Genomic DNA, 230,686 nt, shown 5'->3' on the forward strand with positions numbered 1-230,686 from the left:
CATTACGCCCGCGCTTTCCCAATCGGCCGCGGATTTGTCGCTGGAGGCCTGTCAGGCCGCCAAGGATGCCGGGGTAACCGTCTCGTGCGATTTCAACTTTCGCGGCAAGCTTTGGAAATATGGCAAGACGGCGCCGGAGGTGATGCGGGAACTGGTTCGCTATGTCGACGTCGGTATCGCCAACGAGGAGGACTGCCAGAAATCGCTGGGGATTTCTGCCGATGTCGATGTGCATACGGGAGAACTCGACAGCGCGAAGTACGAGGCCCTGTCGCAAAAGGTGCTCGACACCTATCCCGATATGTCGATCATCGCCATTACGCTGCGGGAAAGCCGCAGTGCAGACACCAACGGCTGGTCAGCATGCTTGCGAGACAGCGACGGTTTTAAGCTCTCACGGCACTACGAAATCACAGACATTATCGACCGAGTTGGCGGTGGAGACAGCTTTGCCTCGGGACTGATCGCCGGGCTCAAGCTTCACAGCGATCGTCAGCAGGCGCTCGAATTCGCCGTTGCCGCGAGCTGCCTAAAGCATTCGATTTCAGGCGACTTCAACCGCGTTTCAAAGGCCGAGGTTGAGAACCTGATGGGCGGTGACGCTTCGGGCCGCGTGCAGCGCTAAGCGTTCAGATGAAATCGAAAGAGCCCGGTACGGCTCGACGCAGCCGCCTACGGATTTGGCTGGTTGTGGCGGGCCTTTTGTTCCCGCTCCTGTGTGTCTCGTCAGATCGGCCAGGTTTGCTGCTGACTGAGGATGGCGTCCGAATCATCCGCTCGCAGCTCGGCAGCGTACCGCTGTTTGATGCCTCGCTGGCGGCGGTCAAGCGTGAGGTCGATCGGGAAATCGCAGCGGGCATCGAGACGCCGATCCCCAAAGACTTTTCCGGTGGCTACACGCATCAGCGTCACAAACAAAACTTCTTTACCGCTCAAAAGGCGGGCGTCCTCTACCAGATCCTTCAGGACGCCAAATACGCGATATACGTCCGCGACATGTTGTTGCAGTACGAAAGTCTGTACAAAACGTTGCCGCTGCATCCGCAGGAACGTTCGTATGCCCGAGGTCGACTGTTCTGGCAATGCCTGAATGACAGCAACTGGCTTGTGTATATGAGCCAGGCTTACGACACGATTTACGACTTCCTGTCTGAGGCGGAACGAACACGGCTCGAGGACAACCTGTTCCGACCCTTTGCTGACTTCCTGTCGATCGAAAATCCTCAGTTTTTCAATCGGGTTCACAACCACAGTACCTGGGGCAATGCTGCGGTTGGCATGATCGGTCTGGTGATGGACGATCAGGAGCTGATTGAGCGTGCCCTTTACGGCGTCAACGACGACGCCCCGGATAGCTCAGCCCGGGATAACGACGGCGGCTTTATCCGCGTTGAGGGGCAAAAGGCGGGGTTTCTCGCCAATGTCGACGCCCCATTTTCGCCCGATGGCTACTACACCGAGGGCCCGTACTATCAGCGCTATGCCATGTATCCGTTTCTGGTGTTTGCCCAGGGGCTGAATAACCTCAAGCCAGAGGTGGCGATCCTTAAGCACAAAGACGGTGTGCTGCTCAATGCGGTCGATGCGCTGCTCACGCTCGCGGATGCAGACGGGGAGTTCTTTCCGCTCAACGATGGGCAGAAAGGTATGTCCTACGATGCCCGCGAGCTGGTGACCGCGGTGAATATCGCTTACCACCTCGGTGGGAGGAATCCTCAGCTATTGAGCCTCGCTGGTCAGCAGGGGCGAGTCTTGCTGGATGACACCGGCATCGCCGTGGCTATGGCGGTGAGAGACGGCAAAGCTGAGCCTTTTCAGAAGTTATCAGTGAACCTGTCTGATGGACCCGAAGGTCGTCAAGGGGGTGTTGCGGTCCTCCGTCAGGGTGATGAGGATCTGACGCTGGTCTTCAAGTATTCCGCGCAGGGGCTCAGCCACGGGCACTACGACAAGCTCTCTTATTCGCTCTACGAACGGGGTACTGAGGTTCTGCAGGACTACGGCTTGGTCCGCTTCGTCAATATTGGTCAGAAGGGTGGGGGCAACTACCTGCCGGAGAACGCTTCCTGGGCGAAGCAGACCATCGCCCACAACACGGTGATTCAGAACGAAACATCCCATTTTGGCGGGGCCTACGAAATCGGCAGCCAACACCATTCGGTGCTGCATTTTTATGACGCTTCCGATCCCGGCATACAGATTGTCAGCGCGACGGATGAGAACGCCTATCCGGGAATGAAAATGCACCGCACGGTGGCGCTTATTGGCGACGAGACTCTCGATCGGCCATACCTGCTGGATGTCTTTCGACTGACCGCCAGCGCCAGCAACCGTTACGACCTGCCTTTCTACTTTGCAGGGCAGGTCATCAGTACCAACTTTGCTTTTTCGACCCCGTCTACGCTCGAACCGCTGGGCGCCAACCATGGCTACCAACACCTGTATCTCGAGGGTCAGGGTGAGCCCTCGTCGGGCAGTAGCCAGATGACCTGGTTGAACCATGGTCGTTTCTACACGCTGACGACGGCGACGCTGCCGAACGACACGTTGCTGTTCACCCGGATTGGTGCCAACGACCCGAGCTTCAATTTGCGTCGCGATCCCGGCTTTATGGTGCGACGTGACGAAGCCGGCGAGACGGTTTTTGCGTCGCTAGTGGAGAGCCACGGCAGCTACAGCCCCGTGTCTGAGCTTGCGCTGAACGCAACCAGCGATGTCGAGGATCTTGCGGTTACCATCAACAATGAAGCGTATACCGTCGTGACCATCCGGAAGACGGATGGTCCCTCCAGCATGCTGATCATCGCAAATGCGGATGCCTCAGCTGACACCGACCATCAGCTCGAGATCGACGGGCGGCTTGTCCAGTGGTCCGGACCCTACAAGTTCTTTCCACGCGTCGAGAGGCGCAGGTAACGCCCTGCCGGGTCGCCAATCAGCCCGCCAGTTACTGCGTGGTATGGGCCGAGCGGGTTGCCCGGTCGCTGGCCATACCGCTTCCATCGCGAGCGGGAGCTGGCGGGCGTGAGTGGATCGTAGGCTGATGCCAGGGACAGGCTACGCCCAGGTTTTCAGCGACGGCCATCGCCGATTTGACGGCACTTTCGAGCAACGGGATGCCGTGTGACGCGTAGGAACCACAAAACCAGATGCGCCGATCGGGCTGTTGATGGAGCGTCGCCAGGCGCTTGAGCCCCCTGAGCGAAGTTGCGTTCACGATCGGTCTTTCAAACTCCGCTTGGCCAAGGACCCGCGATGGCTCCGGTTCGATCACCGGATTCCAGGTTTGAAAAATCGGACGTGGCCCGGGCATCTCCTGAATCGCGTTCATCCAGATGGTCGCCATGGGAGCCGCATCGTCTTGCGCCAGCAGAAAATTCACCGGGGCCCAGCGCGACTCACCGCCCGGCGGCGCCAGCCGGGGATCGGTGTGAACGATGACCCGACTCGGTTCATAGGTAAAGCAGTCCAGCACGTCTTGCTCGTCTGTCGATGGATCCTCGAGAAGCTGCACCGCCTGATTGGCTTGCGCCGCAACGACAACGTGATCAAACGTCTCTGTATCGTCGGGAGTTCTGATCGAAACACCGTCACCTGTTCGGGTAATACCGACAACCTGAGAACGAAGATGAACCTGCTTCGCCGGGGAGGACAGGCGTTTGACCACTTCTTGGGTTCCATCGGTCACGCGCCGGACCGCTGACAGCAGCAGACCGCTGTTGATGTACTCGAGAATCACGCGGGCCGGATAAGCTTTGACGCTGTCGTGGCTGCAGGTGCAGATCGCGGCATAGGCCGGGTAGAGAAACCCTTCCGCAAAATCCTTGGAATAGTCATTTTCTGCCAGATAGTCCTCGAGCGTCATCTCATCGGGGATGCCGTCCGCCAGCGACTTCGGCGCCTTCCGAGAAAGTCGCAAGATCTCCCAGCCGATTCGCAGGGCTTTAGGTTTGAAAGATCCCGCGCCTTTTAGAAACGGTACTGAGCGGCGACCCAGTCGATAATTGCTGTAGCGAAAGTAGGAATTTTCGTTGAGGGCGCCGAAAGAGGCTGCATAGTTGATGGCCTCAGACTGAATGCCAAGCTGCTGATAGAGTGCGGTCAGATTGGGATAGAACCCAGAAAAAAACACGCGCAGCGGGACGTCGATGCGGGCACGATTGGATTCATCCACAACGTCGAGCGACCGGGCGTCCATCCCCAGATGATCGTGCTTTTCAAAGAGGGTGACGTCATGCGCCCGACCCAGGAGCCAGGCGGCGCTCAGCCCGGCGATGCCGCTGCCGACAACCGCAATCTTCATGGCGACCCGCTCAGCAGCAACACGCCGATCCAGGCGCACAGAAACCAGACCTGACTGGCGGAAACCGAAATCATAAAACGCTTGCAGCTAGCGAAATTGGAAGCGTCCGCCCGCTTGACGTTTCCTGACAGCATAACGCCCGCCAGCAACAGCGCCGCGGGCATAACGATGATCAAAAGATCCGTCGGCGTCAGGTCCAGCTTTGCCACGACGGTACACAGATACGCCAGCGTCAGCAGCATGAGCACAGCCTTTCGTGCGTGAGGTTCACCTCGCCGGACTGGAAGCGTTCTCTTGTCACCCGCTTTGTCCGACGGATAGTCCGGCAGCGCCGTGACGATGTTGCCAGCATGAAAGAGCAGGAACAGCGGCACCAGGGCGGGCCACGGAAACCCTTGGAGCGACCCGTATTGAAGATAGAAGCCGACCAGCGGCAGCAAGACGCCACATCCCAAACCCTGCAGCATCTCGCCGTGCCCGCGATAGGACAGCCTCAGCGGCTTCGAGTTGTAGGCCCAGCAGAGCGTAACCGCCAGCGCCGCGCCTAGCGGGAACCAGGGCCGATCGAGATAGATCCCCAGCCAACCCGCTAAACCAAGGAGACAAAGGAGCGCCAACCGGGCGCCGATCAGCAGATCCTGGGGCTCAAGCTTGCCCTCCGGAAGCACTCGCGAACCGCCCGAAAGAAAGTACTGATCGTTGGTCCTGTCGACGGCTTCGTCGGCGTAGTCGTTTAGATACAAGAGGTAAACCTGATAGACCACACCGAACAGTAGCGCGTAGAGAAAAAACGTCAAACTCAGCGCCCCGTGCGTGCGGAAGGCAAACGCCTGCCCTAGAAAGAGAGGCACGAAGATCATGGGGTGCGCGATCGGTCGGGCCGCCTGAACCCACGGACGAATTCGGGCCCGAGGGCTGGCTGCAGGTTTCAACGTGCGCAAATCCAGCAGCGGCGGCAAGCCTGCCTGTCTGAAGCCAGGAAGTGACTGGGGATTGATTGTCCGACCATCGCCATACGGTGCTTTGTCACGTCAGGCCTTCGGCAAGGACGCTGCGAAATCGTCAACAGCGCGAGCTGATGCGAGTCGTATGAAACGGATGTGCCGCCAGCGCTTCTCCTCCTGCCAGGCTAACGTCTGCCGTCGCTTTCTTTCATGCTGAGTGACGATCCACCACAGCAGCGATTCCTCGCCGCGCCAGAACTTGAGCTGGGTCCAGAAGTCTTCTCTATTGGTCCCCCACAGCAGCTCTTTAGTCCGCCAGCGACGCCAGGATCGACGCAGCATTCTTGCCACCAGCTGTCCCCTGGGCAGATCCAGCCACACCAGCGTCTCAAGCCGCGGCCAGAAGACGTTTTGAGAAAACCGACTGTATGACCCGGCCACGACCCAGCGATCACTGTTGGTGGCATCCGCAATCCGTCGCTCGAATTCCGCTGGGTCGGTGGCGTTCAGTCCAACCCAGTTCGGCTGCCAGTTGATGGCGTCCAGCTCAACCAGCGGATAGTCGAGCGCAGTGGCAAGCGAGGCCGCCAGCGTACTTTTGCCCGAACAGCTGTTGCCGAACACGTGAATGCGTTGGCCGAGGTGATGACAGGTATCCAAAATCCAATGCCGCCAGCTTTTCTTTGCTACCAGGAGATGAGACGGCCTCGCGTCTTGCCGAGTGGTTGGCCGTTTGGCTCTTACATTCTACCCAAGCCCTACCGGGGTCGCCGAGGTCAGCTCGCCATGAGCGCAGCCGCTTGCGTTACGCTGCGCCGTGATTGGCGTACAACTTGCAGTTCGCAACTCTTCGGAAAAAAGCGGGAAACGAATCATGAGCAACACTAGCCGACTGCCTGCGTTGCGCTCCCTGCGAGCGTTTCAAATGGCGGGCAAACACCTGAGCTTTAAGAAAGCTGCCGACGAGTTGTATCTCACGGCTTCGGCGGTCAGTCACCAGGTGAAAAACTTGGAAGCCTTTCTGGGGCTCGAACTGTTCTACCGAAAAACCCGGTCGATGGAATTGACCCCAGCGGGCCAGCAATATTTCCGTTACCTGGACGGCATGTTTGCCCGACTTGAAACAGAAACGCACCAATTGTGGGCAGAATACGGTCGCCGCATGATTCGGCTGTGTGTGCCTCCGTTTTTCGCCAGCGAAATTCTTCTGCCGAAGATGGCTGAGTTCCAGTCCATCATGCCCGACACCGATATCCGGGTCAGCACCCAGCCGAGCCTGATGAAAGAACATCCGGCGGATGTGGATCTGTCCGTTCTGCTCGGCAACGGCGAATGGACAGATCTGGTGACGTACCCCTTGTTCGAGCGCCGGCTGGTGGTGGCCGCCGCGCCGAAGCTGCTGAAGAAATTTGATCGCTCGACCGAGCGCAGCCTTGACGGACAGGTGCTGATCATTCACGAAAATCGGCCTAGCGCTTGGAGCAACTGGGCGGCGGCCCGCGGCGTGGATACGCCCAAAGCGGGCAAGATCCTGCGCTTCGACTCCATGTCCTCGGTGGTCCAGGCGACGGTCCAGGGACTGGGATTCGCCATTGTGTCCTGGCCTCTAAGCCGCCGGTGGTTCGAGTCCAACGCGCTGGGCCGGGCTTTCGCCGATGAGTGGCCGACAGGTGAGCACTTCTACCTCGCCTATCGCCCCGGTGACCCGGAGCGCCTGGAAATAGTTGGTCTGGTCGACTGGATCAGGAATAGCTTTAACGAAGACGCATGAATTTTTTTGCTCCCTGACCCCTAAAAAACGCGTTTGTTGGGGCTCCCTGTCCTGCCTAACCTTGCACCGGTGATTCGAGCATCTAGTCAACGGGAGACAAGTGATGAGCAAATTGAAGCATGCAGCAATGGGATGTGCCCTGGCTCTGTCAGCAGCAGGTGCGCAGGCCGCTCAGGTCAAAGATGGCATGAAAGCCTGTGCCGACGCGCTGGTTGAACAGCTTGCAGAAACCCGGCCGGTTTCCAGCAACTACGCCATGGGTCAGGGTCGCGGTTTCATCAACGAACGGGATCGCCTGCGTCCGAGAGAGTCGTTTGAAATGAACGCCCGCAGCGCTACAAGCCATGAGGTGATTGCACGAGTCGATTGTATTGTGAACAACCGCGCGGAGGTACTCGAACTCAAGGGTCTGCCGCTGGCGGCGCAAGACGTCAGCCCAAAGGCTGACGCTATTCGCTAAGCGCTGCGGGCGGCGCGTTGTTCGAGGTCAGTAGAGCGGCTCTGCCTGGCAAGGTTTCAGGGAGAGCCGCGCTGGCCTACTCACCGCCGCGCGGCGTTGATCAACGTCGAGGCAACACTACGGATCGCGTTGTCTCGTGCTTCACCGGGATTCGAAACCACCGGCGAAGATCAGCGACTGAACAACTTCAAGCTGAACGCCCTCAACGTCGGTGTCAGTGATCTGCACGGTGAGCGATCCGTCAGTTCCGCCACCTTTCACGACACGGCTGTTTTTCGGCACGCTGGTGGGGCCGCTGATGCTGAATGACCGCGTCAGCCGTGGAACGAGCGTATAGCTGCCCGCGAACAGGGCGCTGGTCACGTATTGGCCCCTGCCGCTAGAGACCGTCGACCAGGCGCCAACGCTGTTTCCTGATGCGTCGAACACATCCACTGTCAGTCGCACGGGCAGTCCGGTGGCGGTATCGATAATCTGGCCGGAGATGGTTGGGCCAGGATTCAGTGCGAAGTCGATACCCGACACGTCAGCACCGGCGATCGTGACGTTGCTGCCACTGGATGGGTCACAGAAATCCTGCATACAGTTGCTTGGGTTGCCAAAAACCTGGCCGAAAAAGCCAAGCCCGTTGAAGCCGAATGCACCTAACGTCACACGGCCACCGTCTTTGACCACGACCCGGTAATCACCATCGGGCAGGCCGCCGGTGGTATAGGTACCGTTACTGTCGGTGTTTTCCAGCGCCACCCGCTGACCGGCGGGCGTGAAAATTTCGACGTTTCGGTTCCGCAGGGGCGTACCGCTCGTCGCGTCCGTGACGGTGCCGGAAAGCGTGAATCCCTGGTTCAGCGCAAAGTCGATGTTGGGGGTGACCGCCCCTGCGGTCAGGGTCACCGGGGTGGCGAGACCTAAATCGCAGGCCAGCCCAGCGCAGTCGATCCCGCTGAACGCCTGATCAGCGAAGTTGCCGCCCAGGAAGCTGGCGGCTCCCTGGCCGGTAATACTCTGCGATCGGAACGGCAGTCCGGTCGTCACAATGTAGTTGCCGGGCTCAACGCCGTCAGCCGTTGAGATCGTGCCCGCTGCGTCGATCACCCCACCACCAGCGACTTCGCCGGATGTCGTCAGAATTGCGATGGCAATGGCGTTATTGCCATTGATGGCGGCGCCGGTTGCCGCATCGGTCACCTGGCCTGTGATCTTGCCTCCCCGATTCAGCGAAAAGTTCTGAACCACAGGCGATCCAGGCAGCAGCGTGACCGGTACACCTTCTCCACGATCGCAGCCGGCAAAGGGGCAGCGGGACGTGTCGTTCAAAATACGAAGCAGGTCGGTCGTGGTGGACGGCTGGGGATCAATTTCCAGGATATAGCTGCCCGACAGTCCTTCGATGCGGTAGCTGGAGTCAAAGGTGGGTCCGAAGGCGTCGCTGAATACGGCAAAGGTCGCCAGCTGCAAACCATCGTCCGGGGTCCAGATCCGAATGAAGGTAAATTCCGGGTCCGATATGGGTAGGCCGGTGGCGGCATCCAGGATCTGCCCCGTCATCAGCGCTCCGGGCTCCATCACAAAATCAATGGCGGTAACCGGCACGCCAGTGCTGACGGTGATAGGGGTTGTGGCAGTAATCACGCAGCTCAGGTATTCGCAGGTGAATCCGCTGTAGGCCTGCGAGACGAAGTTGCCGTAGGGCAGCGGCTCGGTGATGAACTGGTCGACACCCGCGCCGGCGAAATAGGTTCCCGCCTTCAAGGCGTAATCGAACGTGTAGTTTCCGGCGCCGTCCGTGAAGGTGGTGCCGAGCGCGCGGAGGCGTTCAAACGGCTCATCGGTAAAGATCTGCACAGGAACGTCAGCGAGTGGGCCCCCGGCTGAGGCGGTGACGTTGCCACCGAAGGACGCCCCCGGGGCCACACTAAAGTTCTGGGTGATGGTTGCTCCGGCGGTGACGGGAATGGCCCCGACAAACTCCGGGTCATTGCTGTCATCGAGCTCACAGAACAGGAAGCAATCGACCAAGCCCGTGGTGTCGCCGGCGCGCGCCGGTTCGTGGGTTTCAGAAACGATTTCGAGCAGAATTTCGTTAACCACGACGGCGGGGGTCGTGTCTTCGCGCGGCGTCGCAAACCCAGAAGGGTCAACGGTCACCGTCAGCGTGTAGTTGCCTGCGCTGTCGGTAAAAGCGAAGTCCAGCCCCGGCCCCGTGTAGAGCGTGGTGTCGGCGATGGCAACCGTCACGTTGGGGACAGGGTTGCCCGTACCTACCTCGGTGACCGTGCCGCTGATGGTGGCGGTCTGGGCGACGGCTTGGGTGGAAAGAAAGCACAGCAAAAGAAAGGTGACACGATTCATAGGTATTTCCCTATATCCATACTGACTCGTAGGGACAATATACCAGTAGACCGCACGGTTTGCCGGCGAAAGTTCGAAAAGGACCTTCACGACTGGGGGCGTTGAAGGACTGACCAGGAGCCGGTCGAGGTGCCGTCCCCATCGCGAAACCCGGCAGATGAATCGTTAGAGAATAACTTCCATGGGCGCCTCAAAACGCCGGCGCGCGACGATGAGCCCCACCAAAGCCAGCAGCGCGAGGTACGCTCCGGGGAGCAAGCTGCTCGTCAGAATGGTCCCCGCAGAGTCGTCTCGGAACGCAAAGTCTGGGATCGCTTTTGCGTCGGCAACCGACATGCGTTGTTTTGCCACAATCGCTGGCCCGACCTGTTCGGCCAGCGCCTGCAGTGCCTCCCTCGCCTGAGTTTGATACGCATGCTGACGGTCCGTATCGGCACCTGCGGCTGCGTTGAGAATCTTTGCAGCGATCATCGCCGGGGACGCAAATTGGGTCAGCTGAATCAGGCGATCGCGCCGGGAGCGAGCGTCAACAAACGCTGCGAGTATCGGTGAGGTTCGTCGTTCTACCTCAACATTCTGAAGGAACGTGCCTCGATAGTAGTCAGGGACGGCTTCATCGCTGACCGTCAGCTCGGGATGATCAACAAGAAAGCCCGCGGTCAGCTGCGCCGTCTCGCGAGCAGCGTCACCCTGAGCCTCTCGCATCTCGGAGAGGTAAGCCAGTCGGGATGGCTGCGGGTAGAGCCGTTCCGCGGTCGTCGACACCACCCCCGGAATGCCCAGGGTCAGCACCGCCCAAGCCGTGATTAAGCAAGCGATCACCGCTTCGGATCGTTTGATGAAAGCAACACACAGACTGATCAGCGCGAGCCAGAAAAGCAGGTAGATGCTGAGGCCCAGCGTAAACACGCCAAAACGTCCTAACCGCTCGCCAAAGGAAACGGAACCGGCGTTGACGAAAAGAAAAACCAGAGCCACCAACGTCAGGCAGGCCCAAAGAATCGCCGCTCGCAGCAGCAACCTTGAAAACACCAGGCGACCCGGGCGGATCGGCTGGGCGGCAAGAATTCGAAGGCGCCCGCTATCGCGGTCGGCAGCGGCTGCGTCGAAGGTCAGTGCAATCATCAGCAGCGGCAAAAGCACCACCGCGACAAAAGCAAAGTCGAAGTTACCGAGTTGAACCAGCCCCGGGTTGTCGAACTGATAGTGTGGAAACAGGTTAACGGTGTTCGACCAGGCACCGATGGTTGCCGTTGTTGGATGTAGCTCAAATGCGCCCCGAGCAAAGTCTCCCAGCGGTGCCGGCGCCAGCGCAGCGGGTAAACGCAGATTGATGGGGCGGGCGTCGTAGGGTGAGGGTGTGGTCTCGCCGTTCTCAATTTGCTGGAGAGTCGCGAGCCACTTTGCGCGACTGTCGTCGACCGATTCCTGGTAAGCCGTGGCCTGCGCTACGCCGGTCTGCAGATGCCGCCCGCCGGCCCACAGCGCGTAAGCGGCGGCCAGCGTCAGCGTTGCCAGGGCGATGATGCCAACCGGTCGCAAAAACAGGGTTCGAAGTTCATGCTTGAGCAACATCCCGATCATCGCGTCCGCTCCAGCGTCTGCGAACGGCGCATCGCCCAGGCCGCAAACCCGAGGGCGAACAGCAGCTGAGCGCCCAAAGTAAGGATCGGAACAGCGTACGCCTCCCTAAACTCTGACACTTTGGGCAGGGTGTAGGGAAAGTCTTCGATCGTTGCCCAAAAGTCTGGACTCGAAACGTACCTTCCACCCTGGTTGCCGGCGTGCAGGAGCATGTCCTCGTTCATCTGCTTAACAATCTTCCGCCGATGCTGCTCAGCGGCCCAGACAAAATGCTGATGATGGTAACGGTCGACGCCCGCTAACCCTGCAGAGAGTCTGTTCAGCGCCATGGTTGGCGATACCGCTGAGAACCACCCAAGCACGCTATCCTGGCTTGAATGACTGGCCGCCAGGCCATCATAAATTTCCTCGAAAAACGGATGAGCCACCTCTTCGCTTCGCTGGAGAGAAAAGGCCGAGTAGCTCACGGGCAGCTCTGCCTGGCTGCTGACATCATAAGAACTGAGCAGCTCGGCCAGCTCACGCTCCTTCAGAGCGGCGTCTCGACCGTATGCCCCGGCTGCCGCCGCAAGATCACGGCGAATCTCTCTCGCTTCCGGCTGAGGGTGGAGCGTTGAAGCGACGTCCCCGGCAATGCGCGGGATCGCGATCACGGCGGCTCCCCAAATGACGAGCAGCGTCAGAAATGCTGACCGTCGTGACTGGCACAACGAGGACACAGCCAACGCTACCAGGACGTAGACCGCCAGGGTCGCTAGATACGCCAAGGTGATGCCCCCGACCCGGAACGCCTGATCTGGGATGGGCACCAGGTGGGTCGCCTGGGAAACGGGTGCCAACGACAGCAACAAACCGGGAGTGAAGATCAGCAGCAGCCCCACCATTCCGGCAATAACTTTGCCCATGATGACGGACGTTGAAGACGCGCCGATGCTCAACAGCTGGCGCAGGGTGCCGTCTTCGCGCTCGCCCGCCACGACCGCGAACATGGCGCAGAAGATGATGAGCGGGCCAAAGATCTGCAGTATCCAGGCCGGGTTGAGATCGGCGAACTGCTGGAGATCGCTACGATCCTCGGCACGCCGGTACACCGCCGGATTCTGTTTGTGGGCCTCCATCCACAGAGCGATACCAGCAAAATCGAGGCTGCCAGGGTCAAACAGCGCCAGCGACGGAATCGGCTTGAACGCATAACGGGAGAAGTGCGCCGCCGCGTGGGGGTTACGTTCCCCCTGCGCGAGCCAGACTTCGCTATCCGCGGTGGCCGCTTCGACGCGCTCGCGGTCAAAGGCCTCAACGCGCGCGTTCCCCATCAGGGCCGCTACAAACATCAGTGCGGTGGTCAGCAGGGTGAATGTAATCAGCATTCGGTTGCGAGCGAGGGTCCGAATCTCCTTGGAAATCATCACGCCGATCATGACGGGGCCCCCGCCTCGTCGTGCATGTGCGCCAGATAGACCTGCTCGATCTCGGTTGCTGACAGGCTGCTGGCTTCCAGCAGGTCGACCAAACGGCCGGCTTTCATGATGCCGATCCGTGATCCCACGTCCTTCGCGCGGAAGATGTCGTGGGTTGCCATCAGTACGGCTCGGCCCTCGTCTCGCATGCTCGCGAGCAGCGAGCAAAAATTATTGGCTGCGGCCGGGTCCAGGCCTGAGAGCGGCTCGTCGAGCAGCAGCGCCTGTGCGTTTTTGGCGAGAGCGATCGCTACCCCTACCTTTTGTCGCATGCCCTTGGAGTAGGTTGACGTTCGTCGTTGAGCATCCTCCGCGGGGAGCCCGGCCTCTTCCAGGTGGGCAATCAGTTCATCGCGTGAACGTTTCCCGCCGGCAAAGCGGTCGAAAAACTCCAGGTTCTCCAGCCCGCTCAGCTGCGGGTAAAGCGCAACCTGTTCGGGGATATAAGCAAGGTGGGCTTTGGTTTCGAGCGGCGCGGATGAGACCGATAGGCCGTTGACGGTTGCCTCGCCAGCCGTCGGTTCCAGAAATCCGAGAAACAGGTTGATGGTGGTCGTTTTACCGGCGCCGTTGGCGCCAAGCAGACATAATACCTCGCCACGAGCGACTTCAAGGTCCAATTCATGCAGTGCGACGGTTGAGCCGAAGTGTTTGGACAATCGGCTGGCTTTCAGCATGGCTTCCATAAGACTCCCTTCACGCAGGGCTTGCAGCGCCGGTCAGCCCAGATCGACGTTATAACATAACGTTTCCTAGTGACGACGACCCTGATTCCCGCGGAGAGGAAAAGCCTGCTCTCGGCGTTGTTCGCTTTTGTCGGCGGTGGCATTAGATAAGGTATCAGCCAAATAGACCTGAGGTGGAGCGGATGAAGTCGAAAGATCAGGTAGCGTTGACTCGTCGAGGCTTGCTGCGTCTCGGTGTAGCGGCAGGTGTTGCGGCGGCACTGCCCGGATTATTGGTGCCGCCCGGTTACGCCCAGTCGGCTTTAGCGCCCGCAAGTCCTGGGGCGCATTCAAAGCGGGTGCTTGTGGTCGGCGCCGGTCTCGCCGGCCTGGCCGCAGCGCATGAGCTCACGCGTGCCGGCCACAACGTGACCGTGATCGAGGCCACAAGCCGACCCGGCGGCCGCGTTAGAACGCTGCGCCAGCCGTTTGCGGACGGGCTCTACGCGGAGGCCGGCGCGATGTTTGCTGGCGGGCCTCACATCACGCGGTACACCCAGGAGCTGGGGATTGATCTTGTACCGCCGAATTCCGGCGGCGGCGGGCAGCCGGGCATGGTCTACCACGTGGCTGGACAGCGTCTGATTACGCCAGAGCGAGACGGTGATCCCGTGGAACCATGGCCGTTTGCGCTGACCGACCAAGAGCGGAAGCTCGGGCGAAAGGGCCTCTTTGCCACCTATGTTGCTCCCTCGCTGCGTCAGGTGGGCAATCCTTATGAGGCGGGCTGGCCTGCGGCATCGATCAAAGCGCTGGACGATGTGTCCTTTGCTGATTTCCTCAAGAGTCAGGGCGCTTCTCCCGCCGCAATTTCCATACTGCGGCTCGAGACCTTTGATCTATTCGGCAAAGGTATCGAAAACCTGTCTGCGCTTTCCCACCTGCGAGACTGGGCTGCCTATGCGCTGGAGGAGCCCGGCGGCGTCTTCGGCGTTGTTCCTGGCGGCACCGATCGTCTGCCCGAGGCATTCGCGTCCCGTCTTGCGGATCGGATTGAATACGGTGTCGAGGCGCTGCGGCTGGAGCAAGATGCTGACGGCGTCAGGGTGCACTGCCGCCGTGGCGGCCAAAACGAAGTGCTCACGGCTGATCGGCTGGTCTGCACGCTGCCTTTTACCGTGCTGCGCCACCTCGACGTTGCGCCAGCGCTCAGCGCTGAGAAAGCCCGGGCGATCCGGACGCTGACTTACTCGAGCATCACGCGGGTGTTTATTCAGGTGAAACGTCGCTTTTGGGAAAGTGATGGCTTGAGCGGCTTGGGCTGGGGTGATCGGCCGGTGCCGCGGGTGCTCATTCAGCCGATGGGCAAGCCGACCGATCGTGCCATTGTGGAAGCCCATACGGGCAAGGCCACCGGCCTTCGGCTGGCGGCGATGGACGAGGCCGAGCGGGTGGAGTTTGCCCTCGACGAGCTGGAAAAGTACCACCCCGATATCCGGCGTTACGCCGAAGGCGGCACGTCATATGCCTGGAACAACGACCCGTGGAGCCAGGGTGGCTACAGCTCCTTCGCTCCCGGGGAGATTTTTGAGTTTCTCCCGGTAATCTCCAGGGCGGAAGGCCGTATCCACTTTGCGGGCGAACATACTTCCCGACTCTCGACCTCGATGGACGGCGCTCTGGAGTCCGGTGCGCGCGTCGCCAACGAGATCCACGGGTCAGCAAGTTGAAGACTAGCGCTGCCGCCTGGGATCAAAACTCAAAGCGCCCGCCGAGCTGGAGCTGGCCGTCATCCAGGAACTCGTGTCCGAGCAGGTACCGATAGGCGAGAAACAGGCTACGTCCGTTGCCAAACACCGCGGTCAGCCCGATGGTGACGTCGCCAAAATTTCGATCCGGTGACTGCGTGGCGTAAGCCAGGGTTGTGCCGTTGGCGTCGCCGACAAACGTGGAGGTCAATTCGCGGGCGTCGTTGTCGAACTCGCGCTGCCAACCGAGTCGACCGAATGGCTGCAGCACGCCAAAGTCGGTGCTGACAGCCCGGGCCACCTGAACGCCTGCGCCCAGGATCAGCGACTCAACCCCCTGATCGGCGAAGCGCTGGGCCAGACCGTTGCCGCTTTGCTCGGCGTAGCCGTCGATATCGGTATCGGCAAAATCCAGCGCAAGCCGCGGGGTCAGCGTCCAGGCGTTGCGGGCGATCGTTCGCCCGAAGCTGATCCCGGCCAGAAGCTGGTCCCCGTCGGTGCTCCCCGTTGCAAGGTCGGCGACGTCGAAGGTGGCCTCATCGGGCCCGCCCGCGTTCACCGTCAGCCGGTAGGCGATATTTCTCGTTGAATCGAATTCCATGTTGCGATGTCCAAGGTACCCCTGGACCCACCAGCCGTTCTCAAACGCTCCGCTAACCAGCGCGGTCAGGGACCAGCTGTCGGCGTCGAGCTCGCCCGCCTGCCCGTCGAAGTCCGCGTCAGCATTTTCGAAGGTCGCCAGCCCGCCGACCACCCAGCGGTCGTTGATCCGGTAGTCCAGGCCGAAATCAAAAGCCCTCACGTCCTCAGAAAACCCGTTTTCGAAGTCGCTGCTGTCCCGATCCCGATCGCCGAGTCTCGCGTTGGCGAGCAGGGACCAGGCGCCAAAATCGCGCCGCACTGCGGCGCTGTCGACGCGCTCGTCGTCACGCGTGGCTCGCCGTCCCTGTGCGCCGACAACCCCAAGGTTGTTGCCAACCGCTGCGGCTGAGCGGCGGTCGCCCGACCCCGGTCCGGCGTTGATGATCTCCTGGCAACGGTCAAAGAACGTGCTGCCGGGCTGCGCTCCGGCGCAAACCGCGATCCAGCTCGCATCCAGCACTTCGGCGGGTGAGCTTTGGCTGTATACCTTGCCGGAATAAACAACCATCGAAAGAGCGGCAGCTGCGCCGCAGGCGAAGATCCTCATAGTCCTGGTCCAATCCCTTGTGTTGGTCAGTCTGAATGTTAGCCGGCAGACCGCCGGAAATATTGACGGAATCCTGATGGTTTCGTGACCAGACGGGTTTTTCGTGGCTTCCGTCCCAAAAAAAGTCTCGTCGATGTTGAGTCGGCGTTGACAGGCGCACTGTCCTGATCAGGCCACAACTAACTCGTGGGTTGATCGTTTGCCCCTGAAATTAAGGCATTTCACATCTTCTAGCGGTTCAGGGTCGTCTGCTGGCTGATTTGTGTATATGGCAGTTGATCTCGGTCAAAAGCGGGCGTCATCGCCCCTTGCCTACGGACGAACCCCGTTTCGGTTGGTTAAACGTTGGAGGTTGCAAAGCAAAATGGAATGCGCGCCGTGTAATAGGGAATCGCACCAACCAGCGCTCGACAAGGAAGACTCGTCAGCGGAAAGAACTAAGGCGCCGATCAGCAGAGCGTCAACTGTACTTCGGCTTTCAATGGATCTCGATAATGAAATTTGCTGTTCCAGTTGTGTTGTTGGTCCTGCTTGGATATCTCGAACCTGGCGCCGCTAGCATGTGCGTGAAACGATCCGTAGAGGAGAAGTTTGTCAAAGCAGACGCTGTTTTTTCGGCCTCAATCGTCGGAGTCGATGACCCTTGCGCTGACGACAGTTCCATCTCTAATGCCGATGTCTTGGTTTTCCACTATCGAGCCCTGCATAGCTGGAAGGGTGACCCTGGTGCCACCGGTGCTTTTCGCGCATGGCGCAGCTCGGCTTCAGTAGGGCAAACCTACCTGATCTTTGCATTGGGCCGGCCCGATGGGTTTTGGAGTAATGGTCGGTGCTCGGGATCAGAACCTTTTTCGCTGGCCCTCGAACAGCGCCTGATACTTGGAAAACCCACCATCGTTTACGCCGCGTTACCCGAGCCCGTGACGCTGGATTACCTTTGGTCTGCAATGGAAAACACAGGTGCCCTGGCAAATCATGCGGCGAGTCTGCTGGCCGAATTGGGGTTGCAGGAGTCCTTGGTTGCCTGGGCAAGGGGTCGTGAGTGGGAGTTCAGCCCAGGTGAATCGTTCGAGCAGCTACTGAACGTGCTGGCGTTGGCCGGTCCCGCCGGAATGCCGTTCGTTCGAGAACTGGATTCCTATCTGTCTAAGTCCAAGGTACCCGAAGTAAAAGAGTACTGGATCGATCTCCTGATTTACCTGGGAGAGGGTGATGAGCTGGTGCAGTGGATTTGGCGTGGCCTGGCAGATCAGAGCGAATGGGTGCGCTATGCCGCCGGCCGAGCGACCAGCAAGCTAACTGGAGAGACGGCGCAGCAACTCATGACGCTGCTGGAGCGGGAACTTTCCAATACTGACTACCAGCGCAGAAAGGATGTCGTCAATGCTTTGAGTCATTTTTTTGTACTCGAGCCCTGGACGATTGACGCGGTTTGTGAGGAACCCGCGGGCGACTATGAATCAGGAAGTCGCTTCCATCGCAACTGCATCCACGCGGTCCTTAATAATCGTGATGCGGCACAACAAAGCGCGACGGGAAAACAGGTCATCGCGGATCTCGAAAATCGAAACTCATGGTGAGGTTGAGTTTCCCGGTCTCGGTAATAGTTACCAGGTAGGCAGATCGTATCGAGAGGGCTGTCCCGGAGGTTGCTGCAGTTGGCGGAGCCTGGGGAGCCTGTCGCCGATACGTCATCTTGATGACAAAAACTGCCGCACTCGGCCCAATAATATGCTGGGCAGCAAGGCGTTAGGGTTTCGTGACTCATCTTGTGTTCGCAGGGTCCGATGCCCCAAATGCGAAGTGAATCAATGAGGATTCGCTAGCCCGAGTTGGCGGCTTCTACGAGCCACCGCGAGGTATGCGCTACCTGCCAGCCAGCTCAAATCCGGCCGCCCTGATGTCCGTTATAACGTTTTGCTCGGTCTCCCCTGAGGCCAATGTGCGGGCTAGCTGCTTGAGCGTTTGGTTCTCGAACTCGACGTAAGCCTTAAAAACGGGCTCGTCCGCAATTGCACGGAACACCGGCTCATTCTCCACCCGGATTGCCAGCGAGTTGAAGGGTACCGCGACGGCCTGGTTCTGCAAGATTTCCAGATCTTCGAGCGCCCCCTGCTCGTCGCCGATGGCGGCCAATAGCTCAGCCCTGATCATCCGATTGGAGGGTCGGGACTCGAAAGCCTGATCGGACAGTCGAGAGGTATTGAGCAGCAGGTCGGCGAGTCGTCTGGCCGCGGAGGTATCGCCCACCTGCTGATAGCAGTGCACCAGCAGCACGACGGGAATCATGTCGGTGCCGTCCAGATATTCTGCCTGCTCGGACTTCAGCGAGGGATACTGCCGCTCCAGAATATCGATGGCTTTTTGATATTCGCTGGACATGGCGTAGGCAAGCGAGCTGGCCTGTGCGAAAATTTCATGGCCGGTTTCCGCGAAAAGTCTATCGGCTTCAGCGGCAGCGGTGGGGTAATCCTCTTCCAAGCGAGCCCGAATGATCGATCTGACGTCTAAGCCACCGTCCAATTCCTTGAGAACATCGAGCTGCGTCATGGCACGGTCGGCCTGGTCCAACAGGAGGTAACCCGTGGCCTGAGCGAACAGCTCCTGTGGGTTGGGATCAATTTGTACGCCCCGCTCGCCCCAGAACAAGGACCGATCAAGCCGCCCCTGGTACCACTCGAGGTTGCTGAGGTATCGGAGCGCCAGGGCAGACTCGGGAAACAGCGCCTGAACCTTATAGAGGTGGTTTCGCGCTTTTTGCACCTCGCCCATCGCCATCTGCGCGCTGGCCAGTCCGCTGAGCGCAAGGATATTGAGCGGGTCGAGCTCCAGCGCCCGCTCGTAATAGTCTTTGGCCTGCGGGAAGTCGTTGGTATCGATATAGATAGACGCCAGCCACTGCAGCGCTAGCACGTTTCCCAGGTCCTTCCGCAGAGCCTGTTGATAGAAGTCCAGGGCGCGTCGCTTGGCGCTAGGATCACTAACAGTGATCGCGCGCAGCTCTTCGACCAATCCTGCGATAGCCAGCGTATCTGCGCTGGGCTCGCCTGCCGTCAGCGCCTGGTCGATCGCCTCGGAGGCGTTGCTGATCGCTTCGTCCGGCGAAATTGCCCGGAAATTCCAGTAGAGCAGCGCAACGGCGTGAGCGTAGCCTGCGGCATACTGAGGTGTCTCCGGCGAAATCGCTCTCGCCTCGGCAAATAGATCCCGGGCACGCTTCACGTCATCCAGGTTGCGTTCAGCAAGCGCAGCCTGGGCGATCAGATAGAGGTTCTGCGCCTCGAGATTCCGCGGCGGCCGTGTCGGGCCGCTGGACTCTCCGATTAGCTCGGCCCGCATGGCCGCCGCGACGTTGCTGGCAATCTCGTCCTGGATGGCAAACACGTCCCCGTCAGTGCGATCGAAGGTCTCAGACCAGAGGTGAAAACCGTCGTCGGCCTGAATGAGCTGTGCCGTCACCCGCAGCGTGGCGCCCGAGCGACGCACGCTGCCTTCCAGAATGTGGGCGACTCCCAGCGCGCCGGCGATTTTGCGCAGGTCTTCGTTTTTGTTTTTGTAGTAGAAGGAAGAGGTTCGGCCCGCCACCTTAAGGCCATTGATCTTGGCCAGCACGTTAAGCAGCTCTTCCGACAGGCCGTCGGCAAAAAATTCGTCGTCTTTGGAATCGCTCATGGCGACAAACGGCAAAACAGCAATCGATTTTTCGAGTGCGCCAACGGCAGATAACGTACCTGCCGCCGCGGTTGTCGGCCCGTGCTTTGATTCAGTGACCTCAACGGTTTCCGCTGGTGCACTTGGTTTGGGCCCATCAAACTGCTGAAACGCAACCAGGCCGATGACCAACACAACGCCCGCCAGCGTGAAAAGGTCGAGCCGATGGCCGGTCCGCGGTGCAACGCTTGCAGCCAGGTCGACTTCCTCGGTTTTTTTGAGGCCGTCGGGCGTCAGCTCGTAAACCCAGGACACCACGATCACCACGGGCAGCGTGATCAGCAGCGCTGCCGCAACCAGGGTATCGAACCACTCTGGCAGGCCCATGCTTCTTCCAACGCGGTCGCTACCTGCAGCAGAAGCCAGCCGCCGACCAGAAAGGCGCCGACGGCCCGAAAGACGTTTCGCCGATGGAGTTCGGCAAAATAACTGCCCATGAAATAACGGATCCCTGTCAATCCCACCTGAACCCCTAACTCTGGGGGACTGCGGCTGAATTCGCAAGCTCAGCGAAATGGGCCAAACGAACTGACGCCGCACAATATCAGGATTCACTCCCGAGACGTGATCTCGGTCACATTCGACCACGCGTTCAGCGCACTACCATGCAGCAATGCAACGCGTTGGAGGCAGCTTTATGAACGTGATGCGCAAACCGGCTTCGGCCAGCCTGTTCTGCTGGCTGTCCGCTGCCGGTTTTTTTCTTCTCGCTGGCACTACCGGCGCTGCGTCGCTTTCGGGAGAACAGCGGGTCTGGCACCGGGTCACGTTGACGTTTGACGGGCCGTCATCCAGCGAAACCGCCGATCCGAACCCTTTTCTCGATTACCGACTGAACGTCACCTTCTCTAAGTCAACGACAACCCTCACGGTCCCTGGCTACTTTGCTGGAGACGGCACCGGCGGCGCGTCCGGCGACCAGTGGCGCGTCCACTTTTCGCCACCCGAGGCAGGTAATTGGACTTGGTCTGCCAGCTTTCGGCAGGGTGAAGATGTGGCGGTCAACGATAGCCCAACTGCCGGGACGGCTGCCTCTTTTGACGGCGAGTCCGGGCAGTTCTCGGTCTCGGGCTCCGACAAGAGCGCCCCGGACTTTCGTGCAGCTTCGCGCGGGCTGGTTCAAAACCGTGGTGGTCACTATCTGACCTTTCCTAACGGTCAGCCGTGGATCAAAGGTGGGCCCGATATCCCGGAAAACTTTCTGGGCTACGAGGGCTTCGACAATACGCCCAATGCCGGCCATTCCTTTAGTGCCCACGAGAGCGACTGGCGTTCCGACGATCCAGACTGGGGAAACGGTGATGGCCGCGCCATTATCGGCGCGCTCAACTACATCGCTGATCGTGGTGCCAACACGATTTACTTCCTGCCGATGAATATCGGCGGGGACGGGCGCGACACGTTTCCGACTATCGGCGAGCAGAACAAGACGCGTTATGACCTATCGAAGCTGATCCAGTGGGAGATGGTTTTTGCCCACGCGCAGGCGCGCGGCATCTGGCTTCATTTCGTGCTGGCAGAGACCGAATCGGCCAACGAGAACTACCACGATAATGGTCAGCTTGGCCCGCAGCGCAGACTGTTCTACCGCATGCTCATCGCCCGTTTCGGGCACCACAACGGCATTCAGTTCAACCTGGGAGAGGAGAACGATTACGGCACGAACCGCCTGCGGGAGTTTGCCGCTTATCTGAAGCAAACTGACCCCTACGATCATCCGGTTACCACGCACACCAAGAGCAATCAGTACAACCAGTTCTACGAGCCGCTGTTAGGCAACGGAGACTTTGACATCACTTCGTTTCAGGGCGGCAACTCGCGAAACAGCATGTACAACCTGATTCGCGATTGGCGGGGTCAGTCCATGGCGGCTGGCGTTCCCTGGGCGATTTCCTTCGATGAACCGCAGAAGATTGAGAACGATGCTGACGATGTATCCAACGGCTACCCCCACGGGCGGCGGGACAAGATGTGGCCAGCCTACATGGGCGGCGCCGCGGGCTTTGAGTGGTATGTGCAGCAGGACGGCGGCGGCCATAGCTTCGACCAGGCCATCGACGACTTCTCAGAGATGGACGTGGCGCTCCGCTGGGCCGGTTATGCCGTCAGTTTCTTTGAGTCGCTGCCGCTTCAGAACATGGTGCCGGTTCCCGGGCTCGCAGATTCTGGCTCCGGCGGCACCTCCTACGTCCTGGCGGCGCCGGGGCTGACATACGTCGTCTTTAACGATCGCAACGGCGAGGACTGGACGCTGGACCTTTCCGAGGCGCCGGGTGTTTTTGAAGTTTCCTGGTTCGATCCGCGCAATGGCGGTGCGCTGCAGACTGGCACTCAAACCGGGGGCATTGCCGGTGGTCAGGAAGTGAATCTCGGCAGCGCGCCCTATGCGGTCAACAACGATTGGGCCGCGCTGGTCACACGAGTTGATGGCGGCAACCTGTCACCCAGCGTTCAGATCTTGGCGCCGGCATCCAACGCTCAGTTCGATGTGCCCGCAACCGTCCAGGTGACCGTGCAGGCCGTAGACGCGGACGGGACGGTCGAGCGGGTCGCGCTTCGGGTCAACGACGTGTCCCAGGGTGATCTAACCGATTCGCCATTCAGTTGGACGCTGGCCGATCTGACGGTCGGCTCGTACGACCTCATCGCCGAGGTCGAGGACGACGACGGAGCTATCACTCAAAGCCCGACGACGACCATCGTGGTGACCGAGCCTGGTGCCGGGCCACAGGTTGTCGGAGCCACGCTAGTCAACGCGGCAAGCAACACCGACATCATGGATCTGAGCGACGGTGCGCGGATTGCCCTGACGGATGCACCTGCCTTTAACGTCCGGGCAGAAGTGTCGCCGGAGGTCGCCTCGGTGAATTTCTCGCTCACCGGCGTCGAATCGCGCACCCACACCGAAAACGTTGCGCCCTTCACCTTGTGGGGGGACAACGGCGGCGATTACAACGAATGGATTCCGGCGCTCGGCACCCATACGCTGACCCTGACACCGAGGGACGCTTCAGGGGCTGCCGGATCGAACATGGTGATCGAATTTCAGGTCGAGGTTGATGCGGTCTCGGAAGGTGTCTTCGCTAATGGATTCGAAGCGGACTAACCGACTCTCAGGTTCGTTATGGCCTAACCCGATGCTGCTGCGGCCACCGAATTTCGACGGCCAGGCCGCCGCTGTTGCGTAGCGTGAGTTCGGCGGTGTGCAGCTGGCAAACCGCCGCGACGAGACTGAGTCCCAGCCCGTTGCCTTGCTCTCCACGGTGTTTCGGAAGTCGATAGAAGCGATCTAGGACTCGATCCAGTTCCAGATCCGGAATGCCGGGTCCCGTGTCGCGAAAGGTCAGCTCGATGACGTCCGCCTGCTGACTCAGGGTCATGGTTAAGCCTGCTTCCTCCGGCACATACTTGAGTACGTTATCCATCAGGTTGGCCACGCTTTGCATCCAGAGATCCTGGTCACCATGTACCACCACCGACCCCTGTGGAACCTCAGCCGTCAGCGAGATTTTTTGCTCCTCAAACGCTGGCTGATAAAGCTCCACAGCGTCTTTGAGCATGATGAGCAGATCAAAATCTCGGAAGCCTTGGCGCAGGCTGCCGCTTTCGACCTGGCCGATGCGAAGCAGTGCACTGAAGGTATCGAGCAGCTGGTCGGCCTCCGCCTGGACCGCGGCTACCATCGCCGCGTCCGGATTGGGCGTTCTCAGCAGCAGGTCAATCTGGCCTCGCAGGCGCGTCAACGGCGTGCGCAGGTCGTGAGCAATGTTGGCGCTCATCGACTGCAAACTGTCGACAAGCGTCTCTGTGCGCTCCAACACACGATTGATTTCATGAGCCACCTCGTCCACGGGCTCCTTTCCGTTGACCGCAATGCGCACGCTGTAGTCGCCTTCGCCGGCCCGACGGCAAGCGTCCCGCAGATTCAACAGCGCGGCGGTTCGCCGACGATGAGCGATCCAGGTATAAGACATTGCCAGGGTTCCGATGAGAAGAGCGGCAAGCAGTGTAGCTCCGCCAAATTCTTCCAGAGCGAGCATGGCCGCCGGGCTCTCCACACCCAGAATGACCCGGGATCGGTCATCCAGCCTGCGCTGCACGGCGATGCAGGGCCGCTGCACTGAAGGTTCGTCTTCAAAAGGCAAGCGTCGCAGCAACATGGGCTCCGTGGTCCAGTCCGGGATCTGGGTCAGATTGCTCACCACGGTAGAACCTTCAGCGTCAAGCAGCGCAGCGCAGCTCTCGAGCTCTTCCAGCGGCTCGCTCTCCTCTTCAAGCCACGCTTGCAAGATCTCCAAGGTGGGTAACGTCAGCCTTTCTTCGTCAAACTCTTCGAGCGAACCCCAATGAATTGCGGCGAGCTGCTCGAGTCGCTCGTGGAAAATTTCCGGCGTTTCTTCGAGCATGAGCCGCAGCGCATATTCCGGCGGCACTGCGGGCTCGACGCGAGCTTCTTCCCCCAGCAAAACGAGCCGAGCGGACGTAGCCGGCGACGGCGACCGTTCCGCGATCGCCTGGATGTAGGCCGCGCGGAATGTGGCGAATGAGGGCCAGTCCTCGAAGTCGACTTCGATCTCCCGGTTCGAGTCGTCAAAGGCCGACCAGAAGCTCACGGTACTTAGCAGCTCGTCAATTTCTTCATTGGCCCAGACGGCACGTTCAGCTCTCAGGGCTCGGTCCGTCATGTCCAGCACCCAAAAAAGCAGAGCTGTCATCACTAACCACAACAGGAGGGTTGGCCCGAGGTGCCGAATCAGTTTCATGACGCCCCCCCGGCGCTGATGACGTAGCCCGCGCCGCGAACGGTCCTGATCATCGACTCATCCGAGTCCGGCTTATCGATCTTTTGGCGAAGTCGACTGATGTGCACGTCGATCACGTTGGTCTGTGGATCGAAATGGTAGTCCCAGACCTTTTCCAGAAGCATGGTTCGCGTCACGACCTGGCCTGCATGCAGCATCAGGTACTCCAGCAGCCGAAACTCCCGCGGCTGCAGTGCGATACTCTTGCCGGATCGCGTGACCTCGCGCCCGAGTCGGTCGAGCACAAGATCGTCCAGAGTCAGTTTGCTGGTGGCGGCCTCCTGAGCGTTACGCCGATGTAGCGCCTCAATTCGCGCAAGCAGCTCAGAAAACGCAAAGGGTTTGGTGAGGTAGTCATCGCTGCCGGCATTAAACCCCTCGACGCGCTGATCGACCTCCGCCATAGCGCTAAGCACGAGGATAGGCACCCGGGATCCAGCGCTTCGCAGCGAGCGAATAATCGCGAGGCCGTCGGTTCCGGGCAGCATTCGGTCGATCACCAGCACGTCGAAGCTGCCGCTGAAGGCAAGCTCCAGCCCCTGAGTGCCGTCAGAGGCAACGTCCACCGTGTGGCCGCTTTCCTTAAGCCCTCGCGAGGCGAAGCTGGCCACGCTTGGATCGTCTTCGATGATCAAGATATGCACGTAGGTGCCCTGGCTTCCGCTAGCAAATAATTCTACGAACCCGGTCTCAATTCGGGCATTACCATTTGTTAATGGTTCGGAAAGGTTCCCGCAATCTTACCGCGCGTAGTGTGTCTGTCTCCTGTTACCTATCGAGGAACCGCGAGCATGAGACTGCACATTCTTACTGGACTGAGCTGGCTTGGTGCTGTTGTCAGCTGCTGTGCTCTAGGGCAGGTGGGAGAGCCACTGTTTACTGACGGCTTTGAACGGACCGGCCAAGCGAGTCCACAAGCGTCAGCCTCTCAATTTCTTCACCGGGCGACGTTCGGTCCGACCATGGCGGAGATCGATCGTGTAGTCGCCATGGGCGAGGCGGCCTGGATCAACGAGCAGCTTGCGCTGCCTGTGTCCTGGACACGTCCAGGCCTGGCGCCGCTCGCCGAGCGGAACTATCAGGAGTGTCTCCAAGATGGTGACACAGACTGTGACCGCTATGTCGATCCGCTCGATCGTCAGAATATCTGGTGGCAAACCGTAATTGCCGCGCCGGATCAGCTGCGCCATCGAGTGGCGTTTGCGCTCAGTCAGCTGTTTGTCGTCTCCGACCGCAACGGCGAGCTGATCGACTTCGCCGAGGCCATGGCCGCCTATTACGATCTGCTGCTGACCCACTCCTTTGGCAACTATCGTGATCTTCTTGGCGACGTGACAAGAAGCCCGGTGATGGGCATCTATCTCACCCACATCCGCAATCGTAAGGCGGTCCCGGCGCTCAATATTCGGCCCGACGAGAATTACGCTCGCGAGGTGATGCAGCTGTTTACAATCGGTCTGAATCAGCTGAATCCCGACGGCACGTTAATCCTTGATGATGCCGGTCAGCCACTGGTCACCTATACCCAGGCCGACATCGCCGGCATGGCGCGAGTGTTCACCGGCTGGACGTTCGCTGACGTTTCCTGTGAAGATTTTGAGTACGACGACGCCGGCGATCTCGTTTCGCCGATGCAGGCCTGCGAGGACTATCACGATACCGACGCAAAAGTGATCATCGACGGCGTTACGCTGCCGGGTGGACAAACGGCGGCTGCAGATCTGAATGCGGCGCTGGACGTGCTGTTTACCCATCCCAATGTCGGTCCTTTCGTCAGCCGACGCTTAATCCAGCGGCTGGTCACCAGCAATCCGACCCCTGCCTATATCCAGCGAGTGGCGGCCGTGTTTGCTGACAACGGCTCGGGCGTTCGCGGGGATCTCGGCGCGGTGGTGAAAGCGATTCTTCTCGACCCGGAGGCGGCGGCCGGCACGAGTGGCAATGTCGCTTTTGGAAAGCTCCGTGAGCCGCTGCTGCGGCTTTCGAACCTGTGGCGCACGTTCGATGGACGATCAGAGGTAGGTGAATACTACGACTATCAGCCAACGATGGCGGGGCAGGCCGTGTTGTCTGCTCCATCGGTCTTCAATTTCTTTCTGCCGGATTATCAGCCGGCGGGACTTCGCGGCAGCCAGCCTCGCCTGGTGGCACCGGAGTTCCAGCTAGCATCGGACGACAAGCTCACCTTCAACCAGAACTCGATCGACCTGAATGCGCGCTACTTTATCGACGGCGCACCTTGGGTCGAGGCTGAGGATGAAGAGGCTGAGGTGGAGTTTGGGCCTAGGACTGTGCTGCTCCATCCCGCCGCAGAGCTTGCGCTGGCCTCGAACCCAGAGGTGTTGCTGAACCGGCTCGATCTGCTGCTGCTCGCCGGCACCATGTCCACCGAACTTCGGCAGAACGTTCGGGCCCGACTCCAGCAGATTCCGCCGGCCTATCCGTACGTTCGCGTCGGTGAAGCCATCGCGCACGTGATGACCTCCCCCGAATATCTCATTCAGCGCTGACCAAAACGAAGGAGCAATCCATGAAACAGCAATCCGTGAATCGACGCGCCTTCTTAAGAAGCCTCATGGCCGCTGGCGTCAGCACCGCCGGAGCCGTAGGTGCACTCAGTACCCTCAGCCGGGCTCACGCCGCCAGCAGCCTGGCCGTCAAGGGAAGCCCCGCCGACTACAAAGCGCTCGTGACGGTATTTCTTTACGGGGGCAACGACTCGTTCAATATGATTGTCCCGAGTGATTCGCGCTACGCGGAGTACGCGTCTGCTCGGACGAACATGGCGGTGCCCCAAGCCCAGCTTTTGAACATACCCGGCACCGGCTTTGGTCTACATCCCTCGATGCCCGGCCTGCAGGGCCTTGCGGCTCAGAGCCGGGTGGCGATGGGCCTGAATGTGGGCGTCCTGCAAGCACCCACCAATCGAAGTGACTACGAGATGGGTCGGGCAATTCCCCCACAGCTATTTTCCCATGAGCATCAGCAGATCGTCTGGCAAAACGCGCGTCCAACGGCGCTGGCCACCAATGAGGGCTGGCTGGGGCGGGCGGCTGATCTGATGGAAACGGCTTATCCCCAGCAGTCGCTGCCGTTCAACGTTTCGCTGCAGGGAAGCAACACGCTGCAGGTGGGGCCGAGAAGCGTTGGCTACGCGGCAACGCCGACCGGGCCGGTAGCGCTGGACGTGGTGGAGGAAAACGAAGATCTGGCAGCGGTCCACGACCAGATTCTCAACCAGTCCTACAGCCATCCGCTGATGCAGGAGCATGTGGCGATTCGCCGACGCGCGCTGGACATCTACACGCGTTACGCCTCAGCCTTCAACCCACTGCCTGTGATCCAGACGCCGTTCGCCGAGGGAAACGAGCTGGCCTCGCAGCTGCAGGGGGTCGCGCGATTTATCGCAGTGAGCCAGCAGCTGGGTATCCAGCGTCAGGCGTTTTTTGTGGGCATTGGCGGCTTCGACACCCACAGCGGGCAGCTCAATGATCACCCAGGGCTCCTGGCAGCGTTGGACAGCGCGATTCAGTCTTTTTACAACGCAACCGTCGAGCTGGGGATGGCCGATAACGTCACCCTGCTGACCCTGTCAGAATTTGGTCGCACCCTTGGATCGAACGGGGACGGCACGGATCACGGCTGGGGTGGTCATCAGCTGGTGGTTGGTGGCGCGGTTAACGGCGGCATCTACGGTCAGGCGCCAACGCTCGTCATTGGCGGGCCCGACGATGCGGATGAGGGAAGACTCATACCGACGCTTGCGCTGGAGGAGTTTCTGGCGCCGGCCATGCGCTGGTACGGCGTCTCGGAGTCCGACCTGGACGTGGTATTCCCGAATCTGAATCGTTTTGATCAGCGAGATCTGGGTTACATGGCCGAGTAAACGAGGCTGTCTCCAGCCGGCTAAGGTAAGGCCCTTGAGCGGATTTAAGCTGGCACTTGTTGTGGTCTCGTTTGGGGCTCTCTCTAAGGATCGCAAAGACGCTGCTTCTCCTCTTCGACTAAACTCTGGGCATCGCAAATGTTTTAGGTCCGACGATGTACGAACGCCGCCTAGGTTTTCTGGACTGGATGAGAGACAACCTTAGGGCACCGTCAGAGGCGCTCGAGCATTCGAGGCTCACCATGTGGGCACATTATGGTCACTAGGCGGCCCATAATGTTTCAACGCTTGCGCGAGAAGCTAATCGACCAGGATTGGGTCGGCGTTTCTGTTGAGCTGCTGATCGTCGTAGTCGGTATTTTCCTGGGTCTCCAGGCGTCTGCATGGTATGAGGACAGGCGCGAGCTCGCGCTGAGTGATGAATACCTAGAGCGACTGAGAACGGAATTCACAGAAATAAAAGCGGAGATTGACGGAGCCATCGATACCCATCAGAAGATTATTGATGGGCTCCAGCGCCTGCAGGTTGTTTTGAATTCTGGCCCGATGTCTGACGCTGATATCGCAGCGATAGAGTTCGGACTCATGAACGTCTTGAATATGGATACGGGCGGAGGCGTCTCGGCAACTTATCAAGAAATACTGACCAGCGGGCAGCTCAGACTGATCAGCAATAAGCAACTGATCTCAGCGTTAGCCGAGTACCAGGAACATGTCGACAACGCCAAGCATTTCTTCGCAGACTTTCGGCGAATGCAGATGCAATATGAACGAGATTTCAACCGTCAACTGACCTTTGGAGAACCAGAGCGGTTCGAGCCTCGAGGGTTTCAGGTTCCGTTTGTGGTTGACTATGACATGGAGGCGATGAGAAACGATGCCGATTTTCGGCAAGCGCTTGTGCGCATGATGACCTTCCAAATCTATTTTCAAGCGGCCCACTGGCAAACTGCGCGGGCCGCGCAGGTGGTTTCTGCTGAGTTAGACAATCCGTAGATTCTATCCAGCGGCAATTTCGCGGCTTTGTCTGATCCCGGTTGCGCTGAGAAACACCTAAGAACGACAACTATTGCCCTAGACTTTGTCGCACGAAGCATCCGAAACCAGGTTTTTGGCTTGCGATGCCCCTGACTTTAAACTGGCCGCCGTTATGAACCCCGATAAAGACGAACTCTGGTTTCTGCCGCTCGGCGGCTGCGGCGAAATCGGTATGAACATGAATCTCTACGGCCATGCCGGCCAGTGGCTGATGGTGGACTGTGGTGTAACCTTTTCCCGCTCGGACGAAACCGGTCCTGATGTTCAGATGGCGGACCCCTCGTTTATCGAAGCCCGTCGCGATCAGCTCAGCGCGATGCTGATAACCCACGCTCACCAGGACCATGTCGGCGCGGTGGCCTATCTCTGGCCCCGCCTGCAGTGCCCGGTCTACTGCACGCCCTTCGCAGCGGAGATTCTGCGCCGAAAGCTGCTGCGCGCAGGCCTTGCGGACATGGTGCCGGTGCACATCGTGTCGCCTGGAGCTCGGCTGGAGCTGGGGGATTTCACCGTCGACTGGATCGACTTGACCCACTCGACGCCCGAGATGCAGGCGCTGCTCATTCACACGGAAGCTGGGTCCATCTTCCACACGGGCGACTGGAAGCTCGATCCGGAGCCAGTGGTGGGGCCTGCGTTTTCTGAGAACCGCTACAGGCAGATCGCCGACCTGAACGTTCGCGCGATGGTCTGCGACTCGACGAATGCGACGGTGCCCGGCCGCGGGCGTAGTGAAGGTCAGCTGTACAAGGCGTTACTCGAGGAAGTGCAGGGTGAAGAGGGGCGCATTATTGTCGGTTGTTTTGGCAGCAACATCGCCAGGCTGGTGACGCTGGCCCGGATCGCTAAAAACACCGGCCGCCGTGCTGCGCTGCTCGGGCGGTCATTGCAGAATTACCATGCGGCAGCCAGAGCCGCTGGCGTCTGGGACGAAGAGCTGGAGTTCATTGACCCCGCTCACCTGGGGTATCTGCCGCCACATGAGGTGATGGCCATTGCCACCGGCAGTCAGGGTGAGCCGCGGTCGGCACTCAGCCGGCTTGCCGCAGAGACCCACCCCAATATGCTGGTGGAGGCAGGCGACAAGCTGCTCCTCAGCTCGCGCGTTATTCCCGGAAACGAAGAGGCGGTCGAGGAACTGCAGGCGCGCCTTCGGCTGCTGGGCGTCACCGTGGTTCAGGACAGCTTCGCGACGCCGATTCACGCCTCGGGCCATCCCGCCCGGGATGAGCTGGCGGACATGTATCGCTGGGTTCAGCCGCAGGTCGCTATCCCGGTACACGGCGAGGCTGTGCATATGCACGCGAACGCGCGGCTGGCCAAAGAAGTCGGCGTGCCTCATCAGCTGCTGGGCAGAAATGGCGATCTGTTCATGCTCGCGCCGGTCCGCGGAATCCGGCGCGGCGCGGTTCAGACAGGTCGGCTGGGCTTTGAGGATGATCGCCTAATTCCGTGGGCGTCTCCGGAGCCGGATCTCCCGCTAGCCGCTCGGCTATGACGCCATTGCGCGATATCGACATCCGCCACACTAATTGGTGTCGCGCAGTCTGTAGCGGGAGCATGTCGCATATGGCAAAAACTTCGATGACCTAGAAAGTATCACCGACTGCTACCGCCCAGTTCACCTCGCAATACTTTGGCAGAAATTGCCTTCACCGCTTATTCACGAAGGCACGATGCACCCAGCTTGCTTCAAACACACAAGCATCTTTTGGCTGGAGGACACCAACCATGATCGACATTCGAGCAAAACGCCCCTGTTTCCGTCTCGTTCCTGGCATCGTGCTGGCGATGATTGCGGTGGTATTAACTAACGCAGCGACGGCCCAGAGCACCATCCATGACGTCAGCGCGGCAAGCGGTATCTCAGTCGCCGCGCCCGTGGCGTTTGCCGGGCTCTCTGCCGCCACAACGCTGGCGGCAGCAACGCATATCACCGTCAAATCCATCGAGGTGTCAGCGGTCGGGACGGCCGTCGTGGCAGAAGCGCTGGTAGACGGGGCTGTGACGGCAGTCAGCTTTACGATCGACGGCGCCGCGGGGTTTGCGGCGGGCGCCGGTACGGTTCTCGAAGCGGCATCGGTCGCGGGAGGCGTTCTGCTCTATGACGGCAGCCAGGCAATTGCGCTGCTGGCCGATGAAGAAGGTCAGAAGCTGCTGTTTCATGAGCGGCTGACTCCCTGAACCTTCGGGCATCCATCAGCAACCGAAGCGGGAAAGACTCAGCGATGTTGAACCAGATCTCTATTCTCTGGCTGAGGTTCAGCGGCATTGCTGCCGCTCTTGCCATGGTCCTAACGCTTTTGATTGCCGATCCCGCCCTGGCCGGCCAGCCCTGCGAACAACGCAGTCATACGGTTGAGCAATTGAGTAATGGGATGGAGCTGGCTTCTCGAACGGCCAGGGCTTTGGATCGGGAGGCTGTGAGCGTCGGCGTCATCGCCCGGATGGGGCAGGACCTCAGCAAATGGCAGCAGCGCTATTCGCATATCGGTCTGGTTTACCGGAGCAGCGAGCCAGAGGCTGACCCCGTCTGGCGCGTTGTTCATAAGCTGAACGACTGCGGCTCAGACCGGGCAAACGTTTATCGACAAGGGTTGGCCGAGTTCTTCACCGATGGCCCGTTCGACTGGGAAACGGCGATTGTCCCGCTGACGCCAGAGCTCGCAGAAGAATTTCTCCCGGCGCTAACGAACGATCCGAAGCTCCTCACCGGGCTCCACGAGCCGCGGTACAGCATGGTGTCGTACGTCTGGGGCACCCGCTATCAGCAGTCGAATCAGTGGGCCCTGGAGACGCTGGCAATGCTGCTCAACCCAGAGATCCGCACTCGCAGTCAGGCGCAGCGGTGGCTCATGGCTGAGTCCTACCGGGCCGATCGGCTGCGGCTCGGAACGCTCACCCGACTCGGCGCGCGAGTCACCAAAGCGAACGTCGCTTTCGACGACCACCCGAGCCGTCTGAGATTCGCTGGCCGGATCGACACAACCACCGCTGATTCCGTGCTGCGGTGGCTCGAGCGTACTGAGTTCGGCGACGCTCGGTTTGTCGTTCGGTTGAACTAAAGCCTAAAGCCAAGCCGCCTGGCAGACGCCGCTGCGCTCTTGGCAGGCAGCTTGAACAGGACTGATGGCAGGCGCAAAGGTGCGGGGTGCGGGTGGTACGATTCGCCGCGAACTTTGCGGAGAGTATTGCCATGCGGAAGCTAACTGTGGGTTTCGTCTTTTTTGTTGCGGCGCTGTCTGCCCACGCCGCTGCCTCCTATCGGGATGTTCTCGAAAGCGCGTATCCGGCTGATGGTCCGGGGGCTGCGGTGCTGGTCGTCAAGAACGGCGAGGTGGTTTTTCGCGACGCGGTCGGGATGGCTAACATCGAGCTCGGAATTCCGCTGCGGCCTGACCACGTCTTTCGACTCGGGTCGATTACCAAGCAGTTCACCGGCGCTGCCGTGATGCTGCTGGTCGAAGAAGGGAAGGTGGATCTGGATGAACCGATCCAGGGATACCTGCCGGACTATCCGGATCATGGCCACACGATCACCACTCGCCATCTGCTGACGCACACGTCGGGCATCTTCAACTACACCGATATCTCTGGCTATTTTGCTGAGGGTCGTACCCGCGCTGATCTCACCACCGAAGAATTGATCGAGGTGTTCGCCGACCTCGAGATGAATTTTGCTCCCGGAGAGCGATTTAGCTATTCAAACTCTGGCTACGTCCTGGCTGGTGCCATCATCGAAAAGGTATCTGGCCAGAGCTATGCCGATTTTGTCCAGGCGCGGATCTTTGAACCGCTCGGCATGGAAAACAGTCACTACGGTGGCACTCAGCTCATCAAGGGCAGGGCATCGGGCTACAGCGCCGGTGGCGAGGGTCCGGTTAACGCGGACTTCATCAGTATGACGCAGCCTCATGCTGCCGGCTCGCTGCTTTCCACGGTGGACGACCTGGCCAAATGGAATGCGGGGCTGTTTGCCGGTGAGTTGCTAACGGAGGCGTCCGTCGAGGAAATGATCAAGCCCTTCAAGTTGAATGACGGCAGCGTATCGCGCTATGGCCTTGGGTTCTCCGTTGACGACTTTCGAGGTGAGCCTTCCGTTTCGCACGGCGGCGGCATCAATGGTTTCACCACCCAGCAGCGATACCTGCCAGACCAGAACATCTATACCGCGATCCTGACCAACACGAACGCTAAGTCGCCCAGCTACACCGCCGACGTCCTCTCCTCGCTGGCTATGGGTCGCCCGCATGATCCGCAGCCGATCGAGATGGACGCAGCAACGCTGCAGGAGTACACGGGCGCCTACGAGGTCGCCGAGGGTGATCTCCGGAAAATCTTTTTCGAGGACGGAAAACTCTTCAGCCAGCGCACCGGCGGCCAGCGATTTCCGATTTTTCCGACGGGCGAAAACACCTTCTACTATGACGGGTCATTTTCCTACATCGTGTTTGATCGCAACCGCCGTGGTGAGGTCGTGCGGATGCTGTTCCATCCCAACGGCGCCAAGAAAGCGAACGTCGCCAAGCGCGTTGGACCGGCCGAAGAAGAAGAGCGGGCCGTGGCGGCAGTGTCGCCCGAGCTTTTCGATCTTTGGGCCGGCGTGTATGAGATCCAGCCTGGTTTCAATCTGGTGATCACGCGCGAAGGTGACAGTTTGATGTCGCAGGCCACCGGACAGGGCAAGTTCCGCCTGTTGCCGGCCTCTGCTAACCGATATTTCCTGCGCGAGGTCCCTGCGGAGGTGGAATTTGCGGTTGGTGACGACGGCCGTGCTAATGAGTTGACGCTGTATCAGGGTGGGCGCGAGATTGTTGCATCGCGGCTGGAGGAAGGCTGAGTCTCGCCTCAGACTCTGTTGTACTCCGGCCAGTTTGGCGCTGAGGATTCAAATTCGCGCTTAAACCTACTGTCTGAGGGCTGGCGAAAAATGCCGTCCGGCTCTTGATGGGTCAATTGCGTGCGGTGGATCACAGGTTTTCAAGGAATGACGACCAAATCGCCCAGTTCAAACGCTGGTTCACACGGTCAGGTGGCATTTTTTACCTAAACCACGGCCAGCGGAGTCTGTAATGATCCACCTGACCCCAACCCGGTGCGCTCCGGGCGCACGGGCCATCGCCAGCAACTCGATGACTTTTCTGCTGCTTTCGGCGCTATTGCCGGGCATGGCGTACGCGCAGGACTTTGTGCCGCCGACCCATACATTCAAGGATTTAGCGGTCTTCCAGGAAGCCACCGGCGCGCAGGACCTTACGGGACCGCTACCGGAAGTCAGCGGCCTGGTTTCCCAGCAAACCGTCGGTCAGGTGACCTTCGAGACCGACGCGCCCTCAGCGCTTGAATTTGGCCCCTGGTTTATTCCGGAAGGCGATTTGGTGCAAACGTCAGACCCGTTCCGGCTCCTGGTAGACGGGCAGGATGTGTTCAGCGTCGTTTTTGCGTCGCCGGTTTCCAGCTTTGGTCTCGAGCTTCGCGCAATCGGTCCGGACCAGCCCCGGCTTGACGGTGAGGCCGCCGATTCTGCCTACAACATCACGCTATGCCGAGTCGTCTTTTCGACAGGAAACGGATGCCCGGCGGCTGAGGTGATTGATGAGGTTCTGCTGCGTGTTCAGCGACTAAATAACCTTGCGCCGGACCAGTTTGCTGGCTTTTGGTCAGATGAGCAGATCGCTCAGGTGTCGATCGAAGACCTGAGTGAACCGACTGACGGCAACGAGCTGTTTGGAAGGGTGTACGGTGGCAGCGAGCCGCGTCCCTTTCCCGCGTTCGACCGTTTTGAAAATGACGACCTGCCGCTGACGGCCTCCTTTCTGGCCGAGGACATCGTGCTTTTCGGGGAGAACTTTGCCACGCGTCAGGTTCATTCCTTTCACCTATCGAACGACGAAGATTGGATCTTTTACGGCGCGACGCCAAAAACCGTGGAACTGACCGTCAGCAGCGATCAACCCGAATTTCACGCCGTGGTTGACTTCTTCCCGGGCGAGCGCGCTGGCGATGCGTCCGTATCGTCGCTGATGACTTTGGGCGACTGTGCCGGACCTCCAGGCACGCTGACCTTGAGTGGGCAGTACCCGTCGGGGGGCACGCTGGTCAGAGTGCGTAACTGTGATGTGGAGGAACCGGTCCGCTACGACTTTCTGCTTGAGGTGATCGAATTCGATAGAATCTTAGGCGGAGCTGTGGGAATTGGTACCGTCACCGAGGAGGGTACAGGTGACCCGGTCAGCGTGGCGCTCCTGAACGATGATGGGCGCCTGTCCTTTTCCAGCCCCTCGTCTGGCGGCTTTCGCTTCCTCTTTCTCCCTGGCGTCGAGACCACGCTGACGGTGGTTTCGCCGCTGTTCGAGGCTTTGCCGGTTGTGGTGGAGGCAGTCGGTGAATTCGAATCACCGCCCCCAGTCGAGGTTGTTGTGCGGCCAAAAGCGCAAATTCTGTTTGCCAGTGGATTTGAGCAGCCATAAACGCCGTGCAGGCTACCAACAGCGCCCGGGGATAGTCGGCGGCGCCTAAACAGGGTAAGTTTCAGCGTTCCGCTGTCGGCTGTTCGGAGTCCTAAGTTCCGCTTTGAAAAGACTTTGGCGACTGGCGTTAGTCGCATCCCTCATTCAGTGCGTTTGGGTGCTTCCCGCCGCTGCGGTCTCCCCGATCGCAGTCTCCGGCGAGGAAACGGGGGCGCCACTCGGAGAAAGCTTCACCATCTGGCATGACCCGACGGGCGCTGCGGATCTTGCGCAGGCCCGTACAGCGTTCGAGGCCGGAGAGTTCAAGCCACCGGAGGGCGGCGGCTCAACCGGGCTGGCGCCCGGGGCGTTCTGGAGCCACTTTGAGCTCCAGAACACGTCATCGGATTCGATCGAGCTGCGTCTCGAATACATCGATCATCAGCTGATCTTTCTGCGGGCCTTCCAGGCTTCGACGGGTGAGGCGACCTTCCGGCAACTGGTTGACCTGTCTCTTGAGCGGCCATTCTCGGAGCGGCCCATCCCGCACCATCGATTTGTGGTGCCTGTCGCGTTGGCTGCGGGCGAGTCCGCCGAGTTCTTCGTTCAGTACGGCTCGCATGACATGGGCTTCGTATTCCCCGAGCTCCGAATCTGGTCTCCCGCTTCTCTCGCGAAGTCACAGGGTCTGGAGCTCACCGTCATCAACCTGATTGTCGGCGGCCTGCTCGTGATGGCGCTGATCGCGTTTGTCGCCGGAGTCGCAACCGGCGGCCGGTTCTTCTACTTCTATGGGCTGCACGCGCTTGCATCGATCGCCGTTTGGTACACGGTGCTGGGGTTTACCCACCAATTCCTTCTCACTGAAAGCTTCAACTGGCGCTACATGTCGATTACCGGCGCCATCAGCCTGCTCACCGGCCTGTATTTCGCTCGGGAGTTCCTGCAAACCCGGCAGCACACGCGCGGTTTCGACTACCTGCTGCTGTTTCTGATCTTTAACAGCGTCTTTCTGTTGTTTTCAGCGGTTTTTGGCCAGATCACCCTGGCCATCATTTCCATCACACTGGCGCTGCTGCTTTATCCCATTGTGTCGGTCGTGGGCCTGGTGCGTTGGTATCAGGGCGCGCGGGAGGCGGCCATCTTTACCTTTGCCTGGACGATCCTGGTGATCGGTCTGTTTACCCAGGCGCTTCGGGACCTTGGTGTCGTTGAGCACAACTTCGTCAATTACTACTGGCCTGCGGTGGGGTCTTACGCCGAGATGGCCGTCATTCTGATCGCCATGGGCGTTCGCATCCGCGATCTGCGCGGACTGAAGGAGGCGGCCGAGCGAGCACATCTCGCGCAGCTCACGCAGAGCAAAACGCAGCTCGAGGCGCAGGTGGCGGAGCGGACCGCGGAACTTGAGGCGGCCAAGAACGCCGCAGAGGTCGAGGCCCGCACCGATACGCTTACCGGCGTGGACAACCGTCGCAGTTTCATCACCCAGGGCCAGCAGATGCTGGACCGGTGCCGTCGTGAGACGCAGCCATTGTCGCTAGCCATGCTCGACATCGACCACTTCAAAGCGATCAACGACAAATACGGCCACGACGTCGGGGACCGGGCGTTGGTGGCCTTCGCCCAAGAGGTGATGACCCTCATCCGCGATCGCGACCTGTTCGGCCGGGTGGGCGGCGAAGAGTTTGCCCTGATGTTCGGCACGGATCGAGAGGGTGCGGAGCACACCGCGAAGCGGCTGGTTAAACAGATTGCGGAGATTCGCCTAGACGTCCCGAATGGGCAGGTCAGCTTTACTGCCAGTATCGGCATCGCACACCTGGTTGATGAGACCGACCTGCAGGAACTGCTCAAGCTGGCGGACGAAGCGCTCTACGTGGCCAAGCAAACCGGGCGAAATCGGGTCTCGGTCGCAGACAGATCCTGAAGCTGCCTGACAGTATTCCGGGCCGCCGTGAGCCGGCAACTCCACGAAAAACCTCGTATTTTTATATGACTTTTGTCGGTAGTGGAGCGCCTGCGATCGGCTAGAATGGCTCGCCAGCTCCCCTCACTACGGACATTTGCTATGAAACAGACCCTCCTTACCGTTTCGGCCCTCGCACTGGCCGGATCCGCCGCCGCCGCTGATCTTGACGACGTTCTCTCGTGCAACTACGAGACGATGGGCGGCATCGACAACATTAAGTCGGTCGAGTCGGCTCGGATGAGCGGAACCATGACCATGGGGCCGATGCAGGCGCCCTTCACCATCGAATTTCAGCAGCCCAACAGCGTACGTCTCGAGTTTGAGGTTCAGGGTATGACCGCCGTGCAGGCCTACGACGGCGAAAAGGGCTGGGCCATCATGCCGTTTATGGGCAAAACCACGCCTGAGGAGATGGCTGACGACCAGCTCAAAGAGATTCAGGAAATGGCTGAGTGGGAAGGTCCGCTGGTCGACTGGCAGGAAAAGGGCCACACCGTTGAGCTGATCGGCACCGAAGACGTGGAAGGCACCGAAGCCTATGCGCTGAAGGTCGTGCGGGCCGGCAGCGAAGACGTGGCGACCTACTACCTGGACACCGAGTACTGCCTGCCGTTTCTTTCAAAAGGAACCCGGGATATTCAGGGCAACTCGATGGCCTACTCACAAACCATCGGCGACTACAAAGAGGTCGGTGAAATTGTGATGGCGCACTCCATGATCGCCAGCATCGGCGAGGGCGCGGCTCCCATGCAGCAGGCCATCACCATCGAGAAGACCGAGCTGAACGTCAGCGACATCAACGCCGATCGTTTCGCGATGCCTGAGGTGGAAGAGCCCGCCGCCACCACCGAGTGAACCGACACTCGATCACGCACACCGCCCCTTCCAAGTGGGGGCACTTGCCGGGAGGCGCCTGACGAGTTGTCAGGCGTCAACCCGCAGTTTTTGAGCACGTACAGGGGAAACCTATGAGCATCCGCACCACTTTCTGTGTCGCGGCCATTGCACTGGCCACGGGGGCGCAGGGCGCCATTGAGCTGAAGTCATCGACGTTTGGGGGTTTGAGCGCACGAAGCATCGGGCCAGCCGTGATGAGTGGCCGCATCTCGGCCATCGACGGCGTGGCCAGCGATGAAGCGCCGGTGACGCTCTACGTAGGCACGGCCAGTGGTGGAGTCTGGAAATCCGATGATGGTGGCATTGTCTACAAGCCGATTTTTGACGAGCACACGCAGTCGATCGGTGCGGTGCGCGTCGACCCCAGCAATGCCGAGACCATCTGGGTCGGCACGGGCGAAAGCTGGGTGCGCAACACGGTTGCTCCCGGTGACGGTGTTTATCGTTCTACAGACGGCGGCAGCAAGTGGCAGCACATGGGGCTCAAGGACAGCGACCATATCGCCGAGCTGCTGGTGCATCCGGAAAACAGCGACGTCGTGTTTGTCTGCGCGTTGGGTCACCTGTGGGCTGAGGGTGGTGACCGCGGCGTATTCCGCAGCCAGGATGGCGGACAGACCTGGGACAACGTGCTCAAAATCGACGACACCACCAGCTGCTCCGACCTGGCGATGACCCCCGACGGCGGCACGCTCTATGCCGGCATGTGGTACGTCCAGCGCTATCCGGACTTCTTCGAATCGGGCGGCGAAACCTCCGGGCTCTATCGGAGCACCGACGGTGGTGACACCTGGGAGGAGATGACGGACGGGATTCCCGAAGGCGAGAAAGGGCGGATTGCCGTCACCGTGGCGGCGTCTGAACCCGAGCGGGTTTACGCAACGATCGAAAGTGAGAACACCGCGCTGTATCGATCCGACGACGGCGGTGACACCTGGACCGAAAAGGACGACTCCGGAAACATCCAGATGCGGCCATTCTATTTCGGTGAGCTGGTGGTGGATCCGAATGACCCGGATCGCGTGTACAAGCCGGGTTTCAGCCTGACGGTTTCCGTTGACGGCGGGGACAGCTTCTCTGGCATGTTTGGGGCGGGCTTTTCCGTGTCCATCCACCCCGACCACCATGCGCTGTGGATCAACCCGAACAATCCGCAGCAGGTCTTCTTGGGAACCGACGGCGGCGTGTACGTTTCGGAGAACAAAGGTTTCAACTGGCGGCACGTGGCAAACCTGCCGGTCAGCCAGTTCTACCACGTGGCCGTCGATTCGCGCTGGCCGTACAACGTGTATGGCGGGCTCCAGGACAACGGCTCCTGGATGGGGCCGTCACAGGCGCCAGGCGGGATCCAGAACCGGCACTGGCAAAATATTGGTTTCGGGGACGGTTTCTGGTCATTCCCCGATCCGACGGATGATCGCATCCTGTACACCGAGTATCAGGGTGGCCAGCTCAAGCGGGTCGACCGGGAGACCGCTGAGATCAAGCGCATCCAGCCGGCGCCAGAAGAGGGCCAGGAGCAGCTGCGCTTCAACTGGAATACGCCGCTGCACCTGAGTGCCAGCAAACCCGGTACGATCTACTACGGCGCGCAGTACCTGTTTCGGAGCCGCGACCGCGGCGAATCTTGGGAGGCGATCTCCCCCGACCTGACAACCGATGATCCGGCAGGTCAGCGTCAGGCCGAGTCCGGCGGTATCTCCGTCGATAACACTACCGCCGAAAACTACACCACCATCTATTCGATCAGCGAATCACCGCTGGATCACCGCATGATTTGGGTGGGTACCGATGACGGTAATGTCCAGCTCACCCGGAACGGCGGTCGCGCGTGGGAAAACGTGGCGGGCAACATCGAGGGTGTGCCGGCTGGCACGTGGGTATCGCGCGTTGAAGCCAGCCCCCACGACAAAGGCACTGCTTTTGTCACCTTCGACGGCCACCGTCGGGGTGATATGGAAACCTACCTGTTCAAGACGACCGATTTTGGACAATCCTGGACGGCCCTCGCCAGCGATGCCATCGAAGGCTATGCGTGGGTGGTCAAGCAAGATCCGGTCAATCCCGAGCTGCTCTTTCTAGGCACCGAGCGAGGTTTGTACATCAGCCTCGACAGCGGCGAAAACTGGGCGCGTTTTTCTCAAAACCTGCCGAAGGTGGCGGTTCATGACCTCGTTGTTCATCCCACCGAACACGACCTGGTTATCGGGACCCACGGGCGTGGCGTCTACGTCATCGACGACATCACGCCGCTGCGCGGCCTGACTCAGGAGATCATCGACGCCAACGTGGCGATTCTGCCGACCCGCGCAGCGCCCATGGTGCTGAACGCGCAGCTGCAGACTTTTGGCGCCAACGACACGTTCACCGGCAACAATCCGCCGCAGTCCGCGACGATTGTTTATTACCTGAAAAAGCGTCACCTGTTCGGCGACCTCAAGGTGGACGTGTACGACCAAAACGATCGCCTGATCGCCACGCTGCCGGGCGGTAAGCGCATTGGTCTGAACCGGGTGGAATGGCCTATGCGCTTTAAGGCGCCCAAGTTCCCGCCGGCCACCAATCTGGTCCCGGGTTTTCTTGGGCCGCGAGTCCCGGAAGGTGAGTACCGGGCCGTGTTGACCAAAGGGAAAGAAACGCTGGAGACCAACGTACAGCTGGTGGCTGATCCCCGAACGCCCCATTCAAAGCGCGATCGAGTCGCTCAGCAAACGCTGGCGCTGGAGCTCTACGACATGATCAACGATCTGACCTTCCTGTCAGACAACCTGATTGAGGTCCGGTCGCAGGCGATGAAGCATGCTGACGGCGCGGACGAAGCGCTCGCTGAGGCGCTCGAAGCTTATGCTGATGAGCTTGAAACGCTCCGGACGTCGCTGTCTTCCAGCAAGGGCGGCATGATCAGCGGCGAAGAACAGCTTCGCGAACGCCTCGGAACGCTGTACGGCAACGTGACCAGCTATGACGGCCGCCCGAGCGCCACACAGCTGAGCCGCCGCGACACCCTTGGGCAGGAGCTGACGGACGCACTGGAAGCCAGCGACTCCCTGCTGGTGTCAAAGCTTCAGGACGTGAATAACCAGCTTGGTGCGGCCGGCCTGGATGCGCTGACGGTGCTCGATCGGGCCGAGTGGAACGAGGAAGAAGGCATGGCGAGCTTCTCCACAGTCACGTGGCAGCCTGGCTGGAACGCCCTGCTGCCGCAGGCGCTGTGGGGCATCGTTCAGTAGCGATTCAAGCGTTAGCAAGAACGTGGGCGCACAACCGATCGACGTCGACCTCGTCTCTGGTGAGGGCGATTTCGCTGAAGCTGCGAGCGTGCTCTCGCAGCTTCGGCCGCAATACTCGGAGTCGGGTTTGCGCTCGCAGATCAATAAACAGCGAGAGGCGGGCTACCAGGTCGCCTGCGCGCGCACAGCCGGCCGGATCATCGGCGTTGCGGGTTTTGTTGTCTGCGAAAAGCTGGCCTGGGGTAAACACATCTACGTTGATGATCTGGTCGTCGATGAAACTCATCGAAGCTCGGGTGCCGGCAGTGCGCTGATCAGCTGGCTAAAAGCTTATGGCCGCGAACTCGGGTGCCAGGAGCTCCATCTCGACTCGGGTGTCCAGCGCTTTGCCGCGCACCGCTTCTATCTGCGCCACGGCTTCGACATCACCAGCCACCACTTTGCCGCCTGCAGGTTGTGAACCAGCACCTCCCGATCGACTTAGGCTAGCTCACACTGGCCGCGGTCACTCAGCAGGATCGAGCATCCCGTTCTGGGTAAGAAATCGGAGGGTCAAATCGTCAACGCGCTTTCGCGCTTCGTCGTTGCGAAAGAAGTGGCCTACCTCAAACAGGTGATGTCCGAAGGGGTTGTTCAGCTCTTCCATCCTGCCGACAAACTCTAGGAATTCAGTTTCCGGGGCCAGGTAGTCGTATTTGCCGTGAAACAGGATGGCAGGGACCAGCCCCGACTGGACGTTATGAAAGAGGGAAACCTTTTTCGCCTGGCCGTCGGTCATGGCTTCAAAGAAGGAGCTTTTGCCGGTGTTGTAGGTAGAGGAATGCAGGATCAGCGCGTTGGGTCTAGAGTCTGCTTCGCTCGGGTCATCTGCTGACAGAATGGCGCTGGCGCCCGCAAGATGAGCGCCGGCGGAGAATCCGCCCGCCACAACGCGGTCTGGATCGATGCCCAGCCGCACCGCGTTTTCTCGGGCCCAGCGAACGGCGGCCTTAACGTCCTCGATCGCGTTGAACATGTTTGACCCATGGACGTCGGCGATCCGGTATTCAAAGGAGACAGCCACCATGCCCTGGGCCGCCAGCTTTTCGGCGGTGGTGTAAGACCACTCGGGAGTCCCGATTGCCCAGCCACCCCCGTGGAATGTCAGCAGCACCGGACGCTGATCGCCGGCCTTGTGGCCTTTGGGCAAGAAGATATGTGCCTCGAGGTCGACGCCATCGACCTGTCGGAAGATCTCGATGCGGTCGGCCCGCTCCCGTTCCGCCATCTCTTCTCGATGCTGGGCTTTGACGGTCGCCAGGAGCGGGTGAGCCGGGTAATCCTGCTCGAACTGAACCAACACCCGTTCCCAGTCGGCGGGTCCATAGTTGACCTGAAACGTGTTGAACATCTGGCCGTAGAGGTAGTTCTTGATGTCTGCTGCTGCGCTCAGGCTGTCAATGGTTTGATAGCGTGACAGGAGCTTCTCGCGCGGCTTGTCCCGATGGTCGAAGCGCGCGGGCCCGGCAGACTCGAACTGGACAATCTTGTCGATGAAACGGATGAAGCGCGGTGACCATAGCGCTCGGGGATCATTTAGACGGCTCTCGGCAATCGCCAGAAAATAGTCGTTTTCAGCCGGCACCGATTTCTCGGTGATCTCCCGGTAAAGGCCCGGGTAGTAGAGACGCAGATTGTCGAAAGCGCTTTGGATCTCAACGTCGATCCGCTTCCGCAGGTCATCATGCAGTAGCTTGTCGGAGCGGCTGAGCCCGGCAATTGTTGCGCGAACTTCGTCCTGTTGCTGCGTGACGCTTCGGGAAAAATCTGCGTAATCGGCCGCAAAGAAAGCGCGGTAGTCGTCGGATATTTCCTTTTCTCTGTCAGTCAGTAGCGCCAGCGATGCTTGCAGCAAGCGGTTTTCCGCGGCGTGCTGTCCTGAAAAAGTGACAGCCCCATCAGCGCCTGGGATCTTTACCTCAATCTCGCTGCCGGGCGGCGCAAAGACCTCAACGGTCCTGTCGGCAAGGCTGAGCCGATGAAAGGAGGCGCTAGCAACAAACTCGGCGCGGAACTCACCACCGGGATCCACAGCCACCTTGACGTCATCTTGGTGCTCGGAAACCGACCACCCGTCACTGATAGGTGGCGGAGAAGAGTTCAGCACGAGCGTTTGCTGTGCGTCGTTGACCTGCCCCTTAATCACGGTTCGATCGTCTTGGTCGGCAAAAGCCAGGTTTGCCAGCAGGAATAGGTAAATCGAAGCGGCCGTCAGGCGCAGGGGTCTGGTCACAGTTTGTCTCTAGCTAGTGCTGCCAGTGGTGATACGATCCGGGCATCCAAAAGTTACCGCCTTTTCGCCTCGATGAAGGCACTTTCGGCTAGGCAATCCGTATTTCGTCAGCCCGTCGCAACAGCAGCGAGGCAAAATTGAGCGACAATAAGCAGACGCAGGTCCGACGTCCCTCTCGGTTGGGCCCCAACAACATTCACGCGGTTAACTGGAGCCAGCGCATGTCTTTAATCTTTTATACCAACCCGATGTCCCGTGGCCAGATTGCACGATGGATGCTGGAAGAAGTAGGGCAGCCTTACGAACAGGTTTTGGTCGAGTACGGGCCGGAAATGAAATCGGCCGATTACCTGGCGATCAACCCGATGGGCAAGGTCCCGGCGCTGGCCCACAATGGTCATGTCGTCACCGAGGCCGCAGCGATCTGCGCTTATCTGGCGGAGGCTTTCCCGGAGGCCAAACTCGCGCCAACCGCGGAGGAACGCGCGGACTACTATCGCTGGCTGTTTTTTACCGCCGGCCCCCTCGAGCAGGCGATCACCAACAAAAGTGTGTTCCAGCTCGAGCCGGATGCCAAGCAGCAGGCCACTGCCGGCTATGGTTCCTACGAGGCTGCTGTTGACGCCATCGAGTACGCGGTGTCCGGCAAAGACTTCGTTTGCGGCGCCCGCTTTACCGCCGCGGACGTCTACGTCGGATCTTCGGTTGATTGGGGGCTACAGTTCGGCACGATACCAACGCGTCCCGCCTTTGAGGCGTACGCCGAGCGGCTGCGTCAACGTAAGGCGTACACCAAGGCAAAAGCGATCGACCAGGAGCTGATTGCGGCGCAGCAAGGGGCCTGATTCTAAAGGCGTCAGCAGAACGATGATCGCTTAACGCTTTCGCTCGAAGATCTTGAGACTCTACTGGATGGGGGTGGCAGCTTTCCACATCCGCAGCGATTCGAGTTCTCCGCGCTGCCAGGGTCGCCAGGCGGCGGGCGCTAGCCCATCAATTGCGCCCTCACGGAACAACAACGCGGGGCCGCGTAATGTTTTCGCTGTGGCCACCCGTTTCTACGTGTATTACGACGGAGCGTGCTCTGCGTGCGTGGAGCAGGCCGATCAGCTTCGCAAAGCCGATCGGCGTCACCAGAGGCTGCGTTTCGTCGACTGCGCGGGGGATGATTTCCACGACGACGCGGCGGAACGTGACGGCCTGACCCAGGCCGCACTCTTGCGTACCATCCACGTTCGGGGGAGCGACGGCGCCTGGTACCGGGGTGCTGAGGCCATCGCTCAGATCTACGAATCTCAGGAAATGAAGCGTGCCGCGCGCTTCTGGAAATCCCCGGTTGCCCACCTTGCGTATCAATCGCTCATTTTCGTTCGCCCTCTTCTCACGCGGGTTGGCGGCGGCAAACTCGCGAGTCGGCTCGTGCGTCGACAGGCTGAGCGACTCAATCGCGATCAGGACGAGCTTTCCGATTGACCCAAAACCTCAACGGACCCATGTGGCACACCCGGTTGCGCGTTCCGCCCAGGCTTCTAACTGACAGTTCACCAGAGTGAGCCGCCGCGAACTGTGGCAAAATTTCGGGTAGGTGCAGGCATACCGAAGGCAAGATTTAGCGGCCCTGCAAAGGAGTGGAGATTTCGGATTTCGCATCGGCTGAGGCCGTTGCCGGCGAGCCCGAAAAAACGGCAGGGGAAACATGACCAGAACCCGTGCAATCACCGCGGCGAGCCAGCAGCGGCTTGCTGAGACCCATCGGCTGCTCATCGGCGGTCAGTGGATTGAATCTTCCGATCCCGAGCCCCGGGAAATCTTTGATCCGTCCACTGGCAAGGTCATCACAACGTGCTGGCAGGCGACCGAAGAGGACACCAATCTAGCCGTCAAAGCCGCGAGGCAGTCCTTTGAGGAAGGTCCCTGGCGACAGATGACACCCGCGGCGCGAGCTCGGATTCTTTGGAGGCTCGCAGACCTGATCGAAGAGCGCGCCGGTGAATTGGGTGAGCTCGAAGCGCTGGACACGGGCAAATCGCAGCGGAACATCACCAACGACGAGGTACCTTTTGCCGCTGAGTGTTTTCGCTATTTCGCGGGCTGGTGCACCAAGATCGAAGGCACCACCAAACAGATTTCCAGCGCGGGTGACGCCCGTTTCCACGTCTACACACTGCGAGAGCCGGTAGGCGTTGCTGCGCTGATTGTGCCCTGGAATGGGCCGCTCGTGCAGGCCTCCTGGAAGCTGGCGCCGGCGCTGGCGGCCGGCTGCAGCGTCGTGCTGAAACCCGCTGAGCTGACGCCGCTGACCACCAATCTTCTAGGCGAGTTGGTGGCCGAAGCGGGGATCCCCGAAGGAGTCGTCAACATCGTCCACGGTGACGGGGCAGTCGTAGGGAAAGCTCTCGCCGCCCATCCCGACGTCGATAAGGTGGCGTTTACCGGTTCGACCGACACCGGGAAGCGTATCGTTGAAGCGGCCAAAGGAAATCTGAAAAAGGTCTCCATGGAGCTGGGCGGAAAGTCGCCGGTCATTATTTTTGATGATGCAGATCTCCAGCAGGCGATTCCGGGCGCTGCGGCCGCCATCTTTGCCAACGCCGGGCAGGTCTGCGTTGCGGGATCGCGGCTCTACGTGCAGCAGCCGATTTATCAGGAAGTGATCCAGGGCATCGTGGAAATTGCCAAACGCACCCGCCTGTGATCCGGCCGAGACCCTGAGGTGGAAATGGGTCCTCTGATTTCTGCGCAGCACCTCGAGCGCGTGCATGGTCGCGTCGAGGAAGCCAAAGCTGACGGGGCCAACGTGCTGGTCGGCGGCAAGCCGGTGAAGAAACGCCCCGGGTATCTTTTTCAGCCTACGGTGATCGATCAGGTGAACCACTCGATGGCCATTATGCAGGAGGAGATATTTGGCCCGGTGCTCGCGACCACCTCTTTCCATGATGACATGCAGGCCATTCGTCTGGGCAACGAGACCCGCTACGGGCTCACGGCGAGCATCTGGACCCGGGATTTATCCCGAGCTCACAAGATGGCGGCCGATATCCAGGCAGGTCTCGTGTGGGTGAACTGTCACGGAATACCAGACATGGCGCTGCCCTGCGGGGGCGTCAAGCAATCCGGCTGGGGTCGGGAAAATGGTGAGGAGGCTCTGCTCCAGTTCACCGAGACCAAGTCGGTCGCGGTGAAGCTCTAAGCTCAGGAAATAACGCTATCGCGCTGGCAACTTACCTCGCCACGCAATCGGCAAGCTTTCCACTCTGCATGCACCACAGCGTATTGAGCGGTCGCTCGCATTGACCACGCCTAGGCGCTTCGCTGGAATCCGCCGAAGTCCGTCAGCGGCGACCAGGAAGGTCCGATCCGCTCCAGCGGCGGTGCCAGGCTGGCGAAGTCTCCGCTGCCGTAGACCACCCGGCCGCCGGTGACCGTCAGCTCACTTTCGATGTGGCGAAGGTCCTCGTCATCCACCTCCAGATAAGGGGCGTTGAGCACGGCCAGGTCCGCAAACTGGCCGACCTTGAGTCTGCCTTTGAGCTGCTCTTCCTGGCTGAACCACGCGGAGCCAACGGTGTGGTGAAACAGCGCCTCTGAGCGGGTGAGGCGTTGTTCTTCCCCGTGCAGCTCCGTGCCACCGACGCTGCGGCCGGTGGTCGCCCAGTAGAGCGTCAGCCAGGGGTTATAGCTGGCAACGCGCGTCGAGTCAGACCCGAGGCCAAGCGGCAGCCCAGCGTTGATGACGTCCCGCATCGGCGGCGCGCGACGGGTGGCTTCGGCGCCGTAGCGCTCCAGAAAGTACTCTCCGGCATAAGCCATGCGGGCCTGCATGGCGAGTCCTCCACCCAGCGCTTTGATGCGGGCAAGCGTTGCGGGCTTGGCTGTTTCGCCGTGGTCAAACGCCCAGCGGATGCCGCCGAAACCCAGCCGGCCTTCACCCACCTCCAGCGCGTGAGCGGCGTCGAACACGTCCATGACATGATTCATCGACTCATCGTAAGTGGCGTGGATTCGCAGCGGCCAGCGGTTGGCCAGGAGGTGTCGTGTCACCTCGATCAGCTGCTCACGCCACTTGGGCCGGGTGGTGATGTCCGGGCGGTCGGCGAGGAAGTTCTCGTAGTCGCCAGCGGCCCACGCCAGGAATTCTCCGCCGCCGCGCACCACATAGGCATTCATCATGGCTTCTGCGCGGTTGACGCCGATCGTCCAGTCCCGGGTCCAGCGGCGGAACTCTCCGATCTCCTGGCCTTTGTTCTGCGGGAACAGGTATTTCGAGATTCGGATCGGGAGCTCGCCGGCCTGCGCCAGCGCTTCGGAGCCCGCGTAGTCGTTGGGAAAGCGATGCCCGCCGCCCCCGGCGTCGATCACGCTGGTTAGCCCAAAGCGGTTCAGCTCGCGGTAGTAATGTTGCGTTGACCGCTCTTGCTGCACCGTATTGAGCTGAGGCAGCCTGCCGATGGTCCCGTAGAGCAGGTCGGGGTTGGGCGTCGCATGAAGAATGGCGCCGCCGTCCTGGGTGATCTCCAGCCTGGTACCCGGCGGTGTCGGATTGCCCGCTTTGAGTCCCAGTGCGTCGACGGCCGCCTTGTTGAGGAAACCCTGGCTGTAAAGAAACAGGACGAAGACGGGGGTATCCGGTGCCGCCTGCGTCAGCTCCTGCGGCGTGGGCATCCGTTTCTCGGCAAACTGGTAAGGAGACCAGCCGCCGACCACGCGCACCCACTGGCCGGCCGGCGTCCGTCGCGCCTGCTCCCGGATCATATTCAGCCCTTGCGTCAGCGAGGAGAGCCCGTCCCAGCGAAGCTCCAACGCATAGAACCGACCGGCGCGCGTCGGGTGCATGTGGCTGTCGTTGAGCCCCGGGATGACGGTGCGGCCGCCCAGGGAAAGGACCTGCGTCTGCTTGCCCCGCAATGCCAGCACGGCGGTATCGTCGCCAACTGCCTGAACCAGCCCGCCTCGCAGGGCGATGGCACGAGCATTCGGGCGTATCACGTCCTGGGTCAGGACATTGGCGTCGGTCAGAATGAGTTCCGCTTCCGACTGGGCCAGACTGATGCTGGAGCCCAGCGCGGTCAGAAGGCCGGCACCCGTGCCGGCGACAAACTGGCGCCGGGAAAAGCCGGCTTCAGACAAGTTTTTGCTGTGCATGGTTAGCTCCCAGCCGACGCAATCAAAAGCCGGCTTCAAAGGTAAATTCGATAAAGTTGGTGCTGTCGGACGGCCCGGTTTCCTCGATGAAACGTTCGGGGCGCGAGCGCGTCAGGGCCAGGCCCAGCTGATAGTTCTTACTCAACGCCCATTCAGCTGAGGCGGAAAAAGCGGTGTTCACAAATCTTGCGGTCGACCCTAAGGGCGCGCGAATGATGTTGCCGGGGGGGCCGTAGACGCCGTCAGCTTCTTCCCGGCGCCAGTAGAGGTTGACGTCAAAACTCAGGCTGAGCCGTTCGCTCGGTTCCAGCATCAGATAGGGGTTCACGTTGACGAAGTTCGATGGCCCAAGCTGTGCCAGTTCAGAAAAATAGTTGCCGCGCGGATAGAGCGCGTCGAAGGTCTCAAGGCGACCATCCCCACGCTGCTCGTCGCCGGAAGCCACGTTGACTGACAGCATGACCGCTGGTGACCAGGGAGCTGAAAAGCGATAGCCGGTGTTGGTTGCGAGTGACCAGGCGCGGATGTCCTGTTCCTGGGCCCCCAGATCCTGCTCGCCAAACTGGTACATGGCTTCCCAGTTCCAAAACCAGGGTCCGCGCTCGCCGAAAAGGCGAGCACCGACCGTATGACGATCCTGGTCGGCGACCCCTTCAATCGTTCGGCGCTGATCAAAGCGGGCGTAGAGGTAGTAGAAGTCCGCGCCGAGGGTCGCGGTACCTCGCGTTGCGTAAAGCCCTGCCAGCGTGCGGCCGCCGTCGCTCTCATCGTTGAAGCTGCCGTTTGGCTCGACCTGAACGAGCTGGAGGCCGAACAGATCCCAGCGCCAGCCGCCGTGGTTGCCGGAGATCCTGAGCCCGTCCCATGTCCGAACGACGTTGGTTCCCAGGCGAAGCGCCACGAGTCGCTGCGAACCGAGCTTAAGCTGCTGACGACCCAACGTGGCTGACCAGTTGTCGTTTGAGTAACGTAGCCACGCCTCCTGGATATCGAGATTGTTGCGTTCGACGGGATTGACCTGACCACCGCGATTGATGGCGCTGACGAGAACACCCCTGGCGGATAGTGGTCCTTCGCTCTCGTAGTCAGCTCCGACGTGAAGCCGCTGCGCCCAGAGGGCGTCAGCGTCCGGACTGGTCGCGTCAAAATCGAACGCGTTGAGATAGGAAAAGCGCTCTCGCAGCTCGAGAAACGGCCGCCATGACTCGGAGTCCTGGGCGAGCGCGCTGGTGCTCCAGCCGACGACGATGATCACCGCGCCCAGCAGCGCTACGAGCACCGATACCGACCTTTGGCGGCGCGGCCGCGTAGGCCCCTTGATCCGCTGACCGGTAGCTAAGCGAAGTGCGTACGACATGAGCAAATGGTTTTGGGCTGAGGGAGACCGCGGCTGCGGGCCGCACCATTGGATGTAACCCGGTCTGGAAAGCGCCGAACGCCCCGGAGTCTCCTCCGGGGCGTCGGCCCACAGTGGCGCAGCTCAGGGCCAGCTTCAGCCGGCTGCCACCGGATCGATGACCTTGCCGTGAGAGACGCGTTCGTCCGCTTTGTGCACCATGGTGTAGGCATAGTCGACGCCCATACCGTACGCACCGCCGTGCTCGCGAATGATGTCCATCAGGCCGTCATAGGTGTCGCGCCGCGCCCAGTCGCGCTGCCATTCCAGCATGGTCTGGATCGTGGTCATCGGCACAACGCCAGCGTGGGCCATCCGCGTCATGGAGTTGTCGTGAGCTTCCTTGGACGTATCACCGGAAGCGTCCGCCACCATGTAGATTTCGTAGCCGGCGTCAGCCATGGCGGAGAAAGCAAACATGTTGTTGCAGATGCCGGTCCAGAGGCCTGAAACCACCACCTTGTTGCGTCCGTTGGCGGCGAGCGCGTCGCGGACTTTCTGGTCGTCCCAGGAGTTCATGGACGTGCGTTCCAGGATGTCTTTTTCCGGAAAAACGCCAAGCAGTTCCGGAAACGTGTGGCCGGAAAAGGAATCGGTCTCCACGGTGGTAATCGTGGTGGGAATGTCGAAAAGCTTGGCGGCTTTGGCCAGCGCCGTAACGTTGTTCTTCAGCGTTTGGCGGTCGATAGACTGCACGCCAAAAGCCATCTGGGGCTGTTGATCAATAAAAATGATCTGCGAGTTTTGGGGTGTGAGAAGTTCGGGTTTAGTGGTCATGATGGTGTCCTGCAAGTTGAGTGAAAAGTTGTCGATGGCGGCGACTTGGCCGCGTTAAGTGTTTCTACCTAGCTCTGGCGAAGCATTATCCGTAGTTCGTATTCAGAAACAATAAGCTAAAAAATATACATAATGTATCCAAAATAGAGACAATAAATTCGGCTGCGATGGGTCCTGAACCAGGACGTTTAGCGGAATGGATAAAGCGTCTTTTAGCCGGCGATTCGGTTGCCGGCCTCGACTGACGGCGCTATGTTCCCAGCGAGCGCGGCCTGCGACAAACGATTAGTTTTGCTTGTCGCTTAAGAAAAACTAACGTGACCGCCGCGGTCCCGGAATCGGCGGTGGAGATGGGATTGGATCGCTCAGGGCTTCCACTTAATGCTGCAGCCAACGCTGGGGAAGTGCGGCTGGGGTGCCGGGTTTCCGGTCAGGACAGCGTCCGCCGCGCGGCGGAGATCTTCGCCGTTGCCGGCCGACATGCCGGGACGGCTGGCGTCGAACTGACCCGCATAGGCCAGCTTCAGCTCCGCGTCATAGAGAAACAGGTCGGGCGTGCAGACCGCCTTAAAGGCTCTGGCAACCTCTTGTGACTCGTCGTAAAGGTAGGGAAAAGAAAAGCCGTGCTGCCGGGCAAACTCGGCCATTCGTTCCGGGCTGTCCGCGGGATAGCGGCTTACGTCATTGGCGCTGATGGCCACGACGCCTAGTCCCTTCGGCTGGTATTCAGAGGCGAAGCGCGAAAACGCCGCAACCATATGCACGACAAACGGGCAGTGATTGCAGATGATCGCTACCAGCGTCGCTTTGTCACCCTGAACGTCCGACAGACTCCAGGTTTTGCCGTCACCATCGGGCAGCAAATATGTCGGAGCCGGTGTGCCAAGGGATACGTTCTGCGATTCCAGCTTCATCGGGTCGGTCACCAATCCAAGAGAACAACCCGATGCAGCGTACCCCATTTTTCAGCGTCAATACTTGCTGCCGCAGGCAGGCCGATACCCGACCACCAAGTCGAGGTCCTCATCACCATCCAGATCGGCCGCCGCAATGGCTGAAGGGTTGATCTGCAGCAGGTTCGGACCGGCGTCTTCGAGCCACGCGGTTGAATTCGGCGAGGGGCTCTGCCCAAGGCATGTGCTACCGAAAACTACGGCCGCAAACCCGACCAGGGTTCTGGCTCCCATTTTCCGTCCCTCTTGCGTGTCGAACACAAGAAGGGACGCAGCCCGTCGGATTGTGTCTCAGCCGGGCGCGGCTAGCCGTCGCGCTCGCCGCCCGCTTGGCCCGCGATCATCGCGGGTCTATTCGAACCCCGAGCGGAAGATCAACCCGGTGTCGAGCTGCAGCAGCGCGCTGCCCACATCACCCTGGGTTTGAGGGGCGCCGCTGAGCACCCGATCATCGGAGACGGCCACCGAAGCGCCCAGCCCGGTTTGTCCCGGCAGCGGCGCCGTTCGACTGACCTGGTTGACCGTGTTTCCGGACTTTCGGTAGCGGTAAACCGCGCCGTTTGGGATACCACCGTTGATGGCCCGGGGAGACCCTATGATGATCGTGCCACGATCAATGGCAACCGCAGCACCAAATTCGCCGTCGTCGACCGGGTCTTCGGGTTTGATTTGGCTGATCTGGTTGAGCAACGGCGATGTGGTGCCAAACAGGTACGCCGTGCCTCGACTGGGTTTGCCGGGCTCGGCTTCCATGGGTGCTCCCACCAAAACCGTACCGTCATTGTCCACGTTCACCGAACTGCCAAACCGTGCGCCCTCGCCGCTGCCTGAGCCGCTGACGCTACCCAGCCGGGTGACCGCCCCCGCAACGGCGTCATAGATCGAAGCGGAACCGGTTGCGGGTCCGCCGCTGGGTTTTGCACGGGGCGCCCCAATCGCAATCTTCCGGCCACGGACGGCAACCGAGGCGCCAAATCGTGCCGCGGGATCGGGCTGGGGAGGCTTGATCTTCGTTGGCGGCTGAAAGGGCATGCCGCGAGATGGCCGACGGAAAACGTAAGCAGCGCCCGTGCCCATGCCGGGCATCTCGTCTTCGTCGTCATCCGGCGCGCCGACCACCACGGAATCACCGCTGATGCTGACAGCAGCCCCGAAACGGCCGGTGCCAGAGGACATGCCGTTGCCGGTGAGGGGTTGTTTGAAGGAAAAGCCTCCACCCCCGGCGCGTCGCTGAAAAATGGCGGCAGCGAGGGACGCTGCGCCAACCTTAGCCGGTGGCACCTCACCGGACGTGCCGACAACAATCGTATCGCCGGACACGGCCACGGAAGCGCCAAAACCCGCCGCGGTAAATCCGTCGGGAACCGGCAACACCGTCTCCAGCACCGTGGTGCCGCCTTCGATGCGGTAAACGCCCACCGCTCCGGCATCAGTGCCCGTCAAGTCAGACCCGGGCAGACCCACCACCATCAGGTTGCCGTCGACCGCAACCGACGACCCGAAGGTGTCTCCGGCGACGGCTGTTTCTTCGTCAACCGACTGGATGTCGCCCAGCGCTCCGAACTGTAGAACGTCGCCAGAGGTGGTGGATAGCCAGATATCACCTGTCTCGTCATCGAGCGCGATGCCGGAAAAGTTGCTGCTGGGGCCGCCGCTCAGGTCAACGTCCCGAACGAACTCCCCGGTGGCCGTCAGCTCGCGCATTCGCCCGCTACTGGCGCTGCTGACAATCAACAGATTTCCGGTGCTCTGGCTGACCTCCACGTCGCCGAAGAAGACGTCATAAGCCGGCGTGCCGGCCGGCGCCACGGGAAAGGTGTTGAGAATGGTGCCGTCGACGCTGCTGGCCTCAAAAAGCTGATCGCCGGTCCAGTCCAGGACAAACAGCGTGTCTCGAGAGGCGTGATAAGCCACACCCACAGTCTGCGAACTCATCTCAGGCAGCGGGGCGCTGGCGATGATCGACCCATCGGCAATGCTGACGGCATAGATGGTTTCGGGATCGCGTTCACCGTTGCCGATCAGCAGCGTGTCTTGCGAAACGAGCGTGGCGCCGACGCTGATATCGATCGGCGCGAAGTCCAGGTCGATATCGTTGGAACTTGTACCGGGGGTCGGCAGCGGCGTCCCGACCTCAACGCCGCTGGGGGTGAACTGGTGAATCATGCCGAAGGACTCGTGGATAAACACGTTTCCCGAGACGGGGTCAAAGGCAATGGCGTCGAGCGTGCCCAGCGTGGCGGGGTTAAAGCTGTTGGCCGGTTGTTCCTGCGCTAGAACCGGCGTCGCGGCCAGCAGGGCGGCAAGATAAATGATCGCTTCAGGGGTGTGACGAAACACAGGCGTTCCTCCTTAGTCGCTCCCCCGAGCAATGTCAGCGCGCGACGGACGTCGAGCGCTTCCTGAACCCTAAGTGTAGTCGGCGCGATCAGTTGTGCCAACGGTCTATCCCGCGCTCTTCGCGGTGTCGCTCGCCAGCTTCGGTCAGGACACTGCTGGCAACGCACAAGTGGTTCGACCGGCTTTTCTAACCGCTCAGACGTGCTGGTCGATCAGGATCGGATTGCCGTCCGGGTCAGCGATGACAAAGCTGGCTGGGCCTTCCGTGTTTTCGTCCGCTTCGGTCATCAGCGTAATGCCGGCAGCCTTGACCTTTCGCTGCAGCTCGCGCACGTCGGTGAAGTCCTCGATCGCCGTACCGCCGCTACCCCATCCTGGATTGAAGGTCAGCATGTTTTTTTCGAACATCCCCTGAAACAGCCCGATGTTGCAGTCGTCGTTATTCAGAATCTGCCAGCCCTGCTCGGGGTCGCCGCCGATCGGCGTAAAACCCAGCTTCTGGTAGAAGGCGGAGGACGCAGAGAGGTCAGATACGGTCAGGCTCAGTGAGAAGACTCCCAGTTTCATAGGTAGCTCCGTTAGATTTGTTGAAGGCGGGTCCAGCTTGCTTGGCGGCGCGCCAACTGTCCATCACCCGAATGGGTGAGATACGGGTATTTTGGGGGTATGTGCCGCGATTACCGCCGTTTCGGCGACGAAACGGGCCTAACAGCCTGCTAAATCATCCTGCCAGGTTGATCAGGGAGCAAAGCAGCTTGTGCCGACCACATCCGCCAGCTTTATCACCGAATGGTTCTTTACGCCGTCCCGTCCGTCGAGCACAAACTGGCCGGCGCCGCACTCGGTGACCGTCATGACCAGCGTTCCCCACTCGTCGAGCTCAGCGCCGGGGATGGGCTGCTCAAACGTACCGCCATCGCCGACAGACATCGTTAGGGTGACGGGTATGTTGAGCGCCGGGCGCTCGGTGAGCAGTTCGGAGATCAGCCAGAGCCGATTGCCGCCGCTGTCGTAGCCGTAGAAAAAGATGGTGATCCCTCCGGCCGTCTGGACGACGTCATACCCTTCGCCATCGAAGGTGGGGTCAAACCACAGCCCGGCCAGCGTGACGAAGCTGTTGACCGAGGCAAGGGAGGCAATCTCGGTTTTGCTTAAGGTCGACAGCGGGCTGATTCCGGCGGGGTCAAACGCGCCATTGACCGCGGTTATGGCGGCGTTGCTGATCACTCCTTGACCCAGCGACGACGGGTGGATCGGGTCTGCCCAGGTGCAGGTTGGGCAGGTGACAACGTCGCCAAACGTGGGCGAGGGGACCTGAGCCTCGCCGTCCACGGTAAAGCTTTCGGGCTGATTGATCAGCAGATCAAACACCGAAAAAACGTCGACAACCGTGACGCCTTTCGCTGCGGCCAGGGCGTTGAGCCGATTTCGCCAGTCCAGGCTTGCGTCCCGAATGGCCGGGACGTCCCCAAGCTGGGAGACCACCGCGGGCACCTGCGAAATATCGGGCAGATTAAACACAACGACCGTCATGCCGGCGTCGGTGAGCGTCGTCAGAATCTCGTCGACGTTGGTCTCCAGCGTGTCCAGGAAATCCAGGTTGCCCAGGAGAATGCCAGGGGCGGCATCCAAAAAGTCGTTGCCACCAATCCACAGCACCGCCAGATCGCCCACCCCAAACGTTGCGGCCGCTTCCGTGTGCTGGCCTTCTGCGATCAGCGAAGTGGACGTGGCGCCACCCACCGCGAGCTGCGTCAAAGGCGCGCCAATTCGGTCGGCGAGCTGCTCCGAGGCCAGCGGGCTGCGAATGCCCTCTGGATCGTCGAAAAGGCTGTCGCCCAGCGAAACAATGCGGTTAAAACTCACCGCCTGCGCGGAGGCCGCAAGCAGCAGGGTAAGGGCGCCGGCAAACCATCGGCCTGTCGTATTGATCATTGGTGTTCCTTTTCTTTTCAATTCAGCGGGTTGCTGGGCGCTATCGCCGGGCGAACGGCAGCGGTGCTAAGCTGGCCGCCGCTCACGATAACACCCGGCGCGAGCCACGGGGTGCAGACAGGACACTAGGCCATGCAAATCGTTGAATCGCGAGTTGCGTTCTACAAGACCCAGGAGGGGCAGCGCATCTCTCGGGGCTTTGAGCGGCAGCGCTACGTGCTGCAGGACGACCGGTCGGTTTGTCTCAACGTCTTCAGCGTCGCGAGCGATCTTAAAATCAATCGCGAAGTCACGATCAACCTCGACGAGCGGTGGCTGCCCATGGATAGCTATGTGCGTATCCATCATGGGGATCGCCTGGAGGGCGCGGGGTGGTTTTTGTTCGAGCAAGGGTCCGTCAAATCCCAGGTGCAAAGACCAGGGGAGGGTCTGGCGGAGCAGCAGCAGCGTTTTGACGACGGGCCAGCGGTATTCTGCGCCCATCCGATCGCCACGGACGCGCTGCTCACTGCCGGGTGCAGCCGCGAGGAGCCCGGCGCGGTCCAGCTCCTACCCCAGGTATTCCTTTCTTCGCCTCACCATTTCGGGGCCACCGGGCCGGAGCTGGCGCACACGCAGCTGGAAATGAGCTACCTGGGTGTCGAGGACGTGACGGCAGCCGGAATCAATTTTGAGGCCGACCACTACCGGATCGCCGCAGGTAACGAAACGACCGGCCATACGCACCCCGGAGAAGAGATCTGGACGCTCAAAGACACCGCCATTTTTCTGCGCGCGGAGATTGTTGCGCTCGGCTATGAGTACGAGCTGACCCACTACTCACGGCAGGACAGCTGATCGCTCCCACAACCGATTCTGTACGTTCGTCTGATCGCGTTGTGCCAGGCATGCTCGCCTGCGCGGGCGCCATGCTGATGTTCTCGGTCATGAGTGCCTTCGCCAAGTACCTCAGCGAGACCCATTCGGTGGTGGAGATCGCGTTTTACCGAAACGTGATCGCAAGCCTGCCGTTTCTGGCGATGGCTTTCTTGCTGGGGCGCCGAGACATCCTCAAGGTCAACGCGAGGCCGGGGCTGGTGGTGTGTCGCTCGGTGATGGGGACGTTTTCGCTGATTGCGACCTTCGCCGCCTATTCTGCCATGCCGATGGCCGATACGTCCGTGCTGCTCTTTACCGCTTCCCTTTTTCTGCCGGTGCTCGGCGTGCTGTTCCTGGGTGAGCGGGTTGGCTGGATCCGGGCATCAGCGGTGCTGATCGGTTTTGTCGGCGTTGCGATCATGGCCAATCCGTCTGGCGATGCGAGCCTATTTGGCGTTTCCATGGCCCTCACCGCGGCGCTGATGCAGGCGATCATGGCCATCATTCTTCGTCAGCTGGGTGGATCGGAAAAGCCTGAAACGGTGTCGCTGTACTTCTTTCTCATCGGCGCCGTGCTGACCGGTTTTGCGATGCCCTTTGTCGCCACGCCACCCAGCGCTGCCGAGCTGCCGCTGCTGCTGGGAGTTGGCGCCGCCGGCGCGTGTGCGCAGTTCCTTTACGCGGTCGCGCTCAAGCTGACGCCGGCGGCGATTGTCGCTGTTCTCAACTACACCAGTATCATCTGGGCAACCATGCTCGGCTGGCTGGTATGGAATGAATGGCCGCTGCCGGTGGTCCTGGTCGGCTCGGCGGTGGTAATCGGCGCCAACGCACTGATCGCCTGGCGGGAAAGTCGGGTCCGATCGACGCACGCGCCGCAAAACCTGTAGGGTGGCGTCATGCTGCTGGCAGGACTGCTGACCATTCACACGGTTGTACTCGGGTACTGGCTGGGAGCCGAGCTGGTCATCAATGCGGGTTACCGCCTGGTCTGTTATGCCGAAGACATGCCGTTTGCGCAGCGCGATCGCTTGATGGATCACGTCATGCGGGTCGACCAGCATGTGCGCTACGCGCTGATCCTGCAGGCGTCGCTCGGCCTGATGCTTGCAGCGGGGTACGGCTATGTGCCGGGCGGCGACCGCCTCATGATCAGCGCCGGTATTTTTGGCTTGAGCTGGCTTGCGTTCATCGAACTTGTACACCGCGAGCGAAAGCGGCCGGCCGGCCATCGACTGGCCCAGATCGATCGATGGTTTCGTTACCTGCTCCTCGGGGTGCTGCTGGCGGTGGCCAGCAGCCTGCTGGGCGACGCTTGGCCTTTACCCGCGTGGCTGCGCTGGAAGCTAGCCGCGTTTGCCGGCGTTATCGCCTGCGGCGTTGGGATCCGGTTGGCTTTGCTGGGGCACTTCAAAGCCTGGGCGAGAATGGCAAACGGCGAGGTGACCGAAGCAGACAACGCCATAGTTCAGCGGATTTATCTTCGGGCCACATTGGTCCTTGCGGTGTTGTGGGTGTTTCTAGGGCTCATGGCGGCGCTCAGCGTAGTCAAGCCGGCGATGTCGTAGGCTTCGCCAAACGAATACCAGCGCGGGGGTATGCGCCATGCATCAAATCATTGCCGAGAAACAGGCGCTTGTTGCCGATCAGGCGGGCGTGTGGGACGGTGAATACGTTCATCTGGACGCCTCACATGAGGTCATCGACCGACATCGATCTCGACTGATCTGTCGCCTGGAAGACGGGGCTGACGGGGTCGCGATGCTCAAGCAGACCAATATCTACACCTGGGCTGACCAGCAGCAGGAAGTGCGCTACTTCGAGGGCGTCTTTCGCAAAGATCGCGTGTGGATCCAAAACGATTTAATCGACGGCTGGACCAGCGCGATCAGTCAGGACCAGACGCAGCGTACGATCATGGTTGGCTGGGTTCGTGTAGCGGAACCCGACTTTCGTTTCTACGAGCTGATCACGCTGTCCGAGGACGCCAATGAAAAGTCGCGCACGTGGCACTGGTATCGCCATGGTCGCCTGTTTCAGCGCACGCTGATCAACGAAACCCGAACAGCGCGGGACTGGCGACCCTTCGACGATCCAGGGTTCTTCGTGTCCAGGCCCAAGGGCGCCTAGTAGCTCAGCGTGCGAAGGAAGGCGACGAGGTTGTCACGCTCCGCGTCGCTGAGGTTGAGTGCCGGAAGCTCCGGAACGGCTGGCTCACCCCCCACCTCGCGGTAGTAGTCGATCACCTCCGTTAACGTGTCGAAGCGGCCGTCATGCATATAGGGTCCGGTTCGGGTGAGCGCTCGCAGGGTAGGGACCTTAAAGGCGCCGACGCTGTGCTCGTCAGAGTCGGTGTAGCGCAGGTGACGGCAGCCGTCTGCCGGCGCGTCGCTGTAGCGACCGCGGCAGTTGAACGGATCGTAGTTTGAAGCGGTTCGGCCGACAGCCCACCCTAGATCCTGCTCGGTGGGGCTGGCGGAGCCCGTACCGATGTTGTGAAAACCAAAATTGCTGAACATCGGGCCATTGTGGCAGCGAAGGCAGTGGGTTTTTCCCACGTCGAGAAACAGCTTGAGGCCCTGCAGTTCGTTTTCCTCGAGGGGTGACTGGCCGGGATCATCGAGCGTCAGCGAGTCTGCGAGGTGGTCGAAACGACCGGCTTGAGGCTGCAGCGTCGCCACGTAGCTCGCGAGAACCTTGCCGACATTCGCAAACGCGCGATTGATCTGCTCCTGGCGAGCTGAGGGGAGGCGTTGCCAGCTCAGCTTATCCTCGCTCGTGCCATAGGGCCCGGCTTGCGGCGGCAAATCAGCCAGCTCGGGCAAGGCAATAGCTAGGTCTGCGAGCTGTTCAACATACCTGGGGGTTTGGGTCAGGTGACGCAGTACGCCGATTCGGGTGCTATCCATCTCGCCCTGGGTTTCCAGCGGCGTCAGGTTCTGTGCCCAAAGACTGTCACGGCGACCATCCCAATAGAACCAGTCGGCGCTGGCGATACCAACGAGCGTTTGGGCGTTTCTTCTGGTGGGCTGGCTGCCGACGCTTTGCTTTTTGCCGTCGGTGAAAGCCAGCTCAGGCTGGTGGCATGAGGCACAGGCGATCTGTCCATCCCGGCTGAGCCCCGGATCAAAAAACAGCGCTTTTCCCAGCGCCGCCGCATCAGCGTTTCCATGCAGCCGGTTGCTGGTGTCGGCGGCAGGTCGCAACGCGGAGAGGGCCAGCGATTGAGCTAGCTCGATCTCGGCCGGGGTCAGGTTGGAAGCGCGGGTTTCCGCGGGTTGGTCCGTCCGACCTGGACCGATTCGCAAATCGAACGTGGCCTTGTCTGACCCAGCGTCGGCGGTGACGCCGACGACAATTTCCCAGCCGCCGTGCATGTTGAACGACACGCCTTCGACCAGGTATTGGCCGGGCGCGAGCTGGCGGGTTACCTGGGGCTCCGACGACATCCCGTGGCCGTGGCCGGGCATCCCCCCGTAGAACGCGAGCCGCTGCGGCGTCACGGGCTTGCCCTGCGCATCCAGCACGGACACGGTCCACTCATGGAGCTGGCCGACAACCGGGGCCGCCCGAGCTTCGATCTCGACCTGGTACAGCCGGTTCTGAGTCCAGGCGAGTTCAGCAGCGATGCTGCTAAGCGATGGCGCTGTTACCAGCGCCATCGTTACCAGGGCCCGCAGCAGGCGGGTGATCGGACCTGCGGTGACTATTGCTCGTAGATCCGGATGTTGCTGAACAGCGAGTTGTTGCCGCTGCCGCTGTCGCGGTCATTGACCAGGACCAGATTCATGCTGCTGCCCGTGAAGTACTGCCCGACGGGAATCACGAAGCGAGTCCGCCCGCTTCCCGGGTAGGTCTTGAAGTCACGGATACCCCAGTTCTGGGTGCCGTAAAGGCTGAAGATCCGGTTGGAGGACAGCGAGTTGTTCTCGTCGAAGCCAATGCCGTGGATTTCGCCCTGGGCGCTGGATTCGAAGTCGAATTCGATCACCGTGTTCGCCGTGATCTGATAGGTCTGCAGCGTTCGCTTCCAGGTGTTGCGCTCCAGCAGCAGGCTGAGGCCCTGGTTGCTGATGGTGAAGTCGCCATTCACGTCCTGACCGCCGTAGGAACCGATGTCCGCGGGCGTAAACACGACGCAGTCATCGCAAGAAACCGGCTCCTGGACACTTAGCTGGAACGTGGTGCTATCGGTGCCGCCGTTGCCGTCGTCCACCGTCACCGTGACGTCATAGCTTCCCAGCACGCTGGTGACTCCGCTGATCAGACCGCCCGCATCCATCGACAGGCCTGCCGGCAGACCGTCAGCGCTGAAGGTAAGCGTATCGCCGTTCAGGTCGGTTGCATCGATGGCCAGCGAAACGCCTTCGCCGCTGTACACCGTGACCTGGCCCGGGCTGTTGAGGGTCGGCGCGATGTTGCTGCCGTCGCTGGTCAGGCGGATGTTGCGGAAGCGCGACGTGTTGCCGGAGCCGCTGTCGTTGTCGTTGACAAAGGTCATGTAGAAGCCGGTGCCGGTGTAGTACTGACCGACGGGAATCTGGAACGTCTGCCAGCCGGAGCCGCTGTACTGCGCAAAATCCCGTCGCCCCCAGTTCTGCGTGCCGTACACCTGGAACGTCAGGCTGCTGGAGATGCCGTCGTCGGTGTCGAAGCCGACGCCGTGGACCTCGCCGATGGCGGTGGAGCTGAACTCGAAGGTCAGGATCGTTTGCGGCAGAATCTCGAAGGTTTGCGTGGTGCGTTTCCAGGTGTTGTTGCTGAGCAACAGCACTTCCCCGTCGTCTTCCAGCGCAAAGTCGCCCGCCGCGTCCTGATTGCCGCCATAAGACACGATGGTCACGTCGTTAAACGACACGCAGTCGGTGCAGCCAGGATCCGGCGGTGGGTCACCGATCAGTGACGTGGTGCCGTCCAGCTCCATCAAATAGGCGGAAAGCTGGTCGAGGTCGCTGTTGCTGAGCGAGATGCCGCTGTGGGCGAGCATCGCCTCGGAGACGTCGGCCGCTGAGCCGTCGTGCAGATAAGGTGCGGTGTTCCAAACGCTGATCAGCGTCGGCGTATCAAGTCCTGTCAGCGGGCCGCCGAGACGGTTCCCGCTGGAAGCCTTGATGGTGCCCACGTCGTGCAGGTCGCCGAGGATGCTGTCGGTGAACAGCGGCGCGGCATGACAGCTATCGCACTGTTTGCTGCTGAACAGCTGTCGCCCCGCTTCGCCGGTGGCCGTCAGGGTGCCGTCGGTATTCCCGTGAGGGCTTGCCTCGTATTCATCCAGGGACCCGAGGTAGGCAGACATGGCGTCCAGATCGGCACTGATACCGGCCTTCGGGTCTCCGAGGGTCTGCGAGCGAGTTCCGGCATTAAAGTCGGCGTCCGCCATCAAGCCGGTCCCCCCTGCAAAATCTCGAATCTGGTTTTCGAAGTCCTGGACTTCGTCGAAGTTTCCGCTCCAGTGCAGGAATCCATGGACGGTTGCGGCGCGACCTTTAAGGGTGATGGTGTTACGCAGGCCTTCGTTGTCAGCGGTGGCGATACCCACGCGGGTGAAATCCCAGATACGGCCATCCTGGCCGCCATCGTTGTGACATGACGCGCAGCTCATGTAGCTGTCCAGCGCCAGCCGCGGATCGCGGGCGTCGTAGAAGAGCTGCTTGCCCCGCAGCACCTCGGTGGTCAGCGCCTCGCTGGCAACGCTGCTGACGGAAGTCTCAAGGTTGATGGTCAGCTCGTTACGCTCGGTCAGCGCGGACAGGTCGAACACCGATACCGATCGATCCATGAAGTTATGAACGTACAGCCGGGCACCGTCGGAAGACACGGCAAGTCCCTGCGGCGCACGACCGGTGTCGAAACGCATCAGCTCAACGGCCGTGTAGGCGTCGGTCACGGCGATTTCTCGATTACCTTCCAACGCGGTGAACAGATACGCACCAAAAGGACCAAACGCAGCGTGGCTGGCGAAGCTGGCGTTATCGTGGTCCACCCGTGCCCAGAAGGTCTCCTGGCTGGCGTTGAGGTCGATCTTTGATGTCACCGCTCGCACAGTCTGATCAAACGTCATGCCCTGACCGCCGCGCCGGGCGCCGGCGAGGATGTTGTCCTGCTTTGAAGGTACCCACGCCGAGAGCTGGTCGGGCGAAATCACGGCCGGACCGAGATAGTTCGGCACACCCGGGCCGGAATGCTCGGATACGCCGCGGTCGCTGTGACGCAGCGTCACGGTGTCGGCAACGCTGAAGCTGCCGGTAGCCACAACCACAACCTCACCACCGTGATAGTCGCCGTTCGTCTCGACGGATGGCGCAATGGTGGCTTCGCCGGGCAGTGGCGGAGTGATGAAGCGCGATACCAGCAAGGTGGCGCCGTCGCCGCTGATCGATAGGTGTCTGGGCCGTGCGCCGACCGGGAGTGACCCATTGACGGTGCGGCTGGCGACATCGATCCGCAGGACCTCGCCGGTCGCCTCCAGCGCCACGTAAGCGCTGCTGCCGCTCGGATCAAAAACCAGTCCATGAGGTTGCGAAGCTGCGGGCAGGTCGACCACTTCGAGGACATTGCGGCTGCCGCCATCGATTCGGGTGAGCGTCCCTGCGTTCTTGCTAACGACCCATACCTCGCCGTTCGGTGCTGACTGCACCGCTACGGGTTGTCGGGCCACTGGAATCTCCGCTACCCGCTGCAGCGTTGTGGCGTCGATTACCGCCACGCTGTTGTTATCGGGATTGACGTTCCAGACTTCCGAGTCGCCGGCGCGCAGCGCAATCGGGCTTGATGACTGCGAAACGGTTCCCGGCAGGGGCAGGTGGATGAGCTGGACGAAGGTCTGGGTGATCTCCTCGCCGCTCATCGGATCCTGAACCGTGACCGTGACGACGTAGCGGCCGGGCGTCAGGTAGCTGTGCGTGGCGGTCGACTCGGTCGTCGGGCCAACGGTTGTGCCGTCCCCGAAGTTCCAGGTGTAGAGCAGCCCGTCACCGCCGGCGGCGGTGGCGCTGAACGCCGCGTCGGTGCCGCTGGTGGTGGGGATGGGCAAAATGGGATCCACGCTGAGCGGCAGATCAACCGGCACGTTCAGCGCCACAAAAGCCACCTGCTCATTGGTATGCGCACGTTCCGTGTCTCCCAGCGTGTCCTCGTCGATCGCCATACCGATCGTTTGCCCAGACACCGCATCCGGACCGATCAGAACGGGCCAGCCGCCGTTGTTGCCGTCCATGCCGGCAGACGACAGCACCGCCACGTTGCCGTCGATCTGCAGCGGATAGCTGTAGGGCGGCGAGTCACCGACGCCGCCAACGGAGTCGCTGCCGAGCCCTGCTTCGTACTCGTAGCTGCCAAGCGTCCCTGTGCCGCTTTCAAAGACCATGTAGCCGATGGTCTCCGACCCGCGAGCTGCTGTCGGATCTTCGGCCACGTGCATGCCGGTAAACAGCGAGCTGGCGGAGGGTGGGTTGGCGACAACGCCGTCCGACGCCCAGAAAACGCTGAAGCGATCGTCGCCGGCAGACATGACCTGGCCCACGACAACCGGGGCGGTGTAGCTCAGGGCATAGCCCTGCTCCTCGCCCACCCAAGAGTTGTTTTCGTCCGTTCGCCCGGAAAGGTATTTGACGGCCTCAAAGCGCCCCGCGCCGCCGTCGTAGCGGCCGGCTTCGGCGACCAGATAGTCGACCGTGTAGGTGCCGGCCGGGCCGGTGCTCGCGGCACTGCGCACGCGCAGCTCAAAGCTGTTTCCCACGGCATTGCGAACCTGGGTCACCATCGGTACGTCCGACGGCAGATACCGCGGCGTCGCGATCACGACCATGTCGGTATAGGTGTTGGGAAGACTGACGGTCTGCCAGGTTTCGTCGACGTTCTCTGCCTGCCCGGAGAACAGCTGGGCATCTTCTGGCGGCTTGACCGACAGGTCGGCAACCGACAGATTGGAACCCGGGATCACCTCAATCTGTGTTGCCCCCGGCAGGGTCCAGCCGACGGCGAGGTTGTCGCCACCGCCGCCTTCTTTCTGCAGCGCCTCAATAAAATAGCTCTGGCCCGCCTGCAGGTCGATCAGCGCCGACTGCTGTTCCGGAAACTTGTCCCACTGGCGCGCGCCGCTCCAGCCGGGAACCTGTGCAATCAGGATCCGGTTGGCGGGTTCGTTGTCGGTGCTCAGCCACAGCTCGCCGCCGTCGTCGGAGGAGATGTGGAACTGATACTGGCCGTCCACCGGTGGGTGGAGATAACCGTGAACCCGGGTGCCGAAGTTGTCTTCCGTGTTGGTCGGAATCTCAAAGATATCGAGCGTGTCGGTCAGGGTGGGGCTGTCGGGATAAGCCGCGATGCTGGTCAGGTCGCTCACCGCCGTGCCGGGCACGCCGCTCCACTTGTCGCGGCGAATACTGCCCAAGCCCTGGCCGAAGACGCGCCACTGGAAGCTGCGCGACCGGCTGCCTTCGTCGTTGTCCGTCACCGAGACCGTGACCTCATAGGTGCCCACCGCGGTTGCGGCGCCGACAATGGACTGCGTGGCCTGGTCAAGCTGTGTTCCGGTCGGCAGGCCGGTAGCGCTCAGCACCAGCGGATCGTCATCGGCGTCGCCGACAAACAGCGGGATATTGACGTCGTTGCCAACGCCGCTGCTGACCGGCGCCAGATTGTTGATCCAGGGCATGCCGCTCGTGTTGGCCTGGACCACATGGGCCGTTGACGGAACCCCCTGCGCGTCGAGCCCGAATAGCATCCAGTAACCGGCGGTCAGCACGTTAGGATTGGCGTGCGCCTGCAGCGTGTATTGCCCCGGCGCATCCTGACTAAAGCCGACCTCGATGAAACGCACGTCGGTGTTCATGCCGTGCGTGGTTGAGCTCATTTTGATCATCGTAAAGCGAGCCAGATCCGTGGTGCCCTCGACGGCAAACGTTTGGCCGCTGGAGATGCGGGGCGGAGCGACGTCAATAGATGGACGCACCGCGGGAATGCCGCTGGCGTCAAATAGGTAGGAAGGTGAGTAGACCTCACCGTCGCGGTGGCTCGAGCCGTTGCAGTTGGCGTTGCCCGAGCAGTAGCCGCTGCCCGCCGCCAGCACGCGGCCGTCGGTCATGAGGAGCGCAATCGAGTGATAGTTGCGGGGCGTGACCATGGAAGCCCCCAGGCGCCACGTGCCGGTTTGCTCGTTCCAGATCTCCGTCGACAAGATTGCCCCGTCGTCGCTGAACTTGCGGCCCGACGTGTTGCCGCCGACCACCAGTACTTCACCGTTGGGGAGCATGATGCCATTGTGGAATTTACGGGCGTGGTTCATCGAGCCTGTGAGGCTCACGACCGGCGCGGTGCCGTTGAGGTCGACGGTAAACGCCTGGTTAGAACTGGTGATGTTGTTGCCGGCGATCCAGCCGCCGGCGTTCAGGATCTTGCCCTCGGCGTACATGATCGAGGTGCCGTGCTTGTGGTACCAGTCGGTAAACTCCGGCCCGGACTGGCTGTAGCTGCCGTTACCGGTCGGATCGATGTAGTGCATCTTGGGCGTTGGTCCGGAATGAAAAATCTGACCGTTGGGCGCTACGTGGAGCAAAGGCCACCATCGCGACTCGCCGTGCGAGCCGCTGGAGAAGTAGTCGGTGAGCACCATGTCGTTGAAGTCGACCCCGTTTTTGATCTCCCAGCCGCTGTCGACGTTCCACACCTCGGGATAGCGAGGCTGGGACGCCGTGCCGATCGCGGTGAACATATCGCCGTTGGCCAGCGCGATGGTGGTGGGGTACCAGCGTCCACCCGAGGGCATGTTTTCGATCTGCACCCACTCGCTATTACGGAAATCGAAGATGCTGGTCCACGGGCTGTTGGTCTGGTTGCGGCCGCCGTTCACAAACACCCGGCCGTCTTCCATCATCGCCAGGTGGGCGCAGAACATGTTGTGCGTGGGGTGAAAAACCTCCTCAAAAACGCCGGTGGCGGGATCCCAGGTGGCGCTGTAGGTCTGCTCGGTACTGGGCCAGGTTTCTCGCTCTGATCCCGACCACGTGAGGATTCGTCCATCGGGCAGGTTGGCCGCTGAAACGGCGATGTGCGGCCAGTCGATCACGGGTCCCCATTGCCCGCCTTCCTCTGGGTCCTCAGGCCCGGCCAGCGCCTGGCCGGCAAGGAAGAAACACAGGAAGAGAGAGACTACGGTGGCGGTGGAGCGGTACTGCTGCTGTTCCATGAATGATGACCCCAATCGGATTCAGACAACGTCGCGCGCGTCTGCCTTCAGCGCATGCCAAAGACAGATGCGGCGCCCACAGTCCTGGGTCACTCAAGGATGACTACCCCTGCGCTGACCCCCATGAACCCCCCCGGGTCTCGGTCAGCTCACTCAGCCTATCGAAACACTTGTGTCGAGTTGTTACAGAATTTGTAAACTTTTCTTAACGGGCGAAAAACCCGGCGCGAATCGTTGGACTTGCGATAAGTCGCCGAGGCTTAAACGCTTTCCGGAAGAAAATATTTAGGCACTTTATCCGCAAATCGACGCTCGAAAATCCGGAAATTAGCGCGCTATGCTGCTCACTACAACGTATGGGAGAACACGATGGCAAAAATCAACAAATCTCGACGAAGCCTGCTTGGAGGATTGGGTGCCGCGGGTGTGGCCGGAATGGCTGCGGGCACAGCCGCGCAGGCGCAGCCGGACGGTCCGGACTGGTCTGATATTAGGGTGGCTCAAAACGGTCGTTACGAGACGGTGCCTCTGCGCCAGCAGTCCATTAACGTGTCGGCGATTCAGTCGCGGGTCCGGTCGGTCGACATCCGCAACCTGAAGAAGACCCTGTCTGCCAACCTGGACCACGTCGTCAAGCTGATCAACTATGCGCAGGGTGCGCCGGAAGAGTGGGGCGGTGAACGTCGCTGGGGCAGTAAGCAGGACCTCATCTGCATGCACGAGTTTCCGATCCAGGGATTCCAGCCGTGGACGCGTAAGGAGCTGAATCGGGTCGCCTTCGAACTGCCGGGGCCGGAGACCGAGATCATTGGCGAGCGGGCGAAGAAGTTTGGCTGCTACATCGCCTTCGGCTGCTACGCCAAAGACAAAGACTGGCCCGGGCACGTCATCAACATGTCAGTGATTGTGGGGCCCGACGGCAATATCGTGTCCAAGCAGTGGAAAGCGCGAAACATTCTCGGCCTCTTCGGCGCGGGTGCGCTGATCGGCACAACCGTCTACAACGTGTTAGATCGCTACGTTGAGATGTACGGCTGGGACGCCACTCTGCCGATCGCCCGCACCGATATCGGCAACATCGCGATGACGGCGGTGGGCATCGAGCCCATGATCTATCAATGCCTGGCGCTGAAGGGCGCGGAGATTTTGATTATGTCGGTGACCGGTGGCTCCAACGCCAGCTCCGCCACAGAGGCGGCGCGTACCAACCGCATCTATACCGTCGGTGTCGGCAACGCGGTATCGCCGGACAACATCGGCTTTATGGATGCCGCCGGCGCCCGGGAAGAGGGCACGGTAATCATCGACCCGCGAGGCACGGTGGTCGGCAAAACCAGCAACGCGAACGAAGACACGGCCCGCGCCCGGATTCCGATCGGGGACTTTCGCGAGACCCGCCGATTCCGAGAGGTACCGGCAGCGCTGATTGCGCCGGTGCTGATGCAGTATCAGCCGCGCTTCCAGCCCAACGCGTTTCTCGACGAGCTGCCCGAGACCTATGAGGCCGCCGGTGATCTGGTGCGAAAGAAGATGAGTAGCTAAGGGGCGGTGGACCATGCGGCCCACTAGAGCGCCCGAGCGGCCACCCGCGTAGTCGCCTCAGCTTGGTGTGATGTTGGCGTTGAGCCGAAAAAGATTTTCCGGGTCGTAGGCTTTCTTGACCTTCGCCAGTTTGGGGAAATTGTGACGATAGTTGGCGTTGACCTGCTGCTGTGACTCGTCAAACAGGTCGTTGGAATAAAATCCGCGGGTGTAGGGCTCCATCTTGGCCCAGTATTGCTTGCTATCCTGCACGTGTTCGTCGGAGTCGGTGCCGTGTTTCCACGCCACCATGGACAGCATGTTGTGACTGGCTTCTCGGTGAGCAAATGCCGTTGCGTCGGCAGAGACGCGATTGATTGCGCCGCCGCTCTGCTGAAAGGCAAACCAGGTAACCCGGTTAGGCTTCGGGTCGAAGTAGTCCACCAGGTCGTCAACCATCCGGCTGTCGATGGCACCAATAAATCCAGATTTCTGGTAGGAGCCATTGGCCCTGGGGTCATCGGAGTCTCCTGAGCGCTGCAGGGCCACATAGTCGATCTTCGAGACGACTTCCCGCGTTGTTTTGCCGGCTTTGCGGATTGGTGCAAGCAGCTGATCAAGCCTGCTGACGTCTTCTCCACTGAAAACGACGCTAAGCGTCACCGCGGCGGGCCCACCCCCTGGCGGCGAGAACATACTGGCGCTGAGTTCCATGTCGTCTGGTATCTGCTCAGCGTACTCACCAAAGAAGCGCAGGACCTGTTTTGCCTGAGGCTGCGGGAAAGAGAAGCGCGCCCGCACAACCTCCCGCTGCATCGGGTGGAGGCCAAAGAGAAACGAGGTGACCACACCGAAGTTTCCGCCACCGCCGCGCAGCGCCCAGTAGAGGTCGGGGTTTTCATCCGGGGCGGCTCGGCGCAGCTGCCCGTCGGGTGTGACCACGTCCATCTCCAGCAGATTGTCGATGGTCATGCCGAACCGGCGCCCGAGTCGGCCGAAACCACCACCTAGGGTCAGGCCGCCGACGCCCGTATGTGAGACGGTGCCCGCCGTGGTGACCAGGCCGTGGGCCATAGCTTCGTGATCCAGCTCGCCGAGAAGGCTGCCGCCGTCGACCCGTGCGGTGCGCGCCTTCGGGTCGACGCGAACGCCGTGGAAGTTGGACAGATCAATCTGCAGCCCGCCGTCGCAGGTGGACTTTCCGGAGGCGCTGTGTCCGCCGCACTTCACGGCGACCAGCAGCTGGTGCTCGCGGGCGAAATTAACGGCGCTCTGCACGTCCGCAACGCCAGTTGGCTGGGCAATCAGCGCGGGGTGTTTGTCGAAGGTGGGGTTGAGCAGCAGACGAGCTTTGTCATAGCCATCCACATGCGGCAGCAACAGATGACTCTTCAGCCGATTGCTGAAGTCCTGCACGTCGCTGGCTTTAAGCGTAATCAGACTGCCGTCCCCCGTGACGGCCTGGATGTCACCCTTGACCGCGGTGGGCACATACTTGAGGGAGGTTTTTGCGTGGGCGAGCGGCAGTGTTGAGGTCAGCGCCGCGGCGAGTGATGACTGTAAAAATTGACGGCGTCGCATGTTGCCTCCCGAGGCGCTCGCTGCTCAGCGTTCGCGTGCTACTTTCAAGCTACGATAGCAAACTCGTGCAGCCTGTTGATTCCACTTGCCAAGCGATCCCTTACAGGGAATCTGCGATGCGACTTTTCATAACGGACAGCACTTCGTCACCGTCGCGCTGCCACCAGTCCTTGTCCGAAAAGATTTCCACCTCGTAGCAACCCTGGTAGCCGGCTCGCTCCATCCAGCTCCGAAGCTGTTTTAGGTCGATCACGCCGTCCCCCATCATGCCGCGGTCGAAAGCGAGGTCACGCGTGTTTTCCAGCCAGTCGCACACGTGAAAGGCGAGCAGCCGGTCTGAGGCGCCCGCTCGCTGGATTTCCTGCGCAAGCTGTGGGTCCCACCACACGTGATAGGCGTCCAGCGCAATGCCGAGGCCGTCACCCAGCTCGTCGCACAGGTCGTTCGCCTGGCTCAGGGAATTAACGCAGGCCGTAGTGGCCGCGTACATCGGGTGCAGCGGCTCTAGCGCGAGGGCAACGCCGGCGGCCCGGGCGCGTGGCAGCAGCTGGCCGAGCGCATCGCGCACCTGCCGACGGGCGCCGGCCAGGTCTTTGGAGCCGTCCGGCAGGCCCCCGACCACTAGCACTAGGCAGGAAGCGCCCATCTCCGCAGCGTGATCGATCGCCAGGTAGTGCGCGTCCAGCAATGCCCGGCGGGTGGCCTGATCGGCGCCGGTTAGCATGCCGGCGCCGCAGAGGCCTGTGACAGTGAGCCCGGAATCCCTCAGCAGCTTAATGGCCTGCTTGCTGCCCATTTCTTTTAACTGGAAGCACCAGGGGGTAATCCCTTTCAGTTCGTGGCGAAGACAGCCTTCAACGGCCTGTGTGAGGTTCCACTGCCGGTGCGTTGTGATGGTGTTGAGCGAGGTCCGGGCTGCGTCAGCCATGAGAGGTTTCCGGCGAAGACAGGGTGCATTCGACCGGCCGGATCAAACCGCCGAGCCCACCATGCCACCCAGACGCGATTCGATAATGCTTTCGGCCTCGGCTATGATCCGGTCCATCAGCTCCTGGACGGTTGGGATATCGTTAATCAACCCCGCGACCATGCCGCACGACCAGGCGCCCGCATCCATATCACCCTCCATCATGATCCGAGGATAAACGCCGGCAACCTCATCGATGATGTCCTCGAACTTCAGCTGGTCGCCAAGCCGCTTCTCCTTTTCTAGCAGGCTTTCCACGGCTGCGTTGTTCAGCACCCTTTCCGTGTTGCGCAGCGGCCGCATCACCAGCCGCGTCTCCAGCTCGGAGGCGTTCACGATGGCCTGTTTGACGTTCTCGTGGACCGGCGCTTCCTTGGTGGCGATGAAGCGCGTGCCCATGTTCATGCCGTCCGCCCCCATGGCCAGAGACGCAACCAGCGAACGGCCGTCCGCCTGGCCGCCGGACGCCACAAAAGGGATTTCCAGCTCGTCGGCTGCGCGAGGCAGCAGGATCATATTGGGTACATCGTCCTCCCCCGGATGCCCGCCACACTCGAAGCCGTCAACGCTGGCGGCATCACAGCCGATCGACTGGGCTTTGAGCGCGTGGCGCACCGACGTGCATTTATGCACCACCTTGATGCCGGCGTCCTGCAGGTATGGCAGGACCTGGGAAGGGTTGTTGCCCGCGGTCTCTACGATTTTGACGCCACCCTGAATGATGGTCTTGATGATGGCCGGGTAATCCGGTGCGTTCACGGTCGGGAGGAACGTCACGTTTACTCCGAAGGGCTTGTCCGTCATGTCGTGACAGCGCGCGATTTCGTTGGCCAGGTCTGCGGGCGTTTTTTGGGTCAGGCCAGTGATGATGCCCAGACCGCCCGCGTTGCTGACCGCCGCCGCCAGCTCGGCAAAGCCAACGTAGTGCATGCCGCCCTGAATGATGGGGTGCTCGATGTTCAGCAGTTCGGTGATTCGGGTTTTCATCAATGGGTTTCCAGTTCCTTGAGGCGGACGTTGAGGGTGAAGGCTGGCGGCAGGTTCGCAATGGTGGGTCAGAAAATGAGGTATTCACCGGGCATGACTCTGACGAGCCGTTTGCCAAGATTCTCGCCGGTGTACAGGCCGATCAGGGCGTCGGGCATCGCTTTAAACCCATCGCTAATGTCGACTAGCGCGCGGAGCTTCTCTGCCTTGATCCACCCGGCCATGTCGACCTCCGCGCGCTCAAAATCAGCAGCGTGGTTGTAGACAAAAAAGCCGCGCATGTCGGCCTCCGACGCGCGCAGGCTTGTGTAGTTTTTTGGGCCCGTACGGTGCTCCTGCTGATACTCGGAGATGGACCCGCAAAGCACCACCCGCGCATCTCTCGCCAGGTTGTCCAAGGCCGCTTCGAGAATCGCACCGCCGACGTTGTCAAAATAGACGCCGATGCCGTCCGGCAGCAGCTCGGCGATGCGCTCAGCCACGTTCTCTTCCCGGTAGTTGATCATGGCGTCAGCACCCAGCTCACCGATCATTTGGCATTTCTTTTCGCTCCCGGCAATACCGACCACCGGGCCGCAGCCGAGCGCTTTGGCGATCTGCACCACCAGTGATCCCACGCCGCCTGCGGCGCCGGAGACCAGCACCGCGTCACCGGCTTTGGGTGCACCACGGGTCACAAAACCGCAATAGGCTGAGTAGCCGGTCATGCCGAGCGCTGACAGCCCGTAATAGGCGGGAACACCCCGGCGCTGCATCTTGATGATCTTCTCGCCCGGCGTCACGGAAGAGACTTTGTAGCTCTGCCAGCCGAGTTGCCCGTGGACAAAATCCCCGACCTGAAAGTCCGCGTGTTTGGAATCGACCACCTCGGCTACGCCTCGTCCGTGGATGACGTCGCCGATGCTGAGCGGGCTTTCGGTCGAGAAGCCGCCGCCGTTTTCCATCATGTACATCCGCATGACCGGCGCCACGTTGAGATAGCGGGAGCGCAGCAGAATCTGCCCGTCGCTGACCGGGTCGATCGGCTGTTCACGATAGGCAAAGTGGCTGTGGTCCAGGCTGGTCTCGGGGTGGCGGGCGACGGTCCACTGGCGGTTGATGTTGTCCTCGATCATGGAAGCAGTCAGGCCTTACTCGCTATTGCTTGACGGGTGGTGCATTGTGACACTTATAAATATGGATATCCTGAAACGCACAACGTTTGTGGTTGCCGACGCGGAAGCCTCGGCGCAGTTTTACGTCAAGGTCTTTGGCTGGAGCGTGTGGTACGACAATATCGTGAAGGCGGACCATCGTTTTCCCCCATCCGGGGCGTCCGATAAAGCGGAGGTCAAGCTGGTGATTGTCGAGGCGGCCGATCCGAAGATCGGCAAGCTGGGTTTTCTTCAATACCTGGACCCGCCGTTCGACACCGGGACGCGCAAGGACCGGACCATGATTCGTATGGGTGAGCCGATACTTGTGATTGAGACCGAGGACGTGGACGCCGTTTATCGTCGCGCAACCGAGCTGGGCGCCAACGTGGTCACGGCGCCCGTCGACTGGGAAGTGCCGTCACCAGACGGTCAGTCGGTGATCCATCTTCGGAGTGTCTCGATGTTCGACCCGAACGGCATCTATATGGAGATCAGCGCTCACCCGTGAGGTGCGCATGATCCTACCTAACAAAACGGGGCTTAAGCGGTGAGAAAGGGTTATGTCGATGGGCCATTCGGCCAGCTTCATTACTATGAGGCGGGCGAGGGGCCCACGCTGCTGCTTGCGCATCAGTCGCCGGTCTGCGGCCGCCAGTTCGAGCGGGCGATGCCGCATCTCAGCCGTCTTGGCGTCCGGGCCGTGGCGATCGACACCCCGGGATTTGGCAACTCCGATGTGCCCGCTGAACCGCCGACCATCGCCGAATACGCCGCGATGTTCCCAGCGATGTTGGATGGTCTGGGGCTGGCGAGCGCCCACATCCTCGGCCACCACACCGGCGCCGCCATCGCCTGCAGCTTCGCCGCGACAAATCCGTCGCGCGTGGAGTCGCTCATTTTGAATGGTCCGCCGCTGCTGTCGGAGCAGGACCTCGAGCCGTTTCGCGACATCAAGTTTGAGTCACCGACCGTGCACGCTGATGGGTCTCATCTGCAGGAGCGTTGGGATACCCGCGTCAAATACTCTGCCGGCTGGACCGACGAGGAAGCGATGCATCGCCGGCTGGTCGATCAGCTGTGGGCCGGGGATACCCTCTGGTACGGCCATCGCGCGGCCTTCAGCTATCAGATGGAACCGGATTTTCTGGCGCTTTCGGGCAAGGTGTTGATCCTTACCAACAGTGGTGACGATATCAACCACCTGGCAAAAAAGGCCCGAAACCTGCGGCCGGAATTTACGTACGTCGAGTTACCGGGCGGGACGCACGATATCGTCGACGAACAGCCGGAGGCCTGGTCAGAGGCAGTCGCCCGCTTCGTCCACGGCACGGACGCTGAGTGAAGCGGGCGGGAAACGCTTGACGGGTATCACTGGATGTCGTCAGGCTGCCAGGCGTGGTCTGCGTAACGGTTGGGAGAAAGTGATGATGAGATCAGCTGCCAGAACACTCGCGGTAGCGATGGCATTGGCGTGTTCGTGGACTGTCGCTCAGGCCGCGCCTGCGAGCGACGATGGACTCACGCTGGCGGGACTGAAAAACATCCGGCTCGTGGACGCGGGCAGTTTTGTCGTGGCCGGCAAACCGGGCTTCGCGCGCGAAGAGACGTTCGAGTTCCTCAGGCGCCCGGACGGCGGGATGACGCTTCTCTCGGCGACGACTATGCGCGACGGATCGCTGCGCGTACAGACCCGCTACGACTATGACGGCGACTGGAACGCCCTTCGGGCGATCGGTGCGGGTATCTATAAAGACGAGCCGGTAACCGTCCTGCTGGAGGCCAAAGAGAAACGTGTTGCGGTGAGCGTTCGCGGTGAGTCGACCAATATCGAGGCGACCGTGCCCTGCCCGGAGGGATGTTTTATGGACATGGGCCCCAGCGGCAGCCCGATGTTTGTGATGACGGAACGCTACGATCACCAGCGGGGGGGTACCCAAACCTATCGCTGGGCGGCGCAGGATCTGCGACGGGCCTTTACGAGCCCGGACAACCAGCGGGCGGAGCTGACCCTGCTGCGGGAGCTGCCCGTCGTGCGGACCGACGGCTCGACTGTCACGATCCGCGAATACGACATGGTGGAACGCGTGCCAACCCCACAAGGCGGCGACTTTGTTCTGGAGTTTAACCTCTGGACTGACGGCGACGGTCGGCCGATGGGTTACCGGATCAATACCGCCGGCGGCAAACCCTCGGAGTCAGGTGTACTGGCTTTTCGAAAAGGGTTTGAAGACGTCAGAGAATCGGTTATCGCTGTCCGACGATAGTCCCCGCGACACTAGCTTCGCCGGCGCAGGAACTTGAGTCCCGACCAGTCATGGTCAACCGCGCAGACTTTTACATCCACCCAGCCGGTGGGAAGAACAACCCGCCGCAGTTCGTCTTCGGTCAGGTCCTTGAAGAGCGGCGACGATTTTTTTGGCCAGGAAAGCCAGAGCATTCCTCCGGGCGCAACTTTTCCGAGGGCGGCGTCAATGCGGCGGGTCAGGTCGGAGCGCCGACGGCAAAACAGGTGTACCACGTCAGCCGTCTTGGCCCGCTTCATAAACCGCACACCCTCGGCGCCCGCCAGCAGTTCGTCGTAGTGATCCGGTGCACTCAGCACCAGACAGCGCATGCCGGGTTTGAGCCCTAACTTCTGGTAGAGCGGCTTTTTCGAATACCCGGCAGCAGCTTGGTTCATAAAGATCGCCTCCGCACCAACGCTCAGCGGTGGGTGCACTCAATGATAGCAACTGCTGCTGTATCGCTGACGCCATGGGCTTCAACACCGGAACGGCGACACATTCTAATGTCGGTAAAACCGAATAATATTCGCGTTTAATCCGTATTTTCCGAACAGGTGTTTTTTCGTATTCTAACCATCGAAGCAGCCGGCAGGGGTCGGCTCACGCAGGAGTTTAAGAGAAATGATTTGGTCGCCAGCGAAAACCCAATTGCGCAATCTTCTGGCAGGTGCGGTGCTAGCTCTACCCGGCATGGCCGCTCACGCAGAAGCGATGACCGAAACCCGGGACCCGGTGCGCGGCGTCAGCTTTTACAGCGTTCAGCTCGAATCAGCGCCACTCTGGCAATTCCAGACGGCCGGCAGCCGCTTTTCTCCGGATGACGGCATGACCGTAGGCCTCAGCGCGCTGGTCGCCGACGATAACGCGCAGGTGATGGAGTACATCCTCTGGCTGCGTCACGACGGACCGCGAAGCTGGCTGCTGGGAGCGATGGATCAGCCGCTGACAATTCAGCTGGAAGACCGCCGCCTGCTGCCGGTGCCGCTCCACGTCGCCCGCGAAACTCACAACAGCTTACGCGAGCCATATATCGAGAAACTCGAGTTCGCGCTCGACCCTCGACTGGTCCAGATTCTGCTGGATGAACCGTCGGTCGTGCTCAAGCTTGAAACCGCGCTCGGAGAGGTCCAGAAGCCGCTCAAGCCTCACATGATTGAGACGCTGCGCAAGCTCACGGCCAAAGTTGCCACTCACCCAATTCCAGCCCAGGTGGCATCCACCCAGGGCTAACGTGTCCCCTCGTCCTGCTTCGGCAGGGCCTTACTTTGAGCCGCTCTCCCCGAGCGGCTTTTTTTTGCGTACTCGATTCGTTGAGCAACGTGTTGCTCAGGACGGTGGTAAAGCGGATTGGTGAGGAAAACGTTGTGTCAGATTCGCTGACAGCTGAGCTGCTCAGTCGTTTGGTCGTGAACGCTCTTTACCACGCCTGCTGGAAGCTGCAGCGCGCCTGCCAGCTTTTGTAGATAGGGATGGGGCTCGTTATTCAGCGCCAGCGATGACGCGGTATAGATCACGATTGCACCCTCAGGCGTGGTGTTGAGACTCACGATTGAGCTCATGGTCCAGCGTTCGGTAAGAGAATCCAGCACCTGCTGCTGCAGCGGCGTGCCTTGCAGCAGCTCGCGGGCATGAGTCAGCGATTCAAAATCTTGGTCTGCCATGCGGGCCGCCATGAGCGCGCGGACCGGCAGAATGCCAGACACCCCCACATCCGAGGCTGACTCCTCACCGGTCGCCCGAAACTCGGACGCGAGGAGTGAACCCCAAATGGCTGCTTCGGTGTTTTCAACAATACCCGGCAAGGCTCCGCGACGAGCATGGCTGGCTTGATATCGCTGGTAGCTGGCATGGGCCAGCTGGATTACCCCAGCGATGCCTCTCTCTCGTAGGTACGTGCTGGCCTTGGAGTCAGCAGAACGCTTACCGTGCCGGGCGGATTCACCGGCGGATGTCGAAGACTTCAACGTTCTGACCTAAAACAAACGATCGCCATAGTGGGCTATTCATGCACTCGAGGAAAAATCGTTTTTACATCCGCTTTGATTCGAGAAAACCGAACTGTTTCAGAGGTCGACTCTAGATTCAGCCAAGCAACTCATCCCTGGCCATCCGGGTGATTGCGGTAACCGCTGGGTGCTTAAGCTTTCGCTCGGGCGAAATAGCGTAGTACGACTCGGTGATGCCGTCGATCAGGCCTAGCAGTTCGCAGCGGTACATCTGGGTGACCTCCTGAGCGATCACGGCCGGCGCGGGGAAAAGACCCTTGCCGGCCTCTCCAAACGCTTTCAGCAGCGCACTGTCGTCGCACTCGACGGCGATCGAGGGCACAACGCCGTTGCGGTCGAACCACTCGTCGAGCTTCCGCCGCAAAACGGTATGTGAGGCCGGCAGCAGCACGGGCGCACCGTCCAGCGCGCCGGGGAAATCCGGCTTGAATTGCGCTACCAGCTCATCGCGGCCAAAGAACGCGACGCCGCTGGTACCCAGTGGGTGAGAGTAGGCTTTAACGTTCAGGCCCGTTGGCACCGGCCGGTCGGAGATGACCAGGTCCAGGTGATGCACCGCCAGCTCGCCCAGCAGCGTTTCCAGCGGGCCCTCGATACAGATGACCTTGACCGGGTTCTCGTCCGTCATCGCCGGCTGAACCATGCGGTACGTGATGAGCTTAGCGATGGTATTGACCACGCCGACGTTCAGCGTTTCCGGCAGCCCGGGCGTCTTGCTGCGAATTCGCTGGGTCAGCTCCGCGCCGAGCGAAAAGATCTCGTCCGCATACTGTCTGACCGTATGGCCGGTTTCGGTGAGGGTCAGGTTGCGACCGGTGCGATGAAAGAGCGCTTCGCCCACCGATTCCTCCAGCAGTTTGAGTTGCCCGCTGATGGTCTGCGGCGTCAGGTGAAGAATCTCTGAGGCCCGGGCGATGCTGCCCTCGCGGGCGACGGTCCAGAAATACATTAAGTGGTGGTAGTTGAGGTGTCTCAAGCTGTCTCCAATGCCTCCGCCATCAGGGTCCAACATCACGGCAGCGGGAGCAGTCCCGCAGCCGATACATCACCAGGGCGGCACGCTTCATTTGTTCGCTAAAAGTTTTCATCAGCGCCGTTTCGCCCTCGGTGTGGCCGCCGTAGCCCATCAGCCCGAGGCCGTCCAGCGCCATCGTAACGTGTGCCGCGGCAAATGATATGTCCGCGGCGCCGGCGCGTCTTGGATCGACGGCTCTGACGTCGCCGAATCCGAGGTCCTGGCTGGCCTGATTGTAAATCCCCAGCAGTTCTCGATTGCCCGCGGTCGGGGCCATCGGCGGATAGCCGTCAGCAAAAACCAGGCTGGCGCCGGTGTGGGCAAGGTTCTTAGCGACGATCCGCTGCATGACCGCCTTCGCCTCGGCCAGCTGTTCGGGTGAAACGGCCCGGATCCCGCCTTTCACGCTCACCCCTCGCGCGATCACGTTGTTTTTGCCAAAGGCTGTGCCTCGGGCCGTGGTGGCATCCAGCGTAAGGTCGGTGCCGCCGACGATCACGCCAGGATTGAACGTCAGCAGCGGCACGTTCGAGAGCTCGGTGCGAAAGCTGTCCAGGATGCGGGCGGCCTCGAAAATTGCGCCATAGCCAATATCCGACCGAAAAATCTGCGACGAGTGCGCGGGTTTCCCGGTCACCTCAAGCTGCCATCCCATAGACCCGCGGCGCGAAATCACCGCCGTCTCCGGGTCCCCGTCGCCGTCCTCAAACCCCATGGCGATATCGGCCCAGCGAGCCGCATCGAGCAGGGTCCGGTTTGCCTCTCTATGGGGCTGACCTCGGGACTCCTCGTCGCCGGTGATCACAACTTGCACCGAGATCTGGTCGAGCACGCCGGCGGTCTGCAAGGCCGCCAGGGCGTACAGCATAATCACGTCCCCGCCCTTCATATCGGTGATGCCGGGACCACGCCAGCGGTTGCCCCCTAGCTCGGTGACCTCCTGAAAGGGGCTGTCACTGGCAAACACGGTGTCCAGATGACCGATGAGCAGCAGCCGGGTGCCGCTATTCCCATGGGCTGCCCATAGGTGACCCGCCCGGCCGAACACGGCCCCGTCATCCCAGCGAGTCGCAAAACCGAGCGCGTCGAAGCGGTCTCTTAGCAGATGACCAACTCGCGCGACGCCTTCCAGATTCTGCGTGCCGCTGTTGATATCCACCAGTTCGCGAAGCAGCGCCTGCGCCTCCGGAAGGGATGTGTCGATGGCGTCGACAATCGCCCGTTCGTTGGGATCCAGAGAAAAAGCCGGTGAGGCGGGCAGCAGGCACCCGGTTAGGAGAATCAGCAGGATTTTGAGCGGCTGGAACATCAGCACGATCTCTCACTCATGGCGCCATGATGCAGCGCCAGCGGGCATCCGTCGAGGGTCGCGCGGGTGGAGGAGGTTAATGTTAGGCTGCCGGTCCCAGCCAGAGGTAACAATCATGATCCGAAAGGTTCTGCCTGCTGTTTGCCTGACTTGGGTTCTAGCCGCCTGTGAATCACAGCGCAGTGAGGACACCAGTGCCGCCAGCTCGTCTGGGTCCGAGGACGTTCCTGCGGCCAGCGCCGGCCCCACGGAAGGCAAAACCTTCGCGCCCGACGGCGTGGAGATCCACTATCGTGTGATGGGCAGCAAACGCCAGAACTCCGATCCGACGCTCGTATTTGTGCACGGCTGGTCCTGTAATACGGCGTTTTGGCGCGAGCAGCTTGCCGCGTTTGCCGAGAACTATCGGGTTGTGGCCCTCGATCTGGGTGGCCATGGCCAGTCTGGAACCGACCGCGGTGTGTGGACCATCGCCGGACTGGCCCAGGACGTGCAGGCCGTGGTCGACGAGCTGAAGGTAAGAAAGATGGTGCTGATCGGACACTCGATGGGTGGTCCGGTGAGTCTGGCTGCAGCCGCCCGGATGCCGGATCGGGTGGCAGGCGTTATCGGCGTAGACACGCTGCACAACGCTGACATCGAGTATCCGGTCGAGCAAGTCGGCCAAATGATGGCCGCATTCCAGGCGGACTTTGGCGGAAGCATGAAGGGCATGTTTGAGGGCATGGGCGGCGGGTCGCTCAACCCCGAGCTGCGGGACTGGATCGTCGCTGAAGCTCAGCAGACCGATCCTGAGGTTGCGGTGGCGCTGTTTGCTGACTTTGCACGGATCAGCCTTCCCGACATGCTGCAGAACGCCAACACGCCCATCCGGGTTATCAACGCAGGACCTGGCCCCATGACGCCGGTGACGGAGGTTGAGCTGAATCGCCGGTACGCGGACTACGAGGCGGTGCTGATGAAGGGTGTCGGCCACTTCCTCCAGCTGGAGCAGCCGCAGCGTTTCAACGCGCAGCTTCAGCGCACTCTGGATGCGCTGACCGGCCAGGGCTGAAACCTGCGGTCTATCGGCAGCCGGACGGGTAGGAAAAACCGCTCGATTCGGTACACTAAATCCCTTGTCCGGACATTGGAGTCGCTATGGATACCCGCCTGAATCACGCGCTCGACTTGCGAAAAGGTCGCGATGAACGCGCACGCGAACGGTTTGTCTCTGGTCTGCGGGGTTATGTGCTCATGGATTTGGCCGGCGAGCTCCGGCAGGACTACGACACCAAGCAGCTGCCGGCGCACCTGTCGGCCGGCGGTACCGAGCCCGCCGACGGAAGTGACGTGCATAACATCGTCAAAAACACGCCGGTCTTCAATTTTTATTCGTCGCTGCGCTGCACGGCTCAGGAGCTGGTTTGGGACAGCGTCATGGATTCGGTAGGCGCCAATCGTACGGAGCTGCAGACGACGTTTGAGACCCTGAGCGAGGCGCCCCGCGGCAGCCTCACGCTCGATCCCGAACTTGACCCCCCACGCTACGCTGACGCGGTGGATGTTCACCTGATGCCGTCAAACTACCGGGGCGCTGCTGACGCGGTGGTTGAGCCGGGGGCCGTTTATGACAACGGCCTCAATGTCTTTGCCTTCGGCGCGATGGGGCGCCAGCTCAACGACATCGGCTGGTCGATGGCGACCTTCCTCAAGCTCAAGTTTCCGCACCTGAATCCGCAGCATATCCTGGATGTTGGCTGCACCATCGGCCACAACACGCTGCCCTGGAAACAAACGTTTCCCGATGCTGAGGTGACCGGCGTCGACCTTGCTGCCGCCTGCCTCCGGTACGCGCATGCGCGCGCGGAGGCGATGGATGTTGCCGTGCATTTCAAACAGGCCTCCGGCGACTGCCTGCCGTTTGAAGACAACTCTGTGGACGTGGTGTTCACATCCATGTTTCTGCACGAGCTGCCGGTCAAAATGATTCACGCTTTTATGGCCGAAGCTCATCGGGTGCTGAAGCCCGGTGGCGTGCTGCTCAATATGGAGCTCCCCCCGAACTCGGCGGTTGAGCCGTACGATGGCTTTTACCTCGACTGGGACTGTTACTACAACAACGAGCCGTTTTATAAGCCGTTTCGCGATCAGGATTATCGAGAACTGACCACCAAAGGCGGGTTTGCCCCAGATCGCTTCTTCGAAGCCGTGATGCCCCGCCAAACTTACGTCAGCGAAGAGGAGTTCACCGGCGCGGTCACCGGCGCAGCAGAGTTTGACGAGGATACGGGTCGGCTGTCAGACCAGATTAAGTGGTACGGTTTCGGTTCGGTGAAAGCGGATGACTGATCTGTCGCGGGAGGTGCGAGGCGGCCGCAAGGCTTTCTATGACGATCCGGACGTCGATCGGCTGCTGGCGATTGTCACCAGATTGCTGGAAGAGCATTGGGCGCTTCGCGAGCGCCATACGGCGCTTGAAAAGCTGCTGGTGGAGAAGCAGTTGCTCGAGGACGAAGACATCGAGAGCTACGAGTTTGCTGAAGCCGACAGCGCGGTGCTGGATGCCGCCTCAGCGAAGCTGATTCGCGATGTTTTGGGTGCCGCACGAAACATCGAAAGCTGACGCCAACTCCGTCGGATAACCACAACACCCGAGGATTTCCCTGTGTATAGCCTGCTGATCTTTTTTCATATCTTGTTGCTGGTGTTTTGGCTGGGGACAGACCTGGGTGTGTTTCTCGGTGCTAAGGTCACGGAACGCACCGACCTGTCGGTGGAAACGCGGGTGACCGTTCTGAAGCTGGCGATGGTGCTCGACCGAATGCCGCGCACGGCGCTGACGCTGATTCTTCCCTCGGGGTTGACCCTCGCCTCGCAGCTAGGCCTGATCGATATGTCGAGCATGATGCTGACCGCCGTTTGGGCTGCTGGCCTCGTCTGGGCCGCAATCCTGTGGGTCGGCTTTCTCAACCCGGAAACGCCCCTGGAGCAGCGGGTTATGTTGTTCAACTTTGTAGCTAACGGTTTGCTCGCGCTGTTTGTGAGCGGTGTTGCCATCGGGATGCTCCTGGGCGTCAACACGCCGACCTGGCTGGCGCTCAAGGTGCTGAGCGTCGGGCTGATTTTTGTCGCTGGCGTGGTGCTCGATATCCTCTTCAAGCCGGCGGTGGAGGCGTTTCTGGGGATTGTTACCGAAGGCGCAACCGATGAACGCAACGCGGCTTACAGCAAAGCGATCGGCCCGGTCTATTGGGCGGTCCTTGCCATCTATGCGCTGGTCCTGGCAGCCGCTTGGCTGGGTATCGATAAACCTTCGTTTTAGTCGTCCGATGCCGTCGGCGTCGGATGCATCAGCGTCGCCGCCGTAACCGCCAGCAGCACGATGCCGGCACCGAGTAGCGTAGCGGGTGCGGGGCGGTCTCCCAGCATCAGCGTCGCCAGCACAATCGCGTAAATCGGCTCTAGCCCGCTGACCACGCTCGCCAGCTGTGCCTTTAGATGCCCGAGCGATTTCACAAACAGGGTTTGCGCCAGCGCGCTGCAGGCGAGCCCGAGCACGCCGATCAGCAGCAGATCCTGCGTGCCGGGCAAGGCGACACCTGAAAGGAGCACAATCGGCAGCAGGCATATGGCCGCGCCGGCCTGCTGACAGAACGCAACGTAAAGAAAGGAGACGCCTTGAACCAGGTGTCGATTCAGGAGCGTCAACAGCGCGAACGTGAAGCCCGAAAAAACGGCCCACCCGATGGCCGCGAGGCGCTGGGTGGCATCGTCCGGTGAAGCGACCAGGTAAAGGCCGACCAGCACCGCCAGCGCGGTGAGGCTGTCTGCCGGTCGCAGCCTCGTGCCGCTCAGCAGCGGTTCCAGCATAACGACAAACAGCGGCGCGGTGGCGTAACCGACAACGCCGACGGCAACACTCGAAAGATTGATCGCGTGAAAGAACGCCAGCCAGTGAACGGCCAGCAGCAAGCCGCTGGCGACGAGTCCCAACCGCTGCGTCCGCGGCCAGGCAAACGACTGTCGGCGATTTTTCAGCCCGAGGGCGAGGCCTAGACCCAGCGTCAGCGCGGCGACCGCAGAACGGCCAAAAACGATCATCAGCGCACCGGCCGTAATCGCCTTGCCCAACACGCCGGCAAGGCCAAACAACAATACCGCCAGATGCAGCTCCAGCAGCGCGACGCGGTATGAGCGGGTGGTCACGCCGCAGCGCTGTGAAGGCGGCGCCCGGTCAGAGGGCCACCATCGCTTTGCCGACGTTTTCGCCGCGCATCAGTCGGCAGAAGTGATCGGGGGCGTTCTCGATACCGTCAACCGAATCTTCCAGAAAGTGGATCAGGCCCTCCCGCAGCCAGCCGCCCACCGCCTTCTCAAACTCGGCGCGTGCGTCCTCGTGGTCGTAGACGACCATGCCTCGCACCGTAGCCCGGGCTTTGATGGTCCACGCGGGGTTTGGGCCCGGCGGCATGTCGTCACTGTTGTATTGCGCCATCAGTCCGCACAGCACAACCCGCGCGCCGATGGCCAGCTGCTCCATTGCGGCCTGCAGCAGATCTCCGCCGACGTTGTCGAAATACACGTCGATGCCGTCGGGGCAGGATTCCTTGAGTGCCTCGCGTACGTCCTGCGTCTTGTAGTTGATGCATGCGGCAAAGCCGGCCTTTTCGACGGCCCAGGCACACTTGCGTTCCGAACCCGCAACCCCGACAACCCGGCAGCCTTTGATCCTCGCAATCTGGCCGACCATGGAGCCAACCGGACCGGTAGCGGCCGAGACCAGGACCGTATCTCCAGCCTTGGGCTCGCCGAGTCTGAGCAGACCCGCATAGGCGGTCAGGCCGGGCATGCCGAGAATGCCGAGCGTTGTGGAGACCGGCCCAAGGGAGGGATTGACCTTACGCGCCAGCGCGCCGTCGACAATCGGATACTCTTCCCAGCCGGTAAACGCCGCCACGATGTCGCCCTCGCGAAAATCCGGATGTTGAGATTCGAGCACCTCGGATACGGTCTCGCTGATCATCAGCTCCCCGGGCTGAATGGCGCCGGACAGGTGGCGACCGCTGATTTTCCCACGCAGGTACGGATCCAGGCTGATAAACAGCGTCTTGCAGAGCATCTTGCCTTCCACTGGGCTCCCGGCCTGACCGGTCGCGAGTTCAAAGTCTGCGGGCTCAGGCACGCCCTGGCTTCGCGTTTTCAACACAATCTGCCTGTTATCCATGCATCCCGACCTGTGGTTAAATGTTATAGATATAGTACATTTAACGCTTCCGCAGAAAAAACACCTCTTATAGAACGGCAAGCTCATGGCTCAGGCACGATCCAACGACACTCTGACAGACCAACTCATTCACCTGCTAGGCGCTGATCGCGTAGCGGTTGACGATGAAACCATCACCCTGATGTCCCAGGACGTCTACAAACACGGCGAGCCCGTGGCCGTGGTGGTTCGTCCGCAAAGCACCGAACAGCTCAGCCAGGTAGTCGCGGCTGCGGCGGCCGCCGGTCAGGCGGTAATCGCCCGCGGTGGCGGGATGTCTTACACCTCAGGCTATCTGGCCGTGCAGCCCGGGTCTGTGCTGGTCGACATGTCGGGCATGAACAAGGTCCTGGAAGTCAACGAGCAGGACATGTACGTCACGGTCCAGTGCGGATGCACCTGGATGGATCTTCACGACGCGCTGAAAGGAACCGGCCTGCGTACCCCATACTGGGGAACGCTCTCCGGCATCACGGCGACCGTGGGTGGCGGCCTGTCTCAGAACTCCATTTTCTGGGGGTCCGGTCAGTTTGGCACCTGCGTCGACTCCGTGATCGGCCTGGAGGTCGTGATGGCTGACGGCGAGGTGCTGGCGACGGGCTCGGGCGCACAGCCCAACGGCAGCCCGTTTTTCCGGCACTACGGCCCGGACCTGACCGGCCTGTTCAGCGGTGACAACGGCGCGCTGGGCCTGAAGGCCACCGCGACCTTCCGGCTGATACCTGAGCTTGAGGAGCGACGCTATCTCTCCTTTGCCTTCGAAACCTACGACAACCTGCTGGCGGCCATGAGTGAGGTTGCCCGCCAGGGTCTGGCCATGGAGTGTTTCGCTTTCGATCCTTGCCTTACCGGCATGCGGATGCAGCGGGAAAGTCTCGCCAAAGACGTCAAGTCGCTCGCCGGTGTGATGAAAGCCAGCGGATCGGTCGGCGGAGCCATCAAGAGCGGACTGAAAGTTGCGATGGCCGGTCGGCGGTTTATGGAGGATGCCAACTACTCGGTTCACATCATGGTGGAGGAACGGGTCGCCGAGGCGGCTGATGCCGCCGCAGCTGCGATCCGGAAGATCTGCGAGGGCAGCAGCGGCGAGGCGCTGGATGACTCCATTCCGCGGATCCTCCGGTCCAACCCCTTCACGCCGCTCAACAACGTAGTGGGGCCCAACGGGGAGCGGTGGGCGCCGATTCACGCCATGCTGCCGCATTCCAAGGTTTCGCAGGTAACTCGCCAGATTTACGAGCTGGAGCAGCGCGAGGCGGAGACCCTCGAGCGGCACCAGATCCAGATCGGCTTTCTGTTTGCCACCGTGTCCACCAACTGCTTTTGCCTGGAGCCGGTGTTCTTCTGGCCGGACGCGATGAAAGAGCTGCATGATCTCACCGTCGAAGCGCCGGTCCGCAAGAAGCTGAAAGGGTTTGACGAAGACCTGACGGCGCGAGCTGAAGTGCAGCGCCTGCGCAACGAGATGGTCGACATCTTCGCGGCCGCGGGCGCGGCGCACCTGCAGGTCGGCAAGACTTATCCGCTGCATCAGATTAAGCCTCGCTCCTGGCAGGCCCTGAACGAGATCAAGCAGGCGCTGGACCCGGCGCGGCGGATCAATCCAGGCAGTCTCGGGCTGGGTGCTGCCGGCACCGACGCCTGACGCCCCGACTCACGTTCCTGCCATGCGCTGTGCATACGCCAATATCGGCACGGCCGACCGGCCGCGCCTGATCCACTATCGGACGGCTGGCGAAGGCCCGCCGCTGCTGATGCTGCACGCCTCGCCGCTGTCCTCAAAATCTCTGGTGCCGCTGGCGGAAGCCCTCGCGCCACACGCGACGGTGCTGACACTAGACACGCCGGGTTACGGTCAGTCCGACCCGCTCACCGAGAACCCTGGGGGCCAGGGGCTCTCGGCCTATGTCGAGGCCATCGAGGGGTTTCGGCGGGCCATGGGGTATGCGCGCGTCGGGGTTTACGGCACGGCCACGGGTGCTCAGATTGCCATCGAGTACGCCCGTGCCTATCCGGAGCGGTGCAGCTTTCTGATCGCCGACAATGCCGCCCATTTCAGCGACGATGACCGTGAAGCGATTACGGACGGCTACTTTCCTGACCTGACGGTTGACGACCTCGGCGGCCACTTGATCCGAACCTGGTCGCTGGCACGCGATCAGCTGCTGTTTTTCCCCTGGCAGGACCCTGCCGCCCGCCTTCCGAACGCAGGTCTGGATCCGGCCTTCACCGACGTATTTGCCCGGCAGATTCTGGAGGCTGGTCCAAGCTACGCCTGGGCCTATCGAGAAGCGTTTTTCAACGAAAAAGCCGAGCGCCTGCTGGCCGTGACCGTGCCGACGACCCTGATGCGGTGGGCCGGCAGCATCATCAAGCCTTACACCGACATGTTCGACGAGTATGAGATACCGGCGCACTTTCGGATGCAGGTTTGCGGCCCGTCGATGGGAGACCGGATCTCGGGCCTGATCCACGCCGTCACTCATCATCAAAACCAGGTTGCCAACGGGTTGACCGGCGCGGCGGGCGCACCGGCCGAGGCGCCGCGAACCTATGTTGGCCGTTTTCATCTGCGGGTAACCGGTAGCGGTCGGCCGCTGCTGCTGCTCCATCAGCCGGGTTTCGATTCGCGAACCGCGCAACCGCTGGCGACCGTCCTGGGAACGGCGTTTCGCTGTCTTGCACCCGATCTGCCCGGGCACGGCGCGAGCAGCCCATCGCAGGACTTGGCCGCGGATATGGTGGAGCTCTATGAAAGCCTGGCAGCGACTGAGGGCGGACCGCCGCCGGTGCTCGCGTTGGGCGAGTCGGCCGCGTTGGCCACGTTGCTCCACGAACGCTTTGGCTGTCCCATGACTCTGCTGAACCCCCGTCCGGTGGACGATTCGCCGGACGCCTTGCCCGCCCTGGAGCCTCGGTCGAGCGGCGCGCACTGGCAAGAGATCTGGCACTGGCTGCGGATGAGGCAGATGTTTGCGCCGTGGTACAAGACACAGCCTGACTCTGCACTGACGGGCACGCCCGTGCTCGACGGCGAAACGCTGACCGCGCAGCTCAAGGCGGTGCTGGCCTGCGCTGACCTGCCGGCGACCCTGGCCCAGCTGGCTGCGCTGCCGGCGCCCAACCTTGACCGCGGCCGCTGGCTGACGCTGGCTGAGACGCCGCTCGGAGACGCGGCCCGAAAGGCGTTTCCCGATGCGCCGTGGCAATCACCCATTCAACTCCATCAACTCGCTGAATCGCTGGAAGACTGACTATGACATTGAAAGACACCATGCCCCTGCTGACCCGACACGAGGGGGTTTGGGAAGGCTACTATCGCTACGTAGACATCAACGGGAACAACGTTGGTGAACACAAATCTCGCCTGCTGTGCCGGTTCCCTTCCGAGGACACCTATCACCAGACCAATAACTACTTCTGGGCGGACGGCCGGACAGAGGTGCGGGATTTTCCCACCAAGATTGAGGATGGTCGCCTGATCTTCTTTACGGAGATCACGGGCTGGGCGGCGGAGGTACCGCTCGACGAGTTCGGCCGCACCGTGATGCTGCACTGGACCCGCAACGATGATCCCGGTCTCTACCTTTATGAGATGATCCAGCTGAGCGACTGCGGAAAATACCGCTCCCGCGTCTGGCAATGGTTTCGCAACGGACAGCTCGATCAGCGAACCCTGATCGACGAGCAGCGGATTTCGGACGATTGGGCCGCGTACGAGAACTCAACCGACACCTTTAAGGACATCGCCACCTTCTTTTGATGGAGCACTCCGCACCCGGCTGGCTCAAACGCCTGGACACCTTCGAGCGAGCGGCAACGTTTGCCGCCTTTACGTTCATGGTGCTGGCGATTTTTGCCGACGTGGTGTGGCGGGAAACCACGGGCGTCGGGCTTCACTGGGCCCGGCAGGCCGGCGTCTACGCCAACATTTTTGTCGTGATGCTCGGGCTGGGCCTGGCCTCCAGCGCCGGCACCCATCTGCGTCCCCGGTTTGCCGACAGCTGGCTGCCGGCGAGCTGGGATCGGCAGATCAACCGGCTCGCCGAAGCGCTGACCGCCATATTCTTTGGCGTCTTTGCCGCGTTCGGCTGGAGGATTACCTACAGCGCGCTGCAGCTTGAGGAACGTTCGGTGCTGATCGGCGTGCTGGTATGGCCGATGATGGCGGTCATTCCGCTCGCTTTTGTGATCGCCACAGTCCGTCACGGTGCATTCGCGCTGAATCCAGACTGGCGTCCCGCCGACCCCACGCGTACTGCGAGCTGACCAAACGTGCTGGCCGCCCTGACACTCACCGCGGTTCTGCTGGCCCTCCTGGTTCTGCGCCAGCCGCTGGTGGTGGTGCTGGGTGTCGCTCTCGTCTGGGTCTACCTCAGCCAGAGTCCGGATCATCCCAGCTTCATATTGCTGGACGCCTGGCACGCGTTGAACCGGGACGTCCTGCTGTCGATACCGCTGTTTATCCTGTCGGGGCAGATCATGTCCCGGGGCGCCATGGCGACACGGCTGGTGCGTTTTGTGGCGGCGCTGACCGGCCCGATTCCCGGCGGCATGGCGATGGCGACCGTCCTGGCGTGTGCACTTTTTGCGGCCATATCCGGTTCATCAACTGTCACGCTGCTGGCCGTCGGCAGCGTGATGTACCCTGCCCTGCTGGCGGCGGGCTACTCCCGCGCTTTTTCGCTCGGGGCGCTGTGCGCGGCGGGCACGCTGGGCATCATCGTGCCGCCAAGCATCCCGCTGATTCTCTATGGCGTGATGACCCGCGTATCGATCACCGATCTGTTTATCGCCGGCATCGGTCCGGCGTTGGTCCTCACCGCGCTGCTGAGCGCCTATGCCGTGGTCCGCAACTGGGACCAGCGCGGCGGCAGCTGGGATTTGAAGGAGATTGGCACCTCGCTGCGCGAGGGGATCTGGTCGCTGCTGATGCCGGTCATCATCCTGGGCGGGATCTACTCGGGCCATTTCACCGCCACGGAATCGGCGGCGGTGGCGGTGGTGTATGCGCTGCTGGTGGAGGTGCTGGTGCATCGCGAGCTGGGTGCCAAGGGAGTTTATGAGGTGGTGGGTGACACCTCACGGCTGCTGGGCTCGCTGTTCCCAGTGCTGATGCTCGCGGTGAGCCTCAACGTTTTCCTGACCTACGAACGCATCCCGGAGCAGGTGGTCGCCTGGTTCATGGAGCAGTTCTCCAGCCCCACGGAATTCCTGGTTACCAGCAATCTGTTTCTGCTGATGGTCGGCACGGTGATGGACATCGGCTCTGCGGTGCTGATCCTGGCGCCGATGCTGGCGCCCGTTGCCGCGGCGCAGGGTATTGACGCCGTACACTTCGGCATTGTGATGATCGTCAATCTCGAGATCGGCTACCTGACGCCACCTTTTGGCCTCAACCTGATTGTGGCCATGGGCGCGTTCAAGGAGGATTTTTGGACGATCTGCAAAGCGGTGGTGCCGTTTTTGCTGATCATGCTGACGGGGCTGGTGCTGGTAACCTTTATCCCGCGCATCTCGCTGTTCCTGCTGGGATAGCTTTCGACCAAAAGAGGACGCCCTATGAGTGCCGAGCCGCTGGACTACAAAGCCATCGACGCCGTGGTCAACATCTGGACCGAGCGCGCGTTGTCCTGTCGCCCGGACTGGGGGCCGCAGTTTTTCTCCGGCAAGATGAGGGCCAAGCAGGGGTTGATGGCCGGCCTGACGCTGGAAGAGATGGTGCAGCGGATGGACGACGCCGGCATTGGGCATGGCTTTCTGGTGGCGGCCAAGTCGGGGCGCCCCGGACTTCCGGGCTGCTACCACATGCCCCTGGAAGTCGTGGCCGACGCCGTGCAGGAGTATCCGAAGCGGTTTTCCGGACTCTGCGGCATCGATCCCTTTATGGGCATGGAGGGCGTCCGTCAGCTGGAGTACGCGGTCAAGGAACTCGGTTTCATCGGCGCACACCTTTACCCCCACTGGTTTGAGCTGGCCCCTGACCACGCCAAGTACTACCCGTTCTACACGAAGTGCTGCGAGCTCGGCGTGCCCGTGCAGATGCAGGTTGGGCAGTCGATGAACTATTCCCCGGACTACCGCTGCCGGAGTGTTGGTCAGCCGATCAAGCTGGACCCGGTGGCCTGTGATTTCCCAGAGCTTAAGCTGATCGGGATCCATGTCGGGATCCCGTGGACGGACGAGATGATTGCGATGTGCTGGAAGCACGACAACGTGTTTATCGGCAGTGATGCCCACAGCCCCAAGTATTGGCCGGAGAGCTTCATTCGCTATATCGACAGCTATGGCAGCGGCAAAGTGATGTTTGGGACCGATTTTCCGGTGCTGGATTTCGCCCGCACGATGGGCGAGATACGGGATCTGCCAATCCGCGAGAGCTCGCTGAAAAAGCTGCTTCGCGACAACGTCATCAAGGTTTATGGCCTGCCGGAAGACGCCGGCACATGAACCTCGCCGGCGTGCTTCGCGCCGGTGCGCGAAACCGGCCTGATCATCCGGCCATCGAATGGGCCGGCGGGACCCTAAGCTACGAAGCCCTGTGGCGCGAAGTGGCGCTGGCGGCTGGCTGGCTGGCTGAGCATGGCGTCGAGGAAGGCGATCGGGTCGGTCTGTGTTTAAAGGAACACCCGGCCCATCTGGTGCTGCATTTTGCGATCCCCTATCTGGGAGCGGTGCTGGTGCCCATGGATCATCGCTGGACGGACGGCGAGAAGCTGGCGACCGGCCGGTCGATGAGCGTCAAACTGCTGATTCACGAACCTTCGGCCACCCCTCCGCAGGATCTGGCATCCGCCGCGCTGCCCGAGGCCTGGCCGGCGCGGGACGAACCGCCGGCCCTCACGGATGGCGGCGACCAGATCTGGCTGGTGTCGTTATCGTCGGGTACCACCGGACGACCCAAAGGTGCGCTCGTCTCGCACCAGCAGATGCTGGAGCGATTTATCAATCAGTGGGTGACGCTCGGCTTTAACGTCAGCGACCGCTTCTACGCCGCGTCGCCGCTGTACTTCGGCGCCGGCCGTTCCTTCGCGATGTGTTTCCTGGCGGCTGGTGCCACCGTTGTGATGTCGCCGCCGCCGCAGAAGCCGGCCCAAATTCTCCGCGAGATTAATGAGCTGGCGGTCACCGCGGCGTTCCTGGTGCCGACCAGCCTGCGCCGCATCGCCCCGCTTGCCGCCGGGTCGCAGCCCGCCTGGCCCAACCTTCGCCGACTTGTGGTGTCGGGTGAGCCGCTGTTTCCCGACGAGGCTGCGCAGTTCCGCGAGCGATTGTGCCCACGGCTGCTGGCCTACTATGCCTCGAGCGAAGGTGGTGGCGTGTCTGTGCTGCAGCCGGAAGATTTTGGTGAGTACTCAGCTACGGTGGGTCGCGCCGGCTTCCGGCTAGAGGTAGAGATCGTGGACTCTGACGGGGAGCCGCTTCCTGCGGGGGAAACCGGCCGCCTGCGCTACCGCGGGCCTGGCCTGGCGCGCGCTTTTGTCGACGAGCACGGGCAGCAGCAGGATGAAACCGGCGGCTGGTTTTACCCTGGTGATCTGGCCAGCGTCGACTCGCGGGGTTTCATCACGCTGCGGGGCCGAGAGAAAGACGTGATCATTCGCGGCGGGGTCAATATCTATCCAGCCGAAATCGAGCGGCTGCTGGGACGCCAGCCGGGCGTTGCTGAGGTGGCGGTGGTCGGGCGTGAGAGCGAAGGCCGCGGGCAGGAGGTGGTGGCGTTTTATGCCGGTGACCCCGATCCGATGACGCTACAGGCAGTCTGTAAAGAGCAGCTTGCCCCTTACAAAGTCCCCGCCGAGTTCATTTGCCTGGCTGAGCTGCCGAAAGCTGGCTCGGGAAAAATCAACAAGAAGGCGTTGCCGGACCCTTAGGCTGTGGGAAGCGCCGCCGACGTAGGGTGTCGACGGCGCCGGATGGCGAAACCGGGTTATGCAAAGTTGTTGGCCGCAAATTCCCAGTTGATCAAATGATCGAGGAACGCTGAGATGTAGCCCGGCCGATTGTTCTGGTGGTCCAGATAGTAGGCGTGCTCCCAGACGTCGAGCGTCAGCAGCGGCTTTACCCCAGACTCGGTCAGCGGCGTCTCAGCGTTGCCGGTCGCGCGGATCTCCAGCCCCGAGTCGGTGGCAACCAGCCAGGCCCAGCCGCTGCCAAACTGCCCTGCGGCCGCAGCGGCAAACTGCTCTTTAAAAGCATCCAGGCTGCCGAAGGTGCTGTTGATCGCGTCGGCCAGCGCACCGCTGGGTTCACCACCGCCGCTGGGCGCCATGCTGTGCCACAGAAATTCGTGGTTCCAGCTCTGCGCAGCGTTGTTGAAAGTGCCCTGATCACCCTCAGCGGCGGCCTTGCGGGTGATTTCCACCAGCGACATGCCTGCATATTTTTCGCCCGCTTCAGTCTCCAGCGCAGCGTTGAGCTTGCTGATATAGGCGTTGTGGTGTTTGCCGTGGTGGTAGCTGAAGGTATCCGCTGAAACGTGCGGTTCCAGCGCGTCGGCTGCGTACGGCAAAGCCGGCAGTTCAAAAGCCATTGGATGCTCCTTGGATGGGCTAAACAGAAGGCCGTAAGGTATCCCATAATCGATGTCAAAAGAATGAAAAAAACTCAGTGTTTCGGACGGCAGTCGCGGTAAACTTGGAGACCAGTGACAGATCGGTTGGCAAAGGCATGTTTGAGCAGATTTCTCGCGTACCCCCGGACGTCATTCTCGGCCTCATTGCGGCGTACAAAGCGGACCCCAATCCGAACAAGGTGGACCTGGGTGTGGGGGTTTACCAGACCGAGGAAGGGCTTACACCGGTCCTCGATTGCGTCAAAGAAGCGGAAACGGCGCTCAACCGGTCAGAAAGCAGCAAAGCCTATCTGGGGCCTCGGGGTGTCGTGGGCTTTAATGAGTCGATCAGTCGCCTGCTGCTGGGTCCGGATCATCCGGCGCTCGAGGCCGGCCGCATCACTACAATCCAGACGCCCGGCGGTACCGGAGCACTGCGGGTGGCCGGTGAGGTCATCAAGTATGTCCGGCCTGACTCGACAATCTGGGTGCCAACCCCGACCTGGCCGAATCACGAGGCGCTGTTTCCCGCGGCGGGCTTCAGTCTTGAACGTTATCGATACCGGGACGGCAGCACCGGCGAGCTGGACTTCGCCGGCATGCTCGAAGATCTGGGGCAGCTCGGTCCAAACGACGTCGTGGTGATGCACGCATGCTGTCATAACCCGGCGGGCATCGACCTGAACGCTGAGCAGTGGTCACAGGTCGTCGACCTGGGCGTGGACCGCGGGTTCCTGCCGCTGGTCGACATGGCCTATCAGGGTTTTGGCGTCGATCTGGACACGGACGCCATCCTGATCAGACTGCTGGCCGACCGGGCTCAGGAGTTTATGGTGACCAGCTCCTGCTCAAAAAACTTCGGCCTGTATCGTGAACGATGTGGCGCTATTTCTATGGTGCTGCCGAATCGCGACAAGGCGCTCGACGCTGAGTCGATCATCAATTCAACCACCCGCGGGATCTACTCCATGCCGCCGACCCACGGTCCTGGCATTGTCGACCTTATTTTAAAGTCCGAAGAGCTCACGGCTCGCTGGCACGATGAGCTGGCCGCCATGCGAGACCGCATCAACGGTCAGCGCAGCAAGCTGGTACAAAAGCTAAGAGACGCCGGGGTCCAACGCGATTTTTCGTTTATCGAGCGTCAATTCGGCATGTTTTCCCTGCTGGGCATATCACCGGAAGAGGTCGCACGGCTCCGCGACGAGTTCTCTATCTATCTGGTCGGCGATACCCGGTTCAACGTGGCGGGTCTGCGCGACAACAATCTGGACTATTTTGTTAGTTCGGTCTACGAGGTACTGGCCTGATACGGCATAGCTGTTTTGCCAAACTGATATTGCGCTGACGCCTGAACCGGCTCACTATTCCCAGTGCTGCATCACGTCAGCAGGGCCGGGCTGGCGAGGCATGTCCGGACTATTCGTTCCTCCAGCGGAGACCGATGATATGCAAACAGCCCCCATTGCCAGCAGCGATCTGGCCAGCGCTCTTTCGGAGCAGCTGGGTTCGCAGATTCTGATCACCGACGCCGAAGAGGCCACCTTCCTCGCTACGGACGTTTTTCGTGCGGGGCTGCCGCCGGTGGCCATCGTTGCGCCATCGAGCCGCGACGAGCTGTTGAGATGCCTGGCGATTGCCGATCAATACAGCGCGCCTATTGTGGTTCGGGGCGGCGGCGCGTCTTACACCGATGCCTATCTCGCCACGCGAGAGGGCACGATGCTGATCGACACTCGACGGCTCAAAAATATCGACGTGGATGAGGCAAATGGTTTTGTCACCGTCGAGCCGGGCGTGACCTGGGCCGAGCTCAAGGAGCGGCTGGACCCGCTGGGTCTAAGAACTCCCTTCTGGGGGCCATTTTCCGGCATCGCCGCAACCGTTGCGGGTTCGATGAGCCAGAACGCGATCAGTCATGGCAGCGGGGCCCACGGCGTGTCGGGCGACTCGGCGCTGAGCATGGAGATTGCGGCCAGCGACGGCATAACGTTCCACACGGGAACGGCGGCCGCCGGCGCTCCGCCGTTCGCTCGCAGCTACGGCCCGGATACCACCGGACTGTTTTGCGGCGACTGCGGCGCGCTTGGCGTCAAGGTCTCGGTGACGCTTCCGCTGCTCAGCAAGCGCCCGGAGTTTGTTGCCCTGTCGTTTTCCTATCCAAACTTTGCCGCCCTGCACGCGGGCATGACCGCGGCGGCCCGCGCGGGGCTGGACGACGAACATTTTGCGCTAGACGCAGCGCTGTCTCAGGGACAGATCGCGCGCGAGGAGCGGGCGGGCCGGCGCAAGGAAATGGCGCTGTCGGTGCTCAAAAACGCCCGCTCCATGGCCAGTGGCGTCAAGCAGCTCGCCAAGATGGGGTTGGCCGGAGACCGGGCGCTGAAGCGTGCCGACTATTCCTGCCACTACCTCGTGCACGGCGTGGACAAGAAACACGCTGAGGCCAAGGCGCAGGAGCTGCGCCGAATCATGGACGAAGTGGCTGACGAAATTCCGAACACCGTACCGACGGTGGTGCAGGGTATGCCCTTTGCGCCGCTCTTTGCCGCGCTGGGTCCCCAGGGTGAGCGCTGGGTACCCGTCCACGGCATTTTCTCGCACGAGGATGTGCTGCCCTTCCACGTGGCTTTCGACGCTTTCGTCGAAGCGCGCCAGGCGGACTTCGAGAAACACGGCGTGTGGGTCGGCGGCATGTTTGAAAACGTGGGGGCGGCCGGCTTCCTCTATGAGATCGCGATGTACTGGCCCGATGAACGCAGCATCTACCACGACACCATGATCGACGCCGAATACCTCGGCAATCTGCCCAGCCATCCGGCCAATCCGGCAGCCCGCGAGTATGTACATCAGCTCAAAGAAGACTTGGTGGACCTATATCAGGCGCACAACGCTGGTCACTTTCAGCTCGGCAAGGCCTATCCCTACTGGGACCGGCTGGACCCGATCAGTCAGCAGTTAATCCGCTCGATCAAAGCCAGCACCGATCCCAAGGGATTGCTTAACCCCGACGCCCTGGGTATTCCCGCAATCTGATTCGCTCGTGCACGATATTGCGATTGCCGGCGGCGGCATCGGAGGGCTGACCGCAGCCTGCGGTCTCCTGAAAGCGGGGCACCGGGTCAGGGTCTTCGAGCAGTCGCCGGATCCAGGCGAGTTTGGCGCGGGGCTGTCGATAGCGCCCAACGCTGCCGCGGTGCTCAATGAGCTCGGCCTGCGTGACCAGATTTTGGCGTTGTCGAACCTGCCGCAGGACGGGCGCGTCCACGATGGCCGCAGCGGGGACCTGCTTTCTACCACACCCTACGGTGAAGCCGTCCGTGAGCACTTCGGCGACTACTACTATCAAACGCCTCGCTCCTCCCTCTACGACCTGCTGGCTGAGACGATCCATGCGTTGGACCCGGACTGTATCCACACCGGGCACCGGGTGACGGGATACAGCGAACACCGCGGCTACGCGACGCTGCACTTTGCCGGGCAGCCCGATCAGGAGGCTGAGGTGTTGATTGGAGCGGACGGTCTTCGCTCGGTCCTTCGCGGCTCGATGGTGGGTGAGGTGCCGGCCCGCTTTACCCGATACATCGCATGGCGGGCTCTGATTCCGATGACGGATTTGCCCGAGTCGTATCAGGCGCCTCGCTCCAACGTCTGGATCGGGCCCCAACGCAACTTCGTCTTCTATCCACTCGCCGACAACACGCAGCTGAATTGTGCGATGTTCGCCGGAGACAGCGACTGGACCGAAGAAGGCTGGCGGCAGCGCGCGGAGGTCGCGGAGATCCGGCAGGCCTACCAGGATTTCCACCCAACCGTACAAACGGTGATCGACGCCCTCCCGGCTGACGGCTGCTACAAATGGGCGCTGTTCGACCGCGACCCGCTGTCGCGCTGGCATACGCCGCGGGTGGCGCTGCTTGGCGATGCCGCGCACCCCATGCTCCCGTTTCTTGGCCAGGGGGCGTCGATGGCGCTGGAGGATGCCGCTGAGCTCATCCATGCGCTGGGTCAACACGCTGATCCGGATCGGGCGCTTGCCGCTTACCAGGCGGCCCGGCTGGAGCGCGCGAACTGGGTGCTCCTGGAGTCGCGAGCGGCCGGCGAACGTTTTGCGAGCCCCAACCCGAGCGCTTCGCTGTTCAGCAACGATCAGGCGATGCAAACCGGCAAGCTGTTTGGCTGGCGACCGCCCGCCCTGGCCAAAGGGTAAAGCCCACCGACTCTCCCGTGCCTGCGCGGCACCATTCTCCCGATTGTCTGTCCTATTCGGTAAGTCACTGATTTTGCCAAGAAGGGCTTATGACGAGTGAAACGATATCCGTAGTCTGCTTTCCAGCACGCGGGCGGCTGACGCCATGAATTTGCTGGAAGAAGCCGTGCCGAAGTTTTCCGTAGTCGGTGTACTAGCCGGCGCGATTGTGGGTTCGATGATTCTCGCCGGCGCGTTTGCAAGCCTGGTAATCTGGCTGGACGCGCTGACGCCAGGCAATGCCGATTCGAACCCCTTAAACGCCTACCTGCTGGCCCCGTTTGTGGCGATGGGGGCTGCCGGCGTGATTTTGGTGGTCTGCGGAATGCTGCATCGATTTACCGCCTGGAAGCTGAGCGCTGCGCAGGCCTTTCTCGTGACGGTGAGTTTCTGCACCTCGCCTCTGGCTCTAACCGGCTTTTGGCCGTTTATTGTGTTGACTTTGGCCTTTAATCCGGTTGTTCTTTATGTGGCGTCAGTCGGTGGCGTGCTGGACTGACCCAGCGATCTGAAACGAGGCTAAAGCGAACGTGAAACCTAGAGAGATAACGGCGGTTGCGCTCAAGGTTTTCTCAATCTACATCCTGGTCAACGCCATTCAGGCGATTCCCTTTGTGACCAACTCACTGACTTGGTTGATCCAGGGCCGAGTCGCCGCTGGGGGCTACGAAACTCCGCTTTACTGGTTGCTCGGCGCGACATCGTTTTTCGTGCTTGTCTCGTTGGCGGTGTTGACCTGGAAACTTGGCGGCAGTGTCGTTAGGCAAGCAACTACCGGTGAAGACAACGACACCAGCAACCCGGTGATCACCGAAGCGTTTCTCCTGTCACTCCTGGGTATCTATCTGACCGTCATCGGTCTGCGGGGAGTATGGTATTCGACCTGGAATCTCGTCGCTTTGGCCCAGAACAACACGGAGCTGGACATTCGCAGTACCTGGTCAATGTTTGGTGATCTCTTTCAGGTACTGGTGGGCGTCTCGCTGATGGTGAAGGCGCCGGCCTGGTCGAGGCTGCTGCGGTGGCTGCGGGAAGCGGGCCTGCGGGAGAAGGTCTAGCGCTTGGACAGACCTTTGGTCATCGGGGTCACAGCAAAGCCCTTATTGCCGCGCGTTACTTTTTCCGCCTAACTGCTCAGCGCTACGCTTTTTCCAACCCCCGCGCGACCCTAGCGATCTGCTTCGGCATGAGCCGCGCGGAACTCGGCAAGCCGGGCATGCAGCCAGTCACCGGACGCGATGGCGGCCTCGTTTGGGCACTTCATGAGATAAGGCTTGCGGCTCAGGGAGCTCTTGCTGGCCAGCCGATCAATAAACTTTTCAGCCGACGTTGCGTAGCGGCGCCCGCGCCGGTATTTGAGTCGCAGGTGGGCCTCGGCGGCTTCGGCAGCGTGCTCTTTGCCGTTGCGCACGAAGCGACAGTCGCTTTTGCCGACGGCTCCAATCAGCTGTTCGATCTCGTTCGCCGCGATCGAGGCTTCGGCGACTGCGGCCGCGGGCCACACCACCGTCAAAGCCAGAGCGATCAGTAAGCGGACAGCCATACCTGCATCGGATTGTGGTCAGACGCTTTAGTCTGAGTGGTGGTCGCCTCAATGACCTGCAGACCACGTACGTAGACATGATCCAGCGGCCGGCCCAGAAAGCGCTTGCGTACATCGGTACGAAACGCGACCGGCTGAAGCTTGTGACCGGCAACCAGCGAGCGCACGCGCTCCATGCGCGCGTGGCGCCAGGTGTTGAAGTCGCCCGTCAGAATGATGGGGCCCCGATGTTGCGAGACGATGGTGCTGATCTGCTGGAGCTGCCGGTCAAACGCTGACAACCCCAACGAAAAATTGACGATATGTACGTTGACTACCAGCAGCGACTCCGGCTTTCCAGTGAGGGCGTACTCGGTTGCCAGCGTGGCTTTCGGGGAGCGCAGCCAGGGTTCTCGTGCCTGCAGATTGCACTGCACAAGGTGGGCAGCATCGCTCAGCGTCATCACGCCGGTTGGCGTCTTGCGCGACTGCCAGCCTGGTGCAAAGGCGTGGTAATGGTTTGACGTGATGTCTTGCCAGCCGGGGCTCGCTAATGGCGCTTCCTGGAGTGTAATGAGATCAGCGTCGCCACCCAGCGCCTCAAGCTGCTGTCGCCAGCTGGCGCTGCTGCCTTTCCTGATGTTCCAGTTCAGCAGCGTGATCCGATCCGGGTCGAGGGAGGCTGCAGGCAGCCTGGGTGACGACGCCCAGCCTGTGCGGCAGGCACCCGCGTACTCGGTCAGCAGTGCGGTAGGTGAGTGAACCGAGAGGCGCGCGTCTTGCGTCGCCACGGACGCGCAGCCCTGCATCATCAGCGCCAGAATCGTCACAACGGCGTAACGATGCGTGCGCCGCAGTCGAAGTGTTTTGAGGGAAAAGGTCATGCGGGCCGGAGTATACCCCGGCCAGCGTCAGCTCTCGCCGCAAAGCTCGCGCAGCAAACGGTCACTGACCTCGTCGGCCGGAAAAAACGATTCGATCCTCAGCTCATCCATGGTCACATCCTGCGGCGTGCCGAAGGTGGAAATGACGCTGAACAGTTTCAGGGCAGCGCCTCCAACGTTCAGGTCCAAGGTCAGCATGGGCAGCAGCGGCGCGGTATCCACCGTGGGTTCGGGGATTTCGCCCGCAAGCGCGATGAGCTGTTCCAGACGTTGGCGCAGCTCCTGGTCTCCGGTCTGCGCCAGGTCCTGGCGAAGGCGCTGAACAAAAGCGCGAGCTGCCGTGCTCCAGTTGCTGATGAGTGGCCGCAAGCCCTGTGGATGAAGCGTCATGAGGGCGATGTTGAGTCGACCGTCAGGCGCGAGCGCCGCGTTCTTGAGGTTGTCGCCGCCCGCTGCACCGAGCAGCAAGTCGAGACAGCGGTTGGTCATCACCAAATTCCACTCCCGGTCGACGACTAGCCCGGGGTACGGCATCTGCTGATCCAGGATGCGGCTCAGCGCGTCGCTGACCGACCGCATATGTGATTCATTAAGCCCTCGCTGCTGGTAGACCTCCGCAAATCCGGCGGCGCCGAGTAGCTGATTGCGTTCGCGCAGCGGTACGTCCAGGGCTTCGGCCAGCTGGATCACCATGGCCCGACTGGGCTGACTGCGGCCTGTTTCCAGCCAGCTCAGGTGCCGCTGAGACACGTTGGCGCTCAGGCTCAAGTCGAGCTGTGACAGCCGCCGCAGATTGCGCCAGCCGCGAAGCCTGGCGCCGAAAGAGCCGGACTGAAGATCTTGCTGTGGTATGGACACGGACACTCCCGGGGCAATCGACTCGTGAGTCGCAGCACACTCCTTTGCAAGTGCCTGAGCATAGCGACCTGGACGTCGGACCGGCAATGACCTGTGAGGTCATTGCGAGGGCGTCGGGTAAAACCAATCATGAGGCATCACAATTCAGAGGAACAACAATGACTCCCATCAAATGGTTTTGCCTGATCCTCCTGGTACCGTTCACCGCGCTGACGGTCTATGCGGTTCAGCAAGTGGGCTACGTGGGCGTGGTGGCCTATCAGGGCGGCAGCCCGGCAGGCTGGCAGGTCTTTACCGATCTGGTGATCGCGCTTCTGCTGGTGATGGTCTGGATGTTTGTCGACGCTCGCCGAAACGGCCGCAACGTCTGGCCGTTTGTCGTGGCGACGCTGTGCCTGGGCTCCTTCGGGCCGCTGCTCTACCTGCTGCTGGCGCCTTCGACCGGGCCAGTGCAGGCCGGCGAGCCCGCGCAGAGCTAAACGTCTTCGCTCGCGGAATGCCCGGAATTAACGTTCGTTTGCTGGTCACCGAGCGTAATTGGCTGGCAGGGTGGAGCGGTGAACGTCGCTCTGCCCGCATCGGCTGCCCTATGTTTATTCGCCTTGGGTGTGTGCCAGGCTCAGTCAGATCCCTTTGAACCTGATGACGCACAGGCGTTTCTCGGTGCGAGCATGGATGGCGGTCAGCCGGACTTTATCGAGGACGTTGGAAGTTTTGATCCCGTAGAGGGATGGCGGATTCTCGGTCGGCAGCTCGACGGATCAGGTGACCTTGATTGGCAGGTGTTCTTCCGAGACCAGTTTCAGACTTGCCCGGTCGAGGTCGAGGTTAGAGTTCTTGCCGAAGACAATTTCGCCCGGAATAACCTGCGTGTCGAGATTCTCGCCTTCAGACGAGACCTGATCCTAAATCCGAGCCAAGCTCCCACGGTTCTGCAGTCGTGCGCTGGCGCGCCGGTTGGGGATACGGCGATCACTTTTGAAACCTCAATCTTCCGAGACGAGTTCCCGACCTACTATCGAGTCCGTTCTTGCAGCAATTCCGGTTCCCTGAACTATCGATTCGAATACCGGATCACGAGTGAAGTTAATTGTATCCTCTCGATATCCGTTGTTGGTCGCGTGCAAGACGTGCGGAACGGTCGCGTTGTGCCCGGCGCGTACGTTTATTCTGACGAGAATGAGATCACGTTCAGTGCGCCGGATTCTGGCGTCTTCGAATTGTTAACACTCCAGGATGATGCGGTGATCCTCGACTTTTTTGCCGACGGGCTTGAGTCGCTCGGTCCAGTGAACATTGGGCCAGTCAGCCAAGGCGAAGCGGTTATCGACGTAACCTTGCTTGGCCAGCCGCCTGGGCTCATCTTTTTCTCCGGCTTCGAATAAAGTTGTTCGTTCAGTCCGGGCTGGCTAGCCTTAGCCGATGTCCGGATCCTCTCAGCTGACTCCTGCCCATGAGCAAACGTTAACGCGCGTGCGGCGTCTCGCCTGGCTGCTGGATCACGCAATCGCCATTCCCGGGACCCGGATCCGGTTTGGCCTCGACGGCATCATCGGTTTGCTGCCGGGTGTCGGTGACGCCGCCAGCCTGGTGCTGGGCAGTCTGATCGTCTGGTGGTCTTACCGCTTCGATTTACCGCTGCGAGCTCGGCTCACCATGGTTTGGCACCTGCTGCTCGACGGGGTGCTGGGGTTGGTGCCGCTGGTCGGCGACCTGCTGGACCTGCAGTACAAAGCAAACCATCGGAACGTGACGCTCTTGCTTGAACAGCTGGAACGGGAGCCGCTGCCACCAACGGTTTGGCAGCGGGTGCTGGGTGTGATGATTCCCCTGGCGTTGGTGATGATGGCGCTAGGCTTGCTGCTGCTCCCCGTCTGGCTGCTGTTTAGCCTGTTCTGATGAGCCACACCCAGGAAGGGTCAGGGAATCGTTAAACCTGATCGAAGTCGACGACTACCTCGTCGGTGACGGGATGTGCCTGGCAGGTCAGGATGAACCCCGCTTCCACCTCCGCGGGCTCCAGGGCGTAGTTCACGTCCATGGTGACCTCGCCTTTGACCAGCTTGGCGCGGCAGGTACAGCAGACCCCCCCTTTGCAGGCAAATGGGAGGTCAGCACCAGCCTCGAGGGCAGCATCCAGGATGGACGTTCCGGCGGACGGCACGTCCAGCTCCATGCGGCGGCGGTCAGCGATGATGCTCACCTTGCGGCTCGGACCGGCCTCCACCGGCCCGGCCGCGGCCGCGCGGCCGGATTCGGTGCCAAACAACTCAATGTGGATATGAGCAGATCCAATCGATGAGTTCGTTTCCAGCCAGGACTTCAAACTGAGAATCATGCTTTCTGGACCGCAGAGGAACACCTCGTCGACGCGGTCAAGATCAATCAGGTGCTGCGAGAGCAGCGCCAGCTTGTCGGGGTCTACGCGACCGTTGAATAGCTCCGCATCTCGAGATTCGCGGCTCAACACGTGGAGCAGCTGCAGACGATCGGGATAGCGGTTCTTCAGGTGCTCAAGCTGCTGGCGCAGCATGATTGAGCTGGTTCGCCGATTACCGTAAACCAGGGTGAAACGGCTGGCTGGCTCGGTCGCCAGCGTGGTGGCGATGAGCGAAGCAATCGGCGTGATGCCGCTGCCCGCAGCGAGCGCCAGGTAGTGTTTTTCCTGGGTCTCGTCCAGCTCGGTGAAAAAACGCCCTTGCGGCGGCATCACGTCGAGCACCTCGCCGGCTTGTAGCGACTCGTTGGCCCAGCTGGAAAAGCGTCCGTCGCTCACTTTGCGAATGGCGACGGTCAGCCGATCCCCGACCGGGGTGCAGAGCGAGTAATTGCGCCGCAGCTCTTCGCCGTCGAGCTCCTTGCGGATGGTCAGGTGCTGGCCCTGCGTGAAATGAAAGGTATCGTCCAGCTCCGGTGGAACGTCGAAGGAGACGCACACCGAGTCGTCGGTGTCGGCGTCGACCGCGGCGACCGTGAGTGGGTAGAACTGCGTGCTTAGTGACATTTGAAATAATCGAAGGGTTCGAGGCAGCTCTGACACTGGTAGAGCGCTTTGCAGGCGGTAGAGCCAAACTGGCTGATCACCCGGGTATTGGTGCTGTCGCAGCGGGGGCAGTGGACCGCTTCGCTGTAGTCTCCCAGCAGCGCCCGCTTGCTGGTGGTGCCAGCCGGCGGCGCGATGCCGTATTCCTTGAGTTTCCGGCGCCCGTCTTCTGACAGCCAGTCGGTGGTCCACGGCGGGTCAAACACGGTTTCGACGGTCCCGTTGAGCGGGCTGGCATCTAGCACCTGCTGCACTTCACTCTCAATGGCGTCCATCGCCGGGCAGCCGCTGTAGGTCGGCGTGATCGTGACCACAACGTCGTTGCCGTCGCGGGAGACGCCCCGAATGATCCCGAGGTCTTCGAGCGTAAGAACGGGAATCTCCGGGTCACAAAGCTCGCTCAGACGCAACTTGAGCGCAGCGTAGTCGTCGACGGGTTGGCTGATTGCCTCAGAACTCATCATGCGGGACCCAACCTCGTTACCACTGTAGGCCGGGGTAGGCTCGCTGCATGAACTGCATCTCGGCGAGCATGTGCCCAAGATACTCGGTGTGCTCGCCGCGGCGGCCGCCGTCAACCTGCCAAGACACGTCGGGCACGGCAAGCGTTGCCTCCGCGAGGACCTTTTCCAGCTGAGTTTCCCAGCCTTGCCGAAGCTCTTCGCGCTGGACGGCAATGCCGGCGTCCACCAGACGCTGCTCCAGCTCGTCGGTGATGAACATTTCCGGGCCGTAGCCCCAGACCTTGCTGAGCGCATCAGCCATCTTGCCGTGCGACTCTTCGGTGCCGTCACCCAGTCGAATGACCCAGCCCGAGGAATGTCTCAAGTGGTATTGCGCTTCCTTCACCGCTTTCCCTGCGATTCCGGCAAGCGTTCTGTCAGCGCTTTGGCTCAATGCCTGGAAATAGGGCAGCTCAAAAGCGTCGACCAGGAGCTGCCTTGCCATGGTGTCAGCAAAGTTGCCGATCGGCAGCTCGCAGATCAGGAGGTTTCGGTACTGGCGTATATCGCGCAGGTAGGCAAGCTGATCTTCGTCCCGGCCGAGGTTTTCCACCTCGCCGGCGTAGGTCAGCAGCAAGCGCGCGCGGCCCACAAAGTCGAGGCCGATATTGCCGAGGGCAATGTCTTCCTCCAGGAAGGGCGCGTGCGCTGTCCACTCAGAGATACGGTGCCCCAGCGTCAGGGCATCGTCGCCGAGCCTGAGCACATACTCAAACAGGTCTTGTTGGCTTTGGCCGTCCATTACATGTGTTTCACTTCATCGGGGACTTCGTAAAACGAGGCGTGGCGATAGACTTTGTCGTCCATCGGGTCGTAGAACGACTCTGCTTCGTGCTCCTGGCTGGCAACAATGTCCTCGGATTTCACGACCCAGATGCTGACGCCTTCGTTGCGACGCGTGTAGACGTCGCGCGCGTAGCCCAGCGCCGCCTCGTGGTCCTGCGCATGCAGGCTGCCGACATGTTTGTGGTCCAAACCGCGGCGCGAGCGGATAAAAACTTCGAATAGGGGGAGTTTGTTGTCCGTCATTACGCAGCCTCCGTGGCAGCAGCTTTACGCTCGGCGTGGGCCTGCGCTGCTTCGCGCACCCAGGCACCGTCTTCATGAGCTTTGACGTGCTGGCGGATCCGGTCTCGATTGCAGATCCCGTTGCCTTTCACCACCCGCCAAAATTCGTCCCAGTCCAGTTCACCGAATTGATAGTGTCCGGCGTCCGCATCCCACCGGAGCTCCGGATCGGGAATGGTCAAGCCAAGGTAGTCGGCCTGCGGCGTGGTCTGGTCCACGAAACGCTGGCGCAGCTCATCGTTGGTCTGGCGCTTGATTTTCCACGCCATGGACTGTTCCGTATTGGCCGACTCGGAATCCGGCGGACCAAACATCATCAGCGACGGCCACCACCACCGGTTGAGCGCATCCTGCGCCATCGCCTTCTGCTCTTCGTTTCCTTGAGCGAGGGTCAGCATGATTTCGAAACCCTGGCGTTGGTGGAAGCTCTCTTCTTTACAGATACGCACCATGCCGCGGGAGTAAGGCCCGTAGGAGCAGCGGCACAGCATGACCTGGTTCATGATCGCCGCGCCGTCGACCAGCCAGCCGATGGCACCGATATCCGCCCAGGACAGCGTCGGGTAATTAAAGATACTGGAGTACTTGGCTTTGCCGCTCTGCAGGTCAGCGATCATCTGGTCGCGACTCATGCCGAGGGTTTCAGCGGCGCTGTAAAGATAAAGACCGTGCCCCGCCTCGTCCTGCACCTTGGCCATCAGTACCGCCTTGCGGCGCAGGCTGGGTGCACGGGTGATCCAGTTGCCTTCAGGCTGCATGCCGATCACCTCTGAGTGAGCGTGCTGGCTGATCTGCCGGATCAGGGTTTTCCGGTAGGCCGCTGGCATCCAGTCTTTGGGTTCAATTTTGGCGTCTTCCGCGATGCGCGCGTCAAATTCCGCCGTCAGGTGTTCGATGGACGAGTTGTGGGTCTTCATAGCAATCACACGTTGAACGAACCACTAATATGATACAAAAAATTCCAAAAATCAAAACTTTCTGTATCATATTGCTTTTCTCGTGGCCAAACCTCCGATTTACAGGAAAAAACGATGCCCGTTTATCGATTTAACGGCTTAACGCCGGTGGTTCACCCCAGGGCGTTTGTTCATCCCACCGCGGTGCTGATCGGCGACGTGCTCGTGGATGAAGACGTTTACGTTGGCCCTTGTGCCAGCCTTCGCGGCGACTTTGGCCGCGTCATTCTCGGTCCGGGTTGCAACGTGCAGGACACCTGCGTGATGCACGCTTTTCCCGAGCAGGATGTGGTCATCAAGCGCAACGGTCACATCGGGCACGGAGCGGTCCTGCACGGGTGTACCGTGGGCGAGGATGCGCTGGTTGGCATGAACGCCGTTGTGATGGACGAAGCGGTAATCGGCGCCGGTGCGTTTGTAGCGGCGTGCGCGTTTGTTCCCGCCAAATTCCACCTGCCCGACGGACATCTGGCGGTCGGCACGCCAGCTCGCGTCGTGCGCGAGTTGAGTTCGAAGGAACGCGCCTGGAAAACCGCGGGCACCGTCGAGTATCAAGGCCTGGCAAAACTGTCTTTGACCGATCTGCAGGAGGTTGCGCCGTTGGCGGAAGCTGAACCGGACCGACCCCGCATGGATATTTCCCGCTACCAGTTCAAACCCTCTTAAGGAGAGCGACCCATGAAGCTAGCAAGTTACGTGACCGGCGGCTGGCACCGCAGTGATGATGACGGCGTCACCGTCCGCAACGCCGTAACCGGTGAGCCGGTCGCTGAGGTCTCTTCAAGCGGCATCGATTTTGCGGAAGTTGCGCGCTACGGCCGTGATGTCGGCGGCGCAAACCTGCGTGCGATGACTTTTCACGATCGCGCCTTAGCGCTGAAGGCGCTGGCCAAATTCCTCATGGAGCGCAAAGAGAAGTTCTATGAGGTTTCCGCCTGGACCGGCGCCACCCGCGCTGACGGCTGGATCGATATCGAAGGCGGTATCGGGACGCTGTTTGCTTACTCCTCGATCGTCCGCCGCGAGTTTCCCAACGACACGGTCATGGTTGAGGGCGGCGTGGAGCCGCTGTCTCGCGACGGCAGCTTTGTCGGTCGCCATATGCTCAGCCCGCGCGAGGGCGTTGCGGTGCACATCAACGCTTTCAACTTCCCTTGCTGGGGCATGCTGGAAAAAATAGCCCCATCCCTGGCGGCCGGCATGCCGGTGATCGTCAAGCCGGCCACCGTGACCTCATACCTGACCGAAACGATGGTGCAGGAGATCGTCGCGTCCGGCCTGCTGCCGGAAGGGGCGATTCAGCTCATCTGCGGGAGTACCGGCGACTTGCTCGGTCAGCTTCAGGAGCAGGACGTTGTCACCTTCACCGGGTCGGCCAGCACCGGTGCGAAGCTACGCACGCACCCGAACCTGGTTGCGCGCTCGATTCCCTTCAACATGGAAGCGGACTCGCTGAACTGCTGCATCCTGGGTGAAACGGTGCAGCCCGATTCGCCGGAGTTTGACCTGTTCGTAAAAGAGGTGGCCCGCGAGATGACGGTCAAGGCGGGTCAGAAATGTACGGCGATCCGGCGCGCGATTGTGCCGGCCAGCCGGATCGACGCGGTGCAGCAGGCGCTGGCCAAGCGGTTGGACAAGGCCGTGCTCGGCAACCCGGCAGCTGAAGGTGTGCGAATGGGCCCGCTGGTCGGTACCGATCAGCGGCAGGACGTATGGGAGGCGGTCCGCGCACTGACCGGGTCGGGGTGTGAAGTGCTCCACGGCGGTGAGCAGGCGTTTGCCGTAAAGGACGCCGATCCCGAGGCCGGCGCCTTTTTCCCGGCAACGCTGCTGGCTTGCGCTAAGCCGCTGGAGACTGAAGAGGGCCCTCATGCGGTCGAGCCGTTTGGGCCGGTCAGCACGCTGATGCCCTACGGTTCCGTGGCAGAAGCGGTGGAGATTGCGCGCCGAGGACGCGGGTCGCTGGTGGGTTCGGTATTCGCCTTCGACGATCGGGAGGCTCGGGACCTGGTGCTGGGAACCGCAGCCCATCATGGCCGGATTCTGATCCTCAATCGCGACTGTGCCGCTGCCTCTACCGGCCATGGTTCGCCGATGCCCACCCTGATCCACGGGGGGCCGGGACGTGCCGGCGGTGGCGAAGAGCTCGGCGGTGCTCGGGCGATCAAACACTATCTGCGCCGGACAGCGCTGCAGGGCTCGCCGACCACCCTGATGCGGATCACCAACGAATACGTGCCCGGCGCTGAGGTCAAAACTGATCCGGTGCACCCGTTCCGCAAGATCTTCGACGACCTGGAAATCGGCGAGTCGCTGACCACGCACCGGCGGACCGTGACCGAGGCGGACATCGTCAACTTCGGTTGCCTGTCCGGAGACCACTTCTATGCGCATTTCGACGACGCTGCGGCAAAAGCCTCGCCGATCTTCGGCAAGCGCGTGGCCCACGGATATTTTGTCATTTCCGCGGCCGCCGGCATGTTCGTCGATCCGGCCCCCGGTCCGGTGCTGGCTAACTACGGGCTGGATAACCTGCGCTTCATCGAGCCCGTGGGTATCGGCGACACCATTCAGGTGAAGATCACGGTGAAGCAGAAGATCAAGAAGGAGCAGCGGGAGCCGGAAGACACGCCGCAGGGTGTCGTTCGGTGGGCGGTTGAGGTCACCAATCAGAACGATGACCCGGTGGCGCTCTACGATATTCTGACGCTCGTGGAGCGTCACCCCTAGTGCTAGCTACCAGGAGGGATCACCGCAGATGCCCGCCACCTTGGCGGGCAGATCGATCTCCAGATAGAGGCTGTTGCGCAGCAGCGGCAGCACCCTGCCTGGCGCCGCCGCCAGGCGCTGTTTCCAGGCCGGCGAGCGGCCGTTGACGAAATGCACGTAACGGGCCTTGCCGACGACAAAATCGCCCGACAGCAGGCGAAAATACTCGACGAGCTCCGGCTGTGAGTACTCCTTCCAGTGAGGCCCGCTGGTAGGGACCCCGATGATCTCCTGGACGTTTGCGCCGGCACCGCGCAGCCTCAGCTGGCGCCATGCGCCTCGCACCAGCGATCCCGCCGCGTAATAGTTGGGTGTGGTCAGGATGATCCTGCCGCCGGGTTTAAGCACCCGATAGATCGCGCGCCAGAGGTTGACGGGGTTGAAGGTCAGATGTTCTAGCACCTCGCAAAACAACACGACGTCGATCGAGTCGTCAACAAGCGAGTTCAAGCCGATGGGCTCAGCGAGTTCAGCGTTTTCCAGCAGCGCAATGTTGTGCCGCTGCGCGGTGGCCTGCACGCCGGGATCGGACACTGTGCCCTGACGATCGACGGCGGTGACCTGGTGGCCATCAGCCGCGTAAAGCACCGCCTGATGGAGCCAGTGCGCTCCAATATCCAGCACTGCCGCGGTTGGCCAGCGCCAGTTCTGTTGCGCGAGCTGGTGGGTGACCAGAAAGCGCGGGCCGTGTTCCTGCAGGTAGTTGGCGTCGGTATGCCCTTCAAGGAGCGCTGCTGGGTAAGACGCCCCTGGATACTCTTGCTTCCCCATCCCTGTTCGCGTCGTCACGGTCGTAACGCCAACTGTAATCGCGCGGCGGCTGGGACACTAGTGCACTGAGTCAGCGCTAACTGAGTCAGCGCTGTCGGTTGATTAGGAAGATCGCTCCCGACGACAGGGGAGCGTTGGCCATCAATCGCTGCTCGGGCGATCCTCTCCCACCGAGCGCGCGGGTTGAGTCAGGTCGCCCCGCAGCGTCCATCCAACAAAGGCGCCCAGCAGGGCGGCGGCGAGCAGTGAAGCGGAAATCTGTCCGGCAAGATACAACATCGTTAAGTCCTTATCAGCGTGGCTGCGGTCCCTGCAGCGTTTTCGTCTTCAGTCAAAAGCTCAACCTGAGCGTCCACCTCATCGATGGCGGGCATGCCGTCGAGCAAGGTGAGAATCTCAAATACCGTCGGCGTAATGGCGCCGGGCGCGGGCGATCGAATTTTGCCCCGCAGCGTGATGTCGCGGCCATCCACCGTGACCACCATGTGTTTCACCGGGCCGATGACAGCGTCTGCCTGACGCATCACCTCGGCCTCGATCTCCGGCACGGTCTGAACAACGGTAGCCATGTTGAGCGCCACAAACGCCGCCGCGGCGGCGACATAGCGGGTGACTGAATACATTCTGTTACCAAGCAAGTTTGTCATGACACAATTCTTCCAGCCCTGTGGGTTAGGCGCCATAGCCTGCGACATTCGTTGACCTGGCAGCCACATTTGTTTGCTTGTGTAACAACCGGTCCGCTGCGGTCAGGGATTCGCCCTTTGTCAGCTTGGACCATTCGTGGAAATCGTCGTGATCCGAGCGGCCGATCGGTTAAGCTAGGCCAGCGCTGACGCCGTCAGCGAAAAGGATGAGTTGATGATTGTTCAGCAGATCTGGACTGGGAACGCCTACCGAAACTTCAACTATCTCGTTGTCTGCCCGGACAGCGGCGAGGCGCTGGCGATCGACCCGCTGGATTACCGCAAGTGCCTCGCAGCGGCAACGGCAAACGGTTGGAAGATCACTCAGATCCTCAATACCCACGAGCATGGCGACCATATTGGTGGCAACGGTCCTGTCCAGGCTGCTACCGGTGCGAAAATTCTGGCGCACGTGAACGCCAAGGACCGGATTCCTGATATGGATCGCGGGCTTCTGGCAGGCGATACGGTGCAGGTCGGGAAGGTGACGCTGCGCGCGCTGGACACGCCGGGTCATACAATGAGCCACATTTGTTTGCTGTCCGACAGCGACCAGCCGGCGCTGTTTTGTGGCGATACCCTGTTTAACGCGGGCGCCGGCAACTGCCACAACGGTGGCCATCCTGAGGAGCTCTACCAGACCTTTGTTCAGCAGCTGGATCGGCTCCCGGACAACACCCGGATCTACCCAGGTCACGACTACATCAACAACAACCTGCAGTTCACCCTCGACCGGGAACCGGACAACAGTCGCGCCGCTAAGCTCTTAGGGCAAACCCAGGATCAGGATCCGAATCAGCCGCTGATCACCACGCTGGCGCTCGAACGAGAGGTCAACACGTTTTTTCGGCTGCGCAGCCCCAGCGTAATTGCCGGGCTGCGCGAAAAGTTCTCTGATCTGCCAGAGAACCCAGATCCAAAAAGTGTGTTCCTCAAGCTCCGGGAGCTTCGCAACAGCTGGTAGCTCGGCTCTCGTGGGCGATTAGAAACGCCCAGGGATACCCCTGAAGTTACCTGGGGCTCAAGCGTCGAATTCCCGAAGCTGTTTTTCGACCTCGGCCAGATTGATTTCGGTGACGCGCAGAATCTCGTCCAGCGTTTCCCGGTTCTCCAGCTCCAGTGCTCTCTCCCCCGAGTCAGCAGACAAGCCGCGCCGATAGTCTTGGCGAATGGCGTCACAGCGTTGGCTCAGCTCGTCACGACGCTGCTCTAGCTGCTCCCGGGTGGCTGTTTGAGGATTTTTGCTCATGGGACCACCACAACCGGGCATTCAGCGTGATTGGCAACCGAGCTCGCCACGCTGCCCATGAGCAGTCGGCGAAGCCGAGAGGTGCCGCGACGACCGACCACCACCATCAGGGCGTTCATTTTCTTCGCGGTTCTGGCGACAACCTGAGGTGGGTTGCCAAAAACCACTTCCGAGCTGGCGGCAATGTCAGCCTTTTCGATGTCCGCCACCACCGGCGGAAATAACGACTCGCGATCTTCGCGGATCTGCGCTTTGCGCTCCCGCGCCTGCGCCGCGGTTTCTTCCAGCGTGTAGTACTCAAAGGGTGACCAGTCGATCACGTGCAATAGGTGCATGTCCGCGTCGTGGCGCCTGGCCAGGATTTTGGCGAAATGGACTGCCTTCAAGCTCGCCTCGCTGCCGTCATAACCCACAATAATGACGGATCTCGCTACGCGCTTTGCCATCGGTTGTTCTCCGGTTCTGGGCAATGGGACCGCGGTCTTAGAGGCCGCGGGATAGTCGCTGGAGGGTTTTGTCCCAGGAAACCGCATCGATCCGACAGCGGTTTCAACCAGCGTCCCTCAGCCTAGCAACGGTGGGTTTGCCGCGCAGTCCGTCCAGACCACTAGTTTGCTAGGGGTTTCTCCTGAATTCCTCAGACCCTTTAGATGACGAAGCTGAGCCCTTCGAAGCGGCGACCAAAGCGCCTGGGCAGCTCCTCGGTCTGAGGTTTGCGCTATAGTTCAGACAGCCGGTGGCCAAAAGTCACCTGCTTTGGGGGATCAGTCGTCGAATTTCGTCGCCCAGGCCGGTCAGCGTGAGCCTGAATGTGGAGCAAATACGCTTCAACTACTGATACCTGAGGCAAAAGGGGTCTGCCGGTGGTCAAGAAACAGCTTTTCTTTGCAGCGCTTGCGACGCTGCTTATCTCTCAGCATGCGTTAGGTCAGCTAGCTACCGATCAGGACGGGGAGTGGTTTCCCGGCGTGGTCTGGGTGGGCGATACGCCCCCGCTGACAACCGAAACGGCGCAGCTGGGTCACGCTATCAGTCTGGACAGCGGCATTGCCCAGGGCAGCACCGTGACGGTACAGGGGCTCAATTTCCTGGAGCCTGGCGCGCTCAACATCGCTAATGAGCTGACGCTCGACGTGACCAACGGCGGCACCTGGATCGGCAGCTCGTTGACGCTGGGTGCGAGCACCGCGCTCAACCTGCAGGGCACGTTCCTGCTGACCGACAACAACCAGAGCAGCCCGCCGCGCCTGCACCAGGGCAGCGGGGCAGGCCAGATCTTCCTCTTGCCCGGGGCTACCCTCGACGGGACTTTCGGCTCCGGTGTCCAGGCGGGGGTGCTTGCGCAGTTGAACTATCCGGGCACACTTTTTCAGTGGCAGGGGGGTACCATCATTGACGGCCCGGTGGAAAACCTCGGGCAGCTAAATCTTGCTGGATCGGACCTGAAGTCTATTTTCGGCCGGCTGATCAACAGCGGTACATTGGTTCACGGGGATAGCGGCGATCTGCGGCTGCTAGGCTTTGCCCTGCAAAACGGGCCCGGCGGGGTCTACAACTTCGTTGCAGACGGCAATATCCTCAACCAATCCGGCGGCATCCTCGTCAATCGGGGAATCCTACGCAAGTCGGCAGGAGCGGGAACGTCGAATATCAGCGTGTCGGTGACCGGCGAGGCAGGGGGACGGGTCGAGGTACAGTCGGGCTCGCTGCAGTTCACCTCCGACCTGACCTTTGACGATACGGTTTATGACGTTGCTGCCGGCGCCGAGCTGTTGTTCAGCAGCGGCAGTAGCCTGGTGCTGACCTCGGACAACTCGAACAATCCGGCGAAGGTCCACACGGGCAGCGGGGCTGGCCGGGTAAGGCTGCTGCCGGGGAGTACGCTCGATGGAGCCAACGGCAGCGGCGTGTCGGGTATCCGGGCCCAGCTCAACTTTCCTGGCGAGCTGCTGCAGTGGGAAGGCGGTAGCCTGGTCGACGGCGCCATTGAGAATATCAATCAGCTAAACCTTAGCGGGACAGAAATTAAGTTTATCAGCGGTCAGCTGGTGAACAGCGGACTGGTTGTACATGGTGATACCGGTCAGCTGAATCTGATTGGCAATGCCGTGGTGAACCAGGCCGGCGCGATCTATGAATTGGTCTCTGACGCGGCACTCGTTAATCAGTCGAGTGGCACTTTCACCAACCGCGGCATCCTGCGGAAGGCCGGCGGCACCGGAGTGTCAACGATCGGTGTGGCGGTCAACGGTGAATCCGGGAATCGGATCGAGGTGCAGACGGGGTCCTTGCAGTTTGATTCGACCCTAACCATGGACGACACCGACTACGACGTCGCGGACAACGCCGAGCTGCTGTTCAGCGGCGCCAGTACGCTGGTCCTGACCTCGGACAACAGCACCAACCCTCCCAAAACTCACACCGGCAGCGGCGACGGCCGCGTGCGTCTGCTGCCCGGCAGCGTGCTGGACGGAGCTAACGGCAGCGGCGTCGCCGGCATACGGGCAAGGCTAAATTTTCCCGATGAGATGTTGCAATGGGAAGGCGGGTCGCTGATCGACGGAGCGATCGAAAATATCGGGCGCATCACGCTCAGCACGTCAGCTCCAAAATCGCTTTCGGGTCAGCTCATCAACACGACCCTGATCGAACACCGCGACGACGGACCGCTGAACATTGTGGGCAACGGGTTGGTAAACGAAACCAACGGCATCTACAACCTGGTTTCAGATGCCGACATTGTGAACGCGTCTAGCGGCAGGATCACCAACCGCGGCATCCTGCGCAAATCCGGCGGACTGGATACTTCCAATATCAGTGTGCAGGTGAACGGCGAAGCGGGCCAGCGCGTCGAGGTGCAAAGCGGCACGCTCCAGTTTGACGCGCTGGCCACCTTTGACGACACCGCCTACGTCGTCGACACCGACGCTGAGCTGGTTTTCGGTAGCGGCAGCAGCCTGCTCCTCACGTCAACCAACCGAACCGATTCGCCTCCCGTTCACACGGGAAGTGGCGGTGGCACGGTGCGCCTGCTGTCTGGCAGCTCGCTCGACGGCACCGCCGGCAGTGGCGTGGCAGGCATCCGGGCACAGCTCGATTTCCCAGGGGCCATGCTGCAGTGGGAGGGTGGTTCGGTGATCGACGGTGCCATCGAAAACCTGAATCAGATCAACCTCAGTGGGGCTGACACCAAGTCGATTTCTGGCCAGCTGATCAACAGCAGCCTAATCGTGCACAGCGGCGCGGGGCAGCTGAACCTTGTCGGCAACGCGCTGGTGAACCAGGTGAGCGGCATCTACGACCTGGTTTCTGACGCAGATATCGTCAATTCATCCGGAGGCATCATCACCAATCGGGGCACGCTTCGAAAGAGCGGCGGCGCCGGCGTATCAGCGATCAACGTATCGATTAACGGAGAGTCTGGAGGGCTCGTTGAGGTGCTGTCGGGCTCCCTGCAGTTCGACGGACCGCTCCAGTTTGACGACACCGTGTATTCCGTCGCGACTGGTGCTGAGCTGATGATCACCAATACGCTTACGCTGACTTCTGACAACTCCCTCAGCACGCCAAAGCTCCATAGAGGCGTTGGCAACGGCCGAATCCGGCTGGTGCCAGGCAGTAGACTCGACGGCACCTTCGGCAGCGGCGTTTCCGCCGTGAGGGCCCGACTCGACTTCCCCGGCGATCTGCTCCAGTGGGAGGGGGGTACTCTGGTGGACGGCGCTGTTCAGAACATTGGCCAGCTTAATCTGAGCACCGCTGATCCGAAAACCATTTCGGGTCAGCTGCAAAACCAGGGCCGAATCGTTCATGACGGGTCTGGTCCGGTCAATCTGTTTGGTAACGGCCTCGTCAATGCCGCCAGCGGCGTTTACGAACTCATAGCTGACGGCGGAATTGTCAACAGCTCGAGCGGGCTGATCACCAATCGCGGTGAGCTGAGGAAAAGTCAGTCCAGCGGAACGGCTGCCATTAACGCAACCTTGGCCAACGAGGGAGGGCTGGTCGTCGCTGACGCCGGCACGCTCGATCTGACCGGGCCGGTGACTTTTGCGTCCGGCGCGTTTCAGGTGCGCGACGGCGCGAGCATCAGTTTCAGCCAGGCACTAAACGTACCGGCTGACGGCATCATCGGCGGCACGGGCACTCTGGATTCAACGAGCTTCAACGTCGCAGGTACGGTCGACCCGGGTGAGGATGTTGGCGTCCTGACCATTACCGGGGATCTGGACCTGCAGCCCGGCTCCACGACGGTGATCGAGATCGACGGGCTCAGTCAACACGACGTGGTTAACGTGTCCGGTATGGTCACGACGGACGGCGGTTTTGACGTGCGGTTTGGGGGTGGCTTTGCCCCGGCGCTGGGCGATCAGTTTGTGATCGTCACAAGTTCCGGTCTGCTCGGCTCCCTCGACATTGCCGACTTTACGATCTCCGGACTCCAGCCTGGCGCCGACTTCAGCGTCACCGACGTCGGTGGTTCCGTAGTGCTGGAAGCGCTCAGCGACACCGAGCCGGGCGACACCCTGACCGACGTGCCGCCGCCGGTACCTCTGCTGCCCGGAGACGCGTTCGGCAGCGTGGTTGACGTCGACGGCAACGTGCTGGTGGTGGGTTTACCCGGCATGAACGGCGGTGAAGGCGCCATTGCGATCTACCTCGTTGAGGGTGGTGAGGCGGTGCTTGACGCCATGCTGCCGGTGCCTGACGGCTTTAGCGCCAGTGGCTTTGGATCGACGCTGGCGGTCAGCGGCGACACCATTGTGGTGGGCACCGACGGCGGCGAGCCGGCCACCCAAAAGATTGCCGGCGCCCTTGCGGCCGCCATTTTTCAGCGGGCGGCCAACGGCGGGTTCAGCTTCAAGGAGCCGCTCACCGCACCCTCATCGACCGCCGGAGATCGCTTCGGCTCGGCGGTGGCCATCAGCGGCGATACGGTGGTGGTTGGCGCACCGGAAGACGGGGAAGACGAAACCACCCCCTCGGGCGCCGCCTACCTGTTTAACCGAAACAATCGCGGTGCGAGCTTTAACCGGACCAACAAGGTTAAACCGGCCAACCGCAACACGGCCGCGCGCTTTGGTCAGGCGGTTGCCATCCGCGGTCGAACCATGGCGGTTGGCTCCCCGCGCGCCAAGCCCAACGATCCCGGCACCACCTCGGGGTCCGCGAGCATCTTTGACGTGGTTCGCGGGGCGGCTACGCAGGTTGCCACCGCTACGGGCTCCAACTCGGATGACGGTGCAGAGTTTGGTGCGTCGGTGGACGTCGGTGCTGACGGTACGGTGATCGTAGGCGCGCCGATGGAGACCAGCGGGCAAAGCCGGATTGGTGCTGCCTATCTGTTTGGCCGCCAGGGTGAGGTGTTCCAGGAAACCGATCGTCTCCAGCCTGAGGAGCCGCAGCCAGACGGCGAGTTTGGAAGATCGGTGGCCATCGACCCCACCGGTATCGTGGTCGGCGCGCCCAAGTCGGTGGCGGAGCTGATCGCTGCCGGAATTGTCCATCGCTACAACCGCCAAACGAAGCAGGAGGGAGGGACGCTGCGCGGCAAGACCGGCCAGACCGGCTTCGGCACATCCGTGTCGATCGCGGACGGCCGGATCGCAATCGGCTCGCCAAACACGGCCCAGTTTGCCGGTTCGGCCAGTCTGTTTCTGGATCAAGGCGGGGTCTTCCGAAGCGGCTTTGAATAGGTCCACGAGCGGAATGTTGCGTTGCGGGTCCGGCCTTGGGTTGAGATGATCTCAGTGATATCACCGATAGGGTCGTCCCCATGAATCAGCAGTCGCGCTCTGGACCTCTTCGTTTCGACGGATCTCGCAACCGAGCTTTTTGCTTAAGTCTGCTCATTCTCGCGCTGAGCGTGTTGAGCAATCCTGGCGTCGCCGCAGAAGCGCCTGACGGAGAAGGGGCGCCGGTTCCGACAGGCTGTGACCTGCTGGCCGCCCATCCCTCAGATCCGGACAAGATCACCGAAGGGCTGAAGACGGCTGAGGTGATGAAACACCTAGACTCGGCGATCGCCACCTGCCGCCGCGACGCTGCGCTGTATCCGGACCAGCCTCGCCTGACCTACTACCTGGGTCGCTCTCAGTTCTATGCCGGCCAGGCGGAAGCGGGCTATACCAGCGTGAAGGCCGCTGCAGACGGCGGGCACGAGCAGGCCCAATTTGTCGCCGGGCTTTTGGCGTTGTCGGGCGCGGCCACCGGCGCTGCGGACCCATGCCTCGCGCTCGATTTTTGGGAAAAAGCCCGCGCGCAGGCCCATTTTGCCGCCACGGTTAGCGTGGCGGCTCACCAGAAAATGGATACCTTCGCGACCTGTCAGCAGCCCGATGCCGCGTCGGTTAGGGCGAGCGTGGAGGCCTTGTCGGGGCATCGCTATGCCGGGGAGTACTACAACCAGCTCCTCCTGCAGGTGCTGGCGCTGGCTGACTGACGTCTCAGGTGGGCCGACCGCTTGGTGTCAGCCCTGCCAATCATGGTTATGCCTCGACCTCAAACGTCAGACCGGCGTTAGCCTGGAGGCGCGCCAGGAGCGGGGCGCCCATGGCGGAAGCAGGTGTCCAGAAACCCCCTTCGGTCACCACCTCGTCTTTCGCCAGGCACACCGCGGCCTCGCCCAGCATTTTGCTGGTCGAACCGTAGCCGGGATCCCGGTCGCCTTTCACCCGAACCCGAATCGAAACCTCGCCGTCGTTTTTTCCGATCAGCACAATATTGAAAAAGCCATGGGTGCGTTCGTGCTCATTGGGGCCTTCACCGGGGTCTGGCAACACAAATCGCTCCAGCACCCAGCGGCTGGGTGGGATAGCGGCGCCAATCATCAGACCGCTCATGCCTGCGGTTAACGCGGCGCCCTTCATCCAGCCGCCCAGGCCCCGCCCGACGATCACCGCTTCGTCGTAGCGAAAGTCTCGGCCGTACGGAAAGCCGGCCACCGCGTTGCCGCGCCGAACAATTTTGGTGTTGATGCCCGCCATAACAAACGGGCCTGTCCAGCCGGGGACGTCCGGATCGAACTTCAGGCCGTTTTGATCCCTGCCGTCGCGTCCCCGCTCCTCGTCTCGCGGATAAAGGCTGTAGGGATTGACCAGAGCGCGGGCCGTGTCACGGTCAGCGCGGGCCTCAGAGACGGCGTTCATCAGGCTGGCGGCGGTGCCGCCGCTGGCGCCGCCTTTGGCTGCCTTGAGACGGAATTTCACCTGATCGCACGGCTGGCCGTTTCGCTCGGATGCCGCTTCCTGCAGAAAATACACGCCAAGATCGGACGGAATCGAATCAAAGCCACAGGAGTGCACGATGACCGCACCCGACTCCTGAGCGGCAGCCTCGTTAGCGTCGATCATGCGCCGAATCCACTGCGGCTCACCGGTCAGGTCACAGTAGTGAGTGCCGCTGGCGGCGCAGGCTGCCACCAGGTCGTCACCGTATTTGGCGTAAGGGCCGACGGTAGTGCAGACCACGCGGGTTGCCTGGCAAAGCTCGTCGAGGGACTGACGATCGCCGCTGTCGGCGGTCAGCGTGGGCAGCTCGTCAGCACCCAGTGATTTTTTGAGCTCGTCGAGCTTGGCGCTGCTGCGCCCCGCCACGGCCCAGCGGAGGTCGCCACCGAGGCCATAGCGCTCGTTGAGGTACTCGGCCACGAGTTGCCCGGTGAAGCCGGTGGCTCCCAGCAGCACAAGGTCATAGGGCTTATCCATGAGGCGCGCCTCGTCACTTTCGATTCAGAAGCACGTCATGGTGCACGGCCTCGTGCTGAAGGGGAAGCTTTTGCCTAACCGGTTTGGGACGGCACTTAGCGACATAACCACCCCGGCCTGTACTTCGGTCGGTCAGCGGGTTGTGCGGGAAAACTGCTCGTCGTCAAACTCCAGCATGAATTCACCATCGTTCGGGCCGGGCCGGAATGTGAGCGATTGCGGCTCCGAAAACGGATGCTGCTGAAACGCAAACAGTCCTGGACTGGCAGGTCGAAGCCTGGCCGTCTCGTCGCCCCACGTCACGCTCAAACCCGCTTGATCTTTGTGGATCGTGAGGTCGCGGTAAGGCTCGCCGCTGCGCCAGAGCCCGGTGAAGCCTGCCAGCTCTTTGGCGTCCGGTCGCCACGACCACCCCTGCCAGCGCTCATCCGCCTGATTCTGCTTAGCCTCATCCTGGCGGTAGGCCAGAAATCGCTCGACCCGCTCGGGGTATCGATCGATCCGGAGCTGGCGCATCTTGGCTGCGTTTGGGTGATCGGTCAGGAACTGCAGGTACATGTTGACCGTTCGGCTGGTAAACCAGCCGGTCTGATTGTCGGAATTGGAGAATGCCGCAACTCCGATTCCCAGGGACGGAACAAATGCCATCATCGTCCGATTACCGGTGTAGCCACCGCCGTGAATGAACACTTCGTGCCCCTCAAAATCGCACAGGTTCCAGCCCAGCGAGTAGCCGCTGCACGCCAGCTCATACGGGTTGCGGCGATCTTCCATGCCGGTTTCCACCTGGCTGGCATGAGTGAGGTCGACAGATCGCTTACTAATCCCTGAATCTCGAGGGCCGGCCTGCTTGAGCTGCAGCTGGAGCCATCGCGCCATGTCGCGGGTGGAGGTGACAATCCCGCCCGCAGACTGCATCTTGCCGTCAGTTTTGGGGCGCACCTCGTGCCAGCCTTTGTCCCCCTGCCAGATGTGGCTATAGGCCAGTTCCTGCAGCGAAAAGTCGGAGGTGCGAGCCGAGGTCCTCGAGAGCTTCAGCGGTTCAAATACCACGTCATCAAGCCACTGCTGCCACGTTTTCCCGGTCCGGGTTTCCAGTATGGCTGAATAGATGTTGTAACCCAGGTTGTCATACTTGAAGCCAGCCGCCCGGCTCGATCCGTATTGCTGAATCAGGCGGGGATAGTCGGCCGGCTCGATACGGGTGACGTAGGCCTCGATGTTGACGATAAAGTCGTTGTCCAGCGGCACCTGGTGCGTCAGCAGGTCGCTTAAGGTGTAGTCAGCCGCCTCAGCGCCGCCCGGCAGCTCCAGGTCTGGCCAGTGGTCTGCCAGCGTGCTGTCGATCTTGAGAACACCTCGTTCATCGAGGATGGCTGCCAGCAGACCCACGTATGACTTGGTTTGAGAGGCGATGTAGATCGGTGTGTCGACCGTCAGCGGGGCCTGGCTTGAGGCTCGTCGCACGCCGGATACTTTGTTGAGCAAGACCTCATCAGCGGTGACCACCACCGCGGCGTAGCCGGGGCCCAGTCCGGGAATTTCATCGATGAACCGATCCAGCTTTTGGGCCGCTTCAGCCGGGGTTGTGGCGTGGGCGGTGATGCTGGCGAGCATCAGCAAAACAAAACAGCAGTGGCGTCGCAACATGGTGGGGTCCTGCGCTCAAAAAGGGCTCATGATGCCCTTCTGGCGGGATCGATTATTGAACCGATGTAACCCCGGAGCCGTGGTTGGCCAGCCGTTGCAGTGCCCCTGGCGTCAGGCCGGTATGCGACCTTGCGGCGCGGGTAAGATGAGCCTGATCCGCGAAGCCCGCCGAGATCGCGGAAGCGACAATCGGCTGCCCCGCAGCCAGCCCGGCCATGGCTCGGGCCAGCATGCACCGAGACCGATAGACGCTCGGAGGGGTGCCAAACCAACGCCTGAAGCGTCGAGAAAGTGATACTCGATGGACGCCAGCTGAGTCCGCCAGCTGGGACAGCTGGCTGTTATCGGCGCCGTCGCGAAGCTGCTCGCGTAGCTCGGCGAGCCATGCGGGTGGCCGTCGCGTGCGGCCGGATTGACGCGGCGTGGCGTCGACCCCTCCGCGTGACAGCGCTACCAGGTCCAAGATCACCGCTTCGCTGGCTTCCTCCCGATCGGTCAGCAGGGCGAGCAGTTGGGTAACCTGGCCCTGAGTTTGCGGGGACTCGGGTGCCTGCCATTGCCAGCGGTTCGAGGTCGCCGGCAGTATGTCCGGCCAGCGCTCCGGGTCAATGTTGACAGCCAGGATCAGCGAACCGGCAGGGCCGTAGCGGTTTTCGTGGCGGAATTCGGCCGGCTTGATGCCGCAGGAGAACCGATAGAGATCCCTTTCCTGGCGACCGCCGGCTTCGAGCATCTCGCCGGTCAGGAGCCAGGAGACCTGGTGATAGTCGTGGCTGTGCCGACGCATGCGTTGGCCCGGGGCATAGTAGCTCAGGCCCGCGGTCAGCCCCTGCCCCCGGTAGAGCACCGTCTGCTGACTCCCCCTGGCAGCGGGAGTGTTGCTGGCTTTGCTTTGCACGTGATGACATCGGCTTAACGCCATGCCGGGTTACCCTATCGGTTATGAAAAGACTCAGATCACTATTTTGGGGAGCCTTGGGCCTCCTGTCCTGGGCCATTATGGCTGGTCCCGCGACAGTTGCGGCCGCGGAGTCAGCCTCGGTGCTGGTTTTCGGCGGAACCGGGCGGCTCGGGTCAGAAGTGGTTAAAGCGCTGCTCGAAGACAATCATCGTGTCATGGTGTTTGCCCGGCCGAGCTCCGCCAGGGAGCGGCTCGAGGGGCTTCCCGTCAGTTTCGTGGTCGGGGACGTGCTGGACTCGGGCCAGGTCACGCAGCGGGTTGCGGAAGCGTCGCCTGACGTGATTGTCGACGCGCTCGGACGAGGAGATGCTCCCGTGTCGTTCTATGCTGACAGCGCGCGAAACATCGCGCAGGCAGCGGCAGCCGCCGGGGTGCAACAGCTCATTCTGCATGGCTCGGTGGGTGCCGGCGACAGCGCTGAAGCGTATCCCAGCGGGCAGCTAAGCCGAATGCAGAAGCTGTTCGAAGCCAAGACCGCCGGCGAAAACGCGGTTAGAGACAGCGGGGTACCGTTCACGATTATCCGTCACCTGCGGCTGCTTCGGCACGGCGCCGGCCCGAGCGATGGCCTCGAGCTGGTTGCTGACGAGACTGTCGGAGGTACGGTCAGCCGCGCGGATCTTGGCGCGGTCACGCGGCAGTGTGTGCTTCAGGAGCGCTGCTACAACCAGATCCTGCACGCGAGGTCTGATCGCTAGCCACGCCCTGATCGACGCGGCTAGGCCGGCCGGCTATTTTTCGGTGCTGGCGCGGCAGCCGGTGGGGCAGCACTGTCCCGGCTGTTTCCCCCGCTTGAGCGCGCCGCTGTTGGCTTTTGCGGCGACGCCGCGATCGAGCAGCCGCTCGACGAGCTGCTGGCGTTCTTCCAGCGGGTAGTTGCGGTAGATCTCACGCTTCATGGCCTGTGGCGAACCGCCGCCGTGCAGACTGATCACCGAATACCATCCGCCGGTATCGGAAGCCGTCAGGTCCTGGATCATCCGCGCAACGTCCATCCGCTGCGTGTAGGGCACATCGGGCCTCCCCCGCAGCAGCGTATCCAGATCTCCGGCCACCGCAGGGTTGTGGTCCTCTTCCGGTCCCGGCAGGGCGACCACCAGGCCGCCTGAAACGTCGTGGGCGAGCCGCTGCATGTCGTAAATCTGCGTCGCCAGAAGGAGTTTGCCGACGTTGGCGTAAACCGGTTCGGGCTGCCAGCTGCCTGCCGGATCTTCGATACCGTAGACCGATGACGCCACCCCGCAGGCGAAAAACCCTTCGACAATCTTGATGAGCTCAACCAGATCTTCCCGGATATGCTGCACCCGGGACGGGTCGAGACCGTTGGCCTCCGCCATCAGCACACCGGCGCCGATCAGCAGGTCGCCGAAGCCGGCGCGGGCGCCGATGCAGCTGTGTCGATGGTGGGCAGCGTAGGCCGTGACAAGCTTCTCGGTGTGTTGCCAATGTCCGTCGAGAAAGACTTTGGCATCGGGCACAAACACCTTGTCGAAAAATGCCACGGCGGTCGACTGGCCGAATTTGGCGCTGAATTTGGCGGCCGCCTCACCGGGCCGTCCCGCGGGTCGGGTCACCAAAGTCAGACCCTCTGCATCCACAGGCACCGCGCAGCACAGGGCGTAGTCCGCGTCAGCCTCGGCCATCGTGCGGCAGGGCATGACGAGCAGTTCGTGCATATAAGGCCCGCCCGTAATGATCGCCTTGACGCCGGAAATCACGATCCCGTCCGCGCGGCGTTCTACGACCCGGACATAGCTGTCCGGCGTGCTTTGCGCATGAGGATGGAGCCGTCGATCGCCTTTGCCGTCCGTCATCGCCACGCCCAGCGTTAGGTCTTCATCCTGCACCTGGTGCAGATATTCAAGAAATCGCTGGTGGTGGCCTTCCTCGCTGTTGGCCTGCTCATCCATCGCCCAGGTGGCCTGGTAGAGGGCGTTGAGCGCGTCATGGGTCAGATAGCGCTGCGCGCAGCCGCTCTCCCGACAGACCAGCCGCACGGCCTCAAGCTTGGCCAGGAGATCCTCACTGTGGCGATTGACGTGAAGCATGCGATTGACGGTTTTGCCGCTGGTGTTCTGTTTGGCCAGCATCAGCGCCTGGGCGTCGGTGCAGTGCGCGAGGTCATACGTCACGCCCACGGCGGCAATGCCGGGGGCCAACCGGGGATCGTCAGCGACGCTCGTCACCCGCTCACCCTGGCAGTAGACCCTGGGCGAATAGCGGCGCAGGCTCTCTCGGTAGTCGGCGGCGGTCATCAGCATCAGCGGATCCTCAGGGCCTGCGCCAGCGGCTCCAGCGAAGGGAGCTCGTCCAGGCGCAGCACGAGCTCGCGGATCTCTTCCGCCTGGGCGGCGCTGATCGCGCGCGTTGCGTTGGCCATAAACTTCTCGATGACCTCGTCCGCCGTAATCGGATTTTCGCGGGCGCCGCGATTCACCGGTTGACGGTGCTGCAGCAGACGCCCGTCCTTCAGCCGGATCTCCAGCGCACCGCAGTATTGTTTGGGGTAGGTTGAATCCGGGTCATCGCGATAGCCCACACGGTCGGCGAGGGTGAGTATGTGCGGATCCTCATACGCCTCCGCCGAGAGCTCCTCGAGCGTAAAGCGGCCCTGCAACAGGCACGCGGCAATCAGGTAGTGGATGCTGAACTGAGCCTCGTACGAGCTGGCGGGACGCCGCTTGGCCGCCTCCGGCTCGCAGACTACGTTGACCTGCTTCGGGTGGATGAGCGCGGTCACCGAGTCGATTTGGTTGGGATCAAGGTTGTGCTCGTCACGCAAGGCCAGGGCACAATCGGCGAACGCATGGTTGAAGTGACAGGCCGGATAGGGTTTGAAGGCCACGTCCAGCAGTTCCCACGCTTGCCCCAGCTCCGAGAGGATTTGCTCGGGGTCTACGCCGTGGTGCTCACCCAGGTGCAGGTTAAACAGCGAATGCCTGCCCTCGTACGCCGTGGTTGGGCCGAGAAAGCCGGCACCCGCGAGGCTTGCCGCGGTCAGGCCACAGACGCCGGCCCAGCCGGGATGCATGCGCTTGGTCCAGTCGCCGGCGCTGAGAAACTCCAGGTTGCCGGCCGCCATGCTGAGCGCCACGCCCTGGGCGCGGGCGAGCTGCTCAGCGTCGAGCCCGCTGAGGTAACCGGCGGCGATGGTGGCGCCAAAAGTACCCACAAGGCCGGTAGGGTGGTGGCCTCGCTGCTGAAATCGTCCTTCAGCGAGCTTGCCGATCCGGGCGTCGCACTCCACCGCCAGCACGTAGGCTGCCAGTGCACGCGCGCCGCTTGCCCGCGCCCTCAAGCCAGCTCCCAGCGCCAGAGGCCAGGCGCTGGCCGTGCAGTGCACCACGCTGCCCGCATGGGTGTCGTCATAATCCAGGCCGTGGACCAGGATGCCGTTGAGCAGCACCGCGTCGCGCAGCGGCAGCGTCTGTTTATGGCCGATAACCGGGTAATCGCCTTCGCTGTCCGCCAGCGCCTGAATGCCGTTAGCGGCGGCGCTGGCGAAATCAAAAGTACCGGATGCCAGCGCGATACCGCAGGCGTCCAGGATGCACAGACGAGCATGCTGCACGACGTCGTCCGGCACGCCGGCAAGGTTGAAGGTCAGGGCAAAGTCGGCGAGACGGTCCGCGACGGTGGCTGCCGTGGACGATTCTGCGGGTTTGAGAACGGCGCTCATGGCCTGCGCGCTCCTGGCTAGAGAACTCGTTTGGAGTTTACTTTAAAATGTCCGGACATTATACGGAGCCCCGCCATGAAGCCTCTTGAAGGTCTACGGGTACTGGATATCGCCACCTATATCGCTTCTCCCTACTGCGCCACGCTGCTGGCCGAGTTTGGCGCCGAGGTGATCAAGATCGAGCTGCCAGGCAGCGGAGAGCCGATGCGAAACTTCGGCACGCGCACCGCCTGCGGGGAAACGCTCGTGTGGCTGAGCGAAGCCCGCAACAAGAAATGCATCACGCTGAACCTCAAGAAACCCCGCGGCCAGGAGCTGTTCCGGCAGCTGGCGGCGGAATGTGACGTGGTCTGCGAAAACTTTCAGACCGGCACGCTAGAAGGCTGGGGAATCGGGTATGAAACGTTAAAGGCCATCAATCCGGGGCTGGTGATGCTGCGGGTCACCGGCTATGGCCAGACCGGACCCTATGCCGGGCGGCCCGGCTTCGGTCGAATCGCCAACGCGTTCGGCGGCATCAGCTTTCTTGCCGGTGAACCCGATGGGCCGCCGGTGACCCCCGGTTCAGCCACGCTGGCCGACTACATGACCGGGCTCTATGGAGCGCTCGGCGTGATGATGGCGCTCCGGGCGCGAGATCTGACGGGCGAGGGGCAGGTGGTTGATCTGGGGCTCTACGAATCGGTATTTCGCATCCTCGACGAACTCGCTCCGGCTTTTGACCAGGAGGGATTCGTCCGCCAGCGGATGGGCGCGGCGACGGTCAACGTTGTCCCCCATAGCCACTACCCGACGCGCGACGATCGCTGGGTTGCCATCGCTTGCACCAACGACAAGATCTTTGCGCGGCTGGCGGGCGAAATGGGCTGTTCCGAGGTTGCCGGTGACGGGCGGTTTGGCACCATCACGCGGCGCGAAGCGGCCCGGGACGCGGTGGACAGCCTCGTTACCGACTGGACCCGGTCGCTGACACAAAGCGAAATAATCGATCGCTGCGAGGGAGCGCAGGTTCCCTGCGGGCCGGTCTGCGCAATCGACGAAATTTTCGACGACCCGCAGTACGCGGCCCGCGAGAACATCAAGCGCGTTGCTGACCCCCGCATCGGCGAGCTTGCGGTGCCTAACGTGGTGCCGCGGCTTACGGGCACCCCGGGCGCGGTCGACTGGCTGGGACAAAGCCTAGGTCAAAGCAACGCCCTGATCTACGGTGAGCTGCTGGGTCTGACCGAGGCTGAGCAGCGCGCGCTTTCCGAGGAAGGCGTGATTTGAGGATGGTGCGGCAACCCTTTACTGGGTTGCGTGCATAGCTGTTGCGACAAGCTGACGTCTAATACTGACCAGTACACTTGACTCTCACCAGCCCGTTGGCAAAGATATTGCCTGACGGTGCCACGCTTGTCGTGGTTAAAAGGGAACCCGGTGCAAAACCGGGGCTGTACCCGCAACTGTAAGCCGGCAGCTGAAGGCCACGTAGCCACGGGAGACTTATCTCCGGGAAGGCGGCCTCCACCAGCGTTTATCGGCGAGCCAGGAAACCTGCCGTCATGTCGTTCGCCCAGGGTCCGGGATCAGACCATTGGGGGGGAATCCGCCATTTCGGCTTTCTTTGTAGCGACAACCGATTGACCACGATTGGTCGGGCCGCCCGCCCTGGCTTCTGCCAGCGCGGCCTGTTTGTTGCTGATTTCGCACCCCCGCCGCGGGCGGCCGGGACTGCGGTGGAGAAATGCCGTGAACCATCATTTCAACGATTCGCTTCGTGTTAGCCGGAGTGATCGCCAACCTTTTGTCGCTGATCGTCAGACCGATTCCTTGCTGCGGCCACCGTTGCCAGGCGTCCTTCAGTGGATCTTCGGCGCATTGCTGGTGCCGGTAGCAGCCGTTGCCCAGGACGAGCCGACAACCGTCGACCTCGGGCAGGTAGTGGTGACTGGCAGTAATCTGCCCACCGAAACCTCTGAGCTCGGGCGGTCAATTACGGTCCTCGACCAGGAAGACATCCTGGCTTTGGGTGTCGAATACGCCGCTGATGTCTTTCGCTTTGTGCCCGGGGTAGCAGTGAGCAGAACCGGTGGCTACAGCGGTTTGACCCAGCTGCGCCTGCGGGGTGCGGAGGGTAACCATGTCCTGGTGCTCATCGACGGCATCGAAGTCGCTGAGGCCGGCGGCGGGGAGTTTGATTTTTCTTCGCTCCTCGCTCGCGATATCGAGCGAATCGAGATCCTGCGAGGGCCGCAAAGCGGGCTCTACGGCTCCAACGCGCTGGCGGGTGTCGTTCATATTCGAACCCGGCGCGCGACGCCTGGCCTTGAGCTTGGCGGTACCGTAGAGGTGGGTGAGAACTCGAGCCGCCAGGCTTCCGTATCGATCGCCGGTGGCAGTGAGGAGCTGCACGGGCGCTTGAACTGGATCTACCGTAGCTCCGAGTTTGACGTCTCCGAAGACAACTCGCTGATCGGGCGCGAGGATGACCAGGACCTGAACCGCACCGTGTCCGGCCAGCTGTCCTGGCTGGCGAGCAGCGCTCTGCGCTTTGATCTTCTCGGCCGGTTTACCAATCGCCATGCCGATACCGACGGCTTTGACTTCAGCGGTGGCCCGCTGCAGGGTCTGCCGGTCGATAACGACGGCAGCAGCAAGACCGAAGACCTGACGCTGGGCCTGTCGGCGAATCTGACGCTTGCCGGCGGTCGCTCGGAGAGCCGGCTGAGCTTCGAGTACACGGACAACGAAACGGTTGGCACCGGCTTCGGCAGCGAAGCCTCGCGAGAGCAGATCCGTGCCCAGACCACCTGGCTGTGGCAGGACCGCTTCGACCAGCGCACCACGCTGTTTCTCCAGGATGAGCAGGAGGAGTACCGCAACACTCAGCCTTTTGATCCCACGCAAGTCCCGACGCAAACTCGGGACCTGACGGGTTTTGGGCTGGAGCATCGAGCGGCGATTGACGATACCTGGTTTCTCGGCGCGACGATTCGCCGGGACGACAACGATCAGTTCGAAGACGTCACCACCTTCTCCGCTGACGCCGCGTGGAAGATCGCCAGCACCGGCACGCGCGTCCACGCCAGCATCGGCACCGGGGTTACCAACCCGACGTTCTTCGAGCAGTTCGGCTTTACCCCGGGGCAGTTCAAGGGCAACCCGAACCTCGAGCCCGAGGAGACCACGGGTTGGGATCTGGGTGTCGAGCAGCAGTTTCTGGACGGCGACCTGGTCATGGACCTGACGTATTTCGACGCGGATCTGGAGAAAGAGATCGTGTCGTTTTTCGACGTGACCGACTTTCTCTCCACGTCTATCAACCAGGATCAGGACAGCGAAAGAAGCGGCGTGGAGTTCGGCTTTGACTACTCACCCGAAGCGCCGTGGCGGGTGTCGGGGACTTTCACCCACATCGACGCCAGCGAACCTGCCGGCACCGAAGTTCGACGACCCGAAAACACCGCAAGCTTGACGGGTAGCTACGTGTTTGCGGATAACCGCGCCAGCGTCACTGCCAACCTGTTCTACAGCGACAGCCAGCTGGACAACGATTTTCGAAACTTCTTTGTGATCTTCGCCGCGGAACGGACCGAGCTCGACAGCTATTTTCTGCTCAACCTCAACGGCAGCTACCGCATCACGCCGCAGATCGAAGCATACCTCCGGATCATCAATGCTCTCGACGAGGACTATCAGGAGGTGCTGGGTTACGAAACGCCCGGTCGAACGGCTTTTGTCGGACTGCGATTCGATCTTTGACGTCACTGGGGATCACAACAGCAGCCCAAGTTACCTGTTTGCATGTCGCCATCGCTAAGGTGGGTCACAGGCAAGTCATTTCTTTTCGTTAGTGGGGTCAAACGGGACAGGAGGTCCCGTTTGACCGCAATCAGTGAAACTTTTCCCCCGCCATCGGGCCGTCTTCGTCGTCGATGACCAGATCGCGTCGAACTGAGCGCCCCAGCAGTTTGGCGCAGAGCATAAAGTCGTTTTCTGCCGCCTTCTTCACCTGATCTACGAGCTGGCTGCCGCCGCGCTGCTCCGTGCCGATGCTCGCGCTGTAAGTGGCGTAGGCGTGCAGCTGCCCGATCCGCAGCTCGATAGCGTATTCACAGACCAGCAGCTTGTCGCTCCGATCATCTTCCTCCCATTCCGCGTAGGCCAGCCGACAGAGACCGTCGGGTGAGTCCACAACCACGCTGTCCAGCTCAAAGGCACTTGGCGCGGCCGGCCCGTCCATCAGCTCAAAGGTATGGGCGTGACCCAGAAATAGACGGCCGATTTGGTCAGCCGTGAGGTGGATCGTCACGCGGTCGTTGAGGCGGTCGGTCATGGTTTGTGCTCCCGGGCCAGATACTCATGGGACTGCATTTCGGTCAGCCGGCTTAACGTCCGACGAAACTCAAACGCCAGCCGTTTTCCCTGGTAAATCCCGGCCGGTTCGACCGCCGCCGAAACGATGAGATTTACGTTGCGATCATACAGTTCATCAATCAGGTTGATAAAGCGTCGTGCCGGGTCGTTCATGCCGTCGGCGAGAGCCGGTACGCCGCTCAGGATGACGGTGTTAAACCGTCGGGAAAGCTCGATGTAATCAGCGCTGCTGCGGGGCTCCTCGCAGAGCTCGGCGAACGTGCACCAAACGATGCCTTCGGTGCAGGCCACGACACCCACCTCACGGCGATTGATCCTGAGGGTGGTCGTGCGGTGGATCTGCCCCGGCGCCAGGTCTCTCAGCGCCTGCTCGAGGCTCGCGTCAGCCTCGTCGCCCAGCGGCCAATGGTAGATCTTCGCTTGCGTGAGAATCCGCAGCCGATAGTCGGTTTCTCCATCGACATTCAGCACTTCGGTATGGCGCTTCAGCAGCTCGATTGCCGGCAGAAACTTGGCGCGCTGAAGTCCTTCCCGATAGAGGCCGTCCGGCTCAATGTTAGACGTTGCAACGAGCACCAGCCCGCGCTCAAACATCGCGTCCAGCAGCCCGCCGAGGATCATTGCGTCTGCGATATCCACGACAAAAAACTCGTCGAAACACAGCACGCGAGCCTGGCTTATCAGCTCGTCGGCAACCGGGATCAGGGGATCGGCCGTGCCCGCGTGGACGCCGAGGCGCTCATGGACGTCTTCCATGAAGCGATGAAAGTGAACGCGTCGTCGGCTGGCGATGGTCAGACACTCGTAGAACGTGTCCATGAGGTAAGTCTTGCCGCGGCCAACGCCACCCCAGAGGTAGAGCCCCTTGGGAGCTTCAAGCGTGCGACCCAGCAGCCGGCTGAGCAGCCCCGGGCGATCTTGCTCGACCTCCAGCGCTTGAAACAGCTGATCCAGACGCTTCACGGCCTCCAGCTGGGCCGGGTCTTCGGTGAAGCCTCGGTTTTTGATGTCGTCCTGGTAGCGCCCCCAGGGGGTTTCACTCATCGGTCGGTGAGGTCCAGCTGTCGCTTGATGCCATTTTTCAGAACCCCTCGGAGATCCATCAGGCGCCGATGAAACTCGTGATCAGCGTCTTCCATCGGGATGAACTGGATATCACCGGGCAGCTCCTGGGCCCAGCTGTACACCGCGTCAGGCACGACGCACTCGTCCGTATCACCCTGCACGATCATCCAGGGGCATTCGGCGCGGGGCAGGGGGCTGAAGTCAAACTGATCGATCAGCGGCGCAACGCTGGTGAGATGCTGGGGCATGACGCTGGGGGCCGCTCGCGCCGTGACGTACGCGCCGAAACCATAGCCGGCCAGCCAGAGGGGCAGGTCAGGCTGCACATGACGGCTCCATTGGCATACCGCCAGCAGATCTTCCGATTCGCCAAACCCGCGGTCGAAGTGCCCTTCGCTTTCGCCGACGCCACGAAAATTGAGGCGAATAGTGTGTGCACCCAGTTCGCGCAGCGAGCGCTCCATCATCTGCACTACCTTGCTGTGCAGGCTTCCGCCCTCGGCGCTGACCGAATGGCAGATGACCGCTACGGCGCGGGCCGGCCCGCCCTCCGCTACGTCGAGCATGACCTCCAGCCGGCCGGCAGGACCTTTAAGAGACGCCCCACGCTGTTCGGCGGGAAAATGATCGGGGTTTTCGAGGTCGGTGGCGCTCATGGCGTGGATGATAGCGGTACCGTCAGGCTGCCGCTACGGGGGCCGGCAGCGTTGCGCACAGCACCAGGGCGCGACCACCGCCGCTGACCCGCATACCGTGGGGTTGGTCCGCACGGAACGTCAGGACGTCACCGGCTGCCAGCGTGACCATCTCACCGCTGGCCGTACAGATGATCTCTCCCTGTACCACGTGACAGCAGCACTGCGATCCAGGGCTCCCGGCTCGCCGGCGCAGATTGGCGGCGGGCTTGAGTTCGATCCGTTCGAGAGCAAAGCCGACCAGCGGCTCGGGCAGCAGATCGACCACCGTGGCCTTGCCCCCCGACCGTTCCCGGCTCGCAAGCCGATCAGCCGGCACGTGCCGCAGGGCGTTCGGAGGCATCGCCAGCAGGGCCTCGATGCCCACCTGCAGCGCGGCGGCGACCCGGGCCAGGTTGTTCAGAGACGGGTTGCCGGCCCCGGACTCCATGTGGGTGACCGTCGAACGGGGGATGCCGGCGCTCTGCGCCAGCTGGGCCTGCGTCAGGCCGCGAGCGGTTCGAAGGTGCGTGAGGTTCGATGAGAGGTTGTGAGCAAGTTCTGCCATGGCGCGTAAAATAGCAAAAATGACCGATCCCCTATATCGCGCCCCGTTTCCGTGAACTACCTTGCGCACGTGGTGCTGTCAGGCCCGGACCCCCAGTGGCAGCTCGGGGGCTATCTGGGCGACCACGTTCGGGGTCGCGGCTGGGCGGACTTTCCGACCGGCATGGCGAGTGGGATCCTGCTGCACCGGCAGATTGACGTCTATACGGACGCCCATACGGCATTTGCCGCGGCCCGGCAGCGGCTCGATCCGGCCTTTCGGCGTTATGCCGGGATCCTGCTGGACATGTTCTTCGACCACTTTCTGGCGGGATCTTTCGACCAGCTCACCGGCCGAAACCTAAGCGTTTTTGCGGGGGTTACCTACGGCAATCTGCGCGCCCACTGGCACGTGCTGCCGCCCAGCCTGCAGCGTTTTGCGAGGTACCAGGAGCGTCACAACCTGCTGACCAACTATGCGGACGAGGCGTGTCTGGCGCAGGTGCTCAAGGCGGTTTCGGGCCGTTTTAAGCGAGCCAATCCGCTCGCCGAAGGCCTGGGTCAGCTGCAAAAAAATCGGTCTGACCTGGAGGCGTCGTTTCTGGAGCTGTTTAAGGACCTGCAGGCGTTTGCGATACAGCGGCGCGAGGCCCTGAGCGCAGAAAATCCTATTCGAACAGCCAGCCCGTAATGGAATACCGTCCCTGCCGCGCATAGCTGGCCACCTGGGACACAAAGTGATCCTGCGGCACGCGAAAGATGTTTAGACCATTGAAGCTGGGCGTCAAAGCGCCGTGGCTGACGCCGTCGCGAACAAAGTGCAGCAGCCCGCCCCAGTCTGGCTCCCACTCCTGAGTCAGATTCATGACGTAGGCAAAGCGGCGCTCTTTGCCGCTGTAGGTGTCGTCATGCGTCCTCAAGAAGTGGCCGGGTCGATAGAGGCAGGCGTGGGCGTCCGCCCGCTTGAGATTGGTGTTGCCCGTGAGCGTCTGCCAAAACGCCAAGGACTCGGGAGCCGCAAGCCACTGCGCCCACGCCGCGCAGAAAGTGACTTGCGCCGGCAGCACGTCTCGACGCATATAGGAAAATGAAAAGCCTGCCCGCGCCTGCCGACGCAGGTTTTCCGCAATCGCCGCCTGCTGCGCCGCGGGCATCTCTCTTAGCTCGGTAGCGCTGATGGCCAGCGGGCCGCTCCGGCCGGTGACCGCCAGATCCCAGTCCTTTTCTGCGGCGAGTTCGGCCGCCAGCTGCGCGGCGCTGGATGGCGAGAGGAAAGGGGCAAGCTGGGCAAAACCGTTGTCCGCTAGCTGCTGACGCGCGGCGTCAACAGCAAGGTCAGAGCAGACCTCAATCACAGGCGAAAATCGACAACCATGGGGTCGTGGTCGGAGCTGCGCACCGGATCCGACTTGAACAGACCTTCGGGCCGGTTGCCTTGGCGGTAATCCAACCAGGCCGGGAAGTCTGCGTTGACGTGCCAGTAGCTTGCCGCGGCAATCCGCCCGGACAGCGCTCGGCCTGCGAGGGCCTGGTCGAGCGAACCGGCGGCGCCTCGGAACACGTAAGAGTACTGGGGCTCACGGCGGGACACCGCAGATCGAAAGCCACGTCGCGTCAGGGCCTGCACCGGATCTTCCCGGGAATAAGCGTTGAAGTCGCCGATCAGCAGCGTTTCGCTCGCGTTGAGTTCGGATTCATCGTCCAGCCAGTCGGCGATTGCCTCCGCAGCCTCGACGCGTTTGGGATTCCAGCAGCCCTGGCCGTCTCGCTGGTCAGCGTACTTGCCGCTGGCCTCACCACAGCCCTTGGACTTCAGGTGCAGCGAAACGACGGCCAGTGACCGTCCGCTGTCGAGGTGCCGGAAGGTCTGCGCTAAAGGCGGTCGGTTGTAATACTCGAAGGGTCCATCCAGCTTGGTGTGGGCGTCCCCGACCGGAGCAACGACGTCGCTGGCGTACATCAGGCCTACCGCAATCTGGTCACCGCCGCGTTGCCCGCCGGGCCAGCCGATGGTTTGGTACGCTCTGCCGCTCGCTTCACTGAGCGCCTGCGCCAGGTCAGCCGCGGCGCTGCCGGGATCGGTCCCGTCGTTTTCCAGCTCCTGCAGCGCCAGGATATCGGCGTCCAGCGCCGTTAAAGCGGCCACCAGCTTGCGCTGCTGACGCAGGTACTCGGCTTCGGTTCTAGCGCCCCGGGTGGTCGGAAAACCGCCGCCGCGGCCGTTCCCGTTAAAGAGGTTGAGCACGTTGAAGCCAACCACCCGAAGAGAGCCTGCCCGCGCCGGCGCGGCCGGGGCCGCCCGAGGCTGAGTTGGTTCGGGCGTGACCGTTTCGGTCAATCGCAGCCGATAGCCGCCACGGTGATCCAGAACGCCGGTCAGGTTGCCCACCTTCTGACCCATGGCGGGCAGGCGGCTTCGGCCGTTTGGCCACCAGCTGATCTCCGACAGGTCGCGTCGATCGGAGAGATCGTCCAGCGCTATCGACCGGCGAAGGTTGTTGACGCGCATCTCGCTGGCGATGCGGCCGGGCTCGGCAACCTCGGTCGGCGACAGCAGACGGCCGCCCGCGGCGACCACGGCCTGACCGGAACCGCCGAACCAGGTGACGCCGCTGAACCGCATGTCGCTGGTTACGGTGATCAGCATCCCCTCCAGGCTCTCGATATGTCGTCCGCGAAGCGGCAGAAAAACCGGGCTGGGGGCCGGTACGACCGCGTCTCCGCAGGCCTCGAAGCGGCGGCTTTCAACGGCCGTCAGGGTCTTGTCCAGCTCGGTGACCGTGCCGGCCACCCGCACGCGATCGCCGCTGTCGGCCTCGACGCCGACGGCGAACAGGGCATCGGAGGTTTGCGGATCGTTATCCGGGGCAGCGCTCTGGAGAAACACACCGCTGATGCGGTTCTCCTCGTCGCGCTGGACTGCCGTCACGACGCCCTCGACGATCACCTGCTGACCGACAAGCTCGCTCCGGGGTTTGCTGCCTTGGATTTGTCCGATCGTGCTGGCCGGGTCGCCACAGACCAGTGGCGCCTGGGTCTGGCAGCCGCCCAGCATCAGGAGCAGGCCGAGGCCGGCCGCTTGGAGGGCCCGCAAGGTGGGGCTTACTGAAGCTGGTCGACCATCCATTGCACGGTGACGCGAACCTGCTCATCGCTCAAGTCCATGCGCCCACCGCGAGCGGGCATCAGGCCGGCATCACCCTGATAGCCTTCGATGGCGTGCTGGACCAGGGTGTCCATGCCTTGGGCGAGCCGAGGCTCCCAGGCGGCACTTTCGAGCTTCGGTGATCCAGCGACGCCGCTGGTATGGCACGCGGCGCAGACGTTGTCATAAATCAGTCCGCCGTCGGTAGACCCGTCGAACGCCAGCGCGGGCGCCGCTGCGGCGGCGGCTGCTTCTGCAGCGGCCCTGGCGGCGGCACCGGTTTCGCCGGCGTAGACGTCACCGACGGGTGCGATGCGCGCTTCCAGCGCCGCAACCTTATCGGGGTTATCCGGCCGTGACGTCAGCTTGTTCAGCTGAATTGCCGCCAAAATCACCACCACGGTGAACACCGCTAGCCCAGCTATCAGCAGGGCAAAGTTTTTCATGAATATCTGATCTTGCTCGCTCACCGCGGTGACCCTTAAACCCAAAAAAAATCCGCGTGATTATAGCGGTCCGCCTGCGCCCTGTCTTCCGTACTGTGAGGTCGGGCGCTGCTGGCTGTGCAGCGTGCGACAAAGTAAACTGGCCCGCTCCGCAGAACTGCGGATTTAGTCCGGTAGCTGTGGCGACAGCCGCCGGCCCAGTCGAGGGTGGAATTCATGCGACCTGTTCAGCAGGCGGATCAAGATAAGGCGATCTGATGGCGCGCAACCGCACTGACGCGCTGGTCATCGGGGCCGGCGCGGTGGGTCTTTCCTGCGCGTACTTTCTCAACCGGGCAGGTCTGAGCGTGCAGATCCTCGAGCGCCGCAAGGTGGGCGCCGGCACCTCGTTTGGGAACCTGGGTTTGATCACGCCGTCCCACGCCAAGCCGCTTCCGGGGCCGGGTGTACCGCTCAAGACCCTGAAATCCCTGTTCGATCCGACCGGCAGCTTCCACGTTCGGCCCCGCGCGGATGCGGAGCTGCTCCGGTGGATGCTCGGCTTCACCAAAAACTGCAACAAAAAGCAGCACGACTACATTGCCGCGGCACGCCGGCAGCTGATGGCCAGCTCCCGGGAGCTCACCGAAAAGCTGGTGCTCGGGGAAAAGCTCGACTGCCAGTTCAACGATGGCGGGCTGATGATGCTGGCGATCAGTGACGCCGGAATGGCTGATTTGAGCGCGCTGGGCAGTTCACTGAAGGAGCTGGCGGTGGAGTCCAGCGAAGTCGACGGTGAGGGGCTGCGCGAGGCTGAACCGTCTCTGCGCAAGAACGTCCTGGGTGGACTCTGGCTGCCTGGAGATGCGTCGCTGCGACCCGATCGATTCACCGCCGAGCTCAACTGGGCCTGCCACAAGCGCGGCGTGCAGCTTCAGGAAGACTGCGAGATCAAGGCGCTCAACACCGACGAAGGCAAGCTTGTTTCCGCGTTTACGGACCGCGGCACCTACGAGGCCAGTCACTTTGTCATGGCGGCGGGCGTTTGGACCCCTGAGATTGTTAAGTCGCTCGGCCTGCGCGTGCCGATTCAGGCGGGTATGGGGTATTCCCTGACCAGCGTTCGGCCCGATCCGTGTCCGTCGTTTCCGCTTTTGCTGCACGAGGCGGGAATGGCCGTGACGCCGTTTGAGGACACCTACCGGATTGGCGGCACGATGGAGTTTGCCGGACCGGACGCCGCGCCCAACCCGAAGCGATTTATGGCGCTGATCGAGGGCGCGCAGCGCTATCTTTCCGATCCTCTGGGGACAGGTGAACCCGAAAAATGGCATGGCTATCGGCCGATGACCCCGGATGACCTGCCGCTCATTGGGGCGGTTCCCAAGCTGCCGAACCTCTATTTCTCCTGCGGTCACAACATGATGGGAATGAGCATGTGTGTGGCCAGCGGACGCCTCACCGCGGAGCTGGTCACCGGCCGCAAGCCGCACGTCGACCCGGAGCCCTATCGGCCAGACCGGTTTCGCGGCATGCAGCTGTAGCCGGCCGCAACGCTCGGAATCCGGTCATCAATCCTCTAGGCGCTGAAGTTCGCCGCACCGTGGTGCTGGCGCTGCCGCTGATTATCGGCCAGCTGAGCAACGTGGGCATGTCGTTCATCGATGCCCTGATGGCGGGCCGGCTTTCGGCCGAGGCGTTGGCCGCGGTGGCAATCGGGGGAACGTTGTGGAACTCGTTCACGATCTTCCTGATCGGGACGCTGCTCGCAGTCCCTGCACTCATCTCGCAGCTCGACGGCGCAGGCCGCCGTGGCCGTATGGGTCGTCTGATTCGCCAGGCGCTGTGGCTGGCGGTCTGTTTAGGCGTGAGTATCACGGTGCTGCTTCATCCGGTGGCTCCGCTCCTGAGCCTGGTTGGGCTGGAGCCTGCCGTGCTCGATCAGGCTGTCGAATACGTCCGCGCGATCAGCTGGGGTGCACCCTTTCTGGGCGTTTACCTCGTGCTGCGTTACTTCAGCGATGGCCTCGGGCTGACCCGCCCCACGATGTACATCGGTCTGGCGGGGATGCTGCTCAACATACCCGCCGACTACGTCCTCATGTTTGGCGCTTTCGGCATCGAGGGCATGGGCGCGCGGGGCACCGGCTATGCAACTGCGCTGGTGCTAGCGTTTCAGTGCACCACGATGGCGGTGGTCGTCTTACGAGGTCGGGCTTATGCGGAGGTGGGTGTCTTTTCCCGCTTCGAGCGACCGGCCTGGCGGCGAATTTCCCAGATCTTGCGCCTGGGCTTGCCGGTCGGGGCCGCCATTTTTGTCGAGTCATCGATGTTTGTCGCCGCCACGCTGCTAATGGGTTCTCTCGGCACCATGACCTTGGCCGGACACCAGGTTGCGCTCAATTTTTCGGGGTTGATGTTCATGATTCCTCTCGGCCTCGGGCTGGCGATCACCGTACGAGTCGGCAATGCGGCCGGCCGGGGGGATCTCCCGGAAGCGCGTTTTCGCGGTATCGCCGGGCTGAGCGTGGTGCTTTGCACGCAGGTGTTTTCGGCGACCGTGATCTGGCTGTTCCCCGAGCAGATTGCCGGGCTTTACACGCAGGACGTTGCGGTGGCGAACATCGCCGTCACGCTGCTGTTTTTCTCCGCGATTTTCCAGCTGTCCGACGGGATCCAGGTCGCCGCCGCGGCCGCTCTGCGTGGGCTGAAAGACACGACCATTCCGATGATCATCATGATCGGGTCCTATTGGATGGTCGGGATCCCGCTTTCCTACTATCTGGGTATCATCGCGGGTCGATCCGGTTCCGGAATCTGGATTGGCCTGATTACCGGTTTGACGGTCGCTGCCGTTGCCTTGACGCTACGCTTTTTCGGCCTGACAAAATTGCAACCGCGCACGCGCCTGACATAAAGTCAGGGTATCCACTTCCACCCTGGGGCTATCCATGAAGCTTGTCACCGCCATCATCAAACCGTTCAAACTGGACGACGTTCGCGCCGCGTTGTCAGAAATTGGTGTGCAGGGCATGACGGTTACCGACGTCCAGGGTTTCGGGCGTCAGCGCGGACATACCGAGCTTTACCGAGGCGCTGAATACGTTGTCGACTTCGTCCCCAAGGTCAAAATCGAAATCGCTATCGCGAGCGATGTGGTCGAGCGGGTGGTGGACACCATCAAGACCTCAGCGGAAACCGGTAAGGTTGGGGACGGCAAAATTTTTGTCCTGGATCTAGTTCGGGCCGTGCGAATTCGCACGGGCGAGCTCGACGAGGACGCGCTTTAGTGAGCCGTGCTGGCCGCGTCAGCGAGCGAGGCTAGCTCCCGCCACAATGTTTGCCGCGGCTTCGCGATGGCGGCCAAAAAAGTGGCGTTCCGGGGCTCGGTAGAGCACGTAGACCGCCTCGCCCGATCGTTCCAGTCGCCAGCCCGTCAGCCGCCAGCGCACCCCTGACTCGTCCGTCATTGCCATGTCCAGCGCCACCCCGTTGGACGTTTCGGCCGCGTCCAGCAGCGTCAGCCTGCGTTCCGGTTCCAGCGCCCTGAATTCTGTTGCCGCATGCCAGAGGGTGTGCTGGCTGCTCGGGCACGGCAACTGCCGTGCGCTTGTTCCTCGCGGCGTGTTTCCCGCGCTCCAGACGTCAAGCCGCGTGAGGCCGGTGAGGTCAGGTGTCAGGACTAGCTGCCGGCCGGTTTTGAGCGCAACGCGCCAGTTTGAGGGGTGTTCAACCCGCAGCTTTCCCAAACGCGCTAGGCGCCCTTCGGCGGTTGTGGACGACACGACGTTCGGCGTTGGTGCACATTGCCCGGAGCGGCTCGGCAGCCGGTTGAGCACCCCGGGGAGGCTCGGCGGCTCCAGCGCCCGGTCGTCCGGCGGACTCGTGGCGCGGCGTTGGCTGATCATCCAGCGCCAGCGGGCTAGTTCCTCCGCCGAGAAGGGCTCAGCGTGGCGCTGCAGAAAACCGTCGGCACGGGCGATATTGTCCGTGGCCAGCAGCTGCTCGAGGGCGAGGCGCTGCAGCTTAAGGACGGGCTGGGCCAGCTCGCCCCAGCGCTCGCTGAACGGTGTTTTGGGTGCTGGCAAAGCCGGCTCCGCGCCGCGTTGCCGGGTACGGCGCAGCAGCTCGGGAATGGTGGCCGTGGTCAAACCAGCCCCCCGTAGCTTGTCCAGCGCCAGCTCGTCGGCCTCCAGCTCCAGGTGTTTGGACCGCGAAGGAAAGCCCGCGCGGACGTGCCTCGCAAAGTGACCCAGCGCCACGTGCGCCACCTCATGGGCGAGGACAAACTTCAGTTCCGAGGGGTTTTCGAGGTCCAGCAGCAGCCCGAGATTCAGCAGCACATCACCGCGCGGCAGCGCGCGCGCATTGGGTAACGCGTCGTCGATCAGCCGCAGCTCGAAGGGCTGATCGGGAAACCAGGCCTGCACCTTCCTCTCTGTCTGCCGCAGTTCAGCGGGCAAAGGCAGCATGCGTCCTTGGACCGCAAAACCCTCGACGATCCGGGCGGACAGCTCGACCATCGACAGCGCTGCATCGGGTGCCGGCTGCTTGGCCTCGTGTTCGGCTGTTGCCGTCGAACATCCGAATGCCAGCGCGACCCTTAGGATAGTCAAGGCGGTCGGCAGCTTCATCGCGCAGCGGCTCCTACCCGGTCCAGCAGCTGCTGGATGAGCGCCCCCGCACCCGCCTCGCTGACGCTGTCAGCCGCAGCCCAGCGTCCCAGCGTCGCGCTGCTGATATCGCCGTCGGGAACCTTCACCACTGTCAGGGTCAACCAGCTGGGTTGGCCGCCACCGAGCCTGCCGGTGAGGGTCCAAAGTTGTCGACATGAGTCGGGCAGGCCGCCGACATGGCCGATGCCGAGACCATCGAGTGATGTGTCTGGGGCCTGCTGCAGTAAGCCGGCGATATGTTCCAGGAGTGCACGCTGGTCTCGATCCAGCGCGATGGGCTCGCCGGCACAGGGTTGTGCCAGGCTAGCCTGGACCTGCTGATCGAAGCGCGCGTTCCGCGCTTGTGAGTCTGGTTTCGGGAGCGCGGTGCGTTCCGAGCGCCACCAGGACTGAACGTTGACCGCCGCCGCCGCCGCCGCTTCGCTGCGCGGCTTGGAACCCAAAACGACCGGTCCGCGCGCACAGCCAGCGGTGGCCAGCGCCAGGGTCAGAACCGGGCTCAAAAAAATGAGGCCTCTCATGTTTCCCAGTATAGGCACTAGGCTCACAGGTTTTTAACAAGCCTGGTGTTATGTTTTTAGGCCTTTTTTCGGAAGTAGAACGACATGCAGAAAGTCAAGGTTTTTGGTTTGATCCTTGCTTTAGCTCTGCTGAGCGGCTGTGCCGCCACGCAGCCGGCGGCAGACGGTGAGTCGGCCAGCCGTGAGCCGGTAGCCCGAAACACTCGCACCTACTGCCGCAGTGATGTCGAACGCACCGGTCAAAACGATATCGCGTCAGCGGTGAATCGATCGGCCTCGGCTGGCTCCAGCCGCTGCTAAAACGCTTTTAAAAGCGCCGGGCCGGCGCTATATGCACCGGCCCGGAGTCGTAGAAGCCGCACGGCCTACTAAAATCGCGTGCGTCGGTCGTAATCGGCCATGCGTCGATCCCAGTCTCGCAAAAACGGATCAGATTCCTCCGACCCGCCTCGCTGCTTGAGGACAAAAGCCCCGATCAGGTAGGCCGCCAGCGTCAGCAGAGGCCAGATAAACGCCAGGATGACTGTCACAACCCGCACGCCGAGCGTACTGAAGTTCAGCGTGTCGGCGACCGTCGCGCAAACGCCGCCAAGCCAAGCTTTAGGGTGACGACTGCTCATGCGGCGTTGTCTCCTCCCTCAGATCGGCCGGCAACCTTTTGCCTCAGCTCCGCTAACTCCGCTTCGATTCGGGGATCCTCGAGCTCCTCAGAACGGGTCTCGCGCTGAGGGACGACGTCGAAGGCTTCAACCCGCGCTTCCAGCTGATCCATCTGCACCTCGAGGCGCTCGAAGCGGGCGGAAACGTCCGCCAGCTTCCGATCCGCGGGGGAGGTGTAATGAAGGATCTTGGCAGGCTCTTGCTGCTGCCGCATCGTTTGCTGGCGCTTGCGCGCCTCCCCCAGCCTTTTTTCGAGACGCCGGATATCATCGTTCACCCGCTGCATGCCCTGTCCCGCCTGGGTGATTGCCATCTCACAGCGGTCTGCTTCTTCGGTCAGCTTGTGGCGGGAAGCGAGCGCCTCGCGCGCCAGCTCATCTCGGCCCTGGGCAACCGCCTGTTCCGCCCGTTCGCTCCACTGCTGTTGCTGGGCCAGGATGCCCTCGCGGCGGCGCTGAAAGCGCTTCTGCTCGCCCAGCAGATCAGCGGAAGCAGCGCGAGCCTCGCGCAGCGCGTCTTCCATCTCGCGAACCAGCGCGGCCAGCATCTTTTCCGGGTCTTCTGCGCGTTCCAACAGCGCGTTGACGTTGGCTGATACCACGTGGCGGAAGCGGGACATTGTGCTCATGGTGTTGTTTCTCCTGGGTAATCGTGTTCCCAGGAAGTTATTCAGAAAGCGTGCCAAAACCGCGGGCGTGAGAAAAAAACATAAAAAACAATCAGTTGTAGATCGGTTGGCTCGATGCACCGGTTGTCTTTGGTCAGATTCACCACAGGCCTCGGTCAGTTGCGCCAGGCTGAACCTGGCGCAGGGTGCAACACATAGTGACCTATGATGGTTGGTTCCTTCACAAGTGTCCGTCTAAACTTGCGCTGTTTTGTAGCTTGAGTATTCACGGATGGCCCAGGGCAACTTCATTACCCGCTTCTTCGGCGGGATCTGGAAACTGATCGACTTCGGTCGACGTGTCGCGCACCTCATCTTCCTCGCCCTTTTTTTCAGCATCATCGGTGCCGTGGTCCTGGCGACGGGTGAGGGGCCGCTGCTGTCGATCAAAGATCGCTCCACGCTGGTGCTGGCGCCGGAAGGCATGGTCGTCGAGCAGTACACCACGGACGCCACGCAGCGGGCGCTGGGCCAGCTCATGGACGAAGAGTTGCCCGAAACCCGGATGCGGGATCTGCTGGCGGCGATCGACGAAGCCAGCCGCGACAGCCGCATCGACCGGATGTTGATCCGCACGGACTACCTGTGGGGCATTGGGCCGTCGCAGCTTCAGGAGCTGAAGTCGGCTATCGGTCAGTTCAAAGACAGCGGCAAGCCGGTGATCGCCTACGGCTACGGCATGTCGCAGCAGCAGTACTATCTGGCGGCGCTGGCAGACCAGGTGTGGCTGCACCCTGAGGGTCTGGTGCTGCTGGAAGGTTACGGCGTCTACCGAAATTATTATAAAGACGGTCTGGACAAGCTCGCCGTCGATGTCCACTTGTTTCGCGTGGGCGAGTACAAGTCCGCCGCTGAGCCCTTTATTCGCAACGACATGTCGGACTACTCGCGGGAAGCAAACCGCTACTGGCTCGACAGCCTGTGGGATCAGTACCTGACCGAGGTTGCGGCGCAGCGCGATCTGACGCCAGAACAGCTGGCCAGACACGTCGATGAATTTGGCGAAGACCTGCGCAAAGCCGGAGGCCGCGCTTCCGAAGCGGCGCTGGCCGCCGGCCTGGTGGACCGGGTCGGTACGGAAGACGAGCTCCGGGAGTACCTGCTGAGCGACGGCGTTTTTGATGCCGACATCGAGAGCTTCCGCCAGATCGACGCGGAAACCTATCTCGCGGCGCAGAACAGCTTCGCTTTGCCGCAGGGTGATCAGGTTGCCGTGGTGGTGGCTCAGGGCGCTATCGTGCCGGGCGATCAGTCTCAAGGTACCGTGGGCGGCGAATCTACCGCACGCCTGATCCGTCGGGCGCGAATGAACGACAGCACCCGCGCGCTGGTGCTCCGCGTGGACAGCCCCGGGGGCGCGGTGCTGCCTTCCGAACAGATTCGGCGCGAGATCGAGCTGACCCGTGCCTCGGGTATCCCGGTGGTGGTGTCGATGAGCTCCGTTGCCGCGTCCGGTGGCTACTGGATATCGATGAGTGCCAACGAAATTTGGGCCAACCCGGCTACCATCACCGGTTCGATCGGCATCTTCGGCCTGCTGACCAACTTCCCGCGAACCTTGGAGAAGGTGGGCGTTTACACCGACGGCGTTGGCACCACCCGCATCGCCGGGGCGCTGCGCTCTGACCGTCCGATGCAGCCTCATATCGCCGACATCATTCAGCAGATCATCGAAGACGGCTACGAACGCTTTATCGGCAAGGTGGCCGCCGCGCGGGAAATGACGCCCGAGGCCGTGGATCAGATCGCCCGGGGTCGTGTATGGAGCGGGCAGCAGGCCCGCGACCGTGGTTTGGTGGACAAGCTCGGCGGTCTGAACGACGCGATTGCTTCTGCAGCAGAAATCGCCGATATCAGCAGCTACAAGACCATCTACGTGGAGCAGCAGGTCTCAGCACTGGAGCAGTTTTTGCTGGATCTCACCGCCCGGCTGCCGAGCTTCAGCGTGTCGCGAGACACCACCCTTGGCGCCTTGCTTCGCGCGCCGCTGCCGACCGATCTGGAGCTGCTGCTGGCGCAGCCAAAAGGTCAACAGCCCGTCGGCGTCTACGCGTACTGCTTCTGCACGCTTTGAGGGCGGCCCACTAGAGGCCCACTAGCCGTCAGTCTTCGAGCCGCTCTGCCAGGCTGAGGATACGCTGCGCCTTGTAGACGATCGGGTAGTCGATGAAGTACCCGTCGAGCTGGATGGAGGCTGAACCTTCGGCCTCGGCCGCTTCGAAGGCGGCGACCACGCTGCGGGCGTGAGCAATTTCCTCATCCGACGGGCTGAAGATCCGGTTGGCCGGCGCGACCTGGTCCGGATGGATGCACAGCTTGCCCTGAAAGCCCATCTCGAGACCGTTCCTGGCCGAAAGCTCAAACCGGTCGTGATCCTTGATTTGCAGCACCACCGTATCAATCGGCGGCTCAAGCTCCGCCACCCGGGAGGCGAGGACCAGTCGGGCCCGCGTGTCGGCCAGCGCTCGCTCTTCGGGCTCCCACCGCAGGTTGAGATCAAGGTGGAGGTCGCCAGCGCCAAACGCGAGGCGCCGTATCCGCGTGGCGGCCTGGCAGATCTCGTTGATCTGAGCTAGCCCTCGGGCGGTCTCAATGATCGGCATCAGGTCGATGCTGCCCTCAGTCAGCTGGTGGCGTCGTTCGAGCTGGTTCAATACCCAATCAACCGCAATCAGCTGCGCGGCTGACTCCGTTTTTGGCAGCACGATGCCGTCCAGCCCAGGTCCGACCACCGCTAGCAGATCGTCGAAACACCAGGGCGTTTCAAAGCTGTTCACGCGAACGTAGGCGCGGCAGGCGCGCGGCTTCTTGAGCGCCTCAACCAGGGAATCCCGGGTGGGCGTTTTTTGATCGTTGGCGACAGCGTCTTCCAGGTCCAACACCACCGCGTCGGCCCCGACGGTCAGACATTTTTCGACTTTCCTCGGGTGATTGCCCGGCGCAAACAGATAGGTGCGGCTGGGGAGAGTCTCGAGGGGAGTCATGATCCGGTGCTCCAGTCACGTTGCATCGTCAGGGAATATTTGAATCGTTCGCTGGGGTGGCGCACGACGGACACTTCAAAAACACGGTCTTTGCCGTGGTATCGCCGCAGGATATTCATGGCTGGCTGGCCTTCGGGCACGCCGAGGGCCTCAGCGTGGGAAGACGCCAGCAGCTCGGCGGTGAGCTCCACTTCGACGCTGCGGATTCGTTCGCCAAAAACCTGTTCGATGACGTCGTAGAGCGGACGCGGGTCCGTGCCGATGTACTTCTCCACGCTGCGGTAGCGGCGCAGGACATAGACGTCGGTCCAGCACAAAGCCAAGCCACTCCGGCTGTCGCGGCGGATGGCGCTCAGGCAGCTCCAGTGGGAGCGGGGCGGGATGCCCAGCGTTTTGGCCAGCTCTGCGTTTGCGACCAGGTTGGCGCTGCCGACATGCTCCAGCACCGTATCGGCAGGGTATTGAAGAAGTTCCGATACCGACTGCATGCGCTGAACGTAGCCAGACCGGGCCACGTCCGAGGTGACGACGGTGCCGATGCCCTTGTGTCGCTGAATGAACCCGCCATCCTCCAGCATCCGGAGCGCCTCGCGAATGGTGTGTCGACTGACCTTATAGCGCTGCCGGAGCTCGTGTTCGCCCGGCAGCTTGCTGCCGACCGTCAATCGTCCCTTTGCGATTGCCTCGCAAATGCCGTTGGCGATCTCCCGGTAACGGGGGCCTTTGCCGGTGCGTGTTTTTGCCATGGTGATCCCTGGTGTTGAACGCGGCTGCCGGCCGCTGAGCGGCGCGATCCGCGACAGACTCCGCGGGCGACAGGTTCCGGTTTTTGTCCCCGTGTGTCAAAAGTGCTGGCCGGCAATGAGGAATGTCCGGACATTTACTTGAACCGATTCGGCGATTGGGGGCACACTGTCGGGATGAATACCCACAGCGCATTCGATCAGGGCTCGCTGGGCGTTGCTGCATCGCCTGAGTCGAAGTCTACCCGACCCATGGTGTCACCGGTCGGCGACTGCCACTTCGGCGTTGAGGTGACGGGTGTTGACCTTCGCGACTTGACCACCGAAGACTTGGGTTGGGTCAGGCAGGTGTGGTCCGACAACCCGCTGCTGCTGGTCCGGCGGCAGCTTCTGACCGAAGACAACCTGATGGATTTCAGCCGCTTTTTTGGCGATCTCGAAGTGGTCGTCCGCAAGGATATTCATTCTCGGCACAACCCCGAGATCGCGCTGGTTTCCAACCTGTATCTGGAGGACGGCAGCAACATCGGCGGGCTGGGAACGTATGAGCTTCGCTGGCACAGCGACCAGAGTTACCGGACCCGTCCGGCCACCGGAGCAGTGTTCTACGCTCTTGAGATTCCCCCGGAGGGTGGCAACACGCGCTGGATCGATATGGTGCAGGCCTGGGCGACGCTCGATCCCGAGATTCAGCGTGTGCTGGAAGGTCGCATGGGGCAGTTTGCCTACCAGATGTACAACACCGACATCACCGCTGAGCCTGATGCCAAAGACATCCGCGCCCGCACGCCGGACGCCGAGCATCCGCTGGTGCTCACGCACCCAAAAAACGGGCAGCGCAGCCTGTACTTTGATCCGAGTCAGACCTACGCGATCGCCGGTTTGCCGCACGACGAGTCGGACGAACTTGTGCGGCACCTGTCAGAGCACGTCGTCGATCCGAGGTTTATCCAGGAGCACCAGTGGCATATCGGCGACGTGATGCTCTGGGACAATTCTCGCCTGCTCCATTCCCGCTGCGCCTTCGACCCGTTACACCCCCGGTTGGCCAAAAGGACGACGGTCTTCCTCGAGCCAGACTGGTTCCCGGTTCCTGCATGAGTAACGAGAGCAGCGGCCCGCTCGCGGGCATTCGCGTGATCGAGCTCGGACAGATTCTCGCCGGCCCGTTCACCACAACCATGCTGGGCTATTTCGGCGCCGAGGTGATCAAAATAGAAGCGCCTGGTGCTGGCGATCCGATCCGAGGCTGGCGAACGGTTCGCAACGGCACATCGCTGTGGTGGCATAGCCACGCTAGAAACAAAAAGTCCGTCACCATCAACCTCAAAAGCCCGGACGGCCAGCAGATGGTTCGGGACCTGTGTCAGCACGCGGACGTGCTGGTGGAGAATTTCCGGCCTGGGCAGATGGAGCGCTGGGGCCTCGGGCCAGACCCGATCAAGGCGATCAATCCGGAACTGATCTACACCCGCATTTCGGGCTACGGACAGACCGGACCCGACGCGTCGAAGCCGGGTTTTGCATCGGTCTGCGAGGGGTTCGGCGGCTTTCGGTACGTCAACGGTGTCCCGGGCGAGCGGCCGGTGCGGCCCAATCTCAGTATCGGCGACACGCTGGCCGGCATCCACGCGGCGCTGGGCGTCTGTCTGGCGCTCATCGCCAGGCTTCGCCGCAAGTCCGATGGGGGGCAGGTGGTCGATGTGTCGATTTTTGAGAGCGTGTTCAACCTGCTGGAAGGCGTAGTTCCCGAGTATTCGGGCGCCGGCCAGATACGGGAGCCCGCCGGCACCACCATCACGGGTATCGCACCGTCCAATACCTATCGCTGCGGCGACGACAAGCTGATCGTGATCGGCGCCAACACCGATTCGATGTTCGAACGGCTGATGCGCGCTATGGGTCGAGACGATTTGGCGGAAGATCCCGGGCTCAGCAGCAATGCCGGTCGAGTAGAGCAGCAGGAGATGCTGGACGACGCAATCGAGACCTGGACCCGGACGATGACCATGACGCAGGCGTTGGCTGCACTGGAGGAAGCGTCGGTTGCCGGCGGTCCGATTTACAGCGTCGAGGACATGTTCAACGACCCTCAATATCAGGCTCGCGAGCTGCTCGAATCAGTCACCGTCGACGGCGAGCCGTTGGTGATCCCGGCGATTGTGCCGCGGCTGACCAAAACCCCAGGTAGTACGCGCTGGACTGGGCCGAAGCTGGGTCAGCACACCGACGAGGTGCTCTCGGAGCTGCTTGAGCTCAGCGACGAGGCGCGGAGCAAGCTGCGTAGCAACGGCGTGATCTAACGAATTTCGGATTACGGGAGCTGGCGGCCACCGCGCCGCGAGATCGCCGTCAGGCGGTTAGCTGAAGGCTGCGAATGGCAGCCTCGTCGGCCCGCTCCATCGGTCGACCGTCCACCGGGCTGAGCGGCGCCTGCCGCCGAGCGTGGAGCGGAAATACGGTCGCTTCGATCGCCACGTCTCCCGCCATAAATCGGAATAGCGGATAGCTCCGGTGGTCTTCGCGTGTCACCCGTAAGCGCCGTTCTCCCTGATCGTAAGGGACCCCTTCGCGTTCGAGAAACAGGGCGACAGCCTCGGGCGTATCCGCGAACAGGTGCAGGTTGACGGGGCTATTGCTGTTGGCCGTCCCCGCCAACACGGGGCCAACCAGTCTGGCGTGAAACTCGGAGAAAAAACGAACGCCCTCGAGCGCGGCATCCCGCAGCGTCCTGAGCAGCTGGCGATGGTCGTTCCCGCCAAACAGCGCCTGGTGGCTGCGAATGGCTTCTTCGATATCAACGTTTCTCGGCAGCGCGCCCCGGCCGCTCAGGCCCAACCGCTCCGCTGCCTTGAGTTTGGCCGCGTGAAGGTCTCTCAGGGACTGCTCGATCACGATACGAGCAGCCTCGTTGGCGATCAGCTGGCGCTGTCGATTCGCGTTTCTGGGCACGGGAAGATCCTTAGAAGATGCCGTAGGGGTCCTGTTCGGCGCCGGATTCTCGCACGTCTTCGGGTTCGGTGTCCGGGAGCGTCCCCTGGCGAAAGTACTCGGTCAGGCAGCCGCTGCGCTGCGCGCTGCAGAGCAGGCCGGTATCCGGATTGATCTGCGCCACCGCAACGCCGGCGGGCAGCTGCTCGTCGACTTCGGGAACGCCGTCGAGTGCCTGTCCCATATATTCAATCCAGATCGGCAGCGCGGCTTTGCCTCCGACCTCGTTGCGACCGAGGCGCAGCAGCTGATCGAACCCTACCCAGACCGTGGTCGCCAGTGCAGCGTTGTAGCCGGAAAACCAGGCGTCGCGCTGGTCGTTGGTGGTCCCCGTCTTGCCAGCCAGGTCGCCTCGGCCCAGCCTCAGCGCCGACTTTCCGGTGCCGCGTCGGATGACGTCTCGAAGCAGCGACTGAATCAGATAATGTGTGGGGGGCTCAAGCGCCTGCGCGGCCAGCCGGGGCGCCTCGCGAGCCGCCTGCTCGGTGGTCTGGTCCGCGGCCATCGAAACCGCGGGGTCAACCTCATCCGGGTTCAAGCGCTGGGGGCATTGCGCGCAGGCAAAGGCGGGCCGGGCCTCAAACACGGCGCGGCCCTGACCGTCGACGATTCGATCGATGAAGTAAGGGTCGATACGGTAGCCGCCGTTAGCAAGGCCGGCGTAGGCTCGCGCCATGGCCAGCGGCGTCACCGCGCCACTACCCAGGGCCATCGACAGATCGCGGGGAATGTCGGCGCCGTCGAAACCGAAGCGCTGGACGAACCGCCACGCGTAGTCGACCCCGATATCCCGCAAAACCCGGATCGATACCAGGTTGCGGGAGTTGACCATGCCTTCCCGCAGCCGGGTCAGGCCGAAGAACTGCTCGCTGAAGTTTTCGGGTTTCCAGCTGCGCTCCAGCTGATCGTCTTCGAACACGATTGGCGCATCGTTGACGAGCGTTGCCGGCGTGTAGTCGCGGTCGAGGGCGGCCGCGTACACAAACGGCTTGAAGCTTGAACCGGGCTGACGCTTGGCCTGCGTCGCGCGGTTGAACTTGCTGCGCTGAAAGTCGAGTCCGCCGACCAGCGCTCGCACCGAACCATCTTCCGGGGCCAGGGACACCAGGGCCCCCTGCACGTCGGGAATCTGGGTCATCTGCCACTGGCCCTCATCGTCGAGCGCCACCCGGATAACGTCCCCGACGGCCACCACGTCCGCGACGGTTTCGGGGGCCGGTCCTCGCGAGTTGACGTCCTTGTAAGCGCGGGCCCAGGCGATAGACGCAAGCTCGACGGCAACCGTCTGACCGTCGGGCAGATAGGCCAGGAAAAACCCTTCATCCAGCGACAGCACCAGCGCCGGCTGCATGCCGCTGACAACGCCAAACCGATCGAGAACGTCGTCCCAGTCGGCGGAGGTCGCAGTTTGGCTCAGCTCGAACTGGGCCTCCGGCCCGCGATAGCCGTGCCGCTGATCGTAGTCGATCAAACCCTTGCGTACGGCACGGTTGGCGGCGTGCTGCAGACGGGAATCGATGGTGGTGTATATGGTATAGCCACCGGAGTAGATGTCGTCGCCGAGCATCGTCAAGGCTCGGCTGCGTGCCAGCTCGGCGGCATAAAGCGCGTCAACTTCGATCGTCGGATCGTGGGCGTAAGCGTAGTCTTGGGCTTGGATTGCGGCCTTGGCTTCCGCCTCGGGGACATAGCCTTGCTCCGCCATGCGCCGCAGCATGTAGTTGCGGCGCCGCGTGCTCAGGTCCAGGCTGCGCAGCGGGTTGACCCGCGAGGGCAGCTGGGCACAGGCGGCGATCATTGCGCTTTCGGCCAGCGTCAAGTCGTCAACGTGCTTGCCGTAGTAGCCCTGGGCCGCAGCGGCAACGCCGTAGGCTCGGTTGCCCAGGTAGATCTTATTCAGGTAAAGCGCGAGGATCTCGTCTTTGGTGAGCTCACGCTCGATCTTGAGCGCCAGAAACCATTCCTTGAGTTTCCGGGTAAACAGCTTTTCCCGAGACACGAGTCCAAAGTCCCGCGCCAGCTGTTGCGTGATGGTGCTGCCGCCTGGACCCTTCTCGCCACCGGTTTTTGCGATGTGCCAAATGGCGCGCGCGATACCCTGGTAGTCCACGCCGGGATGCTCATAGAAGCGGGCGTCCTCGCCGGCGATGAAGGCGTTTTTAAGGTTGTCCGGGATCTGGTCGATGGTTAGGGGTGATCGGCGCTTTTCGCCATAGACCTGCATCAGCTGGCCGTCACTGGAATAAATCCTTAACGGAACCTGCAGCTGAACGTCGCTCAGGACATCCACGTCGGGAAGTCCGGGATTGATGATCAGGTAGCTGACGAAGAGCGTACCGGCACCCAGCAGGACGCCCGTAAGGCCCAGAATTGACAGCCATTTAGTGATTTTCAGGGCGCGACGGATTCTGGGAGACATGTTTGGGGTCGGAGTGTGAACTGGATCAAGGTCCCTGGGGATGGGACAGTATAAAAGAGGTTAAGCAAAGGCTCTAGCTACCTGTGCACATTACAATTTCGACCGGATAATCGAAGAAAAGATCCGGCGTACCCTTTAAAATAGTGCGCGTTGAAAGGGTAATCGGGGCTTTTTTCTGAGGGGGTTAACGAATTTTTTCCTTTGTGTTGATCCCTAGTTGACTTTCGTATTTAATGTTAACTTGTAATTAATTGCCGTAAGGCAGTGTTGTAAGGACAAAAAGTGTGGCGTTGTTCAGCAACAAGATGCCGCCCCTGGTCGGCCTGGATATCAGTTCGACAGCTGTAAAGCTGCTGCAACTGAGCGGGGGAGATGGTCGCTACAAGGTCGAAAATTACGCGGTAGAACCACTGCCGGCGAATGCCGTGGTGGAAAAAAACATCGCGGAAGTCGAGGCTGTGGGGGAAGCCATCGGGCGCGCCGTCAAGCGCTCGGGCACCCGCGCGAAGCATTGTGCGCTGGCGGTAGCCGGCTCGGCTGTGATCACCAAGGTGATCAACATGCCGGCCGACCTGACCGAGGCCGACCTGGACAGTCAGATCCAGATCGAGGCCAATCAGTACATTCCCTATCCGCTCGACGAGGTCAGCCTGGACTTTGAGGTGATCGGGCCCATGCCCGGTAACCCGGAGATGATGCAGGTGCTGCTGGCCGCGTCTCGAACCGAAAACGTCGACATCCGCGTTGCCGCGGCTGAACTCGGCGGCCTGACCGCCAAGGCGGTGGATGTCGAAGCGTTTGCCATGGAGAACGCTTTTGTCCTGGTTGCTGACCAGCTGGGTATCGACCCGAAGGCGCGGGTCGCCATCGTCGACGTCGGCGCCACGATGACCACGCTGATCGTGCTGAACGAAGGCCGCACCATCTACACACGTGAACAGGTGTTCGGCGGCAAGCAGCTCACCGATGAGGTGATGCGCCGCTACGGTCTATCTTATGAGGAAGCGGGGCTCGCGAAGCGTCAAGGCGGTTTGCCTGAAAGCTACGAACAGGAAGTGCTCGAACCCTTCAAGGACGCGATGGTGCAGCAGGTGAGTCGCTCCCTGCAGTTCTTCTTTTCCTCCAGCGAATTCGATTCCGTCGAGCATGTGGTGCTGGCCGGCGGATGTGCATCGATCAACGGCGTCGCTGATCTGGTGCAGCAGCAGCTAGCCATTCCCTGCACCATCGCCAATCCGGCCGCCAATATGAGCGTGGCTCCGCGCGTTCGGGCGCAGGCGCTGGGCGCCGACGCGCCGTCGCTGATGATTGCCTGCGGACTGGCCTTGAGGAGTTTTGACTAATGGCCCGCATTAACCTACTGCCGTGGCGCGAGGAACGTCGCCGGCAGCGGCAACAGGAATTCTACGCAGTGTTGGGTGGTGCGGCGTTGATGGGGCTGGTCGCCTTTGTCGGGGTCAACATGCAGCTGGGCGCCATGCAGGATCACCAGGACGGCCGCAATCAGATCTTGCGCAACCAGATTGCGGTGCTGGATCGACGCATTCGAGATATCGAAGCGCTGGAGCGAGAGCGGGCGGAGCTCGTTGAGCGGAAGCTGGCGATCGAAGAGCTGCAAAAGAGCCGCACGGAGATTGTGCGCCTGTTTGATCAGATCGTTCGCACCATTCCCGACGGCGTGAGCCTGGAAAGCGTCAAGCAGGCAGGAACTCGGGTGACCCTGGAGGGGTTGGCGGAATCCAACGCGAAAGTTTCGGCCTACATGCGCAGCCTGGAAGGCTCGCCATGGATGCGCAATGCGGACCTCAACATCACGGAGGCTGAGGGAGACGGTCGGCGGTCGCTGTACAAGTTCAAGGTCGAGGTACAGGTGGGTCCAGAGCCGCAGACCGACGACTCGCAGGACCAGGGAGTGGCGGGATGAACTGGGAAGAAATTAAGAATCTCGACTTCGAAGATCCCGGTGGCTGGCCGCCGGTCGCCAAGGGTGTCGCTGCGGCTGCGGTGGTCGTCTTTATCCTGGTGGTTGCCTACTTTTTGAAATTCAAAGACGAGTGGCAGGTCCTCAAGGACAAAGAGCAGCAGGAGATTACGCTGCGGGCCGAATTTGAGACCAAGCAGCAAAAGGCCGCCAACCTTGAGAAGTACCGGACGCAGCTCGCCGAGCTGCGTAAGCTGTTGGAAGATCTGATCGACCAGCTGCCCAATCAAACCGAGATGGCCAAGCTGCTGCAGGAAGTCTCGCAAAAGGCGATCGGTTCTGGCATCGACGTGGACAAGTTTCAGCCCCAGTCGGAAGTACTGAAAGAGGTCTACGCCGAGAAGCCGATTACCTGGGAAATGGTCGGCGGCTATCACCAGTTCGGCGACTTCGTGTCAGAGATTTCTGACCTCCCGCGGCTGGTTGTGGTTACGCAAAACATTACGCTCCAGCCGGCGGACGATGACACCAACCGGCTCAAGCTCTCCGGGACGGTCAACACCTATCGTTACCTGACCGAAGACGAGCAGCTGCAGATGGCGCAGCCTCCGCAAGGAGCACAACGCTAATGAAATCGGCGACTTACACGATCCTAGCGGCGCTGCTGCTGGCCGGTTGCACCGGCGGAACCGGAGATCTCGAGCGGTACATCGATCAGATCAACAGTCGGGCAGGCGAGGAAATCGAACCACTGCCGGCGCCGGTTGATCCGCCGAAACTCATTTATCAAGCCCACGACCTGCGCGATCCGTTCACCGGCGGTCCGCTGCTGGTTGATGAGCCCGCGCCGGAGGCTGAGGCTGAGATAGCGGGTGCCGCCACCGGTCCTCGACCCGATCCAAACCGGCCGAAGGAAGACCTGGAGCGGTTCGAGCTGGATAGCCTGGAAATGGTCGGCACCTTTTTCATCGACAGCGTGCTCTATGCGTTGGTGGAAGACCCCGATGGTTTGCTGTATCGGGTTAGGGAAGACAATTACATGGGGCGCAATCACGGTCGGGTGATTGCGGTTTACGAGGATAGTGTGGAGCTCGTGGAGCTGCTGCCCGATGGCGAGGGGTGGCAGGAAAACCGCGCAGAAGTAGCTCTCGATGAAGAATAAGCGGATCCGGTTTGGGGGATCAAAAATGAACGTAATGCTGACAAAAACTGCTGCAAACACGGCCGCTGGCTGGCGCGCCGGTGTGGTGGCCGCGGTGATGTTATGTCTAGGGGCCGGTCAAGCGATGGCTCAGTCAGTGCTGGAGGAGATCAGCTTCAGCACGGGCTCGGGTGGCGCGGTTGACATCATCATGACCCTCGACGGCAGCGTGCCTGATCCACAGGTTTTCACCACCGACAACCCGGCTCGAATCGCCATCGACCTGATGAACACCACCAACGCGGTGCAGCGACGCACGCTGGAAATCGGCACCGGTGCAACCCGCAGCGTTTCGGCGGTTGAGGCTGGCGGTCGCACCCGTGTGGTCATCGACCTGTTCCGCTCAGCGCCCTATGACACCCGGGTGGAAGGCGACCGGCTGGTGGTTTCTGTTCAGGGCGGCTCCCGGACGGTCAACGCCGCCAGCTCTTCAGTACCCACCGGCACGATGAGCAGCGCGCCCAGCGGCGCGCTGGCGGTGGAAAACGTTGACTTCCGTCGCGGCGTCAACGGGGAAGGCCGAGTCATCGTGACCTTCAACGATGCTGGTGCCAACGTCGATCTCAACAAGCAAGGTAACCGCCTGCGCGCCTACATCTACAACACCGAAATTGCTCCGGAGCTCGAGGAGCGGCTCGACGTGCTCGACTTTGCTACCCCGGTCGAGCTGATCGACACCCTTCGCGACGGTAACCGCATCCGGATGGATATCACGGTCCGGGGCGAGTACGAGCATCTCGCCTATCAAACGGGCAACCAGTACGTGGTCGAGATCCAGGAGTTCCAAGAGGAGGAGCTGGATCCCGAGCTGGAAATTCTCGAGCCAAAGGAATACGAGGGCACGCGCGTTTCGTTCAACTTCCAGGACATCCCGGTGCGGGCGGTGCTGCAGCTGATCGCCGACGTTTCTGGGCTGAACATCGTGGTCTCTGATTCGGTGTCGGGTAACGTCACGCTCCGACTGCAGAACGTACCCTGGGATCAGGCGCTCGACATCCTGCTTCAGGCAAAATCGCTGGACATGCGGGAAAACGGCAACGTGATCTGGGTTGCCCCGGCAACCGAAATTGCCACCCGGGAGCAGCAGCTGCTGCAGGCCCTCAAGGACAAGCGCGAGCTGGAGCCGCTGCGTTCCACCTTTGTCCAGGTCAACTACGCGAAGGCAACGGATCTTAAGAGCATTATCGAAAACGCCGCGAGCGGCTCAGCCACCGACGGCGCCGGGCTGCTCTCCGCGCGAGGCAGCGTCACCGTCGACGAGCGGACCAACGTGCTGCTGCTGACCGATACGCCCGACCGCCTCGAAGAGATCCGCGAGCTGGTCAACCGGCTCGATCGGCCGGTACGTCAGATTCAGATTGAATCGCGGGTGGTCATCGCAACCGACAGCTTCAGCGACGAGATTGGCGTGCGCTTTGGCCTCACCGGCGGTTACGAAGACAACGACGGCAACATCCTCAGCGTGGCGGGATCTTCCACTGCGACCGACCGGATGAACAACCTGGCGTTGGTCAATCGACAGGTCAATGCTGGCCGCTCGGGCTTTCCGATCATCGGCCCCGACAACCCGCCGGCGGGCATTTCGGTGCCGCCGCTAGGCGAGCGTCTCAACGTTAACCTGCCGGCATCGAACACCGCGGGCAGCTGGGCGCTTGGACTCCTGACGTCCGACTACCTGCTCGATCTCGAGCTCTCGGCCCTGGAGAGTGAGGGGCGCGGTGAGGTGATTTCCAGCCCGCGGCTGATCACTGCCAACCAGCGGGAGGCCTTCATTCAGCAGGGCGTCGAAATTCCCTTCCAACAGGCGGCCTCTAGCGGCGCGACCAACATCAGCTTTAAGGACGCGGTGCTCGAACTGCGCGTCCAGCCGCTGATCACACCAGACGACCGCGTGATTCTCGATGTGGCGGTCAAGCAGGACACGATCGGGCAGCTGGTGCCGGTCGAAGGTGGTGGCCAGGTCCCGAGTATCGATACCCGGGAGATTCAGACCCAGGTGCTGATCGACAGCGGCCAAACCGTTGTCCTGGGCGGGATTTACGAGCAAACGATCCGCGAAGATAACAACAGGATTCCGGTATTGGGTGACATCCCAGGGCTCGGCACGCTGTTCCGTCAGCGTACCAGCCAAAACGATAAGTCGGAGCTGCTGATTTTCATCACGCCGACCATTCTGAATGACACCCTGAATCAGAACTGACAACAATCGGATGCTTCGGGGAGAAGCACCACACATGACGATGACTAACTTGGGGGCAGGACCGACCGTGGAAGGCCTAAGGACCATGATGAGACTTAAACGACTGATGACGTCAGCGGTGTTGCTGTGCACCGCAGTGGGACTGACCGCCTGTGGCGGCGGTGGTGGCGGCGGCGCGGCGGAACCACGAGCGCCGATCCGCGTAACAATTGAGGCGGACAGTACGAATCTGCTGTCCAACAAAGGCGAGGTTTTCTACGAGCCCGGCTCTGACTTTGCGACAAACGTCCGCGTTGTCGTTCGCAATCCGGACGGCCAATCGGTTGTCGACGGCACGGTGGTTGGGCTTTCGGTGGCTACTTCAGCCAACGGACGCTTCTCCACGACCGACGATCTTCGTACGCAAACCACTCAGATCCAGGTGCCGACCACGGCCGGTGAGGCGCTGGCGGTTTTCCACACGCTGGAAGGCACCGGCAATACCGTGCTGCGGGCGACGGTGAGCGACCCTCAGTCCAACCAGAACATTTCGAGCGAAGTGACCGTCGCGATCAGCGAAGGTCCGGACGGGGTCAATCGCATCACGCTGACGCCGAATCGTCTGACGATCCCGGCACGGCCGCTCGGAGTACCCATTTTCTTCAACTCGCCCTATCTGGCCGAAGTCGACATTACCTACCGCGAGGCTGACGGCACCATTGGCGCGCCGCAGGACGGCGAAGTCGCCGTTAGCATCAATCCGGTCGGCATCGCGGCGTTCTCGACGCTCGACGATCCCGAGACTGACGACGTCAACGAGTTCTTTGTGCTGTTTGGCAACGCACCGGTAGAACTGGCCGCCGGCGGCAAGATTTTTGTGCACGCCGAAGATCGACCGGGGATCGTTACCGTTTCAGCCAGCGCGCAGGACGTGACCAGCGGTGAAATCTTCGACGCGCAGCTCGAGATTGAAATTGTCGAGGCTGCTGCTGATGGGCGCCCGGCAAGTCTATCGTTCGCTCTCCCGCCGCTGCCGCAATACGTGCAAGGGGCCGGCGGAACCAGCGCGCAGGCGTTTGAAGTCTTTGTGCAGGATGGTGCAGAGAACTTTATTGAAGACCCTGCTCCCGGAACGAACAACGTATTCCTGGAAATCTTCACGGAATCCCCGGACTCCGGTGCTGTGCTGCGCGGCACAAACAACAGCGGTACGCCGGTTGAGGGTACCTCGATCGCGCTGGCCACCACCGGTGGCATCGTCAGCGCCAGCCTGGTGAGCGGCACGGAGCCGGGCCTGGTACGGATCCGCGCGGCTGCTGACGCAGCGGATAACAACGTCAGCAACGGCATCGAGGCCGCGGTGGTAAGCGAATCCTCGGCGGTGATCTCCGACGGTGTGCCCTTCTCCGTAACGCTTACGTCGATCCCGATCAACAGCCTGACCGTGAACCCGGTGGATCCGAGTGTGGTGATCACCGACGACAATGGGTTCCCCGTCGAGCCGAACGCGACTTACAGCCTGCGGGTCAACGCGATTGTGACCGACCGCTTCGGCAATCCGCCGGCACAGCAGGTTCAGCTGCAGGCCGGCTTGATCGACGCGCCGATAACCGGCTTTCCCACCCAGGGGGCTGGCACCTTTGATCTGTCGGGCGTCGACGGCGACCCATTTGAGGGTGGCACCGGGTTCTTTGCCCCGACTGGTGAATTCCGCACTGCCGGCGGCGGTGCAGGCCCGGGCGACACGCTTATCCTGTTCGGCAAGGAGGTTGTCGGCAACGCCGACCTCGAGAGCGCCCGTACGGTGGCTCAGGTCGTGGATCAGACCAATATTAATGTCGACGAGCCGTTCAACTTCAACGACACGGTCGGCGGTTCCATCGACAACGGTCCGGAGATTCCGTACGTGATCGGTCGCGCCACGACCGGCAACATCGAGTCCGCTTTTGTGACGGACAGCAACGGTGTGGCGACCACGCTGCTGAATTACCCGGTGTCCCAGCTCGGGCGCACGGCGGCACTCTATGTGCAGGGCGCCAATGGCGGCCTCGGAGGTGCAGGCAACCTGGCCACCTACGCTGACGCAGCGCTGATCCGCTATCCGGGTCTGCTGCCGCTGACGCTGACGGCGACGCCTGATTCGGTGCCGGCGAACGTGCCCTCAAATGTGCTGGTTTGCGTTGAGGACGCGGCCACCGCCCCGATTCGCGGGCAGTTCATCGGCTTCGCATTCTCTGAGCTGGAGGGAACCGGCACCGTGGACGGTATTCCCGGAAGCGGCACCGTGGCCAACCCGACTGGCGAAGACGGCTGCACCATCGCAGTGGTCGAGACCGCCGGTGTGGGTACCGATGCGTCAGAAGGTATGCTGACCTTCTTCACGGGCGACGCAACGGCCGTAGTCACCATCAACCCGCCGTCGAGTGCGGTGCTGCAGGCTTCGCCCTCGTCATTCCGCGCGGGCCCGGCTGTGACCACTGCGACCTCCACCCTGCGCTACCTCGCCGGTGGTGCTCCGGTGGCCGGGATTGCGATCAGCGGCACCTGTGATGTGTCCGACGGCTTCCTGTCGATCATCGATCAGCCGGCGCTGACCGACGACAACGGCGAGTCCGAAGTACGCTTTTCGGTCCAGCTTGACGACGGAACCTTCGGCAGCAACGTCGGCGAGGGTACGTGTACCTTCGAGGCCAGCGACGGTACGTCGGTGGATGTCGAATTCCAGGGCTTTGACACCTGCGCGAACCAGGTCAACGTGAGCCCCGCACCGCCCCCCGGCGCCTGCGGCGACGTCATGACGACCTCCGTCTCGCTCACGGCGGAGTTCGATCAAACGATCGCGGCTCTGGGTAACGTGACCATCAGCGCAACGGGCGCGGCCATTTCATGCGTCTTCAATGCCGGTACCAGCACCGTGTCTGGCACCTGCGCTGACACCAGCATCCCGACCAACACCACCGTCACGCTGTCCCTGTCGTTCGCCAACGCGGCTGATGAGTCGGACTTCATGATGAACGGCAGCTGGTTAGGTGAATGTGCCAGCGCCGGCAGCGCGCTGCAGGCGACTGTGCAGCTCACCAACGACGCGATCTGCCGAGTCACGTTCTAAGGCATAGCTTGCCGACGCCGACCGCCTGGTCGGTGTCGGTCGCCTAACCCTATGCAGGCCAGCTCACCGAGCTGGCCTTTTTCATGGAGGCGACTTCCACGGTGCCCAAATGCCGCCGCCGGCCTGTGAACCGCGCCTTTCGGCATAGGCTCCGCTGCGAGTATTTCTTTACACTCGCCGTCTTCATGCAATCTCCCCGCGCTGCAAGTACACTGCGGGGTTTGGCGGCCGCAGGCGCCGCCCATCGCAATCACCGGGTATTTCAATGGAAGACAATGTAGCCGCGGCCGTGGCCGCGCCGCAGAACGATGCCGGGGACGCCTTCCGGGCGCTGAAAGCGGAAATCCAGCAGAAGATCATTGGTCAGCACGCGCTGATCGACCGTCTGCTCATCGCTTTACTGGCGAACGGCCACCTGCTGGTAGAAGGGGCGCCGGGGCTGGCCAAGACCACCGCGATCAAGGAACTCGCGGAGCGAATCGAAGGAGACTTCCATCGGATTCAGTTCACGCCTGACCTGCTGCCCGCCGACCTGACCGGGACCGAGATTTATCGTCCGCAGGATGCGGAGTTCAAATTCCAGCGCGGTCCGATATTTCACAACCTGGTCCTGGCGGACGAGGTGAACCGAGCGCCGGCCAAGGTCCAGTCCGCGCTGCTCGAAGCGATGGGCGAGCGGCAGGTGACGGTCGGCAGTCACACCTATACGCTGCCCAAACTGTTTCTGGTGATGGCCACCCAGAACCCGATCGAGCAGGAGGGTACCTATCAGCTGCCCGAAGCCCAGCTCGACCGATTTTTGATGCACGTCAGCATCACGTATCCCGATGGTGACGAAGAGCAGCAGATCCTGCGGCTCGCTCGGGAGCAGGCCCAGGAGCAGCTCGCCGAGCGCCCGCAGCCCCCGGTGGTCGTGAGCCAGGCGCAGGTGTTTGCCGCGCAGCAGCAGGTCCTCGACCTGCACGTATCGCCGGAGCTGGAGCGCTACATGGTTGAGCTGGTGCTCGCGACCCGCGAGCCCGGTCGTTACGGTGATGATCTGGCCAGCTGGATCAGCTTCGGCGCCAGTCCTCGCGGTACGATAGCGCTTGACCGCTGCGCCAAAGCGCACGCTTGGCTCGCCGAACGCGACTATGTTTCGCCCGAAGACGTCCAGGCCGTCGCTTTTGACGCCCTGCGTCATCGTCTGCTGATGTCGTTTGAGGCCGAAGCGGAGGGGGTTGATGCCAACGCCCTGATCGCTCAGCTGCTGGAGCGCGTGCCGGTACCCTGAGGCTGGCCGCTTCACCGTACTCCCTCGATGGCATCCGAACTGGACTCGACGACCCAGGTCACCACCGAAGACCTCATCCGCCTGCGCCTGGCCGCCAGGCGCCTGGTGATGTATGCCCGCAGCCCGGCGAGTTCGGTCATTGCAGGCGTGCACGCCAGCCGCTTCCGTGGACGCGGCGTGGACTACGTGGAGTCGCGAAACTATGAGGTGGGCGACGATATCCGCGACCTGGATTGGCGCGTCACGGCCCGGACGGGCAAACCTCATACCAAGGTCTTCCAGGAAGAGCGAGAGCGGCCGGTGATGGTGCTGCTGGATGCCCATCCAGGCATGTACTTCGCCACCCGCGGGGCGCTGAAGATTGTTCAGGCCAGCCGTCTGGCGGCCCTGGTCGGCTGGGGGGCGGTCCGCCGCGGCGACCGGATCGGCGCTTTGATCTGTAATGGTGACGAACACCAGGAGATCCGCCCAGCTGGTGGCCGGCGCGGCGTGCTGAGAATGATCAGCGTGTTGACCCGCGCTTTTGACAGCAGCCAAATGAACCGCTTTGCCAGCCAACCCCCACCCATGGATCAGGTACTGAAGCGCGCCAGGCGTATCGCTCGCCCGGGCAGCCTGATTTTGCTGGTCAGCGATTTTTACCATCTCGGCGATGAGTTTGAGCGGCACCTGACTTTTCTGCGCCGCCACAGCGACCTGATCGCCTGCCGAGTTCGCGATCCGGTAGAGCTAACGCCACCGCCTCCGGGCACTTATCCCGTCAGCAACGGTCTCAAGCAGGGAATCCTGGCGCTGAGCCGCGGGTCCGCCCGAAAGCGCTACGAAGGATTTCTCGAGCAGCAGCAGCGGGCGTTTGTCAGCACGCTGAACAAGCACGGTATTACGCGCCTTGAGCTGAGTACGGAAGACGACGTGACCGACGCCCTCGGAAGAATCTTCAAAACGCGGGATATCCGCTGATGCAGGCGCCGCCGCCACCGATCCGCGATATCCATGCTGCGCCAGCGCCGCCGTTCTGGCCCCCGGCCTGGGGCTGGTGGGTGGTGGCTGGCATCGCTGTTGTGGGTTTGTGCTGGGTGATATGGGTTTTGTGGCGTCGCTGGCGACGGCAGCAGCGTCTCCAGGCGCTGGGGCAAGAGCTCGATGAGATGCAGCAGCGCTGGCGTGATGACGGCGACGTTGGTCGAGCGGCTTCGCGTGCATCACTTTACCTCCGCCGCCTCGTCCTTCATGAGGCTCGCGACTCGCGCGCGGCAGCGCTGACCGGAGATTCATGGGTGGAATTTCTCACCGCGCCGGATAGCCTGGACCCGCATCTGAGGGTTGCCGCCGTCGAGCTGGCCAGGGCACCCTACCAGGCCAAGCCGGACATCAACGTTGAGTCGGTCTTCCAGCTATGCCATTTCTGGCTGCGGCGGGTGGTCCATGTTTAAGCTGGCGTGGCCCTGGCTTCTTGCCGTGGCGCCGGCACCGCTGCTGGTTTGGTGGCTGTGGCCTCGGGCTGAACGACCATCCGGGCTTAGCGTGCGCGTGCCCTTCTTTGCGCTGATGTCTGCGAATCAGGACCCCGCTGACAACGGCCGAGGGACCTGGCGAATTCTTCTGGCGATACTGGCCTGGCTGGCGCTGGTCGGCGCCGCGGCTCGGCCTCAGTGGATCGGCGAAGCCATCAGCATGCCTATGACCGGCCGCGACCTGATGCTGGCCGTGGATATTTCGGGCTCGATGGAAACCGCAGACATGTCCGTCGTCGGGCAGCCTGCAACGCGCCTGGCTATGGTCAAAGCGGTGGCCGGTGAGTTTATGGAGCGGCGGGTTGGCGACCGGCTGGGATTAATCCTGTTCGGCCGGAGGGCGTATCTACAAACACCCCTCACCTTTGACCGCAGCACGGCGCGCACGCTGCTCGAGGAATCAGCTATCGGGCTGGCGGGCAAGGAAACCGCCATCGGTGACGCGATTGGCCTGGCGGTCAAACGTCTGCGTGGCGAGGCGGTCCAGGATCGGGTGTTGATCTTGCTGACCGACGGGGCCAATACCGCCGGCGCGGTCGAACCGCTGAAAGCGGCTGATCTCGCCGCAAGTGAAAAGCTGAAGGTGTACACGATCGGCGTTGGTGCTGACGAAATGCTGGTTCGCAGCATGTTTGGCACTCGCAAAATCAATCCTTCAGCGGACCTGGATGAAAAGACGCTCAACGCCATCGCCGACAAAACCGGCGGTCGGTATTTCCGCGCGCGCGATACCGCCGGGCTGCAGCAGATTTACGAGATTCTCGACGAGCTGGAACCGGTGGCCGAAGAGCAGGAGATCCTTCGACCTCCCAAAGAGCTTTACTACTGGCCGCTGGCGGGAGCGCTGCTGCTGTCCTTGCTGCTTGGGCTGCTCAGCGTTGTGGCCGGGCCTCGAGAATCCGTGACGGCAAGCGCTGGGGAGGCGTCAGTCTGATGGATCTATCCCAATTTCACTTTCTGAGGCCGGGTTGGCTAGCGCTGCTGCCGGTAGCGGGTGTCCTCGTTTGGTGGCTCCGTCGGCCCGGAGGCGACCTGTCTGCCTGGCAGCAGATCTGCGACCCGAAGCTCCTGGAGTTTCTGACCTGTGGTGAGGGTGGCCGTCCGCGTCGCTGGCCGCTCGTCCTGGTCAGTATTGGCTGGCTACTGGCCTGTCTGGCGTTGGCGGGCCCCACCTGGAACAAGCGGCCGTTACCCCTGTTTCAGACCGAGGCGGTCCGCGTGGTGGTGCTCGACCTGTCCCGCTCTATGCTGGCGGGAGACCTGACGCCTGATCGTCTGACTCAGGCCCGCTACAAGCTTGCTGACCTGCTGGATCGAAACCGGGAGGGCCAGGTTGGGCTCGTCGCGTATGCCGGTGAGTCATTTGTTGTGTCTCCGCTGACTCAGGATGCCAACACGATCAAGGCGATGCTGGGTGCACTCGACGTATCGATCATGCCGGTGCAGGGCAGCGAGCTGGGGGAAGCGCTACGGCTCGCGCACCAGCTTCTTGAAGGTGTAACCGCAGCGGACGGCGAGGTGATTGTGGTGACAGACTCGGTCGGCACCGGCGGCCTGACCGCCGCACGAGAGGTGTTTGAGGCCGGCCATCGGGTATCGGTCATCGGTGTTGGCACACCGGAGGGCGCACCGATCCCACAGGCCAACGGCGGATTCTTTAAGGCGTCTGACGGGACCATCGCGGTTCCACGCCTCAATGAAGTCGAACTGGCGGAGCTTGCAGCGATCGGTGGGGGCATCTACGTGAGGCTCCGCACGGACGATCGTGATCTGGATCGAGTGTTGAGCCCGCGCGCCGGCAGTCTTGCCACCTCCGGCAACGACAACAGCGAGAGCCTGCAGTGGCGGGAGGAGGGGCCGTGGCTGGTTCTGGTGCTGCTCCCATTAGCGGCGCTGGCTTTCCGGCGCGGCTGGCTGCTGGTGGTCCCGCTCGCGGTTCTTTTGCTGCCGCCGCAGCCGGCTCAGGCCAACTGGGTCAGCGATGCGTTCAAGACGCCGGATCAGCAGGCTTCCGAGGCGCTGAGCGCGGGTGAACATGAGTCAGCGGCGGCGCTGGCCGTGGACCCGCTGCTGCGTGGCGAAGCGCTTTATCGCGATCAGCAGTATGAGGCTGCAGCGGCCGCGTTTGGGCAGGTCAACGGACCTGACGGGCACTACAACCGCGGCAACGCTCTGGCGATGCAGGAACGGTATCAGGACGCCATTGATGCCTACGATCAGGCCCTTGCGATGAATCCTGAAATGGACGACGCACTGCACAACAAGTCGGTGCTGGAAGAGCTGCTCAAGGAGCAGGAGCAACAGCAGCAGCAGCAGGAGAATTCAGACAGTCAGGATCAGTCGGACGGCGAGAGCGAGCAGCAGTCCGAGCAGCCGAGCGAGCAGGAAGGCACCGAAGAGTCCGAGCAGCAGGCTCAGTCGGAAGAGAGTGAGTCCGAAGTGCAGCAGGAACAGACGGCACCGATGGCCGCTGAGGAGCTCGATGCCGAGGAGAAGCAGTCGCTGGAGCAATGGCTGAGACGAATCCCTGACGACCCGGGTGGTCTATTGCGGAGGAAATTTCTGCTGGAGTATCAGCGCCGCGGTCAGCCCCCGGCCAGCGAGGAGGAACAATGGTGATGCAACGGTTGTGCTTGGCGCTGGTTCTGCTTTGCGGCACCGCGCAAGCTCAGGAGATCAACGCTTCGCTGGATCGGGAAACCATTTTCCTGGGAGAGTCGGTGCTGCTGAAGATCGACCTGGTGAATCCTGAGTCAGACAGTCGGCCGGACTATCTGCCGCTGGACGCGCAGTTCAACCGCCTGGACACGGGCACCAACTCCAGTCTGGAGCTGACGAACGGCCAGCGTCGGCTCAAAGTGCAGCACAACATCCTGCTCGAACCCAAGATCGACGGCACGCTGGTTCTGCCGCCGCTGAAGGTGGGAAAGCTCACAACCCAGCCGATCACGCTCACCGTGCTCGAGCGACCCAAAGCCGACAGAAACTCTGATCAGGATGTCTTCGTTGAGCTGGAAGCCATGCCGCTGGAGCCCTATGTGCATTCTCAGGTGCGGCTGACGGTAAGGCTTTTTCACGCCCCGCCCATCACCGAGGGTGCGTTGAATAACGAACCCTGGCCCGACGGGCTGGTGGTTGAGCGCGTCGGCGATGATCGCACCAATACGCAGGTGATCGACGGTAAACGGTACCGGGTTGTGGAGCGACGCTTCGCGCTGTTTCCGGAGCGCAGCGGCGCCCTTCAAATTCCCCCGGTTAGCTTCCGCGGTCGGGTTGCCGATCCGGGCGGCGGCAACGCGTCGCTGTTCAGCCGGGGTCGGCGGGTGAGCGTCAGCAGCGATCCGCTCACGCTGGAGGTCAAACCGCAGCCGGCCAGCTTCAGCGGCGATCTTTGGCTTCCCGCCGCCGATCTGACCCTCAGCGAAGTCTGGCCGAATGGCGAACCGAGCTTTGTTCAGGGTGAGCCGGTAACACGCAAGCTCGAGCTGCGGGCTCGCGGGTTGCTGTCGGTCCAGCTTCCCGACATTGCCCTGCCGGACGTCGCTGGCATCAAGGTATATCCCGATCAGCCGAGCAGCAAAACAAACTCCAGCCCCACCGGTTGGGCGCTGGCCTCACGGGATCAAACCTACGCGTTGGTGCCGACGGAAGCCGGCGTCATGACGCTCCCAGAGATCCGAATCCCCTGGTGGGATGTGGAGGCCAATCAGGAGCGCGTGGCGGTAATTCCGGCGCGCCAGGTTGACGTGGCTCCAGGGCAATCAGCCGCGCTCTCGCCGGATCTGATACCCCAGTTCGGGGCCTCAGCCGATCGGGCAGAAGGAGGCGCCGCCGGAACCAGCGCGTCACCCATCGGGTGGCCGGCCCTCAGCGCAGTGCTGGCCGTGCTGTGGCTGGGGACGGCAGTGGCCTGGTGGCGGGCCAAAAACGCTGTCCCCCGGCAGGCCGAACCCGCGCCCGATGATCGCCAGGTCGCGAGGGCGGCGAGCGAGAGGCAATGGCGTGAGCGCCTGACGAAGGCCTGCGAGGCGAATGATGGGCGCGCGGCTGCGCAGGCGCTGGTCTCGCTCGCCCGGACCGCCAGCGGACAATCCGTCAACTCGCTCCACGCTGCGGCGATGCTCGCAACGGACGGCAAGGCGGTCGAGCTTCTTCTAGAGCTGGATCAGTGCCTGTATTCGCAAGGGGGCAATAGCTGGTCCGGTGCCGCGCTGGCCAAGGCGGTCGACAAGCTGAAGTTCCGTTCGGCGACCGAGGAACAAGCTGAAAATGCTGGGCCGGTAGCACTCCCACCGCTGTACTCAGCGATCTTTGTGCTGAGTTGCGGCCTCGCGTTGGCGACGGCCGGCGGGCAGGCAACGGCGCAACCTGCAGAGCCAGACAAGCCTGGCTGCGGCGTAGCGCCGGTACTCATCACCGGGGCGATCATCCATACGGTTTTCTCCGGTCAGCCGAGTCCTGAAGCCCTGGTCTACAGCCCCTGCGGGAAGGTGTTGGCCATCGGGTCAACGGCCGATCTGATGCGGGACTACGCCGAGGCGAAAGCGCTGGCGCTGCCGGATGCCACTTTGGTGCCCGGCCTGGTCGACGCTCATGGTCACATTATGAACCTCGGCCTTGGGCTGCTGGCCGTGAATCTGCGCGACACCGCCTCAAAAGCTGAGGTGTTGGAGCGACTTCGCGATTTTTCCCGCAACCTGCCGCCGGAGGCCTGGCTGCTGGGCAGGGGATGGGATCAGAACGACTGGCCGGAAAAAGCCTTTCCGAGTCGAGCTGATCTCGATGCCCTGTTTCCCGATCGGCCGGTCTGGCTGACCCGAATTGACGGGCACGCCGCCTGGGGCAACTCCGCTGCGCTGGCGGAGGCGGACCGAGATTTTTCGGGTGACTGGCAGCCCGAGGGTGGTCAGATTCAGCGCGATAGCGAGGGTGAGGCCACCGGTATTTTTGTCGATCGGGCCATGGCGTTTGTGCAGACGCAGGTGCCGGCTTGGACCGAGGCAGACCGCCGCCGGGCGCTGAAGCTGGCGATGGCCTCGCTGGCTGCGGCCGGAATCACCGGCGTCCATGACGCCGGCACCTCACAGCAGGATCTTGAGCGATTCCTCGCGGCGGAAAAGTCTGACGAGCTGACGCTGCGGATTTACGCCATGGCCGACGGCGACCAGGAGCTCCTGCAGTCGCTGTGTCAGGATACGGTCCATACCGATCGGGTTAGCGCCCGCTCCGTCAAGCTCTACGCAGACGGTGCGCTGGGCTCGCGCGGCGCGGCTTTGATCGCCGACTACTCCGACGATCCAGGAAACCGCGGACTCCTGCTCCAGCCCAAGGCGCGGCTGACTGAGCAGGTCACTCGGGCGATGGGCTGCGGGCTGCAGGTGAACACGCACGCCATCGGCGACCTGGGTAATCGGGTAGTGCTCGACGCGTACGAATCGGGCAGCACCCAGCATCCGACCAATCCGGGCCGCCATCGAATCGAACACGCACAGGTGATCTCACCCAGAGATTTTCCGCGCTTCGCTGAGCTCTCGCTGATCGCCTCCGTTCAGCCTACCCATGCGACCAGCGACATGTATTGGGCCCAGGATCGTGTTGGCCCCGTCAGAATCCGCGGTGCGTACGCCTGGCGTCGGATGCGCGAACTGTCGATACCGCTGGCGCTGGGGTCGGACTTTCCCGTAGAGAAGATCAATCCGATGTTGGGGCTGCATGCTGCCGTGACCCGCCAGGACGTTAAGGGCTGGCCCGCGGGCGGCTGGTATGCCGACCAGGTGCTCACGCGCGAGGAGGCCCTGCATGGTTTCACCCTGGGCGCCGCCTATGCGGCCTTCGCGGAGAACGAGGTTGGCTCGTTGGAGGTTGGCAAGTTCGCTGACTTGGTCATCCTCGATCGGAACATCATGACGATCCCCGCTGACGATATACCGTCGGTGAACGTGCTGGCGACAATTGTCGGTGGGCGTGCGGTGTACCTGAATCCCACCTGGTCTTCGCTCGATTCCGAAGCACTCCCTCAGCACTAAAACCAGGACACTAGAGCAATGTATCTAATCCGGCGCGATAGACTGGGCGCCTGGGACTTTCACTTGGAGAATGCCGTTGAAGCGCGTGGTATTTAATCAGAAGGGTGGCGTAGGGAAGTCCACCATCGTGTGCAATCTGGCGGCGATCAACGCCGACAGCGGTCGCTCCACCGTCGTTATCGATATGGATCCGCAGGGTAACTCGAGTCAGTACCTGCTTGGTCCGGACTGGGATCAGCGCGAGGCCAACGTTGCGCGGTACCTGGAGAGCACCCTGGGGCCTGGCCGGCGTAAGGTCGATCCCGCCGAGTTTTGTGTGGAGACCCCTTTTCCTGACCTCTGGGTGATGCCCGGCTCCCCCGATTTGGCTGAACTCCGCATTAAGCTGGAGCAGAAGCACAAGATCTTTAAGCTGCGCGACGCCCTGAACGCGCTCAGCGGAGAAGTGGACGATATCTACGTCGACACCCCGCCGGCCTACGACTTTTTCAGCCTGTCCGCGCTGATTGCCTGTGATCGCGTCTTGATTCCCTTCGACTGTGACGAGTTTTCCCGGAAGGCGCTGTATACGCTGATGGACAATGTTGATGAGGTCCAGGCAGATCACAATGAAGACCTCCGCCTGGAGGGGATTGTCGTGAACCAGTTTCAGGCGCAGTCCAACCTGCCGGCGCGAATCGTGGCGGAAATGAAAAAAGAAAAGCTGCCGATGTTAACCCCGATGATCAGCAGCTCGGTGGTGGTCAAAGAGTCGCACGAGGCGAACCAACCGCTGGTCTATTTCCGTCGCAGCCACAAGGTGACTCAGCAGTTCATCGAGCTCCATAAGAAGCTCCGCCGCCGCCGGGTCTGAGTCAGGAGGCTTCCTGCCTCGCCCGCCGGGCGGTATGAACCCGCTCGTGCTCCAAAAGCCACTGCTTGCGCCACAGCCCTCCGCCATAGCCGGTCAACGAACCGTCGGCACCGATAACCCGGTGGCAAGGCACCACAATCGACAGCGTATTGGCACCGTTGGCGCGAGCCACAGCTCGGCTTGAGCCGGGCCTGCCAAGCTGCCTCGCCAGCGCTCCATAGCTCCGGGTTTCACCGGCCGGAATCGCCTGCAGCGCATCCCACACCGAACGGGTAAAAGCGCTTGCCGGCGGGCTGCCGGATGTCCCGCAGGGCGTTTGGAAAAGAGTGATCTGGCCAGAAAAGTAGTCTTTGAGCTCAGCGCTGATCTGGTCGATCAGTGGGTTCGGAGCGATTCCGAGAGGCCCGCGATGAGCCTGCAGGCGTTTGAGCTCCCCGGGCAGGCCTTTTCGGTCGTGAAACTCCAGGAGGTGAAGGGCCTGCTCATCAGCAACCGCAATCATCGGACCCAGCGGCGTCTCGACCCAGCCACAGCAGAGTTTATGGGCCTTGCTCAAGCTCGATGGCGGCTGGCCGGTGAGCCGGGCGATGGCCTGGCGAAAGCCACTGGCGGAGTCGAACCCTGCCTGCTGCTGCGCATCGATGATCGCCGAACCCTGGGCGATCTGCTCCATGCCGCTGCGCAGGCGTCGCAGCCGGGCCATTTCGAGGAAAGTCATGCCGTAATGGCGTTTAAAGGTGCGTCGCACGGTGGAAGGATCCAGCCCAAGCTGCTGAATGTCCGCCTCTCGCCAGCGCCGAGTCGGGTCCTCTTCCAGTGCCGCAAGCAGGCGACTGACCAGCGGGTCCTCAGCTGAGATCGGGTGTAACGGTCGGCAGCGACGGCATGGCCGGAAGCCTGCGTCCAGACAGTCCGCGATGTTGTCGAAGAAACGGCAGTTCTCGGCCTTCGGCTTGCGGGCTGTGCAGCTCAGTCGACAAAAGATACCGGTACTGGTGACGCCAACCCAGGCGATGCCTTCGTAGCTGCGGTCTCGCTTCAGCAGCGCGTCGTAGAGGATCTGGTCATCGGGCAGTTGAAATAACATGCCATAGTAATAGCACGAAGCCCGTTTCCAGGTCGCCGGAGATCGGGCAGCGAATTGGGCTGCCCTGAGCTCGGTGGCCGGTGTCGCTAGAGGCTGGCGACCAGATTGTTAGACCGGTTGAGATCTCGCGCGAGCTGCCGTGCCAGCGGCGACAGATCCTGGCCCTGGTGTCCGAAGAGCGCCAGGGCGCCAGCACCGGTTGGCATCATCTGCACCGTGACCTGATCCATGGAAAAGTTGTGCTTTTCCTCCATGGGCTCTCCTGGCATCAGCATAACGGTCACCTTGTCGCCCGTATCGTCGGTCAGAACGAGGTGTAGTCCGCGCTTCTCGCCGATCACACACGGGCTCAAGTAGGTGACGTCCGCGATCGCTTCTTCCAGACTCACGCCCTGAGACGTAAAGCCCTGGGCAACCATCGGCGGTGGGAGCGGTCGGTCATTGGCGAACGCAGCGGGCTCGGGATGCTCCAGGTGCGCCACAAAAGCCTCGCGCGCGAAGGCATCCACCTGAGGTCCTCGGGGCAGGATGACCGAAGCGACGCCAACCAGCACAAGCACCGCGGCCGCCATCGCCAGCCACGTGGGCGGGCGATAGCTATGTGAGCTCTCCTCGTCCGTGAAGCAATGCGCAAGAATGGTCTCGACGGATGGGGACGGGACCGGAACTCGCAAGGCACTCTCAAGCTTGTCCTCGAATTCCTGCGCAGCGGCATGTGCGCTGGCGTTTTGGATGGAGCTTCGGCTCGCTTCCAGGAACTCCGGCTCACGGCTGCGTGGGTCGGCATTCAGGTAAATTTTGTACTGTTCGAAATCCATTTTCGCTGTTTACTACTTAGCCGCGCGCGTGCGCGGGCGATGGTTATAAGGTCAGACACCCATAAGACCCGGCATTGCCGGTTTTTCTTTCATGAATTTCTAACAATTTTTGCGGCGAGTCCCATAGCCAGGCGAAAAAGGTATCCGAGGCGGTGTCCGGTTGACGTGAACGACCTAAAGTATTTATCAATCAGCGTGTTAGACGGGGAGGTAGTTGCTTCGTTTGATTTCTGACAGAGCGATATTCGACGTGACCTCCTGAACCCCAGGCAGCTGCGACAGCTTTTCGAAGAAAAACCGCTCATAGGCTTCGATATCCTGCGCGACGATCCGCAGCAGAAAATCAACGTTTCCCATCAGCACGTAACACTCCTGGACCTCCGGGTAGCGCTGGACCGCTTCAGAAAATGCGGTGAGGTTCGCCCGACCTTGGGTGGTGAGTTTGACCTGCGCAAAAACCATCGCCCGGAACCCGGCTTTTCGCCGATCGAGGGCCACAAACTGGTTGGGTACCAGGCCCTCATCCCGGTAGCGCTGAATGCGCCGCCAGCAGGTCGCCTGGGAGGCCCCAATCTGCTCGCCGATGGCGCCCGCGGTGATGTCCGGCACGGTTTGTAGCAGGTGCAATATCTGGCGGTCTACGCGGTCTAGCTCCATAGCAAATAAATTATACATTGAACGGCGTAATGGCAAATAAAGCTTTCACAAATAGACGAATAAGCTGCTAATTAGATAAGAAAAACCGCAGAAACCGGCGTATCGTTTCATCATCTATTCATGCGGTTATGGCTTATGGACGTCAAACAGCTTGATTTCAGCAGCAACCCCGCCTTCGACCAACACGAAGGCGTGTATTTCGCTCATGATGCACGATCTGGCCTCGAGGCGATCATCGCGATCCACTCGACGAAACTCGGTCCAGCGGCCGGCGGCTGCCGACGCTGGTCGTATGCCGATCGCGAGTCAGCCGTGACTGACGCGCTGCGCCTTGCCCGGGGTATGTCCTTCAAAAACGCGATGGCCGGCCTACCATTTGGCGGCGGTAAGGCGGTGCTGCTGGCCGACCCGAATCGGGCGCCGACAAAGTCGGAGTTTGAAGCGTTTGGGCGGTTTGTTCATGCGCTCGCGGGGCGGTATGTCACCGCCGAAGATGTCGGCGTGAGTACGGACCACATGCGGGTCGTCCGCGAGCAGACCCCTTACGTCTCCGGTCTTCCCCAGCAAGGTGATGCGGCGGGGGGCGACCCTTCGCCCTGGACAGCCTTGGGCGTGTTCTTAAGCCTTCAGCGCGCGGTTGCTCCGCTGGATCTGGCGGACCTTACGGTGGCGGTCCAGGGTGTGGGGCACGTGGGCTATCACCTGTGCAGGCTGCTCCACCACGCCGGCGCCGCCCTGATCGTCGCCGATATTCAGCCGGCCGTTACGGCAAGGGTTGTTGAGGAGTTTGGCGCCAGGGTTGTATCGGTTGACCAGATACTCACCACTTCAGCGGACGTGCTGGCGCCCTGCGCGTTGGGTGGTGCCATCAACGAGCGTTCCATCCCTGAGCTCAACGCGCGGCTGATCGCCGGCGCCGCCAACAACCAGCTTGCTGAAGAAACGGACGCCACGCGCCTTCACGACCGAGGCATCTTGCTGCTGCCGGACTACGTTATCAACGCGGGCGGCATCATTGCCGTGGCTCGGGAGTACCTGGGCGGGTCGACGCAGGACGATCTCCAGCAAGAGGTCGGCCGGATTCCCGATCGGGTGGCGGCCCTGCTCAAGACGTCCAAGGCATTGAACCTGCCCCCCAGCGTGGTCGCTGACCGCACGGCTCAGCAGTTGATCGGTCGAAGCCCGATGTCAGTCAGTGCGGAGTCCTCAGTCGGCGGTCCAGCCACCGTCCACGACGATGCTGCTGCCGGTCATGAGGCCTGAGGCGTCGGAAGCCAGAAAGCGAACGGCCCCCATGAGGTCCTCGACCTGACCGATTCGTCCGAGCTTGATCTTCTGCATGACGCTCTCAAGAAACGCCTGGTCTGAAAAAAACGGCCGGGTCATGGGCGTTTCAATGAACGTCGGCGCGATGATATTGGAGCGGATTTTTGCCGCCGCCAGATCCAGAGAAAACGCCTTATTCATGCCTTCCAGCGCCCACTTGGAGGCGCAATAGAGGGATCGGTTGATGCCGCCCACATGCCCCATCTGTGAGCCCATGTGTATCAGGCTGCCGGCGACGCCCTCGGCAATCATTTGTCTGGCACACGCCTGGGCGACAAAAAAAGCGGCCTTGACGTTCAGCCCCATCACCGCGTCGAAGTCCGCCTCGGTGGCGTCGACCATCGGGCCCGGGCGATTGGTGCCGGCGTTGTTGACCAGCACGTGAAAAGCGGGCCTGCCGGCGAAGAACTCGGCCACCGCCGCCAGGTTGCTCACGTCCAGGGCATGAGCGTCAGCGCTCCCGCCTGCTTCACAAATCGCGTTGGCGGCCGCCTCGATCTCCTCGGCGGTCCGCGCCGCAAGCGTCACTTCGGCACCCGCTTCAGCGAGCGCCGCCGCGGCCGCCAGGCCGATGCCGCGGCCGGCGCCGGTGACTACCGCGCGCCGACCGGCTAGATCGAAGCTCGGGGTCTTCGGGAGGGTCTCAGCCATCCGCCCGCGTCAGCTCGGACGGTTCAGCCTGGCCGGCGTAGGGCACTTCGCGCTGGCCGAGCCGGCGGACGCGAATGTTGGCCTGCTCACCATGACCGGCAAATCCCTCTAGCGCGCAGAGGCGGCTGCAGTATTCGCCCACGAGGGTGGACGCCTCGTCGGTATTGACCCGCTGAAAGGTGCAGGTCTTGATGAACTTGCCTACCCAAAGGCCGCCGGTATAGCGCGCCGCCTTTTTGGTCGGCAGCGTGTGGTTGGTGCCGATTACCTTGTCGCCATAAGAGACGTTCGTGCGGTGACCCAGAAACAACGCGCCGTAGTTGGTCATGTTGTCGAGGAAGTAATCCGGGTCGCGGGTCATGACCTGGACGTGCTCCGAGGCTAGATCGTCGGCAATGCTGACCATTTCCTCGAGACTGTCGGCCACAATCACCTCACCGAACGTTGCCCAGGCCTTGCCGGCGTGGTCGGCGGTGGGAAGCACCTGCAGCAGCCGTTCGACCTCCTTCATGGTGTCCTCGGCCAGCTCGCGCGAATTGGTCAGCAGCACTGCCGGACTATCGGGGCCGTGCTCAGCCTGGCCGAGCAGGTCGGTGGCGCAAAGCTCGGCGTCCACACTGTCGTCCGCAATGACCAGGGTTTCGGTCGGTCCGGCAAACAGGTCGATCCCCACGCGACCATAAAGCTGTCGCTTGGCCTCCGCCACAAATGCGTTACCCGGCCCAACGAGAATATCCACGGGCTTGATGCTCTCGGTTCCGAGCGCCATGGCGCCGACCGCCTGAATGCCGCCGAGCGCATAGATTGCGTCGGCACCCGCCATGGCCTGGGCCGCCACAATGGCGGGAGCCGGCTTACCCTGAAACGGCGGTGCACAGGTCGCGACTCGCGGAACGCCGGCGACTTTGGCCGTGATGACCGACATGTGAGCGCTCGCCACCATGGGATATTTTCCGCCCGGGACGTAACAGCCGGCGCTGTTGAGCGGAATATTTTTGTGCCCTAGCACCACGCCGGGCATGGTTTCCACTTCGACGTCTTTCATGCTGTCGCGCTGAATCTGTGCGAAGTTCCGAATTTGCGCCTGAGCAAATTCGATGTCCTTGACTTCCTGTGCTGACAGGCTGTCGATGCACGCCTGGATTTCCGCGTCGGTGAGCTGATAGTCCTCGCGATCCCAGCCGTCGAATTTGTTGGACAGTTCGCGAACCGCCTCATCGCCTCGCTTTTCAATGTCAGCGAGCGTCGCTTCGACGATGTCCCGAACCTGCCGGTCGGCGTCTGCTTTCACCTCGGCGCTCGCGCCGCGCTTGAGCCAGGTGGCCATGCTTGTTACTCCTGCGGTCGTTGGGTTAGAAATCGCCACGCCGGCATCTGATTGTCCGTAAGGGCGTGGCTGCAGCCGATTGCCTCTCGGATGCGTAGACTTGTCATCGCAACAGTATGCCACCGCCCCTCGTGTTTAGATTTACAAAATCGTCATAGCTGAATGCTAATTTTTGATGTAGCCACGCTCAGAGCTTGCCGTTGTTGTTTTTCCACTCGCTGCGTGACGCAACCATTTCGGCGGCGTACGGACGCTCGTGGATCGAAACGTTGATCATCCAAGGATTCTTGGTGTCGGTAACGTACCCCGGGCCGAGCCGCAGTCTAATCAGCCAATCTTTTGGCTCTAGGAGGCCCTTGCTGAGCATAGTAGCTTGAGCTGCTTCAGCTACCGCGCGCCATAAGACACCCACCGTTGAAGCATCATTCACCCCGCCGTTATGGGTTCCTCCCATGATCATGCTGACGTATGTCGCGGACGTTCGACAACAACGCCAACGACAGGTGAGGCTTGTGGGGACGAGGCGTTGGTGCCAGCCGTTCGCGCGCGTTTCTGGCACTTGCCTTCTGGCGCTCGCAGCATTGGTCGCTCCTCACCTCCAGGTCTCGCACGCCGCTGCCCCGGAGCTTCAGCAGCGCGTCGAGCGGGTCCTGGCGGATGAAGGGCTCACGGGTATCGCCTGGGCGATGGTCGACGAGGCCGGGTCAATCAGCGTTGGAAGCGCAGGCCTTAAAGATTTAGCAAGCGGCACACCATTTAGTGCAGAAACGCGGTTTCACGTCGGGTCCCTGACCAAAGCGGTGCTGGCAACGGGCGTGCTCAGCATGGCTAAGCAGGGGCTGCTCGATCTCGATGCGCCGGTGCAGCGGTATCTTCCGGAACTACCCATGGACAATCCTTGGGCGTCGGGTAGGCCGGTGACTGTCAGGCATCTGCTCGACCACACGGCAGGCATCAACGATGCCTATCTGTGGCAAATGTTCAGCGAGCGCGCTGCCCCGGATCTTCCGCTGGCTGCCGCCTTCCCAAAGCCGGTCGAGCAGCTCCGAATCCGTTCGCGTCCCGGGTCGCGCTTCTCTTACTCCAACATGGGCTACACGGTGCTTGGCATGATCGTCGAGTCGGTCAGCGGAGCTCGCTACGAGCGCCATCTCGACGACGGTGCCCTTATTCGGCTGGGGATGTCAGAGAGCACCTTTGCCTACACGACCCAGGAGGGCGGACAGGCCGATCCCTCGCTTGCGTGGGGGCATGTCGACGGAGGCGTGCGTTACGCAGCAAGCCCGATGTTTCTGCGCCCGGCGGGTCAGCTGACGACCACCGCCGGCGACCTGGCACGCTTCGCTCAGTTCCTGCTCAGCGATGGCGCCGTCGCGGGCGAGGCATTGATCGAAACTGAGATGATGCGTGCGCGCGGCAGGCCTGTGGGAACCGAAGCTGCGAACGCGGACCTGATTGCGGGCTATGCGCTCGGCCTGGGGCGGCGCGATCGTCATGGTGTGATCGGTTACTGCCACGGCGGCAATATCGTGGGCTTCACGGCGATGCTGTGCATCTATCCGGAACAGAACAAGGCGTTTGCCTACAGCGTCAACACCGACAGCGAAACGGCCGACTATGGCCGCCTGGACAGCCTTTTCATCGAGACGATCGGCGTTGCTCCGGCGGTGGAGCCCCCGTCGACGGAGCCAGCGCCCGACATGGTGGACTGGGCGGGCTGGTACACGTTCGCCCCAAACCGTTTCCAGACGTTTGCCTATCTCGACACGGTCTTTGGGGCCAGCCGAATTTCGTTTGCTGGAGAGAGTATTCGCCTGACGACGCTGCAGCGCCCGGAACGTAGGCTCAGGCCCGTAGGTGACCGCCTTTACTCAGCGCATGACCGAGCCACAACCTCGCACGTTTTTTATCGCGGTGACGACGGCGCTTATCGGTTCAGCGATGGTTTTCAGACCTACCAAAAGACCTCACCGATCTATCTCTATGCTCACTGGGTCAGCCTGACGGTGGGTCTGCTCGGTGTTCTTTGGGTGCTGATCGCCGGCTGCGTGGTGATGGTTCGCCAGCGTCTTCGGCTGCTCAAAGATCCGCTCGCGCCCGCGTTCCTGGCGGCAACAGCTCTGGTTCTGCCTGCCCCGCTATTTGCCACCCAGTCGTTCATGGCCCTCGGAGACGTCACGCCCGCGAGCATCATGCTGGCGACCGTCACGCTGCTGCTACCGGTGGGTATGGCGATGACGGCGGTGCGGTCCATCCGTCGCTGGTGGTCATCGCGAATCCAGTGGGTCAACGCGGTGGCGGCTTTGTCGGTGCTCCAGTGGTGTGCGGTGCTCGCAGTTTCCGGTCTCCTGCCGCTGCGCCTGTGGGCGTGAGGTCCGGCCCGCTAAGCTTCCGGCGGTAAGTAATGAAAGTCGATCAGAAATACCTGATCGCCGGTGCCGTGCCTGGCGGTTTTCAGCAGATCGACCACACCCTTGAACCCGGTTTCGCGGGCGATCTCTGGCGTGATGTCGCTTAGCTCAATCGGGTGAACCGCATCCACCACAATATGGCCCGGTTCCAGCAGGTAGCGGTTTCCGACCTTGACGCGCAGCGACTTCCAGATGCGGACGGTTCGGGTGACTTCTCCATTTCTGACGGGATCGCGGAGTCTTTTCATAAACTGCATAGTGTTCACCACGTTACAACAAAGCGTCTCAGGCACCAGTCGGGGGGGCTGGGCCACGGTTGTCGAGATGACGCGCAGGGGGCACTGGAACCCGATCACCGAAGGCTCTCGTCTGAGGAAGATTGGAGCGGTGCGTGTCCCGCCCCTTTACTCCGACCCCAAGAATCCCGTTTACTCTGCCCCTCGATACCCACGCGAGCACATTCGGGGCACCTATGCGACGGCAGGAAAAAGCAGCAAAGATCATCGATATCTTAGAGGAGCTCTATCCTGAGACGCCCATCCCGCTGGACCATAGCGATTCGTTTACCCTGCTGATTGCCGTACTGCTGTCAGCCCAGACGACCGACAAAAAGGTCAACGAAGTCACGCCGGCGCTGTTTGAGCGCGGCCCCGATCCCTTTGCGATGGCCAGGCTCCCGGTGGAGGAGATTCTCGGGCTGATCCGGCAGCTGGGGCTGGCTCCGCAGAAGGCGAAAAACATCAAGCGATTGTCCGAGATGCTGGTCGCTGACGGGGGCGCGGTGCCGGAGACCTTCGAAGGACTCGAGGTGCTGCCGGGCGTCGGGCACAAAACCGCATCGGTGGTGATGTCACAGGCATTTGGCGTTCCGGCGTTTCCTGTGGACACTCACATCCACCGGCTAGCGGCCCGCTGGGGGCTGTCGGATGGGTCAAGCGTCGACAAGACGGAGCGCGATCTGAAACGCGTTTTTCCGCGGGAGCTGTGGAACAAGCTCCATCTGCAGATCATTTTCTTTGGTCGCGAGCACTGCCCAGCCCGCTTTCACGTGCTCGAGCACTGTCCGATCTGCTCCTTCTGCGCCACCAAGAAGCGGATGCGGGACGAGACTCGGGAAAACAATCGGCTCCGGCAGCGGCGGTCGCGATAGCGCGCTTTGCACCTGTACTGATGCTCACAACGCCTCGCTCTCGCTGAGTGCCTCCTTCACAAACTGCACGAGTGCCCGCTGTCGCGCTGACGCAAGCCGCCCGCCCGCGTAGACCAGGCTCACCGGCAGCGGGGCGACTTCGAACGCTTCAAGGACCGGCTGCAGCTCTCCAACGGCGATCAGGTCCCTGACCTGATAAGACAGAAACTGTCCAAACCCCACGCCGGCCAAGCAGGCTGCCAGGCCAGCACCGACCTGGTTGCATTGAAAGCGGCCCTGGACCTGAACGGTGCGGTCGCGATTTTTGTCGCGGTAAGGCCAGGTTCCCGGCCGGGTCAGATTGGTGATTCGAATACACGGCAAACCGGCGAGTTCAGCCGGCGAACTCGGCTCAGCAACGCGGCTCAGCAGGGCGGGCGCGGCACAAATAATCCTGCGAACGGTTCCGACCGGCACCGCCACCAGGTTGGAGTCCGGCAGGGGGCCGATGCGCAGCGCCAGGTCGATCCCTTCTTCCACCAGATCAATGTTTCGGTCTAGCAGCAGCAGATCAACTTCCAGCTCCGGGTAGGTCGCAAGGAACCGGCTCACGATCGGAGCGACATGCCGCTGGCCAAACTGAACCGGCGCGGTGAGCCGAAGGACACCACGCAGCTCTGCGTCTTGCTGGCTGACGGCGCCTTCGGCTTCCGCCACGTCCGCGAGGATCTGGCGACAGCGTGCCAGGAAATCGCGCCCCTCGGGAGTCAGCGACATCCGGCGGGTGGTTCGCGCAAGAAGCCGGGTTCCCAGGTGTTTTTCCAGGCTTGCCAGCGATCGCACCACCGAAGGCTGGGAGCGGTCCAGCGAATCTGCGGCTCCGGTCAGGCTGCCGGCGTCGACGATGGTCACAAACACCCGCATCGCGTTGAGAACGTCCATTCGATATATCAGTAAATGTAATTAATAAAATAAATTCTAGTCTATTTATTCATCTACTGCCCCATCGCAAACTGACCAGCAGCAACGGCGGAATTCGCCTCGAACCGATTTCTGCCTGAGGAAAGGAGAAAGCCCATGTCGATCAGCAGTGACGCCAGCACACCGTTTCACCGTGGCGAGGAGGAAGTACAGCGCCGCCAGGGGGTTTATGAATCGGTGAAAACCTGGGGCAGCAAGGTGGTCCGCGACTACCTGCCTGAACAGCATCGAGAGTTTTATGCTCAGCAGCCGTTTGTGATTGCCGCGGCGCGTGATGGCCAGGCCCGCCCCTGGGTGACGGTACTCACCGGAAAGCCCGGCTTTCTCACCTCGCCGACCGTCACCACCATGGACTTTGCCGCGACACTCCCGGCGGGGGACGCGCTGGGAGGAGCGCTCACCGAAGGTGCCCAGCTCGGACTGCTGGGTATCGAGCTGGCCACCCGGCGACGCAATCGGGTCAACGGTACGATCACGGCCACGCGCGGTGATGGGTTTAGCTTCGACGTCGGCCAAACCTTCGGCAACTGTCCGCAATACATCTCAGAACGTCACTGGAAACCTGCGACCGCCCCCGTGGCTGAGACTTCGGTGCGTGGTCAGACGCTCACCACGGACCAAAAGGCGCTGATCGCAAACGCTGATACCTTCTTCATCGGCAGCGGCATCATTGATGACGAGAACCGTCAGGCCAACGGTCTGGACGCATCCCACCGCGGTGGTCCAAGCGGTTTTGTCGAAGTGCAGAGCCAGAGCCGAATCGTGTTTCCCGACTACGCTGGCAACAACCATTTCAATACCATCGGGAACCTGCTGGTGGATCCGCGAGTGGGCCTGCTGTTTGTGGACTTCGAAAAGGGGAGCCTGCTCCAGATCACCGGTCGGGCGACAATCGACTGGGATTCCGAAGCGGTAGGCGAGCATGCCGGAGCCCAACGTCTGGTCATTATCGACATCGAAGAGACGGTCCAGCAGGACGCCGTACTCCCCATGCGCTTTACTCCGCCGGAATCCATGGTCCGCGACCTGCGCCTCGTGGATCGTCGCCAGGAGTCGGATGACGTGGTGTCGTTTTACTTCGCGTCGCGAGATGACGGTGATCTGCCCGACTTCAAAGCGGGCCAGCACCTCCCGCTGGAGCTCCATATCGAAGGCTTCTCGGCGCCCGTAGCCAGGACATACTCGTTGTCGAACGGTCCAGGACAGGGCGTGTACCGGATCAGCGTGAAGCGGGAGCCTCGCGGGCTGGTGTCGCGCGCACTCCAAGACACGCTTCAGGTTGGCAACATCATTCACGGCCGGGATCCGGCGGGTGACTTCACCCTGCCAGAGGGATCGAGGCCGGTGGTGCTCATCAGTGCCGGCATTGGGGTCACGCCGATGCTGAGCATGCTGCACGAGCTGGCTGCCCGAGACCCGGAGCGGCCGGTGGTTTTTATTCACGGAGCGCGCAACGGACGCCTCCACGCTATGCGAGAGGAGGTCAATAGGATCAGCCAAAACCACAAGAACTTAGAAACTCTGGTCGCTTACAGCCAGCCACTGCCCGAGGATCGAATTGGCGAGCATTACGACCTTGAAGGCCGCATCGACAGCAACGCGATTCGCCATGCCGTCGGCGACCTGCAGGCCGACTACTTCCTTTGCGGACCTGCGTCTTTTCTGGGTGCCATGAGCGACATGCTGTCTGGTCTTGGGATTGAGGAGGCCCATGTCCACGTTGAGCAGTTTTAGAGGCCTTTCGGCGTTCCGGGCGCCATCGGAATCTGAGGGGAACAGGTCCTAGATGACCGTTGGAAAAGGCTTCGAACAATAGCCTCGGTTATTGGCCGCCTCGTGCCGCGGTGCCACAATGGCGTTCAGGCAGTGAACGGTATGGGCCCGTGAAGCCCTCAACACAGCAAAAGCGAGATTTGCTTCGGCGGTCGTTAGTACGGCCTTACCGAGTCACCGTCTCGATGGTGATTCTGGTTATGTTGGTCCCCGGTTATCTGCTGATCGCGTCGTTCACGGATGCCCAAACGGCTCATTCCCCGAAGTTGGCCGTGGATGCCTGGATACCGCTGGTCCCCGCCTGGGTTCTGGTCTATGGGACGGTTTATTTTTATTTGATCCTGGTGCCCTTGCTGGTGATTCAGCAGGCCGACTTGGTCGAGCGAACGGTGCGGGCCTATCTGACGGTTTGGTTGCTATCCTTTACGGGGTTTTTGCTATTCCCGACCATCGCACCCCGGCCCGAAGACTTTGAGGGAACGGGTTTTGCAGCGTGGGGTCTCGAATTTCTCTACCAGGCAGACCCGCCTCATAACTGCTTTCCTTCCCTTCATGTTGCGCACTCTTTTGTATCCGCGTTGGCGGTGTCTAGAGTCAGACAGGATTTGGGGTGGATCGCGATCATTTGTGCGGCCTTGGTGGCCGTATCAACGCTGTTCACGAAACAGCATTTTTTCGTCGATCTTGTCGCCGGCGTCCTCCTTGCCCTTTTTGCCTACGCTGTCTTCTTACGGTCTTACCCCCTTAGCGCCGTCACCGAACTGGAGCACCATGCAGCGCCGGTCCTTTCCGGCCTGGCGGGTGCGATTGCTGGCGTGAGTCTATTGGCCTTCTGGCTCGCATTTCAGCTGGCGAAGTCTGCGCCATAGCGACCCAAGGCCGCATCGGTGCGCGCCGACCAACCCGGTGGATGCACCGATACCTCGGCCCGAGCTGCGTGCGTTGAGCGACCCTTAGCCTATCGGTTCGAACGCTTCCAGAGCCCAGTTGGTTCTGGAAGCTTTAGTCCGTACGGCGATCGACAAAGCCTCGGTATAGCGAGCTAAGGCTCTCCAGAGCCCCTGATCATTGGATCTCCTGCACCTGCATCACGAGATCGTTCCACTTCCGCTGGTTTTCCATGTCGTGCTCCAGGCCCTGCTCATCGGCGATGCGGAACCGCTTAAGGGCGGGGGTCTTGCTGGTAGCCTGGTAGAGCCAATACGCCTCGGCCTTCAGCGCGTCGTCGATGGGGCGGTCGATCGACTCGTACACCATCTGCTTACAGGCGTTGATCGATTCGGCGGGAAACTTCGCGATGCGCTGGGCCAGCTGCGAGACATAGGGACCAATTTCATCGGGCTCTAGCGCCTTGTTAATAGTGCCCATCGCTTCAGCTTCGTCAGCGTCGAAGTCGCGCGCGCTCAGGATGATCTCCAGTGCCCGGCCCAGTCCGGTCTGGCGGGCCATCCGCGATGCGCCGCCGCCGCACGGGAGAATGCCCATGCCCACTTCCATCTGCATGAACTTATACTTCCCGCGGGCCGCAAAGCGCATATCGAGCGCCAGCGCCAGCTCATGGCCACCGCCGCGAGCAAAGCCCTCCAGCTTGGCGATGGTTGCCTGCGGTGCCTTGCTGATTCTTTCGCACACCGCCTGAAGGTCGAGGAGCTGAGCCTCCTCGCGCGAAACCGCCTCATCAGACATGTCCTTGAGCAGTTCGGTGTCGTAGTGACAAACCCACACCTCCGGGTTCGCTGACTGAAACACAACAACCTTGGTCTCGCGATCGCGTTCCAGCCGCATGGCTAGACTATTCAGATCCGCGAGCATCTCCTGCCCTTGGACGTTGACCGACCCGAAGTTGAACGTGACGGTCAGGATGCCGTCCTGCTGTTCGGTCGAAAATGTCGTAAAGCCTTCATATTTCATGATGTTGTCCTTTGCGTCGGGGTTAAGTCGGATCGATCAACGGCTTAGCCGGCCGATCGCCGCTTCGATGGCTGCAACCACGGCAGCGTTCTTGTTGGGATCCAGGGCGTCGGGGTGCGGTTGGGAGAACTGCTGGCGGTCGTTGTCGAAGTAACGACCCGTAATGCCCTCAAATTCATCGCTCAAAGCCGCGCGGCAGAGGATGTCCGCGCCGATACTCAGATCTTTGCCGGCCATACCGTAGGCTTCTTTGACCATCTTGCTCCCGAGCAGCGACGCGGGGTTCACCGCAATAATCGAGGGTGCGGTGGTGGGCCAGTGCTGGGCCAGATGGAAGGTCCACATGGTGCAGGCGAGTTTGCTTTGCGCGTAGGCGTCGCTGGCGCCTAGGCGTCTTTGGCCGTCCAGCGCAGCGAGATCGACGGGCGCCTGGGCGGCTGACGACAGGTTGATGACCCTTCCCGTCGTGGGCATGAGCGGCAGCAGCTCCTGCGTAAGCAGGTAGGGGGCAATCGTGTTGACCACAAACCGGACGTCGTCACCTTCGGGCGTGAGCGGATTTGCCACCTCGTAGACGCCTGCGTTGTTGATCAGGACGTCGAGCGTCTCGTAGTCGCGCCGCAGGGCCGCTGCGAGCTGCTTGACCTCCTCGAGTCGAGACAGATCGGCCTGCTGCGTCACGATCGCTGAGGCCCCCGGTATCTGAGAAAGGAGCTCGGCGGTGGCGCGGAGTTTGGCGTCGCTGCGTCCATGAATCAGCAGCGTATGGCCATCAGCGGCCAGCCGTTTGGCGGTCTCAAGACCAATGCCATCGGTGGCGCCGGTGAGCAAAATGGTTTTGTTCATCATGAGTTCCTGGTTTTGAAGTAAGGCAAAATCTCGACCGACAGCTTTTCGAGCGTGCGTTCAATGTTGCCCCGGCAAAAGCGCAGATTAAGCGCAATGTGATTGACGCCAATGTCCCTTCGGCTTTCCAGATAGGTTCGAAGTGCGTCAGTGCCGAGCCGAAGGCCAAGGTGAATCGGTTGAGGCGCTGCCGTCGGATCGTCAACCAGGTCGATGTAAAGCGGTTCCATGACCGGTTTGTCGAATTCGCTCACGGCCAAGACACCATCCCGATACGCCTGGATCAGGTTCGACTGAGCTGCGGCAGGCCGGGGATAGGTCATCCAGCCGTCTCCGTTTGCCGCCACCCACTCGGGTGACTGACGGCTCGATCCGGTGATCAGCAGCGGGAGCTTTCCGCCGACGGGTTTCGGCAGGCTGTCGATGCCGCCGCTGACCCGACCATACCCACTGTCCAGCGAGGGCTGACGCTCGGCCACGCCGCGGATGTATTCATAGGCTTCCCGGAATCGCACGTCTCGATCGGCAAACGGGATACCGAGGGCCGGGTATTCTTCCGGCCGGTCGCCGGAGGCGATGCCCAGAATCAGGCGTCCGCCCGACAGCACGTCAGCGGTGGCTGCCGCCTTAGCAACATGAGCCGGGTGCCTCAGGGGCAGCACGATGCTGGCAGCACCCAGAGCAATCGACTGAGTCTGCATGGCGAGCGCGCCTAGATAGACAAACGGATCGAAGGTCTGCCCCGCATCACCGAAAGCCGGCACGTTGAAAGGCACATCGCGCAGCCACACCGCCGAGAAACCTAAGGTCTCGGCCAGCTGCACGCGTTTGACGTGGTCGGTCATCGTGGGGACCGGGCCGTTTGGATACGACTCGATCGGTACCACCAGCCCCAGCGACAGCTCGCCCGGTGAAAACACGGAAGCGTAGCCAAGGTTGATCTGCGCAAAGCGCTGGCCGAGATCCAGTTTTTGGGCAAACGTCATCGTCAGTTATCCGAAGCGGACAAGCGTCCGGCTCTCAATACTTTTTCTGAGTGTGGGCGTCGTTTTAGGCTCGATCATGTCGAGCGCGCTGTGCCCGAGGAAGGGGCGCCCACGGTTGTCATAGATGTTGAAGATCACCACCTCGTCCGGCCGCATCCGGGATAGGTAGAACCAGCTGTGTGACGCGTTAGCCGCAACGCCTAAAATCTGGCCGACGCGGTCGGGATAAATGAGATCGATCGTCATCCAGTCGTCAGGCTCAATCGATTCCGGGCGAATAAATCCTAACGGCGAGGAGTCGATCGGTCGCTCGATGGGCCGCCAGACGTTGATGAAGGCGTAGTGCCCGGCCTCATAGTCTCTTGCGGCTTCGCTACCCACCAAATCGATCACGCGCTGCCTGGCGCCGGCGGTGCTGTAGTCGTTGTGTACGTTTCGCGCAGGCTTGCGCGGAGCGCCGGGGTCATCGACACGAACGGTGTGATCGAAGACGATGACCTCGCGAGCGTTGATTCGGCCTCGCAGGAGTTTGGTCAGCTCCAAATCGTAGGCAGCCTCCCAGTCACGGGAGTTGTCGAAACGACTCTCGGCACTGGGAAACTGCTCGAAGGTGATACCGTCGGCGGCAAAATCTACCGTGCGTTTGCCGTCCCGCAGGTCGTCAACTTCAACTCTCGTCGGGACTAGCTCCGGCGACTCGAGATTGCCAATGACGCCACCCACGTCGAAGCGAAACGCCTGCCGCGCCTCACTTCTCACGTGATAGTTCACCAAAGCCGATGTGCTCATTGCTAAATCCTTCTGCCGCTTGTTGGGCGCCTAGGGCGCCTTCCGCATCTAGAGCACAAAGGATATTTTTATCGCAAATCGAAATAAACTACGTAAAGGAAGTTTGAGTTTTTAGAAAAACAATCAAATCCCGCGGTTCGGACGAATCGTTTCGGGCGACGGTTAGGGTCCAAGGACGGAATGGCTGCCGGGGAATTGTTCAAGCAACTGGCGCCAGTTTCCAACGGCTGTTGCCCAAGCTGGGATTTCTGTGCCTTTTCGCTGCTCACCGAAGAGATACCGGTTCGACACGATGCCATCCATTGGGATCAACACGTCCAGTCTGTCATCCACAAAATGAGTGATTCCCAGTTGTCTGCATATGCCGGCCTTGTGGTGACGCTTTCGGCAAAAGCGCACCTTGGCGCGGCTCAATCCCGTTTTTTCGTAGAAATTCCAGTGTTTGAGCCAGCCCTTGGTCTTGTTCTCAACCGATGGCCCACATTTCGAGATAATCCAAACATCCCCGGAAAAGAGCTCTACAAGCTGTCGTGTTGACTCGATTGCTCCCTCTTCCGGAAGTGATTTCATCGCCTCAGCGAAGGTTGTTCCCAGAAATGACGTGTCGGCACGGCCGTTTTTGGTCGCGCCCATAATCACCTTTCCAAAGTCCAATCCGAGTTTTTGTCCGTTCATCTTCTTTTCTACATGCTTAAACCTGGGCAGCAACTTTACGGACCTGAAGTGATAATCAGAATTTGTAATTTTCTATGGGCTATCAATTGTGGTTATAGTTAAAGGATGAATTTCGATGCCCTTGAGTCCTTCAGAATTTTCGCGGAAACGCTTAATTTCACCCGTGCGGCCGAACAGAGACATCTCACTCAACCCGCTCTGCACAAGCAGGTTCAAAATCTCACACAAGACTTTGGCGTTGATCTTTATGGTAAGAAGGGTCGATCGCTCTTCCTGACACCTGCTGGCCATGAGGTCGCCAGGTTCGCCAGGCAGACCCGCGAGCGGCTGATCGATTTACAGGGAACGGTCGAAGGAAAGGATAGTCACCTACCCATAACGCTCGCTGCGGGTCGCGGTAGCTACCTGTATCTATTGGGACAGGGCATTCGAGCCTTCCAGAACCGAAACCCAGGAGCCCTCCGGATTCAGGTCAACGATAGCTCCGGAACAGTCGAGGCTGTTACAAGAGGCGTTGCCCACATGGGTGTAACCGTATTGCTGGAGGAGCCGAAAGGTCTAGATGTAACGCCATTGCTGGATGTTGCGCCGCACCTGGTAGTGGCGAAGCATCATCCGCTTTCCAGTCGAAAATCGGTTGTTGTAGCAGATCTTGATGATCTGCCCATGATCCTGCCTCCTCAACCCAGTCCGCTGCGAGATATGGTTAGGAATTCCATCAAAGAACAGAACCTGCGTTTTAATCCTGTGATGGAGGCACCAGGCTGGGAGCTTGCTATGCACTTCGCATCGCTTGGTCTAGGCGCCACGATCGTCAACGGCTGCTGTATCCCGCCCCGTCAAACGAAGGCAATTCCGCTCAGAGGTTTCCCAAGCACAACCTACTACCTCATTGAACGACCGTCGGGCCAGTTCCTAAAAGCAGCGAAGGAACTGCGATCCTGCATTCTCAAACACGCTGGTTCCGTCACATTGTTTCGTACCTAGATGGACATTCACCGGAAGACTGAGATCAGCAAATTCTTGAGCTACGTTTTGCGGCACAACCCTGGTGAAGTAGGAATTTCTCTAAGCGCGGACGGCTGGGCAAGCATTGATGAGCTGATAGTGCGCCTACAACACCGCTACCCGGAGTTTGATGAACAGGTTCTTTGCGAAATTGTTCAGCAGGATGCGAAACAACGGTATCGAATTTCAGGTCGCCTCATCAGGGCGCAGCAAGGTCACAGCATAGCGGTCCGCGTTGGCTCGTTGTCCCAGCCTCCCAAGGTTTTGTTCCACGGAACTACGCTGGAGCGCTGGAACGCAATTCAGGAAGACGGTGCCGTCATGCCAATGAGTCGCCAGCACGTGCATCTATCTGCTTCGATACATACAGCGATCCAGGTGGCCGGAAGAAGGCGCGGCGAAACACATGTTGTCTTAGCGATACGAGCCGCCGAAATGTATGAGAGTGGTCATGAGTTTCTTCTTTCCGGTAACGGCGTTTGGTTAACTGGTCCGATACCGACCGGCTTTATCGATGTTGACTTAACTACCATCGATTCATCTAAAGTGCCTGCAAAATAAGGACAATTGCTGACTGGCCCTTAGAGTTTAGTGATCTCTCGTTCAAGCAAATCTGACGCAGATGCCAGCCTTGTCGACAGCGTATCCGCTCGACTCACTTCCTGAACAACGGCATAAGAAAGCAGACGCAGATAGCGATCTCCGTCGCGGAAATCGGTCTGTAGCGTCGCAAGAGACAGGTTTGCTCGATCAATTTCAGAGCGTTCGATCAGCTCATAAACGCTCGCGATCTCCAGCGCCGTGGTGGGTTCAAGACGCGCCAGCAGGTTTGATGATACCGCTAACTGAAAAGCGGTGCTCGCGAGAGCGATGGGACGGGTTCCCTCCCAGCCATCAGGCAACGAGAATTCGCCATCTTCGCGAAAAACACGCACACGATCAGCCAGCGGTTCGACCATCTCTCGATGGTATTCAATTTCTTCTGCGATTTTGCTTCTGTTAGAAGCGAGTTCGGTGCTCACCAAAAGCAAAAGCGCTTCTGCGCGTTCGGTCTTTTGACGCTCGTCGAGCCAGTCCTCGAGACCGAGCGCAACCAATGCGCCGATTAGAATAAGAGCAAGCTCAGCAAGCGGTATTCTTCGGGTACCGGCCTTTTGAAAATGGGTTACATCACCTGATTCATGTGCTGCTTGATAACTCAACGTAAAACCCCGAACGATTTCTGACGCAAACGCCGAGCATTTTACCTGGAGAAATCAGTATTTCGTTTGCACTTTCTGCAAAGCCCGCTTGAAACGGGTGCAGCTATCGCTGTCTGGCAATGATACTGCTGCCTGCGCAGCGGCTGCCGCGCCAATGGCATCGCTCTCGCCTCGCTGTCAGTACGGCCGCTTGAGCAGGTTCCTATGACTCGTCTTGGATAAGCCCACTGGCGCAAATGTGGTGCCACGCCGCTTCGCTGATTTTAGCCCTGCGCGATAGAGCGTAGGTGCTGGCGCAGGACGCGATCAATGTGAACTGGGCGGCCGCTAAAAGTCTGCGGTCAAAGTAACGCCAACCACTCGGGAGTCGCCTGCGGTGTTGGAATCATCCAGTCGCCTTCGTGTCAGGTATTGGCGATCAAACAGGTTCCTTGCATACAGGTGTGCAGACCAGTGTTTCATGCGGTAACCAATGCGGGCATTGACGATGAAGAACGAGTCGGAGATCTGAGCCGGATCGTTGAAGATGCTCAGGAAAGACTGGTCGGTAAAGCCGCCATCAATATCGAGATCAAATCGGTTGGTGAAGCGGTGGGCCACACCCACCGAGCCCGTCCACCGCGGGGCTTGCGCGAACTCGTTTCCTCGAAGGTTTTCCGGTTCGCCCGTGAGCTGATTGGCCGCGATAAAGTCCGATAGTTCGGTGACCGCGTACGCAGCCGTAAGGTAGAACTCTGTATTGGCGGTCGGGGCGTAGGTCGTCTCGAGCTCAACGCCATAAAGCTTCGAGCTGCCCGCGTTATCCGTCAGCTGATCCAGGAAAGTCCCGGAGGGCCCGGGCACAACAACCTGCTGATCTTCCCAGTCGGTATAGTAGACATTCGCGTTGGCAGTCAGCGCGCGGTCGAGAAACTGGGAACGCAGGGCAAACTCGTAGGTTGTGGTGAACTCCGGGTCGAATTCATTGAGCCCCCCGGTGAGCAGGGTTTCCGCGCCGCCCGCTCGGTAGCCGCGCTGAACGGTGAAGCTGCCGCTCAAGTCTTCGTGCCAGCGGTACAGAATGCCCACCTTTGGCAAAAACGCATCGTAGTCAGCCTCCAGCAGCTCAGCCGGTAACGGCGGCAGCTCGAACAGCGGCGGGTCCAGGGTCAGCGTGCCATCGAGCAGGCTCTCCTGTTCCTCTCGGTCGAAACGGGCGCCGACCGTGAGCATCCAGCGGTCGTTGAGGTCGATCTCGGCCTCGCCGAAGACTGCGAGGTTGGTGATCTCCGAGTCCTCAGTGCTGTTGGAGGTGACCGTCACGCCAGGCGGGACCGGCAGAAAAACAAAGCCCGGAAAACTGGCGCCAAAAAGCTCATCATTCGTTCGCTTCGAGTAGAAAACGCCGACGTTGGCCCGAACGCGCTCCCCACCGTAGCTGGCGCCGGCCTCAAAGGAGGTGGTGTCCGCGACAAAGCTCAAACCGCCGGTCAGCGGGAGCGGGTCGACGGGCGCCGGCGAGATGAGCTGAAAGAAGTCGTTTTCGACGTAGGCTGCCTCCAGGTCGATATTCCAGCGGTCATTGACTTCATACCTAGCGCGCAGTGAGTACTGCTCATTTTCACCCTGGCCCTCCAGGGTGCCCGTGGACGCAATTCTTTCCTGTGGAAAGGGTGCTTCGTCCACCCGGAATCCGGGAAAGCTGTTATCTGCGCGGACGTAGGCGGCAATAATATCGAGCTGGTCGGTGGGTTGGACCCGAAACTTCAGGCGATAGGTGTCGAGCGACCGATCGCCCTGCTCCTCGCCGGTAAACGCGTTGCGGATGTCGCCCTCCGTTTCATAACTCTCTACGCTGAGCCGGATCGCCGCCCGCTCCCCGAGCGGGACGTTGACGGCCGCCGCGTAACGCCGCTCGTCCAGCGTTCCCTGGTCTACCCGCAGCTTGAATTCCTGACCAAAAATTGGGTCAGCGGACCGGATATGAATGGCGCCGGCCAGCGCGTTTTGGCCGGTTTGTGTGGACTGGGCGCCTCGGAACACTTCGACCTGCGCCAGATCCCAGGTGCTGATTGGACCGCTCAGCAGCGATCGTTCCGGAGGCAGACTTGCGCCGTCCACCATGATGTTGATTGTCGAGCCGGATCCGGCGCCACCGATTCCACGGCCAGAGACGCCCCTGATTGTGAATCCCAGCCGAGTTCCGGTCACGGTAACGCCCGGCGTTCGGTCGATAAGGTCGAAGAGATCGCGGCCCACGTCCCGATCTAGCTCCTCACCGGTGTATAGGGAAATACTGGACTGTGTGTCCTGCAGCGAACGGTTGATCCGCTCGCCGTACACCGTCAACTCAGCCAGCTTGTATCGTTCGGGCACGGTGTCAGGTTTTGACACGCCGGCGCCCGGGCTGACGGAAAAATCCACGTCGTTGATCGATGACATGATCAGCCCCGAACCCTCCAGCATGCGCTCAAGCGCTGCCTGCGCGGTGAACGACCCCGCGACAGCTCGGCTTTGCATGTCTCGAATGGCTGAGCCGCTGGCGGCGACCTGCCGCTGCGTCGCCCGCGCAAAGGCGTTCAGGGCGTCGGCCATCGGCTGGGCAGGAATATTCAGCTCGAAAATCTCCTCTTGCGACGGTTGGGCCAAGACCGCAGGCGGAACCAAGGCGCCTAGAAATGTCAGCAGCAGCGCCGCAGCGTGCAGGATTTGCGGTGCAGGTAGTTTGAGCAAGTTGCCTCTCCTTTGGGTGCTATGGCGCGTCTGCGAAGGGTTCTCGAAGCGCGGGGCCATAACACGGTAGACGGGCGTCGATGGGGGTACCCGTAAAGGCGTTGAGCGTTGGTCAGGGGCGGGTGGGTCTCGGGCGTGAGATAACCAGTATGTTTGGCCTTTCGGTGCGGGCCGCCAGGCCCTCAGCCTGGATCACCGACAGCAGCGCGGCGTCGGCTCGATCGATAAAGAAGGTGCCGCTGACCGTGGCTCCGGTATCCCACAGGCGAGCCGTATCCAGTCGGTAGGAGGTGTACGGTTCCAGAATCTCGAGCGCCTCCAGCAGCGGTCGGTCTCGCAGGACAATCACGCCATCGCGCCACGTACCCAATTCCTCTGGGTTGAGGTCGATGATCTCGACGGACTGGTCCGGGGCGACATTGGCGCCCTGTGCCGCGCGAAGCGCGATAGGCTGGTTGCGGAGCGCCGTGAGCACCTCAACGGATCCTTCCATGACGCTGACGGTGACGCCGCTTGCGCTCTGCCGAACCACAAACTCCGTTCCCGTGACGCGGGTTGTAACGCTGCCGGTTTTAACGAACAGCGGTCGGTCTGGGTCTTTTGTCACGTCAAAAGCGGCCTGACCACGCTTTAGCTCAATGGTTCTTGCATCATCGGTGAAGCTAACGGTCACCTCGGTGCGCCAGTCGAGCCACACGGTGCTGTCGTCATCCAGCGTGAGCTGTTGGCGTTGCCGAGGGCCCGTTTCGAAGCGACTGGTTTGTGGCTGCGGCGCCGCCGCTATCGGCGCCGTCGCGACCGGGTCTTCCGGAGCAACCAGAACGGTGGCGAGCACAACCGCAGCAACGGCAATACCTGCCAGCGGGGCCACGCTCCGTTCGGATCGCGCCCATGCAACACCCAGCCGCATTGACCATCGCTGCCGGCGCGTCAGCGCCGGGCGCGTCAGCTCGGGCACAACTGCAGCGAATCGCTCGGCGGCGACTGCCGCCCGCTCGTGGTCAGGTGACTGTGCTCGCCAGCTGGCCAGCGCCCGGCGGTTGTCCTCAGACGGAGTCGCTTTCGCTGCTTCGAGAAGCGCAAGCGCCTCAGCACGTAGGCCGTCGTCAGAATGGGAGGTTGGCACTATGGACATCCACTGTGCACCGAAAGCAGCTTTAACTATACCGATAAACGACTGTCAGCAAGGGCAGCCGTAAGGCGGATGTTAGTTACCGAGGGTTTCAACCTCGACCGCCGCCAAACACCGGCGCCGGGCTTTAGTCAGGCGCTTTTCCACGCTCGACACGTGAACATGAAACCGCTCGGCGATGGCGCGCTGGGTTAACCCGTCGAGGTAGTGAAGGCGAAACATCTCCGCCGTAAGCGCTGGCAAGTTGCTGAGCGCACCCTGGATCTGCGCGAGCGTTAGCGCCAGCTCCGGCGACTGTTCAAGGCCCGCTGTCTGCAGCTCCGCCTGCGATTCGTAATCCGCTCGAACGTTTCTTGCGCGGTGCTGGTCGATGGCGGCATTCCGAACGACTCGCTGGAGAAAGTGTCCCGGCTCCTGAACCGTCGGTGGCCGTCTTAACAGCTTTTCGGCCACGGTCTGCAGCAGATCGTCAGCGTCCGCCTGATTGTTGGCGAGACGCTTCGCATAGCGACCGATCGACAGTTCGCGGAGCATGTCAAAAAGACCGTTATTGGTCGTATCTGCGTCAGACGACAACGAGACTGGCCTTGAAGCGGAGGACGGTAACGGTTGTAATTCAATTGAGAAGCATTTGCAATATAGCTTGGAAGGAGCTCCAGCTGCGGCCTCCTCGCGAATCAGCGAGGGAAGTCGCCGAGCATGAGTAAGCGGACTGCCATGACTGATATCCACAAGAAGATGTTCCCGAAACGGCCAGGCTGCGCCGCGGCCTGTATGAATGACTGAAGCCATGTCCGTTATTGTCAGCATTTTTTTGACCGTTCTCTCGGCTGTCGCCATCCACGCAAGCGTGCGCTACGCGACTGACAGGAGGCGCCGGGGGCTCGCGCTGCTCGGGCTGTTGAGTCTTGGCGTGGCGTTCTACTTTGGTCGGGCGCTTGGCGGATTTTGGTCCGGCTTTTACACGCTGCTTGCGGTCTTTATGCTTGCTACCACCATTTCCCCCTGGGCCGATATGCTGCTGAGGGAACGTCGTGGTCGCTAGGTCGTTTGTCGCGGTTTTACTGTCGGCGCCGGCGACGGTGGCGCTGGTTGGGCTCTTTCTGGTTGCGACCCCGCCCGTCGCCGCGCTTAGGCTGCCTTCCCTCCTGATGGTTTTCCCGCTCTGGATTGCCATTGCTTGCCTGAGTTACCTAATTCCAACGGCCAAAAAGGCCGCGGCGGTTCTCATTGGGATTTCTGTGGTGGGTTTTGGGTTGATTGAAGTCTTAAAAATGACAACGGTTGGTGGCGCATGAAATCACTCACGCTCAAGACGTTTACCAGCGTGCACACGTGGACGGGCCTGGGGGCTGGGCTGGCGCTGTTCATCGCCTTCTATACCGGTGCGATGACCGTTTTTTTCCACGAGCTGGAGGAGTGGGACAGCTACTCCAGCGTTGTTGTCGACGAGCAGGACTACGCCATCGCGCAGACGCTGATCGATCGGGTGCTCGAGGTCGATCCGGGCGCGGCGGAGAATTTTCGCGTCTATCCATCGTCAGCTGAACATCCCGGCCATGAGCTGCACTGGTTTGAGCGCCAGGACAATGGTGAGTTTGAGCGCTACGAGTACCGGCTCACGGCGGGCGGAGAGCTCAACACGGAAAAAGACAACGCCCATCTGGCCGGCTTTATCTATCGGCTGCACTATACCGCTGGGCTCCCGTCCAGCTTTGGGCTCTACGTGCTCGGCATCATCTGTTTGATTTACGGCATCGCCATCGTTTCGGGCCTCGTCATCTTCATTCCAAACTTTCTGAAAGATCTGCTGGTCATTCGTAAGGGCAAGAACAAGAAGCGGTTCTGGCTCGATACCCACAACGTGGTCGGCGTGATCTCACTGCCGTGGCACTTTATGTTCGCCTGGAGCAGCGCGCTGCTGGGGATCGGCATATTTTTCCTGGCTCCGTTCCAGCTTGCCGTCTTCGAGGAGGACCTGCTAGAGCTGATTGGCAGCGAGCTGGGCGTCGTTGCGCCGCTGGAGGCCAGCGGTGAGGCTGCGCCGATGATTTCTTTTGCTGAAGTCATGGCGGCCGCTGAAGAACATCTGCCCGGCATGGTGCCGCGTCAGGTCCGCTATACCAACGCCGGCGATGGTAACGCCACGGTCAATGTTTTTGGACGGGTGAACGAAGGAACCCTCTCGGCCAACGCTGGCGTCATGCTGAACGCGTCAACCGGCGAGCTACTCAGCATGAATCATCCGGCTGACGCCGGCGTTGGCGGCACGATGTATAGCGGACTGCTTTCCCTGCACTTTGTCGATTTTGGGGGCTTTACAGCGAAATGGGTCTATTTCTTTCTCGGTCTCGCGGGTGCTTACCTTTTCTATTCGGGCAACCTGCTCTGGGTTGAAACGCGCCGGCGCCGTAGAAAAACCGAGCAGCCGGGCACGGGGTATTTCCTTGCGCGGCTCAACAGCGGCGTGTGTATCGGCTGCATGGCTGCCGTCTCAGCAGCTTTCCTGGCCAGCCGCGGAGTGGCCGAACTGCCGAATCGGGCTGAACTGACAGAGCTGGCGTATTACGTCGTATTTCTCGCCGCAATCGCCTGGGCGTTCTTTCGATCGGTAGCCAATGGGGCCCGGGACCTGCTTTACCTGGCGGCCGTGTGTTCAGCCGCTATCCCGGTTTTCGACGCCGTGTTTATCGGCATGCCGATCTGGAGCAGTCTCGCCGGCGGCCACTGGCCGCTGTTCGCCGTGGATTGCCTGGCCCTTGCCGGCGCGGTGGCCTTTTGGCGCATGGCGCGAGGCGTACATCGGCGGTCTCGCGAAGGCGATCCTAACAGTGTCTGGATCAACGCCCCTCGGGCTTCGCATGCTTCACTACCCGAGGTAACCAGCCCCAACCCGTCTGCATAAGGGTCAGACAAGATCCGAAAGGCTAAGCAACTATCGGCGTAGGTTCTGGGGCACTCTTGAGGCTTGCCCCAAAGAATCAGACCATCACCCGCACTTGGAGTAGCCGCAGGCCAGGCAGGTCTCGCAGTTGTCCATTACGACCATCGCTTTGGTGTTGCATTTGCTGCAGAGCGTGGCTGACTCGGGATAGTTTTCGCCGTCGGCAGACGGTGCGGCTTGCGCGGCGGCAGCGGCGTCCTTGGCTTCGATTTCCGCTCGCTTCTCCGCCAGCATCGCTGCCTGGGCGGGGTCCTCTGGCTCATCCTTGATCAGGCCGATCACGCGCATGTGGTGCTCCACCACTGCGCCGATCTCTGCCACCAGCGAAGGCATGAACTTGCCGCCAGTCTTGAAATAGCCGCCGCGAGGGTCGAATACCGCCTGAAGCTCGGAGGTCAGGAACGTGACGTCCCCGCCTTTTCTGAACACGGCTGACATCACGCGCGTCAGGGCAACGATCCACTGAAAGTGATCCATGTTCTTCGAGTTGATAAAAATCTCGAAGGGCCGTCGGGACTCGTGCTCGGTTCCCTTGTTGAGGATGATGTCATTGATGGTGACGTACAGGGCGTGCTCATCCAAGGGCGTGCGAATCTTATAGGTGGCGCCCTCCAGGCAATCAAACCCGTCCGGGCGCTCGACCTTTTCGGTCATGCGGATCACTTCGGCGCCGCTGTTGGTTTTCTCTTTGGCAGTGGTATCGGGCTGAGACTCGGATTCCGGGGTCAGAACTTCGTAGCCGACAATTTTGCTGGCGATTTTTACAGTCATGGTTTTACTTCCGGTGTTTCATGCTGCGGCCGGAATGGCCGGCCGCAGCTGGTTGATTGCGTGAGGTTAAGCGGCGCCGACTAAAACTTACCGTAATAGCCTTCTTTCAGCGCATCAAACAGATTGGCCGCGGAATGGGTTTCACCGTCGTACTCAATCTCTTCGTTGCCCTTAACCTCGACCGTGCTACCGTCATCCAGCGTGAAGCGGTAGGTCGTGTTCTCCAGGTCGTCTTCTTTGACCAGCACACCCTGGAACGCCTCGGGATTGAAGCGGAACGTGGTGCATCCCTTCAGCCCTTTCTCGTGTGCGTAGGTGTAGATCTCCTTAAAGTCTTCATAAGGATAATCGGTGGGCACATTGGCGGTTTTGGAGATGGATGAGTCCACCCACAGCTGGGCTGCCGCCTGGATGTCGACGTGCTGCTTAGGAGTAATGTCATCAGCGGTGATGAAATACTCCGGCAGGCTGTTCTCGGGATCATCGCTGAACGGCATCGCGTCATCGTTGATCAGCGACCGGTAGGCCAGCAGCTCGAACGAATACACCTCCACCTTTTCTTTGGTCTTGCGCCCTTCCCGAATCACGTTCCGGGAATAGTGGTGGGCAAAACTCGGCTCGATGCCGTTTGACGCGTTGTTGGCCAGCGACAGAGAGATTGTCCCGGTCGGCGCAATCGACGTGTGGTGGGTGAAGCGGCAGCCTTCCTCGGCAATCGAGTCGACCAGCTCCGGCGCCACCTCCGCGACACGCTGCATGTAGCGGCTGTAGCGAGCGTGAAGCACCTTGCCGGGAATCTTGTCGCCGAGCTTGTAGCCGTCGCGCATCATTTCCGGGCGCTTGCGCAGCATCTCTGCGTCCACCGCAAAAAGCGTGTCCATAATCGGCGCCGGCCCTTTCTCCCGGGCGAGCTCAACGCCCGTTTCCCAGCCCGCCAACGCCATCTCCTTGGAGACGGTCTCGGTGAATTCGACCGATTCGGGTGATCCGTATTTCATGCCCAGCAGCGTGAGCGTTGAGCCCAGCCCCAGGAAGCCCATGCCGTGGCGGCGCTTGTGGCGAATCTCTTCTTCCTGCTGGCTTAACGGCAGGCCGTTGATCTCGACCACGTTGTCCAGCATCCGCGTAAAGACGCGGACCGTCTCCCGGTACTCGTCCCAGTTGAACTCGGCTTTGTCGGTGAACGGGTTTTCGACAAACCGGGTCAGGTTGACCGAACCCAGCAGGCAGGAGCCATAGGGCGGCAGCGGCTGCTCACCACACGGGTTGGTTGCCCGGATGTTTTCGCAGAACCAGTTGTTGTTCATCTCGTTGACGCGGTCGATCAGGATGAAACCGGGCTCGGCAAAATCGTAGGTTGAGGACATGATCATGTCCCAAACCCGCTGCGCTGGTACCGTCGAGTACACCTTACAGGCCACGAGGCCCAGGTCGTTCCGGACGTATCCCTTCTCCAGCGGCCAATCGCGCCAGACCACCGCCTCCGGATCGGTGAGATCGACGTCATCCGCTTCTTTTTCCAGAATCGGAAATACCAGCGGCCACTGCGCGTCCGTTTTCACAGCCTCAATAAAGTCGTCCGTGATCAGCAGCGAAAGGTTGAACTGCCGCAGCCGGCCGTCTTCCCGCTTGGCCCGGATGAACTCGCGGACGTCTGGATGAGACACGTCGAACGTCGCCATCTGCGCGCCGCGGCGGCCGCCGGCGGAGGAGACGGTGAAACACATCTTGTCGTAGATATCCATGAACGACAGCGGGCCGGACGTGTAGGCGCCAGCGCCCGAGACGTAAGCGCCGCGGGGACGCAGGGTGGAGAACTCATAGCCGATGCCGCAGCCCGCTTTCAGCGTCAGGCCGGCTTCATGGACCTTGTCCAGGATGCCGTCCATCGAATCGGTAACCGTCCCCGATACCGTGCAGTTGATGGTCGACGTTGCGGGCTTGTGCTCTAGCGCGCCCGCGTTGGAGGTGATCCGGCCGGCCGGAATGGCGCCTCGTCGCAGGGCCCACAGAAACCGCTCGTTCCAGTAGGCGCGCTTTTCTTCCCCTGACTCAACGTCTGACAGCGCCTTGGCGACCCGTTTATAGGTTTCATCGATCGACGCGTCGATCTCCTCGCCGGTTTTGCTCTTCAAACGATATTTCTTATCCCAGATATCAACCGACGCGGGCTGAAAAGCGATGTCGGACACGCCATTAGGCACGGCCTCGAGACGGACGCTGCTCATTTTTCGGACAATTCTCCCTGAAGCCCCACAGACCGGGGCAACACTATCTCTAGTTATTTATTTGAGTTATAGACACAAGATGTTGTGTCTTGGCCCCACAGTAGTCCTGAGGGGGCTAATTGTCAAATTATATTTATTCAATAAAAACAGATAGATAGAATTTCTTTGCAGAATCTTATTGAAAGAATCAGGGGCCGCCTACGGAGAATCAATCACTTAGCGGAAATACGCCTCGTCGGAAGCCGATCCGGGCATTATGCCCGGATCAATCTCACGATTTTGTGGTCCCAGTAAGGGTCATTTTCCAGGTAAGACGCCCATGTTTCGCAGCATTTCTGCCATCGTTATTTTGCTGATTCTGTCCTCCGCCGGCCAGGCCCAGGCCGTTTTACCGGCGGCGGTTGACGGTCAGCCGCTCCCGTCGCTGGCGCCGGTACTGGAGCGCGTCACCCCGGCGGTGGTCAACATCCATTCCCGCACTCGGGTGAAGGTGCGCCAGCCATTCGGTGACGATCCGTTTTTTCGACGCTTTTTTGGCATGCCGCGAGAGCGCGTCAGCCAGAGCCTGGGCAGCGGTGTGATTGTCGACGCTGAGGCAGGCCTGGTGCTCACCAACAACCACGTGATCGATGGCGCCACCGAGATTCAGGTCACGCTACACGACGGACGCACCTTTGAGGCTGAGCTGGTGGGGACCGACGCGGCCACCGACGTGGGGTTGATCCGGATTCCGCCCGAAGACCTCCTGGCGCTGCCGCTGGCCACCGACTTTAATCTGAGGGTGGGCGACTTTGTGCTCGCCGTGGGTAATCCGTTCGGCCTCGGTCAAACGGTCACCTCAGGCATCGTCAGCGCCCTGGGTCGGCGCGGGCTGCGGGGCCTGAACTTCCAAAACTTCATTCAAACCGACGCGTCGATCAATCCGGGCAACTCCGGCGGCGCGCTGCTGAACCTTCGCGGTGAGCTGGTGGGGGTCAATACGGCGATTTTCTCCCCCAGCGGCGGCAACGTCGGCATCGGCTTTGCGATCCCCGCCGACATTGCCGCCAACGTCATGAGTGACCTGGTTGCGTTCGGCGCCGTCCGCCGAGGCCAGCTGGGCGTCACCCTGCAGGCATTGAACCCCGAACTGGCGGAGGCCCTGGGCATGGGTAAGAGCGCTTCGGGCGCGGTGATTACCAAAGTGCGTAAGGACTCTCCGGCGGAGCGTCTCGGCCTGGAGGAAGGTGACGTGATCGTCGCCCTCGGGGGTGAAGCCGTCACCGACCCCGACGGGTTCCGCAACGCTGAGGGGCTGGTGCCGGTGGGGCAGGAAGTGCCGCTGACGGTAGTTCGCGAAGGCGAAACCGAAGAGCTGACGGTGGTGCTGGAGGAGACCGCGCTGACCGAAGTGGACGGCAGCGTGCTGCATCCGCTGCTGAGTGGAACCCGACTTCGGCAGCTGGACGGTGAGCTGGCTCAGCGGGTCGGCGTGGAAGGCATCGTGTTTACCGAGCTGTCGCGGCGCAGCCGCGCGGCGCGCGCTGGCCTGAAGCCAGGCGATCTCGTGCATCGGGTCAACCGCAAGCCGGTGGCGACCATCGCCAATGCACAAGAGGAAATGGACCCGGATTCTGATTCGCTGGTGCTCAGCGTGCTGCGGGGCGGCCGCAGCTATCTGGTGGTGATCGAGTAGGCTGCTTACTCGGGCTCAAGGACTGTCGACGACAATTGTGAGCCTGGGGCGAAACGGCGTGGTACATTAGAGGCGTCGCGCGTGGGGGTTCGCGCGGCAAACCACTTGACCGTTTCACGAGAACAGAGCCGGGTCTGCAGAAGCCCGGCTGGAGCGTACATGACATCAGCAGCTCGTTTCGCTGCCCGTCTGGCTTTTGTTGCGCTGTTCAGCAGCGGTTGCTGCCTGGCTCAGGGCCTGCAGATTGCTGCGGACCCAGCCAGCGAACAGGCTTTCTTGTCCAGCTTGATCGAATACAGTGCCGGGCGCAGCGGCGCCAGCTATGAGCTTGAGGTGGTGCCCACCGAGCTTGGGCTGCGCAAGGCCGCCACGGGCGAGGTGGACGTCGCCGGCACCTCGCGAGCGGCGCGACGCGACGATCGTCAGGAGCGCCAGGTCGAGGTGTTTCCCGTTGCCTGGGACGCACTCGTGGTCATCGTGCACCCGGAAAACCCGATTCTGAATATCCGGCTGCAGCAGCTGGCGGATATCTACCAGGGCTCGCTCACTCGCTGGGATCAGCTGGGGGGAGAGCGCGTCGCCATCGATCTGCTCGCGCACGAAAACTCGCTCGATGGTGTGGCTTTTAACCTGGGTGACCTGATTCTGCGTCAACCCGGGGCAACGCTGGCAGCGACCCGGCGGTTCAAGACCAGCGAAGAGATTATCGCGGCGGTCGAAAGCGAGCCGCGGGCGCTCGGCGTGGTCAACTACTCTGCTGCGCGTAAGCGCCGGCTCAAGCTGCTGCTGGTTGAGGGTGTTGCCCCCGCGATCAGCAATATCCAAAGCGGCGATTACCTGCTGTATTTCCCAATGTACCTGGCGATTCGAAGCGACGCGGTAAATCGGCGGGACATTCGGCAGTTCATTCGGATGGCAACCGGCACCGCCACCCGCCGGATCCTGCGCCGCAACGGCGTGGTGCCTTACAACGACGGGCTGGGGCTGGCCTCGCGGCAGTTCGAACGCACGCGCCTGCTCAACGGGCTGAAGTCCAGCCAGTAACGCACCCAGCACCGCGATGCCCATCAAGGCCCTTTCCTTTGACCTGGACGACACGTTCTGGCCGATTGCTCCAGTCATCGAGCGTGCGGAGCGACGGATGCAGCAGTGGATCGTGCGACGACACCCCGATCTGGCGCCGAGGCTCGACCCGAAGGTGCTGCGAGAGCTTCGTGAGTCGGTGGCCACCGACCATCCCCACCTGGCCCACGACCTGTCGGCGATGCGCCGGATGACGCTGAGCCTGGCCATGCGCCCGGCAGGTTGTGATGAGAAAGACGTGGAGTCAGCGTTTCAGGTGTTCTGGTCCGCGCGGAACGAGGTCCAGCTTTTTCCCGATGTCCGGCCGACTCTGCGGGCGCTGCACCCGGCCTACCGCCTGGTGACCATCACCAACGGCAACGCGGACATGCATCGGATCGGGCTTGGCGAAGTGTTTGAGCATCACGTGAGGGCCGCTCAGGTCGGCGTGGCCAAGCCGGCGCCTGCGATCTTTGAGCACGCCCTGGCGGCGCTGGAGCTCGCGCCCCACGAGGTGCTCCACGTCGGGGACCATCTCGAAGCAGACGTTGCCGGCGCGTTGCGGGTAGGTATGCGGGCGGTTTGGCTCAATCGGGAGCAACGGTCCGGTGGGCTGCAGCAGGTTCCGGTCATACGATCCCTGACAGAGCTGCCGGAGCTGTTGGAAACGCTGTAGGCGACACTGAGTTTCGGCGGCTAGGCACAAAGTCGGGATTTTACCTTCGGTCGACGGCGCCAGGCCGCCAACGCTCGGCGACGGCGTTGCTCGGCTTGGCAAGCAAGGGCCACTGCCAGCACAATAGGTCTAGGAAGCCGATAGCGCTTCACACCTCGGCAGGCACAGTCTCCGCTCGCGCCGCTTCACAGGGATCGATAATGACCATCATCAAGCTACAAACGCTGACAGAAACCGAATTCCCGTCGTGGCTTAACAACCAGTCGCCGAAGGTTCAGTCCTGGGCCAAAGCTGCGGGATTCACCGGTGGCAGCGGCCAGACGCTCCTGCTGCCCGACGATGACGGCACCGTGTCCAGCGTGCTGTGCGGCGCAGGCGGCGGGCGAGACCTGTGGACTCTCGGTGGTGTCAGTCAGAAGTTGGGGGGCGGTCGCTACGAGCTGGACGAAGACTGGGATGAACCTTCGACCCGCCAGATGGCTGTGGGGTTTCTGCTCGGCCAGTATCAGTTTACTCGGTACCTCAAACCGAAAGACTCGTCCGTTGAGCTGGTGCTGCCCGAAGCCTGGGCCGAGGAGGTGGAGTGCCAAGTGCAGGCGACAGCGCTGGTTCGAGACCTCGTCAACACGCCGGCCGAACATATGGGGCCAGCGGAGCTCGCGCAAGCCACAGAGGCGCTGGCTGAGGATTTTGGTGCCGACGTCGAACAGGTGGTCGGCGATGAACTGCTCACGCGTAACTATCCAGCGATCCACATAGTTGGACGGGCCGCGGAACAGAAGCCGCGGCTGATCAGGCTCCGCTGGGGCAAGCCCAGCGATCCGCTGGTTGTGCTGGTGGGCAAGGGAGTCTGCTTCGACAGCGGCGGCCTCAATATGAAAAACGGCGCCGGCATGGCCCTGATGAAAAAGGATATGGGGGGCGCGGCGCACGTGCTTGGCGTCGCGCGGCTGATCATGCAGCACAAGCTGCCCATACAGCTAAAGGTGCTGATTTCTGCGGTAGAGAACGCGGTCTCCGGCAACGCCTATCGACCTGGGGACGTCATTGCGACACGCAAAGGCAGCAGCATCGAAATCGGCAATACCGATGCCGAAGGGCGCCTGGTGATGTCGGACGCGCTAACCCTGGCCTGCGAGATGTCCGCTGAACTGATCATCGACTTTGCCACCCTGACGGGAGCCGCCCGGGTCGCTATGGGTCCCGACGTCCCGCCGTTCTTCACCAATCACGATGGGGTGGCGGAAGACCTGCTGGCGGCGAGTGCTGCCGTGCAGGACCCGCTTTGGCGTCTGCCGCTCTATCAGCCGTATCGAGAGATGCTGAAGTCTTCGGTCGCTGATATGAACAACGTCGGTGGCTCTGCTTTCGCCGGCTGCATCACCGCGGCGCTTTTCCTCGAGCATTTTGTAACGGACAACATTCCATGGGTACACATCGATACGTACGCCTGGAACCAGGCAAACCGACCCGGCCGTCCCAAAGGGGGTGAGGCCCTCGGTATGCGCGCGGTGTTTGAACTGCTGCGGAAGCGTTACGCGCCACCCAGCTGAAGCGGCTGGCGCCGAGATTTCGGTGAAAAAGCTGCACGGGCGCCGCTGCGGCGCCCGTGCGTCGATCAGTTGGTGATCGTTTCCGGAACCCGCTTCTCGGTGAGAGCTGCGGTGCGCTGTCCTTCGCCGGTCAGGCTGATGATGTCGCCCAGGATCCGTACGGTTTCGTTGAGCAGAACGTCGGGCGCGTCGTCCTCATAGTCGTTGGCGGTTTCCAGCTCGGCGTTCAGTGCCTCAGGCGGAATATCCGGGTTGGTGGTCGAGAGCAGCTTGACGTCGTCGCTGGCCGACTTGGCAAAAGCCTCGCGGGCGGCCTTGCGAACGGTCCGCAGCTCCTCTTCCTTTTCGAGCTCCGCCCGGCGCGCCTCTTCGAGCAGCGATACCCGGGTCTGATCTCGGGCTTCGCGCATGGTGGCGATGTCTTCCAGTAGATACTTAAACTCGGCGTCGTTCTCCAGCCGCTCCTGCGAGCGCTGCTCCACCACGGGCAGGATGCCGGTCAGGTCGTCGTAGATTTTGTAGCGTGTCGGCGGAATGCTGGTCCAGGGCAGGGCGTTGTCCAGCGAGCTTTCACCGTACTTGTCCTCGATGCCGGCGGTCGGGAAGATGATGTCAGGAATCACACCCCGGTGCTGGGTACTGCCACCGTTAACCCGGAAGAACTGGGCAATGGTGAGCTTCAGCTGGCCAAATTTCGGATCGTCACCTTTACCGTAGCGGTCGAGGTTGATCAGGTTCTGCACCGTGCCTTTGCCGAAGGTCGGCTCACCGATGACCACGCCACGACCATAATCCTGAATCGCTGCGGCGAAGATCTCAGACGCGGAGGCGCTGTGGCGATTTACCAGCACAACCAGCGGGCCTTCCCAGGCAGCGCCGCGGTCACCGTCGGTCTCGACGTCGATTTTTCCGCTGGAATCGCGAACCTGCACAACCGGGCCCCGATCGATAAACAAACCGGTCAGGTCGGTCGCCTCGGCCAGCGAGCCGCCGCCGTTGTTGCGAAGATCCATCACGATGCCGTCGACACCTTCGTTCTTGAGCCCGGCAATCAGCGCTCTCACGTCGCGCGTCGAAGAACGATAGTCCTCATCGCGGCGGGCGCGTGCGGCAAAGTCGAGGTAGAAAGCCGGCAAGTCGATCACGCCGATCCGGTGCGTGCTGCCCTGCCACTCGATTTCGAAGGTGCTGCTCTGGGCGGCCTGCTCCTCCAGCTTCACCTTGTCGCGAACCAGGCCGATGTTGACCGGCTGGCCGTCGATGCCGGTTTCCGCCGGAATCACTTCAAGGACCACCTCGGTGCCGGAGGTTCCGCGGATCAGTTCCACGACATCATCCAGGCGCCAGCCGACGACGTCGGTCGCTTCTTCGCCCGGCGTTTCGGTGACCGAGATGATGCGATCGCCAACCTTCAGCCGGCCGTCTTTGGAGGCCGGGCCGCCGGGCACAACGCGGCGGATGGTCGTGTATTCGTTCTCGCGCTGCAGCACGGCGCCGATGCCTTCGAGCGACAGCCGCATGGAGATTTGAAAGTTCTCTGAGCTGCGGGGCGCCAGGTAGCCGGTGTGGGGCTCGATCGAGAGCGCGAATGCGTTCATGTAGTACTGGAAGACGTCTTCCGAATCCAGCTCAGAAACGCGCCGGTCGAGGTTTTCATAACGCTGACGCAGGACGTCGTTGGCGCTCTCCTCTTCCTTGTTGGCCAGACGAAGACGCAGCATGTCGTTCTTCACTCGCCGCCGCCAGATGTCGTTCAGCTCAGTTTCGGTCTTGGCCCAGGGTGCTTCAGATCGATCGAGCTCAAGCGATTCGTTGATCTCGAAATCGAACGGCTTTTCGAGCAGCGCGGTCGCAAATTCGATCCGCTCGTTCACCCGTTGAGCGTAAACGTTGAAGATGACAAAAGCCGCTGACAGATCCTGCTTTTTCAGCGCGTCGTCGAGGACCGTCCGGAAAGCTTCGAACTGACGGACGTCTGAATCCATAAAGAACACCCGATTAGGGTCCAGGCTTTCCAGGTAGCGATCCAAAATCGCTGACGACAGCGTGTCGTCGAGGCGGGTCTTCTTGTAGTGCGCGCGCGTCAGAAAGGTGGTTGCCCAACGGCTGGCCTCGAGCTGGTTTGGTTCGGGCTGCAGCGTCAGCGGCCGCTCGGGCGTTTTGGCCGTTGCGACGCCGGCGACCAGCAAGGCGATGCTAAGCGTTGCGGTCAGCCGAGCGGCAAGCCGATTAGCCAGTGAGATGGCACTTGGGGCGGTGTTCTTGACGCGCGTCATTCAGTTCTCCTTGGTACGCCGGGGAACTGGCACTCCGGCCAGCGGTTCCTTTAGGACCACAAAAGATACCAAAGGGTTTCACCCGAAACGTTGCGCCCCGGACCCTACCGCTGACACAACATGTTCATTAAACAGCCTCTGGGCCGCTTAACTGCTTTATCGGCAGTTAGTACGAACCCTGGAGCTTTGTCAAGGCTAAGCCGACAAAACGGTTGTTACATGCGCCAAAAGTGCTGCTGCAACCTCAGCCTTCGACGCCGACCGAAGCTTTGCTGGCCATCTCGTCCGCGTGATACGAAGAGCGAACCAGCGGGCCGCTTGCAACGTGGCTGAAGCCCATCTGGTTGCCCAGCGCTTCGATCTGGGCGAACTCTTCCGGCGTCCAGTAGCGGATCACCGGGTGATGATGTGCCGTCGGCTGCAGGTACTGGCCGACGGTCACCATGTCGACGTCATGTCGCTTCAGGTCCTCCAGACAGCCGATGACCTGATCCATGTTCTCACCGAGGCCGAGCATAATGCCGGACTTGGTCGGCAGCTCTGGGTGGCGCTGCTTAAAGCGCTGCAGCAGATCCATCGACCACTGGTAGTCGGCGCCGGGCCTGACCTGTCGATACAGGTCGGGCACCGTTTCGACGTTGTGATTAAAAACGTCTGGCGGCTCCTCGCTGAGAATATCCAGCGCGCGCTCCATCCGGCCTTTGCCGCGGAAGTCGGGCGTCAGGATTTCTACCTTGATACCCGGTTTAGCATCGCGCACGGCACGTATACATTCTGCGAAATGTGCAGCGCCTCCGTCCCGCAGATCGTCACGGTCGACCGAGGTGATCACCACGTACCGCAGGTTCATTTGCGCGATGGTCTCCGCGAGCCGCCGGGGCTCGTCGGTGTCGACAGCCTTGGGGCGGCCGTGGGCAACGTCGCAGAAGGCGCAGCGCCGGGTGCAGATCTCGCCCAAAATCATGAATGTCGCGGTGCCCTTGGAGAAGCACTCGTGAATGTTGGGGCACGAGGCTTCCTCGCAGACGGTGACGAGCGCGTTCTGCCGCAGGTTGGCCTTCAGTCTGCCCACCGCGTTGCCGGCAGGGATACGCACGCGTATCCAGTCGGGTTTCCGCAGGCTGGGGGCTGCCGGGTCGAAGGTGACCGGGTTTCGCGCGATCTTTGACGCGCCGGTTTGTTTTTTGCCGACAACTACCTGTTCAGAGGTGTCGGTGGTGGCACTGCTAGACACAAGCGCCCTCCTTGGTATTGATGATATGCCCACTCAGGTCGGCCAGTCGCTGGATCAGCGTCATTCCCGCGCTGCGCCAGTCCTCGGTGATGCCGAGCGCGCTGCTTTGCGTCATCTCCAACCCCTCAAAGCCACAGGGGTTGATGCGGGAAAACGGCTGAAGGTCCATGGCCACGTTAACCGCCATGCCGTGAAAACTGCATCCACGCCGAACCCGCAGGCCCAGCGAAGCGATTTTTTGGCCGCTCACATAAACCCCCGGAGCCTTGTCCCGGCGCTCCGCGGTGACGTGATGTTCAGCCAGCCAGTCGATGACGCTCTGTTCGAGCCAATCGACCAGCGTACGGATACCGATTTTTGCCCGCTTGAGGTCCCAAAGCGGATAAAGGACCGCCTGGCCGGGGCCGTGGTAGGTGACCTGGCCGCCCCGATCCACCTGCAGCAGCGGAATATCGCCGGGTGCCAGAACATGGTCTCGGGTCGCCGCCTGACCCAGCGTAAACACCGGGGGGTGTTCCACCAGCCAAAGCTCATCGCCGGTGCCCGCATCACGCTGATCGGTAAACGCCTGCATCCGACGCCAGACCGGCTCGTAGGCCTCCCGGCCAAGGTCGCGAACGGTCAGCGCTAGAGCGTCCACAGGACCTGTTCGTGGCGGGTCAGTTCACCGTAAATCGCCTCGAGCTGCTCGCGCGATTCCACCTGAACGGTGACGGTAATCGACTCGTATTTGCCGCCTTTTGAGGGGCGCGAGCGCACCGCATCTTCCTCCACGGCCACGTGGCGCGAAACAATCTCCAGCACCTGTTCGGTCAGCCCAGCCCCGCTTTTGCCCATCGCTTTGATGGGATAGGTGCAGGGAAACTCCAGGCCGCGGCCTTCCTCGATCTCCGCAGCGGCGTTGCGGCGCTCGCCGCCCGCGCCGGAATCAGTCGCCGAAGTCATGAAACCACAGCGCGATACTGTCGCTCATCCGCCGCCAGAAACCGCCGCGCTCAACCTCGTTGAGCGTCAGAAGCGGAGAGCTGGCTTTGAGCTCGTCGCCCAGGAAGACGCGCAGGCTGCCCACCTCATAGCCCGAGGCGAGCGGTGCGGTCAGGACCGACATCACCTCGGTTTCCGCCCGCAGGTTTTCGTACTGGCCGCTCGGGATCGTGATGTGGATGTCACCCGCAATCCCCAGTCCAAGCTCCTCGTCCACGCCCTTCCAGACCTTCACGCGGCTCAGCTCTTCACCGGCGCGATAGAGCTGGTGGGTTTCGAAGAAGCGAAAGCCGTAATTCAGAAGCTTCTGGGAATCGTCGGCCCGGCTGTTCTCCGACGCGGACCCCATGACTACGCTGATCAGCCGCATGCCACCACGCTGCGCTGACGCGGCCAGGCAGTAGCCCGCCGAGCTGGTGTGGCCGGTTTTCAGGCCGTCGACCGCCGGATCGCGCCACAGCAGGTTGTTGCGGTTATGCTGGCGGATCTCGTTGAAGGTGAACTCTTTCTCGGAGTACCACTTGTAGTAGTCGGGAAAGTCCCGAATCAGCGCTGACGACAGGGTGGCAATATCGCGCGCTGTGGTCAGATGCTCAGCGGCGGGCAGGCCGGTGGCGTTCAAAAAATTTGAGTTGTTCATCCCCAGACTGGCCGCGTACTGGTTCATCAACGCCGCAAACGTCTCCTCGCTGCCGGCGATGTGCTCGGCGAGCGCGACGCTGGCATCGTTGCCCGACTGCACGATCATGCCTTTGAGCAGGTCTGAGACCTGGACCTGATTGCCCACCTCAATAAACATCTTGGAGCCTTCGGTGCGCCAGGCTTTTTCGCTGACCGGGACCATCTCCTGGAGATTTAGGCCTCCCGACCTGAGCTCGGAGAACACGATATAAGAAGTCATCAGCTTGGTGATACTGGCAGGTTCAATCGGCTGATCGACGTTCTGGGAGGCAAGGACCTCGCCGGAGGCATGGTCCAGGAGGATGTAGCTGGTAGCGCCGATCTGAGGCGGCGCGGGCACGGGCATGGTGGGCGCGGCTGCTGCCACGCCGCTTGTTATCAGCAGCAGACCCGCCAGGGTGGCGGTCAGCTTGGAGAAATTTTCCGTCAGATAGCGCATAGCACCAGTCAGTTTCGTCGGGCCGGGCATTATACGGGGTGTACCCGGCCAGCACAGTCCCAGAAAAAAGGTTATCTCGCGCGCCAAAATCGCGCTGAACCCCCGTGATTCCTACTCAAAAACCACCCGCGCCGTGCCGAAGCCCCAGGTCCTTAGCTGATTGGCCAACGATTCGGCGGTGGCGGCGTCCGCCAGCGGCCCCACGCGCACCCGATGCAGCTGCTGCCCTCCGGGTTCGCGGGTGGTTTTCACCAGCGCAGAGTCAACATTTTTCTGCCGCAGGCGACCGACCATGGTCAGCGCGTTGTCCCGGCTGGAAAACGCGCCGAGCTGGAGAAACACATTGCTGGCGGTGGCGACGCTGGGTCGTCGGTCGCCGCCGTCGGGCACAATCGCCACCACTTCCACCTGCGCCGTACCGTCGCGGATCATGTCCAGCCGTTCGGCAGCGGCAAACGACAGATCGATGATGCGGCCCTTTTTGAACGGGCCACGGTCGTTGACCCGGACCACCACGCTCGCGCCGGTGTCGATGCGCGTTACCCGCGCGTAGCTCGGCAAAGGCAGCGTTCGATGGGCCGCGGTTATCGCGTACATATCAAACGTCTCCTGGTTGGAGGTGGGTTTGCCGTGGAAGTTCGGTCCATACCAGGAAGCGACGCCCCGCTCCTGGTAGCCATTCGCGCTGGCCATGACGCGGTAGGTGCGCCCCAGCACTCGGTAGGGCGAGTGATTGCCGACAGCGCTGAGCGGCTCTGCCCTTGGGGTTGGTTCCACCGCGGGGCTTTGAGGCGGGACCGGCGTGGTCGGTCGGCTGGCGCAGCCGACCAGGAGGCAGGCCGCAGCAAGCGCGGCGAGGCCTGGGGCTGTAAACCTGAATCTCGAATGGCTTAAGCCCACGGGGCTGAAGCCAAAGAGGCTAAAGCGCTTTTTCAATTTCGTTGGCCAGCTGGAAAACCGCCATGGAATAAAGCGCGCTGTGGTTGTAGCGGCTGATCACGTAGAAATTGTGGTACGTCACCCAGTGTTCCTGTCCCTGCGAGCCGTCCAGCGTGACCAGCGATACGGCCGTATTGTCGTCCGCCAACGGCTGCTCGAGGTCGTAGCCCCAGTCGCGGATCTGGCTGAGCGGGTAGGCGGGCTTCAGCTTCGGCTTCTTGAGCTGGCGGGCGCCCTCGCCGGCGCTCACCGCCTGCGCGACCGGGCCTCCGTTTTCCCAGCCGTGGCGCCGGAAGTAGTTAGCGATGCTGGCCAGCGCGTCAGCCTTCGAGCCCCAGAGGTCGCGCTGTCCGTCGCCGTCGTGGTCCACCGCATAGCTCCGATAGCTGGACGAGATGAACTGACCCATGCCCATGGCGCCGGCGTAGGAACCCTTGAGCTGACTCAGCGGGAGCTGTTCGTCGCGGCCCAGCAGCAGAAATTGCTCCAGCTCGCTGCGGAAAAATTTTGATCGCGGCGGATAGTGAAACGCGAGTGTTGCCAGCGCGTCGATGACCCGGAATCGGCCAAGAATGTTGCCGTAGCTCGTTTCCACGCCGGCAATTGCCACGATCACCTTGGCCGGAACACCATATTGGGCCTCGACCTCAGCCAGTAGCTCGCGATTGTCGTTCCAGAAAGCGACGCCGTCGCGGATCCGCTTGTCGGTCAAAAAGATTGGGCGATAGTCTTTCCAGGGCTTGCCTTCCGCGGGCCGGCTGATCGCATCGATGATGGTTTGGCTTCGCTCGGCGTCGGCCAGAAGGGCGCTGATTTCCTCCGCCGGCCAGCTGTGGCGTTCGGCCACTTCCGCGATGAAGGCGTCAGCTCCCGGATGGCTGCTGTTCAGGTTGGCCGCGCTGGCGGCGACGAGAGTCAGGGCAGCAATAATCTGCATCGGCAATCCATCGTTTGGCGAGCCCGCAATTCTAGCGCAAGGCGCGCTCTAGAGCGTTCAATAACGGTTAAGGAGCCGCCGATGACTGTAAACGGACATAATCAGCCCGAAAGATGTCAGCAGACTGATCAGAGAAGTTCCGCCGTAGCTGATCAGCGGCAGCGGCACACCCACCACCGGCAGCAGCCCGCTGATCATGCCCGCGTTCACCATGACGTAAACAAAAAAGGTCAGTCCGAGCGCGCCCGCGAGCAGCCGGGAGAAGCTGTCTTTGGCCTGGCCGGCCAGCCACAGGCAGCGCCCGATGATGTAGAGGTAGAGTGCAAAAAGCAGGAGCACTCCCAGCAGCCCAAACTCTTCCGCCAGCACCGCCAGCACAAAGTCGGTGGACCGCTCCGGCAGAAATTCGAGATGGGCCTGGGTGCTGTTCATCCAGCCTTTGCCGAACAGCCCGCCAGAGCCGACCGCAATCTTCGATTGGATAATGTTCCAGCCGGAACCCAGCGGGTCGGATTCGGGGTTCAGAAAGGTCAGCACGCGTCCGCGCTGGTAGTCGTGCATGAAATGCCACAGAACCGGTGCCAAGGCCATGGCCGACACGCAAAAAAAGCTGATCAGTCGCCACGACAGACCGGCGAGGAACACAACAAACAGGCCACTGGTGGCCACCAGCATCGCTGTCCCCAGATCCGGCTGACGGGCGATCAGCACCGCCGGCACCGCAACGATTACCAGGCTGACCAGCAGCTGGCGCCAGCCGGGCGGCAGGCTGCTGCGGTGCATGTACCAGGCCAGCATCATCGGCAGCGAAAGCTTGAGGATTTCTGACGGCTGGAACCGAAGGAAGCCGAGGTCCAGCCAGCGCTGCGCGCCCCGTCCCTCACCGAGAAACGCCACCATCACCAGCAGCACGATCCCCAGCGCGTAAAACGCCGGTGCCCAGACCCGAAAAAGGTGAGGCGAAATGCAGGCGATGACGGTCATGGCGGTGAGTCCCATCGCCAGGCGCACGGCCTGGCGAATCACCGTGCCGGAGTCCTCGCCGGAAGCGCCGTAGAGCACCACCAGGCCAAAACACGCCGTGGCGACCAGCGCGCCGACCAAAGGCAGGTCGAGCATGGGTCGCGCCGCGACAGAACGCAGAAAGCGGATGCCGGCAACGGCCGTGTTCACTGCGCGGCGATCTCTTCGGTGCCGTGCCCCAGGTGGGCGTCGATCAGCTGCCGCGCGATGGGTGCGGCGACTGTCGATCCGCCGCCGCCGTGCTCCACCACCACCGCCAGAGCGATACTGGGCTGATCAGCGGGGGCGAAAGCGACAAACAGCGCGTGGTCTCGAAGGTGGCGCGGCACCTCGTCCTCCACATATTCCTCGTCCTGGGCGAGCCCAAAGACCTGGGCTGTGCCGCTTTTGCCGGCCATGACAAACGGCGGCTTGTCCGCGGCGATCGCCCGAGCGGATCCGCGTTTGCCGTGCACCACCGCGATCATGCCGTCGATCACGGCCTCGATATGGTCGGCACGGGCGGCACTGATGCGGGTGACCGGGCGGGCCACCGGCTGGTCGGCGTCACCGGCCGCAGGCTCGAAACCGACATGGCGCACCAGGTGCGGCTGCCCGCTTTCGCCGCGGGCGGCGAGGACTGCGGACGCGTGAGCCAGCTGCAGCGGGGTCGTCACGTTGAAACCCTGGCCGATGCCGGCGATGACCGTCTCGCCGGGGTACCACGGTTCGCCCATGGTCGCCCGCTTCCAGGCGCGCGACGGCAGGATGCCTTTCGCTTCGCCGTTCAGGTCGATGCCCGTCGGCCGGCCGAAGCCAAACTGATCGAGATAGGCGTGGATCGCATCGATGCCCATCTTCGATGCGAGATCGAAGAAGAACACGTTGACCGATTCCTCGAGCGCTTTGACAACGTCCACCTCGCCGTGCCCGCCCCGTTTCCAGTCGCGATAGCGGCGGGGTTGGCCCGGGAGCTGGAAATACCCCCGCGACATCATGGTGGTATCCAGCTCGATGATGCCGTTCTCCAGCCCCGCGAGCGCCATGTAGGGTTTGATGGTGGAGCCGGGTTCATAGCCGCCGCGCAGCGCGCGATTGAACAGCGGACGCCGGCTGGACTGGATCAGCGCCTGGTAGTCGGCCACCGACAGGCCGGCGACAAACGCGTTGGGGTCGTAGCCCGGCTGGCTGACCATGGCCAGCACCTCACCGCTACCGGGTTCAATCGCAACGATTGCGCCGGTGTAGTCGCCGAGCGACGCCATCGCCAGCTGCTGTAGCGTCGAGTCGATCGTCAGGTACAGATTGTGGCCGGGCTGGGCGGGCGCCTTGTCCAGCGAACGCAGGATTCGGCCCTGAACGTTGGTCTCAACCTTTTCGCGCCCCACCTCGCCGTGCAGCATGTTTTCATAAGCCTGCTCGAGGCCGATCTTGCCAATGTGGGACGTGGCGGCGTAGCGCCCGCTGTCCACGGACCGAAGATCGTCAGCATCCAGTTGTCCAACATAGCCAACCACGTGCGCCAGATTTTCGCCGAGCGGGTAAACGCGCGTCTGGTACGGCACGATGTCTACGCCAGGGAAGTGGTGTCGATCGACCGCAAAGCGAGCCACCTGAGCTTCATCCAGCCGCAGCTTGAGCGGGACGGCCTGGAAGGAGCGACGGGCCTTACGCAGCTTGTGAAAGCGCTGGATGTCGGCGTCAGAAATCTCCAGCAGCTCGCCCAGTTCGGCCAGCGTGGCGTCGAGCTCGGGCACCTGTTCCGGAATCAGCTCGAGGCGATAGGCCGGTCGGTTGTCCGCCAGAATCACGCCATTTCTGTCCATGATCAGGCCGCGATTCGGCGCCAGAGCGCGGTATTTGACCCGGTTGTCTTCGGCCCGAGTGATGAACTCATCGTGGCTAATGACCTGGAGATAAAAATAGCGGCCGCTCAACACGGCAAAAACGAGACAGACGAGGAGAAAGCCCGTCTGGGCGCGGGCGCGGAATATGGCGGCCTCCCGGACCGCGTCGCGAACCGGTTTGCGGGCCGGTGCCTTCATCGGGGCCGATAGCGCTGGCGCAGCCGATCCAGCAGCAGAAACATCCAGGGCCAGACCAGCACGGCGACCGGCGGCGCCAGCAGGATCTCAGAGCTGCTCACGCCCGAACCGGAAAGGCTCTGGATCCAGGCGTATATGACCCGGTCGTTGAGCAGGATGGCGCCGACCGCCAGCGCCTGCTGCCACAGCGGAAAAAACCGCATCCGCAGGCGGAACTGCTGGACGATATAAACGATCACCACCAGGCTCAGCGCGTGCAGTCCGGCCATGGTGCCCGTCAGCAGATCCAGCAGCAGCCCGATGGCAAAGGCGCGCCCCAGGTTGATGACGCTCGGGTTTTCGATCGCCCAATAGATCACCGTCAGCCCCACCCAGTAGGGCCGAAACCAGGTCAGTCCGTCGGGTAGTGGCATGACGGTCAGCGCCATCGCCGCCAGGAAACTCAGCACCACCACCATCGTCGAGTCGCGCCGGCGGCTCATGGTGTGGGTGCCCCGTCGGCGATTTGCTCGGGCTCCTCGCCCGCCGGTGGCTCAGCGCCTGGCCAAACCAGCAGCACCTGCCGAGCACGATCCAGCTCCGCCAGCGGCGTGATGCTGACGGTGCGAAACGGCGCGCCGGGCTGATTTTCGATGCGGGAAACCGTGCCGACCGGAAAGCCGGTGGGAAATCGGTTGCCGAGGCCTGACGTCACGACCAGGTCTCCGGGCTCAATGTCAGCGCTGGCCGCCACGTCCCGCAGCTCCAGCCGGTCGATCTGCCCGGTGCCATACGCGATCGTGCGCATCCCGGTCCGGTTGATGCTGACCGGAATCGCGTGGTTCGGATCGGAGATCAGTACGGCGTTGGCGCTGATGGCGCTGGTCAGCTCGATCTGACCCATGATGCCGCGCGCGTCAGCGACGGGCTGGCCCGCAAAAACGCCGTCGTTACTGCCGCGATCGACCACCATGCGGTGGGTGAACGGATCCAGATCAACATCCAGCAGCTCAGCCACCAGCACCCGATCACCCAGGCGGGGCGAGGAGCCGAGCAGCTGACGCAGCCGCTGGTTCTCAGCCTCCAGGGCCGCAACGCGATTGATGCGGGACTGGCTGACCAGCCAGCGTTCTTCCAGTTCGCGTACGCGGCGGTCTCTCTCGCTGCGGTCGGCCAGCTGAGCGCTCAGCCAGCGGCCGCTCGCGCCGGGCCATTGCACCAGCTTCAGCATGGGGTAGGTAAGGGCGGTGAGATGGCCTCGGACCTCCCGCAGGTAGCGACTGTGATGATCGGTCACCATCAGCGCCACGGCGAGCGCGGCATAGAGCGCAAGGCGCAGCGCGCCCGACGGTGACCCGCCGCTGGTGGTGTCGCTATTGTGGCCGCTTTCAACCAATGGAGACCTCGGTCGTTCCCTCACACGATCGGCTGCGTTAAGGGTTGCTTGAGCCGTCTAGCGGCTGGCTGAAATCGTCAGCTGATCAGGAGGTTACAGCTTACCATGAGGGCGATCTGTGAAGCGCGCCTCCCGCAGGGTCACAAATGTAATGAGTGCTAATCGAAGGCGAAGAAATCGCTGCCGTGTTCGTCCATCAGCTCCAGCGCTCGACCGCCGCCCCGGGCGACGCAGGTGAGCGGGTCCTCGGCGATAATCACGGGCAGGCCGGTTTCTTCCATGAGCAACCGGTCGAGGTCGCGCAGCAGCGCGCCACCGCCGGTCAGCACAATGCCGCGCTCGGCCACGTCCGCGCAAAGCTCTGGCGGCGTTTGCTCAAGCGCGGTCTTCAGCGCGCCGGCGATGCCCATCAGCGGCTCGTGCAGCGCTTCCAGGATTTCGTTGCTGTTGATGGTAAAGACGCGCGGGACCCCCTCTGCGAGGTTCCGGCCCGATACCTCGAGCTCCCGCACCTCAGATGACGAATAGGCGCAGCCGATTTCGACCTTGATGCGCTCGGCCGTGGCCTCGCCGATCAGGGTGCCGTAGTTCCGACGCACATAATTAATGATGGATTCGTCGAACCGATCGCCGCCGATCCGCACCGAAGCGGAGTAGACGATGCCGTTGAGGGACAGCACGGCCACCTCCGAGGTGCCGCCGCCAATATCCAGCACCATCGAGCCCCGTGCCTCGTGGATCGGGATCCCGGCGCCGATGGCCGCTGCCATGGGTTCCTCGATCAGGAACACCTCGCGGGCGCCCGCGCCTTCCGCGGACTCGCGAATGGCCCGGCGCTCCACCTGGGTGGAGCCACAGGGCACGCAGATCAGCACGCGGGGGCTCGGATGCAGCATGCGGTTGCGGTGGACTTTGCGGATGAAGTGCTGAAGCATCTCCTCCGTCATCGTGAAGTCAGCGATCACGCCGTCTTTCAGCGGCCGGATGGTGACAATGTTGCCCGGCGTTCGGCCGAGCATGAGCTTGGCTTCGCCGCCGACTGAGGCAACCGATTTAGCGCCGCCCCGGCCGCGGTCCTGACGGATCGCCACCACGGAGGGTTCGTTCAGGACGATACCCTGATCCTGGACATAGATAAGGGTATTGGCGGTGCCCAGATCGATAGAAAGATCGTTAGAGAAAATACCGCGTAAGCGTTTAAGGAACATGGTGGCAGTGGTTCTCGGCCGCGCAGGCGAAGGCTTGCGACAAAGCGCGCTACTCTAGCAAGCGCCACTCGCGGCTAGCAAGGTGTCAAAGAGAGGCATTGAAGCACATTTTGACGCCAAAAAACGGGCCTTTTCCGGGCAATTGCCAATCGCGGAAGCCTTTACAGCACCTCGAATCCTGCTACATTCGAACGCTTTTGCCGGGGACTCACGTGGCCACCGACTCAAAGGGTGATCAGGCCTCCATCGATCTGGAAACGGTTCGCAAGACCGCAAGGCTTGCGCGGCTGGAAGTTGACGAGGAACACCTCGCTTCGTATCAGGCGCATTTCGAGCGGTTGCTGGCGTTTGTCGCGGACGTGACCGAGGCGCCGATCGACGATGTCGAGCCGATGGCCCATCCGATGGACATGGCGCAGCGACTGCGGCCTGATGCGGTCACGGAGGCTGATCAGCGCGACCGGCTCCAGGCCTCCGCGCCGAGCGCCGAAGACGGCTTTTTCCTGGTTCCCCGGGTCATCGAGTGATGCTTCGCCAGTCGGTAACGCGCCTGCGTGAGGGGTTGCGTAAGGGGGAGTATTCGGCCCGGGAGCTTGTCGAGGCATCGCTAGCCAGCATCAACCAGCAGAACCCGACGCTGAACGCGCTTATCACGGTCACGCCGGAGAGCGCCCTCGCGGCAGCTGACGACGCCGACCGGCAGCTGGCGGCCGGAGATGCCCCCGACCTGTGCGGCATCCCGCTGATCCACAAAGATAACTTCTGCACCGATGGTGTTTTGACCACCTGCGGCGCCCGGATGCTGGCCAACTTTGTGCCGGCTTACGACGCCACCGTGACCCGCAACGCCGCGAGTCATGGCGCGATTACGGTCGGCAAGGCCAACATGGATGAATTTGCCATGGGCTCGTCGTCGGAGCATGGGCACTTTGGCGTCGTAAGAAACCCCTGGGACCACGAGCGGGTTCCGGGAGGCTCTTCCGGCGGGTCAGCAGCGGCGGTGGCCGCGGCCATGGCGCCCCTCGCCACAGCCAGCGACACCGGTGGATCGATTCGACAGCCGGCCGCATTTTGCGGGATCACGGGAATGAAACCGAGCTATGGCCGGGTGTCCCGCTATGGTTTGGTGGCTTACGCGTCGAGCCTGGACCAGGCCGGCGTCATGGGCGTCAGCGCCGAGGACTGCGCCTGGCTGCTAAGAGCGATCAGCGGCTTTGATCCGCTGGATTCCACCTGCGTGCAGCGTCCGGTCGAAGACTACCCCGCGCAGCTGGATGGCACGCTCAACGGGCTGAAGATCGGCCTGCCCAAACCTTATTGGGAGGGGCTGGAGCCTGCCGTAGCCGATGCCGTCCACGCCCAGGCGGACGAACTGGTGAAGCTGGGCGCGGAGCTGGTGGAGGTGGAGATGCCCAACGCCAGCCTGGCGGTGTCCACTTATTACTTGATCGCGCAGGCCGAGTGCTCCTCCAACCTGTCGCGCTATGACGGCGTGCGCTTCGGACACCGCTGCGAAGATCCCAAAGACCTACAGGATCTCTACCGCCGTTCCCGCGGCGAGGGGTTTTGTGAGGAAACGCAGCGCCGAATCCTGGTTGGCACCTTTGCGCTGTCGTCGGGCTATATCGATGCCTACTACGGCAAAGCTATGCGGGCCCGGCGGCTGATCAGCGATGATTTCACCGCCGCTTTTGAGCACTGCGACCTTATGCTGTCGCCGACCGCCCCCAGCGCAGCGTTTAAGATCGGTGAGAAAGAGACCGACCCCATCGCCATGTACCTGGCGGACGTGAACACGGTGGCCGTGAACCTGGCCGGACTGCCCGCGCTGTCGACGCCCGGCCCGCAGGTCAGCGGCCTGCCGGTGGGCGGCCAGCTCATCGGACCCTATTTCAGCGAAGCCCGTCTACTGATGGTGGCTCATCAGCTTCAGCAAGCCACCGACTGGCACCTGCAGGTACCGGAGGCGGCGGCATGAGCATCGATCAGTGGGAGGCGGTGATCGGGCTGGAGATTCACGTCCAGCTGAAAACCGAGAGCAAAATTTTCTCCGGGTCGAGCATCGCCTACGGAGCGGACCCCAACCGGCAGGCCAGCGCGATTGATCTCGGCATGCCGGGGACGCTACCCGTGCTCAACGCGGAGGCGGTGCGGATGGCGGTGGCCTTTGGGCTGTCGATCGGGGCGGAGATTGCGCCGAGCTGTGTCTTCGCCCGCAAAAACTATTTCTATCCCGACCTGCCCAAGGGTTATCAGATCAGCCAGTACGAAGCACCGATTGTCGCCGGCGGGACGCTGGACATCGTGGCTGACAATGAAGCCCGCTCGATCCGCGTAACCCGGGCGCATCTTGAGGAGGACGCGGGCAAGTCGATTCATGACCTGTTTCGGGGCCACACCGCCATCGATCTCAATCGGGCCGGCACGGCGCTGCTCGAGGTGGTCTCCGAGCCCGATATGCATACCCCTGCTGAAGCGGTGGCGTACATGAAAGCCATGCACACGCTGGTGCGGAGCCTGGATCTCTGTGACGGCAATCTGCAGGAAGGGTCGTTCCGCTGTGACGCCAACGTGTCGGTGCGCCCGAAAGGCAGCACCACGCTGGGCACCCGCGCTGAGATTAAGAATATGAACTCGTTCCGCTTCGTCGAGCGAGCCATCGATCACGAAATCCATCGTCAGGTGCATCGCCTCGAGTCTGGCAAGGCTGTTGTGCAAGAAACCCGGCTGTATGACTCCGACAAGAACGAGACGCGGTCCATGCGGAGCAAGGAAGAGGCGGAGGACTACCGCTACTTTCCTGACCCCGATCTGCTGCCCGTGACTGTGGATGAGCTGCTCATCGACGAAATCCGGGTGCAGATGCCGGAGCTGCCGAAGGCGCGCCGGGCGCGCTATGAAAGTGAACTCAAGCTGGGCGCGGAGGAGGCGCTGCAGCTCACGGACGACCCGGAGCTGGTCGCCTATTTTGAAGCGACGCTGGAAGCCGGGACCGAGCTGCCGCCCAAGCGAGTTGCCAATTGGATTCTGGGCGAACTGCAGGGCGCGCTGAATCGAGCGGATCTAACGATGGAAAACGCGCCGGTGTCACCGTCGCAGCTGGCTGAGCTGCTGGGCCGGATTGAAGACGGCACGCTGTCCGGCAAACTTGGCAAGCAGGTCTTTGAGGGGCTGTTCGCTGGCGAGGGTGAGGTGGACGCGATCATCGAAGCCCGCGGACTTCGCCAGATCAGCGACAGCAGCGCCATTGAGGCGGTGATCGATGAGGTGATCGCCTCCTCACCAGACCAGGTCGCTCAATACCGCGGCGGCGAGGCCAAAGTTTTTAACTATTTTGTTGGCCAGGTGATGAAGGCCACCCGCGGCCAGGCTAATCCGGGTCAGGTGCAGAAGACCTTAAAAGAGAAGCTGGACAGCTGATTGCGATCACCGCAGCAGCTCGCTTCAAGCCCTAGTTCAATCGCTTAATTCGTTAACCACAGGAAATTCATCTTATGGCAGCTCTTATCTGCGGGTCTCTCGCCTACGACTCCATCATGGTGTTCGAGGACCAGTTCAAAAATCACATCCTGCCAGAGAAGGTGCACATGATCAGCGTATCGTTCCTGGTCCCGCAGATGCGCCGCGACTTCGGCGGCTGCGCCGGCAACATTGCGTATAACCTCAAGCTGCTGGGCGGGGAGCCGGTTCCGATGGCGGCCGTGGGCCAGGACTTCGGCGCGTATCGTGACCACCTGGACGCGATGGGCATCAGTCGACTCCACGTCATGCAGGTGGATGAGTATTTCACCGCCCAGGCGTTCATCACGACCGACTTGGACGATAACCAGATCACCGCGTTTCACCCGGGTGCCATGGCGGTCTCACACCGCAACCGCGTGACCGACGCCGACGGCATCAAGATCGGCATCGTGGCGCCGGACGGTCGGGACGCCATGATTCAGCACGCCACCGACTTTGCCGAAGCCGGCATCCCCTTCTTTTTTGATCCGGGCCAGGCCATGCCGCTGTTCGATGGAGAAGACCTGCAGAACTTTGTGCGTCAGGCCAGCTGGGTCACGGTCAATGACTATGAAGCAGAGCTGGTGAAAGAGCGCACCGGGTGGAGCGACGCGGAGATCGCTGAGCAGGTCGAGGCCTATATCGTGACGAAGGGTGCTGAGGGTTCCGACATTCACGTCGACGGCAAGACCCTTCATATCCCGGCGGCGAAGCCGTCCAACATCGCCAACCCGACTGGCTGCGGCGACGCCTACCGCGCGGGCCTACTGTACGGGCTTGAGCGAGGACTCGACTGGGAGAGCACGGGGCGCATTGCTTCCCTGATGGGCGCCATCAAGATCGAGAACGAGAGCCCGCAGGGCCATCACTTCATCATGGATGACTTTCGTCAGCGCTATCAGGAGGCGTTTGGGGTCGCAATGCCGTAATGGCTTGTGGGCGGCCGCCCAGTCCCGGCCGTTTTGCGAACCTCCGCGCCTTGGCTATGCTTAATGAATGGCCTTATCTGGTGTACCCGCTCGAGCCGCGCGCCTGCTGCTAACGGCAGCAGGGTTTGGCCTATGCAGCGGGGCGATCGCCCAGGCAGATCTGATTGTCTCGAGCGGCGAGCCGAGCGTTGATCCGATGGTGGTGGCGCCCGGCGAGACAGTTCAGCTTTCACCGTGGACGGTTGCCAACGTCGGCCTGCTGCCGTCGGGCGGATTCTCCAACGGTTTCTATCTCTCCACGAACACCACCATTTCCACGAACGATGCGTTTCTGGATACCAACTCCAATCTTTCCCTGCCTTCGGGCGGAAGTTTTGAATGGGGCGGACCCACGCTAACGATTCCTGCCGACACGCCGGCGGGTGATTACTTTATCGGCATCCTGGTCGACCGTGCTGGCCAGGTGCCGGAGCTGAATGAGTCGAACAATTTTGTCAGTACGCCGTTGACCGTTGGGGCGATTGTCGACCCCGATCTGACCCTGTCGGCGCAGCCTCCCGGCATCAGCGTCACTGAAATTGGGCCCGGGCAAACCCTGACCTTCAGTCAGCTCAGCGTGGTCAACAACGGCGGTCCAACCGGCGTCAGCGGTTCGCTGGGTTATTACCTGTCGACAGACTCGGTCATCAGCGATCAGGACCAGTTCCTGGGGCGAAGGTCAGTGATTCCACTCGATCAGGGACAATCCACGACCATTTTTACGGCGGACGTCACGCTTCCCGCGGGCGTTCAGCCCGGCAACTATTGGCTGGGCGTGCTCGTCGACAATCTGGATGCACTGTCCGAGTCCAACGAGCTGAACAATCAGCTGGTGTTTGAGGTCACGGTTACGGGGAGCAGCGGCCTGAAGACCCTCGTAGCCAACACGAGCGCGTGCGAGAGCGGCGGGTCCCTGGCGCTGAGCCACTATCAACCGGTCGGCAGCAGCTTCGATGTGGCCAGCGCGACACGCTTTACGGTCGCCTCCGGCGAGGTGTGGCGCCCGGAACGAATCACCGCTTTCGGAAGCCAGAACTTCGCCGACAGCACAACAGAAGGTCGGGTTCGGTTTTATTCGAGCAAAACGGTTTCCTGTGGGCCAAGGTGTCTGGAGTCGCTTCCCGACGCGCTGCTCTGCGACCTTCCGGTAGACGTGTTGACCGATGACGTCCTGACCCTCGACCTTCCGCAGAGCCACAGCTGTGAGCTGGAGGACCTCGTCTGGATGTCGGTGCAGCAGGCGCGCTCTGACTGCACGCTCGGGCTGTGCGAAACCTGGCGCTGGGATCAGGCGAATCTTGGCGGCGTGTTCTCTGCGCCCTGGGTCATCCGCGACGTTGGCGGCACATCGAGCAGCAATAGCTGCGACTCGGAATGGGGATCTCCGCAGAACTGTTTGACGGGGTCGCCCGATTCCAAGCGGGGGCTGTGTATGCGGATCGAGGGCACGATACCCGTTGTTGCCAACCGGCCGCCCGAGGCGGTTTTCGGGCAGCGGCTTCACAGCGCGCGGGTCGGTTCCCCATTCTCGCTGGATATCTCGTCTTATTTTACGGATCCAGAAAACGACGCTTTGACCTATACCCAAACCGGATTGCCGCAGGGCCTGACTCTGGACACCTCGACGGGCGTGATATCGGGAACCCCGGCGGCCGCGCTGGGCAACACGTTCTACACGCTGGAGCTATCCGCGCAAGATCCTGGCGGTTTGTCCGACGAAGCATTCATCCATCTGCGAGTTTTGGCAGACTCGGCGCTGGAACTTGAGACGGCTGCCCCCGATACGCTCGTGCGCTGCACCACGGCACCGGTCGAGGGGTCGGGAGATCTTCTGCTGCCGCTTTCTTTTGATACCGCCGACCAGTGCCCTGATCCCGGCTCGCCGGCATGCCGGGTACCCGACCCGGAGGAGACGATCACGCTGGCAACGGTTTCGGTCAGCCTGGATCACCCAACGATCGGTGATCTTGGCCTCGCGCTGGACTTCGCCGGCGGCGCGCTAGACTTGCTGCAGCCTAGCGACTGCAGTGCTGCGGATGCGCATGCCGTGTTCAGTGATCGTGCGCCCTGGCGCGCGGATCGACGCTGCAACGCAACTGGCGAAGCGAGTTTGTTGGGACCGCTGGCGCCAAGCCAACGGCTTGCCGCGCTGCGCAACCGGCCCGTCACCGGATCCGGGCCGTTTTCGCTTGCGGTCGAAAACGCCAGCAGCGAGACCGCTCGAGTAAATCGGTGGTGCATGGCGGTGCAGGTGAATCGTGACGGGCTGCCGGTGTATCCCCAGGCCGAGCTGCCGGGCTCTGCAGACATCGTGTCCATGGTTACGGAAAACAACGCTGCGAGGAGCGGGACGATCGCTTACCCCGGTGAGATCGATTGGTACCGGGTTGAGCAAAACGTGAACTGCATTCGCAACATCAACGTCAGCCTGCAGCCCAGCGATACGGCCCCGGTACCCCAGCTGTTCCTTGAAAGTGGTCTAGTAGGGCTTGATCCCGGCTTCCCCGACGGCAGCTGCGTTGAGGCTCAGGCGCTGCCGAATTACACCCGCAACAGCAAAGGGTTCTTCTTTGTTCGGGTGCAGTCGTGTCCTGACGGTGGAGTAGGGCCCTATGAGCTGACCTTTGAGAAAACCGGATTCCTGTGTGAGGTCGCCGGTGGGCTTGGTATCGGTACGGTGGCGGGAACCGTGCGAGAGGCCGACAGCGGTTTGCCGTTGGGCGGCGCCTATCTGGAGCTGGAGAGCGGTGAAGCCGCCTTCTCCAGTCCGGCCGACGGCTCGTTCCGCCTGGGCGCCGCGCCGATTGCCAGCACATCACTAACGGTATTCTCTCCCGCCCATGCCCCGCTGCAGCTCACCGGTATTACGGTGATCGAGGGTGATACGACGGATATCGGGCAGCTGGATTTAGACGCAACCACCTTTCCAGCGCCAGTGGTCGACGGTGTGTTCGCTAGCGGGTTTGAGTGAAGGCCTCGGGCCGTCGCTAACCCGCTCTGCTCTCTTGATCAACAGCGCAGCCATCGATCTCGACAGCTGGCGGCCGGTCGTTCGAATCGCGTTGCGGCGTCCATGCAAGGACGACGGGGAAAGCTACCAGACGCTTGACATAGCAGCCCCACCTGCCGACAATCTGCGCCCCCTCAGTGGCTATGTAGCTCAGCTGGTTAGAGCACCGCACTCATAATGCGGGGGTCGGTGGTTCAAGTCCACCCATAGCCACCAAAATTCCCCAATTTATTCAGCTGCTTACGTTGCGCGGGTTTCGGGCAAAGCCAATTTTCCTCCTTCAATTTGGGCCAAATTTGGGCCAGAAATGTTACGGGAATAGGCTGCGATGTGCCCTGGAGCCAAATGGGCGTAGCGAAGCACCATGTCGATGGTGCGCCAGCCGCCCAGCTTTTGAAGCACCTCCAGCGGCGTTCCGGCCATCACATGCCAGCTTGCCCAAGTGTGTCGCAGATCGTGCCAGCAGAAATTCTCCGGATGACGCCCCGGGTGAGGTCGCAGGCCAAGAGACTTCAGAACGTTCCGCCAGGCTCGCGTGCTCACCTTGGTGACCGGCTTGCCATCCAAAACGAATACGCGCTCGGGGTGTTTTAGCCGCCAGCGATCAAGCACGTGAAGCGCCTCGTCGTTCAGCGGCACCGAGATCGCGTAGCCGGACTTGGATGCCGTCGAGCTGACCCAGGCAACCTGCCGTGACAGGTCAACGCTGTCCCAGCATAAGCCGGTGACGTTGGCCTGACGCAGGCCCGTGGCCAGAGACAACCGAGCCATGTCGGCCGTGTGATGCAGGCCTTTGTCTTCCAGTGCCTCAAGCAGTTTCCGCGCTTTCTCGGGAGTCAGCCAGCGAAACGGCTCGGCTCTTGGCCGGCTGGAGGCCAGCTTGATGTAAGGCGCCTTTTCGAGCCACGCCCATTCCCTGTCAGCCTTGCGAAGTATTGACCGGATGAGCGCCAGGTATTTGTTGACGGTTCCATCCGTCGAGCCACCCTTGGGGCCTTTGCCGGCGAACAGCGCTGTGCGTACCTGACCAATCGCATCCGGGGTTACTTCATCAAGGTGTAAATCACCGAAGTAGCGGTGGAGCCACTTCAGTTTTGCTACATCGTCGCCGTGGGAACGCTTGTGCCGCGTCTCCTCAAGGAATCGCACAACCGCCTCCTGCCACGTATGCCGTGGGCGTTCGCCTAACTTGGCGATTCGCCACGACTGGGCTTTGATTTGGTCGGCGAGTTCCATTGCTTGTTTGTGGTTCGTAGTCCCAAGGCTCTGATGTAGGCGTCGGTGGTCCGGCGTCGTGAACCGGATCCACCAGGTGCCGCGTTTACCACGTTGGTAGATTTGCATGAATGCAGTCTCCTTCCTGATAGGTGCGGCGACCGCTCAGGACCAGTATAGCCCCGCACATAGTTGAGGACGTCAGTCCGGAGGAATACCCAGGACCGGCCGACTCGGCGATCCGGGAGTTCGCCTGCGCGCGCTCGGCGTTTGACCGTTTCAGCGCAGCAGTGAAGAAGGCGAGCAGCTTCGGTCGTGCCGATCGTTGGGGGCTCATCGAGGGGCTTGTTATCGGCCAAGGTAAGTTGCCGTGATCTGCTCGCGGGAGTGGCCCAGTTCAGTGCTGATCTGGAGGCGCGCTTCCCGGTCAGCGGCTTTTTCCTGAGCGGTGAATTCCTTGCAGCATTTGCCGCCTGCTGCTGGCGCATCTCGTCCCGTCAGATCCCGATAGCGGCGTTGCGCATAGCCATGCCGCAGACCATGGAGTTTCGTGAGACCGGCCTTGGCCGTCTGCCGCTCGTAGCGGTGAAGCTGATCCACGTATCGGCGATCAGCCGGAATCACGGCGCCAGACCCGGCGAGCGCTTTTGCGTCCTGAAGCAATTCACGCTGGGCATCGCTTGTGATCGGAATTGCCCGAGGCCGTCCGCCTTTCGTCCAGCTTCCCTTGAGAACGATCTCGTTCTCCCGGATGGCATAGTCGGGCCGGAACTTGATAGATTCCTCTCGCCTTAAGCCGAATGCCTCCTGCAAGCGAACGCTCATACGGACGTACGGATCTGTGATCTTGACCAGCCGCTCCTGATTCAGGAATTTGGCCTTCGACTCGTTGGAGACAAATTGCCTCGATCCGATCCCGTAGGCGTCATTCGACCTGGCGACTACGCTCCGTTTGTTCACCTTCTCCGCCCACCAGCGCAAGGCTGAAAGACGGTTCTTGGTGGTGCCAATGCTGACGTCCTGTTCCTTCCACAGCGAAACCAGCGCCTGGACATGTTTCGGCCTTAGGGAACTGGCCCGCATTCGCCGGTAGCCCAGTTCATGGAGCTGATTTGCCATCAGATCCAAAAGGCGAGATCGACTGGCTTGTGTTGAATAGCCCCCGTCCCGGTTGTTCCGGCACAGGTTCTTCAGCTGATAGTTCAGGTCTTTCATGGTGCATTTCTCAGTCGGTTAGTTTTGGTGACCAGCACGTGCCGTTTGAAAACACGTGGTCCGACAAGTCGGCAAGGGTCATTGGGACACCAGTCCCCAGGCCTGAAGCCTGCAAATCAGGTTCAGCGACGGTCCTTTGTGAAGGACGCAGCGCTGACCATCAGCTAGCCAGTAGCTGGCCGGAGACGACGTAGGTCGTCGAATTGAGAAATGGCTCCGAGGAGAAGGACAAAAATCGTCGCTACTGTCGGAGCGAATTGGAATAGCACCGGAGCGCTATAGGGATCGCCCACCCGTGAGGGTTGATCCCGATGGGTTACCACTCAGCCGGAGTGGTCACGGTTTGAAAGTTGAATATACGCCCGCCCCAGCTCCTTGTCATTTCGCAGGCTGCTAAAAAGGCCCGCATAATTCGTGCGGCACTTCCGCAAAGTGGGTCGGAAGCCTCGTGATTGCTGGGCTCGTGGACCGCGTCACTACACGCTGTGCTGGTAGTGACACGGGCCGAAATCATGGTTGAGGCACAGCCGCGCATAAGCAGCGGCAGTGCACGAGCGACCCGGAGCGTTGACTATGCCTCATAACTTGTGATGCCTTACGAGGGCTAGTCGGCGACGCAAAAGCGACGGGTCGAATACTGGTTGACGACACCTCTAACGTCGCAACGAATTTACCGCCGTGCGTCGTGCTGAAGCATGCTCTCTCAGCAGATCCCTGAACTCGCTCATATCTCCTCCAGACAGCACGCGATCAGCTTCTGTCTCAGTCGTTTTTATGACCATATCCAAAGTCTTGTTCAGTTCGCGGGCATCCCGAGAGGTCAGCGTTACGTTCTGAAAGTCGTTATCGGGATTTATGCCGAACTGCTTGAGGATCCGCGTCTGTTGAGAAAGGTTTTCGGATAGGATTCGTTCAATTGCAACAGCTTGGCTTCGATTCAAGTCCACATTGACCTGTAGCTGGTTTACGAAATCAGCCGACCTGGGAAGAAGTGTCGAGCGGTAGACGACCGCGCCTCGACGCGGAGGAGGAGGTGGTTGCCCAAATGCTGCTGGTATTCGGATTGCCAGGAAAGTGGCGCAGAGTAACGCCGTCAGCGCCCGGCGCCTGTTTTGATTGCGAGAAAACGTTTGGTCTTTCTCTTCGGTGAGGGCATCAAGGTCATTCATCGGCTTTCCATCACACGGCACACATTGGGTGTTTGGAAGGACCGATCGTGCCATTGGCTGGCACTTCTGGTCCGGGATACGCTCTTGTCTGCCAGATCAGTGGCGACACTCCGAGGCTTTTAGTGAATGCCTGGATCAAACCCGCTGCGGTAGAAAATTATCGCTTCTCGGGGTAAATGAAGTTGGCAGGCTCAAAGGAGACTGGTGTTGGCCTGTCTCGGTTCCTTTTTTCAAACAGTTGATGGGCCACTCTTGAAACGAGGTTGGGATCCTCAGTATGGATAAAGTGGTTGGCGTCAACCAATACAACGCGGCCGTTAGGGATTAGCTCTGCTGAGCGGTAGTACTCTTCAGCATGCTGACCCGGGTCGCGGACGCCTTGCAATAGAACCACTGGCATAGTCATTTTTGGAATTGTGTACTTGGTACGAAATTCTTGTTCGATTTCGAAACTTGTGCCCTGAAAGGTTTGCGCAGCCGCTTCCGGAGTCCCCGCAAATTGAAACTCCCATTCAAGGCGAGCAAGTTCCGACTCTGGCACCTGCACAGAAACGTAGGGGCTATCATAGATACCCCGGACAACGTTGCCACGCTGCCAATTTGCGGTCGCCATCGCGGAATGCGCAGGCCTTGGCAAGCCGTGTGGTTGGTCAAACGATTGCTGCATACGAAGAAATGCTCGAATCCGTTTGTTCATTCCAGCGGTGGCGACCAAATGGTCACTGATCAC

At 61.4% G+C, this 230,686-nt stretch carries 197 protein-coding genes, 1 tRNA gene, 1 pseudogene and 1 riboswitch (2 of these 200 cut by a window edge); of the genes and pseudogenes, 98 read left to right on the forward strand and 101 right to left on the reverse strand.

The genetic code is table 11. The annotated features are described in order from the left end of the window. Both AAF358_00705 and AAF358_00710 read left to right on the forward strand, forming a co-directional pair. Positions 1–625 carry the 3' portion of a sugar kinase gene (locus tag AAF358_00705; GenBank protein ID MEM7704037.1) on the forward strand. Its footprint begins 404 nt before the window's first position, so only the last 625 of its 1,029 coding nucleotides appear in the window; its start codon lies beyond the left edge, outside the window; it ends in the stop codon at positions 623–625. 8 nt (positions 626–633) lie between these two features. Then, on the forward strand, positions 634–2,916 hold the full coding sequence (locus tag AAF358_00710; GenBank protein ID MEM7704038.1) for a heparinase II/III family protein: 2,283 nt from the start codon (positions 634–636) through the stop codon (positions 2,914–2,916). Positions 2,917–2,947: 31 nt separating this feature from the next. On the opposite strand, the gene AAF358_00715 is transcribed toward AAF358_00710, so the two are convergent. From AAF358_00715 to AAF358_00725, 3 genes are all read right to left on the reverse strand, one after another. Beyond that, on the reverse strand, positions 2,948–4,303 hold the full coding sequence (locus tag AAF358_00715) for an FAD-dependent oxidoreductase (protein ID MEM7704039.1): 1,356 nt from the start codon (positions 4,301–4,303) through the stop codon (positions 2,948–2,950). Beyond that, the gene (locus AAF358_00720) at positions 4,300–5,235 is read right to left on the reverse strand and encodes a prenyltransferase (GenBank protein ID MEM7704040.1); all 936 of its coding nucleotides are present in this window, start codon (positions 5,233–5,235) and stop codon (positions 4,300–4,302) included. Before AAF358_00720 ends, AAF358_00715 begins: the two co-directional genes overlap by 4 nt. Before the next feature lie 99 nt (positions 5,236–5,334). Further along, positions 5,335–5,907, reverse strand: a complete 573-nt coding sequence (locus tag AAF358_00725; protein ID MEM7704041.1) for an adenylate kinase — start codon at positions 5,905–5,907, stop codon at positions 5,335–5,337. 214 nt (positions 5,908–6,121) lie between these two features. Here AAF358_00725 and AAF358_00730 point away from each other — a divergent pair, with 214 nt between their 5' ends. Further along, positions 6,122–7,018: a LysR substrate-binding domain-containing protein gene (locus AAF358_00730; protein ID MEM7704042.1), complete on the forward strand. Its 897-nt coding sequence runs from the start codon at positions 6,122–6,124 to the stop codon at positions 7,016–7,018. A 103-nt stretch (positions 7,019–7,121) separates the two neighbouring features. Then, the gene (locus tag AAF358_00735; protein ID MEM7704043.1) at positions 7,122–7,478 is read left to right on the forward strand and encodes a hypothetical protein; all 357 of its coding nucleotides are present in this window, start codon (positions 7,122–7,124) and stop codon (positions 7,476–7,478) included. A 141-nt stretch (positions 7,479–7,619) separates the two neighbouring features. Here AAF358_00735 and AAF358_00740 read toward each other — a convergent pair whose 3' ends face one another. From AAF358_00740 to AAF358_00755, 4 genes are all read right to left on the reverse strand, one after another. After that, entirely contained in the window at positions 7,620–9,830 is a 2,211-nt protein-coding gene (locus AAF358_00740; GenBank protein ID MEM7704044.1) for a carboxypeptidase regulatory-like domain-containing protein, read from the reverse strand. 165 nt (positions 9,831–9,995) lie between these two features. After that, positions 9,996–11,414 (reverse strand): DUF3526 domain-containing protein, encoded by a 1,419-nt coding sequence (locus AAF358_00745; GenBank protein ID MEM7704045.1) that lies wholly within the window; start codon positions 11,412–11,414, stop codon positions 9,996–9,998. After that, positions 11,411–12,832, reverse strand: a complete 1,422-nt coding sequence (locus tag AAF358_00750; protein ID MEM7704046.1) for an ABC transporter permease subunit — start codon at positions 12,830–12,832, stop codon at positions 11,411–11,413. Before AAF358_00750 ends, AAF358_00745 begins: the two co-directional genes overlap by 4 nt. Beyond that, positions 12,829–13,557 (reverse strand): ABC transporter ATP-binding protein, encoded by a 729-nt coding sequence (locus AAF358_00755; GenBank protein MEM7704047.1) that lies wholly within the window; start codon positions 13,555–13,557, stop codon positions 12,829–12,831. The genes AAF358_00750 and AAF358_00755 overlap by 4 nt, the downstream gene beginning before the upstream one ends. Before the next feature lie 182 nt (positions 13,558–13,739). Between AAF358_00755 and AAF358_00760 the strand changes: the two genes are divergently transcribed. Beyond that, positions 13,740–15,266: an NAD(P)/FAD-dependent oxidoreductase gene (locus AAF358_00760; GenBank protein MEM7704048.1), complete on the forward strand. Its 1,527-nt coding sequence runs from the start codon at positions 13,740–13,742 to the stop codon at positions 15,264–15,266. A gap of 22 nt (positions 15,267–15,288) precedes the next feature. On the opposite strand, the gene AAF358_00765 is transcribed toward AAF358_00760, so the two are convergent. Beyond that, positions 15,289–16,473 (reverse strand): autotransporter outer membrane beta-barrel domain-containing protein, encoded by a 1,185-nt coding sequence (locus tag AAF358_00765; GenBank protein ID MEM7704049.1) that lies wholly within the window; start codon positions 16,471–16,473, stop codon positions 15,289–15,291. Positions 16,474–16,967: 494 nt separating this feature from the next. On the opposite strand from AAF358_00765, the gene AAF358_00770 reads away from it, so the two are divergent. Then, entirely contained in the window at positions 16,968–18,053 is a 1,086-nt protein-coding gene (locus tag AAF358_00770; GenBank protein MEM7704050.1) for a hypothetical protein, read from the forward strand. A gap of 286 nt (positions 18,054–18,339) precedes the next feature. Here the strand turns inward: AAF358_00770 and AAF358_00775 are convergent, their stop codons facing one another. Then, positions 18,340–20,511: a tetratricopeptide repeat protein gene (locus AAF358_00775; protein ID MEM7704051.1), complete on the reverse strand. Its 2,172-nt coding sequence runs from the start codon at positions 20,509–20,511 to the stop codon at positions 18,340–18,342. A 310-nt stretch (positions 20,512–20,821) separates the two neighbouring features. Here AAF358_00775 and AAF358_00780 point away from each other — a divergent pair, with 310 nt between their 5' ends. Beyond that, positions 20,822–23,290 carry a DUF5060 domain-containing protein gene (locus AAF358_00780; protein ID MEM7704052.1) on the forward strand — a complete coding sequence of 823 codons (2,469 nt, stop codon included), beginning with the start codon at positions 20,822–20,824 and terminating at the stop codon, positions 23,288–23,290. Positions 23,291–23,306: 16 nt separating this feature from the next. On the opposite strand, the gene AAF358_00785 is transcribed toward AAF358_00780, so the two are convergent. Further along, positions 23,307–24,899: a HAMP domain-containing sensor histidine kinase gene (locus AAF358_00785; protein MEM7704053.1), complete on the reverse strand. Its 1,593-nt coding sequence runs from the start codon at positions 24,897–24,899 to the stop codon at positions 23,307–23,309. A 44-nt stretch (positions 24,900–24,943) separates the two neighbouring features. After that, positions 24,944–25,630 carry a response regulator transcription factor gene (locus tag AAF358_00790; protein MEM7704054.1) on the reverse strand — a complete coding sequence of 229 codons (687 nt, stop codon included), beginning with the start codon at positions 25,628–25,630 and terminating at the stop codon, positions 24,944–24,946. 147 nt (positions 25,631–25,777) lie between these two features. Here AAF358_00790 and AAF358_00795 point away from each other — a divergent pair, with 147 nt between their 5' ends. The 12 genes from AAF358_00795 (at position 25,778) to AAF358_00850 (ending at position 42,918) form a co-directional block, all read left to right on the forward strand. Beyond that, on the forward strand, positions 25,778–27,496 hold the full coding sequence (locus AAF358_00795; GenBank protein MEM7704055.1) for a DUF1800 domain-containing protein: 1,719 nt from the start codon (positions 25,778–25,780) through the stop codon (positions 27,494–27,496). 20 nt (positions 27,497–27,516) lie between these two features. Next, positions 27,517–28,872 (forward strand): DUF1501 domain-containing protein, encoded by a 1,356-nt coding sequence (locus tag AAF358_00800; protein ID MEM7704056.1) that lies wholly within the window; start codon positions 27,517–27,519, stop codon positions 28,870–28,872. A gap of 276 nt (positions 28,873–29,148) precedes the next feature. After that, positions 29,149–29,868 carry a hypothetical protein gene (locus AAF358_00805; protein ID MEM7704057.1) on the forward strand — a complete coding sequence of 240 codons (720 nt, stop codon included), beginning with the start codon at positions 29,149–29,151 and terminating at the stop codon, positions 29,866–29,868. A 154-nt stretch (positions 29,869–30,022) separates the two neighbouring features. Next, a complete protein-coding gene (locus AAF358_00810) occupies positions 30,023–31,408 on the forward strand; it encodes a ribonuclease J (protein MEM7704058.1) in 1,386 nt (461 codons plus the stop codon). A 233-nt stretch (positions 31,409–31,641) separates the two neighbouring features. Continuing rightward, a complete protein-coding gene (locus AAF358_00815) occupies positions 31,642–32,094 on the forward strand; it encodes a hypothetical protein (GenBank protein MEM7704059.1) in 453 nt (150 codons plus the stop codon). A gap of 44 nt (positions 32,095–32,138) precedes the next feature. Then, the gene (locus tag AAF358_00820) at positions 32,139–32,975 is read left to right on the forward strand and encodes a DUF2145 domain-containing protein (protein ID MEM7704060.1); all 837 of its coding nucleotides are present in this window, start codon (positions 32,139–32,141) and stop codon (positions 32,973–32,975) included. 131 nt (positions 32,976–33,106) lie between these two features. After that, a complete protein-coding gene (locus AAF358_00825) occupies positions 33,107–34,750 on the forward strand; it encodes a serine hydrolase (protein ID MEM7704061.1) in 1,644 nt (547 codons plus the stop codon). A gap of 232 nt (positions 34,751–34,982) precedes the next feature. Beyond that, complete coding sequence (locus AAF358_00830) at positions 34,983–36,380, forward strand: hypothetical protein (protein ID MEM7704062.1); 1,398 nt, start codon at positions 34,983–34,985, stop codon at positions 36,378–36,380. Between the two features lie 103 nt (positions 36,381–36,483). Then, complete coding sequence (locus AAF358_00835) at positions 36,484–38,289, forward strand: diguanylate cyclase (protein MEM7704063.1); 1,806 nt, start codon at positions 36,484–36,486, stop codon at positions 38,287–38,289. A gap of 141 nt (positions 38,290–38,430) precedes the next feature. After that, positions 38,431–39,186 (forward strand): hypothetical protein, encoded by a 756-nt coding sequence (locus AAF358_00840; protein ID MEM7704064.1) that lies wholly within the window; start codon positions 38,431–38,433, stop codon positions 39,184–39,186. 113 nt (positions 39,187–39,299) lie between these two features. After that, complete coding sequence (locus AAF358_00845; GenBank protein MEM7704065.1) at positions 39,300–42,458, forward strand: glycosyl hydrolase; 3,159 nt, start codon at positions 39,300–39,302, stop codon at positions 42,456–42,458. 22 nt (positions 42,459–42,480) lie between these two features. Next, the gene (locus AAF358_00850) at positions 42,481–42,918 is read left to right on the forward strand and encodes a GNAT family N-acetyltransferase (GenBank protein ID MEM7704066.1); all 438 of its coding nucleotides are present in this window, start codon (positions 42,481–42,483) and stop codon (positions 42,916–42,918) included. Between the two features lie 45 nt (positions 42,919–42,963). On the opposite strand, the gene AAF358_00855 is transcribed toward AAF358_00850, so the two are convergent. Continuing rightward, a complete protein-coding gene (locus AAF358_00855) occupies positions 42,964–44,730 on the reverse strand; it encodes an alpha/beta hydrolase (GenBank protein MEM7704067.1) in 1,767 nt (588 codons plus the stop codon). 221 nt (positions 44,731–44,951) lie between these two features. Between AAF358_00855 and AAF358_00860 the strand changes: the two genes are divergently transcribed. From AAF358_00860 to AAF358_00870, 3 genes and pseudogenes are all read left to right on the forward strand, one after another. Further along, the gene (locus AAF358_00860; GenBank protein MEM7704068.1) at positions 44,952–45,575 is read left to right on the forward strand and encodes a glutathione S-transferase family protein; all 624 of its coding nucleotides are present in this window, start codon (positions 44,952–44,954) and stop codon (positions 45,573–45,575) included. Between the two features lie 199 nt (positions 45,576–45,774). After that, positions 45,775–46,203, forward strand: a complete 429-nt coding sequence (locus AAF358_00865; GenBank protein MEM7704069.1) for a DCC1-like thiol-disulfide oxidoreductase family protein — start codon at positions 45,775–45,777, stop codon at positions 46,201–46,203. A 223-nt stretch (positions 46,204–46,426) separates the two neighbouring features. Beyond that, positions 46,427–47,920 (forward strand): annotated as a pseudogene (locus AAF358_00870) (aldehyde dehydrogenase family protein). A 110-nt stretch (positions 47,921–48,030) separates the two neighbouring features. Here AAF358_00870 and AAF358_00875 read toward each other — a convergent pair. The 8 genes from AAF358_00875 to AAF358_00910 form a co-directional block, all read right to left on the reverse strand. Beyond that, positions 48,031–49,872, reverse strand: coding sequence for an amidohydrolase (locus tag AAF358_00875; GenBank protein ID MEM7704070.1), 1,842 nt, complete (start codon positions 49,870–49,872; stop codon positions 48,031–48,033). 22 nt (positions 49,873–49,894) lie between these two features. Next, positions 49,895–51,151, reverse strand: coding sequence for an alginate export family protein (locus AAF358_00880; protein MEM7704071.1), 1,257 nt, complete (start codon positions 51,149–51,151; stop codon positions 49,895–49,897). 213 nt (positions 51,152–51,364) lie between these two features. Further along, positions 51,365–52,045, reverse strand: coding sequence for a hydrolase (locus AAF358_00885; GenBank protein ID MEM7704072.1), 681 nt, complete (start codon positions 52,043–52,045; stop codon positions 51,365–51,367). Between the two features lie 365 nt (positions 52,046–52,410). After that, on the reverse strand, positions 52,411–52,959 hold the full coding sequence (locus AAF358_00890; GenBank protein MEM7704073.1) for a thioredoxin family protein: 549 nt from the start codon (positions 52,957–52,959) through the stop codon (positions 52,411–52,413). Positions 52,960–53,016: 57 nt separating this feature from the next. Further along, complete coding sequence (locus AAF358_00895) at positions 53,017–53,232, reverse strand: hypothetical protein (GenBank protein ID MEM7704074.1); 216 nt, start codon at positions 53,230–53,232, stop codon at positions 53,017–53,019. A gap of 117 nt (positions 53,233–53,349) precedes the next feature. Continuing rightward, positions 53,350–55,338, reverse strand: coding sequence for a hypothetical protein (locus AAF358_00900; GenBank protein ID MEM7704075.1), 1,989 nt, complete (start codon positions 55,336–55,338; stop codon positions 53,350–53,352). A 195-nt stretch (positions 55,339–55,533) separates the two neighbouring features. Then, positions 55,534–55,905 carry a VOC family protein gene (locus AAF358_00905; protein ID MEM7704076.1) on the reverse strand — a complete coding sequence of 124 codons (372 nt, stop codon included), beginning with the start codon at positions 55,903–55,905 and terminating at the stop codon, positions 55,534–55,536. Between the two features lie 171 nt (positions 55,906–56,076). Then, positions 56,077–57,273, reverse strand: a complete 1,197-nt coding sequence (locus AAF358_00910) for a GDSL-type esterase/lipase family protein (GenBank protein ID MEM7704077.1) — start codon at positions 57,271–57,273, stop codon at positions 56,077–56,079. Positions 57,274–57,405: 132 nt separating this feature from the next. Here AAF358_00910 and AAF358_00915 point away from each other — a divergent pair, with 132 nt between their 5' ends. From AAF358_00915 to AAF358_00930, 4 genes are read left to right on the forward strand one after another with little or no spacing between them, the layout of a single operon-like run. After that, complete coding sequence (locus AAF358_00915) at positions 57,406–58,110, forward strand: hypothetical protein (protein ID MEM7704078.1); 705 nt, start codon at positions 57,406–57,408, stop codon at positions 58,108–58,110. 50 nt (positions 58,111–58,160) lie between these two features. Next, complete coding sequence (locus tag AAF358_00920) at positions 58,161–59,021, forward strand: DMT family transporter (GenBank protein MEM7704079.1); 861 nt, start codon at positions 58,161–58,163, stop codon at positions 59,019–59,021. A 9-nt stretch (positions 59,022–59,030) separates the two neighbouring features. Further along, complete coding sequence (locus AAF358_00925) at positions 59,031–59,699, forward strand: hypothetical protein (protein ID MEM7704080.1); 669 nt, start codon at positions 59,031–59,033, stop codon at positions 59,697–59,699. Between the two features lie 37 nt (positions 59,700–59,736). Beyond that, entirely contained in the window at positions 59,737–60,261 is a 525-nt protein-coding gene (locus tag AAF358_00930) for a DUF3598 domain-containing protein (GenBank protein MEM7704081.1), read from the forward strand. Here the strand turns inward: AAF358_00930 and AAF358_00935 are convergent. Further along, positions 60,258–61,793, reverse strand: coding sequence for a cytochrome c peroxidase (locus AAF358_00935; GenBank protein MEM7704082.1), 1,536 nt, complete (start codon positions 61,791–61,793; stop codon positions 60,258–60,260). The two genes, AAF358_00930 and AAF358_00935, sit on opposite strands and share 4 nt — an antisense overlap. A 44-nt stretch (positions 61,794–61,837) precedes the next feature. Further along, on the reverse strand, positions 61,838–68,317 hold the full coding sequence (locus AAF358_00940) for a putative Ig domain-containing protein (GenBank protein MEM7704083.1): 6,480 nt from the start codon (positions 68,315–68,317) through the stop codon (positions 61,838–61,840). 369 nt (positions 68,318–68,686) lie between these two features. On the opposite strand from AAF358_00940, the gene AAF358_00945 reads away from it, so the two are divergent. Continuing rightward, positions 68,687–69,859 (forward strand): nitrilase-related carbon-nitrogen hydrolase, encoded by a 1,173-nt coding sequence (locus AAF358_00945; GenBank protein MEM7704084.1) that lies wholly within the window; start codon positions 68,687–68,689, stop codon positions 69,857–69,859. A 57-nt stretch (positions 69,860–69,916) separates the two neighbouring features. Here the strand turns inward: AAF358_00945 and AAF358_00950 are convergent, their stop codons facing one another. The 4 genes from AAF358_00950 to AAF358_00965 all read right to left on the reverse strand — a co-directional run bounded on the left by AAF358_00950 (position 69,917) and on the right by AAF358_00965 (position 74,488). Next, entirely contained in the window at positions 69,917–71,419 is a 1,503-nt protein-coding gene (locus AAF358_00950) for an FAD-binding oxidoreductase (protein MEM7704085.1), read from the reverse strand. A gap of 100 nt (positions 71,420–71,519) precedes the next feature. Then, complete coding sequence (locus tag AAF358_00955; GenBank protein ID MEM7704086.1) at positions 71,520–72,347, reverse strand: sugar phosphate isomerase/epimerase family protein; 828 nt, start codon at positions 72,345–72,347, stop codon at positions 71,520–71,522. A gap of 42 nt (positions 72,348–72,389) precedes the next feature. Beyond that, complete coding sequence (locus AAF358_00960; protein MEM7704087.1) at positions 72,390–73,373, reverse strand: nitronate monooxygenase family protein; 984 nt, start codon at positions 73,371–73,373, stop codon at positions 72,390–72,392. Positions 73,374–73,441: 68 nt separating this feature from the next. Then, on the reverse strand, positions 73,442–74,488 hold the full coding sequence (locus tag AAF358_00965) for an NADP-dependent oxidoreductase (GenBank protein MEM7704088.1): 1,047 nt from the start codon (positions 74,486–74,488) through the stop codon (positions 73,442–73,444). Positions 74,489–74,549: 61 nt separating this feature from the next. On the opposite strand from AAF358_00965, the gene AAF358_00970 reads away from it, so the two are divergent. The 3 genes from AAF358_00970 to AAF358_00980 all read left to right on the forward strand — a co-directional run bounded on the left by AAF358_00970 (position 74,550) and on the right by AAF358_00980 (position 76,773). After that, positions 74,550–75,017, forward strand: a complete 468-nt coding sequence (locus AAF358_00970) for a VOC family protein (protein MEM7704089.1) — start codon at positions 74,550–74,552, stop codon at positions 75,015–75,017. 39 nt (positions 75,018–75,056) lie between these two features. Continuing rightward, the gene (locus tag AAF358_00975; protein ID MEM7704090.1) at positions 75,057–75,851 is read left to right on the forward strand and encodes an alpha/beta hydrolase; all 795 of its coding nucleotides are present in this window, start codon (positions 75,057–75,059) and stop codon (positions 75,849–75,851) included. Between the two features lie 82 nt (positions 75,852–75,933). Continuing rightward, positions 75,934–76,773 carry a hypothetical protein gene (locus AAF358_00980; protein ID MEM7704091.1) on the forward strand — a complete coding sequence of 280 codons (840 nt, stop codon included), beginning with the start codon at positions 75,934–75,936 and terminating at the stop codon, positions 76,771–76,773. Between the two features lie 11 nt (positions 76,774–76,784). Here AAF358_00980 and AAF358_00985 read toward each other — a convergent pair whose 3' ends face one another. Next, positions 76,785–77,189 (reverse strand): DUF3052 domain-containing protein, encoded by a 405-nt coding sequence (locus AAF358_00985; GenBank protein ID MEM7704092.1) that lies wholly within the window; start codon positions 77,187–77,189, stop codon positions 76,785–76,787. A 253-nt stretch (positions 77,190–77,442) separates the two neighbouring features. Between AAF358_00985 and AAF358_00990 the strand changes: the two genes are divergently transcribed. Next, the gene (locus AAF358_00990) at positions 77,443–78,024 is read left to right on the forward strand and encodes a hypothetical protein (protein MEM7704093.1); all 582 of its coding nucleotides are present in this window, start codon (positions 77,443–77,445) and stop codon (positions 78,022–78,024) included. A gap of 137 nt (positions 78,025–78,161) precedes the next feature. Here the strand turns inward: AAF358_00990 and AAF358_00995 are convergent, their stop codons facing one another. The 3 genes from AAF358_00995 to AAF358_01005 form a co-directional block, all read right to left on the reverse strand. Continuing rightward, a complete protein-coding gene (locus AAF358_00995) occupies positions 78,162–78,758 on the reverse strand; it encodes a DUF533 domain-containing protein (protein MEM7704094.1) in 597 nt (198 codons plus the stop codon). A gap of 118 nt (positions 78,759–78,876) precedes the next feature. Continuing rightward, the gene (nhaR, locus tag AAF358_01000) at positions 78,877–79,776 is read right to left on the reverse strand and encodes a transcriptional activator NhaR (GenBank protein MEM7704095.1); all 900 of its coding nucleotides are present in this window, start codon (positions 79,774–79,776) and stop codon (positions 78,877–78,879) included. Positions 79,777–79,798: 22 nt separating this feature from the next. Continuing rightward, a complete protein-coding gene (locus tag AAF358_01005) occupies positions 79,799–81,124 on the reverse strand; it encodes a M20/M25/M40 family metallo-hydrolase (protein ID MEM7704096.1) in 1,326 nt (441 codons plus the stop codon). A 115-nt stretch (positions 81,125–81,239) separates the two neighbouring features. On the opposite strand from AAF358_01005, the gene AAF358_01010 reads away from it, so the two are divergent. From AAF358_01010 to AAF358_01025, 4 genes are all read left to right on the forward strand, one after another. Further along, positions 81,240–82,178, forward strand: a complete 939-nt coding sequence (locus AAF358_01010; GenBank protein MEM7704097.1) for an alpha/beta hydrolase — start codon at positions 81,240–81,242, stop codon at positions 82,176–82,178. 86 nt (positions 82,179–82,264) lie between these two features. Continuing rightward, on the forward strand, positions 82,265–83,455 hold the full coding sequence (locus AAF358_01015; GenBank protein MEM7704098.1) for a class I SAM-dependent methyltransferase: 1,191 nt from the start codon (positions 82,265–82,267) through the stop codon (positions 83,453–83,455). Next, positions 83,448–83,729 (forward strand): hypothetical protein, encoded by a 282-nt coding sequence (locus tag AAF358_01020; GenBank protein ID MEM7704099.1) that lies wholly within the window; start codon positions 83,448–83,450, stop codon positions 83,727–83,729. Before AAF358_01015 ends, AAF358_01020 begins: the two co-directional genes overlap by 8 nt. Before the next feature lie 42 nt (positions 83,730–83,771). Then, a complete protein-coding gene (locus AAF358_01025) occupies positions 83,772–84,428 on the forward strand; it encodes a hypothetical protein (GenBank protein MEM7704100.1) in 657 nt (218 codons plus the stop codon). Here the strand turns inward: AAF358_01025 and AAF358_01030 are convergent. Further along, positions 84,425–85,312 carry a DMT family transporter gene (locus AAF358_01030; protein MEM7704101.1) on the reverse strand — a complete coding sequence of 296 codons (888 nt, stop codon included), beginning with the start codon at positions 85,310–85,312 and terminating at the stop codon, positions 84,425–84,427. The genes AAF358_01025 and AAF358_01030 overlap by 4 nt on opposite strands. Positions 85,313–85,340: 28 nt before the next feature. Next, entirely contained in the window at positions 85,341–86,309 is a 969-nt protein-coding gene (locus AAF358_01035) for an NADP-dependent oxidoreductase (GenBank protein MEM7704102.1), read from the reverse strand. A gap of 106 nt (positions 86,310–86,415) precedes the next feature. Here AAF358_01035 and AAF358_01040 point away from each other — a divergent pair, with 106 nt between their 5' ends. From AAF358_01040 to AAF358_01070, 7 genes are read left to right on the forward strand one after another with little or no spacing between them, the layout of a single operon-like run. Then, positions 86,416–88,014 carry an FAD-binding oxidoreductase gene (locus AAF358_01040; protein MEM7704103.1) on the forward strand — a complete coding sequence of 533 codons (1,599 nt, stop codon included), beginning with the start codon at positions 86,416–86,418 and terminating at the stop codon, positions 88,012–88,014. Positions 88,015–88,036: 22 nt separating this feature from the next. Beyond that, on the forward strand, positions 88,037–89,623 hold the full coding sequence (locus tag AAF358_01045) for an alpha/beta fold hydrolase (GenBank protein MEM7704104.1): 1,587 nt from the start codon (positions 88,037–88,039) through the stop codon (positions 89,621–89,623). A gap of 2 nt (positions 89,624–89,625) precedes the next feature. Further along, entirely contained in the window at positions 89,626–90,132 is a 507-nt protein-coding gene (locus AAF358_01050) for a DUF3598 family protein (GenBank protein ID MEM7704105.1), read from the forward strand. After that, positions 90,132–90,638 (forward strand): TRAP transporter small permease, encoded by a 507-nt coding sequence (locus AAF358_01055; protein ID MEM7704106.1) that lies wholly within the window; start codon positions 90,132–90,134, stop codon positions 90,636–90,638. Before AAF358_01050 ends, AAF358_01055 begins: the two co-directional genes overlap by 1 nt. 6 nt (positions 90,639–90,644) lie before the next feature. After that, positions 90,645–91,907, forward strand: a complete 1,263-nt coding sequence (locus AAF358_01060) for a TRAP transporter large permease (GenBank protein MEM7704107.1) — start codon at positions 90,645–90,647, stop codon at positions 91,905–91,907. Positions 91,908–91,931: 24 nt separating this feature from the next. Further along, a complete protein-coding gene (locus AAF358_01065) occupies positions 91,932–92,819 on the forward strand; it encodes an amidohydrolase family protein (GenBank protein ID MEM7704108.1) in 888 nt (295 codons plus the stop codon). Beyond that, positions 92,816–94,243, forward strand: a complete 1,428-nt coding sequence (locus tag AAF358_01070) for a class I adenylate-forming enzyme family protein (protein MEM7704109.1) — start codon at positions 92,816–92,818, stop codon at positions 94,241–94,243. Before AAF358_01065 ends, AAF358_01070 begins: the two co-directional genes overlap by 4 nt. Before the next feature lie 56 nt (positions 94,244–94,299). Here AAF358_01070 and AAF358_01075 read toward each other — a convergent pair whose 3' ends face one another. Next, the gene (locus AAF358_01075) at positions 94,300–94,902 is read right to left on the reverse strand and encodes a superoxide dismutase (protein ID MEM7704110.1); all 603 of its coding nucleotides are present in this window, start codon (positions 94,900–94,902) and stop codon (positions 94,300–94,302) included. Positions 94,903–95,039: 137 nt separating this feature from the next. On the opposite strand from AAF358_01075, the gene AAF358_01080 reads away from it, so the two are divergent. From AAF358_01080 to AAF358_01100, 5 genes are all read left to right on the forward strand, one after another. Then, positions 95,040–96,233, forward strand: a complete 1,194-nt coding sequence (locus tag AAF358_01080) for an amino acid aminotransferase (GenBank protein MEM7704111.1) — start codon at positions 95,040–95,042, stop codon at positions 96,231–96,233. Positions 96,234–96,372: 139 nt separating this feature from the next. Continuing rightward, complete coding sequence (locus tag AAF358_01085; protein ID MEM7704112.1) at positions 96,373–97,959, forward strand: FAD-binding oxidoreductase; 1,587 nt, start codon at positions 96,373–96,375, stop codon at positions 97,957–97,959. 7 nt (positions 97,960–97,966) lie between these two features. Next, positions 97,967–99,133 carry an FAD-dependent monooxygenase gene (locus tag AAF358_01090; protein ID MEM7704113.1) on the forward strand — a complete coding sequence of 389 codons (1,167 nt, stop codon included), beginning with the start codon at positions 97,967–97,969 and terminating at the stop codon, positions 99,131–99,133. Positions 99,134–99,278: 145 nt separating this feature from the next. Continuing rightward, positions 99,279–99,671, forward strand: coding sequence for a hypothetical protein (locus AAF358_01095; protein MEM7704114.1), 393 nt, complete (start codon positions 99,279–99,281; stop codon positions 99,669–99,671). 31 nt (positions 99,672–99,702) lie between these two features. Further along, positions 99,703–100,230 carry a hypothetical protein gene (locus tag AAF358_01100; GenBank protein ID MEM7704115.1) on the forward strand — a complete coding sequence of 176 codons (528 nt, stop codon included), beginning with the start codon at positions 99,703–99,705 and terminating at the stop codon, positions 100,228–100,230. 110 nt (positions 100,231–100,340) lie between these two features. Here AAF358_01100 and AAF358_01105 read toward each other — a convergent pair whose 3' ends face one another. Genes AAF358_01105 through AAF358_01115 form a run of 3 tightly spaced genes read right to left on the reverse strand, consistent with a single transcriptional unit; the run spans position 100,341 to position 102,436 of the window. Beyond that, positions 100,341–100,679, reverse strand: a complete 339-nt coding sequence (locus AAF358_01105) for a DUF5329 family protein (protein MEM7704116.1) — start codon at positions 100,677–100,679, stop codon at positions 100,341–100,343. A gap of 17 nt (positions 100,680–100,696) precedes the next feature. Beyond that, positions 100,697–101,578, reverse strand: a complete 882-nt coding sequence (locus AAF358_01110) for an endonuclease/exonuclease/phosphatase family protein (protein MEM7704117.1) — start codon at positions 101,576–101,578, stop codon at positions 100,697–100,699. Between the two features lie 27 nt (positions 101,579–101,605). Then, a complete protein-coding gene (locus tag AAF358_01115) occupies positions 101,606–102,436 on the reverse strand; it encodes a helix-turn-helix transcriptional regulator (protein ID MEM7704118.1) in 831 nt (276 codons plus the stop codon). 158 nt (positions 102,437–102,594) lie between these two features. Here AAF358_01115 and AAF358_01120 point away from each other — a divergent pair, with 158 nt between their 5' ends. The 3 genes from AAF358_01120 (at position 102,595) to AAF358_01130 (ending at position 104,335) form a co-directional block, all read left to right on the forward strand. Then, on the forward strand, positions 102,595–102,915 hold the full coding sequence (locus AAF358_01120) for a DUF2834 domain-containing protein (GenBank protein ID MEM7704119.1): 321 nt from the start codon (positions 102,595–102,597) through the stop codon (positions 102,913–102,915). 78 nt (positions 102,916–102,993) lie between these two features. Further along, positions 102,994–103,821: a hypothetical protein gene (locus AAF358_01125; protein MEM7704120.1), complete on the forward strand. Its 828-nt coding sequence runs from the start codon at positions 102,994–102,996 to the stop codon at positions 103,819–103,821. Between the two features lie 37 nt (positions 103,822–103,858). Next, positions 103,859–104,335 carry a DUF4112 domain-containing protein gene (locus tag AAF358_01130; GenBank protein ID MEM7704121.1) on the forward strand — a complete coding sequence of 159 codons (477 nt, stop codon included), beginning with the start codon at positions 103,859–103,861 and terminating at the stop codon, positions 104,333–104,335. A gap of 31 nt (positions 104,336–104,366) precedes the next feature. On the opposite strand, the gene paaE is transcribed toward AAF358_01130, so the two are convergent. The 5 genes from paaE to paaA are packed head-to-tail and all read right to left on the reverse strand — an operon-like array spanning position 104,367 to position 107,967. Next, positions 104,367–105,440 carry a 1,2-phenylacetyl-CoA epoxidase subunit PaaE gene (paaE, locus tag AAF358_01135; GenBank protein MEM7704122.1) on the reverse strand — a complete coding sequence of 358 codons (1,074 nt, stop codon included), beginning with the start codon at positions 105,438–105,440 and terminating at the stop codon, positions 104,367–104,369. Beyond that, complete coding sequence (gene paaD / locus AAF358_01140) at positions 105,431–105,940, reverse strand: 1,2-phenylacetyl-CoA epoxidase subunit PaaD (GenBank protein MEM7704123.1); 510 nt, start codon at positions 105,938–105,940, stop codon at positions 105,431–105,433. Before paaD ends, paaE begins: the two co-directional genes overlap by 10 nt. A gap of 19 nt (positions 105,941–105,959) precedes the next feature. Beyond that, on the reverse strand, positions 105,960–106,724 hold the full coding sequence (gene paaC / locus AAF358_01145) for a 1,2-phenylacetyl-CoA epoxidase subunit PaaC (GenBank protein ID MEM7704124.1): 765 nt from the start codon (positions 106,722–106,724) through the stop codon (positions 105,960–105,962). Continuing rightward, complete coding sequence (gene paaB, locus AAF358_01150; protein ID MEM7704125.1) at positions 106,724–107,011, reverse strand: 1,2-phenylacetyl-CoA epoxidase subunit PaaB; 288 nt, start codon at positions 107,009–107,011, stop codon at positions 106,724–106,726. Before paaB ends, paaC begins: the two co-directional genes overlap by 1 nt. Further along, positions 107,011–107,967: a 1,2-phenylacetyl-CoA epoxidase subunit PaaA gene (paaA, locus tag AAF358_01155; GenBank protein ID MEM7704126.1), complete on the reverse strand. Its 957-nt coding sequence runs from the start codon at positions 107,965–107,967 to the stop codon at positions 107,011–107,013. Before paaA ends, paaB begins: the two co-directional genes overlap by 1 nt. A 114-nt stretch (positions 107,968–108,081) precedes the next feature. On the opposite strand from paaA, the gene AAF358_01160 reads away from it, so the two are divergent. Together AAF358_01160 and paaZ are read left to right on the forward strand one after the other, a co-directional pair. Then, positions 108,082–108,672 (forward strand): phenylacetic acid degradation protein PaaY, encoded by a 591-nt coding sequence (locus AAF358_01160; protein MEM7704127.1) that lies wholly within the window; start codon positions 108,082–108,084, stop codon positions 108,670–108,672. 12 nt (positions 108,673–108,684) lie between these two features. Beyond that, a complete protein-coding gene (gene paaZ, locus AAF358_01165; GenBank protein MEM7704128.1) occupies positions 108,685–110,736 on the forward strand; it encodes a phenylacetic acid degradation bifunctional protein PaaZ in 2,052 nt (683 codons plus the stop codon). Between the two features lie 6 nt (positions 110,737–110,742). Here paaZ and AAF358_01170 read toward each other — a convergent pair whose 3' ends face one another. The 3 genes from AAF358_01170 to AAF358_01180 form a co-directional block, all read right to left on the reverse strand. Next, positions 110,743–111,564, reverse strand: a complete 822-nt coding sequence (locus tag AAF358_01170) for a class I SAM-dependent methyltransferase (protein MEM7704129.1) — start codon at positions 111,562–111,564, stop codon at positions 110,743–110,745. Between the two features lie 123 nt (positions 111,565–111,687). Continuing rightward, positions 111,688–111,825, reverse strand: a complete 138-nt coding sequence (locus AAF358_01175) for a hypothetical protein (protein MEM7704130.1) — start codon at positions 111,823–111,825, stop codon at positions 111,688–111,690. A gap of 2 nt (positions 111,826–111,827) precedes the next feature. Then, positions 111,828–112,193, reverse strand: a complete 366-nt coding sequence (locus AAF358_01180) for a hypothetical protein (GenBank protein MEM7704131.1) — start codon at positions 112,191–112,193, stop codon at positions 111,828–111,830. A gap of 214 nt (positions 112,194–112,407) precedes the next feature. Here AAF358_01180 and AAF358_01185 point away from each other — a divergent pair, with 214 nt between their 5' ends. Beyond that, the gene (locus tag AAF358_01185) at positions 112,408–113,196 is read left to right on the forward strand and encodes a hydroxyacylglutathione hydrolase (GenBank protein MEM7704132.1); all 789 of its coding nucleotides are present in this window, start codon (positions 112,408–112,410) and stop codon (positions 113,194–113,196) included. A 57-nt stretch (positions 113,197–113,253) separates the two neighbouring features. Here AAF358_01185 and AAF358_01190 read toward each other — a convergent pair whose 3' ends face one another. Then, a complete protein-coding gene (locus AAF358_01190; protein MEM7704133.1) occupies positions 113,254–113,481 on the reverse strand; it encodes a hypothetical protein in 228 nt (75 codons plus the stop codon). Beyond that, entirely contained in the window at positions 113,478–113,927 is a 450-nt protein-coding gene (locus AAF358_01195; protein MEM7704134.1) for a universal stress protein, read from the reverse strand. The genes AAF358_01190 and AAF358_01195 overlap by 4 nt, the downstream gene beginning before the upstream one ends. Positions 113,928–114,344: 417 nt before the next feature. Here AAF358_01195 and AAF358_01200 point away from each other — a divergent pair, with 417 nt between their 5' ends. Continuing rightward, positions 114,345–119,177, forward strand: a complete 4,833-nt coding sequence (locus tag AAF358_01200; protein ID MEM7704135.1) for a hypothetical protein — start codon at positions 114,345–114,347, stop codon at positions 119,175–119,177. Positions 119,178–119,257: 80 nt separating this feature from the next. Beyond that, positions 119,258–119,923: a hypothetical protein gene (locus AAF358_01205; protein MEM7704136.1), complete on the forward strand. Its 666-nt coding sequence runs from the start codon at positions 119,258–119,260 to the stop codon at positions 119,921–119,923. A 46-nt stretch (positions 119,924–119,969) separates the two neighbouring features. Here the strand turns inward: AAF358_01205 and AAF358_01210 are convergent, their stop codons facing one another. The 3 genes from AAF358_01210 to AAF358_01220 form a co-directional block, all read right to left on the reverse strand. Further along, on the reverse strand, positions 119,970–121,187 hold the full coding sequence (locus tag AAF358_01210; GenBank protein MEM7704137.1) for a saccharopine dehydrogenase NADP-binding domain-containing protein: 1,218 nt from the start codon (positions 121,185–121,187) through the stop codon (positions 119,970–119,972). 132 nt (positions 121,188–121,319) lie between these two features. Beyond that, positions 121,320–122,837 (reverse strand): serine hydrolase domain-containing protein, encoded by a 1,518-nt coding sequence (locus AAF358_01215; GenBank protein ID MEM7704138.1) that lies wholly within the window; start codon positions 122,835–122,837, stop codon positions 121,320–121,322. Positions 122,838–122,889: 52 nt separating this feature from the next. Continuing rightward, positions 122,890–123,759 (reverse strand): helix-turn-helix domain-containing protein, encoded by an 870-nt coding sequence (locus tag AAF358_01220; GenBank protein ID MEM7704139.1) that lies wholly within the window; start codon positions 123,757–123,759, stop codon positions 122,890–122,892. 20 nt (positions 123,760–123,779) lie between these two features. Between AAF358_01220 and AAF358_01225 the strand changes: the two genes are divergently transcribed. Continuing rightward, a complete protein-coding gene (locus tag AAF358_01225; GenBank protein ID MEM7704140.1) occupies positions 123,780–124,496 on the forward strand; it encodes an NAD(P)H-binding protein in 717 nt (238 codons plus the stop codon). 33 nt (positions 124,497–124,529) lie between these two features. Here AAF358_01225 and AAF358_01230 read toward each other — a convergent pair whose 3' ends face one another. Together AAF358_01230 and AAF358_01235 are read right to left on the reverse strand one after the other, a co-directional pair. Then, entirely contained in the window at positions 124,530–126,059 is a 1,530-nt protein-coding gene (locus tag AAF358_01230) for a 4-hydroxyphenylacetate 3-hydroxylase N-terminal domain-containing protein (protein MEM7704141.1), read from the reverse strand. Then, positions 126,059–127,477 (reverse strand): MmgE/PrpD family protein, encoded by a 1,419-nt coding sequence (locus tag AAF358_01235; protein MEM7704142.1) that lies wholly within the window; start codon positions 127,475–127,477, stop codon positions 126,059–126,061. The genes AAF358_01230 and AAF358_01235 overlap by 1 nt, the downstream gene beginning before the upstream one ends. Before the next feature lie 75 nt (positions 127,478–127,552). Here AAF358_01235 and AAF358_01240 point away from each other — a divergent pair, with 75 nt between their 5' ends. Both AAF358_01240 and AAF358_01245 read left to right on the forward strand, forming a co-directional pair. Then, positions 127,553–128,746 (forward strand): CoA transferase, encoded by a 1,194-nt coding sequence (locus tag AAF358_01240; protein MEM7704143.1) that lies wholly within the window; start codon positions 127,553–127,555, stop codon positions 128,744–128,746. Positions 128,747–128,844: 98 nt separating this feature from the next. Further along, positions 128,845–129,036: riboswitch (cobalamin riboswitch) on the forward strand. A 172-nt stretch (positions 129,037–129,208) separates the two neighbouring features. Then, entirely contained in the window at positions 129,209–131,221 is a 2,013-nt protein-coding gene (locus AAF358_01245; protein ID MEM7704144.1) for a TonB-dependent receptor, read from the forward strand. Positions 131,222–131,351: 130 nt separating this feature from the next. On the opposite strand, the gene AAF358_01250 is transcribed toward AAF358_01245, so the two are convergent. From AAF358_01250 to AAF358_01265, 4 genes are read right to left on the reverse strand one after another with little or no spacing between them, the layout of a single operon-like run. Continuing rightward, positions 131,352–131,795, reverse strand: coding sequence for a hypothetical protein (locus AAF358_01250; protein ID MEM7704145.1), 444 nt, complete (start codon positions 131,793–131,795; stop codon positions 131,352–131,354). After that, positions 131,792–132,880 (reverse strand): cell division protein ZapE, encoded by a 1,089-nt coding sequence (gene zapE / locus AAF358_01255; protein MEM7704146.1) that lies wholly within the window; start codon positions 132,878–132,880, stop codon positions 131,792–131,794. The genes AAF358_01250 and zapE overlap by 4 nt, the downstream gene beginning before the upstream one ends. Further along, positions 132,877–133,557, reverse strand: coding sequence for an alpha/beta family hydrolase (locus AAF358_01260; GenBank protein ID MEM7704147.1), 681 nt, complete (start codon positions 133,555–133,557; stop codon positions 132,877–132,879). Before AAF358_01260 ends, zapE begins: the two co-directional genes overlap by 4 nt. 22 nt (positions 133,558–133,579) lie before the next feature. After that, positions 133,580–134,143 carry a helix-turn-helix domain-containing protein gene (locus tag AAF358_01265; GenBank protein ID MEM7704148.1) on the reverse strand — a complete coding sequence of 188 codons (564 nt, stop codon included), beginning with the start codon at positions 134,141–134,143 and terminating at the stop codon, positions 133,580–133,582. Between the two features lie 51 nt (positions 134,144–134,194). Between AAF358_01265 and AAF358_01270 the strand changes: the two genes are divergently transcribed. Continuing rightward, the gene (locus AAF358_01270; protein ID MEM7704149.1) at positions 134,195–134,812 is read left to right on the forward strand and encodes an ACP phosphodiesterase; all 618 of its coding nucleotides are present in this window, start codon (positions 134,195–134,197) and stop codon (positions 134,810–134,812) included. On the opposite strand, the gene AAF358_01275 is transcribed toward AAF358_01270, so the two are convergent. Genes AAF358_01275 through AAF358_01285 form a run of 3 tightly spaced genes read right to left on the reverse strand, consistent with a single transcriptional unit; the run spans position 134,790 to position 137,736 of the window. Next, positions 134,790–135,476 carry a 2OG-Fe(II) oxygenase family protein gene (locus tag AAF358_01275; GenBank protein MEM7704150.1) on the reverse strand — a complete coding sequence of 229 codons (687 nt, stop codon included), beginning with the start codon at positions 135,474–135,476 and terminating at the stop codon, positions 134,790–134,792. The genes AAF358_01270 and AAF358_01275 overlap by 23 nt on opposite strands. After that, the gene (locus AAF358_01280) at positions 135,473–137,215 is read right to left on the reverse strand and encodes an ExeM/NucH family extracellular endonuclease (protein ID MEM7704151.1); all 1,743 of its coding nucleotides are present in this window, start codon (positions 137,213–137,215) and stop codon (positions 135,473–135,475) included. The genes AAF358_01275 and AAF358_01280 overlap by 4 nt, the downstream gene beginning before the upstream one ends. 8 nt (positions 137,216–137,223) lie before the next feature. Continuing rightward, positions 137,224–137,736, reverse strand: a complete 513-nt coding sequence (locus tag AAF358_01285) for a c-type cytochrome (GenBank protein MEM7704152.1) — start codon at positions 137,734–137,736, stop codon at positions 137,224–137,226. A gap of 233 nt (positions 137,737–137,969) precedes the next feature. Here AAF358_01285 and AAF358_01290 point away from each other — a divergent pair, with 233 nt between their 5' ends. From AAF358_01290 to AAF358_01300, 3 genes are read left to right on the forward strand one after another with little or no spacing between them, the layout of a single operon-like run. Further along, positions 137,970–139,235, forward strand: a complete 1,266-nt coding sequence (locus AAF358_01290; protein ID MEM7704153.1) for an FAD-dependent oxidoreductase — start codon at positions 137,970–137,972, stop codon at positions 139,233–139,235. Positions 139,236–139,294: 59 nt separating this feature from the next. Then, positions 139,295–140,608: an MATE family efflux transporter gene (locus AAF358_01295; GenBank protein ID MEM7704154.1), complete on the forward strand. Its 1,314-nt coding sequence runs from the start codon at positions 139,295–139,297 to the stop codon at positions 140,606–140,608. A 34-nt stretch (positions 140,609–140,642) separates the two neighbouring features. Beyond that, on the forward strand, positions 140,643–140,981 hold the full coding sequence (locus AAF358_01300) for a DUF3240 family protein (GenBank protein ID MEM7704155.1): 339 nt from the start codon (positions 140,643–140,645) through the stop codon (positions 140,979–140,981). Between the two features lie 18 nt (positions 140,982–140,999). Here AAF358_01300 and AAF358_01305 read toward each other — a convergent pair whose 3' ends face one another. Continuing rightward, on the reverse strand, positions 141,000–142,325 hold the full coding sequence (locus AAF358_01305) for a M48 family metalloprotease (GenBank protein MEM7704156.1): 1,326 nt from the start codon (positions 142,323–142,325) through the stop codon (positions 141,000–141,002). Beyond that, on the reverse strand, positions 142,322–142,870 hold the full coding sequence (locus AAF358_01310; protein MEM7704157.1) for a hypothetical protein: 549 nt from the start codon (positions 142,868–142,870) through the stop codon (positions 142,322–142,324). Before AAF358_01310 ends, AAF358_01305 begins: the two co-directional genes overlap by 4 nt. 102 nt (positions 142,871–142,972) lie before the next feature. Here AAF358_01310 and AAF358_01315 point away from each other — a divergent pair, with 102 nt between their 5' ends. Further along, positions 142,973–143,188 carry a hypothetical protein gene (locus AAF358_01315; GenBank protein MEM7704158.1) on the forward strand — a complete coding sequence of 72 codons (216 nt, stop codon included), beginning with the start codon at positions 142,973–142,975 and terminating at the stop codon, positions 143,186–143,188. A gap of 68 nt (positions 143,189–143,256) precedes the next feature. Here the strand turns inward: AAF358_01315 and AAF358_01320 are convergent, their stop codons facing one another. Together AAF358_01320 and AAF358_01325 are read right to left on the reverse strand one after the other, a co-directional pair. Then, positions 143,257–143,508: a PspC domain-containing protein gene (locus AAF358_01320; protein MEM7704159.1), complete on the reverse strand. Its 252-nt coding sequence runs from the start codon at positions 143,506–143,508 to the stop codon at positions 143,257–143,259. Then, positions 143,505–144,176, reverse strand: a complete 672-nt coding sequence (locus AAF358_01325) for a PspA/IM30 family protein (protein MEM7704160.1) — start codon at positions 144,174–144,176, stop codon at positions 143,505–143,507. The genes AAF358_01320 and AAF358_01325 overlap by 4 nt, the downstream gene beginning before the upstream one ends. A gap of 271 nt (positions 144,177–144,447) precedes the next feature. On the opposite strand from AAF358_01325, the gene sppA reads away from it, so the two are divergent. Next, complete coding sequence (gene sppA, locus AAF358_01330) at positions 144,448–146,289, forward strand: signal peptide peptidase SppA (GenBank protein MEM7704161.1); 1,842 nt, start codon at positions 144,448–144,450, stop codon at positions 146,287–146,289. 28 nt (positions 146,290–146,317) lie between these two features. On the opposite strand, the gene AAF358_01335 is transcribed toward sppA, so the two are convergent. Both AAF358_01335 and AAF358_01340 read right to left on the reverse strand, forming a co-directional pair. After that, positions 146,318–147,199: a CoA ester lyase gene (locus AAF358_01335; protein ID MEM7704162.1), complete on the reverse strand. Its 882-nt coding sequence runs from the start codon at positions 147,197–147,199 to the stop codon at positions 146,318–146,320. Continuing rightward, the gene (locus tag AAF358_01340) at positions 147,196–147,945 is read right to left on the reverse strand and encodes a GntR family transcriptional regulator (protein ID MEM7704163.1); all 750 of its coding nucleotides are present in this window, start codon (positions 147,943–147,945) and stop codon (positions 147,196–147,198) included. Before AAF358_01340 ends, AAF358_01335 begins: the two co-directional genes overlap by 4 nt. 174 nt (positions 147,946–148,119) lie before the next feature. Between AAF358_01340 and AAF358_01345 the strand changes: the two genes are divergently transcribed. Both AAF358_01345 and AAF358_01350 read left to right on the forward strand, forming a co-directional pair. Next, positions 148,120–149,043 carry a TauD/TfdA family dioxygenase gene (locus tag AAF358_01345; protein ID MEM7704164.1) on the forward strand — a complete coding sequence of 308 codons (924 nt, stop codon included), beginning with the start codon at positions 148,120–148,122 and terminating at the stop codon, positions 149,041–149,043. Next, positions 149,040–150,245, forward strand: coding sequence for a CaiB/BaiF CoA-transferase family protein (locus AAF358_01350; protein ID MEM7704165.1), 1,206 nt, complete (start codon positions 149,040–149,042; stop codon positions 150,243–150,245). The genes AAF358_01345 and AAF358_01350 overlap by 4 nt, the downstream gene beginning before the upstream one ends. 49 nt (positions 150,246–150,294) lie before the next feature. On the opposite strand, the gene AAF358_01355 is transcribed toward AAF358_01350, so the two are convergent. Next, a complete protein-coding gene (locus tag AAF358_01355) occupies positions 150,295–150,894 on the reverse strand; it encodes a hypothetical protein (protein MEM7704166.1) in 600 nt (199 codons plus the stop codon). A gap of 10 nt (positions 150,895–150,904) precedes the next feature. Further along, positions 150,905–153,352, reverse strand: a complete 2,448-nt coding sequence (locus tag AAF358_01360; GenBank protein ID MEM7704167.1) for a penicillin-binding protein 1A — start codon at positions 153,350–153,352, stop codon at positions 150,905–150,907. Positions 153,353–153,657: 305 nt separating this feature from the next. On the opposite strand from AAF358_01360, the gene AAF358_01365 reads away from it, so the two are divergent. The 13 genes from AAF358_01365 (at position 153,658) to AAF358_01425 (ending at position 171,428) form a co-directional block, all read left to right on the forward strand. After that, entirely contained in the window at positions 153,658–154,695 is a 1,038-nt protein-coding gene (locus AAF358_01365) for a pilus assembly protein PilM (protein ID MEM7704168.1), read from the forward strand. Next, a complete protein-coding gene (locus AAF358_01370; GenBank protein MEM7704169.1) occupies positions 154,695–155,276 on the forward strand; it encodes a PilN domain-containing protein in 582 nt (193 codons plus the stop codon). The genes AAF358_01365 and AAF358_01370 overlap by 1 nt, the downstream gene beginning before the upstream one ends. Beyond that, on the forward strand, positions 155,273–155,902 hold the full coding sequence (locus AAF358_01375) for a type 4a pilus biogenesis protein PilO (GenBank protein ID MEM7704170.1): 630 nt from the start codon (positions 155,273–155,275) through the stop codon (positions 155,900–155,902). The genes AAF358_01370 and AAF358_01375 overlap by 4 nt, the downstream gene beginning before the upstream one ends. Then, positions 155,902–156,435, forward strand: coding sequence for a pilus assembly protein PilP (locus tag AAF358_01380; protein ID MEM7704171.1), 534 nt, complete (start codon positions 155,902–155,904; stop codon positions 156,433–156,435). The genes AAF358_01375 and AAF358_01380 overlap by 1 nt, the downstream gene beginning before the upstream one ends. A 25-nt stretch (positions 156,436–156,460) precedes the next feature. Further along, the gene (locus AAF358_01385) at positions 156,461–158,674 is read left to right on the forward strand and encodes a type IV pilus secretin PilQ (protein ID MEM7704172.1); all 2,214 of its coding nucleotides are present in this window, start codon (positions 156,461–156,463) and stop codon (positions 158,672–158,674) included. Positions 158,675–158,759: 85 nt separating this feature from the next. Then, positions 158,760–161,762, forward strand: coding sequence for a hypothetical protein (locus tag AAF358_01390; GenBank protein MEM7704173.1), 3,003 nt, complete (start codon positions 158,760–158,762; stop codon positions 161,760–161,762). A gap of 265 nt (positions 161,763–162,027) precedes the next feature. Then, positions 162,028–163,035, forward strand: a complete 1,008-nt coding sequence (locus AAF358_01395) for a MoxR family ATPase (protein ID MEM7704174.1) — start codon at positions 162,028–162,030, stop codon at positions 163,033–163,035. 27 nt (positions 163,036–163,062) lie between these two features. Beyond that, positions 163,063–163,995 (forward strand): DUF58 domain-containing protein, encoded by a 933-nt coding sequence (locus AAF358_01400; protein ID MEM7704175.1) that lies wholly within the window; start codon positions 163,063–163,065, stop codon positions 163,993–163,995. Further along, positions 163,995–164,468, forward strand: coding sequence for a DUF4381 domain-containing protein (locus tag AAF358_01405; protein MEM7704176.1), 474 nt, complete (start codon positions 163,995–163,997; stop codon positions 164,466–164,468). The genes AAF358_01400 and AAF358_01405 overlap by 1 nt, the downstream gene beginning before the upstream one ends. Next, positions 164,461–165,483, forward strand: a complete 1,023-nt coding sequence (locus AAF358_01410) for a VWA domain-containing protein (GenBank protein ID MEM7704177.1) — start codon at positions 164,461–164,463, stop codon at positions 165,481–165,483. The genes AAF358_01405 and AAF358_01410 overlap by 8 nt, the downstream gene beginning before the upstream one ends. Then, positions 165,483–167,168, forward strand: a complete 1,686-nt coding sequence (locus AAF358_01415; GenBank protein MEM7704178.1) for a VWA domain-containing protein — start codon at positions 165,483–165,485, stop codon at positions 167,166–167,168. Before AAF358_01410 ends, AAF358_01415 begins: the two co-directional genes overlap by 1 nt. After that, entirely contained in the window at positions 167,168–170,575 is a 3,408-nt protein-coding gene (locus AAF358_01420; GenBank protein ID MEM7704179.1) for an amidohydrolase family protein, read from the forward strand. Before AAF358_01415 ends, AAF358_01420 begins: the two co-directional genes overlap by 1 nt. Before the next feature lie 76 nt (positions 170,576–170,651). Continuing rightward, the gene (locus AAF358_01425; GenBank protein ID MEM7704180.1) at positions 170,652–171,428 is read left to right on the forward strand and encodes a ParA family protein; all 777 of its coding nucleotides are present in this window, start codon (positions 170,652–170,654) and stop codon (positions 171,426–171,428) included. 1 nt (position 171,429) lies between these two features. Here the strand turns inward: AAF358_01425 and AAF358_01430 are convergent, their stop codons facing one another. The 3 genes from AAF358_01430 to AAF358_01440 all read right to left on the reverse strand — a co-directional run bounded on the left by AAF358_01430 (position 171,430) and on the right by AAF358_01440 (position 173,990). Then, positions 171,430–172,515, reverse strand: coding sequence for a trifunctional transcriptional activator/DNA repair protein Ada/methylated-DNA--[protein]-cysteine S-methyltransferase (locus AAF358_01430; GenBank protein ID MEM7704181.1), 1,086 nt, complete (start codon positions 172,513–172,515; stop codon positions 171,430–171,432). 86 nt (positions 172,516–172,601) lie between these two features. After that, complete coding sequence (locus AAF358_01435; GenBank protein MEM7704182.1) at positions 172,602–173,333, reverse strand: DUF3379 family protein; 732 nt, start codon at positions 173,331–173,333, stop codon at positions 172,602–172,604. Positions 173,334–173,531: 198 nt separating this feature from the next. Then, positions 173,532–173,990 (reverse strand): Lrp/AsnC family transcriptional regulator, encoded by a 459-nt coding sequence (locus AAF358_01440; GenBank protein MEM7704183.1) that lies wholly within the window; start codon positions 173,988–173,990, stop codon positions 173,532–173,534. Positions 173,991–174,125: 135 nt separating this feature from the next. Between AAF358_01440 and AAF358_01445 the strand changes: the two genes are divergently transcribed. After that, positions 174,126–175,253 carry a Glu/Leu/Phe/Val dehydrogenase dimerization domain-containing protein gene (locus AAF358_01445; protein MEM7704184.1) on the forward strand — a complete coding sequence of 376 codons (1,128 nt, stop codon included), beginning with the start codon at positions 174,126–174,128 and terminating at the stop codon, positions 175,251–175,253. Here AAF358_01445 and AAF358_01450 read toward each other — a convergent pair. Further along, positions 175,197–175,967: an SDR family oxidoreductase gene (locus tag AAF358_01450; GenBank protein MEM7704185.1), complete on the reverse strand. Its 771-nt coding sequence runs from the start codon at positions 175,965–175,967 to the stop codon at positions 175,197–175,199. The genes AAF358_01445 and AAF358_01450 overlap by 57 nt on opposite strands. After that, positions 175,960–177,294, reverse strand: a complete 1,335-nt coding sequence (gene hisD / locus AAF358_01455) for a histidinol dehydrogenase (GenBank protein ID MEM7704186.1) — start codon at positions 177,292–177,294, stop codon at positions 175,960–175,962. Before hisD ends, AAF358_01450 begins: the two co-directional genes overlap by 8 nt. 581 nt (positions 177,295–177,875) lie before the next feature. Between hisD and AAF358_01460 the strand changes: the two genes are divergently transcribed. Further along, on the forward strand, positions 177,876–179,666 hold the full coding sequence (locus tag AAF358_01460) for a serine hydrolase domain-containing protein (GenBank protein MEM7704187.1): 1,791 nt from the start codon (positions 177,876–177,878) through the stop codon (positions 179,664–179,666). 11 nt (positions 179,667–179,677) lie between these two features. On the opposite strand, the gene AAF358_01465 is transcribed toward AAF358_01460, so the two are convergent. Continuing rightward, complete coding sequence (locus AAF358_01465) at positions 179,678–179,962, reverse strand: ASCH domain-containing protein (protein ID MEM7704188.1); 285 nt, start codon at positions 179,960–179,962, stop codon at positions 179,678–179,680. A gap of 215 nt (positions 179,963–180,177) precedes the next feature. Here AAF358_01465 and nth point away from each other — a divergent pair, with 215 nt between their 5' ends. Then, positions 180,178–180,855: an endonuclease III gene (gene nth, locus AAF358_01470; protein MEM7704189.1), complete on the forward strand. Its 678-nt coding sequence runs from the start codon at positions 180,178–180,180 to the stop codon at positions 180,853–180,855. Between the two features lie 24 nt (positions 180,856–180,879). On the opposite strand, the gene AAF358_01475 is transcribed toward nth, so the two are convergent. Beyond that, the gene (locus tag AAF358_01475) at positions 180,880–181,776 is read right to left on the reverse strand and encodes a LysR family transcriptional regulator (protein MEM7704190.1); all 897 of its coding nucleotides are present in this window, start codon (positions 181,774–181,776) and stop codon (positions 180,880–180,882) included. A 135-nt stretch (positions 181,777–181,911) separates the two neighbouring features. Between AAF358_01475 and AAF358_01480 the strand changes: the two genes are divergently transcribed. Then, the gene (locus AAF358_01480; GenBank protein MEM7704191.1) at positions 181,912–183,549 is read left to right on the forward strand and encodes a pyridoxamine 5'-phosphate oxidase family protein; all 1,638 of its coding nucleotides are present in this window, start codon (positions 181,912–181,914) and stop codon (positions 183,547–183,549) included. 224 nt (positions 183,550–183,773) lie between these two features. Beyond that, the gene (locus AAF358_01485) at positions 183,774–184,457 is read left to right on the forward strand and encodes a phosphatase PAP2 family protein (GenBank protein ID MEM7704192.1); all 684 of its coding nucleotides are present in this window, start codon (positions 183,774–183,776) and stop codon (positions 184,455–184,457) included. 196 nt (positions 184,458–184,653) lie between these two features. Here the strand turns inward: AAF358_01485 and AAF358_01490 are convergent, their stop codons facing one another. From AAF358_01490 to AAF358_01510, 5 genes are all read right to left on the reverse strand, one after another. After that, complete coding sequence (locus AAF358_01490) at positions 184,654–185,499, reverse strand: enoyl-CoA hydratase/isomerase family protein (GenBank protein ID MEM7704193.1); 846 nt, start codon at positions 185,497–185,499, stop codon at positions 184,654–184,656. Positions 185,500–185,535: 36 nt separating this feature from the next. Further along, entirely contained in the window at positions 185,536–186,345 is an 810-nt protein-coding gene (locus AAF358_01495) for an SDR family NAD(P)-dependent oxidoreductase (GenBank protein MEM7704194.1), read from the reverse strand. Beyond that, on the reverse strand, positions 186,345–187,331 hold the full coding sequence (locus AAF358_01500; protein MEM7704195.1) for an LLM class oxidoreductase: 987 nt from the start codon (positions 187,329–187,331) through the stop codon (positions 186,345–186,347). Before AAF358_01500 ends, AAF358_01495 begins: the two co-directional genes overlap by 1 nt. A gap of 6 nt (positions 187,332–187,337) precedes the next feature. After that, complete coding sequence (locus tag AAF358_01505) at positions 187,338–188,120, reverse strand: CmcJ/NvfI family oxidoreductase (protein MEM7704196.1); 783 nt, start codon at positions 188,118–188,120, stop codon at positions 187,338–187,340. Between the two features lie 162 nt (positions 188,121–188,282). Continuing rightward, positions 188,283–188,795 (reverse strand): hypothetical protein, encoded by a 513-nt coding sequence (locus AAF358_01510; protein MEM7704197.1) that lies wholly within the window; start codon positions 188,793–188,795, stop codon positions 188,283–188,285. Positions 188,796–188,900: 105 nt separating this feature from the next. Here AAF358_01510 and AAF358_01515 point away from each other — a divergent pair, with 105 nt between their 5' ends. Next, a complete protein-coding gene (locus AAF358_01515; GenBank protein ID MEM7704198.1) occupies positions 188,901–189,782 on the forward strand; it encodes a LysR family transcriptional regulator in 882 nt (293 codons plus the stop codon). After that, positions 189,783–190,364 (forward strand): RNA 2'-phosphotransferase, encoded by a 582-nt coding sequence (locus AAF358_01520; protein ID MEM7704199.1) that lies wholly within the window; start codon positions 189,783–189,785, stop codon positions 190,362–190,364. A gap of 20 nt (positions 190,365–190,384) precedes the next feature. On the opposite strand, the gene AAF358_01525 is transcribed toward AAF358_01520, so the two are convergent. The 4 genes from AAF358_01525 to AAF358_01540 all read right to left on the reverse strand — a co-directional run bounded on the left by AAF358_01525 (position 190,385) and on the right by AAF358_01540 (position 195,425). Next, positions 190,385–191,005: a hypothetical protein gene (locus AAF358_01525; protein MEM7704200.1), complete on the reverse strand. Its 621-nt coding sequence runs from the start codon at positions 191,003–191,005 to the stop codon at positions 190,385–190,387. A gap of 327 nt (positions 191,006–191,332) precedes the next feature. Then, positions 191,333–193,717, reverse strand: coding sequence for a TonB-dependent receptor (locus tag AAF358_01530; GenBank protein MEM7704201.1), 2,385 nt, complete (start codon positions 193,715–193,717; stop codon positions 191,333–191,335). Positions 193,718–193,829: 112 nt separating this feature from the next. Further along, positions 193,830–194,843 (reverse strand): FecR domain-containing protein, encoded by a 1,014-nt coding sequence (locus AAF358_01535; protein ID MEM7704202.1) that lies wholly within the window; start codon positions 194,841–194,843, stop codon positions 193,830–193,832. 81 nt (positions 194,844–194,924) lie between these two features. After that, a complete protein-coding gene (locus tag AAF358_01540; protein MEM7704203.1) occupies positions 194,925–195,425 on the reverse strand; it encodes a sigma-70 family RNA polymerase sigma factor in 501 nt (166 codons plus the stop codon). A 202-nt stretch (positions 195,426–195,627) separates the two neighbouring features. On the opposite strand from AAF358_01540, the gene AAF358_01545 reads away from it, so the two are divergent. After that, positions 195,628–195,894 (forward strand): hypothetical protein, encoded by a 267-nt coding sequence (locus AAF358_01545; GenBank protein MEM7704204.1) that lies wholly within the window; start codon positions 195,628–195,630, stop codon positions 195,892–195,894. Positions 195,895–196,143: 249 nt separating this feature from the next. After that, positions 196,144–197,754 (forward strand): PepSY-associated TM helix domain-containing protein, encoded by a 1,611-nt coding sequence (locus AAF358_01550; GenBank protein MEM7704205.1) that lies wholly within the window; start codon positions 196,144–196,146, stop codon positions 197,752–197,754. 84 nt (positions 197,755–197,838) lie between these two features. Here the strand turns inward: AAF358_01550 and AAF358_01555 are convergent, their stop codons facing one another. Together AAF358_01555 and AAF358_01560 are read right to left on the reverse strand one after the other, a co-directional pair. Then, on the reverse strand, positions 197,839–198,564 hold the full coding sequence (locus AAF358_01555; protein MEM7704206.1) for an NrdJb: 726 nt from the start codon (positions 198,562–198,564) through the stop codon (positions 197,839–197,841). Between the two features lie 80 nt (positions 198,565–198,644). Then, positions 198,645–200,792, reverse strand: coding sequence for an adenosylcobalamin-dependent ribonucleoside-diphosphate reductase (locus tag AAF358_01560; GenBank protein MEM7704207.1), 2,148 nt, complete (start codon positions 200,790–200,792; stop codon positions 198,645–198,647). 319 nt (positions 200,793–201,111) lie between these two features. On the opposite strand from AAF358_01560, the gene AAF358_01565 reads away from it, so the two are divergent. The 4 genes from AAF358_01565 to AAF358_01580 all read left to right on the forward strand — a co-directional run bounded on the left by AAF358_01565 (position 201,112) and on the right by AAF358_01580 (position 205,758). Further along, the gene (locus tag AAF358_01565; GenBank protein ID MEM7704208.1) at positions 201,112–202,467 is read left to right on the forward strand and encodes a Do family serine endopeptidase; all 1,356 of its coding nucleotides are present in this window, start codon (positions 201,112–201,114) and stop codon (positions 202,465–202,467) included. Positions 202,468–202,626: 159 nt separating this feature from the next. Continuing rightward, entirely contained in the window at positions 202,627–203,511 is an 885-nt protein-coding gene (locus tag AAF358_01570) for a substrate-binding domain-containing protein (protein MEM7704209.1), read from the forward strand. Between the two features lie 16 nt (positions 203,512–203,527). Then, positions 203,528–204,205 carry an HAD-IA family hydrolase gene (locus tag AAF358_01575; protein MEM7704210.1) on the forward strand — a complete coding sequence of 226 codons (678 nt, stop codon included), beginning with the start codon at positions 203,528–203,530 and terminating at the stop codon, positions 204,203–204,205. Positions 204,206–204,405: 200 nt separating this feature from the next. Next, positions 204,406–205,758 carry a leucyl aminopeptidase family protein gene (locus AAF358_01580; protein MEM7704211.1) on the forward strand — a complete coding sequence of 451 codons (1,353 nt, stop codon included), beginning with the start codon at positions 204,406–204,408 and terminating at the stop codon, positions 205,756–205,758. A 65-nt stretch (positions 205,759–205,823) separates the two neighbouring features. On the opposite strand, the gene AAF358_01585 is transcribed toward AAF358_01580, so the two are convergent. The 12 genes from AAF358_01585 to AAF358_01640 form a co-directional block, all read right to left on the reverse strand. Next, entirely contained in the window at positions 205,824–208,034 is a 2,211-nt protein-coding gene (locus tag AAF358_01585; protein ID MEM7704212.1) for a carboxy terminal-processing peptidase, read from the reverse strand. Positions 208,035–208,278: 244 nt separating this feature from the next. Continuing rightward, on the reverse strand, positions 208,279–209,268 hold the full coding sequence (lipA, locus tag AAF358_01590) for a lipoyl synthase (protein MEM7704213.1): 990 nt from the start codon (positions 209,266–209,268) through the stop codon (positions 208,279–208,281). Continuing rightward, positions 209,261–209,908: a lipoyl(octanoyl) transferase LipB gene (gene lipB, locus AAF358_01595; protein MEM7704214.1), complete on the reverse strand. Its 648-nt coding sequence runs from the start codon at positions 209,906–209,908 to the stop codon at positions 209,261–209,263. Before lipB ends, lipA begins: the two co-directional genes overlap by 8 nt. Then, a complete protein-coding gene (locus AAF358_01600) occupies positions 209,896–210,213 on the reverse strand; it encodes a DUF493 domain-containing protein (GenBank protein ID MEM7704215.1) in 318 nt (105 codons plus the stop codon). The genes lipB and AAF358_01600 overlap by 13 nt, the downstream gene beginning before the upstream one ends. Next, positions 210,197–211,372 (reverse strand): D-alanyl-D-alanine carboxypeptidase family protein, encoded by a 1,176-nt coding sequence (locus tag AAF358_01605; GenBank protein MEM7704216.1) that lies wholly within the window; start codon positions 211,370–211,372, stop codon positions 210,197–210,199. Before AAF358_01605 ends, AAF358_01600 begins: the two co-directional genes overlap by 17 nt. A 111-nt stretch (positions 211,373–211,483) precedes the next feature. Beyond that, on the reverse strand, positions 211,484–212,149 hold the full coding sequence (locus tag AAF358_01610; protein MEM7704217.1) for a septal ring lytic transglycosylase RlpA family protein: 666 nt from the start codon (positions 212,147–212,149) through the stop codon (positions 211,484–211,486). Between the two features lie 142 nt (positions 212,150–212,291). Beyond that, a complete protein-coding gene (gene mltB / locus AAF358_01615; protein MEM7704218.1) occupies positions 212,292–213,248 on the reverse strand; it encodes a lytic murein transglycosylase B in 957 nt (318 codons plus the stop codon). Between the two features lie 57 nt (positions 213,249–213,305). Next, complete coding sequence (gene rodA / locus AAF358_01620) at positions 213,306–214,367, reverse strand: rod shape-determining protein RodA (protein MEM7704219.1); 1,062 nt, start codon at positions 214,365–214,367, stop codon at positions 213,306–213,308. Between the two features lie 50 nt (positions 214,368–214,417). Further along, positions 214,418–216,295: a penicillin-binding protein 2 gene (mrdA, locus tag AAF358_01625; GenBank protein MEM7704220.1), complete on the reverse strand. Its 1,878-nt coding sequence runs from the start codon at positions 216,293–216,295 to the stop codon at positions 214,418–214,420. After that, entirely contained in the window at positions 216,292–216,777 is a 486-nt protein-coding gene (gene mreD / locus AAF358_01630) for a rod shape-determining protein MreD (GenBank protein MEM7704221.1), read from the reverse strand. Before mreD ends, mrdA begins: the two co-directional genes overlap by 4 nt. Then, positions 216,774–217,670 (reverse strand): rod shape-determining protein MreC, encoded by an 897-nt coding sequence (gene mreC / locus AAF358_01635; protein MEM7704222.1) that lies wholly within the window; start codon positions 217,668–217,670, stop codon positions 216,774–216,776. Before mreC ends, mreD begins: the two co-directional genes overlap by 4 nt. A gap of 158 nt (positions 217,671–217,828) precedes the next feature. Further along, positions 217,829–218,878, reverse strand: a complete 1,050-nt coding sequence (locus AAF358_01640) for a rod shape-determining protein (protein MEM7704223.1) — start codon at positions 218,876–218,878, stop codon at positions 217,829–217,831. A gap of 212 nt (positions 218,879–219,090) precedes the next feature. Here AAF358_01640 and gatC point away from each other — a divergent pair, with 212 nt between their 5' ends. The 6 genes from gatC (at position 219,091) to AAF358_01670 (ending at position 226,573) form a co-directional block, all read left to right on the forward strand. Then, the gene (gene gatC / locus AAF358_01645) at positions 219,091–219,405 is read left to right on the forward strand and encodes an Asp-tRNA(Asn)/Glu-tRNA(Gln) amidotransferase subunit GatC (protein ID MEM7704224.1); all 315 of its coding nucleotides are present in this window, start codon (positions 219,091–219,093) and stop codon (positions 219,403–219,405) included. Next, positions 219,405–220,856 (forward strand): Asp-tRNA(Asn)/Glu-tRNA(Gln) amidotransferase subunit GatA, encoded by a 1,452-nt coding sequence (gene gatA, locus AAF358_01650; GenBank protein ID MEM7704225.1) that lies wholly within the window; start codon positions 219,405–219,407, stop codon positions 220,854–220,856. Before gatC ends, gatA begins: the two co-directional genes overlap by 1 nt. Beyond that, complete coding sequence (gatB, locus tag AAF358_01655; protein MEM7704226.1) at positions 220,853–222,298, forward strand: Asp-tRNA(Asn)/Glu-tRNA(Gln) amidotransferase subunit GatB; 1,446 nt, start codon at positions 220,853–220,855, stop codon at positions 222,296–222,298. The genes gatA and gatB overlap by 4 nt, the downstream gene beginning before the upstream one ends. 74 nt (positions 222,299–222,372) lie before the next feature. Next, on the forward strand, positions 222,373–223,308 hold the full coding sequence (locus tag AAF358_01660) for a carbohydrate kinase family protein (GenBank protein ID MEM7704227.1): 936 nt from the start codon (positions 222,373–222,375) through the stop codon (positions 223,306–223,308). Positions 223,309–223,375: 67 nt separating this feature from the next. Continuing rightward, positions 223,376–226,318, forward strand: coding sequence for a putative Ig domain-containing protein (locus AAF358_01665; GenBank protein ID MEM7704228.1), 2,943 nt, complete (start codon positions 223,376–223,378; stop codon positions 226,316–226,318). Positions 226,319–226,496: 178 nt separating this feature from the next. Next, positions 226,497–226,573, forward strand: a tRNA-Met gene (locus tag AAF358_01670). 24 nt (positions 226,574–226,597) lie between these two features. Here the strand turns inward: AAF358_01670 and AAF358_01675 are convergent. The 5 genes from AAF358_01675 to AAF358_01695 form a co-directional block, all read right to left on the reverse strand. Then, positions 226,598–227,506, reverse strand: coding sequence for a site-specific integrase (locus AAF358_01675; protein ID MEM7704229.1), 909 nt, complete (start codon positions 227,504–227,506; stop codon positions 226,598–226,600). Positions 227,507–227,541: 35 nt separating this feature from the next. Next, entirely contained in the window at positions 227,542–227,931 is a 390-nt protein-coding gene (locus tag AAF358_01680; protein MEM7704230.1) for a helix-turn-helix domain-containing protein, read from the reverse strand. Then, positions 227,921–228,787 (reverse strand): phage integrase N-terminal domain-containing protein, encoded by an 867-nt coding sequence (locus AAF358_01685; protein ID MEM7704231.1) that lies wholly within the window; start codon positions 228,785–228,787, stop codon positions 227,921–227,923. The genes AAF358_01680 and AAF358_01685 overlap by 11 nt, the downstream gene beginning before the upstream one ends. A 653-nt stretch (positions 228,788–229,440) precedes the next feature. Next, positions 229,441–229,956, reverse strand: a complete 516-nt coding sequence (locus AAF358_01690) for a hypothetical protein (protein MEM7704232.1) — start codon at positions 229,954–229,956, stop codon at positions 229,441–229,443. 157 nt (positions 229,957–230,113) lie between these two features. Next, positions 230,114–230,686, reverse strand: the 3' portion of a protein-coding gene (locus AAF358_01695) for an alpha/beta hydrolase (GenBank protein MEM7704233.1). The gene runs 585 nt beyond the window's last position; only the last 573 of its 1,158 coding nucleotides appear in the window; its start codon lies beyond the right edge, outside the window; it ends in the stop codon at positions 230,114–230,116.

It is taken from the genome of Pseudomonadota bacterium (assembly GCA_039033415.1).
In the GTDB taxonomy this organism is placed as follows: domain Bacteria; phylum Pseudomonadota; class Gammaproteobacteria; order Xanthomonadales; family SZUA-38; genus JANQOZ01.

Bases quoted from the DNA above. Each gene is read 5' to 3' on its own strand.
- AAF358_01005 (MEM7704096.1), bottom strand. From the start codon at position 81,124: ATGTTCCAGCCGCTCAAAATCCTGCTGATTCTCCTAACCGGGTGCCTG.
- AAF358_00830 (MEM7704062.1), top strand. From the start codon at position 34,983: ATGATCCACCTGACCCCAACCCGGTGCGCTCCGGGCGCACGGGCCATC.
- AAF358_00765 (MEM7704049.1), bottom strand. From the start codon at position 16,473: ATGAGGATCTTCGCCTGCGGCGCAGCTGCCGCTCTTTCGATGGTTGTT.
- AAF358_00735 (MEM7704043.1), top strand. From the start codon at position 7,122: ATGAGCAAATTGAAGCATGCAGCAATGGGATGTGCCCTGGCTCTGTCA.
- AAF358_01685 (MEM7704231.1), bottom strand. From the start codon at position 228,787: ATGAAAGACCTGAACTATCAGCTGAAGAACCTGTGCCGGAACAACCGG.
- AAF358_01095 (MEM7704114.1), top strand. From the start codon at position 99,279: ATGAATTTGCTGGAAGAAGCCGTGCCGAAGTTTTCCGTAGTCGGTGTA.
- AAF358_00845 (MEM7704065.1), top strand. From the start codon at position 39,300: ATGAGCATCCGCACCACTTTCTGTGTCGCGGCCATTGCACTGGCCACG.
- AAF358_01130 (MEM7704121.1), top strand. From the start codon at position 103,859: ATGTCCGGATCCTCTCAGCTGACTCCTGCCCATGAGCAAACGTTAACG.
- AAF358_00945 (MEM7704084.1), top strand. From the start codon at position 68,687: ATGGCAAAAATCAACAAATCTCGACGAAGCCTGCTTGGAGGATTGGGT.
- AAF358_01580 (MEM7704211.1), top strand. From the start codon at position 204,406: ATGACCATCATCAAGCTACAAACGCTGACAGAAACCGAATTCCCGTCG.
- AAF358_00805 (MEM7704057.1), top strand. From the start codon at position 29,149: ATGTTTCAACGCTTGCGCGAGAAGCTAATCGACCAGGATTGGGTCGGC.
- AAF358_01550 (MEM7704205.1), top strand. From the start codon at position 196,144: ATGAAATCACTCACGCTCAAGACGTTTACCAGCGTGCACACGTGGACG.
- AAF358_01160 (MEM7704127.1), top strand. From the start codon at position 108,082: ATGCCCGTTTATCGATTTAACGGCTTAACGCCGGTGGTTCACCCCAGG.
- hisD (MEM7704186.1), bottom strand. From the start codon at position 177,294: ATGGCCACCTGGCTCAAGCGCGGCGCGAGCGCCGAGGTGAAAGCAGAC.
- AAF358_01185 (MEM7704132.1), top strand. From the start codon at position 112,408: ATGATTGTTCAGCAGATCTGGACTGGGAACGCCTACCGAAACTTCAAC.
- AAF358_00985 (MEM7704092.1), bottom strand. From the start codon at position 77,189: ATGAACCAAGCTGCTGCCGGGTATTCGAAAAAGCCGCTCTACCAGAAG.
- AAF358_01195 (MEM7704134.1), bottom strand. From the start codon at position 113,927: ATGGCAAAGCGCGTAGCGAGATCCGTCATTATTGTGGGTTATGACGGC.
- AAF358_00925 (MEM7704080.1), top strand. From the start codon at position 59,031: ATGCTGCTGGCAGGACTGCTGACCATTCACACGGTTGTACTCGGGTAC.
- AAF358_01300 (MEM7704155.1), top strand. From the start codon at position 140,643: ATGAAGCTTGTCACCGCCATCATCAAACCGTTCAAACTGGACGACGTT.
- AAF358_01315 (MEM7704158.1), top strand. From the start codon at position 142,973: ATGCAGAAAGTCAAGGTTTTTGGTTTGATCCTTGCTTTAGCTCTGCTG.
- AAF358_01585 (MEM7704212.1), bottom strand. From the start codon at position 208,034: ATGACGCGCGTCAAGAACACCGCCCCAAGTGCCATCTCACTGGCTAAT.
- AAF358_01040 (MEM7704103.1), top strand. From the start codon at position 86,416: ATGGCTCAGGCACGATCCAACGACACTCTGACAGACCAACTCATTCAC.
- AAF358_01085 (MEM7704112.1), top strand. From the start codon at position 96,373: ATGCAAACAGCCCCCATTGCCAGCAGCGATCTGGCCAGCGCTCTTTCG.
- AAF358_01010 (MEM7704097.1), top strand. From the start codon at position 81,240: ATGATCCGAAAGGTTCTGCCTGCTGTTTGCCTGACTTGGGTTCTAGCC.
- AAF358_00935 (MEM7704082.1), bottom strand. From the start codon at position 61,793: ATGGCGCTGGTAACAGCGCCATCGCTTAGCAGCATCGCTGCTGAACTC.
- AAF358_01390 (MEM7704173.1), top strand. From the start codon at position 158,760: ATGATGAGACTTAAACGACTGATGACGTCAGCGGTGTTGCTGTGCACC.
- AAF358_01465 (MEM7704188.1), bottom strand. From the start codon at position 179,962: ATGCAGTTTATGAAAAGACTCCGCGATCCCGTCAGAAATGGAGAAGTC.
- AAF358_01360 (MEM7704167.1), bottom strand. From the start codon at position 153,352: ATGTCTCCCAGAATCCGTCGCGCCCTGAAAATCACTAAATGGCTGTCA.
- AAF358_01065 (MEM7704108.1), top strand. From the start codon at position 91,932: ATGAGTGCCGAGCCGCTGGACTACAAAGCCATCGACGCCGTGGTCAAC.
- AAF358_00930 (MEM7704081.1), top strand. From the start codon at position 59,737: ATGCATCAAATCATTGCCGAGAAACAGGCGCTTGTTGCCGATCAGGCG.
- rodA (MEM7704219.1), bottom strand. From the start codon at position 214,367: ATGCTCGACCTGCCTTTGGTCGGCGCGCTGGTCGCCACGGCGTGTTTT.
- AAF358_01435 (MEM7704182.1), bottom strand. From the start codon at position 173,333: ATGGATTTCGAACAGTACAAAATTTACCTGAATGCCGACCCACGCAGC.
- AAF358_01070 (MEM7704109.1), top strand. From the start codon at position 92,816: ATGAACCTCGCCGGCGTGCTTCGCGCCGGTGCGCGAAACCGGCCTGAT.
- AAF358_01605 (MEM7704216.1), bottom strand. From the start codon at position 211,372: ATGCGCTATCTGACGGAAAATTTCTCCAAGCTGACCGCCACCCTGGCG.
- AAF358_01490 (MEM7704193.1), bottom strand. From the start codon at position 185,499: ATGAAATATGAAGGCTTTACGACATTTTCGACCGAACAGCAGGACGGC.
- AAF358_01290 (MEM7704153.1), top strand. From the start codon at position 137,970: ATGGCGCGCAACCGCACTGACGCGCTGGTCATCGGGGCCGGCGCGGTG.
- AAF358_01260 (MEM7704147.1), bottom strand. From the start codon at position 133,557: ATGAGCGCCACCGACCTCGAAAACCCCGATCATTTTCCCGCCGAACAG.
- AAF358_01440 (MEM7704183.1), bottom strand. From the start codon at position 173,990: ATGGAGCTAGACCGCGTAGACCGCCAGATATTGCACCTGCTACAAACC.
- AAF358_01320 (MEM7704159.1), bottom strand. From the start codon at position 143,508: ATGAGCAGTCGTCACCCTAAAGCTTGGCTTGGCGGCGTTTGCGCGACG.
- paaE (MEM7704122.1), bottom strand. From the start codon at position 105,440: ATGTCACTAAGCACGCAGTTCTACCCACTCACGGTCGCCGCGGTCGAC.
- AAF358_01485 (MEM7704192.1), top strand. From the start codon at position 183,774: ATGGTGATTCTGGTTATGTTGGTCCCCGGTTATCTGCTGATCGCGTCG.
- AAF358_00710 (MEM7704038.1), top strand. From the start codon at position 634: ATGAAATCGAAAGAGCCCGGTACGGCTCGACGCAGCCGCCTACGGATT.
- AAF358_00730 (MEM7704042.1), top strand. From the start codon at position 6,122: ATGAGCAACACTAGCCGACTGCCTGCGTTGCGCTCCCTGCGAGCGTTT.
- AAF358_01565 (MEM7704208.1), top strand. From the start codon at position 201,112: ATGTTTCGCAGCATTTCTGCCATCGTTATTTTGCTGATTCTGTCCTCC.
- AAF358_01205 (MEM7704136.1), top strand. From the start codon at position 119,258: ATGAATCAGCAGTCGCGCTCTGGACCTCTTCGTTTCGACGGATCTCGC.
- AAF358_01335 (MEM7704162.1), bottom strand. From the start codon at position 147,199: ATGACTCCCCTCGAGACTCTCCCCAGCCGCACCTATCTGTTTGCGCCG.
- AAF358_01235 (MEM7704142.1), bottom strand. From the start codon at position 127,477: ATGAGCGCCGTTCTCAAACCCGCAGAATCGTCCACGGCAGCCACCGTC.
- AAF358_01015 (MEM7704098.1), top strand. From the start codon at position 82,265: ATGGATACCCGCCTGAATCACGCGCTCGACTTGCGAAAAGGTCGCGAT.
- mltB (MEM7704218.1), bottom strand. From the start codon at position 213,248: ATGCAGATTATTGCTGCCCTGACTCTCGTCGCCGCCAGCGCGGCCAAC.
- AAF358_01445 (MEM7704184.1), top strand. From the start codon at position 174,126: ATGGACGTCAAACAGCTTGATTTCAGCAGCAACCCCGCCTTCGACCAA.
- AAF358_00770 (MEM7704050.1), top strand. From the start codon at position 16,968: ATGAAATTTGCTGTTCCAGTTGTGTTGTTGGTCCTGCTTGGATATCTC.
- AAF358_00740 (MEM7704044.1), bottom strand. From the start codon at position 9,830: ATGAATCGTGTCACCTTTCTTTTGCTGTGCTTTCTTTCCACCCAAGCC.
- AAF358_01520 (MEM7704199.1), top strand. From the start codon at position 189,783: ATGGACATTCACCGGAAGACTGAGATCAGCAAATTCTTGAGCTACGTT.
- paaC (MEM7704124.1), bottom strand. From the start codon at position 106,724: ATGGACGGCCAAAGCCAACAAGACCTGTTTGAGTATGTGCTCAGGCTC.
- AAF358_01495 (MEM7704194.1), bottom strand. From the start codon at position 186,345: ATGAACAAAACCATTTTGCTCACCGGCGCCACCGATGGCATTGGTCTT.
- AAF358_01240 (MEM7704143.1), top strand. From the start codon at position 127,553: ATGAAGCCTCTTGAAGGTCTACGGGTACTGGATATCGCCACCTATATC.
- AAF358_00780 (MEM7704052.1), top strand. From the start codon at position 20,822: ATGAACGTGATGCGCAAACCGGCTTCGGCCAGCCTGTTCTGCTGGCTG.
- AAF358_00895 (MEM7704074.1), bottom strand. From the start codon at position 53,232: ATGGGAGCCAGAACCCTGGTCGGGTTTGCGGCCGTAGTTTTCGGTAGC.
- AAF358_01250 (MEM7704145.1), bottom strand. From the start codon at position 131,795: ATGACCGACCGCCTCAACGACCGCGTGACGATCCACCTCACGGCTGAC.
- AAF358_01410 (MEM7704177.1), top strand. From the start codon at position 164,461: ATGTTTAAGCTGGCGTGGCCCTGGCTTCTTGCCGTGGCGCCGGCACCG.
- AAF358_00885 (MEM7704072.1), bottom strand. From the start codon at position 52,045: ATGACCACTAAACCCGAACTTCTCACACCCCAAAACTCGCAGATCATT.
- AAF358_01420 (MEM7704179.1), top strand. From the start codon at position 167,168: ATGCAACGGTTGTGCTTGGCGCTGGTTCTGCTTTGCGGCACCGCGCAA.
- AAF358_00980 (MEM7704091.1), top strand. From the start codon at position 75,934: ATGATGAGATCAGCTGCCAGAACACTCGCGGTAGCGATGGCATTGGCG.
- AAF358_01190 (MEM7704133.1), bottom strand. From the start codon at position 113,481: ATGAGCAAAAATCCTCAAACAGCCACCCGGGAGCAGCTAGAGCAGCGT.
- AAF358_01430 (MEM7704181.1), bottom strand. From the start codon at position 172,515: ATGTTATTTCAACTGCCCGATGACCAGATCCTCTACGACGCGCTGCTG.
- AAF358_01600 (MEM7704215.1), bottom strand. From the start codon at position 210,213: ATGACTTCGGCGACTGATTCCGGCGCGGGCGGCGAGCGCCGCAACGCC.
- AAF358_01080 (MEM7704111.1), top strand. From the start codon at position 95,040: ATGTTTGAGCAGATTTCTCGCGTACCCCCGGACGTCATTCTCGGCCTC.
- AAF358_01175 (MEM7704130.1), bottom strand. From the start codon at position 111,825: ATGTTGTATCTTGCCGGACAGATTTCCGCTTCACTGCTCGCCGCCGCC.
- AAF358_01480 (MEM7704191.1), top strand. From the start codon at position 181,912: ATGTCGATCAGCAGTGACGCCAGCACACCGTTTCACCGTGGCGAGGAG.
- paaZ (MEM7704128.1), top strand. From the start codon at position 108,685: ATGAAGCTAGCAAGTTACGTGACCGGCGGCTGGCACCGCAGTGATGAT.
- AAF358_01075 (MEM7704110.1), bottom strand. From the start codon at position 94,902: ATGGCTTTTGAACTGCCGGCTTTGCCGTACGCAGCCGACGCGCTGGAA.
- AAF358_00760 (MEM7704048.1), top strand. From the start codon at position 13,740: ATGAAGTCGAAAGATCAGGTAGCGTTGACTCGTCGAGGCTTGCTGCGT.
- gatA (MEM7704225.1), top strand. From the start codon at position 219,405: ATGCTTCGCCAGTCGGTAACGCGCCTGCGTGAGGGGTTGCGTAAGGGG.
- AAF358_00910 (MEM7704077.1), bottom strand. From the start codon at position 57,273: ATGATCAATACGACAGGCCGATGGTTTGCCGGCGCCCTTACCCTGCTG.
- AAF358_01555 (MEM7704206.1), bottom strand. From the start codon at position 198,564: ATGACTGTAAAAATCGCCAGCAAAATTGTCGGCTACGAAGTTCTGACC.
- AAF358_01560 (MEM7704207.1), bottom strand. From the start codon at position 200,792: ATGAGCAGCGTCCGTCTCGAGGCCGTGCCTAATGGCGTGTCCGACATC.
- AAF358_01340 (MEM7704163.1), bottom strand. From the start codon at position 147,945: ATGGCAAAAACACGCACCGGCAAAGGCCCCCGTTACCGGGAGATCGCC.
- gatB (MEM7704226.1), top strand. From the start codon at position 220,853: ATGAGCATCGATCAGTGGGAGGCGGTGATCGGGCTGGAGATTCACGTC.
- AAF358_01405 (MEM7704176.1), top strand. From the start codon at position 163,995: ATGCAGGCGCCGCCGCCACCGATCCGCGATATCCATGCTGCGCCAGCG.
- AAF358_01120 (MEM7704119.1), top strand. From the start codon at position 102,595: ATGACTCCCATCAAATGGTTTTGCCTGATCCTCCTGGTACCGTTCACC.
- AAF358_00955 (MEM7704086.1), bottom strand. From the start codon at position 72,347: ATGGCTGACGCAGCCCGGACCTCGCTCAACACCATCACAACGCACCGG.
- AAF358_01110 (MEM7704117.1), bottom strand. From the start codon at position 101,578: ATGACCTTTTCCCTCAAAACACTTCGACTGCGGCGCACGCATCGTTAC.
- AAF358_00905 (MEM7704076.1), bottom strand. From the start codon at position 55,905: ATGAAACTGGGAGTCTTCTCACTGAGCCTGACCGTATCTGACCTCTCT.
- AAF358_00810 (MEM7704058.1), top strand. From the start codon at position 30,023: ATGAACCCCGATAAAGACGAACTCTGGTTTCTGCCGCTCGGCGGCTGC.
- AAF358_01230 (MEM7704141.1), bottom strand. From the start codon at position 126,059: ATGCTGATGACCGCCGCCGACTACCGAGAGAGCCTGCGCCGCTATTCG.
- AAF358_00795 (MEM7704055.1), top strand. From the start codon at position 25,778: ATGAGACTGCACATTCTTACTGGACTGAGCTGGCTTGGTGCTGTTGTC.
- AAF358_01220 (MEM7704139.1), bottom strand. From the start codon at position 123,759: ATGGCGTTAAGCCGATGTCATCACGTGCAAAGCAAAGCCAGCAACACT.
- AAF358_01505 (MEM7704196.1), bottom strand. From the start codon at position 188,120: ATGAGCACATCGGCTTTGGTGAACTATCACGTGAGAAGTGAGGCGCGG.
- AAF358_01665 (MEM7704228.1), top strand. From the start codon at position 223,376: ATGGCCTTATCTGGTGTACCCGCTCGAGCCGCGCGCCTGCTGCTAACG.
- AAF358_01660 (MEM7704227.1), top strand. From the start codon at position 222,373: ATGGCAGCTCTTATCTGCGGGTCTCTCGCCTACGACTCCATCATGGTG.
- AAF358_00915 (MEM7704078.1), top strand. From the start codon at position 57,406: ATGCAAATCGTTGAATCGCGAGTTGCGTTCTACAAGACCCAGGAGGGG.
- AAF358_00800 (MEM7704056.1), top strand. From the start codon at position 27,517: ATGAAACAGCAATCCGTGAATCGACGCGCCTTCTTAAGAAGCCTCATG.
- AAF358_00755 (MEM7704047.1), bottom strand. From the start codon at position 13,557: ATGGAAGCCATGCTGAAAGCCAGCCGATTGTCCAAACACTTCGGCTCA.
- AAF358_01690 (MEM7704232.1), bottom strand. From the start codon at position 229,956: ATGAATGACCTTGATGCCCTCACCGAAGAGAAAGACCAAACGTTTTCT.
- AAF358_01515 (MEM7704198.1), top strand. From the start codon at position 188,901: ATGAATTTCGATGCCCTTGAGTCCTTCAGAATTTTCGCGGAAACGCTT.
- AAF358_01545 (MEM7704204.1), top strand. From the start codon at position 195,628: ATGACTGAAGCCATGTCCGTTATTGTCAGCATTTTTTTGACCGTTCTC.
- AAF358_01305 (MEM7704156.1), bottom strand. From the start codon at position 142,325: ATGAAGCTGCCGACCGCCTTGACTATCCTAAGGGTCGCGCTGGCATTC.
- AAF358_00970 (MEM7704089.1), top strand. From the start codon at position 74,550: ATGGATATCCTGAAACGCACAACGTTTGTGGTTGCCGACGCGGAAGCC.
- AAF358_01325 (MEM7704160.1), bottom strand. From the start codon at position 144,176: ATGAGCACAATGTCCCGCTTCCGCCACGTGGTATCAGCCAACGTCAAC.
- AAF358_01020 (MEM7704099.1), top strand. From the start codon at position 83,448: ATGACTGATCTGTCGCGGGAGGTGCGAGGCGGCCGCAAGGCTTTCTAT.
- AAF358_01385 (MEM7704172.1), top strand. From the start codon at position 156,461: ATGAACGTAATGCTGACAAAAACTGCTGCAAACACGGCCGCTGGCTGG.
- AAF358_00825 (MEM7704061.1), top strand. From the start codon at position 33,107: ATGCGGAAGCTAACTGTGGGTTTCGTCTTTTTTGTTGCGGCGCTGTCT.
- AAF358_01045 (MEM7704104.1), top strand. From the start codon at position 88,037: ATGCGCTGTGCATACGCCAATATCGGCACGGCCGACCGGCCGCGCCTG.
- AAF358_00860 (MEM7704068.1), top strand. From the start codon at position 44,952: ATGTCTTTAATCTTTTATACCAACCCGATGTCCCGTGGCCAGATTGCA.
- AAF358_00940 (MEM7704083.1), bottom strand. From the start codon at position 68,317: ATGGAACAGCAGCAGTACCGCTCCACCGCCACCGTAGTCTCTCTCTTC.
- AAF358_00750 (MEM7704046.1), bottom strand. From the start codon at position 12,832: ATGATCGGCGTGATGATTTCCAAGGAGATTCGGACCCTCGCTCGCAAC.
- paaA (MEM7704126.1), bottom strand. From the start codon at position 107,967: ATGAAGACCCACAACTCGTCCATCGAACACCTGACGGCGGAATTTGAC.
- AAF358_01380 (MEM7704171.1), top strand. From the start codon at position 155,902: ATGAAATCGGCGACTTACACGATCCTAGCGGCGCTGCTGCTGGCCGGT.
- AAF358_01350 (MEM7704165.1), top strand. From the start codon at position 149,040: ATGAGTAACGAGAGCAGCGGCCCGCTCGCGGGCATTCGCGTGATCGAG.
- AAF358_00920 (MEM7704079.1), top strand. From the start codon at position 58,161: ATGCTCGCCTGCGCGGGCGCCATGCTGATGTTCTCGGTCATGAGTGCC.
- AAF358_01510 (MEM7704197.1), bottom strand. From the start codon at position 188,795: ATGAACGGACAAAAACTCGGATTGGACTTTGGAAAGGTGATTATGGGC.
- zapE (MEM7704146.1), bottom strand. From the start codon at position 132,880: ATGAGTGAAACCCCCTGGGGGCGCTACCAGGACGACATCAAAAACCGA.
- AAF358_00775 (MEM7704051.1), bottom strand. From the start codon at position 20,511: ATGGGCCTGCCAGAGTGGTTCGATACCCTGGTTGCGGCAGCGCTGCTG.
- AAF358_01575 (MEM7704210.1), top strand. From the start codon at position 203,528: ATGCCCATCAAGGCCCTTTCCTTTGACCTGGACGACACGTTCTGGCCG.
- mrdA (MEM7704220.1), bottom strand. From the start codon at position 216,295: ATGAAGGCACCGGCCCGCAAACCGGTTCGCGACGCGGTCCGGGAGGCC.
- AAF358_01640 (MEM7704223.1), bottom strand. From the start codon at position 218,878: ATGTTCCTTAAACGCTTACGCGGTATTTTCTCTAACGATCTTTCTATC.
- AAF358_00785 (MEM7704053.1), bottom strand. From the start codon at position 24,899: ATGACAGCTCTGCTTTTTTGGGTGCTGGACATGACGGACCGAGCCCTG.
- AAF358_00715 (MEM7704039.1), bottom strand. From the start codon at position 4,303: ATGAAGATTGCGGTTGTCGGCAGCGGCATCGCCGGGCTGAGCGCCGCC.
- AAF358_01365 (MEM7704168.1), top strand. From the start codon at position 153,658: ATGCCGCCCCTGGTCGGCCTGGATATCAGTTCGACAGCTGTAAAGCTG.
- nth (MEM7704189.1), top strand. From the start codon at position 180,178: ATGCGACGGCAGGAAAAAGCAGCAAAGATCATCGATATCTTAGAGGAG.
- AAF358_01475 (MEM7704190.1), bottom strand. From the start codon at position 181,776: ATGGACGTTCTCAACGCGATGCGGGTGTTTGTGACCATCGTCGACGCC.
- AAF358_01210 (MEM7704137.1), bottom strand. From the start codon at position 121,187: ATGGATAAGCCCTATGACCTTGTGCTGCTGGGAGCCACCGGCTTCACC.
- AAF358_00815 (MEM7704059.1), top strand. From the start codon at position 31,642: ATGATCGACATTCGAGCAAAACGCCCCTGTTTCCGTCTCGTTCCTGGC.
- AAF358_01180 (MEM7704131.1), bottom strand. From the start codon at position 112,193: ATGACAAACTTGCTTGGTAACAGAATGTATTCAGTCACCCGCTATGTC.
- AAF358_01265 (MEM7704148.1), bottom strand. From the start codon at position 134,143: ATGGCAGAACTTGCTCACAACCTCTCATCGAACCTCACGCACCTTCGA.
- AAF358_01400 (MEM7704175.1), top strand. From the start codon at position 163,063: ATGGCATCCGAACTGGACTCGACGACCCAGGTCACCACCGAAGACCTC.
- AAF358_01415 (MEM7704178.1), top strand. From the start codon at position 165,483: ATGGATCTATCCCAATTTCACTTTCTGAGGCCGGGTTGGCTAGCGCTG.
- AAF358_00965 (MEM7704088.1), bottom strand. From the start codon at position 74,488: ATGATCGAGGACAACATCAACCGCCAGTGGACCGTCGCCCGCCACCCC.
- AAF358_01375 (MEM7704170.1), top strand. From the start codon at position 155,273: ATGAACTGGGAAGAAATTAAGAATCTCGACTTCGAAGATCCCGGTGGC.
- AAF358_01345 (MEM7704164.1), top strand. From the start codon at position 148,120: ATGAATACCCACAGCGCATTCGATCAGGGCTCGCTGGGCGTTGCTGCA.
- AAF358_01570 (MEM7704209.1), top strand. From the start codon at position 202,627: ATGACATCAGCAGCTCGTTTCGCTGCCCGTCTGGCTTTTGTTGCGCTG.
- AAF358_01225 (MEM7704140.1), top strand. From the start codon at position 123,780: ATGAAAAGACTCAGATCACTATTTTGGGGAGCCTTGGGCCTCCTGTCC.
- AAF358_01395 (MEM7704174.1), top strand. From the start codon at position 162,028: ATGGAAGACAATGTAGCCGCGGCCGTGGCCGCGCCGCAGAACGATGCC.
- AAF358_00950 (MEM7704085.1), bottom strand. From the start codon at position 71,419: ATGCGACGCCGTCAATTTTTACAGTCATCACTCGCCGCGGCGCTGACC.
- AAF358_00875 (MEM7704070.1), bottom strand. From the start codon at position 49,872: ATGCACAGCAAAAACTTGTCTGAAGCCGGCTTTTCCCGGCGCCAGTTT.
- AAF358_01050 (MEM7704105.1), top strand. From the start codon at position 89,626: ATGACATTGAAAGACACCATGCCCCTGCTGACCCGACACGAGGGGGTT.
- AAF358_01500 (MEM7704195.1), bottom strand. From the start codon at position 187,331: ATGACGTTTGCCCAAAAACTGGATCTCGGCCAGCGCTTTGCGCAGATC.
- AAF358_01370 (MEM7704169.1), top strand. From the start codon at position 154,695: ATGGCCCGCATTAACCTACTGCCGTGGCGCGAGGAACGTCGCCGGCAG.
- AAF358_00745 (MEM7704045.1), bottom strand. From the start codon at position 11,414: ATGATCGGGATGTTGCTCAAGCATGAACTTCGAACCCTGTTTTTGCGA.
- AAF358_00840 (MEM7704064.1), top strand. From the start codon at position 38,431: ATGAAACAGACCCTCCTTACCGTTTCGGCCCTCGCACTGGCCGGATCC.
- AAF358_00960 (MEM7704087.1), bottom strand. From the start codon at position 73,373: ATGAAAACCCGAATCACCGAACTGCTGAACATCGAGCACCCCATCATT.
- paaD (MEM7704123.1), bottom strand. From the start codon at position 105,940: ATGAGTTCTGAGGCAATCAGCCAACCCGTCGACGACTACGCTGCGCTC.
- sppA (MEM7704161.1), top strand. From the start codon at position 144,448: ATGGCCCAGGGCAACTTCATTACCCGCTTCTTCGGCGGGATCTGGAAA.
- paaB (MEM7704125.1), bottom strand. From the start codon at position 107,011: ATGACGGACAACAAACTCCCCCTATTCGAAGTTTTTATCCGCTCGCGC.
- AAF358_01450 (MEM7704185.1), bottom strand. From the start codon at position 175,967: ATGGCTGAGACCCTCCCGAAGACCCCGAGCTTCGATCTAGCCGGTCGG.
- AAF358_01215 (MEM7704138.1), bottom strand. From the start codon at position 122,837: ATGTTGCGACGCCACTGCTGTTTTGTTTTGCTGATGCTCGCCAGCATC.
- AAF358_00890 (MEM7704073.1), bottom strand. From the start codon at position 52,959: ATGAAGCTGGAATCGCAGAACGTATCCCTTGGCACACCGGCTCCGACA.
- mreD (MEM7704221.1), bottom strand. From the start codon at position 216,777: ATGAGCCGCCGGCGCGACTCGACGATGGTGGTGGTGCTGAGTTTCCTG.
- AAF358_01055 (MEM7704106.1), top strand. From the start codon at position 90,132: ATGGAGCACTCCGCACCCGGCTGGCTCAAACGCCTGGACACCTTCGAG.
- AAF358_00820 (MEM7704060.1), top strand. From the start codon at position 32,139: ATGTTGAACCAGATCTCTATTCTCTGGCTGAGGTTCAGCGGCATTGCT.